Here is a 230,686-nt window from a genome sequence, read left to right on the forward strand (position 1 = left end):
TGCTGCTCATGGTCTCCGGCGTCATTGGCGGCCTGATCGTCGACGGATTCGGGACGGCTCTGCTGGGCTCTTTGATCATCAGTCTGGTGAGTTGGCTCCTCAGCTCTTTCATCAATGATCGCGGGCGTGTTGAATCCCTGAATATTGAACTGCATCGAAAGCGTGGCGACCACTGGGAGTAGTTTAATTCAGCAACAACCCAGGGTTACAGAATACTCTTATCTCACAGTTAGAAGGTTGATTAAATATGAAATCCCTGATGCGTAAAACCCGCTCGTTCCTGATGGTCCTTGTTTTTCTGGCATTGATTGCCGGAGCTTTTATCTATTTCCGTGACACGGATGGCCCGCAGATCACTGTGGATGGAGATCTTACATATGTGTCCGATAAGGCATTGAGGGCCGAGTTTAATGATGGCGCGGGACTTAGAAATGTTTTTGTCGAGGTCAGTCAGAATGGTGTCACAAAAGAACTGTTTGCTAAAAATTTTGATATCGGGGTGGCGCAGAGCACCGAGGAATTTTCCCTGCAGGGAGCACAGTTGCGCGATGGACCTGTGGAGCTGCGGATTCGTGCGACCGATCGTTCTATTTATCGCTTTGGTGCCGGTAATACCAATGAAGTTGTGTTGAATCTGACTTATGACGGGACGCCTCCGCGCGTCAATGTGCTCAGTACCGCCCATAACATCAACCAGGGGGGAAGCGGGCTCATTGTCTATACAGCCAATGAAGAGATCGAAAAATCCGGTATTCGTGCCGGTGAGTTTTTTTTCCCGGGTTATCGCCTGGCGGACGGCAATTATGCCTGTCTGTTCGCTTTTCCTCATGACATGTCTTCTTCCGACTTCTCTCCCCGGCTCGTTGCGGTGGACCTCGCCGGCAATGAAGGTCGGGGTGGATTCTACTATCACGCCAATGCCCGGCAGTTTCGTCGCGATCGCATCAATATTTCAGATAATTTTCTTAGTACCAAGATGGTGCAGTATGAGCAGCTGTTTCCGCAAGCGCAGACGCCTCTCGACATCTTTCTGGCCGTCAATCGTGAACTCAGGGGTGAAAACAGACGACAACTGCAGGAAATCGGGCGTCAGACAGCCTCGGATTTTCTTTGGGAAGGAGCTTTTGTGCGGATGAGTGGTGCCACGATGGCGGGTTTTGGGGATCATCGAAGCTATTATTATCAGGGGCAGAAAATCGACGAGCAGACTCACCTGGGGATCGATTTGGCCTCAACTCAACAAGCCTTCGTTCCCGCAGCCAATGACGGCGTTGTGGTTCTCGCTGATTTTTTCGGAATCTATGGGAATTGCGTGATCATCGATCATGGTCTTGGTTTGCAGACCATTTATTCTCATCTGTCTCAGATCGAAGTCGCTGTGGGGGACAGGATCAAACAGGGAGATACGCTGGGGCGAACCGGAGCGACCGGCATGGCAGGGGGCGATCATCTGCATTTCGGCGTTACTGTTTCGGGTATCCCTGTGAATCCCATTGAATGGTGGGATGGCAGCTGGATCCGCAACAACATTACCAGTAAGCTGGAACGGGCACAGTAATCAACGCAGCTGGAGAGCAAAAGGCGGGCTATATATACTGCTGAATCGTTACGTCAGGGTGACAGGGGCAAAACCACTGTCCTCAGAACTCATGTTTGTCACCTGCCCGCGATAAAGGCGGGCGGTGACGGCAAGGATCCGGTCTCGGTAAGCAAAGAGACGAAAGTCCACCTTGTGGGGTTTTTCCTTCCCCGGTAGAGTCAGTTGCGACGGAGGGACCAGAGCCTGTGCCAGAGTGTCTTGATCGGGCAGGGTTGCAAACCGCTTGCGGCTGATCTTGGCCCCGATGTAAACCCCGCGGCTGCCGAAACGCGAAACCGGCTTGAAAACCAGCTCTTTTCGCTGCTGCCAGGCCTGGTCCCGCCCGAGTTGAGACAATAGGGTGCTGTATGGAACCTGGCGCTGCACTGTCTCCAGAACTCGCCTGTTTGCACACACCGCTTTCATCCGTTCATACTCCGACCACATCACCATGCGCCTTTTATCGCCCAGCAGGGCATAAGTGAAAGGGTTGGGGGTCAGGCATACGCGCCTGTTCCGGTAGGCCGCGAGTATGGCTGACATCTCGTCCGTTTCCAGATAAAAATCACAATGGCGGTTATAGATCAGATCGACCGGCTCCCCCTGATAACAGACCCCGTTTTCATCGGCATCCAAAGCGGCAGAGTCTGCGATGGACGCTTTGACCCCCCAGGATTCAAAGAGGTCGGCAAAGGCCTGCATCTCCGGATAAAGAAACTGCTCAGGCGGGTTTTCATCCAGGATAAGGATGTGGCGCGGCTTTTTGATTTCGCCTTTGCGAAAACGACGAAATTCCTCGGCGAAGGTTCCCAGCAACTGATTGCGTCTGCGCGGCGACGGGGCCCATTTGTTCAGGCCGTTTTCACTGGTATTTTCAGGAGAAGTCGAGAGCCAGGTCGGCAGTATGCCGCCGGCATTGGTGTTGACCTCAATCAGGCGGGGGCCCTGCTCTGTGACATGAAAATCATATCCCATCATAACCGAATCGTGACCGGGGTCGAAACCTGCAACCGGAGGAGCTTCGGATTGAACGGCAGAGCGGTATTCCGGCATCCGGGACAGGCGATAGAGTGATCGGACCAGGCGTATCATTTCGGCGAGATCACCGCATTTCAGCGGGACGGCCTGGCGTATGATGATTGATGACAGGTCGGACATAAAGGCTCCGAAAATTAAGGCAGGGGGATGCAAACCCGGACACGGGTTCCCTGTCCGGGCTCGCTCTCGATCTGGAGAGATCCACCATGGCTTTCAACGATCCGGGCGCAGAGAGAGAGGCTCAGCCCCGCTGTTTTACCTGCCGGGGTTGAAAATGGTTTGCGGAAGTTTTCCAATTCTTCGGGGCCGATCCCGTACCCACTATCCTGAACAAAAATGCAGATCTGCTGATCCTGCTGATAGGTTGCCAGGGTCAGCAATCCGCCGTTGGGCATGGCATCTATAGCATTGTTAATCACTGCACGCACGCAGTAACTCAGCTGTTTAAAATCGATGCGGATCTGGGGCAGTGCCTGGCCAAGCTCCATTCGGGAGTTAATCCCCAAACGGTTGAGTTCGTCGCGCAGTTCACCGTGAACCGTTCGCACCAGGTGGTTGATATCCCATTCATCCAGGGTCGGGAAAAGGTCGTCGGAATAACTGAGCGCCTCGTTGAGGAATTCTTCCAGCTTGCGTGTTTCGCGGACGATGGATTCAATGAAATGCCTGCGATTATCCTGCTCCGGAATGTTTTTTCCAAGAGAGCGGGCGAACCCTCCGATGATCGTCAGGGGGTTGCGCACATTGTGGGAGAAGTGGGAGACCATTTTCCCCACAAGTGCCATTTTTTCCATCCTCAGGATCAGCTCCTGCTGTTCTGCGAGGAGACGGTTTGCTTCTTTCGCCTTGTCAAGTTCTTCCTGAAGCTGCTCATGCAGGGCCGCGCGCTCAATGGCAAATGAAACCGGCAGGGCGAAGGTTTCCAGGGAAGCAAGGTCGTGCTGCGAGATGGGTCGCGTGTTGATGATGTTGTCTGCGAGCAGTAACCCAACACGGCGGCTGCGGCTTTTGAGGGGAACAAGAATGATTTCAGCCACCTCGAGGGCAGCGACCTGGTCGGCCGGCATGCCGGGTTCTTCCGGAAGGTTATGGATCAGGCGGGACTCTCCGCTGTTGAGCGTTTCGATAAACGGATGATCGGAATCGTCCAAAGGCACGGACAGGCAGTCAAGCAGGTCGCGAAAAACCTCCTTTTCCGAGGCGATTTTCTGTTCAAAGAAACGTTGCGCCATTTCCTGAAGACTGAAGCGGTTTTCTTCAATCTCCTGCCAGATGCGCGATGCGTCCTCTCTTCGCCTTGGGCCGACGGCCACATAACCTTCGAGATTGCGACGCTCTTTGTCGACAAGCAGAAGAATCGCCCTGTTGAGGCCGAATCCCTGACCTGCAGTGATCGCTGTCAGAGCCAGCGAAATAATCTCATCAAGGTCGAGAGAAGATTGAATGGTGGAGCTGACTTCGTGAAGAAACTGGAATTCCCGATTGCGGGCTTCAAGGTCTGATTGCAGAAACTGATTCTGGATGCGCCGCCGCTTGAGTTCATCCACGGCGAGGTGAAATAGCTCAGGAATATCCCTGTGGCCCTGCGGTCCGAGTTCTTCCATGTCCCGCAGAAAATTCTGGCAATCGAAGCATTTCTCCCGGATGCGTCGCGTTCGATTGTTAAGTAGATCTTCGTCCCCAGGTTGCAGGCGATGGCACTGCGCCATTGAGTCCAGATCAGAATTCCAGCAGCAATGTGGTGACAAAGACGTTTTTCTCCGTAAAAGGGGCGGCGATTCTTATCGCCGCGCAAAAGATCGTCGTGAACAGATCACTACTTCAAATGTTACTTTAAGGGTCTGAGTTGGGCAAGCAAAAAGCCGGCTGCAGAGGCCGGCTTTTGGGTGGTTGAATAGAGAAGTCAGGCAAACGCTGGGTCAGGCTTCCCCGAAGCCGAAAATTTTACGGGCGACCTGCATCAGTGAAGGCTTGTAGGTCTGCGGTTCCTTCTGAGCGAACAAGGCTTGGCGCTCTTCGGGAGTGATCTGGGCATCGATGTTGCCGCGATTGGACTCGCTGAGTTTCTGTGCCAATTCCGAAAACTGAACGGAATCACCTTCCCGTCGAACGGATGGAGAGGATTCAGCCGCTTTCGATGGGGACTCCGCCGCCGGGTCAGGAGTCTTGCCGACCTGGGCGCTGGTAGAACTCTGAGGAGCCTGATTCTGATGAGCCTGAAAGCCCTGGAGCCAGTTCATTAGATTGGAAGCGATATTCATGCCGCGTACCCATGTGAAGTAGAATTTAATGATTAGATATTATTTACATCAAGAAGATACTTGATAGCAAGAGCTTTTTCAATAATAAAATGAACCTCATCATTAAATTTCTCGTATTTTTCTTGAGAATGGATTGCGTCATCCGAAAAAAGAGGGGATAAAGAGGTGTCCATTCTGAAAATATTGCGTAAAATGCCCATGAAGAAGATCCGGTGCGGGGCCGACCGGGTGCCCGTTCCGCCTCAAATCAGGCCTGCACATGCTCAGGAAAGGATATGATGAAAAAAAACAAAGCCCTCCGTCTTGAAGATTATCGCCCCGCTTCGTACCTGGTTGATTCCGTCGATCTTCGTTTCGAACTCGACCCTGCTGCAACGCTGGTGCGGGCAACCCTTGCAATGAGGCGCAATCCCGAAGCTGATGCGAAGGAAGATCAGCTCATCCTTAACGGAAAGCACCTGGATCTGCGCTCTATCCGCCTCGATGAACGGGAACTCGATACGGACCATTTCCAGGTTGATGATGAACACCTCGTTATTGAAGGCGTACCGCAGGCGTTCACGCTGGAAACAGAAGTGATCATTCATCCGGAAAAGAACACTGCGTTGGAGGGGCTGTATCTTTCCGGCGGCAATTTCTGTACTCAATGTGAGCCGGAAGGGTTTCGACGCATTACTTATTTCCCTGATCGCCCGGATGTCATGGCGACTTACCGGGTGACCCTGGTGGCCCAGCGAGAGCAGTTTCCCGTCTTGCTTTCCAACGGCAACCTGGTGGCTCATGGCGACCTTGACGCGGGGCGCCATTTTGCTGAATGGGAAGACCCCTTTCGCAAACCTTCCTATCTTTTCGCCCTGGTTGGCGGGAAGCTCTCCTGCCTGGAAGACAGCTATACCACAGCGTCGGGCCGTTCCATCACCCTTCAGGTCTATGCCGATGCACGCCATCTCGGTCAGTGCGCTCATGCCATGAAGTCGCTTAAACAGGCGATGCGATGGGATGAGCAGCGTTTTGGCCTGGAGTGCGATCTGAATCAGTACATGATTGTGGCCGCCGATGATTTCAATATGGGCGCCATGGAGAATAAAGGACTCAACATCTTCAATTCCAAATATGTTCTGGCAGCGTCGGAAACAGCCACTGATGCTGATTTCCAGAACATTACCAGTGTGATCGGCCATGAATACTTTCATAACTGGACCGGCAACCGCGTGACCTGCCGCGACTGGTTTCAACTCAGCCTGAAAGAGGGGCTGACCGTTTTTCGTGACCAGGAATTCAGCGCCGATATGACCGCGCGACCCATTCAGCGCATTTCGGATGCCCGCATTATCCGTGGTCCGCAGTTCGCGGAGGATGCAGGGCCCATGGCGCATCCGGTGCGCCCCCGTTCTTACGTGGAGATCAATAACTTTTATACCCTGACGGTGTACAACAAGGGCGCCGAAGTGAGCCGCATGATCCATACCCTGTTGGGGGAAAAAGCTTTTCGCGGCGGGATGGACCTTTATTTCCAGCGCCACGACGGACAGGCCGTGACCACGGAGGATTTCGTGCGCGCCATGGAGGATGCAAGCGGCATCGATCTGTCCCAGTTCCGCTTGTGGTATGAACAGGCAGGAACTCCCGAGGTCCAAGTGGAGCGTCACTACGATGCGGAGCAGAAACGTTATTGTCTCACCTTCACTCAAAGTTGTCCGCCGACGCCCGGACAACCTCGCAAAGAGCCGTTTCATATCCCCATTGCCGTCGGCCTGCTCGACCGTAAGGGACGCTCCATGCATCTGCAGCTTGAGGGTGAATCCAGGGCGAAGGAGACACGGGACAGGGTCTTGAGTCTGACCCGGACGCGCCAGACCTTTGAATTCGTGGATGTGAAGCAGGAGCCGGTCCCGTCGCTTCTGCGTGGTTTCTCGGCTCCCGTCAAGATGAAGTGTGATTATGCAGATGAAGAACTCGCTTTTCTGGCCGGGCATGATGAAGATGAATTCAATCGCTGGGATGCAGGTCAGCAGCTCGCCGTCCGCATTCTGCTGCGCCTGGTTGACGATCTGCGCGAGGGACGGCCGCTGCACGCAGATAATCGCCTGAGCGATGCCTTGCGGGACACCCTGGAGAACCCTCACCTTGACCGGGCCTTCAAAGCCCAATGCCTGATCCTGCCGGATGAAAACTACCTTGCGGACCAGATGGACGTTGCGGACCCCTCCGCCATTCATCACGCGCGTCAGTGGCTGAGAGAGCATCTGGCAGCCGATCTGCGCAAAACGTTTCTTAATACCTGGCAGGACAACCTCGAAGCCGATCCGAAACAGGTCGACGCGGCTACAGTCGGTCGGCGTTCTTTGAAAAATGCCTGTTTGAGCTATCTTTCACTGCTTGACGAAGAAATTTTTATCGAGCTGTGTGCCAACCAGGCGCAGCTGGCTCACAATATGACCGATGTTCTTGCTGCACTCGGCATCCTCACGCATCGGGACAGCCCCCAGCGCGAAGAGCAGATTGCCGCCTTTTATCGTCAATGGAAGAGTGAGCCGCTGGTCATCGACAAGTGGTTGAGCCTGCAGGCGCAGTCTTCGCTGCCGCAGACCCCGGAGATCGTCGAAAGTCTACTGCAGCATGAAGCCTTCAACATCAAGAACCCGAATCGCGTGCGTGCCTTGATCGGTGCCTTCTGTCAGGGAAACCCCTATCACTTTCATGCCGAGGATGGACGCGGATATGCGTTTCTGGCCGATCGGATCCTGGAGATCGATTCATTCAACCCGCAGGTGGCCGCAAGGCTGACGACACCGCTGGGACGCTGGCGGCGCTATGATCCCAAAAGACAGCAGATGATGAAGGCGCAGCTCGAGCGGATTGCCGCCCGGGAAGATCTTTCCCGCGATGTCGGCGAGATTGTCGAAAAAAGCCTGGCGTCCTCGGAGAGCGATTCATGAACGGCGTTTTTATTGTCGGCTGTGGAGGGCTTGGGAGAAAAGTCGCCGCACTCTGGCGGGAAAAAGGGGAGAGAGTAGCCGCCCTGGTGCGCAGCCCCACCCATGCGGAGAAACTGAAAGCGCTGGGTATGGAGGTGGTCGAAGGCGATCTTGATTGGCCGGAGTCCCTGAAAGACCTGTCCTTGAACGAGAAGCTGGTGTACTACTTTGCGCCGCCTCCCTCTACAGGGATAGAAGATTCGCGCATGAAGTCGTTCTGCAATACAGTGTTGGCTCATCAGAAACCGGAGCGGTTGGTTTACGTCAGCACCAGCGGGGTTTACGGCAACCGGAACGGAGCTTGGGTCGATGAGAGTGCATCGCTGGCGCCTGCCACCGACCGGGCCCACAGACGTGTTTCCGTCGAGCAGACTCCCGGATCTTCTTTCCGGTCTCAATGCCTGCCGAGAGCAAGGTGAATAATATTGATTCCTTCCTGAGAAGCCCATGTTCGTGACCTATTTTCGCGTTGACCTGTCGGCGGAAGACTATCTGCGTTACTACAAGGGAACTGCTCGATTCATTCAGGTGCGAGCCGAAGACGGCCGCAGGGTGCGTCTGCCGGCGGGCAATCTGCGTTCCTTCGTCACCGCCACCGGCATTCATGGGCGCTTCCGATTGTGCTTCGATGCATCTCATAAAATCATCAGCATCGACAAGGTGGGATAACCCGCAGTTTTTCCATATAGGATAAATTAAACAAAAAGTGTTTTGCAGAAATGCGAAATCTTTTCGCCGAATTGCATAAAAATAGAATAATGCCTGCCTGGCAATAGCTTAGATCGAATATTATAAAGTTGTTTCTAGATATAAAATTGAAAGCCTGAATATTTTTGCAATACAGCAAAGAACGAATCCCACCCTTCAAGATCAAAGTAGAACGCCCCAGGTGTCCGAAAACAAAGGCTATATACGATTTTAAAACTGTATTTTAAAATTTGGTACAGCTATTGCTCTTTCCTGAAGAAACGATTTTCAGAGCCACACGGCAATGGGCAACCCTTGCAGACGGCTGGCATCTATAGACGCAACGGGCGGGAGGAGCGCATGAAAGCAAATATCAACGGGACACAGATCGGGTACGACGACTTTGGAAAAGGACCGGCGGTGCTGTTTGTCCACGGTTACCCCTTGAACCGGAAGATGTGGCGCAAGCAGGTGGAGCCACTGGTGGCTGACGGTTTCCGCGTCATTCTGACCGACCTGCGTGGTTTCGGTGAAAGTGACATGGGGGCCGAAAGTTCGGAGGGACTGTCCACGTACAGCGACGACCTTGTGGGACTGCTTAATTACCTGGGAATCGGTCGAGCAGTGGTGTGCGGCATCTCCATGGGAGGATATGTCCTTTTCGATCTTCTTGAACGCTATCCTCAGCGCGTGGTCGGGGCCTGCTTTGTCGTGACGCGGCCGGTGGGCGACGATGTTCAGGAAAAAGTCAAGCGCGCTGAACTGCGAGCCGCTCTTGAAGCGGGCGAGACCGACAAGGTGCGCGAGGCCTTCCTGCGGGTGATGATGACACCGGGGAAGAGAAAATCACGTTCAGCGGATATGCGCGAAGTCTGCGAGTGGGTTCGCGGAGCCGACCCTCGCAGCCTGGCGGCCGGGCTGGAGGCAATCGGCCGGCGTAAAGACTACACGCCGATTCTGAAGAACCTCTCTCTGCCGACCCTGGTAGTCGGGGCCGACCAGGATCAGGCGATGCACCCGCGCCACTCGGACCTTTTGGCCAGCCGTCTTCCCAATTGCTTTCGGTCAGTCAGCCTCAAAGGCGGGCACTTGGTCAACCTGGAAAAATTCCAGGCCTTCAACAAACATCTGCTGGAATTTTTACGCGGCATCGGTCCGGAACCGGAGACCGATGACGAGGACGAGGAATTTATCGACCAACCTGTTTGAGAAACCGTGAGGAGTGAGGCGAAAAATACTCACTCCTCACTTTTCATCCCTCGCGGGCCGAAGGCTGACAGCCATCGGCCAATCACGTCACGTCATTGAGACATTCCCAGGCCACTTCCACCACATTCTCCAGCACATCCAATTCAATATTAAGCGGCGGCATGAAGTAAATGACATTCCCCAGGGGGCGCAGAAGCGCACCTTTGGCCAGCGCCTTGCGGAAGAACTGGTATCCGCGGCGTTCCTGCCAGGGGTAGGGGGTATTGTCTTTCTTGTCGGCGACCATCTCAATGGCCGTCACAAAGCCGCAGCGACGCATCTCTCCCACATGGGGATGGGCCTCGAAGCGCTGTCGCGCGTGATCGAGCAGAGCCATGCGCGGCTTGAGGTTTTCCAGAATATTCTCCTGTTCAAAAATATTCATGACTTCCACGGCTACGGCGCACGCCAGCGGGTTGCCGGTATAACTGTGGGAATGCAGGAACGCCTTGAAGGATGAATAATCATCGTAGAAGGCTTCGTAGATTTCATCCTGCGTCATCGCCACCGACAGGGGGAGGTAACCGCCGGTAATCCCTTTGGACAGGCAGAGGATGTCAGGGCTTGTGCCGGAATGTTCGTTGGCGAACAGCTTGCCGGTCCGGCCGAAACCGACGGCGATCTCGTCGGCAATGTAGTGAACTTGATAGCGGTCGCACAGGGTCCGCAGTTTTTCAAGATAAACCGGCGGATACATGCGCATGCCTGCCGCACATTGAATCAGGGGCTCGATGATGACCCCGGCAATCTCTTCGTGGTGTTCGGCCACCGTCTGTTCCATCGGTGCAAAGCACTCGGCCTGGCAGCGGTCGCGATGCAGGCCGTAGGGGCAGCGAAAGCAGTCGGGGCCGGCTACCTGGAATCCCTGCATCAGGATCGGCTGGTAGATCTGTCGGTAGAGATCGCAGCCGCTGACCGCCAGCGCTCCCAGGGTTTCGCCGTGATAAGCGTCGGAGATTGAAACAAAGCGGGTTTTGCCCGGCTTGCCTGACTGCTGCCAATACTGGAAGCTCATCTTCAGGGCAACTTCCACCGCTGCGGAGCCGTTGTCGGCAAAAAAGACGCGCGTCAACCCCTCGGGGGCTTTTTCCACCAGCCGCCGTGAAATCTCGACTGCCGGTTCATGGGTGAAACCGGCAAAGATATGATGGGCGATCTTCTCCGACTGCTCGCGCAGAGCGCGGTTGAGCCGCGGATTGTTGTGTCCGAATAGGTTGACCCACCAGGAAGAAACCGCATCGACGATGCGTTCGCCCTCCGGAGTGATCAAATACGACCCTTCGCCACGCGCGATGGGGATCGGCGGGAAGTCTTCATGGTCTTTTTCCTGGGTGCAGGGGTGCCAGACATGACGGCGATCGAGTTGAATGAGCTGTGATGTATCCATGGAACAGAACCTCTTTGAAAAACTTTTATCGGCACCTCGTGGGTTTGCAGTTCCCATGACAAGGGTGTTTGGCGCCAGGGATGGCGCCAATCAAACGGCCAGGGATGGCGAAAAGTGGCCCTTGTCATGGGAACTGCAAACCAACGACAAACAGTTATTATCAGTTGAGTTTGGCGATCAGGCCGAACCGATCTCGGGCCAGGCCAGGTTGCGGCGCAGCACCTTGTAGGTGGGCAGGGACGCAAGCTGGTCACTGAGATTTTTCACTTTCTGCCGATCATCATCCTGCGGTGCGTTGTCGAAAACACCCAGCAGGTCCGCAGAAGCCAGCGCCGCAAGGGTGTGCGGGGTGTCTGCCAAGGCTTTGTCGGGATGCAGCGGCATGTTGTTGACCAGGAAACCGGCTGTGGGCAGAGCCATCTGCCGAGCGGTAAAGAGAGTCAGCAGGGTATGATTGATGGTGCCAAGCGTAGGGCGGCACACCACCATCAGCGGCAATTCCATGGCGCGGACCAGGTCGGCGATGAGCAACCCTCCGGCAATGGGCACCATCAGCCCGCCGGCCCCCTCGACAATCACGAAATCGTGGCTGCGTCGCAGTTGACGGCTCGTTTCCACCAGGTGGCCGAAATCGATGAAGGTTTTTTCCATTTCAGCCGCCATGGAAGGGGCAAGGGGGGCGCACAGGCGAACGGGGGCGACCTGGTCACGCGGGGCGGAGGTCTCGCTCGCCCATCGAAGCAGCGCTGCATCGAGGCCTTCTTCTGCGGGATTTTCCACCCCGGTTTCAAGGGGTTTCATCACGCCGACGCGCAGTCCCAGCTTACGCAGGTGCTGCGCCAAGGCGGCGGCGACCAGGGTTTTCCCGACTCCGGTATCGGTGCCGGTGACGAAAACACCGGGACAAAGATCAATGTTTGCAGACATCGGTTTGAACCTCCGCATCCTGAAGCAGAAGCATGTCGGTTTGCAGATCGCGTCCGGAGGTGGTCAGGTAGTTGCCCACCATGGTGCCGCTGGCGCCGGCCATGAAAATCCAGGACTGCAGTTCGCGCAGGTTGTGCTCGCGCCCCCCGCACACGGCGATTTCTTTGGTCGGCAGCATGTAGCGGAACAGGGCAATGATACGAATACAGTCCATCGGGGTCAGCTCGGAGGCGTTTTCCAGCGGGGTGCCCGCAACCGGGTTGAGAAAATTGAGCGGTACTGAATCCACATCGAGTTCGCGCAGCGTCATGGCCAGTTCGACCCGTTGTTCAAGACTTTCCCCCAAACCGAACAATCCGCCGCAGCACACTTTCATGCCCGCTTTTTTGGCCAGACGGACCGTTTCGACATCCTGCTCATAATCATGAGTCGTACAGATCTGCGGAAAAAAAGAGCGCGCCGTTTCAAGATTGTGGTGATAGGTGACGCAGCCTGCTTCAGCCAGAGCCCGGGCCCATCCTTCGTCCAACAGGCCAAGAGAGGCCGAAGGCGCGATGTTGGTTTCCCGGCGAATGCGTCGCAATGATTCCAGAATCCTGTCCATTTCAGCACCTTTTTCAATCTGGGTGCCGCTGGTGACGATTCCATAGCAATGGGCTCCACGTTTGGCGGCTTCATGGGCCCCGGCCACAAGCTCTTCTTCGCTTTTCAGCGGGTAGATGGCGGCTTGTGTCGCATGATGAGAGGATTGAGCGCAGAAGCGGCAATTCTCGCGGCATTGCCCTGACTTGGCGTTGATTATGGAACACAGGTGCACCCGGTCGCCAAAGGTTTTTTCCTTCAGAAAATGGGCTCCTGCCAGAAATTTGCTCAGCTCGGCACCGCGAGCCTGCAGAATGGCCAAGCCATCTTCGGGCTGCAGGGGGTGGCCGGAAAGTAGTTTATCAAGAACAGGATTGTCCAAAATCAAAATGGAAACCTCCTTTGTGAAATGGCTGCCCGTCGGATTATAAAGAAGTTGTCCCGGTTGTCAACCGGCGAGCTTCCTTTGGTTGACAACCGGCTTACCATTTGTGGACTTCTTTTTCTCATATCGTATTGACAGTTTTCCGCATAAATGATAGAACGACATTTTATTACTACTCGGGGGATAATGTACCATGGTAAAGCACCTGATCGGCAAAAAGCTTAAAACCACCCGCCTGCGCAACGATATGACGATTCAGGAACTTGCGGCGAAATCGCGTGTATCGTCAAACATGATTTCACGCATAGAGCGTGGATTGACCATCCCTTCGGTTGAAATCCTGATGAAGCTCGCCGATGCCTTCGGCATGAGTATCAGTTATTTCGTCGAGGAAGCCGAAAAGGGCACCGTCGTGGTGCGCACCGAACAACGGCGCGGCGAACCGATTTTCTTTTTCGAGGACAAGCACCAGATTACCAGCCTGACGCATGGCATCAGGGACCCGGGCTTCACAGTTTTCTGCGACACTCTCGACGAAGGGTGCAGCAGCGGGGAAGGGGGGATGGTGCATAATGGTGAAGAATTCGCCTATGTGCTCAAGGGGCGTGTCAAATTTGTCATCGAAGATGAGCCTCAGGTTCTCGAAGAGGGTGACTCTATCGTATTCAAAGCATCGCTGCCCCATCGCTGGGAGAATGTTTACCCCGGACAGACCGAGATCTTATGGGTTGTTTCACCGGCTCCCAATGTCTCGCAGTGATGAACTTCGGATTGTTCACAATTTAATAAAGCTATCAGCAAGAGGCCGAACGCATGCGCATCAAGAAAATCGTCGGGAAGAAGCTCAAGGCTATCCGCCTGAAAAATGATATGACGATTCAGGAGCTTGCAGAGAAATCGGGGGTTTCCTCGAACATGATCTCGCGTGTGGAGCGTGGGCTGACAATCCCGTCCGTCGAGATCCTGATGAAGCTGGCCGGTGTTTTCGATAAAAGCATCAATTATTTTGTCGAAGAAGTCAGCACCACCCATGAGGTCGTCTTTACCTCGCCCGGACACCGCGACAAGACGGTGTATGATGATGAAAACAATATGCACACTGAATCGCTGACTTCGGGATTGCGCGATCCACAGTTCATGTCTTTTCTCTGCACCGTTCCCGAAGGGGGCACCAGCGGTCATAAAAACATGTTTCACCCGGGAGATGAGTTGATCTATATTATGGAGGGTACCCTGCGCATCTCTATCGCTGGAGAGAAGCACGTTCTCAAGCCTGGAGACAGCCTTTCGTTCAAATCTCATCTGCCCCATCGATGGGATAACATCGGCGAAGGTGAAGCGAAGGTTCTCTGGACACTGTCGCCCTTTACCATCATCTGATATCGACTCCATTCTCTCTTCTACAACGGAATTCATTTCTCATGGTTTTATCGCGTCTTTTCGGCAAAAAAGATCCCTTTTCCAAACTGCAGAAAGCCTACAACGAGAAGCGCTGGGCCGATTGCCTCAGGCTGGGCGAACAGGTCGATCTCTCAAATCTCGATAAAACACAGGCCGCTGAAGCGTCAGGCATGCTCGACAGAGCCGGCGATGCACTTTGCCGGCTCAATACTGATGAAGGTGCGGCCTGCCTGAGGACCGGTGATCTCCAAAAAGCGCGGGAACATTTCGAGCTGGCGCAGAAACAGGCACGCAGCGAAGAGATGCGGCACAAGGTTGAAGGTCTTCTGGCTGGAGCTGACTGGGATGAAGAGCCCCAGCCTGCTGCCGCAGCAGGTGGGTGCGCGGGCGGCAGCTGTGGTACGCATGCCGGAGAGGCAGTGGAACAGGGTGAACCCCAGGAGCTCGACGAAGATTCTCACCTTGAACTCATCCTGTCTTCCTATCCCGCCGAACTGATTGAGCGCTACCTCGAAAAATCAGCCGTTTTCCGTCAGGCGTTTCTTGCCGCCCATGACGGGCGGGACCAGGAGTCTCTCGATGGCTTTGACCAGGTGGATGAGGCCGAGCGGGACGAACTCTATTTTTATGAGCGTGGTCTGGTCAGGGACCGCCTGGGGGATTTCCCCGGCGCGAATCGCGATTTAAAAAAGGCGCGTTCTCTCAGCGAAAATCATGGTCAGGCTCTGGTCAGCCTTATTGCCCTTCATTGGCGAAACGGCGAGCATGATGAGGTTGAAACGCTCGCCCATCAAGGCATTGAATCAGGAATCGCAGCGGGCTTTTGTTTGGGGCGCATGGCTGCGCTGCGACTGAGCCAGGAGCGACTTGAAGAAGCGCTCGAATTTGGTCGTCGGGCCATGTCGCAGGGAGCGGTCGATCTTGAAACGACTCTGGTCACTGCTGCGGCGCTTGAGAAATCGGGGAGACTCGATGAGGCGGAGAATGTTCTCGCGTCTATCAGCACGGGGGGCTGCGGAGGGGGCCGTCAGGTTTCGCCCTACCTGGCTGAGTTCTGGCTGCGGCATGGACGCAACATGGATAAGGCGATCGACGCCTTCAATCAGGCCGCACGAACTGAGCCGGGAAATCCGCGCTGGATTTTTCGGGTAGGCGAAGCCTATCTGGCCAAGGGGTGGAAGAAGGAAGGGCGGACTCTGCTGGAAAGGGCGCTTCTCCAGCCTTCCCTCGATCCGCAATTGGCGGCGCAGGGTAAAAAGTATCTCAGTGATGATTGAGGCGGTTGACACCTTTGGGTGGGGATGTATAGTTTTTTTGACAGCGGTTTTAGGTGGTTAGCAGCGAATTCAGGCTTGGGGGCCGGTTTCGTGCAAAACCTCGATAACAACCCCCTTCCCCAGGAGATTTCATGAACAAGTCAGAACTGGTGGAAAAGTTGGCTGGCAAAAAAAACCTGACGTACAAAAAGTCTGAGGAGATCGTTAACCTCATCTTTGATTCCATGACCGAAGCCCTGATCAATTGCGACCGTATTGAAATTCGTGGGTTCGGTAGTTTTGTCGTCAAGGATTATCGTGATTATATGGGCCGCAACCCGAAAACAGGTGAGGTCATTCACGTCAAACCCAAAAAATTGCCGTTTTTCAAGGTCGGCAAAGAACTGCGCGAGCGCGTCAACAAGCAGCATTAAGTCACCGTTCGACACCACGCTCCAAGTCCTCATGCCGGAGCGGATGGTGAAATTTTCTTTAAAGCGACCCGGAGAGGCCAGCAATGTGCTTCTCCGTTTTTTTGTGTCAACATTCTGCGCTGCAGGGAGAAAATGTCATGATTTTACCGTTTTTTGAAAAACTTCCCCAATTGAAGGGCGAAGTTTTTATTGAAAAAAGCGCCCGGGTTATCGGTGATGTCAATCTGGGCGATGGTGCCAGCATCTGGTTCAACGTCGTGGTGCGCGGTGATGTCAATTATATCCGCATCGGAGATCGAACCAATATTCAGGATGGCTCTGTCGTTCATGTGACCCGTGACACCCACCCGACGATCCTGGGGGATGACGTTACCGTTGGACACAATGTGACGCTTCATGGCTGCATCATCGGCAATCGGGTTCTGGTGGGAATGGGGGCGGTGGTTCTCGATGGCGTCGAAATCGGTGATGATTGTATTATCGGTGCCGGTTCCGTGGTAGCCCCCGGGACAAAAGTTCCCGCAGGGCATCTGATACTTGGGAATCCTGGCCGCGTCAAAAGGCCATTAAAATCTTCGGAAATTTCTCACCTTAAGGTTTCTGCGGACAATTACATTCACTATATGCGGCAATATCTTTCCATGACGGAAGAAGGGTGCGGAAAGATTGGTTGATTTTATTTTCTCAAAAGACTAAGATGGCGTTAATTATTTGGGATATATAATTGCCGCCACATCTCGTGTTTAGCGGGCGCCTCTACGGGCGAAAACTTGGTCTGAGGAACCGTGAAAACAACCTCCCGGGAAAAAATCTCGCATATGCCGGCACTTATTCTGTGCCTGCTGCTGTTGTTTTCTGCCATCTACTCAAAGACGGCTGAAGCTGTGCCCACCGTTTCCGGAGGCACGGGTCTGCTGACACAGCCAAGTGCCCAGACGCTTGACGCCGGCAATATCAGTTTTGGGCTTTGGTATCATCAAGCCAACGGACCATCGGGCTCTGCACGCACTGTCCCCGTCGCCATGACCCTGGGCCTTGGATCCTTTCTTGAAGTCTACGGCGCATACCCCAACCTCCTCTTCAACGACGACGACCTCAAGAGCGGCCGCGGCAATATTCAACTCGGATTCAAGGCACGTGTCTTCGGTAAACGCGCAGACCTTTTTCGCATCGCCATTGATCTGCAGGGACGACGTTCCGTGTCCGACAACCCAGACCTGGATGGAATCAACAGCTATCAGGCGCGCATCATTGCCAGTTTTAAAAAGGAACGTTTCGGGTTGCATGCCAATATGGGCTATCGTTTCAACGATGATCCCGGCACGACCGCTGAGTTCGATGATCAATTGGTCGCAGGCTTCGGTTTAGAGTTCGCGCCTTTGACACGTCTTCGGGTCATGGCCGAGATGGAATTTGCGACGGAAAAAATCGAAGGAGAGGGTGAAGAGGGGGAGGTGACACTGGGGTTTCGATATTTTCTTTCACCTCACTTGACTCTGCATGCCGCAATGGGGTTCGGCATCCTTGACGCAAGCCCTGATTGGCGGACCCTGCTCGGTTTCTCCACCTCCCAGGGGGTCGGAACCTACCTCAAACCCGTACCGCGCATCATTCAACCCGCCGACGAAAAAGATGACGCTGAAGCCTCTGCCTCCGATGCGGCCTCGACCAAAAAGATCCGGCCCTTGTCGCCTCTGCTTGCCGGGCAGGTCAAACCCCGCAAAGTAGGTCAGGTGGAAAAGCTGGAAGTCCCCGTTGAAGCCAAGATGGAAGAGATCATGCTGACAAAGCAGGAGAGTTTCCACGAGCAGGCTCCCTCGGCGGTCAAGACGCATTCCCTCAACCCTCTGACCCCAATGAGCGTACCCGGGCCAAGTGCGGTTGAGGACAAGCCGCGCAAAATCTTGAAGGAAGAGGGTGAAGATTCCGCCGACCCATCCATCCCGGCCTTTGTTTACCGCAAGTTCAGGCTGCCTGAACTCAGCTTTGATTTCGACCAGTGGACCCTCTCAGATGAAGGGAAAAAAGCGCTGTCGGAGATCGTCGCCAGCCTGCGTGAAGATACACGCTGGTTCTTTCTGCGGATTGACGGGCATACCGACGACATCGGCTCTGACCGATATAATATGAATCTTTCGCTGCAACGTGCGATTTCCATGGGCAGCTATCTTGTTGATCGTGAAGGGATTGACGCTGATCGTATCTTTGTCAAGGGATTCGGTGAAAGCAGACCGGTCGCAAGCAATGAAACAGAGGAGGGGAGAAGCCAGAACCGCCGGGTGGAAATCCTGGTATTGGTCCCCAGGGAATCATGGCATTGAAATCCAGACTGAATGTAGTATTCACCTGTTTTTTACTGCTGCCTTCAATGGTCTTTGCCGAGGCGCAAAGTCGACCACGGGCAGTGGATGATTTTTTCGCCAATCGCGAAATCCTTGCTACGGTCTATTTTACAGTTGGATCAGCCCAGTTGAACCGGGCTGGGGAGCAGGTTCTTGACAAACTGGTGCCGGAAATTGAACAGCTTGATCCAGATGTTCATCTTGTGCGCATAGAAGGAGTACATCCCCGCAAGGATCATGATAGAATGACTGAACTGGCTATGTTGCGGGCAAAAACCATTCTCGAATATCTGCATCATCGGCTGACGGTGCCGGTTGATCTGACCCTGACCGGAAGTTCTCCTTCACCGGAGGTTCGCCGGGCAGGACGCAGCCAGCACCGCGCGGATATTGTTGTTTATGACAACCTGTTCGATCCGCATACGGCGGACACAAACGAGGCTCTTTCACGGTGATCGCTTATGAAACTTGAAGCGTTGGATGATGTGCGGGACAGCGCTTTTTTCAAAGGGCTGGAAGATGGTGATCTGGCCTTGCTGGCCGAATCTTTCCAGGAAAAGGAGTTGCAGGAAGGGACGACCGTGTTTATTGAAAATATGCCCGGCGAGACCCTGTATCTGATTAAATCCGGAGCGGTGCGGATCACCAAAATGATGGCCGAAAGGGAGGACAAGATCGTTCTTGTGCTTGGCCCCGAAGAAGTCTTTGGTGAGTTGGCGATCATAGCCGGCGGGCAGCGCACCGCCACGGCCCGGGTTGCAGAAGGCGGCACCCTGCTCAGCCTTTCCCGTGGTGATTTCGATACACTGTGTGAACGCCACCCGCGTCTGGGAATCAAACTTGTCCGCAATATTGTTGAAGTTTTCAGTCGGCGTGTTCGTGAGAGCGAACAGGATTATTACGACATGCTGCGCTGGGCCATGCGCCGGAATTCTTCCTCGAAGGAGAATCGTTGATGAGAAACTGGCTGATTATCCCCTTTGTCTTTCTTTTCCTGTGCTCCTGTGCCGGAGTAAATGTCGTGCCCAAACCCGGCCCCGGGATGCAACTTGACGAGACATCCGGGAATCTGGCCATGTCACGCAACAACCTGACCGTGACTGCGCGGATACAGGATTTACAGGTTCGCCCGTATCAGGCTGCGGACAACCTGTGTTCCTTTTTTGTGACGATCCGCAACGATGGGGAGACCTCCAGAGAGATCCTCGCCGAAAACTTTCTTCTGATTGACGAGAACGGCACCCAGTATCGCAGCATTCCACCCTCTGAAGTGCTTGAGATCCTCTCCCGGGATTCCTTTTACCTCATTCCTTACCCTTACGTTGGCTTCTACTATCTTGAAGATTCCGTCAAAGTGGGCCAGTTTTCGCAGTTTGACAGCTCCCTTCCGTATTTTCCGCAACGCTACCCGCAGGAGCTTCATACAGCGGCTCTTCCTTCGGAGAAACGACTTCTGCCCGGAAACAGGCTGGAAGGGCAGATCTATTTCATTGCGGACCTCACCCGGATGAAATCGTTTGAACTGCAATTCGATCCACAGGGGACATCGGATTCCCCCGGGCCCGAATTTTCCTTCTCCTTTTCCGTTGAAAAAAAATAATCGATTCGCTATAGTCGGGCCGTTTTTCGGGTACTGACTTCACATAATTCAGACACCTGCCAAGTATTTGATAAATATACAAGGTGGGTAGGAGACCCCCATGTCGGATCTTTTCAACCAGGCTCTTATTTTTGGAGTGCTGGGCGGCCTTGGTCTTTTTATCTTCGGCATGCGCACGATGTCGGAGGGCCTGCAGAAAATCGCCGGCGAACGTCTTCGTCGGATTCTTGCCGCCCTGACCAATAACCGCATTATTGGAACCCTGGTCGGCATCGGGGTAACCGCTCTCATTCAGTCCTCAAGCGCGACCACCGTTATGGTGGTCGGTTTTGTGAATGCCGGGATGATGAGTCTGGTGCAATCCATCGGGGTTGTTCTAGGCGCCAACATCGGCACAACTATCACAGCGCAGTTGATTGCGTTCAAAATCACGCACTTCGCCCTGCCCGCCATCGGAATCGGGGCCGGCCTCAAAATATTTTCCAAGAGAAATCGAAAGCTTACATATACCGGGGAAATTCTCCTGGGCTTCGGCTTGATCTTTTTCGGTTTAAGCGTCATGAAGGACGCCTTCGACCCGATTAAAGACAGCGAATATTTCCGCCAACTGTTTCTGTTGATCGGCGACAACCATCTACTCGGGGTGTTGGTGGGCGCCATTTTGACGATGCTCGTTCAAAGCAGTTCTGCAACGATGGGCATTACGCTGGCGCTTGCCAGCAGCGGTCTTTTGACCTTCGAAGCCAGTGTCGCCCTGATTCTTGGCGAGAATATCGGCACCACGATCACGGCCAACCTTGCCGCTCTCGGCACCAACCTTGCCGCACGCCGTACCGCCCTGGCTCACTTTCTGTTCAATTCTATCGGCGTCCTATACATGCTGATTCTCTTTCCATTTTTTCTCAGCATTATATCATTCATCACCCCAGGGGATGCCGATCTGGTCATTCAGACCCAGCAGCAGGCCCAGCAGTTCGGGATGGAGCTTGGGGATAAGCCCTATATCGCCCGCCATATCGCAAACACGCATACTCTGTTCAATATCATCAATACCCTCATTTTCCTGCCTCTGGTTGGAGTTCTCGCGACGATAACGACCTGGCTGATCCGTGGGACCGAATCTCAGGTTGATCTGCGCCCGAAATTCATCGACATGAGGGTTCTCAATACGCCGCCCATTGCGTTGGGACAGGCGCGTGCCGAAACTCGCCGCATGGCTCAACATGCCCTGGAGATGCTGAAGGAAACCAATCTTTACGTCCAGGATGCCGATGACAAGCGCCTGGAAGGTCTGGAGCAAAAAGAAGAGGCTGTCGATATCCTGCAGAAGGAAATCACCGATTTTCTGGTGGCGCTTTCACAGCAGTCAATTGCCTCGCAGACCTCTCGTGACATTGCCTCGCTGATGCATATGGTCAATGACCTTGAACGTATCGGAGATTACTGCGAGAAAATCTGGCTTCTGGCACAACGCAAGAAATCTCAGAAGATCTCATTTTCTGAAACGGCGAAGGAAGATATCAAGCGCATTGCTGATCAGACCCACGATTTCCTTGCCTTCATTATCGGGGCGCTGGAGCGTGAAGATAAATCCGTTATGGAAAAGGCCGAATTCTTCGAAAAATCCATTAACCAACTGGAAGAAACCTATCGCAACAATCACATCGCCCGTTTAAACACAGGTGAATGTGCAGTTCTTCCCGGCCTGGTCTTCATTGACATGCTGCACAGTTTCGAGAAAATCGGCGACCACACCTTCAACGTCACCAAAGCTCTGGTTGGTTACCGGTAGCTCACATGTTTATCGGACCGGCGTTCTCTGTCTGAGCGACGCCGGGTCAGTTTCTCCCACCTGAATCAATTGACATGCCGCACCGGTTGATTTATATTCCCATTTCCATTTATCTCTGAAAAATTCAGCGCTTGAGTCCGCGCGCCGGAAAGGAATCGCATGGAAAAGACCATTCTGTCGGGCAATGAGGCCATCGCTCGCGGGGCCTACGAAGCCGGCGTCGGGGTGGCATCAGCCTATCCCGGCACCCCCAGTACGGAAATTCTGGAAAATATCATTCGTTATCCCTCGATCGACGCGTCCTGGGCACCCAATGAAAAAGTGGCCCTTGAAGTAGGCATCGGCGCCAGCTTTGGTGGGGTTCGAGCCCTGGTGACGATGAAACATGTCGGCGTCAATGTGGCTGCCGACCCGCTTTTTACCCTGTCCTATTCAGGTGTGCGCGGCGGGCTTGTCCTGGTCGTCGCTGACGACCCGGAACTGCATTCCTCCCAGAACGAACAGGACAGCCGCCATTACGCGCGATTCGCCAAAGTGCCCATGTTCGAGCCGTCGGACAGCGAGGAAGCGCGCCTTTTTACCCGCCTTGCCTTTGAGGCGAGTGAGCGCTTCGACACTCCCGTGATGCTGCGCACCACCACGCGCATCTCACATTCCAAGTCGATTGTTCACCCCGATGACAACGTCCTGAAACCGGCCAAGGCGGATCTGCACCGCGACCCGGCAAAATTTGTCATGCTGCCCGGAAATGCCCGCAAACGTCACTATTTCGTTGAACAACGGCTCAAGGATATGGCGCAGTGGTCCTGCGAGCAGGACTTCAACCGCATTGAGGAGGGGAGCGACAAGGTCGGTGTCATCACCTCTGGGATTGCCTATCAGCATGCCAAGGAAGTCCTCCCCGAGGCATCGGTACTCAAACTCGGCCTGATTCACCCGCTGCCGAAGGATCTGATCCGTCAATTCGCTAAGCGCTTTGAAACTCTTTACGTCATTGAAGAGCTTGATCCTTTCATTGAAGAGCAGGTGCGGGCCATGGGCTTCGCGGTCCACGGCAAGGACAAGCTTTCGGTGTGCGGTGAGTTGACTCCCGGGCGCGTCGCCGAGGGGATTCTGGGACAGCCGATTCCTCATGCCTTCGAGCACAAGGAGGAACTCCCGCAGCGGCCGCCTAACATGTGCCCGGGCTGCCCCCATCGCGGTGTCTTTCATGCGCTCAACCGTCTCAAGGCGTATGTCACTGGCGATATCGGCTGCTACACGCTAGGCTTTATGCCCCCGCTTTCTGCGATGGACACCTGCATTTGCATGGGCGCCAGCATCGGCAACGCTTCCGGCCTGGCCCGCGTGCTTTCTGAGGAGCAGCGTCAGCAGGTGGTCGGCGTGATCGGCGATTCCACGTTCCTGCACACCGGCGTCAACGGCCTGATGGAGATGGTTTACAATGATGCCGCTGCGACCGTGATCATTCTGGACAACAGTACCACCGGCATGACAGGGCGGCAGGACCATCCCGGAACCGGATACAAGCTCAAGGGCGATACCGCTCACAAGGTTGATCTGGTTGGGCTGTGCCGCTCCATCGGCGTCGAGCATGTGCATGTGATCGATCCCTATGAGATGGATGCGACACGCGATCTGATCAAACGCGAGATGGCGCGTCCTGCAGTGTCAGTCATCATTACGCAGCGTCCCTGCATGCTGCATAAGCGCGACATTCTCGAAAAACGGCCGCCGCTTTTTGTCGATGCCGACAAGTGCACAGCCTGCAAGGCCTGCCTGAGCCTGGGCTGTCCTGCCATCAAGTGGAATCCTAAAGGCGGAGCCAAGGGGCTCGCCGAGGTGGACAAAATGCTGTGCGTGGGCTGCGGCGTCTGCCAGCAGGTCTGTAAATTCGGTGCATTTGGAGTCTGTGATGAGTAACGGGGTGCAGAACATTCTGTTGGTTGGCGTCGGCGGGCAGGGAACCCTTCTTGCCAGTGAAATTCTCTCTGAAGTGCTGATGCTCAGCGGCTACGACGTTAAAAAGGCCGAGGTTCACGGCATGGCGCAACGAGGAGGGAGCGTGGTGTCCCACGTTCGGTTCGGTTCCAAGGTTTATTCACCGATCATTCCCGAAGGGCAGGCCGACATCCTGTTCGGTTTCGAACTTCTTGAAACCTACCGCTACCTGCCGTTGCTGAAGAAAGACGGCCAGGTGGTGGTCAACGATTTTGAAATCGCCCCGCCCGGGGTTGCCCTCGGCAAGCAGGAATACCCTGCCGATATTGCAGCTCATATCAAAGAGACGTTTCCTCGCAGCTGCGTTGTTGAGGGAATTGTGCTTGCGAAAGAGGCCGGCAACATGCGTACCGTGAACACGGTTCTGCTCGGCAGCCTTTCGACCATGATGGATATTGACCAAGGTCTGTGGTATCAAGCCCTGACCAACATGGTGCCGCAGCGCTTCCTCGAAGAGAACATTCGCGCATTCGAGCTTGGACGTCAGGCCCAGCGCAGCCGTTCGGACTGAAGAAGGAGATTTGCCGATATGATCTGGAACGACGAGTTTGAAACCCTGCCGCGAGAAGCAATTGAATCCCTTCAGTTCAAGCGGCTGCGTCAGACCCTCGACCGGGTGAACGCCACAGTTCCCTTTTATCGGGAACATTTTCGCAAAAACGGCGTCAACCCCGATATGCTCAAGAGCCTCGATGACCTTCGGCGCTTTCCGTTCACCTACAAGCAGGATATGCGCGACAACTACCCCTACGGGCTGTTCGCCGTGCCTCTTGACCAGATCGTCAGGATCCACGCCAGCTCAGGCACTACCGGCAAGCCGACGGTCGTCGGATATACCCGGCGCGACATCGAAACCTGGTCTGAGTTGATGGCCCGCTCTTTCGTGGCGGCAGGCGCGCACCAGGGCGATGTCATTCATAACGCCTATGGCTATGGGTTGTTTACCGGCGGTCTTGGGGCTCATTACGGTGCGGAAAAACTTGGAGCATCGGTCATCCCCATGTCGGGCGGTAACACCAAAAAACAGATCATGATCATGCAGGATTTCGGCTCCACGGTACTGACCTGCACTCCGTCCTACAGCCTGTTCCTGGCGGAAACCGCGGCTGAGATGGGTCTCGATATGCGTGATTTCAAGGTGCGCATCGGCATTTTCGGAGCCGAGCCCTGGAGCGACAAAATGCGCGATGAAATCCAGGGAAAATGCAATCTGACCGCCATCGACATTTATGGACTTTCCGAAATTCTCGGCCCCGGCGTCGCCATCGAATGCCACCAGGCGCAGCACGGCCTGCATATCTGGGAGGATCACTTCCTTCCCGAAATCATCGATCCCGAAACGGGAGAAGTCCTGCCGGACGGTGAAAAAGGCGAGCTGGTCATTACTACCATCACCAAAGAAGGTATTCCGCTGATCCGCTACCGCACCCGCGATATTACCCGTCTGATTTCCGAACCCTGCATCTGCGGGCGGACACATAAGCGGATCGAACGCCTCAGCGGGCGCAGCGACGATATGCTCATCATTCGCGGCGTCAACGTCTTCCCCTCACAGATCGAAAGTGTTCTGATCACCATTGAGGGGGTCGAGCCTCACTACCAACTGATTGTCGATCTTGACGAAAATCTCGACACCCTGGAGGTCCAGGTGGAGGTCAATGAAAAGACTTTCTCCGACGAGATCAAGGTGTTGCAGGATCTGTCCAATCGCATCCGTAAGGAAATCAAGGATCTTCTCGGCGTGACCTGCAAAGTGCGGCTCGTCGAGCCCAAAAGCCTTGCCCGCAGCGAGGGCAAAGCCAAGCGCGTTATCGACAACCGGCCGCAGCGCTGATTCCAGGTTCAAAAAAGGGAAGGGGGAGACATGAAAGTCGAACAGATTTCCATTTTCATCGAGAATAAATCGGGGCGGCTTGCCGAAGTCACTGATGTCCTGGGCAAAGCTGGAGTGAACATCCGTGCTTTGTCTTTGGCGGACACCTCAGATTTCGGCATTCTTCGTCTGATTGTCGACAAAACCGATCAAGCGCAGAAAGCTTTGAAGGAAAAAGGCTTTACCGTCAATAAAACGGAAGTGGTCGCGGTGGAAGTTCCCGATCGTCCCTCCGGTCTGTGTGGCATCCTTCAGATCCTCGACTCGGCCGGAGTCAATGTCGAGTATATGTATGCATTTGTCGAACGCTGCGGTCAGAATGCTGTTATCATCTTCCGGTTCGATGACACTGAAGGCGCCATTCGGGTGCTGACTGAAAAAGGGGTCACCGTGCTGGCCGGAGAACGCGTCTACTCCATGTAAGACCGCAATGTGTAAGAAAAGGCCTGTTGTATGATGATATGGGATCCCGACCGGGAATGTATGGCGCGCGAGCCCCTGGAAGCTCTTCAGCTGGAGGAGTTACAGACGACTCTTGAGCGGGTTTACCGTCATGTGCCGTGCTACCAGAAGAAGTTTCTTGAATACGGCGTCAGCCCGTCGGATCTGACCAGCCTGTCCGATCTGGCAAAATTCCCCTTCACGACCAAAGAAGATCTGCGGCTTAACTATCCCTATGGGATGTTTGCGGTTCCCCTGCGGGAAGTTGTACGCATTCACTCATCGTCCGGAACGACCGGAAAGCCGACTGTGGTCGGCTACACCCGCGCCGATCTCGACAACTGGACCGAACTGGTCGCTCGCATGATGACCGCTGCCGGCGTGACCGCCGATGACATCGTGCATATCGCCTTCGGTTACGGGCTGTTTACCGGCGCATTCGGCCTGCATTACGGCGCAGAGCGAATCGGCGCCTCGGTCATTCCCATCTCCAGCGGCAACACCGAAAAGCAGATCATGATCATGCAGGATTATCAGTCCTCAGCATTGGTCTGCACCCCCTCCTATGCCTTGACGATCGCCGATCATCTCCAGAAAATGGGGATCTCTCCCGACAGTCTCAAACTGCGTATCGGTCTTTTCGGGGCCGAACCCTGGAGCGAGGAGATGCGCCGCGAGATCGAGCAGCGCCTGGGCGTTCTGGCTACCGACAACTTCGGTCTCTCCGAGGTTATGGGACCCGGTGTCGGCGGAGAGTGTGAATACAAACGCGGCATGCACATCGCCGAAGATCACTTCCTGGCCGAAATCATCGACCCCCAGACGGGCGAAGTTCTACCGCCCGGCTCGGTCGGCGAGCTGGTGCTGACCACCCTGACCAAGCAGGCGTTCCCGATGATCCGCTATCGGACGCGCGACATCACCCGCCTGCATTACGAAAAATGCAAATGCGGCCGCACCATGGTCCGCATGGAAAAGACCCGCGGACGCTCCGACGACATGCTGATCGTCAAGGGCGTCAATGTCTTTCCCACTCAGATCGAAGAAGTACTCTTCCAGGTGGAAGGATGCGCACCCCACTACCAGTTGGTTCTCGACAGGGAAGGGCACACGGATTCCCTTGAGGTGCAGGTCGAGGTCAACGAGAAGATCTTTTTCGACGAGATGAAAAAGCAACGTGAATTCGTCGGCATGGTGGAAAAGCGACTGGCTGCAATGCTCGGTCTACGGGCCCGTGTCAAGTTGGTGGAACCCTCTTCAATTCCCCGTCATGAGGGCAAGGCCAATCGCGTCATCGACCGGCGCAAGACGTGAATAATACACAGATGTTTTTGCTTGACATTTCTGACCGAATCCAACATAATCCCGACGCATTGGTTGACGGGGCGTAGCGCAGCCTGGTAGCGCACCTGCATGGGGTGCAGGGGGTCGGAGGTTCAAATCCTCTCGCCCCGACCAACTAAATCAAGCACTTAGGCCGATCCTTGGATCGGCCTTTTTGCGTTTTTGGCTCGAAAATTTTGCTCTGCAACAAGTATCGAAAGGAAAAATCATGAACACAGCAACGGTGATGCAAATCGAGAATTCGTTTCTGTCGATTTTTGAAAAAACTCAGCGAGCCCTTGAAATAAAGACGGATGATGATTATCAGTTCGCCCTGGATCTTCTTGAGCAGCTCATGACGAAAGCCGAGGATAGGGAAGGAGAACCGTTACTTCACCTAATAAATATCGTTGCTGATGCTATCGAGGGCTACGAAAGCAGCCTTGAGAACATTCAGCGGTTTGATCAAGAAGTTGATGCCATTGACCCTGGCGTATCGACCTTGAGGGTTTTGATTGACCAGTACGGTTTGACCTATTCAGATCTGAAAGATGAGATAGGGGGGAAGTCTCTTGTCTCTCAGATCTTGAGCGGATCAAAGAGTTTGACCAAGGCCCATATTGCTAAATTATCAAAACGGTTCAACGTCAGCCCGCAACTGTTCTTTTAACGAAATGCAATGAATGGAAATCCAACCAATCACTCGTTTTGAAATTAAGGCAGAAATTCAGAAAAACCAACCAGAGGATAGATTTATCTGAAGGAAGGATCAATGGTCAGAATACGTTATTTCCAACGAAAAGGAGGGTGGTGTGCTGTAACGCGTGGTGGTTACAGTTGCGGAGGATTCTCCGACCTCTTCTGCGTGCAGGCTGCTCGGCCCCGGGCCAGGTGCTGATTACGCCATAGAGATCGAGAGCGTCGATCACCTGGTTGAGAAGTTCACTGACACTGAGATCGGCGGGCGCCTCCTTGAGGGGGCGCAGTTTCCGCCCTTCAGGGCTCGTGAGATAATAGGCGCGCCCGCCAGTGAGTAAACCAGATCAGATTTTCGTTCACGTAGCTGGAAAAAATCTCTTATTGACTAAGTATTGAAATAAATTTAAGTTTATTGTGTGAATTTTTTTTGCCTGGCTCAGGCACGGTGGGGAAAATGCCCAGATACATCAAGTTAGGTTTTTGCTTATTTGAATAAGCCGCCCGGCACTGGAAATCCAGGCTAGCGGCTTTTTTGCGTTTTTTAGAGGGCAGGGCAGGATGTCAAAGAAAGACTTTTCCGAGCGCGACATCTGCACCAAATATATCACTCCGGCCATTCAGGCCGCCGGCTGGGATGTCCACGTCCAGGTGCGCGAAGAGGTGACCTTCACGAAAGGTCGCATCATCGTCAAGGGCAAGCTGCACACCCGCGGCAAGGCCAAGCGGGCCGATTACATCCTTTACCACAAACCCAATATTCCTGTTGCCGTTATCGAAGCCAAGGACAACAGTCATGCTGTCGGCGATGGCATGCAGCAGGCTCTCGATTACGCCGAAATTCTCGATGTTCCCTTTGCCTTCTCCTCAAACGGCGACGGCTTCCTGTTTCATGACCGCACCGGAATGACCAACCCCATAGAAAAAGAGGTCGATCTCGGGGCCTTCCCATCACCGGGAGATCTCTGGCTGCGTTACAAGGCCTGGAAGGGAATAGGTGGCGAAACCGAAAAGATCGTCGATCAGCCCTATTTCAGCGATGGCAGCGGCAAGGAGCCGCGCTATTACCAGCGGGTGGCGATCAACCGGGCGGTCGAGGCCATCGCCCGGGGGCAGGATCGCGTCCTGCTGGTCATGGCCACCGGCACCGGCAAGACCTACACTGCCTTCCAGATCATCTGGCGGTTGTGGAAATCTCGCTTGAAAAAACGCATTCTCTTTCTTGCCGACCGCAATATCCTGGTCGACCAGACCAAGACCAACGACTTCAAGCCCTTCGGCCAGGCCATGACCAAGATCGAAAAGCGCCAGGTCAACAAGGCCTACGAAATTTATCTTTCGCTCTATCAAGCGGTCACCGGCAACGAGGAAGAGAAGAATATCTACAAGCAGTTCTCCCGCGATTTTTTCGACTTGGTGGTCATCGACGAATGTCATCGCGGCAGTGCTGCGGAAAACTCGGCCTGGCGCGAGATTCTCGACTATTTCTCCAGCGCTACCCACATCGGACTGACCGCCACGCCAAAAGAAACCAGAGACGTTTCCAACATCCACTATTTCGGCGAGCCGATCTATACCTATTCCCTCAAGCAGGGTATCGAAGACGGATTTCTCGCCCCTTACAAAGTCGTGCGTATCGACCTCGACAAAGATCTCACCGGTTGGCGCCCCGAGCAGGGTAAGGTCGACAAGAGCGGCGCGCTCATCGAAGACCGCATCTACAACCAGAAGGACTTCGACCGCAATCTCGTCCTGGAGAAACGCACCGATCTTATCGCCCGCAAGGTATCCGAATTTCTCAAGGGGACCGATCGCTACGCCAAGACCATCGTTTTCTGCGAAGACATCGACCATGCCGAACGCATGCGCCAGGCCCTGGTCAACCACAACGCCGATTTGACCGCCGAAAACAGCCGCTACGTCATGAAGATCACCGGGGATGACAATACCGGCAAGATGGAACTGGACAACTTCATCGACCCTGAAAGCCGTTACCCGGTCATTGCCACGACCTCACGGTTGATGAACACCGGCGTCGATGCCCAGACCTGCAAGCTCATCGTGCTCGACCAGACGATTCAGTCGATGACCATCTTCAAGCAGATTATCGGCCGCGGCACCCGCATCAATGAGGATTACGGCAAATTCTATTTCACTATCATGGATTTCAAAAAGGCCACCGAGCTTTTTGCAGATCCGGCTTTTGATGGTGAGCCGGTACAGATCTACGAACCCGGTCCTGATGAATCACCTGTGCCGCCGGAAGAGCCCGATAATGCGGATGAGGATGAAAAATCCGAGCCTGAACCTCCCTCGCCCGATCCACCTGGGGAAGGGGAGCCCCCTGGTGAGCCACGGCGCAAGTATGTCGTCGACGATGTCGAGGTCTTCGTGGCCGCTGAGCGCGTGCAGTATTACGGCAAGGACGGCAGGCTGATCACCGAGTCCCTGAAGGACTTCACCAAGAAAACCGTCCGCAAAGAATTCGCCTCGCTGGACGATTTTCTGCGCAAGTGGAACAGCGCCGAGAAAAAACAGGCGGTCATAGCCGAACTCGAAGAGCAGGGCGTACTGCTCGAAGCTTTGGCAGATGAAGTCGGCAAGGACTTCGGTCCCTTCGACCTGATCTGCCATGTGGCTTTCGACCAGCCCCCGTTAACCCGCCGCGAGCGAGCGGAGAAGGTCCGCAAGCAAAACTACTTCACCAGATACGGCGACCAGGCGCGAGAGGTTTTGAACGCTCTCTTAGATAAATATGCCGACGAGGGCATCGAGAACATCGAGGACGTTAAGATCCTCCGAATTCAGCCCTTCGACAAATTCGGGACTCCCATCGAAATCGTCAAGTCTTTCGGTGGGCGCCGGGAGTTCGATCAGGCCATCCGCGACCTTGAGCGGCACCTTTATGATTCGGTCTCTTGAGCCATGAGTTTTATATCCGAAGACGAGGGCGATGTATCCCTGCTGCTGCAAGAGAAGGGTGTGCCTTCCGTCCTCGATGAAATCCACCAGGGCGATGTTGTGGTCTTTAAGCGAGTTGGTCCGCTGGCAGTCAACCTGAGGTTTTATTCCGCAGAGGGCCACCGCGGATATACCAGTTCCAAATTTCGCATCGGCAGAGGCGCGGAGCTTGAAACCATCAATCTTTCCCTGTTGACCTGAATACCCGGTTTCGCAAATCCATCCATTCCCAAGGAGTGCAGTTCATCCATGTCCGTATCCACAACAATCAAAACCATCCAGGACATTATGCGCAAGGATGCCGGGGTTGACGGCGACGCGCAACGTATCGGGCAGCTTGTCTGGATGTTCTTTCTGAAGATTTTCGATGATCAGGAGCAGGAGATCGAACTGCTCACGGATGATTACACCTCGCCGATCCCTGAGCGGCTGCGCTGGCGCAACTGGGCCGCCGATGCCGAAGGGATCACTGGCGACGAGCTGCTCGACTTCATCAACAACGACCTGTTTAAGACTCTCAAGGAGTTGGAGCTCAGCGCCGGCACCAACGGGCGCGGCCTGGTGGTGCGCTCAGTGTTCGAGGACGCCTACAACTACATGAAGAGCGGCACCCTCATCCGGCAGGTGGTCAACAAGATCAACGAGATCGACTTCAACCGCTCCTCTGACCGCCACACCTTCGGCGACATCTACGAGCAGATTCTCAAAAACCTGCAGAGCGCGGGCAACGCCGGGGAGTTCTATACCCCGCGTGCCGTGACCCAGTTCATGGTCGACATGGTCGATCCGAAGCTCGGCGAGAAGATCCTTGATCCGGCCTGCGGCACAGGGGGGTTCCTTTCCTGTGCCATCGAGCATGTGCGCGGCAACTACGTGAAGGCTACCGAGGACGAGCAGCTTCTACAGAAGTCGATTTCCGGCGTCGAGAAAAAGGCGCTGCCGCACCTGCTCTGCACCACTAACATGCTGCTGCACGGCATCGAGGTGCCATCCAACATCCGTCACGATAACACCCTGGCGCGACCACTGCGCGATTACGGTCCCAAGGATCGGGTCGACGTGGTGGTCACCAACCCGCCCTTCGGGGGCACCGAAGAGGACGGCATCGAAGCCAACTTCCCCGCCGCTTTTCGCACCCGCGAGACAGCCGACCTGTTCCTGGTGCTGATCATGCACCTGCTCAAGCCGAGCGGCCGTGCTGCCATTGTTCTGCCCGACGGCACCCTATTCGGCGAAGGGGTCAAGACCCGCATCAAGGAGAAACTACTCGAGGAGTGCAACCTGCACACGGTAGTGCGCCTGCCCAACGGCGTCTTTAACCCCTATACCGGCATCAAGACCAACCTGCTGTTCTTCACCAAGGGGGAGCCGACCAGGGAAGTCTGGTACTACGAGCACCCCTATCCCGAAGGTTACAAGAGCTACTCCAAGACCAAGCCGATGCGCATCGAAGAGTTCGCGCCCGAGAAGTCCTGGTGGGGAGGCGAAAAACGAGAGGGGCGCGAGGAAAACGAACGAGCATGGAAGGTTTCGGTTGAGCAGATCAAAGCGGGCGGCTATAACCTCGACATCAAAAACCCCAATACTGTTGAAGATGACCATGGCGATCCCGAGGAGCTGCTGGCCGAGTATAAGACGCTGCTTGCCAGTGTGGCTGATACGCGTGAGAAGTTAAAGCGGGAACTGATGGAGGCCCTTGAGCGAGACCCCGTTCAGGAGCGCGATTCGGCATGAGCGAGGTTGCCATTTATCAGGCAGAGGATGGGAAAACCCGTCTTGAAGTGCAGCTTGAACATGACACCGTCTGGCTGAACCAGGCCCAGCTGGTAGATCTGTTTCAACGGGACCAGTCCGTTTTGTCCCGCCACATTCGCAACGTGTTCAAGGAAGGAGAGCTGGACGAAAAAAGCAATATGCAGAAAATGCATATTGCAAATTCAGACAAACCGGTCGCGTTCTACAGTCTCGACGTCATCATCTCCGTCGGCTACCGGGTCAAATCTCAGCGCGGTACCCAGTTTCGCCAATGGGCGACACGTGTGCTGCGCGAGCACCTGGTCAAAGGTTACACCCTTAACGAGCAGCGCCTGCAGGAGGAACGCGCCAAACTGCAGGAGATGCAGCAAGCCGTCGCGTTGCTCTCGCGCACCCTCGAACAGCAGCAACTGGTCAGCGACACCGGGCAGGAGGTGCTGCAGGTCATCACCGATTACGCCTACGCTCTGGCCACTCTCGACCGCTACGACCACGGCACCCTCGCCGTTGAAGCCACCAGCGGTCCGGCCGGGTTCGTGCTCGAGTACGACAAAGCCATTGCCATCGTTAATTCGATGAAGACCGATTTCGACGGACTCTTCGGCCAGGAGAAGGATCAGGGTTTCAAAAGCGCACTTGGCGCCATCTACCAGACCTTCGACGGTAAGGATGTTTACCCCAGCGTCGAAGAGAAAGCTGCAAACCTGCTGTATTTCATCGTCAAGAACCACGCCTTCACCGACGGCAACAAGCGCATCGCCGCCGCCGCCGTGTTCATCTTCTTTCTGGCCCGCAACGGCATCCTTTATCGCGAGGACGGCTCCAAGCGGCTGGCCGACAACGCCCTGGTAGCACTCACGCTGCTGATCGCCGAGAGCCGGCCGGAAGAGAAGGACACCATCGTCAAGGTGATCGTCAACCTCATCAACCGGAGCAACGCCTGATGACTGCCGAGACGTTCTTTGCCAATTTCGGACATCTGGCCGATGCACCCAACGGGGTGCAGAAACTGCGGGAATTGATTCTTCAGCTTGCGGTGCAGGGGAAGCTTGTGGCGCAGGACCCGAAAGATGAGGCTGCTTCGGCCTTGCTGGAGAAGATTGATGCGGAGCGCAAACTTCTTGTCAAGGCAGGGAAGGTTCGCAAGCCAAAGAAATATGAACCGGTGGAGGAAAAAGAGCAGTTCTGTCTTGTCCCTGAGAACTGGTGCTGGTCGAGGATGGGAGAACTGATCCTAGATATCACTGGTGGAGGAACGCCGAGCAAAAACAACCCGTCCTACTGGGGCGGCGACATTCCTTGGGCTAGCGTAAAGGATGTTGGGAAGTCCAAGTATCTTGATTCTACCATCGACTCAATTACTCCAAAAGGACTTAAGGGCAGTAGCTCTAATCTCATTCCCAAAGGTCGCGTCATTATTTGCACACGAATGGGGCTGGGGAAGATTTCGATTAACAGAGTAGATGTTGCTATCAATCAAGATCTAAAGGCTCTTTGGCTTCCTGCGTGTCTTGAGATGGATTACTTTTACAATTTCTTCCTGACACAAGATGTGAAGGGCACGGGCATGACTGTTTCTGGCATCCGCCAGGATGCCCTTCTTAATATGCCCGTTCCTCTCCCCCCCCTCGAAGAACAAAAACGCATCGTCGCCAAAGTCGACCAACTCATGGCCCTGTGCGACGAGCTCGAAGCCCGCCAGCAAAAGCAGCAGCAGGGGCGGGCACGCCTCAACAACGCCGCCCTCGACGCACTGCTCACCGCCCGCGAACCCGACGAATTCGCCGAACACTGGCAGCGCATCAGCACCAACTTCGACCTGCTCTACGATCACCCCGAAACCATCGCCAAACTCCGCGCCGCCATCCTTCAACTCGCCGTCCAGGGCAAACTCGTTCCTCAAGACCCCAATGATGAGCCTGCTTCGGTTTTGCTGGAGAGGATTAAGGCTGACAGGCAATCAATGATTGCAGAAGGGATGTTGAAGCGGTTCAAGTTGTCGCCTGTAGTAGAGAAGAGCGATCATCCCTTTATAGCTCCAAAAGGTTGGGTTTTTGAACGGATGGGAAACCTTTTTCAGTTTATTGATTACAGGGGAAAGACCCCCAAAAAAGTCAGTTCTGGGATTAAGCTGATCACCGCTAAGAACGTAAGGATGGGGCACCTTAGACAAGACCCTCAAGAGTTTGTCACGGAAAAGACCTATCGTGAATGGATGAGGCGTGGTTTCCCGCAGGTCGGTGACTTGCTGTTTACCACTGAAGCACCGATGGGGAATGTGTGTTTGGTTGAAATTGATGAGCCTTTTGCACTTGCACAGCGAACGATTAACCTTCACCCCTTCGGAGACCAGAATCCCCGCTATTTGATGTTTGCAATTATGAGCGGAGTCGTTCAGGGGTTAATTTCGGAACTGGCAACTGGGATGACAGCAACTGGAATTAAGGCTGCAAAATTAAAGTTGGTGCCGTTGCCTCTCCCCCCCTTCGAAGAACAAATGCGCATCGTCACTAAGGTCGATAATCTCATGGCCCTGTGCGACGAACTTGAAGCCCAACTCAACCAGGCCCAGCAGCATAGCGAAAAGCTGATGGAGGCCACCGTTCGGCAGCTATTGGTGGCGTGATGGAGTGCTTCAAGCGAAATCCGTGCCGCATCGGGGGTCAGGCCTGACAAATGGGTAAAAGTCGGCATCGGGGGAACATCGGGGGTCAGGCCTGACAAATGGGTAAAAGTCGGCATCGAGAGGTTCGGACATCGCATTCATGTCTTTTGTCCGATGAGCGACCACCATTATCTTTGTGGTTCAGGCGCGTATTCTGGAGAAAATGGGCCAGTGCTCCTGATTTAAACTGGGCCACTGATTCCTGAGCAAAGTGGGCCACCTGTCAGCGCGAAGCGACGCTGGAGTCTTTTTGTAGACCGACTGCTCCCTTGGTCAATTCGGCAACAGCTCCGATCGTTACCAAAGTGTTGTTGAGGATGGTCTGAAAGAGGTGTATCGCATAGGAGTTCTGAGAGGCGCCAGGTTTATCGAAGAGGCTTTGTCCCAGGCCGAAGAGCCGGCCCGAAGGCGGGAGTTGCGGGTTAGCGGAGATTCACGCCGGAAGGAGCGGGGAGAGATGCATCAGAGCAAGCCTTGATTCCAGTTGACAAGCCTGACCCCTCGTTCCCAGTTGTCAAGCCTGACCCCTCGTTCCATGTGACCCCTCGTTCCATGACCCCTCGTTCCATGACCCCTCGTTCAGCTACGCCGTCAAAATCCAGATGCTGCCGCTCGAAGCCGGTTATCTTGGCTGGGAATTCTCGCTGGCGCGAACCCTGTTGACGCTGCTTTTCGCTGTCCCGGTCGGACTTCTGGTTGAGATGCTGATGGGAGAGAAAGGCAAAGAATAACCGGGCATGGTTTGTCTAGCTATCTGACATTATTATACTGAGTCGCATAAGATATATTATGTAAACTTTGAAATTGATTTGCTCTGCAATAGGCGGTTGAGGAAAATTCTGTTTTCTATCCGATACTGGCCAGTTCGAGGCGGCTGCCCCAGCGATCAAGGAGGGCCTGACGGGTGTCGGCGTATTTGGGATGGGAATCGAAATCGGGATCTGCGGCTAAGGCAAAAGCTTCCTGGCGGGCCTGCTCCAGAATGCGGCCGTCTCTCAAAAGATTTGCGACGCGGAAATCCGGCAGGCCTGCCTGGCGTGTTCCGAGAAATTCTCCCGGTCCGCGAATTTCCAGATCCGCTTCGGCGATTCTGAACCCATCGGTGGTCTCCGACATGACCTTAAGACGCCTGGCACCATCCTCGCTGCAATTCTTTGAGCGAACCAGCAGACAGTAACTCTGAGCGCTGCCGCGTCCGACCCGACCCCGAAGCTGATGCAGCTGAGCCAGCCCGAATCGTTCGGCATGTTCGACCATCATAACTGTTGCGTTCGACACGTCGACCCCAACCTCGATGACGGTCGTGGAAACCAGCGCGTGGATTTCGCCCGCCTTGAAGGCTGTCATCACGCCTTCTTTTTCCGCAGGCTTCATGCGTCCATGCAATAAACCGACACGGAGCCCGTGAAAAACCTCTTCTGCCAGTTGCTCTGCGGCCTGGGTTGCGGCCAACAGGTCACTTTTTTCGGATTCTTCCACCAATGGAAAGACAATATAGGCCTGCCTGCCCTCTTCTATCTGTTTTCTAATGAAGATATAGGCATCTTTTCGCTGCGATTCAGAGACAACGCGTGTTTTGACGGGAGACCGGCCGGGTGGCATCTGGTCGATAACTGAAACGGAAAGGTCGCCGTAGAGGGTCAGAGACAGGGTTCGTGGGATTGGCGTAGCGGTCATGACGAGGATGTCGGGGTTATCCCCTTTATGGCGCAAAACGCCCCTCTGAACGACCCCGAAGCGGTGTTGTTCATCAATAATGCCGAGACCGAGGCGCTTGAAATCCACACCTTCCTGAAGCACGGCATGAGTACCGACCACCAGATGGGCCCGCCCTTCCCTGATTTCTTCGTAAACGGCCTGTTTTTCCTTTGCCGACAGCGAACCGGACAGCAGAACCGCTTTCAGACCGAGTTTGTCGAGCCATTGATGAAACTGAATGTAATGCTGCTCAGCCAGGATTTCGGTAGGCGCTATCAGCGCAACCTGGGTATCGTTTTCAATGGCGACCAGTGCGGCCATGAGCGCAACGATGGTCTTTCCGCAGCCGACATCCCCCTGTACGAGGCGGTGCATGGGGTGGATCGCCATCATGTCGTGTTTGATCTCGCCCAGCACCCTGCGCTGGGCTTCCGTCAGTCGAAACGGCAGCATGGCGGCCAGAGGCTTGGTGTAGACGTGATTGACTTCAAATGCCATGCCGCGCTCGAGGATAATGCCGCGGCGCTTAAGCGCGAGTCCGAGTTCGAGAAAGAAAAATTCATCGAACACCAGGGAGGATCGAGCCTGCTGCGGGCCCCGTTCTTCATCGAAAGGTTCGTCTTCACCGACCTCAGGCCAATGGCATTCCCGCAGCGCGGTATCAAGGGGGAGCAGATTGTTTTTTTTGAGGATTTCAGGGGGGACAGGTGAAACAGCCAGTGGAGCGTAGGCGTCGACCACCTGCTTGAAAATTTTTCGGGCAACTTTCTGCGAGAGCCCCTCGGTCAGGGGATAAACAGGCAGGACGCGACCAAAACTCAGCGGATCGGCAGCCATCACCTCTTCAAGGCTTCGGCTGCCGAGAAGTTCGACGTCGGGATGATGAACCTCGCGTGCCGCACCGAACCGCTTGACTTCACCGGTAAAAACCGCCCGTGTTCCAACCGCAAACCTTTTGCTCAGCCAGGCTTTGTGGTAGCGGAACCATTTAAGGCTGACCTGCCCCGTCCCATCCCCGACTATGACTTCGAAGAGGCGTTTGCGGGCCCGGGGCGTCGTTGTTTCTCCGGCAGCGAGAACCTCACCAACAAAGACTTCGCGGTGCCCGTCGCGAAGCTGGGAGATACGACGTATCTGGCGACGGTCTTCATAGCGAAGCGGCAGGGTGTAAAGGACATCCTCGACCGTTGCAAGCCCGGCCTTCGCCAGGTTTTTCTCAAGTTTTGGCCCAACGCCCTTGATGCCGGCAAGTGAGGTTGCCAGCAATTCCCGGCTGCGGGCGTAGTTCGGTTTCGGGGGCATCTGCCCTGCCCTTGATCAGAGGGTTATTTCTGGGGCTCGAAAATCGCGTTGAGGTCCCGCTGCAATTCCTTGATGTCCACGCCATGTGCCAGGGCCCCTTGTCGGAGACGTTCATGACGGGCGCCGCCGCAGCCGGCACAGCCCATGTTGTATCTGGCGAGAACCTTGGCCACGGCCGGGTCCATTTTAAGGATTTCCTGGAAGGTCATCTCTTCGTTGATTCTGGGTGACATATCTATGTGTTCCTCTGTAGATGTGAAACTGCTGCTCCTGATACCCTACGCAAAAAGGCCCGCAGAACGGGCCTTCGTATCGTATTTTATTCAGCCGGGAGACGCAACCTATTCATATTTGATATCGATGATTTCGTAGGTCTTAAGCCCCGAAGGAATCTTGATGGTGACTTCTTCATCGAGTCGGTGGCCGATAAGCGCCTTGGCCACGGGAGAATTGATCGAGATCTTGCCGAACTTCAGATCCGCTTCATCCTCGCCTACGATCATATAGGTGACTTCATTGCCGGAATCGACATCGAACAAGGTGACTTTTGCACCAAAAACCACTTTGTCGGTATCAAGCTCTGCGGGATCAATCACCTGGGCACGGGCCAGTTTATCGTTGATCTCCTGAATACGTCCTTCAACCCACGCCTGGCGTTCTTTTGCGGCATCGTACTCCGCATTTTCGGAAAGGTCGCCATGGCTGCGAGCTTCAGCGATATCCTGAACGACTTTGGGGCGCTCCACGCGAATGAGGTTCTTAAGCTCCTCTTTTAGACGAATCTGGCCTTCACGCGTCATGGGGATGGTCTGGCTCATGGTACTGAAATTCCTCGCTCGATGATAAAAATTAATAAGGGCGGGGATTACCCGCCCGTAAAGTTAACGATTATTCTGACCCGAGGGCCTTATCGGTTGCTCATTGGTCAAAATAATACTCTTGGAGCGGTTTGACGTCAAGACTTTCTCGCTGCATTGCGACAATTCCATCGACCGCCGCCCTGATTCCGGCCATTGTGGTGTAATAAGCCACGTTGTACATCAGGGCGCTGCGCCGGATGGAATAGGAGTCCGCCACCGACTGGGCACCGAAAGTGGTGTTGAAAACCATATCGATTTCATGGCTCTTGATCGCATCGACAATGTGCGGCCGGCCCTCTTTGACCTTATTGATATCCTCGCAGGGAACGCCCTTTTCTCGTAGAAAGGCAGCCGTGCCGCGTGTCGCGACGATTCTGAAACCGGCTTTAGCTATTTTCCGGGCCGGTTCAAGCAGGTTTTTTTTATCCGAGTCCTTCACGCTGAGGAAGACCGTTCCCTGGGTCGGCAGTTTGACGTTGGCACCCAACTGGGCCTTGGCAAAGGCGTGTCCGAAGTCCACATCAATCCCCATAACCTCGCCGGTCGATTTCATCTCCGGACCGAGAAGAGTGTCCACCCCCGGGAATTTGACAAAGGGGAAGACCGCTTCCTTGACCGAGACATGAGGTGGAACGGCATATCCGCTGACGTTGAGTTCTTTCAAATTCTTGCCAGCCATCAGGCGAGCGGCGATCTGGGCCAGGGGGCGACCGGTCGCTTTGGAGACGAACGGCACGGTGCGGCTGGCGCGCGGGTTGACTTCGATCAGGTAGATGGTGCCCTGCTGCACGGCGAACTGAATATTCATCAGCCCGACGACGTTCAATTCAAGGGCAAGGGCCACCGTCTGGCGCTTGATCTCTTCAACCAGTTCTTCGTTGAGAGAATACGGCGGCAGAGCGCAGGCTGAATCGCCGGAATGGATGCCTGCTTCCTCGATATGCTCCATGATTCCGCCAATGACCACCTCCTGACCGTCGCACAGGGCATCGACGTCGACCTCGATGGCATCCTCGAGAAACTTGTCGACCAGGATGGGGTGCTCCGGCGAGGCCTCAACCGCAAACTTCATATAATTGCGCAGCTGATTCACATCATAGACGATTTCCATGGCCCGACCGCCCAGCACGTAGGAGGGGCGCACGACGACGGGGTATCCGATCCGTTCCGCAACCTTTTCGGCTTCTTCGAATGACCGGGCCAGGCCGTTGGCAGGCTGCTTGAGGTCGAGCTTGTGCAGCAGTGCCTGAAAGCGCTCGCGGTCCTCGGCACGGTCGATGGCATCGGGAGTGGTGCCGATAATGGGAACCCCGGCCTTTTCCAACGCCACTGCCAGCTTCAGAGGCGTCTGGCCGCCGAACTGCACGATGACGCCTTCGGGCTTTTCCTTTTCGACGATTTCAAGGACATCTTCAAGCGTCAGCGGCTCAAAATACAGACGGTCGGCCGTGTCGTAGTCGGTTGAAACCGTTTCCGGGTTGCAATTCACCATGATCGTTTCGAAATCATCCATGGCCGCGGCGAACACACCGTGGACGCAGCAGTAATCGAACTCGATGCCCTGGCCGATGCGGTTCGGACCGCCGCCAAGGATCATGATCTTGCGCCGGTCGGTGGGGGCGGCTTCGCACTCCTGCTCATAGGTGGAGTACAGGTAGGGTGTGTAGGCTTCAAACTCGGCACCGCAGGTATCGACCCGCTTGTAGACCGGCCGTACATGATACTTGTGACGCAGTTGCCTGATATCTCCATCAGTGACGCCCCACAGGAGCGCCAGCCTCTGGTCGGAAAAACCGTATTGCTTGGCCTGGAGCAGCATCGAACCCAGGTCGTCTCCGCCGCGGGCCACCAGATGGCGGTTTTCCCAGAGTGTCGATTCAAAACGGATGATCTGCTCGATATTGCGCAGAAACCAGGGGTCGATCCATGTCAAATCATGAATCTCTTCAACAGAAAAACCGGCACGCAGGGCATCGCCCAGGTACCACATGCGCTCCCAGTTGGGGGTGCGCAGCTTCTGTCGCAGCAGGTCAAGTTCCGATTCGGTCAGCGCGCGCCGCTCATCTTCCGGCCCCTGGAAAAACCGGCTTTCGAATCCGGACGAACCGATTTCGAGCGAGCGCAGCCCCTTCTGCAGGCTCTCCTTGAATGTCCGCCCGATTGACATGACCTCCCCCACCGATTTCATCTGGGTGGTCAGGGTCGCATCAGCCTGGGGAAACTTCTCAAAGGTAAAGCGCGGGATTTTAGTGACCACATAGTCGATGGTGGGCTCAAAGGACGCAAAAGTTTCCCGCGTGATGTCGTTGGGAATTTCATCAAGGGTGTAACCTACGGCCAGCTTGGCCGCGATTTTGGCGATGGGGAAACCGGTCGCCTTGGACGCAAGCGCAGACGAGCGCGAAACACGCGGGTTCATCTCGATGACCACCATGCGGCCGTCCTGCGGGTTGATGCCGAACTGGATATTGGAGCCGCCGGTATCCACGCCGATTTCGCGGATGATGCGGATCGAAGCATTGCGCAGTAACTGATATTCCTTGTCCGTCAATGTCTGTGCCGGCGCAACGGTGATCGAGTCGCCGGTGTGGACCCCCATCGGATCGAAATTCTCGATGGAGCAGATGATGACGACGTTATCCGCCGTATCGCGCATGACTTCAAGCTCGAATTCCTTCCAGCCAAGAACCGATTCTTCGATCAGAATTTCATTGGTCGGCGAAGCATCGATCCCCGCCATAGCCATTTCTTCATACTCCTCACGGTTGTAGGCGATGCCGCCGCCGCTTCCGCCCAGAGTATAGGAAGGTCTTATGATAGCCGGAAAACCGATTCCGTCGATCACATCCATTGCCTCCTGATAATTGTGCGCAAACGCGGAACGAGGCAGACCGATGTTGATGCGCTCCATCGCCGCCTTGAACAGGGTGCGATCTTCGGCCATCTCAATGGCCGGTAGGCGCGCGCCGATCAGCTCCACCCCGAACTTTTCAAGGACGCCGCTGCGCGCCACCGCCACTGCAGTATTCAAGGCGGTCTGCCCGCCAAGGGTGGGCAGAACCGCGTCCGGGCGCTCTTTTTCAATAATCTTGGCAAGCGTTTCCGGATTTACCGGCTCAACATAGGTGCGGTCGGCAAAATCTGGGTCGGTCATGATTGTAGCCGGGTTGGAATTGAGCAGCACGACCTCGAACCCCTCTTCTTTCAGCGCCTTGCAGGCCTGGGTACCGGAGTAGTCGAACTCGCACGCCTGACCGATGACGATGGGTCCGGCGCCGATAATCAGAATCTTTTTGATATCAGTACGTTTAGGCATGTTTTTTCTCTTTTTCCATCATGGCGATAAACCGCTCGAAAAGATAAGCCGCATCGTGGGGACCGGGGGACGCTTCCGGATGATACTGCACCGAGAACGCCGGGATGTCACGACAGGCCAAACCCTCCACCGTGTTGTCATTGAGATTGGTATGAGTCTGGATGGCGTCATCGCTGAAAGAGTCGGCATCGACGGCAAACCCGTGATTCTGCGCGGTGATTTCCACCCGCCGATCGTCGCTGCGTTGGACCGGCTGATTGCCGCCACGATGACCGAACTTGAGCTTGAACGTTTTTCCGCCCAACGCCAACGCCAGCAGCTGGTGGCCGAGACAGATACCGAACAAGGGAACTTTTCCGAGCAGCTCACGGATGTTTTCCTGGGCATACACAATCGGTTCAGGGTCGCCCGGCCCGTTGCTGAGAAAGACCCCGTCAGGGTTCATCGCCAGCACATCCTTGGCAGGCGTGGTGGCCGGAACAACCGTGACATCGCAGCCGGCTGCGACCAGGTTGCGCAGAATGTTGCGCTTGATTCCAAAATCATAGGCCACTACACGGAATCGAGAAGGCTTGTCATTCTTCACGTACCCCTCTCCCAGCTTCCATGGACCTTCATCCCAATGGTAGGGTTTGTCGCAGGTCACCTCCTTGACCAGGTCGCGTCCCACCAGCGGCGGCGCCTTACGTGCTTTGGCGACGACGCTTTCAGGGTCGAGATCGAGAGAGCTGATAATCCCGTTCTGCGCCCCCTGGTCGCGGATATGGCGCACAAGAGCGCGTGTATCGATCCCCTGGATGCCGACGATGCCGTTTTCCTTGAGATAGGCATCGAGACTCATGGTGGAGCGCCAGTTGCTGGGGAAATCACATGCCTCTTTGACGACAAAACCGGACAGAAACGGCTGTCGGGATTCAACGTCCTCGAGATTGATGCCGTAATTTCCGATCTGGGGATACGTCATGGTGACGATCTCCCCGCAGTAGGACGGGTCGGTCAGGATCTCCTGATACCCCGTCATACTGGTATTGAAAACGACCTCGCCGGTCATCTCTCCCGTCGCGCCAAGCGCGGTGCCATGGAACACCCGGCCGTCGGCCAGCGCCAGAATGGCTTTCATAAGCTGCTATGCTCCTTCAAGTCGTTTCGAGAAAAACCCATTTAACATGTTGTTTGATAATAAGAGTTCACAGATAGCCGAAGGGGCGGAAGGTTTGTGCCAAGGGTGTTTGTCGCCAGGGATGGCGACAATCAAGCCCCAAGGATGGGTTCATGCGTCCCTTGGCATGAACCTTCCGCCCCTTCGGCGGCACCAGGCGTCTGTTAACAATAATCAACCTTTGCGATAAGCGATCTTTCCGTCAACAATGGTATGTGTCGCAATCCCCTTGAGCTTCCACCCGTCAAAAGGCGTGTTCTTGCTCTTGGACACGAGGTTTGCTGCGGAAACCGTCCAGCTGTGGTTGAGATCAATCACAGTCACGTCGGCCGGTCGTCCAGCCTCCAGGGTGCCCCCCGGAAGATTCAAGGCCCGCGCAGGATTGATGGTCAACTTGGCGATGGCATCCCTAAGGGAAAGCACCCCATCCTCCACCAGGCGCAGAGTCAAAGGCAGGGCCGTTTCAAGCCCGACGACACCGTAGAGCGCGATGTTGAATTCAACATTTTTTTCATCGATATGATGGGGAGCATGATCTGTCGCAATGGTGTCGATGGTTCCATCGGCCAGCCCCTCACGCACCGCCTCCAGATCATCCGCATCGCGCAGCGGCGGATTCATCTTTGCGTTGGTGTCGTAACCGCGCACCGCTTCCTCGGTCAGCGTGAAATGATGCGGCGTCGCCTCGCAGGTCACCCGCACGCCGCGCTTTTTCGCCTGACGCACGATATCAATCGCCGCCCGGGTCGAAACATGAGCCACATGCAGATGCGCGCCGGTGAATTCGGCCAGCATCACTTCGCGGGCCACGGCCGCCGCTTCAGCCACCCAGGGAATCCCCTTGAGTCCAAGCTCCGTCGCGACAAAACCTTCATTCATGACCCCCTGCCCCACCAGGTCGAGATCTTCCGAGTGGGAGATGATCGGCAGATTGAACGGTTTGGCATATTCCAGCGCTCGCCGCATCAGCTCGCCGCTGCCGACAGGGTGCCCATCGTCGGAGAAAGCCACGCACCCCGCATCGCGCATATCGCCCATCTCCGTCAGGGATTCGCCCTTGGATCCTTTGGTGATGGCGCCGACCGGGTAGACTCGGCAGACACCCTGCTCCACCGCACGGGTTTTGATATAGGTTGTAACCGTGTGATTGTCATTAACCGGCTTGGTGTTGGGCATGCAGGCAACCGCCGTGAATCCCCCCGCCACAGCAGCCCGTGTTCCGCTGGCGATATCCTCTTTGTACTCAAAGCCGGGATCACGCAGGTGGACGTGGATGTCGATCAGCCCCGGAGTCACCAATTGACCTTTGGCTTCGATCATTTCGTCAACGCCCTGTTCCTGGATGTTCTTGTCGATTCGACTGATCGTGCCGTCCTCAATCAACAGATCGAGGCTGTCATCGATATTGTGCGCCGGATCCAAAACTCTTCCACCTTTAATCAGTATCTTCATGGTATTTTTATCTCCTCAGAAATCGACTTATGCGTTGTCGCCCTGCTCGCCGCCCAGAACCAGGTAGAGAGCCGCCATGCGAACGGCCACTCCGTTTTCCACCTGATCGAGAATGACGCTCTGCCCACCGTCTGCGACATAGCTCGAAAGCTCCACACCGCGATTGACCGGGCCGGGGTGCATCACCAGAGCGTCAGGTGCGGCCAGAGTCAGATTCCGCGGGTTGAGACCGTAAAACTTGGCGTACTCGCGTAGAGTCGGAAGAAGCGTTTTCCCCTGCCGCTCAAGCTGAATGCGCAGCATCATGACAACGTCAGCACCCTTGATGGCTTCACGCATATCGGCATAGACCTTAGCCCCCAGGCGCTCGATCCCGGGAGGAATCATGGTGCCGGGGCCGGCCAGGCGAACCTCAGCGCCCATGCGGGTCAGACCGTAGATATCTGAGCGTGCCACGCGGCTGTGGGTAATGTCGCCGATGATGGCCACCTTGAGCCCTTCAAGGCTCCCTTTGTGCTGGCGTATGGTGAGCATGTCGAGCAATGCCTGGGTCGGATGCTCATGCGCACCGTCTCCGGCGTTGATTATGGAGCAGTCAAGTCTATCCGCTAGGTAATGGGGAGCGCCCGAGGCACTGTGGCGCATGACGATAATGTCGGGATGCATCGCCTCGATATTGCGCGCGGTATCTTCGAGAGTTTCCCCCTTGACCACCGAAGAACTTGAAGCCGTGATGTTGATGGTATCGGCGGAAAGGCGCTTACCCGCAATCTCAAAAGAGGTCCGGGTGCGCGTGCTGGCTTCGAAAAACAGGTTGATAATCGTTTTTCCGCGCAGTGTCGGAACTTTCTTGATGTCGCGGGTATTGATCTCCTTGAAGCTGTCCGCCGTATCAAGAATAAAGCCGATGTCCTCTTTGCTCAGCTGCTCGATTCCAAGAATATGTTTGTGCCGAAATGCCATGAAACCCTCCATTCGAGAGGTCGAGGGCGGTTGCTCTCTGTTCCCGCCCCGTCGAAGATAGTTATTTTTTCGCCAGAATGACCTCGACAGGCCGGTTGTCTTCATCGAAATGAACCCGGATGTCTTCCTCCCGGGAAGTCGGGACATTGCGCCCTACAAAATCAGGGCGAATAGGCAGCTCACGATGCCCCCGATCCACCAGAACCGCAAGCTGTATGGAGCTTGGACGCCCGAGATCCATCAACGAATCCATGGCGGCACGGATGGTGCGTCCGGTATACAGAACGTCGTCGATCAGAACGACATGCTTATCATCAAGAGGGAACGGGATTTTCGTCTTGCCGACCACACGGTCCGATCGCGCCGAAAGGTCGTCTCGATACAGAGTAATATCAAGAATGCCCAGAGGAATTTTCTCCCCTTCGATATCGGCGATGCGCTCGCGCAGCACCGCAGCAAGGTCGTCGCCCCCGGTGCGAATTCCCACCAGGACAACATCCCGCACGCCTTTGTTGCGCTCCAGGATTTCATGAGCGATGCGAGTCAGGGCGCGATTGATGCCGGCCTGATCAAGAATAACTGTGGTGTTCTGTGCCATAACTCCCCCGTCTAGCTGGTTGTTGGACTGATCAAGGACAAACCTGAATTATACATCGGACATAAAAAAAGTACCTTGGCGTACTGGACGCGAAGGTACTTTGATGCACGTGGATTGATTTTTTTGATTGATCATGGTGGGTCATCCCTTGCTAACCTCTCGGATTAACTTAAAAGGAGACAAAAAGTCGGTGAGTTAAATTTTTCGGACTATATCAGCCCTGAAGATGGTCGTCAAGATAATCTGTGCAATTTCCCCCGCTGCATATAAGGTCAGTGTATCGGGCGACCTATGCGGTTGAATCGAGGCCAGTTGTTTTCACTGTCCCAGGACCAGTATTTGATGAAAGCCAGGCCTTTGATGTTCTCCTGCGGGACATACCCCCAGAAGCGACTGTCAAAGGAATGATCCCGGTTGTCCCCCATGACGAAATAATGCCCTTGCGGAACTCGCACCGGTCCGAAAAAGTCCCGTGGAGAGGCTTTCTCCGGCAATAGGTTCGGGTCTTTATGAATTTCTTCGGAAATTTGATAGTGCTCACCGTTGACATACACCTTTTTCGAACGGACTTCGATCTTATCGCCCGGCAGGCCTATGATCCGCTTGATAAAATCCTTGCGTTGAAAAAATGATTTATCCTTGTCGCCGGGAAATTCAAAAACTATTACGTCATTACGTTTGGGATCTCGAATCGGCAGAAAGGAGATGTCGGTAAAAGGGATCTCGGTCCCATAGAGAAACTTGTTGACCAGCAGGTGATCGCCGATCAGAAGCGTGTCTTCCATCGATCCGGACGGGATTTTGAATGCCTGCACCACGAAAGTGCGGATGATCAACGCCAGGATCAGCGCAACGAATAAGGCTTCGCCGTATTCGCGATACCAGGGGCGTTTGATCGATTTGGGGGACGGACTCTCAGGCGTCGGGGTTGGGGAAATATCGGACATCGATCATTCTTTCACTTTGAGTATGGCCATGAAGGCCTCCTGCGGCAACTCTACATTGCCGACCTGTTTCATGCGCTTTTTACCTTCCTTCTGCTTCTCGAGAAGTTTGCGCTTTCGCGAAATATCACCACCGTAGCATTTAGCCGTAACGTCTTTACGCAATGCCTTAACCGTTTCGCGGGCGACCACCTTGTTGCCGATCGCAGCCTGCAGCGCCACTTCGAATTGCTGACGGGGAATGAACTCCTTCATCTTGCTGACCAGTTCCTTGCCCCGATAATAGGCCTTGTCGCGATGAACGATCAACGAGAGGGCATCCACCGTCTCGCCGTTGACCAGAATGTTAAGCCGCACAAGGTCACTTTCCCTGTAATCAAGCGGCTCGTAATCGAACGAGGCATAGCCGCGGGTCAGGGTCTTGAGTCGATCATAGAAGTCGAGAACGATTTCGTTGAGAGGAAGTTCGTACACCACCATCACGCGGTTGGCCGTCAGGTATTTGATCTCGCGCTGAATGCCGCGCTTTTCTTCACAAAGGGCCAGAACCTGTCCGACATATTCGTTGGGCACATGAATCGAAGCGAGGATAAAAGGCTCTTCCATCTTTTCGATATACTGCAGCTCGGGCAGCATATTGGCGCTTTCAACCTTGATGGTCTCACCCTTGACCGTCTTCACATTGTAGACAACGGTCGGCGCGGTTGTAATAAGATCGACCCCGAACTCCCGTTCAAGGCGCTCCTGAATGATCTCCATGTGCAGCAGCCCCAGGAAGCCGCAACGGAAACCAAACCCTAGCGCCATCGAGTTTTCCGGCTCGAAAGAGAAGGAGGAATCGTTAAGCCGCAGCTTTTCAAGGGCATCGCGCAGGGTGTCGTAGTCGCCACTGTCGATGGGATAAAGCCCGGAGAACACCATCGGCTTGACCACCTGAAAGCCGGGCAGCGCCTTGTCGGTGGGCCGGTCGACATGCGTCATGGTGTCACCGACCTTGGCGTCGTGCACCACCTTGATGCTGGCGATCACAAACCCGACCTCCCCGGCACTCAATGTGGGCACAGCGAGCGGATGCGGGGCGAAAACCCCGACCTGGGTCACCTCGTAATTTTTGCCGGCCTGCATCAACCGGATGCGGTCGCCTTTTTTCAACGTTCCATCAATGATGCGCACCAGGGTAATAACCCCCTGGTAAGTATCGTACCAGCTGTCGAAGATCAGCGCCTTCAACGGCGCCTCCGGATCTCCTTCGGGCGGTGGAACCTTGGCGACGATATTTTCAAGGATTTCGTGAATCCCGATGCCGTCCTTGGCGCTGGCTTCCACCGCATCGGCGGCATCCAGCCCGATAATCTCCTCAATTTCTTCCTTAACGCTCTTGGGATCGGCAGCGGGCAGATCGATTTTATTGAGAACCGGGAAGACCTCGAGATCCTGATCAATCGCCATATATACGTTGGCCAGGGTCTGGGCTTCCACCCCCTGTGAGGCATCCACGACCAGCAATGCCCCTTCACAAGCTTTGAGAGAACGGCTCACCTCGTAGGAGAAATCAACATGGCCGGGCGTGTCGATAAGGTTAAGCAGATACTCCTTGCCGTCATCAGCCTTGTAGACCAGACGCACGGCCTGGGCCTTGATGGTAATCCCCCGCTCGCGTTCAAGCTCCATCTTGTCCAGAAACTGATCGGTTTTTTCCCGTGAGGTCAGCGTGCCGGTTTCTTCCAGCAGTCGGTCTGCCAGGGTGGACTTGCCGTGATCGATATGGGCGATAATCGAAAAATTGCGGATATGACTTCTTTTCATGGAGTTTTCAATGACTCTGCAGAGATATGGGTTTTTGAACTAAACCACTAGGATATACAGGATGGCGGGAATTTTGTAAAGAACCGTCTCCCGGACACACAAGGCAAATTTGTTCTAATTGCATCCAGCAGCCGAGCGCCTGCTTCTTGTATTATCGGTCATTCGCAGGTAGTCGAAGACGGCGCGGGGGTTCATGGCGAGCATCCTCATTTTCTGCGCAACGCTGCCGACGCTTTTTGATTTAATCAGACCGACCGCGAAGCGTCGGAGCCGGGTGATGTTTTCCGGCCCATGGCCGGTGCGTATCCGGCTTCGGTCTTCGTCGTAATTCCAGTCAATGATGTAGTGGCAGCTGTTTTCTATGCACCAGTGGTTGCGATTAGTCTTGAGGATGCGCTGGGCGTCGGCCTGCTGCGGTGTGTGGCTGGTGATTCCGTAAACGGTTTCGGTTGAGACTTTCCCGCTCTTTTTGTTGACCCTTTCGCGTTCGACCATGAAAGCCTGACCGACGTGAGGAAAGTCGAGATAGTCGTTGAGCTCGGCGGTGACCCAGATCCTCCGCGTCTCGATTCGGCCATGGTCGGAGTCGACGGTGACAGCGTGAGGTTCTTGGCGGCCATGAAAATACAGGGTGAGGTCTTCGAGGAGCCGGGGCTGATTGCCTTTGACGGTGAAATGGTAATGGGCCTGCCTGTCTTCGACCAGGTAGCGGGCCAATCGGCGTTGCGTCAATAGGGCGTCGGCGCTGATGGTCTTGCCTTCGATGCTGATCGCCTCGAGCAAGGGGATGGCCATTTTGATTTCGTTCGTTTGCTTGACCTCGTCGCTGCCATCGTCTATCGGCAGGAGGCCGACTTTTTTTGGGTGTGGCAGGTTTTGGTCTCGTGGCCGATCGCGCTCATGATATGCGTCTTGCGGCCTTGCTCGTCGGTGGCGTTGCACATGGTCTTGCCGTCGATGGCGAGGCTTTCATCCGCGCCTGCGTAAGCCTCGTTCCAACGTTGAAAGCTGCGGTCGAGATGATCCGGATCGACCCTGATGAGGATATCGCGGATGATGTATTCGCTCGGGACAAGGTACTGCCCTTGTTTTTTACGGCATCCGAAGCGCTCGCGCGCCTTGGGGCCAAGACTTTTGGCCCAATCGGAAATCGCCTTGTACCCGCGCATCCCGCAAAGCGTCGCCCCGGCGGCAATGGCCAAAACGGTGGACAGCCGGTGGCGTTTCCCTGCGGCGCGGCGCGGGTCGGGGATGTCGGTGAAAAACTCTGGCAAGGATCGCATTTGATCGGCTGTCAACAACATTTTCACGTCTCCTGGACAATAGGGCGCCCCAAGCAGGGGGCGGGACAAGAGCGATTGGGCATTGGACTGCAGCGCACGAACAAACACCATCTTCGGGGACTGTGCGAGGTTGCTATAACCTTGACGGGTTCGGCGAAATCCCTTGGTCTGACCCAGGCATAGCCAATTGGCCGCCTTGTAAACCGTGCCTTGATAGCGCTGCGGATCGACAAAGGTCTCCATCAGCACAAGCGGATGGCCAAAGCGCTCCAGCCAGTCGCGCTGGATTCTTTGTTCGCACAGCGCCAAGACGCGCGAGCCCAGATTGGGCAAATGCCACTGCGGCAGGATCAGAAAACGGCTATTGTTGGCAACCAGCTTCAAGCGGTCATATTGGCGCCGATGATCCCAGCCAATCCACTGGTCGCGAACGGCGCACTTCAAGGCCGCAGCGGAAAAGCTCAGCAAAGCGACCCACTGCTGGCGCAATATGGCAACGTACCAGAGGGTTTCGCCGATCTTGGGCAGATCTCCCAGATAATGATGCGCTTGCATTGTCTCCCGATATCGGTCCTCCTCGAGGGCTGAAACGGGTCGTACATGGATTTCTTTCAGATTCACGACAGGGTCTCCAAGGGCAAAGGACGAACCCTTTATACCCCATCGGAGAACAAATGACCAGAACTTTATGCTGGGGCAAGGCTTAGAGCGTGTTCCCGGGAGGGAACAAATTCGCCCTGCCCGGACACAGTGCTGACGCATGAAGCGATGACCCGCGCCTGTGCTCAACGCCTCGGCGGGAAATTTGAGGCGTAATGCTGTCCGAATGACCCCAGAGACATCTGCCCCAGGGTGGGCGGAGCTTCTCACGTGCTGTTTCCCCTGATTCAGGGCGTACCTACCCCTTCGCCTGCGGCGATAGGTGTGGTTGACCCTCTTTTATGTCAGCCGTAACTGGAAAGGGGCAGCAATCTGCTCGCGGATCCACGCCTGATTGAGCCACGGACTCGCTATCGTTTCGCGTACCAAGCGGATCAATCCCCGCACCCCGGTCTCCCGAATGATTCTGGCGATCTTTTCCGAATACCTCGCCATGATGTTGAACATGTGCCCCAATTGCATCAGATAATGGAAACCCTTCATCGCGTTCCAATCATGGCTAAAACAGTGCTCGTATTGGTAGCCGTGGTGCTTCTCTACCAGGAAGCCTGTTTCGACCCCCCAGCGCGAGCGTGCGCCCAGATTGCACCGCTCGTGGAGGTTCCATCGGTCGAGGGGCTCACTCGATAGCCAGAGGTGCCGGCTGGTCTTTTCCACCACGTCGCACCCCTGGTTGCCAATCTCTTGCCAGCTCTCCAGACATTCGACGACGTTTACGATCTCCCGCTTCCTGCCGTTCGCCCCGAAGCTGTACTCTATCCTGTTTGCCCATCTGAAACGCTGCTGCCTGCCGCCCCAGGTTTGAAAATGCCGGTTCTTCGGCTCAAGCCGTGCCAGGGCCTGAAATTCCTTCACCGTGCTCGGCAAGGCGTCGTCCTTCAGCACGATCATGTACTGCCATTTGTTCCGGCGGCACAGCTCCATGACTGGCCCGTTCGCATAGAGCCCGTCCAGCAACAACATGATCCGCAGCGCCGGAAACGCCTCTTTGAGCCTCGCAGCCAATCGATAAAAAGCTTTCAGCTCGCAGTCCTGCTTGCTCCTGTGCGAATCTCCTTGCGTATGGCACAGGAACTCGCTCATCAAGGGAATGCTCATCCCGCCGGAAAAGGCGAGATTCGCCTGCAGGACATAGACGTAGTACTGCGTCTGCTCCGCGCTCTGCCCTCTATTGAACGTGCGTTGCAGGCATTCTTCGTCCCAAAGCCAGCCGCGCGCCATCTTCTGCGTACCGTCTACCGCAACGGGATAGCAATTATTGACCAAGTATCGGGAAAACTTCTTGTTTCGTATCCACTTCCGGATCAATTCCAGCTGTACCGACGCGATCTGGTCCACCTCGATTTGTGACAATACCCTCTTGAGGGTGTCATGGTGGGGGGTCTCTTCGAGTTCGGGAAACAGGGCCTTCAGGTTCTCCCAGAGCATCGGACGGCTCATTTCCCTGGTCACCTCCCGCGAGGATGCCATCTGCAGCACGAACGACAGAATTCCCAACATCAGCAGCACGGATAGCTTGTGCTTGGTCTTCTTCGCGGTTCTCGGATCCGGTATCGCCGACAATCGCCTCAAAAGCACCGGCAACTGGCCGCGAAACACCTTGAGCTGCTCCCAGGCCGCCTCGTTGCGGGCAAGACCCTCCTCCTCCACGCTTTTATAGCCGCTCTTGCGGTTGGCGATCGTGGCGTGGGAGGCCCTCTTCAACCCCTCTTCTTCCTGCTTGCGTCCGAGTTCCTTCTGCGCGCGTTTTCTCTGCCTTGCCTTCGCCTTGATCTCTTCGCGGTTCGCACGGCGGCTCGCTTTGCCCATGGCGCCACCCCCTGCCTGCTACGAGCAAAGCGCGCCGCGGAAATCTCCCGCAAGCGGCTTCACGAAGATCTTCTTGGGGGTCGTGCTGTAGCTCTTTCCCCTGCGCGCCAGACCTTGGCCGGTCGTCATCCCCAGGTACTGCCAGTTCGCTGCCAGATAACAGGTCCCTGCATAAAGCTCAGGGTCCACGAACGTTTCCAACAGCAGCGGCCGATATCCCCAACGTTTGTGCCAATCGTCCCCGATGCGCCTTGCCGCCTTCCCTAAGGTGTGGCTTGCCAGGTTTTTCACCTGTACCCAGGGAAACACCAGAAAACGGCTGTTGTTGATGACGAACCCCAGGTTCCTCAGTCGCTCATCCTTGCTCCAGCCGATAAAGCGATCCCGCTCCTGCAACGACTTCGCCGCGCCGCAAAACAGCAGACACCCCAAAAGCCCCCTCTCGCTCTCGATGAAGTAGCGTTGGAAACAGCCGATGGGAGGCGTGTACCCCAGGTAGTGATAGCGGCTCACATACTCGTTCCATAGATCGGCCGCATCCTTGCTGTCCGCCCCTGCCAGCCGAACCGGTCCGATCTCTGCGACGCTGCCTTTTACCGCCGTGGTCGCCTCCGTTCTGCGCGTCGGCTTCGGCTGCTTCTTCAGCCCCGCTCCCGGGGCGATGGTCCGCTTCCGCGGAAGCTTCAGCAATCCCTGCTGTTCGAGCTTCTCCAGTAGCTTCAGGCAGGCATCCCTCTTCAAACTCCCCGAAGCGGTGCGCCAATCCAGGTGCTCACAAATGGTAAATGCCAGTTCGAATCGGCTCAATCCTGAACATGTCGAAACCGTTTCCTGAATCGCCTCCACTTCTTCAGGACCGATGGTTCTCCCGCAGTGAACCAGTTGCTTCCTCTCGTCTCTCATGGCGCAGCCTCCTGGGTGAAATCACAGTCATGCCACGCTACCTTAGCGAAAAGCCGAAGCGTTGTCTAGGGTTGTTTTGCGACAAAATATTTTAGAGTCCCCCCGGAGTAGCGCTGTTTATCGGCGTAGGGAATTTCATGCGTCAGCACTGTCCCGGACAGTGCTGACGCATGAAGCGATGACCCGCGCCTGTGCTCAACGCCTCGGCGGGAAATTTGAGGCGTAATGCTGTCCGAATGACCCCAGAGACATCTGCCCCAGGGTGGGCGGAGCTTCTCACGTGCTGTTTCCCCTGATTCAGGGCGTACCTACCCCTTCGCCTGCGGCGATAGGTGTGGTTGACCCTCTTTTATGTCAGCCGTAACTGGAAAGGGGCAGCAATCTGCTCGCGGATCCACGCCTGATTGAGCCACGGACTCGCTATCGTTTCGCGTACCAAGCGGATCAATCCCCGCACCCCGGTCTCCCGAATGATTCTGGCGATCTTTTCCGAATACCTCGCCATGATGTTGAACATGTGCCCCAATTGCATCAGATAATGGAAACCCTTCATCGCGTTCCAATCATGGCTAAAACAGTGCTCGTATTGGTAGCCGTGGTGCTTCTCTACCAGGAAGCCTGTTTCGACCCCCCAGCGCGAGCGTGCGCCCAGATTGCACCGCTCGTGGAGGTTCCATCGGTCGAGGGGCTCACTCGATAGCCAGAGGTGCCGGCTGGTCTTTTCCACCACGTCGCACCCCTGGTTGCCAATCTCTTGCCAGCTCTCCAGACATTCGACGACGTTTACGATCTCCCGCTTCCTGCCGTTCGCCCCGAAGCTGTACTCTATCCTGTTTGCCCATCTGAAACGCTGCTGCCTGCCGCCCCAGGTTTGAAAATGCCGGTTCTTCGGCTCAAGCCGTGCCAGGGCCTGAAATTCCTTCACCGTGCTCGGCAAGGCGTCGTCCTTCAGCACGATCATGTACTGCCATTTGTTCCGGCGGCACAGCTCCATGACTGGCCCGTTCGCATAGAGCCCGTCCAGCAACAACATGATCCGCAGCGCCGGAAACGCCTCTTTGAGCCTCGCAGCCAATCGATAAAAAGCTTTCAGCTCGCAGTCCTGCTTGCTCCTGTGCGAATCTCCTTGCGTATGGCACAGGAACTCGCTCATCAAGGGAATGCTCATCCCGCCGGAAAAGGCGAGATTCGCCTGCAGGACATAGACGTAGTACTGCGTCTGCTCCGCGCTCTGCCCTCTATTGAACGTGCGTTGCAGGCATTCTTCGTCCCAAAGCCAGCCGCGCGCCATCTTCTGCGTACCGTCTACCGCAACGGGATAGCAATTATTGACCAAGTATCGGGAAAACTTCTTGTTTCGTATCCACTTCCGGATCAATTCCAGCTGTACCGACGCGATCTGGTCCACCTCGATTTGTGACAATACCCTCTTGAGGGTGTCATGGTGGGGGGTCTCTTCGAGTTCGGGAAACAGGGCCTTCAGGTTCTCCCAGAGCATCGGACGGCTCATTTCCCTGGTCACCTCCCGCGAGGATGCCATCTGCAGCACGAACGACAGAATTCCCAACATCAGCAGCACGGATAGCTTGTGCTTGGTCTTCTTCGCGGTTCTCGGATCCGGTATCGCCGACAATCGCCTCAAAAGCACCGGCAACTGGCCGCGAAACACCTTGAGCTGCTCCCAGGCCGCCTCGTTGCGGGCAAGACCCTCCTCCTCCACGCTTTTATAGCCGCTCTTGCGGTTGGCGATCGTGGCGTGGGAGGCCCTCTTCAACCCCTCTTCTTCCTGCTTGCGTCCGAGTTCCTTCTGCGCGCGTTTTCTCTGCCTTGCCTTCGCCTTGATCTCTTCGCGGTTCGCACGGCGGCTCGCTTTGCCCATGGCGCCACCCCCTGCCTGCTACGAGCAAAGCGCGCCGCGGAAATCTCCCGCAAGCGGCTTCACGAAGATCTTCTTGGGGGTCGTGCTGTAGCTCTTTCCCCTGCGCGCCAGACCTTGGCCGGTCGTCATCCCCAGGTACTGCCAGTTCGCTGCCAGATAACAGGTCCCTGCATAAAGCTCAGGGTCCACGAACGTTTCCAACAGCAGCGGCCGATATCCCCAACGTTTGTGCCAATCGTCCCCGATGCGCCTTGCCGCCTTCCCTAAGGTGTGGCTTGCCAGGTTTTTCACCTGTACCCAGGGAAACACCAGAAAACGGCTGTTGTTGATGACGAACCCCAGGTTCCTCAGTCGCTCATCCTTGCTCCAGCCGATAAAGCGATCCCGCTCCTGCAACGACTTCGCCGCGCCGCAAAACAGCAGACACCCCAAAAGCCCCCTCTCGCTCTCGATGAAGTAGCGTTGGAAACAGCCGATGGGAGGCGTGTACCCCAGGTAGTGATAGCGGCTCACATACTCGTTCCATAGATCGGCCGCATCCTTGCTGTCCGCCCCTGCCAGCCGAACCGGTCCGATCTCTGCGACGCTGCCTTTTACCGCCGTGGTCGCCTCCGTTCTGCGCGTCGGCTTCGGCTGCTTCTTCAGCCCCGCTCCCGGGGCGATGGTCCGCTTCCGCGGAAGCTTCAGCAATCCCTGCTGTTCGAGCTTCTCCAGTAGCTTCAGGCAGGCATCCCTCTTCAAACTCCCCGAAGCGGTGCGCCAATCCAGGTGCTCACAAATGGTAAATGCCAGTTCGAATCGGCTCAATCCTGAACATGTCGAAACCGTTTCCTGAATCGCCTCCACTTCTTCAGGACCGATGGTTCTCCCGCAGTGAACCAGTTGCTTCCTCTCGTCTCTCATGGCGCAGCCTCCTGGGTGAAATCACAGTCATGCCACGCTACCTTAGCGAAAAGCCGAAGCGTTGTCTAGGGTTGTTTTGCGACAAAATATTTTAGAGTCCCCCCGGAGTAGCGCTGTTTATCGGCGTAGGGAATTTCATGCGTCAGCACTGTCCCGGACAGTGCTGACGCATGAAGCGATGACCCGCGCCTGTGCTCAACGCCTCGGCGGGAAATTTGAGGCGTAATGCTGTCCGAATGACCCCAGAGACATCTGCCCCAGGGTGGGCGGAGCTTCTCACGTGCTGTTTCCCCTGATTCAGGGCGTACCTACCCCTTCGCCTGCGGCGATAGGTGTGGTTGACCCTCTTTTATGTCAGCCGTAACTGGAAAGGGGCAGCAATCTGCTCGCGGATCCACGCCTGATTGAGCCACGGACTCGCTATCGTTTCGCGTACCAAGCGGATCAATCCCCGCACCCCGGTCTCCCGAATGATTCTGGCGATCTTTTCCGAATACCTCGCCATGATGTTGAACATGTGCCCCAATTGCATCAGATAATGGAAACCCTTCATCGCGTTCCAATCATGGCTAAAACAGTGCTCGTATTGGTAGCCGTGGTGCTTCTCTACCAGGAAGCCTGTTTCGACCCCCCAGCGCGAGCGTGCGCCCAGATTGCACCGCTCGTGGAGGTTCCATCGGTCGAGGGGCTCACTCGATAGCCAGAGGTGCCGGCTGGTCTTTTCCACCACGTCGCACCCCTGGTTGCCAATCTCTTGCCAGCTCTCCAGACATTCGACGACGTTTACGATCTCCCGCTTCCTGCCGTTCGCCCCGAAGCTGTACTCTATCCTGTTTGCCCATCTGAAACGCTGCTGCCTGCCGCCCCAGGTTTGAAAATGCCGGTTCTTCGGCTCAAGCCGTGCCAGGGCCTGAAATTCCTTCACCGTGCTCGGCAAGGCGTCGTCCTTCAGCACGATCATGTACTGCCATTTGTTCCGGCGGCACAGCTCCATGACTGGCCCGTTCGCATAGAGCCCGTCCAGCAACAACATGATCCGCAGCGCCGGAAACGCCTCTTTGAGCCTCGCAGCCAATCGATAAAAAGCTTTCAGCTCGCAGTCCTGCTTGCTCCTGTGCGAATCTCCTTGCGTATGGCACAGGAACTCGCTCATCAAGGGAATGCTCATCCCGCCGGAAAAGGCGAGATTCGCCTGCAGGACATAGACGTAGTACTGCGTCTGCTCCGCGCTCTGCCCTCTATTGAACGTGCGTTGCAGGCATTCTTCGTCCCAAAGCCAGCCGCGCGCCATCTTCTGCGTACCGTCTACCGCAACGGGATAGCAATTATTGACCAAGTATCGGGAAAACTTCTTGTTTCGTATCCACTTCCGGATCAATTCCAGCTGTACCGACGCGATCTGGTCCACCTCGATTTGTGACAATACCCTCTTGAGGGTGTCATGGTGGGGGGTCTCTTCGAGTTCGGGAAACAGGGCCTTCAGGTTCTCCCAGAGCATCGGACGGCTCATTTCCCTGGTCACCTCCCGCGAGGATGCCATCTGCAGCACGAACGACAGAATTCCCAACATCAGCAGCACGGATAGCTTGTGCTTGGTCTTCTTCGCGGTTCTCGGATCCGGTATCGCCGACAATCGCCTCAAAAGCACCGGCAACTGGCCGCGAAACACCTTGAGCTGCTCCCAGGCCGCCTCGTTGCGGGCAAGACCCTCCTCCTCCACGCTTTTATAGCCGCTCTTGCGGTTGGCGATCGTGGCGTGGGAGGCCCTCTTCAACCCCTCTTCTTCCTGCTTGCGTCCGAGTTCCTTCTGCGCGCGTTTTCTCTGCCTTGCCTTCGCCTTGATCTCTTCGCGGTTCGCACGGCGGCTCGCTTTGCCCATGGCGCCACCCCCTGCCTGCTACGAGCAAAGCGCGCCGCGGAAATCTCCCGCAAGCGGCTTCACGAAGATCTTCTTGGGGGTCGTGCTGTAGCTCTTTCCCCTGCGCGCCAGACCTTGGCCGGTCGTCATCCCCAGGTACTGCCAGTTCGCTGCCAGATAACAGGTCCCTGCATAAAGCTCAGGGTCCACGAACGTTTCCAACAGCAGCGGCCGATATCCCCAACGTTTGTGCCAATCGTCCCCGATGCGCCTTGCCGCCTTCCCTAAGGTGTGGCTTGCCAGGTTTTTCACCTGTACCCAGGGAAACACCAGAAAACGGCTGTTGTTGATGACGAACCCCAGGTTCCTCAGTCGCTCATCCTTGCTCCAGCCGATAAAGCGATCCCGCTCCTGCAACGACTTCGCCGCGCCGCAAAACAGCAGACACCCCAAAAGCCCCCTCTCGCTCTCGATGAAGTAGCGTTGGAAACAGCCGATGGGAGGCGTGTACCCCAGGTAGTGATAGCGGCTCACATACTCGTTCCATAGATCGGCCGCATCCTTGCTGTCCGCCCCTGCCAGCCGAACCGGTCCGATCTCTGCGACGCTGCCTTTTACCGCCGTGGTCGCCTCCGTTCTGCGCGTCGGCTTCGGCTGCTTCTTCAGCCCCGCTCCCGGGGCGATGGTCCGCTTCCGCGGAAGCTTCAGCAATCCCTGCTGTTCGAGCTTCTCCAGTAGCTTCAGGCAGGCATCCCTCTTCAAACTCCCCGAAGCGGTGCGCCAATCCAGGTGCTCACAAATGGTAAATGCCAGTTCGAATCGGCTCAATCCTGAACATGTCGAAACCGTTTCCTGAATCGCCTCCACTTCTTCAGGACCGATGGTTCTCCCGCAGTGAACCAGTTGCTTCCTCTCGTCTCTCATGGCGCAGCCTCCTGGGTGAAATCACAGTCATGCCACGCTACCTTAGCGAAAAGCCGAAGCGTTGTCTAGGGTTGTTTTGCGACAAAATATTTTAGAGTCCCCCCGGAGTAGCGCTGTTTATCGGCGTAGGGAATTTCATGCGTCAGCACTGCCTTTTACTGAACCACAGGATAGTCGTCTTCAGTGCCACAATACGTCACATTGGCGCCGGAAAGGATTCTGATCAAGGCAAATAGCCATGTTATCCCCCCTCCCACCCCCCCCCGCTGGGGGGGGCTGAATGGTCAGCGGAAATTACAACCGTTTTTCTACTTCGGCCACCCGCCGGATCACTCCGATCACGCTGTCAGGATTCAGCGAAATTGAATCGATCCCCTCCTCAACCAGAAACGCGGCGAAATCGGGGTAGTCGCTTGGCGCCTGACCGCAGATGCCGATCTTGGTGCCGGTCTTGTTGGCGGCCCGGATCGCCTGGGCGATGGTTTTTTTCACGGCTTCATCACGCTCGTCGAACACCTCCTTGAGCACCGCGCTGTCGCGGTCGACGCCGAGAGTGAGCTGGGTCAGGTCGTTGGAACCGATGGAGAAGCCGTCGAAACGCTCGGCAAACTGCTCGGCCAGCACCACGTTGGAGGGGATCTCCACCATCACATAAACCTCGAGCCCCTTCTGCCCGCGCACCAGCCCCTCTTCGGCCATGACTTCAAGAACCCGGTCGGCCTCCTTGAGCGTGCGGCAGAAGGGAATCATCACAACCACGTTGCCAAGGCCGATCTTTTCGCGCACCCGCCTGATCGCGGCGCATTCGAGTGCAAATCCGGCGCGGTAATGTTCGCTGTAGTAGCGCGATGCGCCCCGGAAGCCGAGCATCGGGTTCTCTTCGGAAAACTCGAACTGGCGCCCGCCGATGAGATCGGCGTACTCATTGGTCTTGAAGTCGCTCATGCGCACAATGACCGGATCGGGATACTGGCTCGCCGCAATCATCGCGATCCCCTGGGCGAGCTGGTCGATGAAATACTCGCTCTTGTCGTCATAGTGACGGGTCAGCTCGCGAATCTGTCGTTTTGCGTCCTTGTCTTCCAGCTCATCGTATTTCAGCAATGCCATGGGATGAGCCTTGATCTGGTTGTTGATGATGAATTCCATCCGGGCCAGCCCGATCCCCCGGCAGGGCAGACGCCACCAGCGCGATGCCGCTGCAGGGCTTGCAATATTCATCATGATCTGAGTTTTGGTTTCAGGCAGATCGTCGAGGTTCACCTCCGTCTCCTCGTACTCGAGAATCCCTTCGTAGATCTTGCCCTGATCCCCCTCGGCGCACGACAGCGTCACCTCCTGCCCATCCTTGAGTTCGCCCGTGCCATGCTCAGTGCCGATGACCGCCGCGATCCCCAGCTCGCGGCTGACGATGGCGGCATGAGAGGTGCGGCCGCCATGATCGGTGATAATGCCGGCCGCTTTTTTCATGATCGGCACCCAGTCGGGGTCGGTCATCCCGGTGACCAGGATGTTGCCGTCCTCGAAGCGTTCAATTTCGCTTGCGCTCTTGATCACCTGCACTTTGCCCGCTGCGACCGACTCACCGATCGCCATGCCTGTGAGCAGTACCTCGCCCTTCTGTTTGAGGTGATAGCTTTTCAGGACGCCCGCTTCTTTGCGCGATTGCACCGTTTCAGGGCGTGCCTGAACGATGAACAGCTCTCCGCTGTCGCCGTCCTTGGCCCATTCCATATCCATCGGCGTGCCGTAATGGCGCTCGATGACCGCCGCCCAGCGCGCAAGCTGCAGGATTTCATCATCGGAGAGCACAAAGGAATGTCTCTCTCTGGCTGAAGTCTCGACATTGCGGGTGGTGTTGCCAGCGCCGCGCGCGTACACCATCTTCTTCTCTTTTCCGCCGATGGTTTTATTCAGAATCGGTCTCAGGGTCTTGTCCTGCAGCAGCGGCTTGAACACCGTGTAATTGTCCGGCGTCACCGATCCCTGCACGACGTTTTCTCCCAGACCCCAGGCTGCATCGATCACCACCACATCGGGGAAGCCGGTATCGGTATCGATAGAGAACATCACTCCCGCACCGGCCTTGTCCGAGCGCACCATCTTCTGTACCCCCACCGACAAGGCCACCTGCATGTGATCGAAGCCCTTGTTTTCACGGTAGCTGATGGCGCGGTCGGTAAAGAGCGAAGCGTAGCATTTGCGGCAGGCGTCGAGCAGTTCTTCCTCTCCGGTGATGTTGAGAAAGGTTTCCTGCTGCCCGGCAAAGCTGGCATCGGGGAGGTCTTCAGCGGTCGCGCTACTGCGAACCGCCACATCGACCTCCTCTTCGCCACTGCGTCGGCAGAGTTCCCGGTAGGCATCGCGTATGGCGATGGCAGTCTCATCAGGCCATTTTCCTCTTCTGATCATGCGGCGGATCGTATCGCCCGTCTTGTGCAGCGTCTTGTCGCCTTTACGGTATTCCTCAAGTCGCTGACGGATCTTTTCCTCCAGATTATTTTCTGTGATATAGCGACGATAGGCATCCGCAGTGGTCGCAAATCCGTCAGGCACACAGATCCCCTCGGACTTGAGCGTCCTGATCATTTCGCCCAGGGAGGCGTTCTTGCCTCCGACAAGGGCAACGTCTTTATTGTTGAGAGTTTCGAACCAGCGGATCGAATCGTTGCGCTTCGTCATCTGTTTCCTCCTTTAATATCACCTGAACCCGTTATATTTCGTTGTATCAGTCAGATACACTCTGTCAAATCCAGAAACGGCGATTTCGGGGACGTTCTGGTTTTTCCGGCCGGCGCCGGCGGTTCTTGACAAACACCCGACTCACGATAAGTTCTGATCATGTGCGAAATAACTGAAATACACTTTTTCTGCTTTTATTTATGATAACTCAGGAATCGTCATACGGGACTATCACCTCCATCGTCGGGAGTGTTGTGGAAGCTCGCTTCACCAGGGGCGTGCCGGGCATCAACAACCTGCTGATCGCCGGTGAGAACGGGGAGATCCTGGTGGAAGTCGCGCTGCACCTGGATGGCCAGACGGTGCGCGGCAACGCCCTGACACCCACCCGGGGTCTCGCCCTGGGTGCCGCCATCAAGGACACCGGCGAGACACTGAAGGCCCCGGTCGGCACCGAAACACTTGGGCGAATGTTCAACGTTTTCGGTGAAACCATCGACCGCAAAGGTTCTGTCGATGCGCAGGAGCGTCGTTCAATCCACCACAAGGCACCCGGGTTGACGGAGCGCGCCACCGAGTCGGAAATCTTCACCACCGGCATCAAGGCCATCGATGTCCTTTCGCCCCTGGAACGCGGCGGCAAGGCGGGTCTTTTCGGTGGTGCAGGGGTCGGCAAAACCGTACTCATCACCGAGTTGATCCACAATATGGTCGGCGAACACGAGGGCGTTTCAATCTTCTGCGGCATCGGGGAACGCTGCCGCGAAGGCGAAGAACTCTACCGGGAGATGAAGGATGCCGGTGTCCTCGACAACACCGTCATGGTCTTCGGCCAGATGAACGAGCCGCCGGGCAGCCGCTTCCGGGTCGGGCTGACCGCTTTGACCATGGCGGAATATTTTCGAGATGATCGCCGACAGGATGTACTTCTGCTGGTGGACAACATATTCCGCTTCATTCAGGCGGGGATGGAGCTCTCCGGCCTGCTCGGATTGATGCCGTCGCGCCTGGGTTATCAGCCGACGATGGCTTCGGAACTCTCTGCACTGCAGGAGCGCATCACCAATACGGCTCACGCGGCGATCACCTCGATTCAGGCGGTCTATGTGCCTGCCGACGACCTTACCGACCCGGCAGCGGTGCATACGTTCTCGCACCTTTCAGCGTCCATCGTGTTGTCGCGCAAGCGCGCCAGTGAAGGCCTCTATCCCGCGGTGGATCCTCTCCAGTCCAACTCCAAAATGCTTACCCCCCAAGTGGTGGGCGAGCGGCATTACGGGATTGCCCAGGAGATTCGTCGCACCCTGGCATCCTATGAGGATCTCAAAGACATCATCGCCATGCTCGGCATGGAGGAACTCTCCCGCGATGACCGCAAAACCGTTTTCCGCGCTCGCCGCCTTGAGCGGTTTCTGACTCAACCTTTTTTCACCACCGAGCAGTTTACCGGCACGCCGGGCAGATCCGTTTCCCTTGAAGATGCCCTTGATGGCTGCGAGCGCATTCTCAATGACGAATTCAGCGACTTTTCGGAAAAAGCGCTGTACATGATCGGCAAAGTGGATGAGGCGCGGGAAAAAGCACGTAAGGCGTCGAATTCGTCAGATCAGGACAAGGACAAAGGCGAAGGCGAAGGCGAAGACAGGAATCCGCAGGATTCAGATGGCGGAGAGGCGGCATGAAGCTGAGAATATTTCTCCCCACGCGCATTCTTCTTGAAACCGAGGTCGTCAGCGTCACCGCCACGGCATTGAACGGTTCCTTCGGCCTGCGCCCCAACCATATCGATTTTGTCACTGTCCTGGCGCCCGGCCTGCTCAGCTATCTCCCGGCGGAGAACGACGAAGAGAAGTTCGTGGCAGTGGATCGCGGAGTGCTCATCAAACAAGGTCAGGAGGTGCGGGTCTCAGTACGCAACGCCGTTTCCGACGCACCTTTGACGGAGCTGGTGGAAATGGTGGAGGAGCGCTTCGCGGAACTCGATGAACAGGAGCGCCAGGTCAAGACTGCGGTGGCGCGACTGGAAGCTGATTTCCTGCGGCGGTTCATGCAGGTCTGAACCTTCCAACATAAATCAGGACAGAGATTTTGACTGAAGAGAAGAAAAACAGCGACCCCCACGAGGAGTTCCGGCGCAAGGTCAAAGAAACACAGAAGCGCAAGCTGCGCGCCCGGAGCCAGGGGGATCAGGGCGTATGGTTCGGGCTTGGCATGTTCGGGCTGGTGGGCTGGTCGGTGACGATCCCGGCCCTGATTGCCATCGCCGTAGGGGTCTGGATCGACGCCCGCTTCAAGAGTCAGTATTCGTGGACCCTGATGATGCTGGTTATCGGCATCGGCGTCGGATGTTTCAACGCCTGGTACTGGATCTCCCGCGAGCGACAGAGCATCGAAGATCAATTTACCCATGATCAGAAAGAACCACCCAGGCAGGAAAAAAAGAAATGAAGATTGAATTGTGGCAACTGGCGGCCGCCCTTGCGGCGGGAAGCGCCATCGGCTTTTTCTATTTCGGCGGCCTGTGGCTGACAGTGACGCGAATTCCCGTCAGCCGCAATCCGCACCTGCTGCTCATCGGTAGTTTCTTTCTGCGCCTAACCGTCACCCTGGCTGCTTTTTATGCCCTGGTTCCCTGGGGTTGGCAGGCCATGGCTGCCGCTCTGGTCGGTCTGCTGATGACCCGGCAGATACTGACCCGACTCAAGGGAAAGGCGACGGTGACGCGTAATGCGGGCTCTCAGGCAGCCGACAACTTTTAAATCCTTCAATCTCGAGTCTTGATTTTATGGAAATCACCCCGGATGCTTTCATTTACTGGCAGCATGGTTTTGCCAGGCTCAATTCCACCATTGTCGTGACCTGGCTCAATATGGTTCTGCTGGTCGGGGCCTCGGCGTTGGTGACCCTGCGCCTGACCTCCGGTGAAAAACTCGGACGAGGCCAGAACCTGCTGGAAGTGGTGGTGAGCAACATCCGCCAACAAATCAGTGATATGGGACTTAAACCGGTCGATGAGTTCCTCCCCTTCATCGGCACGCTCTTTCTTTTTATCCTGCTGCCGAACGTGCTCTCGGTGGTTCCCGGCTATCGCGCGCCAACGGGTTCACTGTCCACCACGGCCGCCCTGGCGATCTGCGTCTTTGTCGCTGTGCCGATCTGGGGCATCCGGCGTCGGGGGCTGATCGGCTACCTCAAACTCTATATCCAGCCCACCCCTTTCATGCTTCCATTCAACCTCATGGGGGAGCTGTCACGCACTCTGGCCCTGGCAGTGCGCCTGTTCGGCAACATCATGAGCGGGGCCATGATTGCCGGCATTCTGCTGTCTCTCGCCCCCCTGTTCTTCCCCGTCCTGATGAATATCCTGGGTCTGATCACGGGGGTGATCCAGGCTTACATTTTTGCGGTTCTGGCTGCGGTTTACCTGGCAGCTGCCGCCCGGGCGCACCAGGACCAGGAAAAAAAGAGCGAGCAACAACAAGATAAAGGAGGATCATCCCATGGATAGTCTTGGTTGGGTCGCAGTCGCCTCCATCATCAGCAGCGGCTTGTGTATCGGAATCGGCGCCATCGGCCCCGCGCTCGGTGAAGGGCGTGCTCTTGCTCAGGCGCTCCAGGCCATGGCGCAGCAGCCCGATGAAACCAACACCATCACCCGCACCCTGTTCGTCGGCCTGGCGATGGTCGAATCGACAGCGATCTATGCATTTGTGGTGTCGATGATTCTGATCTTCGCCAATCCATTCTGGAACCATTTCCTGGAACAGGCCGGCGGAGGCTGAAATGCTCATCAACTGGTTTACGGTTGTCGCGCAGATCGTCAACTTTCTCATCCTTGTTTTTCTGCTCAAGCGGTTTCTTTACAAGCCGATTGTCAAGCACATGAACGAGCGGGAGGAGAGGATCGCCGCCCGGCTGCAGGAAGCTTCGGAAATGCGCGCCGAGGCCCAGCAGCAGATCGACGAGTTCCGTGAAAAGCAGGAAGAAATGGAGGAGCAGAGTCGGCAAAAGCTGGAAGAAGCAGAAAATGAGGCCCAGTTACGGCGGCAGGAACTCCTAGAACAGGCACGCGACCAGGTCCAAAGCAAGCGTCAGAGCTGGCTTCAGTCCCTGGAGAAAGAAAAGGAAGATTTTGCGCGCGGCCTGAAAAAACGCTCCGCCCAGGAAATTCTGCACTTTGTTCAGCGGGTTCTGCAGGACCTGGCTGATGAACCTCTGAACAACCGGCTGGCTGAAGTCCTGCTGGCACGGATGAAAAAACTCGACGATGAGGTTAAACAGAGACTTTCAAAGGCCGCCGAGGAAGGTGAAATCGAGGTTCGGTCCACCTTCGAACTCGATACCTCCATGAAGGACAAGATCACAGCCGCTTTACGCGAATTCTATGAAAAAGACGCCGAGGTCGCTTACAAGGTAGATCACGAACAACCCCTGGGAGTCGAGGCAAATGCCGGCAGTGTTAAATTCTCTTGGAGCATCGCAGGCTACCTGGATGAACTTGAGAGCCAGGTACTGACCCTGTTCGAAGAAAAAAGTCAGCGAGAAAGCGACGAAAAAGAGGGAAAAGAGAAAACCACCGGCAATCAAGGCAACTCTGACAAGAACAATTCTCCCCAGCAACAGGGAAATGAATGATCCTATGACTGATAAACCATCCCAGTCAGACCAGTGGCTGGATGACATATTCTCGACTCTGGAGCAGAGTCTCGATAATTTTTCGCCGCGTCTGGAACCTCGTATCGTCGGTCGGATAAGTTATGTGGGCAAAGGCATTGCCCGCGTGCGGGGCCTGGCAGGCGTCCAGGGCGAAGAACTCCTGTCATTCCCCGGCAACGCGCTTGGGCTGGCCTTCAATATCAACGTCCGCGAAATCGGCGTCGTCATGCTTGACGATTACGATCACCTGGGCGCGGGAGACGAGGTCCACCGCACCGGCCGTGTCCTCGATGTCCCGGTGGGGGAAGAGCTGATCGGCCGCGTGGTCGATCCCAGCGGCCGGGTCCGCGACAGCAAGGGTCCACTGCGCTTTCGCGAACGACGTGCAGTGGAGCGGCCCGCCCCTGAAATCATGGACCGGGCCCCCGTGACTGTACCACTGATGACAGGCCTCAAGGCAATCGATGCGTTGATTCCCATTGGACGCGGGCAGCGCGAGTTGATCCTCGGAGACCGCCAGACAGGAAAAACAGCCATCGCCATCGATACGATCATCAACCAGAAAGGCAAGGGGGTGCTCTGTGTCTACTGCGCCATCGGCCAGCGCGCTTCGAGCGTTGCGCGAGTCATCGCAGACCTTGAGCAACGAGGTGCCATGGACTATACCACTGTCGTGACCGTTGAGGGCGATGATGCCCCGGGCCTGCGGTTCATTGCACCTTATGCCGCGACCACCATGGCGGAATATTTCATGGAGCAGGGCGAGGACGTGCTGGTCGTCTACGACGACCTCACCCATCACGCCCGGTCCTACCGCGAACTCTCACTGCTGTTGCGCCGCCCGCCCGGACGGGAAGCCTTCCCTGGCGACATATTCTATATTCATTCGCGCCTGCTTGAACGCTCGACCCATCTGCGCGACGAACTCGGCGGCGGGTCACTGACCGCCCTACCCATCATTGAAACCGAGGCCCAGAATATCTCCGCCTACATCCCGACCAACCTGATTTCCATCACCGACGGCCAGATCTATCTGTCGCCAGGGTTGTTCCGCAAAGGCGTTCTGCCGCCCATCGATATCGGCATGTCGGTTTCGCGGGTCGGCGGCAAAACCCAGTTTCCTGCTTATCGGGCAGTCGCCGGCGATCTGCGCCTGACCTATTCGCAATTCGAGGAGCTTGAAGCTTTCTCCCGCTTTGGAACCCGGCTCGACGAGGATACCCGCAAGACACTGGAAAGAGGAAAGCGGATACGCTCTGTCCTGAAACAGCCGCAGTATGCCCCCCTTCCCGCCGCAGAGCAGATCATCGTACTGCTTGCCGTCAACGAGGGAATTTTCGACTCCGTTCCGGATGACAAGCTGATGGAGGCTGAGACCCTGATACGCGACGGGCTGCAGCACATCCTAAAAATTGCAGACAAAATCGAGAACGGAGAAAAACTCACCGATGAAGACCTCGCGACCCTGCGACAGACAGCCTCCGAGGCGATCGCCGATCTTGTGATAGATTCTGAGAACCACAGCGAGGCTGAATAACGCCGCTGCCAGGGAGAGTGATTGGACATGCAGACCCTTCAGGACATGGAACGCAAGCTCAAGAGCGCTGACGATCTGCATACCGTCGTGCGAACCATGAAATCTTTGGCGGCCGTGAGCATTCGCCAGTACGAGGACGCGACCCGTTCCCTGGACCGGTATTTCGAGTCGGTGGAAATGGGACTCAGGGCGGCTTTGCGCACTCATCCGCTGGTAGGGAATCAGAAAGAACCGCATAAAACCCTGATCATTGTCTTCGGATCGGATCAGGGTATGGCCGGCCGCTTTAACGAAGCGATTGTTGAATTCGTACAGGCCGCCCGCCATGAAATGAAAATCAAGGATGATCGCCTGCTGACCTGGGTGATCGGTGCCAAAGCCCATGGTCTGATGGAAGATACGATCGGTAAAGTCAACCAGTTTTTCTCCCTTCCTCCCTCGGCCGAAGGCATCTCACCCAAAGTCCAGCAGATCCTTCTGCTTCTCGCTGAAATTCGCAAAAAGCATGGGGAACTTCGACTGATTCTGTTTCATAATCATCCTGCCGGGGGATCGTCCTATACCCAGCATCGGGTCAATCTGCTGCCGCCTGATCAAAAGTGGCTTAAGGATCTTGGCGGCCGGCAATGGGTTGACCGTCAGATCCCTCTCTACACCCTGCCCTGGGAGGAGCTGTTCGGCGCATTGATCGGCGAATACCTTTTTGTCGCCTTTTTTCGTGCCTTCGCATCATCAATGGCCGCTGAAAATGCCGCCCGCCTGGCGTCAATGCAGAGAGCCGAAAAAAATATCGAAGAGACCAAGGAAGAACTGACCCGGACCTTTCACACCCTGCGCCAGAATACGATCTCCGAAGAACTCTTTGATGTTATTTCCGGGTTCGAGGCCTTGAGCGAAACTTCAGAAGATTCGAGGTGAATGCTTCCATCCAATCTATCGATATCATCATGGAAAATCGCAACAGGAAGGATACCATGAACAGTAATCGTCCTATTATCTCTGCCAGTCAGTTTGACGCCGTCATTTTCGATATGGACGGTGTTGTCACCCAAACCGCCCATGTTCATGCCGCCGCCTGGAAAAAGATGTTCGACAGCTATCTGCAGCAGCGCTCCGAGCGCACCGGAGAGCAGTACGAGCCGTTCAGTGTCGAAGCGGACTACACCCGTTACGTCGACGGCAAGCCCCGCTATGACGGTGTGCGCGATTTCCTCAAATCGCGGGGAATTGAATTACCTGAGGGCGAATCAGGGGACGGCCCCGAAAAAGAGACCATTTGCGGCCTGGGCAATCGCAAAAACAGCTTTTTCCAGGAAGTCCTTGAAGAACAGGGGGCTCAGCGGTACGAGACCACTGTCGAGCTGATTGAGAAGCTAAAACGGGCCGGCATCAAGACGGCCATCATATCTGCTAGTAAAAACGCCCGCAAGGTTCTCAAGGCGGCCAACGCACATGACCTGTTCGATGCTCGGGTGGACGGCCTCGACGCGGAGGAAATGGGACTGCCCGGCAAACCGGCGCCGGATGTTTTTGTTGCCGCAGCCGAAAAGCTCGGCGCCGCGCCTGCACGTTCAGTGGTGGTTGAAGACTCCCAATCGGGGGTGCAGGCTGGACGGGCTGGCGGTTTCGGGCTGGTCATCGGCGTCGACCGCTCCAATCAGCGAGAGGAGCTGGCCCGCTATGCCGATGTGGTTGTCGAGGATCTGGCGGAAGTGAAAGTAGAAAAAAACAACCAGAGCTCCGAAAAAACAACCGACGATCTCCCCTGCGCCCTCGATCGTTTTAATGACGTGACCTGCCGTCTCAAAAACAGGCAGCCGGCGGTCTTCCTCGACTATGACGGGACCCTCACTCCCATCGTTGATCGCCCTGAAGATGCGGTCATCACCGAAGAGATGCGCCAGACGGTGCAGGATCTCGCCGATTATTGCACCGTCGCCATCGTCAGCGGCCGCGACCGCCGCGACGTGGAGCAGCTCGCCGGCGTCAAGCGGATTCATTATGCCGGAAGTCACGGGTTCGACATTGCCGACCCTGAGGGCCGAACCATGGAAAACCGCCAGGGCGAAGCCTTTCTGCCGGCCCTGGATCAGGCGGAAAAAGCTCTGCATGAGCGCCTCGATTCCCTTGAAGGCGCACAGGTGGAACGCAAAAAATTCGCCATCGCCGTCCATTTCCGGCGTGTGCCTGAATCACAGCATGCCCAGGTTGAACAGGCGGTGGACGAGGTGCTGGCGCAGAGCAAAGACCTGCGCAAAACCGGCGGCAAGATGATCCACGAGCTGCGCCCCGACATCGACTGGGATAAAGGTCGTGCGCTGCGCTGGCTGCTCGAAAAGCTCAATCTGAACCGCCGCGATGTGGTGCCGATCTACATCGGCGACGACCTCACTGATGAAGACGCGCTGCGCGAGATCGAGCAACAGGGGATCGGCATCCTGGTACGGGACGAGGAAGCGCGCCCCACCCATGCCCGCTACGCCCTGGAAGATACCGCTGAAGTGCGCATCTTTCTGCGCAAGCTCCATGATTTTCTCGAAGAACGCGAAGAAGAGGATGAAGAATAATGAACAGCTGGTCCCTGATCTACGAAGATTTCGATCCGGAACAGGAGAAGCTGCGAGAAGCCCTCTGCACCCTGGGCAACGGGTATTTCTGCACCCGGGGGGCCGCGCCGGAGTCTCAAGACGACGGCGTGCATTACCCCGGCACCTATCTGGCGGGAGGCTACAACCGACTCAACACCGACATTGCCGGCCGGACCATTGAAAACGAAGACCTGGTCAACCTGCCCAACTGGCTGCCGCTGTCCTTTCGTCCGGACGGCGGCGAGTGGCTGGACCTGGACCGGGTTGAAATACTCGATTTCCGTCAACAGCTTCACCTCAGGATCGGTGTCCTGCGCCGCAAAATCCGCTTCAAAGATTCTGAGGGGCGCCTCACCTTTCTCGATCAACGCCGCTTCGTCCACATGGGGCATCGCCACCTGGCGGCCATGGAAACGACCCTGCGGCCGGAAAACTGGTCCGGAACCCTGGAAATCCGCAGCGCACTGGACGGTCGCGTCATCAACAACAACGTCCCCCGCTATCGCGACCTGGCCAGCCGGCATCTGGAGCCGGTCGGAACGGAGCAGATCAACCAGGAAACGATCTATCTCAAATCACGCACCCGCCAGTCGAGGATCGAGATCGCCCTAGCCGCACGAACCCGTTACGAAGTCGGCGGCGAAGCGCAGAAACAGGCGCGCCACCTGGAACGAACCGACGACTATATCAGCCAGCTGATCCGGCTCGACGTAAAACAGGGTCAGCAGATCCGCATTGAGAAAACGGTGAGCCTGTTCACCTCGCGCGATGAAGCGATATCCGAATGCGGACTCGATGCCTGCAAGGCCATTTCGCGCGCACCGGGATTCAATGAACTGCTTGAGGAACATACCATGCGCTGGCAGCACCTCTGGCGTCGTTACGGCATGGATCTCGAAGAGGATGACAGCGAAAAAGGCGCCCGCAACAAGATGATCCTGCGGCTGCATATCTTCCATCTGCTGCAGACCGTCAGCATGCAGACCATCAAGCTCGATGTCGGTGTTCCGTCCCGTGGATGGCACGGCGAAGCCTATCGGGGCCATATTTTCTGGGACGAACTGTTTATCTTTCCCCTGCTTAACCTGCGCACTCCGGAGATTACGCGGACCCTGCTCAACTACCGCTACCGGCGGCTCAACGAAGCACGCGCTGCCGCGCAGGCAGCGGGATACGCCGGCGCCATGTATCCCTGGCAAAGCGGCAGCGATGGTCGCGAAGAGAGCCAGAAGGTTCATCTCAACCCGAAATCGGACAACTGGATCCCCGATAATTCTCGCCTGCAGCGTCATGTCAACTCAGCCATCGCCTGGAATGCCTGGCAGTATTACCAGGCCACCGGAGACCTGGAATTTCTCTGCTTCTACGGCGCGGAGATGATCCTGGAGATCGCCCGCTTCTGGGCCAGCCTCGCCACCTGGAGTGAAGAGCATCAACGCTATGAAATCCTCGGCGTCATGGGGCCCGACGAATACCATGACGCGTACCCCGACAGTGACAAACCGGGACTCGACAACAACGCCTACACTAACGTTATGGCGGTGTGGGTCTTTATCTGCGCCCTTAAAGTGCTCGACACCCTGCCCCGCGATCGGCACCGGGAATTGACCGAAGGTCTCGATCTGCAGGATGAAGAAATCAGAAAATGGGATCATATCAGCCGCAGAATGCGTCTGGTTTTTCACGACGACGGCATTATCAGCCAGTTTGAAGGATACGACCAGCTCGAGGAATTCGACTGGCAGAGCTATCAGGAGAAATACGGCAGGGTCATGCGTCTTGATCGAATTCTCGAAGCGGAGAACGACACGCCCAATCGCTATAAATGCTCCAAGCAGGGCGATGTCCTCATGCTTTTCTATCTCTTCTCCGCCGACGAGTTGGGCGAGATCTTCGAACGACTCGGCTACCCCTTTGAATATGAGACTATTCCCAAAAATATTGACTATTACCTGCAGCGCACCTCTCATGGCTCGACCCTCAGCCAAGTCGTTCACTCCTGGGTTCTCACCCGTTCGGATCGCGCCGAAAGCTGGGATCTCTACACCATGGCCCTGCGTTCCGACATCGACGACATCCAGGGGGGCACCACCCCAGAAGGCATTCACCTTGGCGCCATGGCCGGCACCGTGGACCTGATCCAGCGGGCCTATACCGGCATCGAGACACGCGGAGAAGTGCTGCGGCTCAACCCCTGTCTGCCGAAGGAGATCAAAAGCCTGTGCCTGAGATTGCGCTACCGGGGCCAATCCCTCGATTTGTCGATCACTCCGAAGAAAATGACTCTGCAATGTCATGAGTGCCGTGTCGAGCCGATCAAGGTTGCTTACTGCGAGGATGAACGGCGACTCTGCGGTGGAGAAAAAGTTGAATTTGATCTGAAATGAGCGTCAAGGACCAAGGCAGACGTTTGTGTGCAAACCGAGCAGGGACGCGACGTTTTTGTCCATAACCCGAAAACAAAAGAAGACGGCCGCGCCCTCTCCTGCTCGGGGGAAGGGATCGAAGTTGAAACTCCCACTGGAGAAAAACGCGTCTGGAACTATCATGAAGTCGAGGAAGTCACTCGTTCGAACGCTGAATGGCCTCGGCGCGACTGAATAACAACGGCCCCAGCCTGCCTCATTTTTTCCAGCGACTCCTGCCCGCCTTCAGCCGTTACCGGCCGCGTTGCCGCCTGAAGCAGGTGCATTTCAAAGCCTTCCCGTCGGCCATCGAGCACGGTGGCCCGGACACAGACGTCCTGCGCCAATCCACCGACGAAGATGCGCTTTATATTCTGTTTATGCAGCCACTCAGCCAGGCCGGTCTTGTCGAATGCGGAATTCTGATCCTGATCAAAGCGCGTCCCCTTGGTGACAACCACGGCCTCGTCAGGCACCACGAGATCCGGATGAAAACGTGCGCCCTCGGTGTCCTGTACACAATGCGGCGGCCAGGGCCCGCCGTTTTCCTCAAAGCTGATATGATTTTTCGGGTGCCAGTCCCGTGAAAAATAAAGCCCGATTCCGGCATCTCGCGCCGTACGGATCCAATCATTGAGCACCGGCACGACCTCATCGCCCCCTTCAATGGGCAAAGCCCCACCAGGACAGAAATCATTCTGAACATCCACCACCAGCAAAAGATCACCAGGTTCAAACTTCACAGACCCAATATCCATACCACCTCCTCACTCCTCACTCCTCACTCCTCACTCCTCACTCCTCACTCCTCACTCCTCTCGCCTCACGCCTCACGCCCCAAGCCCCAAGCCCCAAGCCCCAAGCCCCAAGCCTTCACACCTCACGCCTTTCTCGTCCCTCGTCCCGCATTTGCATTCCCATCCAAATACAGTAAATTTCCAGTAGACTTGAAAGGAGCTTATCTCGCAGATGCCCATTCAGAATACCGACATTTCACGCATTTTCAACCACATCGCCGACCTGCTCGAAATCAGCGGAGCCAATGCCTTTCGCGTCCGCGCCTATCGCAATGCGGCACGGACGGTGGAGGATCAGTCGCGGAGCATCGTCAAGATGCTCGAAGACGGGGAGGATCTCGCTGAGCTTCCTGATATCGGGAAGGATCTGGCCGAGAAAATTGCAGAGATTGCCGAAACCGGAACATTGGAAATGCTGGACGAACTGGAACAGAAGGTTCCCGGGGAGCTGTCCAAGTTGCTTGAAATCCAACAGCTCGGCCCGAAACGGGTGGCGACGCTTTATCATGAACTGGGCATCGAGAGCCTTGAGGATCTTAAAAAAGCTGCAGAAGATGAAAAAATTCGAGAACTGGAAGGATTCGGTAAGAAAACCGAACAGAAAATCCTCAAAGAACTGAAACGAGTTCAGGATTCCGCTAAACGCACAAAACTGGCGGACGCCGAACAAATCGTCATTCCCCTGTGCGAATACCTCCAAAAAATCGATGGGGTCAAGCAGGTCACCATCGCCGGCAGCTATCGCCGACGGCGCGAAACCGTGGGGGACCTCGACATCCTCGTGACCTGCAAAAAGGACAGCACGGTCATGGAGCGCTTCACCGGCTACGAAGATGTGACCGAGGTGATCGCCCAGGGCAAAACCAAATCCTCGATTCGACTGCGCAGCGGGCTTCAAGTTGATCTGCGGGTAGTGCCCGAAGTCAGCTACGGTGCTGCTCTCTACTATTTCACCGGGTCAAAAGCGCACAACGTTGCGGTACGCAAGATCGCTGTCAAAAAGAATCTCAAGATGAATGAATACGGTGTCTTCAAGGGCAAAGAAGACGATGAAGAACGCGTTGCAGGTTCCGATGAGGAGGAGGTCTTCGCCAGTGTGGGGCTGGCCTTTATCCCGCCGGAGCTGCGGGAAAACCGGGGCGAGATCGAGGCGGCGCAGGAAGGCTGCCTGCCTGTGTTGATCGATCGCTCCGATATCCGTGGCGAGCTGCACGCTCACACCCACGCGACTGACGGTCGTGCCTCACTTCAGGAGATGGTTGAAGCCGCACGCTCCCTCGGCTACAGCTATCTGGCCATCACCGAGCACAGCCAGGCGGTGACGGTGGCCAAAGGCCTGAACCGCAAGCGGCTGGAGAAGCAGATCGAAGAGATCGAGAAACTCACTAATGAGTACGGCGGCTTTCGTATCCTCAAAGGGATCGAAGTCGATATTCTCAAAGATGGTTCCCTCGACCTGCCTGACGAAGTTCTAGCCAAGCTCGATTTCACCATCTGCTCGGTTCACTCCCATTTCAATCTCTCGGCAGACAAACAGACCGAGCGCATTCTGCGGGCGATGGACAACCCTTATTTCAACATCCTGGGGCATCCCAGCGGCCGGCTCATCAATGAACGTGAGGCCTATCCGCTCAATATGGAAAAGATCATGAAAGGGGCGAAAGAGCGCGGCGTCATCCTCGAACTCAACGCCCACCCCGACCGACTGGACCTCAACGACCACCACTGCCGCATGGCCAAGGAGATGGGGATTAAAATCGCCATCAACACCGACGCCCACTCCACCGACGGCCTCAACAACATGAAATACGGGATCTATCAGGCCCGACGCGGCTGGTTAAGCAAAGACGATGTCATCAACACGCGGCGGGTGGCTGAGCTGCTGAAATTTTTCAAACGGTGAGGATGCCGCTAAGACTCTAAGACTCGAAGGAAAGCAAAATCTTTAACGGAGAGACGCAATGGTGATGAGACGGAGAGGCGCAGAGGAAAAACTATAATTTTTGTTTTTAACCAAAACCAATCTTTCAGGTTTTTTCAGTCTTCTTCTCTCCGCCTCTGCCCCTCTGCGCCTTTGCGTTAAGAGCCTTTCTTGGTGTCTTAGAGTCTTAGTGGCTTAAACCCATGAAACGCCGCGTTATCTCCGCAAGGGGCGGGTCGAGGATATTCAAGACGTTTTCGGCGATTTCTTCCGGCACGCCTCCATAAAAAGCCTCTGCAATTCCACCGGTGATACAAGCGATGGTATCGCTGTCGCCGCCCAGTGAGACGGCGTTGCGAATGGCGTCCTCGAAATCGTTGGATTCGAGAAAAGCGATGATCGCTTCGGGCACCGAACCCTGACAGGTCACATCGAAGGAGTAGCCGGGGCGGATGTCGTCCAGGTTGCGCTGCAGGTCATAATTGAAGGTCTGTTGAATATAATCCTTGATTTCCTTTTTGCCGCAACCGCGGCGGGCCATGAAAATACTGGCGGCGGTTGCCTGCGCTCCCTTGATCCCTTCGGGGTGATTGTGAGTCGGTGCCGCGCTTTTCCGGGCCTCGTCCAGAACACGTCCCAGGTCATCGAAAAACCAGCCCACCGGACTGACGCGCATGGCGGAGCCGTTTCCGAAGCTGTTGTAGGGCCCCATCTGTGGTGAGCGCGCCCATTGATGAAAGCGCCCGCCGTAACCGGCGTCGGGATAGCGGCGATAGTATCTCCGCAGGACAGCGGCATAATCCTCGCCGCTCATGAGACTGTCGGCCACCGCCACGGTCAGCACGCTGTCGTCGGTAAAGGTGCATTGCGGGACAAGCAGTTCGAATTGTTTGCTCTTGTGGTTGTTGAATTCGAAACGAGATCCGATGATGTCCCCGGCCAGTGCTCCAAGCATAGTCATCCTCACCTGTTCAGGGTTCTCGATTTAACCTGATCACTCAAGCGAACAGCTCCCCCTGCCCCTTTTTCCCGCGGAAGCTTCCGAAGAGCAGCGGGCTTTCGGGGTCGTGAACCGCAGCACCCAAAACCCTGTCCGTCGCAGCATAGCAATAAAGACAGCCATGGCGACAGGTGCCGTACATCCCGAGGTCGACGCTACGCATGCAGCAGCAGGCCGGGCGTTGGCCCGGATCCTTGCGCGGGTCGAGTCGCAAATTGAACAGTTTTTCAAACAACTGAGGATCGAGGCAACGCCCCGGTGCGATTCCCCAGGGCGCGAGGTCGAATCGCTCGGCGCAGGAGAAGACTTTCAAACCATGCTTCTCGGCGATTTCAGACAAGCCTGCCGCCGTATCGGAGACCACGTTTGGGATCTTGCCATGGCAAGCCAGTGCGTCGAGGTCATCGATCCCGGAAATATTCCGTAGACGCGCCGTCACCTGCGCATAGCGCTGCAGAAAACTGATCCGCACCGACTGCACTGCGCCTGCCAATTCAGCGGCGAGCCGTTCGAACCGGCCAAGCGTCTGTTCAACGCTGAAATCACGCCCCAGAACGATGGGATCAAAACGCCAGATGAGCTTTTCCGGCCCCAGGCGCTTCGCAAGCTGCCGTACTGCACTGCAAACCACATCCGATGCCGGAACATGGGGTTCAAGAAATTCGGGGAGAGCGGTGATCGTGGTGTGAAACAGCATGCGGAACCGTCGCTGAATCAGTTCATCCAGGTGCGGCAGCAGCGGCCGAGGATCTTTACTCCAGAAAACCAGGCAGGCGACCTTGTCGGGCTGCAGGATCACGGTCGAGATCTGACGTGGATTGAAGGGGTTGCGACTACAGGCATAACCGGCGCGGATCCGGTTGATCAGCCACTGGCTGTAAAAAGCCGGGATATCAGTGCGGCGGCTGACGGAGACGACCCGCATGCTTATCCAGCCCTCTTCTCAGGTTTTGCATCCAACCGGATGCCGAGCTCATCAAGCTGGCGCAGCGCGGTGCCGGCCCAGTCGCGATTGGCAGCCGGGCTGGCCGGGCTGGGGTGCAGAATGCGCCCGATCCGCAGATCCTTCCCGACCAGGGCTTCCTGCGCCCGGTCTTCAGCGTATTGACCAATCCCGATCACAATTTTCGCCCCCAGTGTCTCAACAAAGCGACGCAGCGCCTCATCGCAGATCGACATGATCTGCCTGTGTTCGGCCACGGGAAGCTGCGCAGGGGTTCGGTTGCGCCCCGTTTCTTCAAGAAAAAGCAGTGGACAGTAGTTGAGCACGAAGAACCGCGAAAAAAAAGTCTCGGGAGTCCCTGCCTTGTCGCGAAAAAGCCCCCACAGCCGACGGCCGCTGACTTCGCTGCGCGTACAGTCCATCCCGGTCACCGGTTTTGCGGGGTGTTCCTGCTCGGGTCGGCCGACCGGTTCGTTGATTTGAAGCCAGTCGCGAACAATGCCGACTTCACCAAAGGGCACCCCGGTCTGCGCCATGCCCCAGGGTCCCGGATTCATACCCAGGAAAACAACCTCCTTGCGCCCTTCCCCAAAACGTTTCAGAAAAGTTTCATGGCTTTGCCTTGCATATTCAAGAGGATTATAGACATGGGTCACCGGCGGACTGAATTCCAGTGATTTGAGATCCCGCGCAAGTTGGCGGGTAGTTTCGATCAAATCCATGGCGTCTCCTTTCATTCCGGTGAAATTCTGGCAGGATTAACTCAGGATTGCAAGCAGGAGGGGGATTGCAAGAAAACGGGAAATGATAGCGCGGGACGTTGAGGCATGCGAATTGCACAGGTCAAGGTACTGAAACCGGTTAATCATAACCGGTCCCACTTCGAATGCTCAATGTAATTCAAATCTGAACCTGATTAGCGCTAATCTTCAGCCAGCCATCCGCAGGCAGGTTTCTGGTCGTTTGCCGGTGTTGGCGGCCGCATGAAGAAGACGCGGCAAGATACTTTGAAGATCAAAGCGCCGGTTAAACCGATATTGCACTTCTGCCAGATAACGATGGGCGTATTTCTCGAATTTGAATCCGTGATATGTCCCATCAATGGCCGTTTTCAGATTGCCCAGGATGGTGTTGACCCAGTGAAAGCAGCCCATATCCGTGCTCTTGCGATTCGGCCCAACAATCTCAGGCAGGTGCAAACAGCCTGCGCTCTCGACGGATCTGAAACATGCCAATCCGTCCGAAATGATGGACGCCGTGGGAGCAAGGGACCGCTTGGCCCAGGCCTCGATTTCATTTCCGCTGAAACCCTGGATCGGAGAGAAGAGCACCCGCAAAGGGTGACCATCGGCATTGGTCTCAACAGCCGCGATAAAGGGGATCTTGTTCTCAGAGCCGCGCCCAACCTTGCCTCCACTACGCTCTCCACCGAGGTAAGCATCGTCAATTTCGACGCGTTGGGCTAAGACGGTGGTTTCCTCGCGCTCGTGCATTGTCTGCATGATTTTGTGCTTGAGCCGCCAGGCAGTTCGGTAGCAAACCCCGAGCAATCGCATGAGTTCCAAGGCCGAGGTGTTGTTTTTGCCCTGAGTCAGAAAGTAGATCGCTTGAAACCATGTCGTCAGGGGCAGCTTGCTGCCGTGAAAAATTGTTCCAGCTCGCAGAGTTATTTGTCGACGACAACAGCTACACTGAAAGGTCTTGGCTCGCCCATGCCAAACCACACAATGGCGCGTACTATGGCATCCGGGGCAGATAAAACCTCTTGGCCAGCGCGCTTTTTCCAAAGCTGCCTCGCATTGAGGCTCAGTGCCGTATTTGTTAAGAAACTCGTTCAAACTCAAGCCCGGCTGAAACTGAATACGGTTTATTGCCATGGTAACCTCCTGGTGAATAAAGGAATCCATGGCAAGTTTCGCCTTCAGCCGTGACAGAATAGGTCATGGCTGAAGATTGACGCTAATCAGGAAAAGATTTTACGCAAATGGCCACTTCTCTTCCTGCTCCCCCTATGCGGCTTTATATTGGCCGGGTGCGGCGGTGGCGGCAGCAGTAGCAGCAGCAGCGCAACGCCATCCGGAGCAGGAACCCTGAAGACATCTCTGACCGACGCAACGACAGAAGAATACCAGGCCGTCTATGTCACAATTGACCGGGTTGAAGTCCACCGCAGTGATGACGACGACCAAGGGAACAAAAACGGTGAAAACAGCGACTCCGGTTGGCAGACTGTCGCAGAACCGCGACAGACCTATAATCTCCTGGAACTGATCAACGGCGTTGAGGAAACACTGGGAGAAGAGACCCTGGAAAGTGGGCATTACACCCAGATGCGCCTGATCATTGGTGATACCCCAGACTCAACCACGAATATTCTTGAAGAGGCTCATCCTCACGCCAACTACATTATTGGCCCGGATGATGTTGACCATGAGTTGAAAGTCCCCAGCGGGCAGAATACCGGCCTGAAGCTGGTTAAGGGTTTTGATATCCATGAGGGTGAAACAACGAAAATTATACTCGACTTTGATGCCAGACGCTCGGTGGTCAAGGCCGGCAAAAGTGGGAATTACAATCTGAAGCCGACGATCAAGGTTCTCGATACCGTGGAAATGGCCAAAGTGACCGGGACGGTCATGGATGCAGATCTTGAGAAACCGGCGCTATTGCAGAAAGCCTATGTTTCTGCACAGACCCACACCAACGCTGCCGAAATCGACGAAAAAGACAAGGTCACCATTGAAGCGGGAACCCTGTCCAATGACAATGAGAATGGGAAAGATTACAATTATGCCCTTCTCCTGTCGCCCGGCAATTACAATATCGTTGCCGTTAAAGAAGGCTATCAGGCGGAATGCACGGTTGTCAGCCTTGAATCAGGTGAAATTGCCAGCGATACGGATTTCGTCCTCGCCGAAGCACAAGAGACCGGCACTGTCAGCGGCAATGTAGAAGTAACCGACGGCGCCGAGGATGCTTCGGTCACCATCGATTTCCGCCAGGAAATGATGTGTGCAGAGGCCGCAGAGCCGGCTATGGTTATCGTAAAATCAATCAACATCGGGAACGGCGGCGATTTTGAGGAACAACTGCCGGTGGGCGATTATCGGATAGTCGCTTCGACGGAAGGAAAGGAAACTGTGGTCGCAGATGTGACCCTGGAAGCGGAGCAGATGGTTCAGCAGGATTTCAACTTCTAAACATCTAAGCCAAAATCATACGAAAACCAAGTTGACATCAACTTGAACCAAAGCCCCTCGACCCGGTCATTCATCTTCCGGATCGAGGGGCTTTTTATGATTCTGATGTCTCGGAGGGCACGGAGGCACTCGACACTTGGGCAAGGTATTCCGTCAACCGACTTTCCACACGCGCCGTTTCCGCCAGCACGTCCGGAAGAGGTCTTCCACACGGATCCAGCCGACACTGTGGACGGGTGAGTGGTGCACGTCTCCGCAGGCAGAACAAACCGGCCCGACAGGGTCGACCAAGTCGATGTAAAGATGAAGGCTGTCATCATGATAATCAAGCACTTCGGCCACCTCAAAATTGGGCAAGTCGAGCAGTTTCGTGATAGTCTTTTTCTGCATCGGGTTTCTCCTTCCGGATTGGTTTTTATCGGCAAACAAAACCTTACCAGAGTGGTTAAACCCGATGCACTTCTTTATCAGGCAGAAAGCAGCCTATTATAGCGTTTCAACTTTTTTACGAATGAACCGGGAAAAATCATCGAAGATGCGGTTCTCGCCAATCCATACCGCAACGAAGAAAAAGGCAAAGGGATTAAAGCGGCAAAGTGGCTGATTGAGCAGGGGGTCGATTCGGTGGTGGTACAGAAAGATCTTCTGGGCAAGGGCCAGGGGTTCGTTCTGGGCAACGCCGGAATCGAAGTTCTCTTATGCGACGATCCGGAACTGGAGACCGCGTTCGCAAAAATTGGCGAAAATCTCTGTCGCGTCGAAATAAACTCTGAACTTTGAAATCAACTGAAAAAGGGGCAGGTCAAAACTTGAATTTCGACCTACCCCCTTTAATTTATTGGTGGGCGCTACTGGATTTGAACCAGTGACCCCTGCCGTGTGAAGGCAGTGCTCTCCCGCTGAGCTAAGCGCCCTATGTGGTTGTTCTTGTGTTGAAGTGACTCGGGTTTATAGCAGGTTGGCGCGCGCTTTGTCAACGCTTTTTATCCAGCCGGGCCCCTGTCCCAAAGGCATACCTACAGGATGCGATCGACCCATTCAGAGGGCAGCGCGCAGGGTTTTCCTGCCGGGCCGATGACGATATGGGCGGTACGAGCAGTTGCAACCAGGCACCCGTCAGGACCCAGGGCACGGTAGGAGAATTCAAGGAACTTGCCCCGCATGCGTGCCAGCGTCGTTTCAATGGTGATGACATCTTCATAGCGGGCAGGGTTCTTGTAGGTTACTTCTGCCTTGGCCACGACGACAAAAAATCCGGCCTTTTCAAAATCGGAATAATGCAGCCCCCTCTGGCGCAGAAAATCGGAACGCCCTTCCTCGAACCACACCAGGTAGCGGGAGTGGTGAACCACCCCCTGTCCGTCCGTTTCGGCGTAGCGCACCGTCAATGTCATCCGGCTGGTGGTTTTTTCCTGATCCATATCCGTCATCAGCAATCCTCGTGAAATTCATGTCAATAAATGTCGAGGATAACTCCGCAGAAAGAATGGGTCAATCAGGATTCAAGCCGACCGTCGACACTGACGCGGATGGTTTTCAACTCGACATCCAGACCACTTTGCACAATAGCCTCCCGGGCGAGCATGATAAGACCAGAGCAGCAGGGCACTTCCATATGTACAACGCTCAATCTCCGAATATCGTTATGTTTGAGAATGGCGATCAATTTATCGAGATAGGCTTTGCCGTCATCAAGCTTGGGGCAGCCGATAGCGAGTGCCTTGCCGCGCAGCAGATCCTGATGAAAATCACCGTAGGCAAACGCCGCACAGTCCGCTGCGAGAACCAGATCTTCCTGCTGGAAAAAGGGTGCGGTGGGCGGCAGCAGGTGCAGCTGAACCGGCCACTGGCGCAGCTGTGAAGGGCGCTGCGCGGGTTCTTCCTCCTTGTTTGCGCCTTTGTCTTCCGGCGCACCGAAAGACATGGCGCGAGCCGAAGGGCACCCTCCGCCCTGCCCCGCCGGGGAGGCTTTCTCCGCTAAAGGATTTTCGTCCAGGTGACGGTCTACGGCCTCTTCATCAAAGGCCTCGGTGTCCCGCTTCTCAATAGTGATGGCATCCCGGGGGCAGTCGCCCAGGCAGGCGCCCAGACCGTCACAGAGGTTGTCTGCGATCAGCCTGGCCTTTCCGTCAATGATCTGAATGGCCCCTTCGGCACAAGCCGGAACGCACAGTCCGCAGCCATCACATTTATCTTCATCGATTTTGACGATTTCGCGAATCATATTTGTCTCCTTTGCGGTGTATCTCTTCACTCTTTCCGCCTCACGCCTCACTCCTCACGGATTCAAGAGAAGTAGTGCCAGAGCAGATCGAGCCGTCCGCGCAGCATCAGACGACTGCCGGAAAAACGCATGATCTCCCTGACCTGTTCACGATGACCCGGCCGGTAGCAGTGGATCTCGCAGTGCTTGCAGCTCGGTTTCGGGTCAAGGGGGCAGCGCTGCCTGCGCTCGATCGCGTAGGCCAGAAATTCACGGCACTTTTCGCACAACGAGTGAGGCTCCAGGTTCAAGCCTTCTACATCGACCTCAGAGGGTTGCAGGGGTCGCTTGGCTCCCTGATGATGGGCGCGACAGTAAACTGCAGTAAACTGGGCCAGAACCTTGAAGTCCTTGATTTCCTGTTTATCCGATTGATCTTTCACCGCGCTGCCTCCCTTTTTATGAAGGCAGAATACCGGGCTGAGTTGTGAAAGGCATTGATCAAGGTCAAAAAACATGAGAAGTGAGGGGTGAGGAGAAAAATCAAAGGGATTCGCGGGAGCTTTCCGCCAGGTCTTCGAGGCGGTCATGATCCAGAATGGTGATGGTTTTGCCCTGAACCTTGATCAGCTCATCTTCGGAGAGTTTGCGCAGGGTGCGCGACAGGGTTTCACTGACGGTGCCAAGCCGCGAGGCAAGCTGGGTTTTGGAGATGGGCAGTTCGACGACATCGCGTCCGTCCTCAGCCAGCTCGACCAGGTAGCGCGCAAGGCGGGCAGGAACATCCTTGAAGGTCAGATCCTCGATCTGCCCGGCAAACTGGCGCAAAAACCGGGACAGCCCCGCGATCATGTTGAGGGGAATCCGGGTATGAGTCTGCAGCAGCTCGATAAAGGGCTGTTTGGGAAAGAAGAGGACGGTGGCTTTGCGCACAGGCTCGGCAAAGGCCGGATAGCAGCCGTCGGCGAACATGGCGGCTTCGGCGAAACTTTCTCCGGGATGAACGATGTGCAGAATCCGCTCCTTACCCTCGGACGACAGCTTGTAGACCTTGACATTGCCATCGACGACGACGTAAAAACCATTGGCGGGTTCCTTTTCGGAAAAAAGCACCTCGCCTTTGTTATACTCTCTTCGACGGCAGACCGCGGCGAGCTGTTCAAGATCCTGATCGGTGACTCCGGCAAACAACGGACATTTTTTTATGGCGCTGCGATCATCCATGACAATGACATCCTGCAGATTCAAATCGATATATGAGTGATCAGTCCATCATCGGCCGGGATTTTATTTCCATTCTACCCGGCAACTATCACGTCACCGACAAGGCCGAATGCCTCTCGACCCTGCTGGGCTCCTGCGTGGCAGCCTGCCTGTATGATCCGGTCAACCAGGTCATCGGCATGAACCACTTTCTTCTGAGCGGAACCATCAATCGCTACAATGTCCCTCTGCTGCTGACGGAATCGGCCCGCTACGGCATCCACGCCATGGAGATGCTGATCAACGCTATGCTCAGACTGGGAGCAGAGCGTGAAAACTTACGCTGCAAGGCCTTCGGCGGCGCCACCATGTTCGGCCCGCACGACCCTGCCGCTCCCGGGGTCGGGCAACTGAACTGCCTCTTTATTCGCGACTTCCTTCGCAAGGAAAAAATTCCCCTGGTGGCGCAGGATCTGGGCGGCACTCATGGACGGGTCATTTATTTCATGCCGGAGGATTATTCCGTCATGATGCGGCCCATCAAAAAGAGCCGCTTACGGGATATCGCCCACCGCGAACAGCGGCTGCTACAACGCACACGGCAGCATCAAAAACCTGCAAATCGGGACGGAATCTGGGATTAAGGCACGATTTTCCCGGAAATCAACCAACAACCTGGGTCCGGGTGAACACCGCACGCAGTTGCTGTCCGGCACCTTCGATATTCTCCCGTGCACCCTCTTCACGGTCCACCAGCGTCACGATGCCGACCACTTCAAGCCCCTCTTCCTGGGCACGCTCCACGGCCTTCATGGACGAACCGCCGGTGGTGGTGACATCCTCGACAATGACCACCCGTGAACCGGGCGGCAGATTCTTGCGCCCTTCAAGCCACTGACCGGTCCCGTGCCCTTTGGGCTCCTTGCGGATGATGAAGGCATGCACCTGCTCACCTTCAAGGCAGGCGGCGATGGAGGTCGCGGTCGCAATCGGGTCGGCTCCCAGGGTCAGGCCGCCGACGCCATCGATTTTTCCGCCGAAAGCTTTGACTTCCTTCCAGAAAGCTTTACCCACCAGCAGTCCACCTTTGGCGTGCAGGGTGGTCTGCTTGCCGTCAAAGTAAAAATTACTCTTGCGCCCCGAAGCCAGCGTTACTTCGCGCTCCTCGTAAGAGAGTTCGCGAACGATATCCATCAGGTCCGTGCGTTCTTCCTGCGTCATGGGTTGATCTCTCCTGTCGATATTGTCATCAAATAAAACTTTCGAACTGCGACCCAAACTCCCCCCTCCCAACCTCCCCCCGCTGGGGAGGGGTTATCAGGGAAAGCTTTTCAACGTTAAAACAACCCAAGTTGGCTGTCGGCTTTGAGGCGCGGGAATTTGACCGGGTAGTAGCCGCTGAAGCAGGCATCGCAGAAATGACCGCCGCCTATACTCGGATCACCGACAGCTTCCCGCAGCCCCTCAAGGGAGAGGTATCCCAGGGAATCGGAGGTAATGTAGCGGTTGATCTCTTCCACCGTGTGAGATGAAGAAATCAGCTCCTTGCGGGTCGGCGTGTCGATGCCGTAATAACAGGGGAAGCTGGTCGGCGGGCTGGAGATGCGCATGTGAATCTCGCGCGCACCGGCGGCGCGAACCATCTTGATAATCTTGCGCGCGGTGGTGCCCCGCACGATGGAATCGTCCACAACGACCACCCTCTTGCCCTCGATCACTTCCCGTACCGGGTTGAGCTTGATTTTAACGCCGAAGTGACGGATGGACTGCTGCGGCTCGATGAATGTCCGTCCAACGTAATGATTGCGGATCAGGCCGAGCTGGAACGGAATGCCGGACTCTTCAGCATAGCCGATGGCAGCGGGCACTCCAGAGTCGGGGATGGGGATCACCACATCCGCATCGACTGCAAACTCGCGCGCCAGCACACGTCCGAACTCCTTGCGCACGCCGTACACCTGACGTCCGAAGATGATGCTGTCGGGGCGGGCAAAATAGATATGTTCAAAGACGCAGGGAGTGGGAGTGACCTTGCCGAAGGGGTGATAGGACTGCAAGCCATCCTTAGAGATCACGATCATCTCACCCGGTTCCACCTCGCGGATGAACTCGGCCTCGATCAGATCGAAAGCACAGGACTCACTCGCAAAAACATAAGCGCCGTCAAGCTTGCCCAGCACCAGGGGGCGAAAGCCGTTGGGGTCGCGCACCGCGACCAGCCGCGTTTCCGTCAGGAAAACCAGGCTGTATGCACCGCGTACGACCTTCAATACCTCGCTCACCCGTTCGGCAAGCGAATCAGCCTGGACCCGGGCCAGCAGGTGAACCAGAACCTCGGTATCGGAAGTGGTCGAGAAGATCGATCCGGAGAGTTCCAACTCATTGCGAACTTCCTGGGCATTGACCAGGTTGCCGTTATGAGCCACGGCGATGCTGCCGCGCAGGTAGTCGACCATGATTGGCTGGACGTTTTTCAGATCGCTGGTGCCGGCGGTGGAATAGCGCACATGGCCGATCGAGCTGCTGCCGCACAAACGTGAAAACAGGGATTCATCACGGAACACATCGGCAACCAGCCCCATGCCGCGATGAGCGTGCAAATTGCCGCCGTCGGAGCTGACGATGCCGCAGCTTTCCTGGCCGCGATGCTGAAGCGCGTAAAGACCGAGATAGGTCAGGTTGGACGCTTCGGGGTGGCCGAAGATCCCGAAGACACCGCATTCATCCTGAAACTTGTCAAACATTAAGCGGAGTACTCCTCTGAGTCTGGAGAAAAGTCAAAAACCCGGGAACAAATCCCGGGTCGAACAAGGTTTAAAGAATATCCTCACGAATAAACTGAACGGCATTGCGATAGAGCCACAATCCCATCCCTTCTTCGGGCAGATTCTGCTCACGAGTCCAGCGCGGATGATGCACCCGGAAGAGGTAAGCCTCCGGATGGGGCATCAGCCCGAACAGACGGCCGCTTTCGTCGCAAACGCCGGCGATGGCATTCATGGAGCCGTTGGGGTTGAGCGGATAACGGTCAGTCGGCTCACCTGTCACAGGATCAGCATACTTCATAACGGCAAGATGGCGCAACTCGATGGCCTTGAGCAGATCATCGGATTCGGCTACGAATTTGCCCTCACCGTGGCGAACGGGAAGATACATCTTGTCGATCCCACGGGTATAGACGCAGGGCGACTGGGGATCGACCTTCAGGTTGACCCAGCGGTCTTCGAAACGTCCGCAGTCGTTGAAGGTCAGGCTTGCTCTCTGGGTATGAACATCCCCATCGAGGGCCGGCAGCAGCCCCATTTTTACCATGAGCTGAAAACCGTTGCAGACGCCCATGATGAGCTTACCGTCCTGGATAAATCGAAGTACCTGGTCAATGAGGTGATTCTCGGTACCAGCGACACGGGCATGACGCAGACGGTTGGCCCCGGCCTTGGCGCTGCCCAGGTCGTCTCCATCCAGAAACCCGCCAGCCAGATTCAGAAAGTGATAATCGTCAAGGCGGCAACGACCGGCCAGAAATTCCGCGATATGCACAATATCGACCACGTCGCAGCCGGCCATGCGGCAGGCAGTCGCCACTTCGCGCTCGCAGTTGGTGCCGTTACCGGCGATGACGACAGCGCGTACTTGTTCAGCCATATTCTTACATCTCCTCCAGCGGGGCCTGCCAGGCCGCCTTCAATGCGTCGATGTTCTCATCCACCAGCAATTCGCCCTGCAAGCCGCTGATGCGCAGTACAGGCGCCTCGGTCACCTCGCCGATCAGGCCCAGGTTCTGCCCCGCAAAAATGCTTTCAAAGGATTCGCGCTGTTCAGGATGAACCGTCACCAGGAAGCGGCTCGGCGTTTCGCTGAACAGAATCTGGTCGGCACGCAGGGCTTCAGAGGTGGAGACGTTCCTGAGATCGGCCTGCACTCCATACCCACCGGCAAAAGCGGTTTCCGCCAGGGCGACGCCAAGGCCGCCGTCGGACAGGTCGTGGCAGGAAGCGAGCACTCCCTGCTTCTGGGCCTGGTTGATGGTCTGGAACAGCTCAAGGGCGGCCGCCGAATCCACCTTGGGGACATGAAATCCCACTTCCCCATGCATGGTGTAGTATTCCGAAGCGCCGAGTTCGTTGCGGGTTTCGCCCAGCAGGTAGACCAGATCACCGGGCTGCTTGACATCCATGGTGACCGCCTTGTGGATGTCATCCATACGCCCCATAACGGAGAACAGCACTGTCGGCGGGATCGAAATCTTGCGGTCGCCGATCATGTAATCATTTTTCATGGAATCCTTGCCAGAAATCAACGGTACGCCGAAGGCCACGCAGTAATCGCGCAGGGCCTGGTTGGCTCGCACCAGCTGTGCGGCCTTGTAGGCGCCGTCCGGCGTCTTCTCACTCTCCACCGGGTCGCACCAGCAGAAGTTGTCAAGCCCGGAGACATGGCCGATATCGCCACCGACCGCAACATAATTGCGCAGGGCTTCGTCGATGGCGCAGGCCATCATGTGATAGGTGTCGATATCGCTGTAGCGGGGGCAAAGGCCGTGAGAGACGACGATTCCGGCATTGCTTTCGGGCAGCGGCCGGATAACGGCGGCATCGGACGGGCCGTCGTTGACCACCCCGGTCAGCGGCTTGACTACGGTTCCAGCCTGTACTTCATGGTCGTAGCGACGCACCACGCTCTCTTTGGAGCAGATGTTGAGGCGCCCCAACATCTGTTTGAGGGTGGCGTTATAATCGGCCGGCTCCGACAGTTCGGGCTCCTTGAGGCCGCGCTGGGTCGGATCCTGCCAGCGGGCGGGCAGCACCATGCGTGGAACGCCGTCATGAACGCAGGACATTTTGAGATAAGTAACGGGACGCCCCTCGTACAGACAGTGGAAGTAGCCCGAGTCGGTGAAATGCCCCAGGTCGGTGGCTTCCACATCCATCTCCTGTGCCAGGGAGAGAAAAGCGTCGATATGCTGCGGCGGCACCGCAAGGGTCATGCGCTCCTGCGCCTCGGAGATCAGAATCTCCCACGGCTGCAGGCCGGCATACTTAAGCGGGGCACGGTCCAGGTGCATCTCGAAGCCGCCGGTATCCTCGGCCATCTCGCCGACAGAGGATGACAGGCCGCCGGCGCCGTTATCGGTAATCGAATTGTACAGTCCGCGGTCACGGGCGATCAGCAGAAAATCGAACATGCGCTTCTGAGTAATGGGGTCGCCGATCTGCACCGCTGTCGCGGGAGACCCTTCGTGCAACTCTTCGGAAGAGAAGGTGGCTCCGTGAATGCCGTCCTTGCCGATGCGGCCGCCGACCATCACGATATGATCGCCCACCCGGGCCTTTTTCTCATGGCTGGGCTTGCCGTGCAGTGTTGCCGGCATGATGGAGCCGGTGCCGCAGTACACCAGGGGTTTGCCGGCAAAACGCTCATCGAACACGATGGAGCCATTGACGGTGGGAATGCCGCTCTTGTTGCCGCCGTGCTCGACCCCTTCGACCACGCCTTCAAAAATGCGGCGCGGATGAAGCAGACGCGGCGGCAGCGGCTTGTCGAAAAACGGCGAGGCGAAGCAGAAGACGTCCGTATTGAACAGCAGGCGCGCCCCCATGCCGGTCCCGAAAGCATCGCGGTTGACACCGACGATCCCCGTCAGAGCGCCGCCGTAAGGATCAAGAGCGCTGGGCGAGTTGTGCGTTTCAACCTTGAAGGCAATGCTCCAGTCGTCGTCAAAGCGAATGACCCCGGCATTGTCCTTGAACACCGACAGGCAGAAATCCTTGTCGCCCAGGTTTTCACGCACACGGTGGGTCGTCTCGGCAATGTAATTCTTGAACAGGGAATCGATGGTCTGCTTTTCCCCCGAGCCGTCCTCGTATTCAATGCGGGCGGCGAAGATCTTGTGCTTGCAGTGCTCGCTCCAGCTCTGGGCCAGGGCCTCAAGTTCGGCGTCGGTGAGCTTTTCTCCCAACCCCGCCTTACGGCGTTGTTCGACCACTTCAGGATCAGCGATATAGGACTGGATGGCCTTCATCTCTTCAAGATTGAGGGCCAGCATGCCTTCACGGCTGATGCGCATCAGGGCTTCGTCATCGACCTGCAGATCGATTTCAAGGATTTCGGGGCGGGCTTCGGATGTTACGCGGGGAACACTGACGGGAACGCCCTTCTGCGGGTCGAACTCATCGCGCGACAGGATCGTCCAGTGCTGAATCAGTGCGTTGCCGAGAAAGTCGTGCGCGACCCGCTCCGCATCGTCACGGCTGAGCTTTCCTTTGAGAAGGTACTGCACCGAAGTGTACACCCCTTCCCCGTCACGGAATTTGCGTCCCACCAGGTACTGCAGCGCCTCTTTGGCGGTGCGGCCGGCGTTGTCGGTGACGCCGGGACGGAATCCGACCTCGATGAGCATGTCGAAATCATGAGCCAGAGGACGGTTGATGGCGGATTCCTGAATCACCGGATCGCAGAAAGGCCCCGCTGCGGCTGACTCGATCTCGGCATCGTTCAGATCCGCATCGACCGTATAGACATCTATGGTACGCACATCTTCAAGCTCAATGCCGAGATGGCGGCTGAGTTCACGCTTCACCCGCTCACCGCGCGCGTCGCGAACGCCGTCCTTAAGTCCGACGATAATTCTCCAGGGCATGAATTCTCCTGTATGTTTCCGATTTAACCCATTAAATCAACGGGATGATAGACGGGATCAGGGCGCACGTCGGTGCGCCCCTACCTGATTTTCCTACGAATCGCCGAAGACCCGTTTGAAGATGGTGTCGACATGTTTGAGGTGGTAGCTGAGGTCAAAGGATTCGCGGATCTTATCTTCACCCAGCGCCTTGACGACGTCGGCATCCGCCAACAACTCTTCCTGAAAATCCTTGCCCTCTTCCCACACCTTCATGGCATTGCGCTGCACCATACTGTAGGCGTCTTCGCGGCTGACGCCGGACTGGGTCAGATCGAGCAGAATTTTTTGGGAGAAGACCAACCCCTTCATCTGGTTGAGATTTCTCTCCATGTGCTCGGGGTAGACCACCAGGTTCTTGATCAGACCATTGAGGCGGCGCAGGGCGAAATCGAGGGTCACGGTGGCATCGGGGCCGATATTGCGTTCCACCGATGAATGGGAGATGTCGCGCTCATGCCACAGGGCCACGTTTTCCAGGGCGGGAACACAGTAGCCGCGCACCAGGCGCGCCAGGCCGGTAAGGTTCTCCGACAGGATCGGGTTGCGCTTGTGCGGCATGGCGCTCGACCCTTTCTGCCCCTTGCTGAAGAACTCCTCAGCTTCCAGAACCTCGGTCCGCTGCAGGTGCCGCACCTCGACGGCGATACGTTCCATGGAAGAGGCGACCACAGCCAGGGTGCAGAAATATTCGGCATGACGGTCACGGGGGATCACCTGGGTCGACACCGGCTCGGCCGCAAGACCCATCTTATCGCAGACGTACTCTTCCACGGAAGGATCGATATTGGCGAAGGTGCCGACAGCACCACTGATCGCCCCGGTCGCGATGCCTTTGCGCGCAGCCTGAAGGCGCTCGCGATTGCGCTGCATCTCGGCATACCAGCCGGCCAGCTTGAGCCCGAACGTGATCGGTTCGGCGTGAATGCCGTGAGAGCGCCCCATACACACGGTATCCTTATGCTCCAGGGCCCGCGTCTTGATCGATTCAAGCACCATATCAAGGTCGACCAGCAGCTCGTCGGCGGCCTGGGTGAGTTGAACGGACAGGCAGGTATCGAGCACATCGGAGCTGGTCATACCCTGATGAATGAAACGGGCTTCAGGGCCGACATATTCCGCAACCGAGGTCAGGAAAGCAATGACGTCGTGCTTGACTTCCGCCTCGATTTCGTCGATGCGGTCGATGTCGAAATTGCCCTTTTCCCGAATCACTTTGACGGCCTCGGCGGGAATAACGCCCAGTTCAGCCTGGCGTTCGCAAGCCAGGGTTTCGATTTCCAGCCAGATGCGGAAGCGGTTCTCGGGTTCCCAGATACGGGCCATCTCAGGTCGGGTATAGCGGGGGATCATCTCTGTTCAATCTCCTTATCATCAATTTATCATCAGTGAACCAATCAGGTCCGGTTATCAGGAAACGGCTGGTACGCCGTGCTTTGAAAAGTCGCACCTCACAAGGAAACGCAGATGCTCGACTCGGATTGTCGCCCCACTACGATCTGCGGTCGACACAGGTTTTGCTTTTCCAGCACCCGCTGCACGCATTCCAGGGCCAGTTCAGCACGATTGTTGGTTTCGCTCATATGAGCCAGAAAGACTGTCTCGAGCCCATCCCACAACAGATCGCCGAGAAGATCGGCGCAGTCTCCGTTGGACAGATGCCCGTGATTGCCGCGGATGCGGTGCTTGAGCGGCCAGGGATAGGGGCCGTCGCGCAGCATGGTCTCGTCGTGGTTGGCTTCCAGGATCAGCACACGGCAGCCCTTGAGCCGTTCACGTACCAGCCGGGTCGCGATACCGAGATCAGTGGCGATGCCGATACGTCCCTCACGGGTTTCAACAACATAGGCCACCGGTCGCGCGGCATCATGAGTCAGCGGAATCGTTTCAACGTGCAGGTCGCGGCAGGTAAAGGCTGAACCGGTATCGAAATGATGCAGATCTGCGACACGTCCCAGGGACGGCAGGGCTTGAAAAGTTTCGGGGTTCATGTAGACAGGCAGTTGATAACGGCGTGCCAGCGGACCCAGGCCACGGCAATGATCGCCATGCTCATGGGAGACAAACACCGCATCAAGAGATTGGGCTTCAACGCCGATCAACTCCAGGCGACGGGACAGTTCGCGTGCGGCAAACCCGGCATCAACCAGAATCCGGCTCTCGCCGCTCTGCAGATAAACAGCGTTCCCTTTGCTTCCGCTGGCAATCAGACAAACCCGCAAAAACTTTTCTCCCGAAAAAACACGGTGCCGTGCAAAGACCCTGCACAGCACCGACCAAAAAACCAGAAGCGGTGCCCTATATACCCGAAATAAGCTGATTTCGCAAGCAAAAAACCGCTCCGGACTGCGTCCGCCGCAGCACGGTGCTGCACCCTGAAATCAAGCTATTTTCTGCTAAAGACCGGGAACATTTCAACTTGCCCGATCTCTTCCCGAAAACGAACCGGATAACGGGTTTGCGTTTTTTCGATTCTGGTGTAAATTAACAAAGACTTTTTCCCAGGAGTCGACTATCCGTTCATACAAAATCATGACGGGAGTTGCACGCATACCCTTCCTGGTTTCTTCTCAATTCATTCAATCACCTGAAGGAGGACGTCAGAATGGCTGTCAAGGTAGCAATCAATGGTTTCGGACGCATCGGCCGCAACGTATTCCGTGCGGCGCTCAACGACAAAGACATCGAAATCGTCGCCGTCAACGACCTGACCGATTCGCAAACGCTGGCTCATCTTCTGAAGTACGATTCCGTGCACGGCACCTTTGACGCCGATATCCGCGCCGACGGCGATGACATTCTGGTCAACGGCAAGAAGCTCAAGGTCCTCTCCGAGAAAGACCCGGGCGCCCTACCCTGGAAAGAGCTCGGCGTCAAGGTCGTGATCGAATCGACCGGTTTGTTCACCGAGCGTGACAAGGCGCAGAAACATATCGACGCCGGCGCCTCCAAAGTCATCATCAGCGCCCCGGGAAAAAATGTTGATGCCACCTTCTGCATGGGCATCAATGAGAAGGACTACGACCCGGCCAAACACCACGTGGTGTCCAACGCCTCCTGCACCACCAACTGCCTGGCGCCTGTCGCTAAAGTGATGGACGAAGCCTTCGGCATCGAAAAAGGCATGATGACCACCATCCATGCCTACACCAACGATCAGCGCATCCTTGACCTACCCCACAAGGACCTGCGCCGCGCCCGCGCCGCCGCTTTGTCCATGATTCCCACCACCACCGGCGCCGCCAAGGCGGTCAGCCTGGTACTGCCCCAGCTCAAGGGGAAATTGGACGGCCTGGCGATCCGGGTACCGACACCGAACGTCTCCCTGGTTGACCTGGTGTTCCAAAGCAAGAAGAAAACATCGAAAGAGGAAGTCAACGCTGCGCTGAAAGCCGCGGCCGAAGGCCCCCTCAAAGAGGTGATGGTCTATTGCGAAGAGCCGCTGGTCTCGCGTGACTTCAACGGCAGCCCGGCCTCTTCCAGCGTCGATGCCCTCTCAACCAACGTTATCGACGGCAACCTTGTCAAGGTCATGTCCTGGTATGACAACGAATGGGGCTACTCGAACCGGGTGCTCGACCTGACCCGGCTCATTGCCACCCGCTGAATTCAATTTTCCATTTAACTTCAGGGGCGGGCGCCCGCAGCAGGGTGCCGGCCCCTTGTTCTTTGTTGAGAGAATAAATCTGTGAACCAAGGAGGAAGAAGAGAAATGTCGCGTAAAATGACCATCGAGGACATCGATGTCCGGGGCAGGAAAGTCTTCTGCCGGGTCGATTTCAACGTCCCTTTGAGCGAACAGGGCGAAATCGAGGATGACACCCGCATCCGTGCGGCCCTGCCCACCATCCGTCACATCGTCGAAAACGGCGGACGGTTGATCCTGGCCAGCCATCTTGGTCGCCCCAAGGGCAAGGCCAACCCCAAATACAGTTTGGCCCCGGTGGCGCCACATCTTTCACGCCTGCTCGACCGACCGGTCACCATGGCAGAGGACTGCATCGGCGACACAGTCAAAAACCAGATCGATTCGATGGCCGAAGGCGACATCCTCCTGCTCGAAAATGTCCGTTTCTATCCCGGCGAGGAAAAAAACGATCCCGAATTCTGCAGGCAACTCGCCGAAGGTATGGATCTCTATGTCAACGACGCCTTCGGCACCGCCCATCGCGCTCACGCCTCCACCGAGGGCGTTGCCCACCTGCTCAAGCCAGCGGTCGCCGGTTTCTTGATGAGCAAGGAACTCAAATACCTCGCTGGAGCTCTTGCCGATCCGAAGCGCCCCTTTGTTGCGATTCTCGGCGGCGCCAAGGTCAGCGACAAGATCCCGGTCATCGAAAACCTGATCGACAAGGTCGACACATTGATGATCGGCGGCGGCATGGCCTACACCTTTCTCAAGGCCCAGGGAATCGAGGTTGGCAAATCCCTGGTGGACCAGGAGCGGCTTGAACTTTCCGGGCAGCTCATGAAGCTGGCAGAGGAAAAAGGCGTCAAGTTCCTGCTCCCCACAGATCACGTCATCGCTGCCGAATTCAAAGCCGATGCCGAGCATAAGATCTGCGACAACCAAAACTTCGAGCCCGGCTGGATGGCTCTCGACATCGGTCCCAATACCATCGAAGCGTACAGCAAAGAACTGGCCAACGCCGGAACGGTAGTCTGGAACGGCCCCATGGGCGTTTTTGAGTTCGAATCCTTCGCCAAGGGCACCTTTGCCATCGCGCAGGCACTGGCCGATTCCGATGCCACCACCATCATCGGCGGCGGGGACTCAGTTTCGGCAGTCAACAAATCGGGACTGGACGACAAGATGACTCACATCTCCACCGGTGGGGGTGCTTCGCTGGAGCTGCTGGAAGGCAAAGAGCTTCCCGGGATTGCGGCTTTGAACGACAAATAGAAAATCAAATCTGAACCACAGAGGGCACAGAGAACACAGAGTAAAAAAGAAAAGAGAAAGTCCTTTTTCTCAGAACTATCTCTGCGCTCTCTGTGCCCTCTGGGGTGAAATGCTTTTCAGTATTTTTGCCTATTGGAGGATAAAGAAATGAGAAAACCGATGGTGGCCGGCAACTGGAAACTGCACAAAACCATTCCCGAAGCCCTGGAACTGGTGGAAGGACTGAAGAAGGACGTCGGCGACAAGCAGGATGTGGATATCGTTGTAGCGCCGGTTTTTACAGCGCTGAATGCCGTTGCCAAAGCCGTGAAAGGCAGCAACATCGCCATTGCCGCCCAGAACTGCTACTTCGAAAACAGCGGCGCCTTTACCGGTGAAGTGTCACCTGCTCTACTCAAGGATGCGGGCTGCAGCCGTGTCATTCTCGGTCACTCGGAGCGCCGCCAGATCTTCGGAGAAAATGACGACCTGATCAACCGCAAGATCAAGGCAGTGCTCGCCGAAGGGCTCGATGTGATCTTCTGCATCGGCGAGACCCTTGAAGAACGCGACAGCGAACAGACTATGGAGGTGCTGCGCCGCCAGGTCGTTGAAGGGCTCAAGGGAGTTGCGGCTGAAGATATGCAGAAGGTCGTTATCGCCTACGAACCGGTTTGGGCCATCGGCACCGGAAAAACCGCCAGCGGCGACCAGGCCCAGGAGGCGCACTCGTTCGTGCGCGGCATGGTTTCCGGAATCTTCAACCCCGATATCGCAGCTCAGACCCGCATCCTTTACGGCGGCAGCGTCAAACCGGACAATGTCGATGAACTTATGGCCCAGGACGACATCGACGGCACCCTGGTGGGAGGTGCAAGCCTCAAGGTTGCCGATTTCGCCCGAATCGTGCGTTTCGAAAAAATTTAATTTCTTTCTTTTCTCCACACGATAAATATGTTAATTTTTCCCGGTTTGACACCAACTGTCTTGGGAGAAGATTTTAAGCATGGCCACATTCTTGATTATTCTGCACGTACTTGTCTGTATCGCTCTGATCCTGATCGTCCTTCTTCAGGCCGGCAAAGGCGCTGAAGTGGGGGCCGCATTCGGCGCCGGAGCCAGCGGCACCGTTTTCGGCGCACGCGGCGCAGGAAGCTTCCTCGGCAAAATGACCGGCGCAGCCGCTGTCATCTTCATGCTGACCAGCCTGATTCTGAGCTACTTTTCCGGCCAGCCGGGCTCCAGCAGCGTCATGCCTGACGTTGTCGCTCCGGCGCAGCAGGAAGCACCGGCACCGCCTCCGTCACAGGGAGCAACACCCGCTGCGACACCGGACCAGGCCCCTGCTCTTCCCGCTGAAGAAACAGCGCCTGCGGAAAAGTAAAGATGAGCGCCAAAAGCTATTGACAAGTCAAAAGCAAACCAGTATAAGAACAATCCGTTAGCCGAAGTGGTGGAACTGGTAGACACGCCATCTTGAGGGGGTGGTGACCGACAGGTCGTGCGAGTTCGAGTCTCGCCTTCGGCACCAGTTAACAATCCTGCACCAACCAGATATACCTAAAGAACCCGCCAAACAGGCGGGTTTTTTAGTATTCAGCGTCTGCATCCGTCCACGCCAGATCGTTGACAGTCAGGCATGCCCAGACGCGTGCCCCCACTGACCGATTTCCAGGTCAGCAAAGCCAAGCCTTAATCGAAGGTGAAAACTCTGGTCTATCGTCGGAGTTGGACATTGAAGCCTTTATTGCGGACAAGAAAAAGTCTCTTTCCCTATGAGCCCTTGGTAGCCGCTGCGCGACGTTGTTTCTTCCCCATCAACATATCCTGACCCTGAGTCCGGAAGCCGAATGATCCCTTGAGGGCCATTAAGGAGCCTGGAGGTCCCTCCAAGTCTCTTTCTGCAAAAAGCTCCCCTCAACATCGTCTTCCATCTCCTCAAACATCCGCCAGGGGACGGCAAAGGAGAGCACATTCCTGTCAAGCTGTTTTTTGAGGTTCTTTCTTGCAGAAATGTCCGTAAGGCCGATAACCGCCCGGGGACGCTCTGATCTTGCCTCCCGGTAGGGGAGGATCCCGATCTGCTGGCACCCCGCGGCAAAGGGGGTGATCACGTTCAGGTTGTCCCCCCTGCCGTAATTGGCCAGCACCACCAGGGCGGAGAGTTGGTCCGGATCGCCCAGAAATACAATCACCTGGGGCTGTTCCCGGGTCGGGTCGAGATCGGTTAGGGGTTTAAAGACCACGTATTTTTCTGGCACCTCCATGATGGGCAGGCTGTCAATGAACCTTTTTAGCAGCTCCGGGGACTTCATATACCCTTCCCCGTGGCGGAATTTCTCCAAAAATTCCTTGCCTGCTGCAGATTCCAGCTTTTCAGCCATATCGCGGCCTTCCTGCCAATTCTCGTTGCCCGTGGACAGGAAATGATAGAAACAGACAATGCCGCCGGGGAAGTTGAGATACTGATTCCCGAATCCTAATCCGACTCCGCCGCCCCAGCAGCCGTAGGTCCTTTCATCGAAGGCCGCGGTTCTCCCTTTGGCCGCGGCCGCCAGCATCCACATGACACAGCCCCATTTGCCCTGTTTAAAGCCCATGGCCTTCTCGGGTCTATCATCACTCCAGAGGATGGCCACAGGCTGGTATTTCAAGTTAAGCGATCGAGCTATCTTGCTTTCCATGCCTACACCTCCCTATTTGTTGAATTATTGGCTTTAGGCCCGCTCCTTCCAGTATGCATACTCATAGGGCCATTCTTCCTGATACCAGTTAATCAATTCCTGCATCCTTTTTCGATGCTCCTCCTGCACCTTTTCTACCATAGCGAAACGCCGTTTCTCCTCCCAGGCCCTTACCAGGGTCCTGCCTGAAGTAAAGAATCCACGCCCACAGGACGTGGCTTTGTAGTTCGCCCCCCATAGGGGGGCTGGCCCTGCCCCCAAGGGGGCGGGCTGGAGTTGTGCCGCGGTCCTGTCCTCAATCTCCCAACTGAAGTTGCTCCATTTGCCGCTCTTGCTTGTCCTGATAGCGGACATACTTGCGTATCATGTCCGCATCCATGCCGACGGTATCAACGCAATAGCCCTTGGCCCAAAAGTGGTTGCCCCAATAGGGTTTCTTCCGCAAATGCCGAAACTGCTGAAACAGTTTCATCGACGTCTGCCCTTTTAACCGCCCCAGAAAGTTCGAGATCGACACCTTGGGCGGGATCATCACAACCAGATGGACATGATCGGGCTGAACATTCAACTCCACGACTTCACAACCGGAATAGCCACATATCGCATGAATACCTGATTCAACGGCCTCTTTCACTTTTCCCTGCAAAATCCGAAACCGGTACTTTGGGACCCAAACGATGTGATACTGGCAGTGCCATATCGAGTGTGATAACTTACGAAATCGGCTGCTCACTGTTTTCTCCTTTCTTTTCGATGTTGCGGCACAACTCGAAAGAAAGAATAACAGTGAGCGGCTTTCAGCCATACCCATTCGGGACCGGCGTAGCCAGTCCACATCACCACACCCACAGGGTGTGGGTTTCTACTTCAAACTAAAGGCCTGCTCGCGGCTTTTCTCAGGCACCTGGGTGTCCGGCCCGGTGGGGCCCATGGCGGCCCAGACAGCATCAACCGGAACCGCACCGCTTACCATGATGAAATGATTAAGGTATTGGACAATGGGCCACTCATCTCCTCCACCGGAAGTCACCACGCATGCCCCGTATTTGCCCTCAAGGGCCATGCAATGAATCAGACTGGAACAACGATCGATAAACATCTTTAATTGGCCACTCACGTTGAAGATATAATTGGGCGTGGCCAGGATGATCCCGTCTGCCGCCATCATCTTCTCCATTATGGACTCAAACTCGTCCTTTTGGGAGCAGCGGCCCTTTTTGTGGCATTGATCGCAACCCAGGCACGGCTTTACGGAATCGCCTCTAAGAACAATAGTCTCACATGCCGCCCCTTCACTTTCCGCACCTTTTAATACTTCTCCAAGCAGCTTTCCCGTGTTCCCCCTCTCCCCATGGGGGCTTCCGATGATGCTAAGAATTTTCATGAGATTGCCTCCTTGTGCATCTAAATTAGTTAGTGAAAATCAATACATTGATTCTGTGTTTTAGGATTCAAGACTTTTTGCAGGCGAATCTTTACAGGTCGGTGTATAAAATACCGCCCCCTGCCTCTTTTCATAATCCGCCCCCCGGTCAATGAAACGCGTCACTTCGTTTATCAGTTAATGTAAACTCAGGCCTCCCGACACGCTGATGTTCTGTCCCGTCACGAAAGCCGCATCATCTGAGGATAGCCATGCTGCGGCACCTGCCAGGTCATCCGGGTATTCCAGCCTCGGGATTGCGGAACTGTTTGCAAGTACCTCGCTCATCTCTTTGAAATCATGTTCCTGAACCGTTTCGCTTTGAACAAGCCCCGGAGAGATTGCGTTTACAGTAATTCCGTAAGGACCCGCTTCAAACGCCAGTCCCCTGGTAATGCCCACAACCGCCGCCTTGGAGGTGATGTACTGAATACCGTTACCCCGTCCTATGAAAACGGTGTCTGAGGATATGTTGATAATACGGCCCCAATTTTGGGCACGCATGTCGGAAAAGACCTCGCTGCTACACAACCACATCCCTTTTACGTTTACGTCCATGACACGGTCCCAGTCCGCCTCGTCCAATTCGTAAAAATGCTTTGTTGCCCGCTCGTAACCGATATGTCTGAGCATTATGGCAGCATTGTTTACCAAAATATCGACTTTTCCAAAGCGCTGGCGGGCTTTTTCCACCATCGCCTTGACCTGCCCGGAATCGGAAACATCGCAGACAATGGGCAACACCTCCCGGTCTTCGGAAGCTATCTCCTCTGCAGCCTTTTTTAATACGTCCTCGGTGGTTCCGCAAATGACTATATCGGCCTTTTCGGAGTAAAGACGCCTGGCTATGGCCTTGCCGATTCCCCTGCCGCCTCCGGTAATGAGTGCTACATGTCCTTCCAAACGTTCGCATTGCATAGACCTATTTCCTCCTTTTATTAAACGTTATCTATATTGCTCGCGGGATACTATCCCGCGAATCGGATTTTCCTGGATGAAATTACGAACATTTGAAGCCGCCAATTCGACGGCACTTTCAATGACACCGGGAACCATCGCCGAATTGTGCGGCGAGCCAATGAAGTCAATGTTCTGGATCTTCCCATCCTTGCCGTGGATGTAGAACTCGGTGCCTTGGTTCTGGCTGATCTTGCGCCCGGCATCAACGGTCTCCTGCTTCTTGTCGAAGTGGCCGCTGCTACGGTCGCACGACCTGTCTCGATTCTACATACAGGGTAAGTCCTCCTCGGTCAAGGTGCCGGTTCACGCCATCGTCCCGATGGTTTTGCGGAAGCGGCCCAGCGCCAGGGCAAAAAGGACCGTTCCAATCAGGACAATGGCGAGGAATTGCGGCCAGACCGCCGTGATACCCGCGCCCCGGTACAGGATCGACTGAGCCAACATCACAAAATGCGTGTTGGGCGCGGCGAGCATGATGTACTGGACGGCCTCCGGCATGCTCTCGCGCGGCGTGCTGGCGCCGGAGAGCATCTGCAGCGGCAGCAGCACCAGCATGAGCAGCAGGCCGAACTGCGGCATGGAGCGGGCGACGGTGCCGAGGAAGATGCCCATCGAGGTGGTCGCGAACAGATGCAGCGCCGCCCCGGCCAGGAACAGCGCGAGCGAGCCCTGGATCGGCACGGACAGCCAGCCCTGCACAACGGCGGTGAGCGCGAAGGCGGTGGCGGCAAGGACGACCAGCCCCATCGCCCATACCTTGCTGCTCATGATCTCGAAAGGCGTGACCGGCATGACCAGCAGATGCTCGACGGTGCCGTGCTCGCGCTCGCGGATCAGCGCCGCTCCGGTGAGGACGATGGAGAGCATGGTCACGTTGTTGATGACCTGCATGATCGCGCCGAACCACGACTTGTTGAGCTGGGGGTTGAAACGCACCCGCAGCGCCAGATCGACCGGCAACTCCTGAACCTCGCGATAACGCTGCGCGAAGGCGCGCACCTCGTCGGTGACGATGGTCTGGATATAGCCGCTGCCGGTGAAGGCCTGGCTCATGCGCGTGGCATCGACATTGAGCTGGATCGTGGGCCGCCGCCCGGCCAGCAGGTCGCGCTGGAAGTTGGGCGGGATGTCGAGGGCGAAGGTGTCGAGGCCGGCATCCATGCGGGCATCCATCTCGGCCTGGTCGATTATCTCGGGGGGAACAAAGTACGGCGGGTAAAAGGCGCTGACGATGCGCCAGGACAGCGGCGAGCGATCCTCGTTCACCACCGCGATCGGTGCCTTGTTGAGGGTCTCCGGCATGGCCGTGGCCGCCGTGTAGACCGACAGGGTGAAGGCGTAGACGATCAGCACCAGCATGATCGGGTCGCGTACCAGGCTGCGCAGCTCCTTGACACCGAGATGGAAAATATTGGCAAGGCGCATGGACTACCGCTCCTGCTTCTTGAGCAGCGCGGCGGACAGCCCGGTCAGGACCGGCACCGCCAGCGCCAGCGGGAGAAAGGCGGCATGCAGGTCGGAGAAGTCGAGCGCCTTCGAGAAGGTGCCGCGCGCGATCGTCAGGAAATGCGTGGTCGGATAGACCTCGCCGATCACTCGGCCCACCCCTTCGAGGGACGAGACCGGGTCGATCATGCCCGAGAAGTTCGTCGCCGGCAGGATGGTGAGCACCGCCGTGCCGAAGATCGCCGCGATCTGGCTGCGCATGAAGGTTGAGATCAGCAGACCCACAGCCGTCGCGGCGCCGATATAGAGCAGCGCGCCCGCCGCCAACGTCAGGAAGCTGCCCTTCAGCGGAACGCCGAAGACGGTCACCGCCAGCAGCGTGAGCAGCAGGAAGCTCAGGAAGGACAGGACTACGTAAGGGAGCTGCTTGCCGAGCAGAAATTCGAGCCGCGTGGTCGGCGTGACGTAGAAGTTGGTGATCGAGCCGAGTTCCTTCTCGCGCACCACGCTGAGCGCCGCGAGCATGGCCGGGATCAGCATGAGCAGCAGCGGGATCACTGCCGGCACCATCGCCACCAGGCTCTTGACGTCCGGGTTGTAGCGGAACCGGGTCTCGATATTGACCAGCCCCGCCAAAGCCTCGCCGTAGCCGGCCTCGCGCGCCCTGGTGGCAAGCCAGTGGGCGTGAATCCCCTGCACATAGCCGCGGACGGTCTCCGCCCGTGTCGGCATGGCGCCGTCGATCCAGGCGCCAATCTGGACCCGCCGGCCGCGGGCGATGTCGCGCGCGAAGCCCGGGGGGATCTCGATCGCCAGATTGAGGTCGCCTTCGCGCATTCGCCGGTCGAGATCCTCGTAGTCGGTGATCGGCGCCCGCTCGACGAAGTAGCGGGAACCGGCGATGTTGAGCGTATAGCCGCGGCTGACGGTGGTCTGATCGCGATCCAGCACCGCGAAGGTCAGATCCTCGACATCGAGGTTGATGCCGTAGCCCATCACGAACATCAGGATGACGCTGCCGAGCAGCGCCAGCGTCAGGCGGATCGGATCGCGGCGCAGCTCCAACCCTTCGCGCCGGGCGTAGCTCGCCATGCGGCGGGGATCGAACATGCGCCGCCAGCCCTGGGATTCGACATGGCCTGCCGACGCGTCAACCGTATCGAGCGAAGCTGTTTGCCCCGCGTCGGCTTCGCCTTCCCCCGACGCCTCCTCCAGATGCGCCACGAATGCCTCTTCCAGGGTCTCCGCGCCCCGCTGCTGCACGATATTCGCCGGCGTGTCGGTGACCAGCACCCGGCCCGCGTGCATCAGCGAGATGCGGTCGCAGCGCTCGGCCTCGTTCATGAAATGGGTGGAGATGAAGATGGTCACCCCGTCGCGGCGCGACAGTTCGACCAGCCTGCGCCAGAAGGCGTCGCGCGCCACCGGGTCGACGCCCGAGGTGGGCTCGTCGAGGATCAGCATCTCGGGCTTGTGGATCATGGCGACCGCCAGCGACAGGCGCTGGCGGATGCCCAGCGGCAGCTTGTCCGGCAGGGTGTCGATCACCGCGGCCAGATCAAATCGCTCGACCATTTCGTCCACGCGCCCTGAAATCTCGGCGGCGGGCACGTGGAACAGCCGGGCGTGCAGCTCCAGGTTCTGACGCACCGTCAGCTCGGTATACAGCGAGAAGGACTGCGACATGTAGCCGACGCGACGGCGGGTCGCCAGGTCGTGCGGGTCCACCTCCTGTCCGAACAGCCAGGCGCGGCCTTCGCTGGGCGGCAGCAGGCCGGTCAGCATCTTCATGGTCGTGGTCTTGCCGCAGCCGTTGGAGCCAAGAAAACCGAAGATCTCACCCCGTGGGATGCGCAAGTTCACATGATCGACCGCGGTGAACTCGCCGAAGCGCATGGTCAGATCCCGGGCCTCGATGGCGGTATCGCCATCGTCTTCCGGCCGCGGCGGAATCTCGACCGCCCGATAATCCCGGCGCTTGTCTTCCGGCAGCAGCCGGATGAAGGCCGCCTCCAGCGACTCCGCCCCCGTGCTGTGCAGCAGGCCTTCGGGCGTGTCGCTGGCCAGCACCCGCCCACCGTCCATCGCCGCCAGCCAGTCGAAGCGTGCCGCCTCCTCCATATAGGCCGTGGCCACCAGCACGCTCATGCCGGGCCGGGAACGACGGATGCTGGCGATCAACTCCCAGAACTGCCTGCGCGAGAGCGGATCGACGCCGGTGGTCGGCTCGTCGAGGATGAGCAGGTCCGGATCGTGGATCAGCGCGCAGCAGAGGCCAAGCTTCTGTTTCATGCCGCCGGACAGCTTGCCTGCCGGGCGAGCGAGAAACGGCCTAAGCCCGGTGGCCCCGGTCAGCGCCTCGATGCGGCGCGCCCGTTCGCCGCCGTCATGCCCGAACAGACGGCCGAAGAAGTCGAGGTTCTCGAACACCGTGAGCGTCGGATAGAGGTTGCGCCCCAGGCCCTGCGGCATGTAGGCGATGCGCGGGCCGACCCGGCGGCGATGGCGCGCATCGGCCATGTCGCCGCCGAGCACCTCGACCTGTCCCGTCTGGACCGCGCGGGCACCGGCGACCAGCGCCAGCAGGCTCGACTTGCCGACCCCGTCCGGGCCGATCAGCCCGGCCATGCAGCCCGCCGGGATGTCGATCGTGACCTCGTCGAGCGCACGCACCTTGCCGTAGCGCAGGGACACATCCCGCAGGCGGGCAACCGGCGCGGCATCGCCCCCGCCATCCTCCATCTGTGCATGTACATCCCGGCTCATTGCGGCAGCCTCGTCTGCAGTTCAGGGGGCCAATCCACCCGCGGATCGAGCCGCACATAGGCCATGCCCGGCAGGCCGGTCTTGACCTGGAGGAGGTGCTCTCTGAGCAGGTCCGGGGCGATCCGCGCCTTGATGCGGAACATCAGCTTCTGGCGCTCTTCTTCCGTCTCCACCGTCTTGGGCGTGAACTGTGCGACGTCCGCGACGAAGGAGATTTCGGCCGGGACCACGTATTGCGGAGCGGCGTCGAGCACGAGCCGTGCCTCGGCTCCGAGCGCGACCCGCCCGGCCTGTTTCGTCGGCAGGAAGAAGGTCATGTAGACATCGGTGAGATCGACCATGTTCAGCACCACGCCGCCGGGAGGGAGCACTTCACCGGGTTGGGCGACGCGGTACTGAACGCGGCCGTCGCGCGGCGACTTCAGTACGCTATCGTCAAGGTCAGCCTGGATCCGCTCAAGCATCGCCCGGGTCGCCTCCACATCGGCTTGCGCGCCAAGCACCTGTGATCTGGCCGTGGCAATGGCCGCCTCCGTCCTTGCGACATCCGCCTCGGCAGCACGAAGCATGGCCTCAACGCTGAGAGAAGAGGCACGATCATCGTCGAATTTCTGCTGGGAAACGGCTTTGCTGACGACCAGCGATCGCGACCGCTCAAGCCGTATCCGGGCCACCTCAGCCTCGGCCGCGCGTTGCGAGACCACTGCCTGCGCTGCCGTTTTCTCGCTTTGGCGCTGCACGACCTGGCTGTTGGCGATCCGCACCGAGTTCTCAGCCTGGCGCAAGCGGGCTGATGCCTCTCTTTTCTGAGCCTCTAAAACGGCGGTGTCCATTTTGGCCAGAACCATCCCGGCCGGAACGTTATCGCCTTCGTCCGCAAAAATCTCCTTGACCCGTCCGGCTCTTTGCGTGGCGATATCAATTTCCACCGCCTCAATGCGTCCGTTGCCACTGGCGATACCCGCTTCCAGTCCGTCACTCTGGAAATAACGCCAAAGCAACAGAGCCGCAACCGCTGCCACGCCAAGAAGCAGCGCCCTCGTACCCCATTTTTTAAATCTTACGTCCAATGGCATCTTCAACCACTCCTAAAACGATCATGGATCATCAAGCGTCTTCTTTGAGTTTCATGGCGATTCGCGTCACATGGGCACCCTGGAAACGGGCGCCGTTCAGTTCGTTGTCGTTGGGTATCCTCTCTCCCTGGCTTCCGTCGATGGTCGAAGCGCCATAGGGTGATCCGCCGCTAATTTCGCCGATACCCATTTGACCGGCAAAAGAATAAGGGAGCCCGACCACCACCATGCCATGATGCAACAGTGTAATATGAAAGCTGAGGATGGTCGTTTCTTGACCGCCATGCTGCGTGGCGGAACTGGTGAAGACACTGCCGGGTTTGCCGATCAAGGATCCTTTCTGCCAGAGGGTGCCGCTGGCATCAAGAAATTGGCGCATTTGGCCGCACATATTGCCGAAGCGTGTTGGAGTGCCAAATATGACGGCATCAGCCTCTGCAAGGTCATCCATCGTGGCCACCTGGATATGGGTCTGCCTCTTCTGGAACTCCAAGGCGCCCATCTCCTCCAGTACATCGCCTGGGAGGGTTTCCGGGACCCGTTTGACTAAAGCCTCGCATCCAGTGACCTGTAATACACCTTTCGAGACCGCTTCCGCCATTCTAAAAATATGTCCATGCAAACTGTAGTATACGATCAATACCTTGTACATGTTTTGTTCCTCCTCTTTTTTTCAGGTCTTTACTTTTTTGAATCAAACTGACACGACTTTATCCGAAGTTATAACTGTTACAAGGTACTAGGCCCCCCCGAAACCCAAATAGAAAAATATTTGACTTGACTACCTGAGCCAGTCGATCTATTTAATAGACTATGCTTTCAAAGAAGACAAAATACGGATTGCAGGCTCTTCTGCTTCTGGCCCGGGAGTACGGACAAGGCCCGGTCTTGATCGCGGATATGGCGGCACGGGAGAAGATTCCCAAGAAGTTTCTCGAACTGATTCTCCTGCAGCTGAAAAATGCAGGAATTCTTGGGAGCCGGAAGGGGAAAGGAGGCGGATACTTCCTCGCGCGTAATCCTTCGCAGATCACAATGGGAAAGGTCGTGCGCATTCTGGAAGGTCCCCTTGCGCCGGTCCCGTGTGTCAGCGAAACCGCTTATCAGAAATGCGAGGAATGCCATGACGAGGCGAGTTGCGGGATTCGCTTGGTGATGAAGGACGTCCATGATGCCATTGCCGATATTCTTGATCATACGACCCTCAAGGAGGTCGTCGCACGATCTTCGACAGAAGCCAAGGCATCCAAAAAAATAGTGGATTTCCAAATCTAAATTTTTTTCCTTATTAGTCTATTAAAACGATAGAGAGAGAGAGAGGGAGAGGGAGGGAGGGAGGGATGACTTGACCAGGAAACTGTGAGCGCGGCCGCAAAAAATGATGGAAATTTTGTAGGTTTTGGACAAGATAGGCGGGGGAAGAGAAACGGAGCCCCCTCGCGTTTCTTGGCGGAATCATGAAGGGGGCTCTCTTCTGAACGGGATAGCGGATGCTTCACCAATGACAAAATCGCCAGCTCCCGGACCATGCTATTCAACGGGCACAAAGGCACCATTGTTCAATCGGCCTCTTCATCCCGGCTGCGACAGCAACCGTAGCGAATTCGGAGGCAAACAACAAGTTACTCTATGACAAGACGCCGCAACGCGGCGTGCGTTGCTAATCAGGTTTCTTTTTGCTGCGATCTCTGACGAAGACGATTTTGGCCATAACCGACTCGCCTTCGGCGTTTGCTCGGCTTTCAGTGGCAGAATGTGTTTGCGAATCACCGCCGCACTCAGCAGGTGCAGAAACTTGCGCCAGTTGGCATGGGTCGAGTTCAAAAACCGATACACCGTATCTTTGCCGATCTCGGCACTCGAGTCGGCAGTTTGCAGATATCGAAATAGGTTCTTGCCGGTTAAAGCCAGGCAGAAGATAAACCGCATCACCGCCACAGGGGCGATGCCACATTGCTTAAGGATGTTGCTTTGCCTTAAGAGTAGTGCGATGCGCTGATTTTCAAAGAACGAATCAATTTGGTTCTGACATGATAAAGAGTCTGATACAATCTGGTTCAAAGCGTCATCTCCTGGTTTTAGATTGGTTGTTGGGGAATAACCAATTATATCACAGCTGATGGCGCTTTTCTTCAGTTATTTAAACACCTTATGTGTTTTTTTAGCCTGCGAAAGTTGAGTAAGTAACTATCCCCCGGCAAAGCCGGGGGATAGTTACTGTCTTTGTTATCCTCATGGTTGGCTATGGAATAAATATTAAGTGCTTTTTACCTCGATTTGTTTTACATCCGATTTCGGCAGTGCCTTTCTCGGCATGGTCACGGTCAACACGCCTCTTTTAAAGGTGGCGTTGACCTTGTCCTGATCCGCGTCCTCGGGAAGGGAAAGCACCCGCTGGAACGAACCGTAGGAGCGCTCCATCCGGTAGTAGTTCTTTTCCTTCTCCTCCTTTTCCTGTTTCTTTTCGCCGCTGATGGTCAGGGTGTCGTTGATGATTTCCAGCTTGACATCCTTTTCATCTACGCCTGGCAATTCAACGGTAATCGTGTACTCCTTGTCAGTAGCGCCTAAATCCAGGGTGGGCTTCAGGATGCCGTCAGCCAGTCGCGGAAACAGGGGCTGATCGAACCCGAATGGGTACAGGCCGAACCCGCGGAACGCCTGATCGAAAAGCCGGTCGATCTCATGATGAAACTGCTGCAGCGGATGGGCCGGCACGCCGCTTTGTTCCTTAGCGTTTTCGCGCTTCACCGGCACCATCTTGCCGATACCCTCTTCTTCCTTCTTGAACCAATTCCAGGGAACCCATTTTTTAATGTCCATCGCATACCTCCTATGATTAAGTTAACCTACTGGTTATATTAAATTTGTGTACTGACCCCGAATATGTCAAGGGTGTGATTACCGAAATTTGACCACCCTCGGCATCCCTTCGCTACTCTTAAACAATATTGTACAGTGAAACATCTCGGATGATCGTGCCGCCAAGCAGCCAGAGGTGGTCGCGATACTGGGCGAAGGTCTTTCGGGACAATCCCTCGTCATAAAGCGCCTGCAGAAAACCGGCAAACCAGGGCAACAGCTTCTTGCCGTAGGTGAAATCTTCCGCAACGCCCATCCAGCTCGTCGGCCACCTGTCGAAATCCGGTGTCCAGGCGTGGAAACTCTGCGCTTCACTGTTCCTGTCGACGCTCATTTTTCTCGCCATAATCCCGCTTTGACCAGACGTTGCACCAGGGCTCGGCGGCGCGAGTGTTCGGCCATAAACTTCTGAAACTCTTTTTGGAACGCGACCAAGGTGGCATGCTGGATGTAGGCATCGCGCAGATCGACCAGTTGGCGGCACGCTGCGTCATAGGCATGGGCGTGGCCCTTGTTGGCGTCGCCATGGGCCGATTTCCAGGCCCGGGGGAAATCGGCCGCCAGCTTGGCAAGCCAGGCATTCCGTTGCCTCTTGCGCTCTGCCTCGGCCTGGCGACGGGCCTTGGCCTCTTCGATGAGCCGCAGGGCTTTGGCCTGCTCGGCCAGCTGCCACAATTCGGCAACGGAGCGGCGCACTCCTTTGGTCGGCGCAGACTGCTCCTGCCAGGCGGCATACCGTCGTTTCAACGCCCGTTCGGCGCTGGCCCCCTGCCCGTCCAGCATCTGCCGAAGGTAACCCCTGATTTCGGCCTTCGGAAGTTTGTCGAGCCAGGCATCGAGTGCCGCGCCATCCGCTGCGTCTGCTTGATTTGTTTGACTCCCGCTGCCCACCCCGGCCAGCAGGTCGATGTCGACTTCGAGAAATTCCGCCAGAGCCTGCTGCGCTGCCGTCAACTTATTCAATCCTTGTAACGCAAAGGGTTCTAGATCATCCGGATCGGTCTCCCCGGTTGTCACGGCACGCAGCCAGCCGATATACAGACTCCGCAAATCACCCCGCAGCAGTTCCTCCCGCACAGGAGCAAGAAGGGTCATCAAGCCGGGCCCTTCATCAACATAACCGAAGCGGTCGTAGTCCTCCGTTTCACCGAGTGACCAGGTCAACAGCCAGTGCTCCGGCAACTTCTCAAATTCCAGATGCGGGCTGGTACAAAAGGCCTTGAGCGTCTTCTGGTCGATGGCCTCTCTGGGCAGACGCACCATGAAGGTGGCATCCCCCCAGTTGGCGATAAACACATGGACATCGAAAAAATGCCGCATGAAATCGCGTGGATCGGCCTTCAGTCCGCCCCAGCTGTATTCGTTGATGAAGCTGACCGGGGTGATTTGCGCCCGGGTTGAAATGCCCCGCAGGTGGTCCATCTCCCGAGCCGTCAATGGACGGTCGATGGCAAGAAACTCAAGGTACTGATATTCGCTCACCGGTACGCCTCACGCAGATTTTGTGGCCCGAAAGGCCGAGTCATCAGCCAGATGCAGATAGATGCGACCGTTCAGCTCGCCATTTTCAATGACCGCCCAGCCACGACCGCAGACCGGATCGTTTTCCTCCTGCCCTGACCAGGAGAACTCGAAACGCGGCGCATTACCGCATTGCTCCACCCGGCCATCGATGTCCCTGGAGACCAGCCCAAACTGAAACTGGCCGGTGCCATCCGAGCCGATGCGGATAAATCCCGGCACCTCCATGTCGACGTAATCCTGGTCCCAGGGCTCCATCTCGACGATGCGCCATTTTCCGGCAAACGGTTTCATCTGCTTCATAGGATTCCTTTCAAGAAACTCTCTTTTATCGCCCCGGGGAATGCCATGGCCCGATTGTCACGAGCCATGTCGCGAGTTTGTCGCAAGTATGCCTCTGCTACTCGTCGGCATGGTGTTGCAGCCAACGATGGCCTTTACCGGTCAAGCGATAGCGCTGGGTGGGGCTGCGCGGGGAATCGGGTTGGGTACGTTCGATCCATTGGTCTTCCTTGGCCGGGTTGAGGTAGTTGTTCCGGAACGTGGGCCGGTGTGACAAACCCAAAGCCTGCATCAAATCGTTGCTGCCCAGCTCACCGCTCCCAATTGCACGAATCAATGCCGCTACTTGGTCGGCAACTTGGTCGTTCAACACAGCCTCGCGCACGGCATCGCGCAACGCACCCAGCATGAACTCGACAAAAGGAGTGGCATCCGCTTGGCTGTCGGCCACCGCGAGGACCCGGTAATAATCCTCCTCGACACTGGCGTCCCAGTCCTCCATGGCCTCGTAGGTCGCAAAGGCGTTTCGCACCTCCTGAATCTCGCGGGGGTGCCCCAACACCCGTTTGCCCTCAATCACGGCGGTCACCTGTTCAAGGGTGAGCGTGTTGTTCTCGATGGCCAGCGAGGCTTGGATGGTGCGGATGCGGTTCTCCCGGCGCAGGCGCGGAGTCAGGTTCTGTTCGGCGAGAACGGTGTAGCGGCCGATGGTTTCGCCAATCTCGGCGACCAGATTCACTATCGCCGGGGTGATGGTGCAGGGCGGCTGATATTTCATATCGTCCTTCGCTGCTCCCTACGACGCCATGCTGGCGTAGTAGGGTGACGGCACCGTTGGGTACGCCCGGAACACATGCACGAAAACCGCCTCTGTCTTGTCCCGCACGTCCTCCTCTGAATAGGTTTCCGGCAACCCGGTTTGCTCGCCCCAGAGATAGTCCTGAATCGTCAGTCGGACCGCGTCCCGGGTGGATTCCTTGTCGCGCCAGTGATTGATCCGCAGTTTTTCCGCCTTGAGGGTTTCGAGTAGATCAACGGCCACGGCCTTGATGCGTTTGATTTCACCGGACGTCAGATCCGGCTTCCTCAGCAAGTCGAATACGGCGAGACTTTCCTCATTGAGACCTTCCCGCACGGCGCGGCTCTCCTCATCGTCCATCTTTCCCATGATCTGCAGAAGCTCTTCAAAGGTCTTCTCGATGGTCACCCGATCCTTCTCGCGGTTGTACTCGGCAACAATCTCCTCGTAATGCCTTTGGAAATCGGTCCGCAAGGGATTCTGCTGGAGCAGACGCTGCAGGCGTTGTTCGATGACGGTTTTCAGATTTTGCACGGTGGTGCGTTTGGCCGGGCTGCGCTCGAACTCCCGGCGCAAGCGGTCGAAATCGATCTTGCTGATATCGTATGGTGGAGACTCTTCAGCAACAGCCGGTTGAGTTTGTGTTTCAATCGCCTCATCGACCACCTGATGCAGTTGACGGATGATGTCGGTGATATCCGCCTGTTCACGGTCCTGTTGCAGGCTTTTATAGACGATGTTGATCGCGTCGAAGTCGCCCCGGCAAGCATTGACGCCTTCGATGGTGATGCAGACCTTGAACTTCGAGAACACCGCCCGGCACATCACTTCAAAGCGTTTGCGCGTCTCGTCGTTTTCGTTCGCCGCCTCCTTGGCGGCGAGAATTGCCGCATTTCGGGCAAAACCGGTCTGCCCGATAATCCCATCCAAAGACGCGCTTCGCTCTTCCAAGAAGGATCGGACAAAGGCAATCGCTTCACGAAGATCGGCGAGCAGTTCCTCATCGGGCTTTGCCGGTTCGGTCTCGCCGCCATCGCCACCACGACCGTCATCACCCGTTCCGGCAAAGGTCGCCAGCGCCTTGCGCAGGTTTTTCAGGATGCCGCAGTAATCGACGATCATCCCGTTGTTCTTGCCTTCGCTTACCCGGTTCGCCCGAGCAATGGCCTGCATCAGCGTGTGCGCCTTGAGCGGCTTGTCCAGGTACAGGGTGGAGAGGCTGGGAACGTCAAAACCCGTCAACCACATGGCACAGACGATGGCAACGCGAAACGGGTGCTCCTCGGCCTTGAACGCATCGTCCAGCGACAGCCGTTGCATCGGTACGGGCGAAAAATCTTTCGCCCCTACGGGATTCTGCATGGCCTCGGGCAGGTCGATGCCTTCCTTGATCAGGCGGCGGTGCGGGGTGATGTCCAGCTCCCACTTGCGAAACTTTTCGACCTCGCCCTGTTCCTCGCTGACCACCACCGCCATCTGCGTCTGGCGCATCCACTCGATCTGACGTCGCCGGTACTGTTCGTCCTGCTCGTCCGTGGCCTGAGGCAACTGCGCTTCCAACTCGCCGATTCTCTCGTTCCAGTAGAACTCGACCAGCTTGTGCATACGGACGCAGGTGATCTTATCGATGCAGACCAGCATCGCCTTGCCGGTTTCCCAGCCCAAAGAGTAGTGCTGCACAAAATCGCGGGCCACCTGGTCGAGACGTTTTCCAGCCGTAATGATGTGGTAGTCTCGCTTGAGCTCCTGCTCCAGGCGCTGCTCCACATCGATATTGCCCGTCTCCAGCTCCTCCAGCTCCTCCAGCTTCTCGGCGATCCGCTCGTTCAGATCGCCGACCGCCACGCCGAGCTTGTCGCCACGCGCATCGTAATAAAGCGGCACCGTGGCCTTGTCCTCGACGGCCCGCTGGAAATCGTAGGTGGAGACGTAATCGCCGAACACCCGACGGGTGATCTCGTCGTCCTTAAAGAGTGGCGTGCCGGTGAAGCCGATATAACTGGCGTTCGGCAGGGCATTGCGCATGTTGAGCGCCAGGGTGCCGTACTGGGTGCGGTGAGCCTCGTCAGTGATGACGATGAGATCGTCACGCCGAGAGTAGGCCTCACCTTCCACCACGGTCTGGTTGAATTTCTGGATCAGCGAGAAGACGTGCGATTTATGCTGGGCCAGCAGCTTGGCGAGATGCTCGCCGCTCGCGGCCCGGCACGGGTCGCGGTCGTTGTCCACCACGCCGCATCCGGCAAAGGTCTTGTAGATCTGCGTGTCCAGGTCATCGCGGTCGGTGAGGATCAGAAAGGTGAAGTTGCCGCCCAGCTTGCGATGGACCTTGCGGGTGAAGAGCACCATGGAATAGCTCTTACCCGAACCCTGGGTATGCCAGAAAACCCCCAGCTTGCCGTTCCTGAGATTGCGATCGCGGACCGCCTCGATGGCCCGGTTGACGCCTAGGAACTGGTGGTTGCGGGCCAGAATCTTCCGCGATTCCCCGGCCGAGTCGTCGAAAATGATGAAGTTCTCCACCAGGTCGAGGAAATTGGCTTTCGCGCATACCCCCTTGAGCAGCGTTTCCATGGCCACCACGCCCGGCTGATTCTCGGCCAACCGTTTCCACTCGTGAAAATGTTCGAACCGGCTGGTGAGCGAGCCGAGTTTGGCATCCACCCCGTTGGCCAGCACCACCATGGCATTGTGATGAAACAGATGCGGGACGGTGTCCTTGTAATCCAGAAAGTTCCGCTCGTAGGCGGCGCGGATATCCTTGCTGACGTTCTTCAGCTCCATGAACAGCAGCGGCAGGCCGTTGACGAACCCGACGATATCCGCCCGGCGGCGGTACAGATCGCCGCGCACCCACAGCTCCCGCACGCAGAGGAAATGATTGTTCTCGGGGGCATCAAAGTCGAACACCCGCAGCCGCTGGCGCACCCGTTCGCCTTTGGCATTGCGAAAGGTGACCTGCACCCCGTCCTTGATCAGTTCGTACTTCTCGCGGTTGGTGGCGGCCATGGTCTGCGAGGCGGAGACCGTGACGATCTGGCGGAGGGCGTCTTCATAGGCCGTGGCAGGCAACCCGGGATTCAGTTCCTCGATCTTGGCTCGCAGGGTGCGGGTCAACACCACCTCACGGTCCGATTCCCGGCCCAGCAGGCTGTCCGGCCCGAAATCCTCGTTGTTGTACGCGTACACCGACTGCCAGCCAAGCTCTTGCTCCAGGTACTCGGCGGTGGTCTGCTGGACAAGGGTGTCTTCGGTGTAGGCACTCATCGCTGTAGCTCCCATACCCCCAGAACAGCACGCCCGGTTTCCGTCAGGCGGTAGCTCTGTTTGCTGCTGCGCGGCTTTTCAGGAATAGTCATCTCCAGCAAACCATCGTCGAGCAAAGGCTGAAGGTACTCCTTGCGGAAGTGCTCACGGTCTTTCATGCCTGCAGCGTTCTGCAATTGCGTGCGAGTCGCGTCACCAGCAAACGCTTCAAGGAGCATCGCCCGGACTTGCGGGGTACTCGTTCGATACTTGCTGGGTACTTGCTGGGTACTTGTCGGGTGCTTGCCGGGAGTCTCTTCTTCCTGCGTATCCGGTGACAGCGGCCTGGGAAAGATCACGGTAAACCAATGCTCCGACACCTCAATTTGCGGTTCGGCAACTCCGTACTCCCGACAGAGGTTGCGGATGCGCTTGATGCCCGAGCCGATATGCTCCACCGCAATCGGCGGCTCGGCCGACCGGGCGACGGCCTGCACCTCGGACTTGAGCCGGTTGTGATCTTTCACCCCGAAAATCTCCCCCGCATCCGTCACCCCGATCAGGATCACGCCGCCGGTGGCATTGGCAAAGGCGCAGATCTCCCGGCCGAGATTCGAGGTGCCGGAACGTTTGAACTCGGTGGTGAAGCCTTCGCCGAGGGCGAGGAGATTGTGGAGGTCGGAGCGTTTCATACCATCCATGCCTCCACACCATATTCGGCAATCGGTTCCCGGATTTCCGTAGGGGCGAAAAATTTTTCGCCCCTACCCGGATGCAATTTGTCCATTTCCCATTGCGCGGTATTGTTATGGATATATTCCCGGATACGATTCAATTCCGGTTCATTGCGGACGATGTGTTCCCAATAATTACGTTGCCAGACGGCATAAATTGACGTGTTGTTTCGCATCCATTTGGTTACGCCGATTTTAAACCCGCGAACGATGGAACCAATGGTTTTTGAGGTGCCGCACGGACGTGTTGTTTGGGGTAGGGGCGAAAAATTTTTCGCCCCTACATTGCCGGTGATAACGACAATGCCATGAATATGATTTGGCATGATCACGAATTCATCCAGATCAACATGTGGAAAATGGATTGGAATGTCATCCCAACATTGGCGCGCAATATTCCCCGCCTCGTTCAACCGCATTTCCCCATTCACAATATCCCCGAACAGACATTCCCGATTCTGGGTGCAGACGGTGACGAAATAGGCCCCGGCCTGGGAATAATCGTACCCCTGTAGCCGGATGGAACGGCGGTTGCGTCGGGGTGGGATGGCGTCATCCTGTAGGGGCGAAAAATTTTTCGCCCCTACAATGGCGGGATCGCATTTCGGATGATGAAAATTCACACCGCCACCTCCCCGTTCATCAGTTTGGGCAGGAGGAGGTCGCGGGCTTTGGCGAGTTTCTCGATTGTTTGCTGAAGATTCGCGATTTGAAGATCTATCGGGAGCACATGCTCCATGAACATCGCCGCTATCCGATCTGTCGGCTGCATAAGCTCAACACCATGCAGGTCTTTCTTCGTGATCGCTGCGAAGATCGCACCACCGCCGATCATGTCTTCTTTGAAAAAGTGGCTCTTGAGCGCGTAAAAAAGATAGTTTTGTAGATCACAGTTCGACCTGATCGCCGCGAGCCCACGACCAATGACAATTTTATCTGGCGTTATGTTTATGCGTCCGACAGGTGCTCTTACACTGAAAAGTATGTCGCCGGGTTCCCCGATACGACTTTGGACTGTGCAATATGTCTCATGCGAGGGGAAGCGAACTCCGAAATTGGTTACACCTTGATGAAATGGCAGCCCGTTGCCATCTTTGTTGTAAAAGATGGACTTGGGGCTTTGCCCCATAGTGATATCGGCAATCTCGCTTAACGGTTTCTTCTCCCACCCCTCCGGCACGCCGTCGATGATTGGGGTGTGTTCGTGGCCGGGGAAGCGGAGGTGGACGAACCATTCCTTGTAGAGCAGCCGCGCCGCCTGTTCCAGCAACTGAATCCGCCGCCGGTTGTTCTCGATCAGGTCGTCGTAGGTGGAGAGAACACGAGCAATGTTCCGCTGATTTTCAGGAGGTGGAACAGGCACCTCAAAGTTTCGCAATACTGTGAGGTTAATATGCGGAACACCGGATGAGGAGACAAAGCTCATAATGCGCTCCGTTGCCTCACGGCTCGAAAAGAAATAGTACAAAAACAGTCGATCAGCCTTGTCTTCATCAACTGTGAGCTTCATCTGGCTCTGTGATACGACATATCGGTCGGCAATACCATCACTCGGAATGATAGCAACTTGCCCAAGAGTACCTCGCTGCGTAAAGACAAGATCTCCCGGTTTTGCCAAGTTGCTTGACAGGTCTTCACGAACTTTTGATTCTGTCACGAACACAAAGTCGGTCATATCAAGGTACCGACCATTGTTCATGTTTGACCCACGAATGACTGGGATGCCACTTTCAACATAGTCCCTTGTCGTGAGCTTTGAACCGAACGGACCGCCCACGAAAGAGTAAGGCTCCTTGGCGGCCAGCGATTCAAGCTTTAGCTTCGGCCAGCTCATACCCCCAGCTCCTCAAAATTCTTCTTGATCGTCGCGGCCAGCCGCACCGCCTCGGCGTTCAGGTCCTCCAGCTCAACATGGATATCGTGCAGGGCCTCCTCGAAATCGAAGTTCTCGTCCTCTTCTTCGGGCGCGACACCGACATAGCGGCCGGGGGTGAGGCTCCAGTCGTTGGCCGCGATCTCGGCCCGGTCCACCAGTTTGACCAGACCTTCCACATCGCGCAATTTGGCCTCGGGGAAACGTTCGGTGAGCCAGTGGGCCTGTTTCCAGAAGTAGCGCACCTGCTTGAGCTGTTCCACGGCCAGGGCGCGAGCTTCGTCGGCGGCCTTACGGGCGCGGGTGATGTCACGAGCGGCCCAGGCGTCGCTATCACGGGCGGCGCAGTCGTTCTCGCAGCTTTCGATCAGGCGGCAGGCGAGCTTATAGAGCAGGTCGGTCTGCTTGACCAGATCGCGGCTGGTCTCGGCCAGGGTGGCGAGGCGATCCACGGCCTTTTTCAATTCACCGTTGGTGGTTTTCTGTTGTCCCCAGGCCGTCTGCTGCTCGCTGACGGTCTTTCGGAACGCCTCCACATCCGCCTTGAACAGCGGGATGGCGTCATCCAGTTCCCGTAGGGGCGAACCTGCGTGTTCGCCCTTTACTGCGTCTGGCGCGACCTTGGCCAGGGTTTTGAGGAAGGGTTCGACCGCGCTGCGCAGCGTGCCCAGCGCAGCGATGAAATCCGGTAGGGGCGAAAAATTTTTCGCCCCTGCATTGTCGAGACAGGCCGCGCCCTCGGCCAGCATGCGCTGGCAATAACCCGCCACCAGGTCGAGATATCGCCCGGTCTCGCCCCGGTAGAGCCAGACGATGGCCAGGAGGTTCTGCTCCTGCTCGGGGGAAAAATCGAAAATCTTGCGCGTCACAATGCGATAGACGTTACGGGCGTCGATCATCAGCACCTTGTCGCGGTGCGCTTCGGGCTTGGCGCGGTTGAGGAACCAGAGCTCGCAGGGGACGGTGCGGGTGTAAAAGAAGTTGGAGCGGATGGCGACCATGACATCCACATCGCCGGTCTCCACCAGTTTCTGGCGCACCTTGGCTTCATCCCGCCCGGCGCTGGAGGCCTGGGACGACATGACGAATCCGGCCCGGCCCTGTTCGTTGAGGTAGCTGTAGAAATAGCTGATCCAGACGTAGTTGCCGTTGCTGACCTTGCCCTTCTTGTTGACGCCGGGCAGGCCGAAGGGCAGGCGCGGGTCGCTCTTGACCTTGTCGGCGTCGATCTCATCCACGTTGAAGGGCGGATTGGCCATGACGAAGTCGGCCTTGCGCAGCAGCTCGTGCGGGTCTTCGTAGTAGGTGATCGATTTCTGGATGTCGCCTTCCAGGCCGTGCACCGCCAGGTTCATCTTGGCCAGGCGGATGGTGGTGGCGTTCTTTTCCAGGCCGTAGAAGGTGAGCTTCTCGGTGGGGTTCTCGTGCCGCCGCTCGACCACCCGGGCGCTCTGCACGAACATGCCGCCCGAGCCGCAGGCCGGGTCGAGCACTGTGCCGCCCGCCGGTTCGATGACGTTGGCGATCAGCGAGACCAGCGACACCGGGGTGAAGAACTCGCCGCCGTCGTGGGCCTTCTGGTCGGCAAACTGGGTCAGGAAGTATTCGTAGATGCGGCCGAACACATCCCCGGAGACCCGTTTGAGCTCCTCGGGGTTGAGGGTACGCAGCAGCTGGCCGAGCACCGCGTTGTCGAGCTCCTGATATTCGCTCTTGGGCAGCACGCCGCGCAGGTTCTCGTAGTCGGCCTCGATGGACTCCATGGCGTCGATAATCGCCTTGGCGCGGTCGGCACTGTCGGGCAGGGCCACCAGGGTGTCGAACTGGGCCTTGGGCTGCAGGAAGATGGCGCTCTTCTGCGAGAAATCTTCCTTGGTCAGCGGCCGGGTCTTGCCGCCGCGAGTCGGCAGGCACGCTTCGATGGCATCCTTGACGGCGAGATACCGGCTGTAGGCATGGCGCAGGAAGACCAGGCCCATGACCGGCAAAAAATACTCGTTGCTGGCATAGTTGGAGTTGGCCCGCAGAGTGTCCGCCGCGCTCCAGAGCCGCTTTTCAATGGCTTCGATATGTTCAAGCTGGGCCATGCTCAGGCTTCCTTCCCAAAATACGCTTTATGCAGGGCCTTGCCCTTGTCCCCCAGGCTGCACAGCAAGCTCTCGATCTTCTCCAGCGCCAGCGGCGACGGCTTGGCGCGGTCGTTCTCCCAGCGGTTGATCGTGGGAAAGGTCACCCCGAGCCTGGCCGCAAACTTTTCCTGAGTCAGACCGGTAAGTTCCCGAAGCTCACGGACCAGCTTCGCCATGCTGTGTTGCTCGTCCAATGGATTTCTCCTTGCTGAATCTATCTGATGTACTGGCGGCACCATTCATAACGCCCGATTTATCACTTGATATATCATCCATGGGGCCGCAAATGTCAAGCGCGACCTTGAAATCCTTACGGAAATTCTTGTCCGACTCCGCAATTTGAAATCCCCGTCGGCACATCCCAACGTCACCCGGTAAGTAAGAACCATGAGAGCAGACACGAAAAAATTCAGCCACCGCCCGACACTTTCTCCATCTCTCCGGTAAGTAAGCGGGGAAGCAATCAAAATTCACAACGAGGAGCGACCAACCATGGACATCAACGACCTGTTTGACTTAAATCATGAAGAGTATCAACCAGTTTGCCTTTGATCCCGCCGAGCAGCGGTTGCAGGAAAAAATGCAGGAAACCTGACGAGGTCCGAAGAATGGGGGTAAGAATGCGGAGAATTTTGAGGCGAAAGAGAAGCGGGGTATGACGGATTTCCCGAAAAAGGAGTGATCGGGGCGGTAGCGCCGACACCCTGAAAGCGACGCAAGTCGCTGACAATACGCAGAAAAACAAAACCCTTCCACCAACCGGACGCGGTTAGTGGAAGGGTTTTGTTTTTCTAAATGGTGGGGGGACTTCTATTTCCCGATTCCAGTTGTCAGAGGAGTTCCTCGAAATATTTTTCTTCTTATTGCCAAAGCCGGGCAACGCCTCTGTTTAACCATGAGAGGTTTATCTAACGTTGCGCCACATTTTCTCCTCTTGCTTCCGGCATGACAGGTTGCTTCTGAAGTCTTTTGTAGTAAAAGCTCTGACCATACAAGACCGCGACGGGATTGTGCCCGGTCACCCGGTCTTTGGCGACCAGGGTTGATGCCGGAGCTTCTGAATATTTACTGAACAGCATATCGTGGCCGACGCATAGTCCGACGATCAGGTTCATGTCGGTGCCGACCTGGTTGAGCATTTTAGCCTGGGCGATGGGGTTACAGGCCGGCTCAAAAGTGCCGGGACGGACCTTATTTTCTTCCGTTAGGCCAAGCTCAAGCTTGTCGATGCGCCCTGCTTTACAGCAGACAGAGAAAGGTTCCAGCCCTTGAGCATTGAGAATATCGCAGAGGCGGTTGCTTTCCTCAAGCAGTCCGATACAAGTGGCGATGCCGATTTTTTTCCAGCCCATCAATTTGATCAGGGCGATGGTATCCTCTACCCGTGTCCAGCGAGCATTAACTGCGTCGCTACCGGGCATTGATTGATAACACAGCCCTTCAACCACCGCCGCCACACGGGCCAGGCGTGCATCCTCATCGTTGCCAGTGTAGGCATGAAAGGATTTTTCAATCATTGTCGCTTCCCTGTCCGACGGGCAATATCCGGGTGCTTTGAGCTTTGCTTCAGGGTCGCTCCAGCAAAAAGTGGTTCCGTTCTTTTCCCAGGCGGCACTGCAGCGGTTGCAACTCAAGGAAGTCTTTTCCCCATTCTCCCTCAACGACATGAATCAAACTCCTTTCTCAATCGGTATACAGATTTCTGTAAGGCTATTTTGCAGCCTTTGGAATAAATATTTCATCCGGATCGAGGACGTCGTGGATCAACTGCAGTTCCTCGTAAGTCGGCACAGCGGTCTCCCCTTGCACCCTGGAGGTGTCCAACTCGAACTGACACTGCTCCTGGATTTTTTCGGGAGTGGTTCCGGGGTGAAAGGTGTCGAGATACATGTGCCCATCTTCCTCGTCAAACCGAAAAACTCCGAGGGTGCTGATGATGGCCGAAGGGCCACCACGGTAGGCCGCACCGTAAAGTTCACGCCGATGGACCGTTTCACCTCCCGGCCACTGCTTCACCTGCCATCCGGGACTGGTGATGTAACTGACCTTTTCGACGAAACGGCGCCTTTCGTGAACCATGACAAAGACCGTGCGTTTGGCAAAGGAATTGATGTCCGGGTTTCCGCCGCTGCCCGTCAGGCGCAGTTCAGGGGATAGATAATCACCAATGCAGGTAGTATTGACGTTGCCATACTGGTCGACCTCGGCGCCGCCGAGAAAACCCAGGTCAACATAGCCGCGCTGGGCGATACTGAAGGCATCATAGAGTCCCGAAGCCTTGGAAGCACCCATTTCACATCGGGCGTCCCCAACAGAGGTAGGGATTTCAGGGGGGCGGCCGTCCAGAGTACCCGCCTCGAAAATTAGTTTCAGATTGGGAGCATGGGTCTTCTGAGCGAGCATGATGGCCACCATGGGCAGACCGGTGCCTGCAAACACGACCTCATTATCCTGCACTTCGCGGGCCGCAGCACAACACAGCAGATCGGCCAGCCCATACTCGTCGGGGGATGCAAAGCGACTCATATCATTTCCCTCCCTTTCTTTCGCGCGGGCAGTAATTCATGGCGGAATTGGCGCGAAGCTTCAACATGCGAGGCCATCCCAGTTTTTCCAGATAACTGGTCTGTTCTTGGCCGTGAATCCATTCTTTGGCGAAGGCGTCAAAGCCTTCCTGAGTGCGGGTCTCGCTGTAGAATTTTTTGAGGAAAGGCCCGTCCACATCGTAGCGCCCGAACATCCCCGTGGGATGAGCGCCGTAGGGACACTCAACGATGTAATCGACCTCAAAGCTCGGGATGGTGTTCTGATCCGCGTTGCGGCGCAGAAATTCCTCCGGGACGATCTCTTCGGCGACAGCAATGGTGATATCTGCCGCCCGGGCGGCCTCCGGATCGGAGTAATACTGGCCATTGACGCGCACGGTGCCTTCCTCGCCCACCTGCTGAACGCAGAGAAGAGCCACATCCACCTTCACCGCGGGCACCATGACCTGCTGGCCGGCGTCGAAGAAGGGATCCTCCGTGAAGATATACTTGCTCTTGGCAATCCGCTGGCCGTCGCGCAGCCCCGCTTTGCCGAGCATGTCGTACTCTGGGTTGTGGATGTCGGTGCCCAGTGAGGTCTGGGTGACGGCATAGGGCGCTCCGGCGGCAGCGGCGGCAAAGCGGAACATCATCTCGGCATGGCTGTAGTCCTCGACGAGGATCTTCTTCTCCGCCACCTTGCGCGAGAGGTTTGCACCGTACTTGCCGTAGAGCTCATGCCCGACCCAGCAGGACTCCCAGATATCCACACAACCAGCCCCCACCAGAAACTCCGTATGCGGGCCACCGTTGACTTCGATCAGATGAAGCCCCTTTCTCTGCTGCCGGATAAGTTCATAAACGACTCCAAAGGGGCGCCGCCAGATGGTGAAGCCGGAGAAAGTCAGGCTCGATCCATCTTTAATCATCTCGGCAGCCTGCTGTACCGATATGCGTTTGTCCTTTTCCATTGCTCCCTCGCTTTCTTGAGTTTAGGCCACAAGTCCTTTGAGGATTTCTCGTGAAATGATCAGGCGCTGGATTTCACTCGTGCCTTCATAGATCGAGGTTATCCGCACGTCCCGGGTAAATCTCTCGATGGGGAAGTCTTTGGTGTAACCGTAGCCGCCAAGGATCTGCATGGCCTTGTAGCAGGCCTTGTTCGCAGCCTCAGTTGCAAAGAGTTTTGCCATGGAGGCCTCCTTGGCAAAGGATTTTCCGACCTCCTTGCGGTAGGCCGCATTCATCAGCAGCAACCTTGCAGCTTCAAGTTCGGTGAAGGCGTCGGCAATCATCCATTGAATAGCCTGAAATTGGCTGATCTTCTGCCCGAACTGACTGCGCTCCGTGGCATAGCGTGTCGCATAGTCCATGGCCGCCAGCCCGATACCGAGCCCGAGCGAACCGATCCCGATACGCCCCCCCGCCAGTTCGGCAACGGCAATCCGGAACCCGTCGTTCTCTTTGCCCAGCATGGCGGAGGCTGGGACCTTACAGTCCTGAAAGATCAGCTCGTTGGTGGCTGAAGCGTTCTGCCCCATTTTTTCCTCTTCTTTACCAATGATCAGGCCGGGAGTGTCCGCTTCAACCAGAAAACAACTGATCCCCTTGCCTCTGGGTGCATCCTTGTCGGTGACGGCCCAGACCACGAACACTCCCGCGTAAGGAGCGCTGGTGATGAAAATTTTCGACCCGTTGAGAACATAGCTGTCACCGTCCCTGACAGCTTGGGTAGCCATCCCCGAGGGATCGGATCCGGCGCAGGTCTCCGTCAGGCCAAAGGCGGCCGCGGCATATTCCCCCGAACAGATTCTGGGAATATAGGTGCTTTTCTGCTCCTGCGACCCGGTGGCCTGTATGACCTCGCAGACCATGTTATTCACCGAAACGGTGACCGCGGTGGAGGCGCAGGCGCGCGCGAGTTCGGTCATGGCAAGGCTGAAGGCGACAACCCCGGCCTCCGACCCTCCATATTCCTCGTGGACGTTCAATCCCATGAAGCCGAGCTCCGCGAGTTTTTTCAGGTTGCCCAGAAGGAGCTCACGGTCTTTTTCACGATCGAGCTTTTCGGCGACCGGTTCAAGCTCGGTTCTGGCAAAATCTCTTGCTGTGTCCTGGATGATTTTCTGTTCTTCAGAAAGTTCCATTTTCATTGTCTTCCCCCGCCGATCATGGTTTGAATGCGATCATCAAAAATCGGGACTTCCGTTTTTATGTCCACACCCTTTTGTGAATGCCAGGCTGAACGGCCGTCGCGTGTACTTGTTCTTATCCTGGAGTGGACGATGCCGGCTTTTTGAGTTTCCTGCCCCAGGGACAGACTTTGATGCAGATGCCGCAGATAGGCTTTCCGATGTTTTCCATCGTGGCGAACTCGGTCACCAGTTTGGTCGCGCATTTCTGGAAATCCAGCGCTTCTTCACGAGACGCATAGTGAAAATCGGTGGACACGTTGCGGATCGCGCCGGCAACACAGGCATCTGTGCAGCAGGTGCAGGAGCCGCATCGATTCTCCAGCGGCTGGTCGGCTTCAAGCGGCATGTCGGTCAGCACGGTGACAAAACGAACCCGCGGTCCATACTCCGGCGTCACGATGAGCAGGCTCTTGCCCTGCCACCCCAATCCAGCCGCATTGGCTACCGCCTTGGCCGAAAGGTGGGAACGAAACTCCTTCATGTCGAGAGGCTGAGAGGCCGGGATGGGAAGAGCGTTAAATCCCGCTTGCTCGATATGAGAGCAGATCCGCAGCGCGAGCTGATCCAGAAAAGCGTTGGCGGCCAGGTAAGTCTGGGCATAAAGCGGTGTCGGGCGCCCCGGGAGCTGCTCAAAGACGGCGTTGGGAATCTTAACCCCCAGAGACAAGGCATACCTGAACGGCTCAAGCAAATCGGAAGGCTCGCATTCGATCTCCCTGAGAAGATCCAGATCAGCGACTCCGACCAGATCGGCGCCAAGCTCCCGAGCACGTGTTTTGAGCTGTGCGGTGGATTCATCCATATCATCCTCCTACTCCGGGGCTGTCGATTTTCTACTTCTCGATCCCGATGCGGGCGTCCACGCCCTGCTGGTAGTAGTGTTTGACTTCGCGCATCTCCGTGACCAGGTCCGCAGCTTCGATCACCCGGCTGTCTGCGCTTCTCCCCGTCAGGACCAGCTCGACATGGGGCGGCTTCGATGCGATCACCTCCAGAAGATCCTCGACGGAGAGAAGGCCGAACCAGACCGCGCCGTTGATCTCATCGAGAATCACCAGATCGTAACTGCCGCCGTTCATGGCCTGCCGAGCAAACTCAAGCGCCTCTTGTGCGATACGGATATCCTCATCCTCGAGCTTGTCCCTGAAGATCCAGCCGTCGCGCCCTGTCTGGTGAATGGTCAGAAGTGGCTCAAGCTGCCGCGCCGCCAGATGTTCTCCGTAGGCGCCGCCCCCCTTGATGAACTGAACCACGCAGACCTTAAAGCCGCGCCCCACGGCTCGCAGCGCCAGACCCAGGGCGGCGGTCGTCTTTCCTTTGCCATCGCCGGTGTAAACCTGCACCATTCCCTGTTCCATCCCTGCCGCTCCCTTACTTCTGAAGAGCTTCTGTCAGTGCCGGAACGAACTGCATGACATCGGCGACGACCAGAACGTCTGCGACCTCGCCGATCGGGGCGTCCTTGTCCTTGTTGATCGCCACCACGAAATCGGATTTTTTCATACCGGCCAGATGCTGGATCGCTCCGGAAACGCCACAGGCCACGTACAGCTTCGGCGCCACCGTCTGCCCAGTGGTGCCGACCTGGCGGCTGTGGTCCACCCAACCGGCATCAACCACCGGGCGGCTTGCACCCAGCTCCCCTCCCATCACCTTGGCTAGTTCGGCAATCACGGGTATGTTATCTTTTTTCCCGATGCCGCGCCCGGCGCTCACGATCACCTCGGCCCGAGCCAGATCGACTTCTTTCTTCTCAGCAGGTTCATAACCTTTGAAAACCACCCCTTGAGTGTCAGCCGAAATGTCGATCCGCTCCACGGCGGGAGCCCCCTGGGGAGTTGCCGCGGCAAAAGCGCCAGCCTGCACGGTCAGAACCGCCTGGCTGGTGGATGGAGTCACGGCGCGTCTCATCTTGGCGTTGCAGCACCCCGCTTCGAAGCCGTCCTCGACAATGCCCACGATTTCCGTGACCTGCCCGATCTTGAGAGCGGCGGCAAGGCGTGGGGCCAGGTCCCAGCCATAGGATGAGTGAGAAAGGATAATATAATCAGGCTTCTCCTTCTCGATGGCCGCCAGCACCACCTGTTTATGAACGGCGGGATTGTACTCCCCGCAACCAGCCGCCTCGGCCAGGTAAACCGTCCCGTCCATCTGCGGCACTGACTCCTCATCACCGATCAGGATGGCAGCTTTTTCCGCTCCCAACTGATCGGCAAAAGTCATCAGTTCATACGTTGTTTCGAGGAGTTGACCCTCACGATATTCACACACCAGCAACGCTTTCATAAAAAGCCTCCGTCAGGTTCTGATGTTACCTCAGCACGGCTGTTTTCTCTTTGAGCACACCAACAAGCTTCTCGACCATCCCGCTGAGATCGCCTTCCAGGACCATGCCGCCTGCCTTGCGCTCCGGCGCGTAAAACTTTGTCGCCGGAGCCAAAGCCCCTTCGGAGAGCAATTCATCAGCCGCAATCGTCTCAATCGGCTTTCGCTTCGCCTTCATGATGTTGGGCAGCGTTGGATAGCGCGGAGTGTTGAGTCCCAACTGGCAGGTCACAAGAGCCGGAAGCTGCAATTCCACCAGTCCCTTGACGCCGCCCTCCAGCTCGCGTTTACCCTGAATCAATCCATCGGCATAATTGAAATCCACCAGGGTTGTGGCGCTGGCGATTCTCAGCATTTCAGCGACGAGCACTCCGACCTGCGCTGAACCGCGATCCTGAGACTGCATTCCGGTGAAAATCAGGTCAAATCCCTTGTCCCCCGCGTACCGCGAGATCATCGACGCGATCTGCCAGGGATCCTTGAGATGGGCGGCGTTGTCCTGAATATGCACGGCCCTGTCACCCCCCATGGCGAGGGCTTTCTTCAAGGCTTCCACCACACGGTCCGGTCCGATGGAGAGAACGGTCAACTCAGGCTCTTTGCCGAGCTGTTCCTTGAGCTGGACCGCCTGCTCGACGGCGTACTCGTCGTATTCGTTCATGCGCCAGGCCAGATCGCTCTCGTCAAACCAGAGTCCGTCGGCAGCAGGCCTGAAGCGCGACTCCATATCGGGAACCTGCTTGATGCACACAAGTAGCTTCATGGGCTAATCTCCTATCCTTTCGGCGATGACTTCAGCGAGATCCCTGACCCTGAGGGTCTCTTCGCAGTCTCCTGTTTTTATGCCATCTTCAAACATGGTCAGGCAGAAGGGGCAGTTGCTGACCAGCACAGGGGCCGAGGTTTCGGCGGCCTGCCGAACCCGCTCCACATTAATGCGCGAACCCAGCTTCTCCTCCGCCAGAATCCTGCCGCCGCCGGCGCTGCAGCAGAAACTGTCCCTGCCCGACTTGTCCATTTCGGTGATCTTCCAGCCTGCGGCGTCGAGCACCTCGCGGGGCTCCCGGTAAATATCCTTGTAGCGCCCCAGATAGCAGGAATCGTGGTAGGTGCAGAGCTGCTCGTCCGCCGGATTCAGAGCAAGCCTTTCTTCACCCACGAGCCGGTGGATGAATTGGGTGTAGTGCTCTGTGGCGATATGGAAATCGAGGTCGCGATAATCACGGCTCAGCGTATTGAAGCAGTGGGGGCAGGCGGTAACGATCCTCTCGATGCCGGTCGCTTTGATGGTCTCGATATTCTCCTGTGCCAGCATCTGATAGAGGTATTCATTGCCGAGTTTGCGGGCCGGCTCTCCGCAGCATTTCTCGTCCTTGCCGAGAAGCCCCACCCGGATGCCGGCTGCATTGCATATCTTCACGAAGCTGCGGGCCACCTCTTGATTGCGCTTGTCAAAAGAGGCGTAGCAGCCGACAAAGTAGAGGATATCGGCCTGTTCTCCCTCATTGACCCGGGCGACATCGAGCCCCTCGGCCCAGTCGCCGCGTGAGGCGAAGGCCATGCCGAAGGGGTTGGCGTTGACCTCCAGGTTGCCCACGGCCGCACGCACCTCGTCGCCGGGGAAGGCCCCCTCCATCAGGCTCAGGTTGCGCCTGAGCTCGATCACTTTGTTCACATGCTCGTTGTTGGCCGGACAGATGTCCTGGCAGGCAAAGCAGGTGGTGCAGGACCAGACGGCCTCTTCATCAATGGTTTCCAGCAGGGCCTGCTCTCTGCCCGCTGCGGCCGCCTCGCCGACCTGATTGATCAGCTTCATGGGCGAGAGAGGTTTTTCGGTGACATGGGCCGGGCAGCGATCCTGGCAGCGCTTGCAGTTCATGCAGGCATCGGCGTCGAAAATGTCTTTCCAGGTCAGATCCGCAACAGTGGCGGCACCGAACTGCTCGGCCTCTTCGTCCTCCAGATCGATGGTTGAAATTGAGCCTCTCTCATCCAGGGGGGCAAAGAAGGCGTTGGCGCTGGTGTACAGGAGGTGTTTAAGCTTGGTGAAAGGAAGTGCGGCGATAAACCCGAGGGCCAGCGCCAGGTGCACCCACCACAGGGAGGAATGCAGAGCGCTTAGTCCCTGGGGAGTCATTTCAGGCAGCATACGGGCGGTCGCAAGACCCACGGGGGAGAACCTGGCCAGCTCGGGATTCTGTACCACCTCGGTGGCGGCCATCCGCGCCCCTTCGAGCAGGAAACCGGTGATGAGGATGGCAAACAGCAGGCCATGAATCCAATAATCTTCTTTGGCTGTCTCCAGCCCGGGAGGCTTCACAAAGAAGCGGCGTACGAACAGCCCGGCCAGCGTCAGGATCATCACCGCCCCTGCGATATCCAGGGCCAGGGAAAATAACAGGTAAAAGTTGCCCTGTAGAAGGTTGGCTTCGAACACAGGGGTCAGCAGATCCGCCTGCAACATGACGAGGAGCGTCCCTGCAAACAAGATCATGAACCCCAGGAAGAACAGGGCATGGTAGATGCCGCCCTCACGCACGCGGGAGACTTTGCGCTGCGTCAGGACCTCGGACAGCATTCTTTTTGTCCGCTCCCCGATGGAATTGAAACGGTCCAGGCTTCTGCCCTGCCGCCAATGCGCCGAACGCTTCCACACCCCCCAGGCCATAAGGGCGAAGGCCGCGATCGCGAGAAGATACATCGGCAACACCACACCTGACCCGACATTCCAGTATATTTCGCGCGTGCCCCCCATGGGCACCTCCTTTCCAGGCGAAAATTCAGGACTTTTTTCGCCTTGCTTTCAAAAAGTCCGAGGTGGCTCGCCGACCGATGGTGGTCAGCTCAAGAGCAGCTTTGAAATAACGACCCGCTGAATTTCATTGGTTCCTTCGTAGATCTCGGTGATCTTTGCATCGCGGTACATCCGCTCCACTTCATAATCAGCGATATATCCGTAACCGCCATGAATCTGGAGCGCTTCCTTAGTTACGTAGGTGGCAGTCTCGGAAGCGTGCATCTTGCACATGGCCGATTCCATGGTGTAGTTCTGCCCGGCGTCCTTGAGACAGGCAGCCTTGTAGGTCAGCAGCTTGCTCGTCTCGATGCGGGTTTTCATATCCGCCAGCTTGAACTGGATCGTTTGAAAATCGCAGATCGCCTGACCAAACTGCTTGCGCTCTTTGGAGTAGGCCAGCGCCCGCTCGAAAGCGCCTTCGGCAATGCCCAGCGCCTGTGCGGCAATCCCGATACGGCCGCCGTTGAGAGTGTCCATGGCGACGTTGAACCCCTTGCCTTCCTTGCCGAGCAGGTTCTCCGCCGGCACCCGCAGATCATCCAGGGCAAAGGCGGTGGTGTAGCTGCCGCGGATCCCCATCTTGTTCTCATTCTTGAGGATGGACACCCCCGGAGAGTTCAGATCGACAATAAAGGCGCTGATCCCCTTGTGTTTCAGGCTGCGATCAAAAGATGCGAGCACCACTCCGGTGCCGAGGAAGCCGCCGTTGGTGATAAATATCTTGCTTCCGTTGATGACGAACTCATCTCCCTCGCGCCGGTAGGTGGTGGCGGTTCCGCCGGCGTCGCTGCCCGCATCGGGTTCGGTGAGCAGAAAACAGCCGATCTTCTCGCCGCTGTTAAGGTCAGGAAGCCACTTCTGCTTCTGCTCCTCGGTGCCGAAGGTGAGGATCGGCCCGGAGCACAGGGAGGTGTGGGCGGAGATGAGCACGCCGCTTGAGGCGCAGGCTTTAGAGACCTCTTCCACCACGATGGCATAGGAGAGCATGTCCATACCCGCGCCACCGTATTCCTCCGGCAGATAACTGCCGAGCAGCCCCATCTCCCCCATCTGCTGCACCAGAGTGTCGGGGATGGCATGTTTCTCGTCGATTTCCATGGCCAGCGGCTTGATCTCGTTATTGACAAAATCCCGCACGCTGTCCCGAAGCACCTTGTGATCCTGTGAAAGTTCAAAATTCATAACGTCCCCCGCTCATCCTCGAGTAATGGTCACTTTCCCTTGAACTCAGCTTTACGCTTCTCCACAAAGGCGCCCATCCCCTCCTTTTGGTCTTCGGTGGCAAAAAGCACCCCGAACAGCGAAGCCTCGTAGCGAAAACCATCTTCTTTACCCATGTTCAAGCCGTTGGCGATCGCGTTTTTGGCCGAGGCAATGGCCAGGGTGCCGAGCCTGGCGATGGACCGGGCCGTTTCCTGGGCTTTGGGCAGCAGCTCTTCCGGGGCAAAGACCTCGTTTACGATTCCCCACTCGGATGCTTTGGCGGCATCGATCATTTTTCCTGTAAAGATCAGCTCATTGGCCCGCGCCACCCCAATGCGCCTGGACAGGTTCTGGGTGCCGCCGAAGCCGGGGATGATCCCGAGGGTCACCTCAGGAAAACCGAAGCGTGCTTTTTGCGAGGCGTAAATGAAATCGCACCCGAGAGCCAGTTCCAGTCCGCCACCGAGAGCGTAGCCGTTGACGGCGGCAATGACGGGCTTGTTCATCTTCTCCATCATGAGGATGACCCGCTGGCCTTTGAGGGCGAACTGCTGCCCCTCGAAAGCGCTCATCGCGGCCATTTCCTTGATGTCCGCACCCGCCACGAAGGCCTTCTCCCCCGCTCCGGTCAGAATCACGACCTTGACGTCATTGTCGCGGTCCAGTTCATAGAGTGCGCATTCAAGTTCACCCAGCACTGCACTGTTGAGTGCGTTGAGGGTTTGCGGACTGTTGATGGTCAGCTGGGCGACTCCATTGTTTTTTTCGATAAGAAGCAGTGTGTATTCCATTCCCTCTCCCCTACTGATAAGTGTAGAAACCGCGTCCCGACTTTCTCCCCAGATAGCCGGCGTTAACCATCTTGACCAGCAGCGGGCATGGACGGTATTTGGGGTCTTTGAATCCGTCATACAGGACTTCGGCAATCGCCAGCACCGTGTCGAGCCCGATAAAATCGGCAAGAGTCAACGGCCCCATCGGCTGGTTGGTGCCCAGCTTCATCCCTTTGTCGATATCCTCAGCCGTCGCGACCCCTTCATAGAGGGCGAATATCGCCTCGTTAATCATGGGGATCAGCACGCGGTTGACGATAAAGCCGGGATAGTCCTGAGAGACCGCCATTTCCTTATCCAGCTTCGCAACCAGGTCGGCGGTGACCTGAAAGGTCTCGTCGCTGGTGGAGTGGCCGCGGATCACCTCCACCAGCTTCATCACCGGCACCGGGTTCATGAAGTGCATGCCGATGACTTGCTGCGGACGCCCGGTCACAGCGGCGATTTTGGTGATAGGGATGGACGAAGTGTTGGAGGCCAGATACGCCTCGGGTTTGACGAGAGTGTCGAGCTTACGGAAGATCTCCAGCTTGACGGCTTCGTTCTCGGTCACCGCCTCCACGGCAAAATCCACCGGCGCCAGATCCTCCATGGACTGAGTCGTTTTGATCCGCCCCAACGCCTCGCCGACCAGGCTCTCAGCGATGGCGCCCTTCTTTGCCTGCCGCGCCAGGTTCTTCTCGATGGTCGCCATCGCCTTGTCCAGCTGCTGCTGCGCGATGTCGAAGAGGACAACCTGGTATCCGTGCTGAGCAAAGACATGGGCGATGCCGTTGCCCATCTGCCCCGCTCCGAGAACTCCAATCGTTTCAACCATGATCTCTGCCTCCGTTTTAAATACGTTCAAAAATGACAGCTACGGCTTCCCCCCCACCGATACAGAGCGTCGCCAGGCCATAGCGCTTCTGACGGCGATCCAGCTCGTGAACGAGGGTCGTTGCCAACCGCGCACCGCTGGCGCCGATGGGATGACCGATGGCGCAGGCGCCACCGTTGACGTTGACCTTGTCTATGGGAATATTGTGAGCTTTCATGGCCAGCAGCGCCACCGAGGCAAAGGCCTCATTGATTTCAAACAGATCAATGTCCTCCACCGAAAGCCCGGCTCTCGCGCACGCTTTTTCGATCGCCCCGATGGGGGCCTCGGGAAACTCGTCGGGATGCCGACTCGATGTGGCCTGAGCAACAATACGCGCCCTGGCCGTCAGGTTGTGCCGCTCGAGCGCCTCTTTCCCTGCGAGCAGCAGCATGGCGGCACCATCGTTGATGGTCGAGGCGTTACCGGCCGTGATGGTGCCGTCTTTGCGAAAAACAGGCTTGAGGCAGGGCAGGCGGTCAAAATCAACCTTGAAGGGCTCTTCATCGGTCTCGACGCGCACCTCGCCTTTCTTATTCTGCTTGATGACCGGAACAAGTTCGCGAGCAAAGATCCCCTCCTCCACCGCCGTCTGGGCGAGCCGATAGGAGCGCAGGGCGAAATCGTCCTGCTCCTCGCGACTCAACCCGTTGCGTTCCACGCTGGCTTCGCCGATCTCCCCCATGTGGCGACCTGTGTAGGGATCGGTCAGTCCGTCGAAGATCATAAGGTCGATAAGCTTACCGTTTCCCATGCGGTAGCCTGTGCGGGCTTTTTCCAGAAAATACGGTGCCAACGACATGCTCTCCATCCCGCCGGCGACAACCACGCCGGACTCACCAAGACGGATGGAATCTGCGCCAAGCATGACCGCCTTGAGCCCGCTGCCACACACTTTATTGATGGTCAGAGCCGGCACCTCATCAGGGATGCCAACTCCCCGCATGGCCTGACGCGCCGGTGCCTGGCCGCACCCTCCCGAAAGAACCTGCCCGACAATGACTTCATCCACGGCATCGACTGAAACAGATGATGACTCCAGGACTGCCCGCATTGCCGTCGCACCCAGAGTGGCCGCCGCCACATCGGAGAGAGTTCCCCCCATTGACCCGAAGGGTGTTCGTTTTGCCTCAACAACAAAAACTTCTGAACCCATTATGCGAACCTCCTGATTGATTTTTTTTGAGCATAGTTTACATTTACGTGCATGTCAAACAAAAATAAAACGGATTTTTATTTTTTGATTATTACATCTTTTAACTTATTTTTTACGATGATTTGAACGGAAGATCCGGCGGGCTTAAAAAAAGACAATCAGCCCGAGAAAAGATCACATGAAAACAATGTTATCAGGGAGTTCAGTGAGTTTATCTCCTCCCTCTGCAGTCACTGCAAAGGTGTTTTCGATCCCGATGACGCCTTTTTCGGGAAAAACAAACTTGGGTTCTATCGCCACCGTTTGTCCCTGCTGAAGCGCCATTTTAAACCCCTGAGCCAGCACCGGAAACTCGTCGAGTTCCAGTCCCACACCATGACCGACAAAGCGTGCCTGCTCGCCGGGCATGCCCATAAAATTGTCCTTCAGCCCTGCCTGTGCCGCCATTTCAGCGGCCTGAAGAAACAACTCTTCACAGATAGCACCGGGCTTCAGGGAGGCCCGCAGCATCTCCTGTATGGAAAGTGAAACATCGAAGGCGTGCTTAAGCTCCTCATCCAGGTCCCCCATCACGAAGATGCGGGTCATGTCGGTGATGTAGCCCTGAAAAACCCCGGTGTAGTCGAGAAGAATCGGTGTATTGCGCTCGACTACCTCCAGCGACGCGCCATGGGGCGAGGCGTTGGAGAGACCCCGACCGGTGACCGCGCCGTCGAAAAAACCGAAACTCGGCCCTCCGGTAGATACGGCAAGTCCCTGGAAAAGTTCCTGATTGAAGGCCCGCATACGTACATATCCTTCGCTGCCTGCCTTGCGCAGTCGGCATTCGAATTCGGCGGCAAGATCGATCTCGCGCATTCCGGCGACGAGAAACTGCGGGACCTCGGCAAAGACGGCGCTCAGGGAGGTTCCGCTGCGCCGCAACATCTCTAGTTCAGCAGGAGACTTGACGGAACGCAGCTGCCGGTTGAACGGCGAGATATCCACAAACTCCCGCCCGGCGAGGAGCCTGGCGTAATAGTCACGCTGCTGCACCGGCACCACATCGAAGGTCATCCCGATCCTGGTGGCAGTTTCGGGGATCACGCCGGGAAATTCCCGGGAAGACGGAAAAGGCCGGATATCGCTCAAAGGGCTTTCCCGACGTGCTCTCTCGTAACTTTTTCGGATCAGCAGCGTGGGAGTTCCTTCAACAGGCATCCACAAAGCGCCGTTCTGCCGCGTTGCGCTGAAGTAATAGACATCGATGGGAAAGATAAAAAGAGCGCCATCCAGCTGTTGCTCCTTCAACAGGGCCTGCATGGCGCGAATACGTGACTGTAGTTCATCACCAGTGATCATGACATATACCTCCTAAAGACCGGCTGGCCAGACATCGTAAAAAACAATTTCATCCAGGCTTTTGCGTGGTCGGGGTTTGGGCTCTCGCTCGGGATACCCCAGGGGAGTGAATCCTATCACCCGGAACGGGTCGGGGATGCCGAACGCCTCTTTGATTTTGGCCTCGTCGTACCAGCCGATCCAGCAGGTCCCGAGCCCCAGGGCGTGCGCCGCAAGGCACAGATGCTCAAAAGCGATGGCACCATCGGCGACATAATAGGGGATGCCGTTTTCCACATCGGATTCACGGGGATCAACGCACAGGACAATCGTCAGCGGTGCGGCTGCAAGCGCCTTTTTGCCGGGGTTGTCGTCGGGAACCGCATCCAGCAGCAGAGCGCGTCTGGCCGCATCGCGCAGAACCAGAAAACGCCAGCACTGCATGTTTTTCCAGGAAGGCGCCAGGCGCGCAGCGTCGAGGACCTGGTCCACCTTCTCCTGTTCGACTTCTTTGTTCATGTATTTGCGAACACTTCTTCTGTCTCTGATGACCTGAAAAATATCCACCTTCTCCTCCTTTCCATGGAGATCTATTCACCTCGCGGGGTCGTCCGTCACTCCCATGTCAAGGGTGTTTGGCGCCGGGGAGGGCGAAAAGTGGCCCTTGTCATGGGAGTGACGACCCCATGCTGAACAGTTCATTTCATGGGGGAAAACGGCGCAGAAAGCCCGCAGGGGGGCCTCCCCCAGCGATTCTACATATTTCTGCGATAGCGCCCGCCGACCTCGAACAAGGCCTGAGTAATCTGTCCCAGTGAGGCTACCTTGACGGTTTCCATCATCTCACCGAAAATATTTTCGCCGGCAACAACCGCCTCCTTGAGCCGTTCCAGCGCCTGAGGCCCTTTCTCGCGGTTCTGATCCTGAAAGGCGCGCAGGTTGCTGATCTGACGCTCCTTCTCTTCGGGTGTCGCCCGCGCCAGCTCGCCGGGAATCTCATACCCGACCTCATCGGCGCGGGGATTCAAAAAGGTATTCACCCCTACGATCGGCAGGCTGCCGTCGTGCTTTTTGTGCTCATAAAGCATGGATTCTTCCTGGATCTTGTTGCGCTGATACTGGGTTTCCATCGCACCGAGTACGCCGCCGCGATGATCCAGACGCTCAAACTCCATCATGACCGCCTCTTCCACCAGATCGGTCAGTTCCTCGATGATGAAGGCCCCCTGAGCCGGGTTCTCGTTTTTGGTCATGCCGAACTCTTTGGAGATAATCATCTGGATCGCCATGGCCCGCCGCACCGATTCTTGCGTGGGAGTGGTCACCGCCTCGTCATAGGCGTTGGTGTGCAGCGAGTTGCAGTTGTCGTAGATGGCGATCAATGCCTGAAGGGTGGTGCGGATATCATTGAAATCCATCTCCTGGGCATGCAGCGAACGCCCCGAGGTCTGGATGTGATATTTCAGCTTCTGGCTGCGTTCATTGGCCCCGTATTTCTCCCGCATGGTGACGGCCCAGATCCGCCGCGCCACCCGGCCGATCACCGAATATTCAGGGTCGAGACCGTTGCTGAAGAAGAAAGACAGGTTGGGGGCGAACTCGTCGATGTGCATGCCCCGCGAGAGGTAATATTCGACATAGGTGAAACCGTTGGACAGCGTCAGGGCCAACTGGGTGATGGGGTTGGCACCCGCCTCGGCGATATGGTAACCGCTGATCGAGACCGAGTAGTAATTGCGCACCCTGTTGTCGATGAAATACTGCTGCATGTCGCCCATCATCCGCAGCGCGAAATCGATGGAGAACAGGCAGGTGTTCTGTCCCTGGTCTTCCTTGAGGATATCCGCCTGCACTGTTCCGCGAACATTCTGCAGCGTACAGTCCTTAAGCTCACGATATTCGGCCTCATCCGGGCTGCGGCCATGCTGCTCTTTGAACTTCTCCACCTGCTGATCGATGGCCACATTGAAAAACATTGCCAGCATCGCCGGCGCCGGACCGTTGATCGTCATGGATACGCTCGTGGAGGGTGCGCACAGATCAAACCCGTCGAACAGCTTGCGCATGTCCTCCACCGTACAGATGGAGACCCCGCTCTCGCCGATCTTCCCATAAATATCGGGCGGATAATCCGGATCGGCACCGTAGAGCGTCACGCTGTCAAACGCCGTGGAGAGCCGTTTGGCGCCATCCTCCTGGCACAGATAGTGAAACCGACGGTTGGTCCGCTCGGGGCTTCCTTCGCCGGCGAACTGCCGCTTGGGGTCTTCCTCCGCGCGCTTGAATGGAAAGACGCCGGCGGTGTAGGGGAAGAAGCCGGGCAGATTCTCCAGCATCAGCCAGCGCAGCAGGTCCCCCTTATCCGAATACCGCGGCAGGCTGACCCGCGGAACCCGCGTACCGGAAATGCTTGAGCTGTAAAGCTCGGTCGTAATCTCGCGGTCACGGACCCTGGTGACCAGTACATCTTTCTTGTAGGCATCCTTCAGCTCATCCCAGCATTCCAGGACATGGCGGGCGTTTTCATGAAGTCGTGACTCATGCGCCTCGATCTGTTCGGCGATCTCGCGGGCCGCGGCAGATCCTTCCGGGAGCAGGTCCGCCGCACCCTTTAACTGATACAGGGATCGGGCCACCTCGCTTTGCTGGTGCACGTTTTTGCGATAGCCCCGCACGGTCTGAACGATTTCGCCGAGGTAGTGAATCCGGTCCGCCGGAATGATCGTCTTGCTCAGAGAGTCTCCGTCGACCACCTTGAGCTTGGACTCCCACCCCAGTGCCTTTTTTTCATTGAGCTTCTCGAGGACCTTAAGATAGAGCACGGAGGTTCCCGGGTCATTGAACTGAGAAGCGATGGTGCCGTAGACAGGGATCTCCTCGTCCGGTCCATCGAATTGGTTGCGGTTGCGGCGTACCTGCTTGATGACATTTTTCCTGGCATCTTCCGAGCCTTTGCGCTCGAACTTGTTGATCGCCACCAGATCAGCGAAGTCGAGCATATCGATTTTCTCAAGCTGTGTGGGTGCCCCGAACTCCGCGGTCATGACATAAAGGGAGAGGTCACAGATCGGCACTACCGAAGCATCCCCCTGACCGATTCCCGAGGTCTCGATAATAACGAGGTCGAACCCGCTGGCCCGGACCACGTCCAGCGCATCCTCGATGGCGAGGGAGAGCTCGGAGCGCGATTCGCGGGTGGCCAGAGAACGCATGTAAACCCGTTTTCCCGCTATGGAGTTCATGCGGATGCGGTCTCCCAGCAGCGCGCCTCCGGTTCTCTGGCGAGAAGGGTCCACCGCCAGGATCGCGACACTCTTTTCAGGAAAGTCCCGCAGAAACCGCAGTACCAGTTCGTCACAGAGGGAACTTTTGCCGGCCCCTCCCGTGCCGGTGATGCCGATGACCGCAACGGGTCGGGCCATTTCCTTGATCCGCTCGCGCAGTTGCCCGTAGGCCCCCTGGCTCCCCGCATGCACCGAGTCCTCGGCCAGGGAGATGATGGTGTTGATGGCACGGATATCCTGGTCCGGCAATTTAAGCAACTCTTCTTCCGGGTTGCGTTCCAGGCTGAAATCGCATTGCTGCAGCATAAAGTCGACCATTCCCTGCAACCCCATGCGGCGGCCGTCTTCCGGCGAGAAGATCTTGGTCACGCCATAGGCTTCGATTTCAGCGATCTCATCCGGGATGATGACTCCGCCACCGCCGCCGAAAACCCTGACATGATCCGCGCCGCGTTCCCGCAGCAGGTCCATGGCATATTTGAAGAACTCGACGTGCCCCCCCTGGTAACTGCTGATGCAGATCCCTTGCACATCCTCCTGAATCGCTGCCGTGACGATCTCCTCCACGGAACGGTTGTGACCCAGGTGAATGACCTCCGCCCCGGAGGCCTGGAGAATCCTGCGAATAATATTGATCGAGACATCATGGCCGTCGAAAAGGCTGGTCGCCGTCACAAAACGGATCTTGTGCTTCGTCTTTGCGGATGCTTTCTGATCCGACGATTGTTGAATTTCGACATTTCCGTGCATAGCGTCCCTCCTTGGAACAGTTCTGAATTGATATTTGTCCACCGCGCGAGGTTACAGGTCCCATTCTGAACTGTGCCCTGGATTAACCCTGTATTGTGAATTCCCAGGCGCACCAATATCCTGCGGGAACAGGGTCGGGCGGACAGGCGAGACACCGGGTCTGGATGCGGGGGTCGACGGTCCTGGCAAACTCGCCGTATTCGACGATCCCCACAGACTTGCAGGGGTGCTCGGCCAGCCCCTTGCGCTTTCTTGCGGATTGGACGCGGCAGTCAAGCATGCGGAACACGGCTCGATTCTCAGTGACATCAACGGTCTCCTGAAGATTGAGCCGGGCATAGAGCCGATGCTTGAGACATTCCACCAAGGCGGGGATACCCCCTCCCGGTTCCATCCCGAGGCGAGCCATGATCCGCCTGGCTTCAATCACAGTAAATCTACGCCAGGCTTCGGTGTCGGCGTCCACCGCCACATCGAGCCCGTAACGTTTTTCAACCTCCTGAAACCAGAGTCCGTCATGAGCGAGCCAGTTCTTGGCATCGTCGACAATAATCTGGACCAGCTCTTCCCGGCTCAACTCGTAAAGCAGGCGAACACCTTCATCGCCAGGGTGTTTTTCGCTCGACATTCAACCACCTCCAAAATGCGATAATTAACGACCGGCTGTTTGTCCGCTCTGGCACGGTCACCGGCAACAGCTCTTAGTTCAGATCCTCCGGTAATCTCACCACCAATACAGGGATCGAACTGTGCTGGACCATCTTTCGCGCCGTACTGCCGATCAGCGCACTGAACAGCAATCCGTGGCCATGGGTACCCATGACGATCATGTCGTAGCCTTTCTCCCTGGCCGTGGTCAGAATGGAGTCCACCGGTATGCCCGTCGCCACATAGATTTCGCCGATCAGATTGTCGAATTGCGCCTCTTCTTCGAGATTTTCAGCCCGACAATAGGCGGCCAGGTCTTCCCTGATCTTCTCCGTCAACTTTTCACGCGCGATATTAAAGGCTTTTGAGCGCATATTTATGTTGGCCTGGGTGACATACTTCTCATAAACATTGATGATCGACACCCGCGCGTTGCAGGATTTCGCCAGGCTCAACGCATAGCCGAATGCATAATTTGCATTGACGGACAAATCCGTCGCATACAATATCTTCTCAATTCGAGGAATCACGATATCTCTCCTGACCTGCTGTTTCTGCCGGCGGCTGCCTCAGACAAACGACGGCAAAAAAGTGATAATCGCCGGGAAAACGTACATGATCGCCATGCCGGTGATAAACAGGGCTACCATCGGCCAGGCGCCGGCATAAACATCATCCATCGACAATTCCGGCATGGCCCCCTTCAACGCGAAGATGGTATAGCCGAAGGGCGGGCTCAGACTGCCCAGGGTCATATTGATGAGAAACAAGGTCCAGAACCAGATGGGATCGAACCCGTAAATCTGAAGCAAAGGTTCATAAATGGGGATGGCCACCAGCATGACGGCAAACAGGTCAATGAACATGCACAGGATAAAAGGAACCAGCATCAGCACGATGAATGTACCCAGCACCGGCAGGTTCAATTCCGAAGCCATGCGCACCAGACCGCTCGAAGCGCCTGTGAACGACAGAAGCTGCCCGAACAGCATGGAGCAGGCGATGATGATGAGAATCATGGCACTGACCGAACAGGTCCCGAGCAGCGCCTGATAAAACATCTTCAACGACAAACGCCTGTAAATGGCGGCTGCCACAAGCGCACCGACGACCCCGGTGGCCGCCGACTCGTTGGGGGTTGCGATACCGAGAAGGATCAACCCCATGACGGAGAAGATGACCACCACAAAAGGCATGATTTTCAGAAAGGCGATCAGGAACTCTTTGGCGTTGAACACATGCTTTTCTTCATTGTGTGAGGCATCCAGTTTTGGATTTCGCAGAATTCGCACATAGATATAAATGAGGATCATCGCTGCCAGCAGAAGGCCCGGCACGATTCCGGCGACAAGCAGCCGGGCGATCGACACATCCACCATGGAACCCACCATAATCACCAGCAGGCTGGGCGGAATGATCGGCGCCAGGCTTGCTCCACCCACCGCCGCACTTACAGCCAGGCGTTTGTTGGAACCACGGCTGACCATGGTGGGCAGAACGGAGCGCCCCAGCATTGCGGCCACCGCCACGGCTGATCCGCTGAGCGCCCCGAAAATCGTCGACAGGCTGGTGGCCAGTACATAGTGGCGCCCCCGTACATTGCCGACCATCTTGTCAACAGACTCGATCAGGACCACCACGGCATTGGAGCGAAAAAGAACTTCCCCCATCAGAATAAAAAGAGGAATCGCCAGGAGAGATTCCTGAGTGATTGTCTGATAAATGCTGTTGGCAAACATACCGAAGCCGTTGGTGCCCATAAGCATGAAGATCCCGGCGAGATTTATAACTAGAAACGCCGCAAACACCGGGATGCCGAAGGCGAACAGCAACAGCAGAATCATCAGGGCGATCGATAAGGTCAATCCCCATTCCATGAGCAACTCTCCTTGACCTCATCTGCAGGGGTCGGCGTAGGGAGAAGTCCCAAACGCAGGAATTGCAGCGCACTGAGTCCGAAGCCAAAAGGGATGACTGCAGATATCCACCATTTTGGAATCGGATTGATCCACAGAGTGGAAATGCCGCTTTGGTACTGACGGATAGTTTCCATCAGAGTAACGTAACTGGCCAGAAAGCAGATCAGACTGCAGATAAATGCGATCACACGCAGCAGAACCGCTCCCTTGCCATGGGATAAGCGCTCAATCACGATGGTGATGGCGACGTTGCCGTTGCTTCGTGCCAGTTCCGGCAAAACCAGCATCACGGTCAGAGCGAACAGCCATTGGTTGAGATCATTTGACCAGTTGGTCGGGGCATTGAAGAAATAACGCTTGATCACTTCCTGAACGATCAGGAACAGCATAACCGCCAGCGCCGCCCCGCCCAGGTTGAAACTGATTCTGGTCAGCAGATCGAGGGGGCCGACCACCCACTTAAGAGTGGCCGGCTGGTTACGATTGGCTGATCCGCTGCTCATCGGGTCATCCCCGCTTTGACCGCCAGGTCGCGAAATTCATCGGCGATTTTTTTGCCGGAGGTCTGACCAGCCATCTCCCACAACCCGTCATTCCAGTATTTCTCAACATTTTTGGCATCTTCACTGCCCATATAGGTCAGTTCCAGGCCGCCTTCACCGAGGAGAAAAGCGACCTCTTCCTCAATCAGGTTGTTAAAGAATTCCAGGCTGTCCAGTTCGGTTTTTCTGCCGGCATCTACGATCAGGTTCTGCTCCTCTGGGCTCAGCGAATTGTATTTATCCAGGTTCATGATGATCATCATCGAAATAGACCCGAAGTGCGGCCGGACAAGGTAATTCGAGACCTCATACCATTTGAAATCCTTGACGCCGACCATGGTCCAGGGAGCCCCATCAATGACACCGCGCTGCAGAGCGGTATAGACCTCGCCACCCGCCAAAGTGACCGGAGAACCCCCCAAAGCCAGGATGGTATTCTGCAGGCTCGGATTGCTGCGGATTTTGAGCCCTTTAAGACTGCCGGACGTCTGCGCGGTGATGGGCGAACGCAGGACGATGTGGTAAGGAGCAACCGGGGCAATCGCAACAAGTTTGACGCCAAGCTTCTGATACTGCTTGTCCAGAAAATCAAATAATCCGGATTCGCGACGTTTGACCGGATCGACAAGGGTGGCATCCATTCCGACGCCAACGCTGATGGTCCCGGTGTGATACGTTGCATGAGTGAAGTTCAGATCAAAAATTCCGGCCTGAAGAGGCTGGAACTGCTCGAACGTGGAGATAACGTCGGGTCCGTTGGAAGTAACCTTGAACTTTCCATCGGACATTTCTTCCAGGTTTTCGATGAACTTGTGAGAGATTCCGACGTTAAAGATGAAATTTTCATGGTACGCCGAGAGCATCCTCAGATTCGCCGCGAAGGGCGCAGAACTCAATCCTACCACCAACGCCATTGCAACGATCGCGACAACCATGACTTTTTGTAGCCGTTTCATGTTCTACCTCCTGAAATGCGTCGTTTTTTGAAAATTGCACCCTGAAAACCGGCGGTGACGGAATTGCCGCAGCCGGCAAAGCCTGCGAATGGCTAATCCCAATTTTTGATCTTCATCGTCCCGTCGGTGGCCAGCGACTCCTGCATCTTGAACGCCTTGAACAGCATGTGGGGCTCATGGCCGATTCCGCGGGCAAAACAGTCTTTTTCCGCGCGCTCGTAGTATTCGGTGAGGATCGGTTTGTAGTCGGGGTGAGCACACTTGTCGATGATCTCCCGCGCCCGTTCCCGTGGGCAGAGCCCGCGAAGGTCGGCCAACCCCTGCTCGGTCACCAGAATGTCGAGGTCGTGTTCGGTGTGGTCGACATGGGTGGCGAAGGGGACAACGCAGGTAATCCCGGTGGGATCGGTTTTTGACGGACGGGTCGAAGGGGTGTGCATGATTGAGAGGGCGGCATTGCGCAGAAAGTCGCCCGAGCCGCCGATGCCGTTGATCATGCGGCTGCCGCCGACCAGGGTGGAATTAGCGTGCCCGTAAATGTCGAACTCCACCGGCGTGTTCATGGCGATCACCCCCAGGCGGCGGATCGGCTCAGGGTTGTTGCTGACCTGCATGGGACGAAGAATCACCTTGTCGACATACTTGTCCCAGTTGTTATAAAGACGCTCGAAACCCGGCTCGGAGAGGGAGAGCGAAGTAGCGGACGCCACTTCGAGTTTGCCGGAATCAAAGAAATCGAGCATGGTGTCCTGGATGACTTCGGTCCAGACCTTGAGATTTGCGAAGGGGCCATTGACCAGTCCACCGACCACCGCGTTGGCAATATTTCCCACCCCAGACTGCAACGGCAGAAGATTGGCGGGTAGACGCCCTGCTTTAACCTCATCACCAAAAAAATCCAGGATATTGCTGGCGATCCTCTCAGATGTCTCATCGGGCGGCCCCAACGGACGCCCTTTGTCAGGCTTGCGCGATTCGACGATAGCAACGATCTTGTCGTGATCACAGGGCACATGCAGGGTGCCGATACGGTCATCCACCCGACTGATGAGGTAGGGTTTGCGGTGTGGCGGTTTCTCAAGCATGACCACATCATGCAGCCCCTCAAAAGAAGGGATCGCGGTATTGATTTCGATAATCAGCTTGTCCGAGAACTGAATCACCTCTGTCGCAGCGCCGATCGATCCGGCGAGGATGATGCTTCCATCCTCTGTAATTCCCGAAGCCTCCACCAGGCCGATGTCAAACCCGCCTCCTCGCCCCTTGGTGTAATAGCCGTACCCCAAGTCCTGGGCATAAAGAGAGAGGTGTTTGTCCCCCATTCGCACCGTACCGTCGTTGACCTGTTTCTGGATGACCTTGCCCGTCTGGTAGGGCCAGCGCTTGTCGGTCATCTGCAGAGAAGCCCAGCGGTCTTCCACCTCCTGCCCGATGGAGGCACCGATAAAAAGGTTGAAGCGCATTTGCCCCTGCAGATTATTTTTCTCTACGTAATCTGCAAGCGCCAGAGGCACCACTTTGGGATACCCGACCGGAGTAAAGCCTGACCACCCCAGATCCATTCCGTTTTTGAAAAACCGGACAGTATCCTCTGCCTCCATAACCTTCTTGTGCAGGCTTTTCTTTCTAATTCGACTCAAAAACTCCGACATTTCATCCTCCTTTCACGCACTTTCAACGCCAAAAACCCTGTCTGACCAATTACCCGCAGGCGTGATTGTCTAGGCGCCTGCCCGAAACGTCGACCTGCTATCGTCATTTTTAATTACCACTTACGTGCATGTCAATTGTTTTTTGAACGATTTTATATTTTATATATTTCTCAATTTTTTACATTTTGAAAGTATTTGTTTTAAAATGACTTTTTCTATAAAACATTGTTTTTGTTTTTAAATTTTGTTGGTAGCCTTTTATGTTTTACATTATTTGCGTTAATGTCATGATGCACTCGCAAAAACTCAGAGGATGGCTAAGCAAAAATTTCGTTCTAAAAGGCCTGGTGGTTTTTCAGGGGCGAAGGCATACATCAGGTATGTCGAGGTCCTGAAAAAACGCCGTAACGCCGTAGGACGGACTTTTTGCGACGCCATCATACTTATCGCTAAAACCAACGACGACAGGTGAGAAAACTATGGATAAAACGAATCACGAAAAAGAGGAGATTGTCCCGATCGGAGACCTCTGCAGAACATTGGGGATTTCGACGAGGACATTACGATACTGGGAAGAGGTGGGAATCATTGAATCGGTTGACCGGGTCGATCGCGCCAACCGAGGCTATACGCCGTATATGGTGAGGAGAATCAAATTCATTATTCGGTTAAGAGACTTGGGCTTAACCATTAAGGAAATGCAATATCTTTACAAGGTTTACGGGGACGCAAAAAAAACCGATCAAGTCATCCCCGAGCTCGTCAGAATTTTAAATCACCACATTGGTACTATTGATGAAAAAATTGACAAGCTGACCTCTCTGAGAGCGGAAATTGTTGATTACCGTGAGCGCCTTTTGGAAAAGTTGGCTGAATCCACCCAGAAAGAAGCAAATGATACTGAATCCTCGTAAGATTCACTCACAAAATATACCGACCAGGAGGCTCTGATGAAAAAATCGCGGTACACTGAAACGCAGATCGTGGCCATGATGCCGGCATCCCGATGAAGGAGATCTGCCGCAAACATGGCATTTCCGACGCCACCTACTACAACTGGAGGTCTAAGTACGACGGCATGAGTGCTTCTGAACTCAAGCGCATGAAAGAGATGGAACAGGAACTCTCTCAGTTCAAGCGCATGTATGCCGATATGGTCTTGGAAAATCGCACCCTGAAAGACCTGATTTAGCAAATGAGGAATACTGTATGCCGGACAAAAGCCGGCACCAACTCCGCTGTAAACTGGACCGTTTTTTCTATTCCAGCGCAATCACTGGCCCAGTCCCATACACCTGAAAACGCAGATAAGAAAGCACTGTTGATTTACTCCGAATCAAACTCAAGAGAATGTTCTATCCGGATGCAGCCAGTTACGCTCATGGCTGCGGGACACTTTTCGATGTAATTCTCCATTGCCCAATGAGCATCGTTTTCTTCTTCGTGGCTCAGTTTCAAGACATAGTGAACACGAATCACAGTAATTTTGAGTACACCATCGACATTTTCAATATCGCCTTCGACATCAGCGCGAAAACGGTCGGTATGGGTTCTTATCTTTTTGGTCGCCAGCACGCTGGCGAAAGTGCCCATCATTCAAGCAGAAACTGCGCCGACGATGTGATCTAAGGTCGCTGCATGCTCTTCGATAGGATCCACTTTGTAAAATTTCTGTATCCCTCCGTGGACGCCATAGAAGACCGGTTCGGAAAAACCTTCGATATGGGCTATCCTGACCGGCCCCCGGTCTCTAGTGATCGTGATTCGTGATGTATGAATGATCTCCGCCATCGCAATGCTCCCTTCAGTCTATAAATGTCGACATTTGAAATGCTACCACATCTCAGCGACCGTGCTCTTCTTTGGATGATTCATTCCCTGAACAGGGAAGCCCGACGACTCGGGGTCCCCCGCCAGTCAATCACACCGGCAGAGCCGGTGGTTTACTGAAAGTCTCAATTAACATTACCATATCTATGAGCAAGAGCACTGGCCGGCGCACTCTTCTCGGCCGAAGTTCTCTACCGCGAACCGGAGTTCGAGCATGAAGCCTTGATTCCCTGCATCATTGCTTCAACCACCGCCTATTCCCTTTTCGGCGCGGTCACCGGCTGGCAGGCTCTGCTGGTAACACCGCGCTTTGTTTTTCAGCAACCACTGGAGCTTTTTTCTTTTCTTGTTCTCGGCATTTTCTGCGCCGCCATGGGCGTGGTGTACGTCAAATCATTTTACGGCCTGCGCGACCTGTTCAAAAAACTCAACATGCCGCCCGCACACTGAGCGCGGCCTTGAAGAGATCCCTGTGGTCGACTCCACCGCCCCGGGAAAGGTTCTTTTCATGCTGTCACGCCGCGCGCTGCTCGCACGCTATGCTTCCGAACTTGAAGAAAAACGGGGCACCTATGTCGAAATTTAATCTTTCGGCCTCAGCCCCTTTACAATGGCCCATGGGCTTCATATATTGATTGTATACCTCAACTTCTCTGGAGAATCTGAATATGAACCGACGCATTTTTCTGCTGCTGCTCAGTGCCCTGCTTGTCATGCCAGCCCTTTCGGGGTGCGGCTACAACCAAATTCAACGCAATGAGGAAGCGGTGATCGCCGCCTGGGCCGATGTTGAAGCCACCTACCAGCGCCGCGCCGACCTCATCCCCAACCTGGTGGAAACGGTCAAAGCCTACGCGGCGCACGAACGCGAGACCCTCGAGGCCGTCACCCAGGCACGCGCCTCCGTGGGACAGGTCAACCTCAGCAGCAATGACCTGAACGATCCGGCTGCACTTGAAAGGTATCAGCAAGCCCAGGGGCAGCTCAGTTCCGCCCTTTCGCGCCTGCTTGTAGTTGCGGAGCGTTATCCCGACCTCAAAGCCAGCCAGAATTTCCGCGACCTGCAGCATCAGCTTGAAGGGACTGAGAACCGAATCAACGTGGCCCGTCAGCGTTACAACGATGCGGTTCAGACATTCAATACATCCATCAGAACCTTCCCCAACAACCTGACCAACAAATTTATACTCAAGCTGGAACGTAAAGAACCTTTCAAAGCAGACCCCGGCGCTGCCCAGACCCCGAAAGTGCAGTTTTAGGTATGCGTTCTTCAGCCCTGTTGTTTCTGTTCCTTCTGCTGCTGCCGTCTCTCGGCACTGCGCTCGATGTGCCCCAACCGAGCGGCTATATCACAGACACCGCCGATTTGGTCGACCATGGGACGGAACTCAAAATCGAGCAGTTTCTCAAAGATTTCGAGAAAAGCGATTCAACCCAGATTGCCGTATTGACGATTCCTTCCCTCGAAGGGGAATCTCTCGACGAATATGCCCTTCGGGTCGCCGAAGCCTGGGGCATTGGACAGGAATCAAAGGATAACGGTGCGTTGCTTCTGGTGGCGCACCAGGATCGCAAAATCCGTATTGAGGTTGGCTACGGCCTGGAGGGGCGTTTAACCGATCTGCTCGCCGGGCGCATCATCGACAATGAGATTGCTCCGCGATTTCGCGCAGGCGATTTCGAGGGGGGCATCGTGGCCGGGGTGGTCGCCATGGCTGAAGCAGTCCGCGGCGAGTACCAGGGAACCGGACGCACCGGCGAAAAAAAGGAACGCAATCCTCTTGGCATTCTGGCCCTGCTGCTCTTTCTCGGCCCCGGAATGATGTTCCTCGGCGGCGGTCGCAGCCATCGTCGTGGGGGGATCTGGTACGGTGGAGGATTCGGAGGCGGCGGCCGAGGCGGCGGCTTCGGTGGAGGCTTCTCCGGAGGTGGCGGCGGTTTCGGCGGGGGCGGTGCCTCCGGCGGATGGTAGTTACCCACCGATCGCCATAATTGAACACTCTCCCGACAGGATAAATAAATGCCCGAACCCAGAGCAGCAACTTTTTTCAGCGAAGAAGAGAAGAAGCGCATCGAAACTGCGGTACGCAAGACCGAAGCCCGCACCAGCGGGGAGGTCGTACCGATGGTGGTCGATCAATCCTATGATTACCCGCGCGCCGAAATACTTGGTGGCGGGATGTTCGCACTTGCAACTGCTACAACCCTGAGCTGGGCATTTGGGGGGTCGTCCATATGGGCCTTTCTCCCCCTGTTTTTTATTTTTTATTTTCTTTTCAAGTGGCTGATCCGAACCACGCCGGCCCTTAAACGCCGTCTGGTCAACCCCGCCGAAATCGATGAAGAGGTTGAAGAAAAGGCAATGATCAGCTTTCTGGAAAACGGTCTGCACAGCACCCGCGACCGCACCGGAATCCTCATCCTGATCAGCCTTTTTGAGCACCGCGTGTACGTTCTTGCAGATCAGGGGATCAATGAAAAGGTTCCCGCTGCAACCTGGGATGAAATTGTCGCCACGATTACTGCCGGAATCAAGGAGGGGAAAACCTGCGATGCGCTTTGCTCAGCCATTGAACGCTGTGCAGAACTTCTTGAAACAAATTTCCCGGTGAGAAAAGACGATACCAACGAACTGCCGAATCTGATTATCGAATGAAATAAATCTTTCAGGTCTGAACGGAATCGAGACCCCTTCGCGATCAAAAGAGAAATGATGATTGAATTTCATGACCTTTCGTCTAGGCTTTATAGTTGAAACCAGTAAACAAATCTTTTCGATTTTATTAAAAATCCCTAGACCCGGAGGTTATTTCAATGTCCTTTTCAACTCTCGATGATGTCATCAAATACGCCGTCCAGCGCGAAGAAGAAGCTTATCAGCTTTACAAGAAAGCAGCAGCTCAGACAAAAAGCATCGCCGCTCGAAAACTGTTCGAAGAAATGGCGGCAGAGGAAGCCGGCCATAAGGAAGTTTTCGGGAAAATGAACCTGGAACGAGCCGAACATTACAGGAAAAAGACTTTGCCGGACATGAAGATCAGCCAGTTTCTGGCGGAAACCCCTCTCAAGCCCGACGCCAGCTATCCGGAGATTCTCGCCTATGCCATCAAGGCCGAAGAAAACGCCTACAATCTTTACCTTGCGGCTGCCAACGCCATAGATGATCCCGATCTGGAAAAAGTGCTGCGCGTTTTCGCCGACGTCGAAAAAGGTCACAAGATTAAAGTCGAGCGAATCTATGATGAACACGTGTTGAGCGAAAATTGATTTGGTGGGCTGTTTTTTCTCTCGCCCCCACTCCAACTATCAATGCTTCAACTGAAGCATCCTCAAGTTCCTCAGGTACTGCCCGGTTCAGGCGCAGGCCTTTCGGGCGGCGCCGTTCCACCGGACGCATCATCCTCGGAATGAGGGCCAAATTTGCGAGTAAAGAGTTGTCGGGTTCCGAATGCGCTCACCGTCATAGCGATGGCGGCAACCTCTTCGATCTCGTTTTCCGTGGCGCCGGCCTGCCTCGCAACTGCGAGACCGAAATCCGTTCAGGGAGCACACCCTGCTGCCAACGCAGCGCCGAGCGCCACGAGCTGCTTCGTTTTGTGGTCAAGAGCCCCCGGACCCAGCGCGGCATTAAAGGCTTCCTGAAACTTCTCCATCGAATTATTCATCTCTGTTATTCCCTTCTCATGCGCTACTGCAGATTTGCGTAAAGTGACACAGAAAAGATCCCGAGGAAGACTTCCCTCCTCCAGCCGGTCCACCGCCAGGAGCGTATATCCTCTCGCCAGCTGCCGTATTTTTTCCGCGGTGAAGAAGTGAACGGCGAAACCGCCAATCTCGTAGACCTCTTCGCGCAGATGCCGGCCGGTCCGGTAATGCTTATCGAAATTGCTGCGTACAGAGAATACAGGGCCAGGCCGCCGGGGCGCAGAACACGCCTTATTTCGCCGAGAATGAAAGCTATCTCGTCGGTAGCAAGATCCATGCACAGCAGCATATGAGAGTAGCAGGCGTCGAAGGAAGCATCAGCAAAAGACAGAGGCTGGCGCACATCGTAGGCGCAGACATCAATAGAAGCTGAAAGACCAGCCGCAGCAGCTTTCTCCCGCAGGGTAGCGACGGCAGTCTCCGCGTAATCCAGTGCCGTGACCCGCAGGTTGTTGCGAGCGAAATAAAAAGTATCGCGCCCCTGGCCGCAGCCAAGCTCGAGCACCTCGTGTACCCCCTCGCGTCGAAACAGTTCAAGAGCTTTCCTGGAGTAATCGCTTGGCTCTTCTCCAAAAAAAGCCGCCTCTTTGGCGAAAATTCCATCCCAGTGCGTTTTCTGGTCGGTTTTTAATTGTTTTTCAGACCGCATAAGACCTCCTGAAAGACCAATTCTTCCCCTGAACAAAGCATTTCATTGGTAAAGAAAACAGCGAATAATCCTTCCCACTCAACCATAATACTATGCCTGTCACATGTTCACCCACCTGATTGTCGCTTTTGGATTACAACCCGAGACACCCCTAAGTAGCTGAATTTCAAATCAAATCAATTCCCATCTGATTTTAACCCGTCATCCTGTCGTTGCAAGACGACATTACCTCTTCTTCACAAATTTAGACCGATCAAACAAAAACCCATAAACCATTAGAATTGATAACGTTTTCATTTTGGTTCGAAACTTGCCTGAAAAGCTACACGTCTTGATCTTTCTTTTTTATTGCCATGAACCAAAGATTAATGGGTATCTGAGGAGGAAAAATGCCATATCATCCCTTTAAGGTAAGATGCCGAAGTTGTTTTTACTCAAACAGAATCGAGGTTGCAGAAGTCAACTGTCGAGATATCTTCATCTGTTTACAATGCGGGAAACAACTGGGGACTTCAGAGGTTTTGAAAAAGGCCGTCGAGACCCTGGATCGATCCTTAAACATTCAGCCACTTAAACCGTCGATAGAAAACCACCCTCATCATCAATGCATCGCGCAGGCAGAAACCTCAGCCCTGCGCGATGCATATCTCCTCCCCCTTAGAACTATCATTTTATTGCCTGAATAGGCCGCCCAAGTCCCTGCTCCCCAATCAGATTCCGGCAATCATGCAATCAATGGCATCTGTGCACAGGTGCCACAGGCACCCCACCCCAACCGCCCGCCACTTCCAGGAGGGAATTGCCAGCAAACTGCCATAAACGACTCCTGCCCAAAGTGTATGGAGGGGATGAAACCCTATGCTGCAACGATTTGGGTCAAAAACTGGATCGGCCAGCAGGTGGTCCAGGTCGATGACAATTGTAGCCGTCATGATCAGGCCAGCCTTCCACCAATCCTGTTTCCAGAACAACCGACCCAAAACAAACGGCACAATCAGGTGAAATCCGTAATGGATCGCATGCCTGAAGATCTCGATATTAATTTCCATAAATCAGCGAACGCCACGTGTTTTTCGGCGGAGGCCGCCGGAGATTGGGGAGGGGACTTCACTCTCAGGAGTGTGGTGTCACGAGGGGCGATGCGTCAGCTTGGGGATTAATCCTTCTGCCATCGCGAGAGCTTGCCCTTGTTTGCTCAGCATGACCCGCTGAACCATTTTCCAGTCGGGTGCAAAGTGTATGAACCCCTTCCTGCGAAGGGAGCGCAGCGCTTTTTTGATCAATTGCCTGTCCATATGAAGGCTTTTGGCCACCGCTGCCGGAGTCATTCCTTTTTTACCCCCCTGGGCGAGTCTCGTAAAGACAAAATATTCAATGTCAGTCATCGGCGAAGACGTCGCAGAAAAACGCTCCTGTACCGGCACCTCTTCACCCATTCCAGGCATATCAGGGCGGCCCAGGTTACTTAAATAGTCCAGAATCTTCGACAGACGCGTTTTAAAATGGGGAAGCAGCCCAAGTATCACGAAGGCCGCCAGAAAGAGCCTGACAAGGATAGGAAGATCATCACTGTTTTGCAGGATATCGGCCATAGCTTCTTGCCTAAAAGCAGTTGGTTTGCATGGAGCGTGAGAATAACGATATGGGCGTCTTCCTCGTTTCTCCCTTTCACATAAACCTTATCCGGCTGGTCTATCATGTCAACAATACAGTTTACATCCCGGCGTCAAGACCCTGGTCCGGATAGACGTTGACTTCAACGCTCCGTGCAGTCCGCTTAAAACCTCGGTCAAACTCTGAACCAACGATTCGGCCCCCTGCATGCACCAAAGCATGAGGGGACCGAATCTTTTCCTGCAGGTTGAATGTCACCCAGTCCTTAAAAACCCGGGTTCAAGGATCTCAGGACGGTAGCTTGCGGATTCGCACCGGGATCACCTGACGCGAGTTGGATCCGACGGCGAAGTCGGAGAGAGCAATCCGCCCGGGCCGATCAGGGTCTGCAAAGCCCAGGAGGTTGATGCTTGCGCCGCTCTTACGGAAGCGCAACCCCTCCAGGGTTTCGTTGCCGATCTGCACGGTTATCGCCCCCTCGCCGCTGCGGCCAAATCCGTGCTCCACGCCAATGGCTTCCGGATGCATCCCTTCACGCACCCGCAACAGCCCCTCGATGCGGCCGCCGGGAGAGGTCAACTCGACGACATCGCCGTGGGCAAGACCGAGGCTTTCGGCCGTACGAGCGGCGATGTCGATGGTACTGGTGTAGCGCAAATCCCGCAACCGAGATGAGGCTGTATTGGGAGATGAGACCACGTTCGACTTGAAACTGAAGGCGGTCAATGGGTATTCGGAACGGGGAAAACGCTTCACCAGAAGATCGCCCTTGACCAGACGCGCTCCGTAGAAGGTCGGCACGCCACTGTATTTTTCCGCTGTCAATGAACTGCGGCTGGTGCCGACAGTCTCGCTGTAAATACTGATCATCCCCGGATATTTTTTAGCCAGATGTGACTCTTTGTAGGCACCTTCCTTCCCTTCGAAGCGCCCACCGCGTGCCATGACGTAAGCGACTTTGCGCCAGTTCTCCGGGCTGACCCTGCGCAGGCGCGGAACATAGTCCTGCAGACCGGCCAGGCGGATTTCCTCGTCGTCGGCATTGGGCACCGACTTAGCGTCCAGGGCCACATTCTCGAAGACGCGCAGGTAGAAATCTTCCGGCCGTTCCAGCGGGTGAAGACTGCCGTTGGAAGCCTTGATGGCCTGGGGGCCGAAACCGGGAAGACCGAGTTTTTTCCCGATTTCGATAACAAAACTGTCCATGCACACCGGCTCTCCATTAGCGAAAGTTGCCTGACGCGGGGTCACCACCGGGTAACGCACCGCGTTGGTCTTGGTCAGCCAGGCCCCCCAGGGGTTGAGCTCGCCCCATGTTTCGTAAAGCACGCTGTCAGGCACGATGTAGTCGGCCAGACGGCTTGTTTCATTAATGAACGGGTCGATAGCGATCATCAATGGGATGGAGGCCTTGGGATCTTTAAGCGCTTCGGCCAGGGTGTTCTCGCCGCCAGATTCACCGTAGATAAAGTTGGCATTCCAGCTGATAAGGGCCTTGAGGGGATAAGGGTAGTGGTTGATGGAACCGGTAATCAGACCCGTCTCGATGGCGTTGGTAAAGGGATACCACTGATCCTTGGCAGGATAGGGTTTGCCCGCTGCCTGGTTGCGCTTGAACTCGCTGGTCTTTTCATAGGCAATGCGGGTGCGGTCGATGCGGATGCCGGGCTGCTTGGGCTTGCCGGGATAGTCGGTCAAATCGTAGGCTGCCCCTTTCATGTCCGTGAACTTGCCGCCGCCGGCGCTCATTCCGCCCTTGTAGTTGAGGCTGCCGACCAGGGCGGACAGGGACAGGATGGCCCAGGTGGTGTAAAAACCTGTCGTGTGCATGGTGTTGCCATGACAATCGACCGCGACCTTGCGTCCGTGACTGGTGAACTCGTGCGCCAGATCGGCAATTTCCTCAGCGGGGATGCCCGACTCTTGGGCGTACTCCTCCAAGGTGAAGCGGAAGGCAGACTCTTTCAACAGCGTGAAGGAAGATTTCACCGCCAGGCGTTCACCGCCGTAGACGATCGTCTCATCCACCTCAAGACGGGCCGCATCGACCTGATCCGCAGATTTGAGCTGTCCGTCAGTGCTGTCAATCACCAGAAAATCCTCTTTTCCGGCATCACCGGATGCCTTGAGCACACGCCCTTCCAATTGATGTCCCGGGGTGACGACAACCAGATGGCTCGAATTGGTAAAGCTCGGCTCCCCGACCCGTTCCATCGAAGCCTTGCTCGGCACGCTGAGGTAGGCGGCGTTGTGGCGGCCGTTCTCGATGATCCAGCGGATCATCCCCATGGCCAGGGCAAGGTCGCCGCCGGGGCGGATCGGCATCCAGCGAGAGCGGTCACCAGCGGCGATACTGTCGCTGTTGGTGAGCATGGGAGTCACCGTAACGTAACGCAGGTTGCCTTCACTGCGGGCCCTGGCCAACAGCTTTCCCTGGCGCTTGAAAGGATTGCCGGCCTGCCCGGGGGAGGTTCCGAAATTGATGAGGAACTCGCAGTGCTCGAAGTCTGGTTTGAGATGAGGGTACTTTTTGAAATCGCTTAGAAACGCCGCGTTGCCTGCCCGCATGGAGAGCCCGCAGATAGAAGAATGCCCCGAATAGTTCTTGCTGCCAAATGCCTGCAGAAAGCGGAACACCATGAAATCCTTGCGACCTTCGTCTGCGGTTCCCAGGATACCCAGTTGGTTGGCGCGGGTCCCGTATTCCGGGTTGTCCGGATCGATAAGTGTCTTAAGGTCACGAATCGCCGCCAGGCCGTCCACGTGCCCCTCGCCGAAAAGGTTTCCGCCGTTGACAACTTCCTCAATCAGCTGCTCCGGTGAGATAGGGATCCACTTGTCCTCGCCGCGTTTGCCTGCCCGCTTAAGCGGGGTAAGCACCCGGAACCTGTCGTGGATCTTATCGAAAACCACGTTGCCGCGGGCACAAGCCGTTGAACGGTTTTCCAGACCGCTTTCGTCATGGTTCGAGGTCCAGCGCAGACTTTCGCGGAGGGGTGTTTCGTAGGGAAGCCAGGGGTCGCTTGACAGGGGGTGATAGGGGTTGCCGGCTGCCCGCACCACCGTACCGCTTTTGTTCTCCACCTTGACCCGCACGCCGCAGTGGGTCGTGCAGCCGATGCACACGGTGCTGGCCACGGTGAAATCCGCATTGGGCACCACCTGGCCGGAATCATTGATGCGGGCCTCGGGGGCGGGAGCATTGCCATAGATGGCATCAGGCGCCGGATTTCCGCGCCGGCGCAGACGCGCGGCGGCAGTCAGGGTATCGCTATAACCAACGGCGGCTCCGGCCGCCGTGGCCAGGCCGGTAATTTTGAGAAATTTCCGTCGACTCTGTTTCATGACTCCAACTCCTTTCCATAATGGCGGTCCATCTCTTCATCCCAGGGAAAAACCAACAGGACAGCGCACAGCAGGGCCACGAAAAGAAGCCAGTTGGCCATCACCGCGCCGATGCTGCCCGCGCCGAAGAGATGAGGATGGTAGCTAAGCAGACCCGCCGTCGTCTTGCCGATCGTCTGCCCGCCGATAACCGTGTTCCAGCGGAACAACCAGACGCCCACCGCCGCCACAAAGCCGATGGCGAACTGCCAGGGCAACCGCCGACCGAGGCGGGAAAAGGCGATGATCATGGGGATCAGCAGACAAAGAACATACTCGACCCAGAGGATCTCGTGAAAGTGGTACCCGAAAAAGTCCATCAGCCGGTAGCGTTCATTACTGTTGAAAGCGACGGCAAAGGTCAGCCAGAAGAACCGTACAACCAGATCGATGATAATCGACCAGCCGAGCAGACGGGCCAGGGCTGTCATCACCTCCTTGTCGATGCGCCCCGTCGTGGTAAAGAAGCGTTGCGCCACCGGCAGAATCACCAGCAGAAGCCCGGTGCCCGAAACCATGGCTGAAGCGAGGAAAAGAATCGGCATCAGCGGCGTATGCCACAGCGGACTGGAGTGAACAACGCCGAGAATATAGCCGGTGTAGCCATGCACGCAGAGAGCCAGGGGAATGCCGACAGCACCGAGAATAAAGCCGAGCCGCTCATCTTTATGCAACGCCTCTTCCGATAGGTCGGTGCGGCCCAGGGTCAGCCCTTTGTAGAAAGCGCGCGTGACCCCTCTGTTCGCCTCTTGCAGGCGCCGCACCAGAAAAGGCCGGTAGAGCACCAGGGCTTCAGCCAGAATAAGAACGGGATAGGTCGCCAGCAGCAGCACCCCCCATTTCATGGGAGAAGTGCCGAAATTTTCCCATCCGTAAAGAAAGAAGTTGATCATCCGCCCGGGCTGGCGAAGATCATCGATAAGGTTAAGAGGAGCCGCGACCAGCAGCACAAAGGCGACCAGCAGAGAAAAACCGGCGATGGGTTTGAACTTCTTCATGCCGAAGACATGGGCGAAGCTCGACACAATGAAGGCGGCGGCGCTGCTGCCGGTGAACCAGAAGTAGTTGGGAATATCGAGCCCCCAGGGTCTGGCCGGGGTGATCGATGTAAGGGTATGAACGGTCTGCATCATATCCATGGTAATCCTCCTTAAGCCTTGGTCGTCCACTCGGCGGCGGGCAGACCGTCGCGCTTACGGGCCAGATCATCAAGTATGGGTGGTCCGGACGGTTGCGCCTGCAACTCGCCGGCCAGACCCAGGTAATAGGTCTGGGGACGGGTGCCTGAAGCTGGATTGAGCACTGTGCTCGGGGCGCCGGAGACCAGACGTGACACCTCGCTCTTGGGGTCGTTGAGATCACCGAAGATCCGGGCGCCGCCGACACAGGATTCGACGCAGGCGGGGAGCAGCCCCTCGTCAATGCGGTGGGCGCAATAAGTGCATTTGTCGGCCACCTGGGTCAGGGGATTGAAATAGCGCTTGTCGTAAGGGCAGGCATTGAGGCAGTAACCACACCCCCAGCAGATCTCGCTGTCGACCACGACGACTCCATCCTCACGGGCAAAGGTGGCGCCGGTCGGGCAGACCGAAACGCAGGAGGGCTTTTCGCAATGATTGCACAGCTGCGGCAGAAAAGCCTTGCGTACCCGCGGATAGCGCCCGAGTTCGTATTCCGGCACCCAGGTGCGAAAGACCCGGTCAGGGATCGTGTTTTCCGCCTTGCAGGCAGCGGTGCAGGCCTGACAGCCGATGCACTTTGAGAGGTCCATGACCATCCCCCAGCGCTTGTCTTCCTGTCCCACGTATCGGGGGTCTTTGGCGTCGCGCCCCGGGTTGCGGCTTGAAAATGCCTTTGCCGGGCTGGCGGAAGCCATCGTCGCGGCGGCGGCAGCCACCACTGCCCCCAGGCGCTTCAAAAAATTTCTTCTAACATTGGACACAGGAGCCTCCTTTCCTTGTTGAATCACTCAGCATTTAATGCAACTCATTCGTCATGTTTCGTTTTTTATCCGGCCTCCAGGAATCACCGGATAATTCCCTTGGCTCTTGTCCTCTTTCAGGAGATGTGCCAGCCAGAGGTGAATTTTCAACAAGTTGTTTTTTATAGGTTTTACATGGAACAACATCACCAGCTAGATTTAAATATTGCATTTTGCATTGCATTTGATGCAGCATGACATTGCATTTTGCAATACACACAGGCTCATCTGACAGCCCCCTGCGAGGCTTCTCCATGAAAAGACTGACCATCAGCCGCAAGACACTGCTGGCCATGATCGGCCTGGCGATCCCCTCCCTGCTGATTTTTACGGTGCTCACCCTCACCGCCACCGCCAACATCCTGCGCGCCAACAGCACCCGACAGATCGAGGAACTCGCCGAACACTCCGTCCAAAGCCTGCAGCAACTGGTCAGGCGTTCCAAAACCACTCTCATGACCATCGCCGCCACCCAGAATGTGAGAGACTACCTGAGCTGGCGCAGCGGCGGCGAGGTCACGGCCTGGCCCCAGGTTCTCAGTCGGTTGGAAGAAAGTTTCCTCGATTTCCAGCAGCTTGACCCCAGCATCCAGGCCATCCGCCTCCTTGATGAGGAGGGAAACGTCCTGGTCAAGGTGCGGGAGGGCGTCGTCATCCCAAGACGGGAAACGCCCCCTTCCGAGCAAAGCCTCCCCCTGGTGGAGTCGCTCAAGAACCGGGATTTCTTTCAAGGGACCATGGTGCTGCAACAGGGAGAGATTTGGACGTCCAACATGGAACGCGGGAAGGTCGAAGGCGAGGAATACTGGTGCCCGGCAATGGTGCGCTTCTCCACCCCCCTGTTTCTGGAAGATGGCCGCCGCGCGGGGGCGCTCATCATCAATGTCTGGGGAGAGACGGCCGGCAGGCTCATCAACCAGCTGATATCGCCTGAAGAAGGCGCCGCGTTTCTGGTCGAACGCAACCTCAATCAGCCATCACGCAACGGCATCTACCTTTTCCACCAGGACAGGACCTGCGAATTCGGCAACCAGACAGGAAGCGAGATCACTGCCTTTCAGCAATTTCCTGATGAATTAACCTCCGCCTGGATGTCTCAGCCCCAGGGGGTGAGCTTCCACCCTGACACGGGGGACATCCTCGCCCACCGCTTCTATTCCCCCTATAACGACTCCCGCCATGGCTGGGTGCTGGTTATCAACGCCAGCCGCGACTTCTTCCTCGCCCCGCTGGCGAACCTGAAGCAGCACATCTTGGTCTCCACCTTTGCAGTCCTTCTTTTCACTGTCCTGGCCGCAGGATTTTTCGCCCGCACTCTGACCCGTCCTCTCCAGGCAGTCATCGACGGTACTCACCGCCTGAGCAAAGACTTAGGTTACCGCATCCGCATTGGCAGCCGTGACGAGGTCGGTTTTCTCGCCGATGAAATCAATCGCATGGCCGATACCCTGCAGAGCAATCTGGAAGAACAGGCCCGCGTCGAACAGCAGATCTGCCACACCGAGAAACTCGCCTCGGTCGGGGAGATGGCTGCAGGCCTGGCCCATGAACTCAACACCCCGCTCGGCAACATCCAGGCACTGGCCAGCCTGGCGGGGAAAGAGCTCGACGGCGGCAAGCTTGACACGGCCGCCCTGCGCCAGGATCTGGCGGACATCACCGATCAAACGGGCAAGTGCAGCCGCATCCTCAGTGGTCTGCTCAGCTTCGCCCGCAAGCAGCATCCCAACCTGGCCCTGCAGGACATCAACACTTTGATTGAAGAGGCTCTGAGGCTGGTCCGCATCCGCCAGGAAAAGGAGGATATCCGCATCGACTTTTCTCCCGATCCCGCCCTGCCCTATGTGCGGGTGGACGGCCACCAGATCCAGCAGGTTTTTGTCAATCTTCTGCTCAACGCCTTCGACGCAATGCCTGACGGCGGCACGGTGCATATCACCTGCACCGACGAAGAACAGCGGATCGCGGTGCGTATCCGCGATGAGGGGGATGGCATCCCCGCCGAGAACCTGCGCAAGATCTTCGACCCCTTCTTCACCACCAAGGAAGCGGGTAAAGGCACGGGGCTTGGTTTGTCTGTGAGCTACGGTATCGTGCAGAGCCAGGGAGGTACGATCGAGGTGGAATCGCCGCCGGGGCAAGGAGCAACGTTCACCCTGCGGCTGCCTAAAGGAGTCTACTGACGATGAGTGGAAAAATCCGCATTCTGGTCGTCGATGACGACCCGCTGACCTGCCGCATCCTTGAACGCATGCTCAAGAAGGACTACCAGGTCAGCAGCTATACCAGCAGCGAAGAGGGGCTGCAGCATCTCCGCAGCCAAGGGACAGATCTGCTGTTCACCGACCTCAAAATGCCCAGGATCAACGGCTTCGAACTTATGGCCAAGGCTCACGAAATCGACCCGGCCATCATAGTCTTCATCATCACCGGTTTCTCCTCCCTGGACAACGCCGTGGCTGCTGTCAAAAAAGGAGCCTACGACTACATCGCAAAGCCTTTCGAACCCGACGATGTCCAGCTGCGCATCGCCCGCGCCCTCAAGGAGCGGACCCTGGAAACCCAGGTCGACCGCCTGCAGCAGGAACGGCAGCGCGGCCGGGAGCAGGAGACCCCCCTGACCTGCAACGCAAGGATGGAAGAGCTGTTGGAGCTGGCGCGCCGGGTGGCGATGACGGACAGCAACGTCCTCATTCAGGGAGAAACCGGGGTCGGCAAGGAAGTGCTGGCCCGCTTCATTCACCGGCAAAGCCCCCGTTCCGCCGGCGCCTTCGTACCCGTTAACTGCGGCGCCCTCGCAGAAGGGGTGTTGGAAAGTGAACTCTTCGGCCACGAAAAAGGGGCTTTCACCGGGGCCACCTCAAAACGCAGCGGCTACTTTGAGCTGGCCGATAAAGGCACCCTGCTCCTTGACGAGATCGGCACCACCAATGCCAACTTTCAGGTCAAGCTGCTGCGTGTTCTGCAGGAGCGCCTCGTTCATCCCGTCGGCAGCAGCCGTCCCGTTCCCGTTGACGTGCGGCTCATCGCCGCCGCCAACATCGACCTGGCAGAAGCCGCCCGCAGCGATCTTTTCCGCAGCGACCTCTACTACCGTCTCAGCGTTGTGACCCTGCACATCCCCCCTCTACGGGAACGGTGCGAGGACATCCCCCTGCTGGCCCGGCATTTCCTCGAAAAATACCGGCATATCAATCCCAGGGTGCAGGACATCACCCCCGAAGGGTTGTCCCGCCTGCAGGGCTACAGCTTCCCGGGCAACGTGCGCGAACTGGAAAACATCATCGAGCGCGCCATGATCCTGGCCACAGGTAACGCCCTTTGCACCGACACCCTGCTCCTCGGCGGCATGACGCCCGCACCGGCCCAAACCTCAGGCGGCAAGCCCCTCGCCATGGAAGAGGCGGAGAAGAACCACATCCTCCAGGTGCTCGCCCAATGCGGCGGCCGAAAAGGAGAAGCCGCCGATCTGCTCGGCATCAACAAGAGCACCCTGTGGCGCAAGATGAAACGCTTCGGAATCGAGTAACTATCCCCCGGCTTTGCAGGGGGATAGTTACTCCAAGCTTGGTTCCCAGGATAAATCCAGTCCTTTCTCGGAACTTCGACGGGTTTCTCCTGGGACTCGGGACGAAGCGCAGGTGGCTGGTAGTTCTTCGGGGAAAACGACTGCAGGACATCCTGCAGGCGTTCCTTGCCGAACTCCCGAATGGCCAGTTCCTGCATGGCGTTGAATCTCTGCCGTAGCTTGTTCCAGGCATCGTCGGGGAGCTTCCCGGCCTTGTGCGCGGCTTGGGTGGTGGCCATGCGGGAACGTAGCCAGGCAAAGTATTCAGGCGACAGACGGCGACACAGCGTGCCGTCGATCTCCATGTCTTCAGGCCAGTCGCGTGCGTCTTCGATCTCGTGGACGTTGAGCCCAGTGGAGACATAGATTGCGGGCTGCGGTGGTATTTGGGGAATGTCTCTCACGCTGGACTGGAATTTCTCTGGTGGGAGCCGCCGAAACAGTGAGTCAAAAAAATATTTCAGCCCATAGGGGGTGAGACCTCTGGATTTACCACCGCAACCACCGCAAAGGCCATGAAAGCCTTGCCTGGCAATGGTTTGGCGTGCGGTGGTTATCCACCGCAAGGGACAGCGGTGTTCACCGCACCACCGCAAAAGAAAAGGACGCCCGAGAGCGTCCTGGATGATTGGGTCAGTATGGCGTGGAATCAGAGATTGGCGGTCTTGACGATCCGGCACTCGAAGTTCTTGGTGTGGGCGTTGCGCTGCCGGTCGATGTCAAACCCGGCGTCCCGGATGACGTCCAGGTCGTTGCTGATGCGCCGACCGAGCTGGGCGGGCTTCTTGTATTCGAACTCGAGGTTGAATTCCCGGCCGACCCTGCGCAGCGCCGCGAGCAGCCGTCCCGCCGACACCGCAGCCGAAGCAGTACCAGCCCTGTTTGTCGAGCATCACGTGCAGCGACAGGCGCGACTGGCTCTGATGGTTGGGGCAGTCGCACATCAAGCGCTGGCCGGTCTCCTGGGTGATCCGTCCCGGCAGGAGTTCCCGGGCCACGTCACCGATGTCCATCTCGGTGACGAGCCGGTAATACTCCCTGACGTTATCCGTTCCGCCCATACTCATTCGGCCTCCGCGACACGGGCGAAATCGGCATCCGCGTGCTGGGCTGCGTCCAGAAACAGGGGCAAAAAGGTCCGGCGGTCATCCACCTGGCAACGCTTGGCGCAGTTCTGGATGCCCCAATGGTCACCCAGGACAATGGCGGTGCGCCGGGCGCGGTTCACCCCGGTGTAGAGCAGATTGCGGTGGTGCATGAAGGAATGCGCCTTGTGGACCACCACCACGGCGCAGGGGAACTCGGAGCCCTGGGTTTTGTGAATGGTGAGCGCATAGGCGAGCTGCAGATCCTGCAGGTCGGGCGAACTCTTCTCCAGCTCTACCGGCATGCCGTCGAAGTCGATGACCAGGGTGGCGTTCGCGAGGACATCGACCACATAGCCGATGGCCCCGTTCATCACGTTCAGGTCGTAGTTGTTCCGGGTCTGGATGACCTTGTCGTGCTTGAGAAACGGGGCGCGGCGGCCCATGAAAAACACTGTGCCGCCTGAATCCGGCTCAGGCACCTGGCCGATAAGGGGCGCGAATATCTCAGTCTTGTCCCGACAGGTCAGGGCAAAGGCTTCTCGGTTACTGGATTGCCCGGGAAACGGTGGTCATCGAAGGTTGTTCGGGATGAGGAAACCACGCTTTCTATCTCTCGTCATTCCCAACCAGTCGAGCCCCCATTTCGAAGGCCTTCGCACAGTCGAGGGGAAACACTTCCTTCCGTCTCTGGGCTTTTTTCTCAGGGTCAAACCGTGGAGCATAAACCTTTGAGTAGTCTTCGAACTGGTAGGTATCATAACTACACAGTGTCTCTGAAACTCCAAATATCATTTTCAGGATCATCTCAGTGGTGCTGATGTGATGGTCAAACCCCAGTTCTTCAGCCATCTCCTCGGTTGCACCCAGGGTGTAGATAGAACCGGTCTTGATTTTTCTGGGAAAGAGCGACTCAGTTGGGTCCGTATAGGTCAGAAATGGAAAAACCAGGCGTTCCAAAAACGCTCTCATCTGAGCTGTTGATGTTCCCAAATAGATCGGTGACCCGAAGATAAGTGACTGAGCATCCAGAACCTTCTTTAAGATGGGTGTCAGGTCATCCTTTACCGCGCATCTGCCATAGCTTTTCCCGTTCATCATCTTGCATGAGAAACAACTTATGCATCCTTTATAGTTCAGATCATACAGATGGATGAGCTCGGTTTCAGCGCCCTTCGAAGATGCACCTTCCAAGGCTTTTCCAAGCAGGGTCGCTGTGTTCCACTTTTTTCTGGGACTTCCGTTGAATGCTATGACCTTCATGCTCAAATCCTCCTGTGAATTTACCGTTTGCAAAACCGCTGAAAGAGAAACAGATGTCGGTGGGGATATTGCAATTCATGCCAAGCAACTGGCACATGGCTGGCTCCGTAATTCGGATTGCAGACTGGCGTAAAACCATGGATAGCAGGCTTTAACACCAGTACTTGAGAAAAGATGAGCTTTCTGATGCCGGAGAAAATCCGGCACCAACTCCGCTGTAAACTGGACCGTTTTTTCTATTCCAGCGCAATCACTGGCCCAGTCCCATACACCTGAAAACGCAGATAAGAAAGCACTGTTGATTTACTCCGAATCAAACTCAAGAGAATGTTCTATCCGGATGCAGCCAGTTACGCTCATGGCTGCGGGACACTTTTCGATGTAATTCTCCATTGCCGAAGAGATTGTCAAACTCTATAAACGCCGCTGGGACATCGAGGTGTTCTTCAAGATCTCAAAGAGCTATTTGCGCTTGGCCAAAGAGTTCCAGAGCCGTAGCTACGATGCGTTGGTTGCCCATACAACGATTGTGTTTGCCCGTTATATCATGCTGGAATTGGCCAGGCGTTCGGCAAAAGACCCAAGAACGCTGGGCAGCCTGTTCCATGCCGGGTGCGATGAGTTGCGGCAAACCAGTTTTGCCGAAGCCGTCACCTTGTTGTTGACCTCGTTGCGGCAGTTGATTAAGGGGTTCGGCGATAAAATCGCGGCACCAATCGCGCAGGCCTTGGACGCATTTTGGGCGCAAATGCCGAGCTTATTGCGAAGGCCGATGCTACTTCCAGCCTGTATTTTTTAAAAGATCAATGTGATATCAAACTATTACGCCGCTTGGGGCGGTGCGAAAGTTGAGTTAAAAACAAAATATAAGCACTAAGACTGGGTCAATTCAATCTACAGTCTCAGGAATTTATCATGTTCGCTCTCAACATCTCACGATAGTACCCGTCATGCTTCGGTGAGGAGATAATCGTCTTGATACTCATATCCACGCGCTTTTGCGAACGATATAGTTGGAAGATGTAGCCTGACATGCGGGTGTCGCCGATGATCAAGTATCCGCTTATCTTCCCTTCCACCATGTATACCCGGCGCCAGATGTCCCCCTGTTGCCAAGTGACCGGCTCGCCGCTGAAGCTGCCAGCTGAAACAATCGGGAAGTCGATATGTTTTTTCAACACATTGGTGTTGATCGAACCGGCATATTCACCGTCACCCTGGACCAGATGGCGGGCGGCGGTGCGTGCCTGAGCCATGGCGTTGGGATAGGTGGCGTAAATTCCGTCTTTACCGGTGACCAAGTGCGGGGTGATCGCTACATCGCCAGCGCAGTAGATGGTCGGGTCCGCCAGCATCTGCGGGGAAACGGTCACCCCTTTGTCTTGTCCGGTCATTGCCTCTGAATTTGGAGAGACGCCGATGGCGATTATCAACAGTGTGGTCTCCATGCTGCCGCCGTCAGAGAAGCTGACTCCGGTCAACTGCCCGTGGTCGGCTGTGATGCCGTCAACCGTGGCTTTAAGGCGGATGTTTATCCCGGTCTTCTCCCGTAGTTTGTCGGTGGCAAAGTGGCCGCCATCCTCATCGGTCATCTGGGAGAGTACGCGGGTATTGCGATGCACTAGGGTGATCTCAAGACCACGGTGCCAGAGGGCCAGGGCCGCATCCACACCGATGAAACCACCGCCGAACACCACGGCTCTGGTGACATTATGTTCAAGAACATAACGATCAATTGCCACCATGTCGGTCAGGGTCTTGAAGCCGAAGACTCCGCTGGTATCCAGCCACTCAGGGTTGGGATACCAGCTTTTGGCGCCGGTTGCATAGAAGAGGCGGTCGTAACTTTCGCTCTTTCCAGACGCGGTGGTGATCAAGCGTCGTTCCGGGTCGACCGACACCACCGGACTCCCCAAGCGGCTGGTGACCCCATATCTTTCATAGAAGTCACTCCCCTTCCAGTAAACCGTATCGAGCGGTTCACCGGCCAGGAAAAATGGGATCACACAGGGTGAATAGGGGGGGTAATTCTCATCTCCGACCATGGTGATCGGGCCTTCGAACCCCTCCAGCCGCAAGCGTTGGACAAATTCAGCCGCAGCCATCCCGGTGCCGACAGTAACGACCTTCATCGTTCCTCTCCACTACGACGTTGACACTCCTTGCGGCGCAGTTCTCGAAAAAGCTCCAGCAGCGGAGGCATCCGGTCGTCTTTCCCTAATAGATATTGTTTCAGCCCGCTGCGTGCCCTGCCGCCTCTGATATCTTCTAAATCGCCGTAGATCAAGGCGCCGGAATGGCAGGCTTCGACACAAGCCGGTTGCCCTCCTTGCTTGATCCGGTCATTACAGAGGTCGCATTTGTAGGCCACATCCCTGCCGTATTTGGCGCGATGGGTCTCCTTGAAGGCGATAGCGTCAAAGGGGCAAACCATGGCGCACATTGCACAGGCTTTACACATATCTGGGTTCAACAGTACCGCGCCGCTCGTCTCGTCACGGGTAATGGCGCCCGAGGGACAGGCGTCAAGACAGTCGGCAGGTGAACAGTGGCGGCAGGAGAGCGGGAAGGCTTCGTGCTCGACACCGAGCACCCGCACATTGATCTGCGTTTTGGTGTCACCCAGCATTCCGAAAAGGTTGTGGCTCGGGTGATGTTCAATGGCGCAGACCGTTTCACACGCCTTGCAGGCCATACATTTCTTGTAATCGACAAACACTTTTTTCATGGTGTTCCTCCCATGTCAGTGTGAATGATTTTCTGCGCATTCGCAGGTGTGCGACCCAAGGCGGGAGGCAAGGGCCGCGACAGCAGCCCCGTAGTCGCTATCCTTCATATCCATGATCCTAGTGACCGCTGGTTCGAGTGTTTCAAGCCGTGGCTCGAATGGCAGCAGGAATACGGAATTGAAGTTTTGCGCCAGACCGGTACCAATGTAATCGTCGAAGCGGGCCATCTTTTCTGCGGTCCCCTGGTTGCCACGGTTGATGACCAAGGAAACATGGGCAATGCCGGACTCCCGCGCAAGCTTGGCGGAATGTTCGGCCACGGTTAAAGCGTTGAAAGTGTCGTCGGAGACGACCAGACAGTGATTAAAGCCTTTGGCCAGCGCCCGGCCAAAATGCTCTACTCCGGCCTGGGTGTCGAGCAGAATCGCCTCGTTGTCACGTAGCGCCAGATGGCGGATGGTGGAATCAAGCAGTACGTTTTCGGCGCAGAGGCAGCCGCCACCAGCCTGCTTGACAGTCCCCATCACCAGCAGGTTGAGGTTGTTGGAAACGTTAACTCCGAAGCGTTTCACCACGTCGTTGACGTCCGGATTCAGTTTAAACATCGCACCCCAACCGCTAGCACCGGGGCGGATGCCGGTCTTCTCCTCGATATAGCCATGGTTCAGATTAAGCGGAACAATTTTGCCCGCAGCCTCAATACCCAGGCCAAGCGCATGAGGGAGGTTCATCTGCGGGTCTTCATCCACCGCCAGCACCATGACTCCATTGCGTGCCAGTTGCGTGGCAAGACAGGAAGTCAGGGTGGTTTTCCCAACCCCCCCCTTGCCGGTGATCACGACGCGAAATCCGTTACCTTGACACATAGAGACTTCACCTTAACAGTTAATGTTAAATCGACAGCGCCGCGCGGCGTTCCATGATGATCGCTTCCATCTTGTCGGCGGCAACGAGCGGATCTTCCTCAACAAAGAAGTAGCCCCCCAGTAAATCCTTGGCACCCTCAGTGAGAATACTGGTGACAGCTGGACTACCGAGGATCGGCGGCAGTGGCCAGAGGTGTACCGGGATTCCGCTGCCCACAAAGTAGGAACCGATGGCGACCGCTTTTTCAGTGGTCCATTCCGGTGCCGAGCCGACCAGCGGCAATTGGGAGATGTCCAGGTCGAGATGGTCAGCAATCGCTCCGGCCAACACCAGCATCCGCGAACAGTCCACGCACGATCCCATATGCAGTACCGGCGGGATGCCGAGCTGCTTGCAGACGGCCTTGAGGCCGTCACCGGCCAACTCCTGGGCCGAGAGATCCATCAATCCGGCCTTGGCCGCTCCGATTGCCCAGCAGCCGGTGCCGATCACCAGGATATCGCGTTTGATCAGTTCGGCGGTCAACTGGCGGTGAAATAAATCCTGCTGCACCTTGACGTTGTTGCACCCGACAATTCCGGCTACCCCTTTGATCGTGCCGTTCAGGATCAGATCGATCAGCGACTTGGGCGTACCCCCCAACGCCTTGAGAATTTCTTCCACCGTAAATCCAACCATGGCGGTTGCAGTATGTTCGGGGATATTGATGCGGTTTTTGTTGCGCCGCGGGAAGGCGGCGATCGCCTCATTGAGTATTTTCAGTGAGATGGCGTCGGCCTGATCCTCATGGAACTGGATGTGGACTGCGCCGGGGATCTTGGCCTGGTCACTGGTGGTGATGAAGCGGGTATGAAAGCAGGAGGCCAAATCGGCCAGGGCCGGATAGATGCACTGTACGTCCACCACCATGGCGTCCACAGCCCCGGTCATGATCGCCAGTTCGCTGTGCGCCTCGTTGCCAGCCATGCCGACCCCTTGGCGCAGCAGCACCTCGTTACCGGTGCAACAGAGACCGACGATATTCACCCGCGTCGCGCCAGCGACAACCGCAGCCTGATGGATTTCCGGTTTCTGGGCCATTTCGACTATTTTTGCCGAAAGAATCGGCTCATGGCCATGAATAACGACATTGACGCTGTCGATCTCAAGCACGCCCAGATTGGCTTTTATCGTTTTGATGGTCGGCGTGCCGAGCAGGATGTCCTGCACCGAGGTGGCGATCATCGAACCACCCCAGCCGTCAGCGAGGGAACAGCGAATGCTCTGGGCGATCAGGGAGAGCGGGTCGGCATCACACCCGAAGTGGGTACGATGGAGGATATCGACCGCCTCGCGGTCAATGCCGCGCGGCAGCAGACCGATCACGGAGCCAGTGCTTTCCAAAAGGGTCTTTTCCAGGTTCTTCAGATGCTGATAGCGCTTTTTCGGCATGAACTTTTTCAGAAAGATGATCGGTTCATCGTCCTGTTTGCCAAAACAGTTGATGGCGGCATCGGCCAGGTCATTGGCAATCTCCGGGAACCCTCGCCCCTCGGTGGGGATGCCGATCCGGGTGGCGACAGCCACCAGCTTGTCCGTATCGGTCAGCTGATAATTGGTGTTGGCACCTGTTGCCACGGCTTTCAGCAGCAGAGCGGCCTTGCGGCCGTGATCAGAATGGGAGGAGGAACCGGCCGCGGCCATACGCGCCAAGTTGCGCGCCACGATGGTATCGGCGGTTGCACCGCAGACACCCTGAGTAGGGCCCTCTCCGAACGGATCGATCCGGCATGGTCCCATCGAACAAATCTTGCAGCAGGTGCCAAGCTGGCCGTAACTGCACTGTGGCTGCTGTTTCTCATAGCGACTCCACTGGTTGTCGTACTGCTCTCTGTCAGCAATCGCCAACATCTCCACCGCCACCGGATCTGCGCTCCGGTGATCATGTTTTCCGCATCCTGCGTCGCACGTAGACATAGTAGAATCCTCCCTTAATCTATTAGTAACTGATCTTGACAAAAAGTATACTGAACATAGATACACGTGGAAAAGCAGGAACTTGTGAAATGCCTCAGGGGTATGTAAAGGGAGGGCAAATGTGAGTGAAAGTTATTTGATGCCGATTTCGACCAGGAATTCCTGAAGTTTGTTGCGACTGATTGGCAGGCAGAGATCTCTCCCCTTGACGTTCACGGTGCACTCTAGTCGCTCCCGGTTTACTTTAATTACTTTGGAAATATTGATCAGATAGCTGCGGTGAGTCCGGAAGAAACTATCGTCCGGCAGACGTTTGGCGATAGAGCCAATGGCCATGCCGCAGTGATACTCACCTGATTCGGCGTAGATCTGAGCATAGATGTTATCTGCCTTGATGTAGATGATCTCCTCCGGCTTGAGCAGGCGGAGATCCCCATTTGAGGTGACTGGCACCCGAAAGAGTTTACGTTTCGACAAGATAAGCTGGGTGATGTCGTAGAAGGTGGCGCAGAGTTGGTCCTCGACCATGTCGCGGTTTACCAGAGGGGTCAGTTTAATCAGCAAATAGCGATCCAGGCCGTCATGACGAATCATTTTCAGCGACAGCGGAATCTGGCGTTTCGATTCCCCTGCCAGGCGCAGCATGTCGCCGACCTTTGCGCGATCCTTTTCGTGGTGAAAGCCGAGGATGTCCGTCTGAAAGAGCCGTTCGACAGGTATTCCCCCAAACATCAGGAAAAACATGCGGTTGATATGCGAGATCGAATGGTCACTGTTGAGAATCACGACCCCCGGTTCAAGGCTTTCGATCATACTGATAAGGCTGCGACTGCTCATGAATTGATCCTGAGAGGGAACAGGCCACTCAATTGAGAAGTTGCCATTGTGACCTTCCCTCGAAATTGTGGACAGTCCGAAAAGCTGCTAAAACAGCACAAGGAGGACTGGTATGGTTTAGAAGGGAAAGCGTTATACCCGTGAAATTAAGATCGAGACGGTACATTTGTAACTGGCATTGATCACTCCGTAACCGATGTGGCCAGAGATCTGGCAATCCCCCCCCCAAAACACGCTTTACAAATGGATTCACCAGTACGGCGAGAATCCCGTTGAATTTTGGGAACCACATCTATTTATCCCATGATAAGTAACCAGTCAAGAACACGGGCGACAGGTGTAAAGGTAGTTGTCAATTCTATCCGATAAGTTATGTCAGCAATATATGATCTATGAAAAGCATGGGGATTGCCCAATTATTAAATACCCTGGCCTACAGTAACCTGCCCGGTTTCCGGGATCGTTTAGAGAATATCCTGGAAAATACCAAGGGCGTTGCTGATGGTGCCACTCAAGTCTTTACAGGATCTTCAATAATTATGCGCAGCCGCTTTCCAAGAGCAGCGGTTGCTTGTTCCAAAGTTTTGAGCGTAACGGCAGTGTTCTGCGGGTCAAGAAGTCGGTTGACCGCCGCCCGGGAGGTGTGCATTTTGGCTGCCATTTCGGTCTTGGTCAGACGTTGATTCTCCATCTCCTGGTGGATCTGGTAGGCCAAAATCCTCTTAGCTGCGGTTGCCTCGACCTCGCCCAGGATGCCTTCCTCAGTAAGGAAGCTATCAAAATCGCTACCGATATTTTTATGAGTTGCCATCGATTTCAGCCTTTCTTTTGCGTGCCAGTTTCATGTCGTCATCCGGAGTTTGCTGGGTCTTCTTTATGAAGCCGTGAAGGAGGATGATCTGAGGGCCATGGGTGCAAAAAAGAACGCGAGCGATACGGTTTGCCAGCCTGGAGCGCACCTCGAAAAGCCCCTCTCCTAAAGGTCGCACCAAAGGCATGCCGAGGGGCCAGCCCCACTGGACAGTCTTGATGTCCTCACCGATGATCTTCCGTTCCTCCTGTGGCAAATCCTTTAACCACTCGCGGACGGGTTCTCTACCACTGTCCTGCCGAAAAAATTTCACTTGTAGTGGTTTTGGAGTTTCCATGACAGCCTAATTGTATCAAAATTGATACGAATGGCAAGAAAAAACAACGAGAAAGGAGGAAGTCATGGGAATGAGAGTTGGGTACGCACGGGTGAGTTCATCAGGGCAAAAACTGGATCTTCAAATGGACCGGCTGGCCGACTGCGACCGCATCTACCATGAGAAGGCATCGGCCGCTTCAGCGAAGGGCCGACCAGAACTGCAAAAGGCTCTCGATTTTGTCCGGGATGAGGATGTTTTCGTGGTCACCAAGCTCGACCGCTTGGCAAGATCAGTAGTCGACCTGGCCGGAATTGTCCAGAAACTCGAAGCAAAGAATGTCGACCTAGTCGTCCTGGACCAGGGGTCGACACGACAACTATGTATGGCCGGCTTCAGTTTAATATCCTTGCCGCGATCGGTGAGTTCGAGCGGGAGCTGATCAAAGAACGATCCATGGAGGGGCGCCTCAAGGCCATCGCCCGCGGAGTGAAGTTTGGCGCCAAGCCGAAATTGACCAAGCAGGAGATCGCGGAGTTGGTCAGGGACTTCGAAGCGCCGGGGTGCAGCAAAACATTAATTGCCGAACATTAGTAAACGTCAACTGACACCATCTTGATCAGGCGAGTGTATCGCGGCATTCTTCTGCTTGGCTGCCAACCATCGATCCGGTAGCAGTTCATGGATGCGCCGGGCGGGATGCCCCATAATGCGGCGCAAAACATCTTCAAGGTAGGTTTGCGGATCGATGCCCAGATTTCGGCAGGTCTGCACCAGGGAGAGCAGAACCGCACTGGCCCGGCCGCCGTTTTCGCTGCCAACGAACAACCAGTTTTTGCGCCCGATGGTCAGGGGGCGGATGGCGCGCTCGGCGACGTTGTTGTCCAGCCGGGCATCGGGATGATTCAGATAATTTTCAAAATGCGGGGCAAGGCTCAGATAGTAGTTCAGCGCCTGGTGGAATTTGGACTTGGGCAAGATTCCACCGGCCAGCACCCGTTCTTTGATAATCTGCGTCAGCTCATCTAAAATCGGCTTTTCGAGCTCGCGCCGGATGCGCAGCCGCTGCTTGGGAGTGCGCGCCCAGGCCACGCGCTCAAGCAGAAACAGATAGCGGATCTTGCGTAGAATGAGGCCGCGCAACTCGGGATCGCCGCTTTCGGCCTCGACGAACTTGCGGCGCACGTGCGCCATACACGGACACCAGTCGATTCCCTCGCGCTGGGCGAGCTTTTCATAGGCGCCGTACTTATCCGAATGCAGCAGTCCCTTGAACTCTTTGAGAGTCTTCTCGGGATGCGCATGGTTGCGATTGCGGTGAAACTCGAAGAAGCGGTAAGGCGGATCACCGCCTCCACCGCCGGCATAGACCCACATATAAGCCTGCTTGCAGCGCCCCTTGCCTTTTTCCTGCAGGCGAATCGGGCTTTCATCGGCAAAAAACGACGCCGCTTTGCAGAATCCGGGACTTCATAGCCTCATAGAGCGGGGAAAGCCCCTCGCCAAGCGTCAGAACCCACTTGGAGAGGGTCTGGCGGCTGATGTGAATCTGCGAGCGCCCCAGGATTTCCACCAGACGGTTCAGCGGCAGGTGGTCGGCGAATTTGGCATTCAGAACATAGGCGAGCAGACTCTCGTCAGCCGCACAGCGCTCGATGACCGCCTCGGGCAAAGAGGCCGTGCGCACACCCAGATCGGGATGGTTGCGCGAGGCATATTTGGGCCGCACATACTCGATGATGTAGAACTGCTCGGCCGTGCGCGCCAGCTTGCGCGAGATCTCTTCTCCGATGCACACCAGGGGCTCGCCGGTTTGCGGACAGGTTTTCTCATGCGCCGCCACATCGAGCTCGACCCGTTTGACCGGAAGGTCATCGGGGTAGCTCAGCGTATCGGCGCCACGATTTCTAGCCGGCTTTCGCCGCGTATAGTGGATCTCCTGCGTTTTTTCCTGGGGCAGCGACGCCGCGATCTGGTCGCCAAAATCCAGCGGCAGGGTCTGGCTGTCCGGGTTGCCCACGATGCGCTCGCTTCGGCGGCCGAAGAGCTGTTTCTGCATCCAGGCGAGCTGCTCGCTTAGCAGCGCAACCTGCGCCTGCAGAGCCGCGATGTCGGCATCTTTTTGCCGCAGAAGATCGTGGACGCACGACGTGTCCGCCTTGGTGTCATCCTCATTCAACATGGCGAAAATACTAACACAAATCGGCATTAAAGGGAAGAGGTAACGCCTCATTTCGGCAAGGAAAATCGCCTGCTCAGCCGCTTTGGCGTCACCCCCTCGAGCAGCAGAACGAACTGCTGGCGAGTGAGCACATCGCGGCCACCGAAACAGTCCGGGAAGCTGCCCTGTTCCAGACGCTTGTACCAGATGGCAAAGCCGTCGCCCTCCCAATATAGGATCTTGATCAGGTTGCGACGGCGGTTGAGAAACAGAAAAAGCGAACCGGTCAGTAGCTTGCCGGGAAAGGCCGCCTCGACAAGCGCGCTTAGCCCCTCGAAGCTCTTGCGCATATCGACGGGCTGGTCGCAGAGGTGAATGGGCTGGCAGCCGGAGGGACGCATCGGCTACCCCTTTTTGAGTACCGCCAGGACTTCTCGCAGCAGGCCGGGGTCGAACCCATGACCCACGTGGAGATAAATCCCGTTGCACTCCAAGCACAAAGGCGAGCGATCACGCCCGATTGGAAGTTGGACAAACTTTCCAGAGACCTCCGTGATCAGCGACAATTAAATCTCCCGTCCGGCGACAATTATAATTCCCGAAATTTTTAGGGGATTGTAAGCTTCCGCCCATCTTTAAAGAAAGGATGGCGGATGGTCACCGATCAACAAGTAAGGAGGTTATTCAAGCTGATGAAAACGCAAACCACAGGCTGCGTTGCCGCTGCCAAGGCCGGCATGGATGAAAAGACCGCCCGCAAGTACGTGAAGGCGGGCAACCTACCCAGCGAGCTCAAGGTTGAGCACACCTGGCGAACCAGAACGGACCCCTTTGAGGCCCATTGGGAGGACATTCGTGAGAAGCTTGCCGATAATCCGGGGCTGGAGGCCAAGACCCTCTTCGAGGATCTCCAGCGCCGCTTTCCCGGCGTCTTCTCAGACGGCCAGCTGCGCACCCTGCAGCGTCGCGTGAAGCGGTGGCGGGCCCTGGAAGGTCCCTCCAAGGAAACGTTCTTCCCTCAGCTGCACCGCCCCGGCGAGCTGGCCCAGTCCGATTACACGCACATGGGCAAGCTCGGCATCACCATCGCCAAACAGCCCTTCGACCACCTCATCTATCACTTCGTGCTCACCTACTCCAACTGGGAAACCGGCAGCATCTGCTACTCGGAGAGCTTCGAAAGCCTCAGCGAGGGGCTGCAGGCGGCGTTGTGGGAACTCGGCGGCGTGCCACAGGCTCATCAGACGGACCGGCTGACGGCGGCCGTGCACAACGCCCTGCACCAGGAAGAATTCACCCAACGCTATCAGGCTCTGCTCAGGCATTACAACCTGAGTGGTCGCAAGACGCAGGCCGCCAGCCCCAACGAGAACGGCGACGTGGAGCAGAGCAACTACCGTTTGAAGAGGGCGGTTCGCCAGGCCCTCCTTCTGCGCGGCAGCTTCGACTTCGAGAGCATCGAGGAGTACCGGCGCTTTTTGCGCGAGCTCTTCACCAAGCTCAACCGCGGTCGCCGCGAGCGTTTTCTGGAGGAGCAACGCATACTGCGCCACCTGCCACAAAGGCGGCTGGAGAGCTGTACGCGCCTTGAGGTCACGGTCAGTCGCGCAAGCACCATCCGGGTCAGCAACAACACCTATTCCGTCGAAAGCCGCCTGATCGGCGAGAGCCTACAAGTTGAGCTTTTTGCCGACCATCTCGATCTTTTCTACGCTCAGAAGCGCGTGGACTCGATGCCTCGCCTGCGCGGCAGGTGCCGGCATCTTATCAACTACCGCCACGTCATCGATCAGCTGCAGCGAAAGCCTGGAGCCTTCGAGAATTACCGCTACCGCGAGGAGATGTTTCCCGGCAGCTGTTTCCGGCTCGCCTATGACGAGCTCAAAGAGCGCCACACCCAGCAAGTGGCCGCTCGCGAGTACCTCAAGATACTGGCGCTGGCGGCCAAAGAGAGCGAAGTGGCGGTTGCTGCGGCCCTGGACGAGCTGTGCGGGCATCAACCCGTCACGGCACAGGCCGTGGAGGAGTTGGTGCACGCACAGCAGATTGCCTCGCCTGTGACCGAGATCGGAGTCGCCGCAGTCGACCTTCTCAGCTACGATCGCCTATTGTCCGGGCAGCAGGAGCTGGCCCATGCAATCTGAGAAGGAGAAAGCAGCCCGCCTGCACCGCCACCTGACCGAACTGCACCTGCCCACCATCCGGCGCTGCTATCAGGAGAGCGCAATCGCAGCGCGCCGGGACAACTGGGAGTACGAGAGCTACCTGCTGGAGCTGGCCGAGCGCGAGCGCGAAGAGCGCCGTAACGCCAGGACCGCGCGCCTGCTCAAGGACTCGAAACTGCCGCTGGAGAAAAACCTCAAGGCGTTTGACCGCAAGCGATTGCCTCGTAAGGTCGATACACAGCTGACCCAGCTGCTCAAGGCGACGTTTCTCGATCATAAGGAAAACGTCCTGGCCTTCGGCAATCCCGGCAGCGGCAAGACCCATCTGCTGTGCGCGGTGGCCCAGGAGCTCATTTATCAGGGCCGGCAGATACGCTTTATGCCCTGTAACCTGCTGGTGCAGGAGCTTCTGATCGCCAAGAGGGATCTGACGCTGGCCCGCGTGCTCAAGCGCTACGCAAAATACGAGGCGCTGATCATCGACGACATCGGGTACGTGCAGCAAAGCCGCGAGGAGATGGAGGTCCTCTTCACCCTGCTGGCGGATCGCTATGAGCGTAGCAGCATCATGCTCACCAGCAATCTGCCCTTCTCAAAATGGGAGCAGATCTTCAAGGATCCCATGACCACAGCGGCGGCCATTGACCGACTCGTTCACCACAGCGTGATTCTGGAGCTCAATATGCCCAGCTACCGTTTGGAGCAATCACAAAAGGCGCAGGCCCTGACTGAGCCACACCAAGAGACCCTTTAGGAGCAAACCCCATGAAATGCTTAGCCTACAACCCCCAGAAAGGCCGCCTGGAGACGCTTGAGGTGGAGTTCACACCTGAGAACACGACACGGTTTCTGCGTTGCGGCAGTGGTTGCGTCACTGCGATCACCGACTGTAACGGTGGGTTGCTCATCAAGTCGGGCTTCGACCACCCGGTCTACCTGTATGACGTATCCAGAGCGGACATCGGGTACAGCCAGAAAAAGGCCAGAGAGCTTCAGCAGCAAAACATCTAGCAGAGCCGCAAGCGGCGGCGGCAAAAAGTCCCAACAGCCACCGTCGTCAACAGCTCTCAAGAAACGGGAATTTTAATTGTCGCTGACCCGGAAAAATAGTTGACGTTGATCACCTCCGGCTGTTCGGGCTGCAAACGTTTGCGCCAGTAGAGAAAACGGTAATATCCCTCGTCGTTCTGGCGACACCAGGCGGCCATGCTCAGGCCGCTGCGGCGCCAGTCGGCCAGTTTTTCCGTCCACTGTTGTGATAAGGGCGACATGAAAGGACCTCCTCGTTAAAAATCGGTTGAGGAGGCCAGCGTAGCGGGCGGTTGAGCGAGCGGCAAGATGGGCGGATTTGACGGTTACGATGCGCTGATTGTCAAAGAACGAATTAATAACATCATGATCCCGCTGCGGACAATCTGGGACGATGCCTGCAGTGAATATCATTGGAACCTGGCTGATCCTTTTCGAAGTATCGGGAGGCACCTTCCAAGCCCCACACACAATGAACGAGAGATTTTTCTCTATTCGGATTGGAAGCGGGTTCTGGAAAAGCTGGATCCTTTTTACCGTACGGCAGTAGAAGTCATGATCATGACGGGGTTATCTTCGTCGGAAATGGCAGGCCTGCGCAAGACTGATATTAAGGGCGGATACCTGTATATCAGAACATCAGTGGTCAGGAAGATAGAGAAAAACCAGCTTAAAAACGGCTACCGCAAACGGCGAATTCCCATCACCAAGGAGCTTGGCAAACGCCTTGATAGTGCGACGATGAAAACAGAGAGTGAATTTCTCTTTCCATCGAAGCGAGGGAAATACTTCAACGGTGAATCACTCCGCAAAAATGCATGGACAAAAGCGCTAAAGGCAGCGGAAGTGGAATATCGGCACCTCTATTGCCTGCGCCACACCTTTGCAGCATGGTCGCTGACTTTGGGTATGGACCCAAATCGTCTGGTCAGCCTGATGGGGCACGGGACCAAAAAAATGGTCTACGAGGTCTATGGAAAATACGTCGAGGGCCTTGAACATGACCGGGAGGATATTCTGGCCTATATGGGAGAGGATTTCCTGCTTTCGCCCAAAAGAAAATCTCCACTGCTGGCTAAAGCCAATTCAGTGGAGATATCTTTCTGACTCAACTTTCGCAGTGAGTAAAAATTTATAAAAGACTGAAATTATAGAGGAAAAGCATCATCTCTTGTTGTAAAATAGGTTATCGCCAAACAACCTGTCACACACAAGGAGATGATGCTTTGGATCAGATTGTAGCAGAAACCGTTTCATGCCAGAATCAAATTAATTCGTTCTTTGACAATCAGCGCATCGCACTACTACTGAAGCAAAGCAACGTGGCCAAACAGTACGGGATCGCTCCCGTTGTGGTGATGCGGATGATCTTCAGCCTGGTATTCACCGGCAAGAATCTCTTCCGCTACCTCCAGGCGGATGACTCCGGACGTGAGATTGGCAAGGACACCGTTTACCGCTTTCTCAATTCGGTCAATGCCAACTGGCGCAAGTTCCTGCATTTGCTCTGTGCAATTGTCCTCAACAAGAAGATTCTGCCGCTGACATCGACAGACACACCCAAGGTCTTCATTGTTGACGACTCGCTCTACAACCGCAATCGGAGCAAAAATGTTGAACTGCTGGCGCGTGTCCATGACCATAATGATCATCGCTACTACCGCGGTTTCCGACTGCTGACCCTGGGCTGGTCGGACGGTTCAAGTTTCTTGCCGGTTTCATTCAGCCTGCTCAGCTCCGCCCAAAAGAAAAATCGACTGGCGGAAGCGGCTGAGATCGACAAACGAACTAACGGGTTTAAACGCCGCGCTGAAAGCCTGCGCAAGGCTCCCGATGTCCTCATGGATCTTGTGAAACAGGCCCGCGATAGCGGCATCAGTGCCGATTACCTGCTGTTTGATAGCTGGTTCGCTTTTCCTTCGACGATCATCGGCCTTCTTGAACTGAAGCAACAGGTCATCTGCATGCTCAAATCGGCGAAGACCAAATATGGCTATAACGGTTTCGACCTGACCTTGGATGAACTGTACAAGAGCGTTTTCAAACGTCGCGGCCGGGCGAAAATCCTGGCATCGGTCGAGGTTGAGCTGGGGACGAACAGCAACAATGAGACCGTTATGGCCAAGATAGTTTTCGTTCGGGCTCGTGGCGCCAAGAAGAAGTGGCTGGCGCTTTTGTCCACCGATCTGGAGCTCACCGACGAAGAGATTGTCAAACTCTATAAACGCCGCTGGGACATCGAGGTGTTCTTCAAGATCTCAAAGAGCTATTTGCGCTTGGCCAAAGAGTTCCAGAGCCGTAGCTACGATGCGTTGGTTGCCCATACAACGATTGTGTTTGCCCGTTATATCATGCTGGAATTGGCCAGGCGTTCGGCAAAAGACCCAAGAACGCTGGGCAGCCTGTTCCATGCCGGGTGCGATGAGTTGCGGCAAACCAGTTTTGCCGAAGCCGTCACCTTGTTGTTGACCTCGTTGCGGCAGTTGATTAAGGGGTTCGGCGATAAAATCGCGGCACCAATCGCGCAGGCCCTGGACGCATTTTGGGCGCAAATGCCGAGCTTATTGCGAAGGCCGATGCTACTTCCAGCCTGTATTTTTTAAAAGATCAATGTGATATCAAACTATTACGCCGCTTGGAGCGGTGCGAAAGTTGAGTTTCTGATGAAAGCCCGATGAAAGTCAGTCCTTATCGAAACACAAGCGACTGATTTTAAAGAAAAAAAACTGGTGGAGCAAACAGCTCTCGACCACAACTCAGTCTCCGACCCCAATCAACCCTGTAACACATTGAAAACAAAGGGCTTAATATAGGAAGCCGAGTCACGCCCCAAGTTCCCGCCGAGGAAGTAACTTTTCTCCCCCGATTTCCAAGCTCCGGACGAGGATGCTGGGTTTGCAACGCGAGCGAATACCAAGAACAACCTCCCAACGAATCTGATTCGATTCCGAAAACCGGAATCGACCTGGCCTACCTACCCGGCAGTTCCGTACCGCGACTCATGATCTCGATATAGCCCGCATAACTGAACAGGCGGTTACGCTTCCGGGCAGTCAGCTCCTTAACGATGCCGAGCTGTTCCAGGTGGCCGAGTGCCTTGTTGACCGTGGCCGGGGTGATGCCGGTCTTCTCCACCAACGAGCCCGAGGTGGCGATGGGATGCTCCATCAGCGCCCGGTGAATCTGCAGCGTGGATGCAGCCGCCCGGCCGAGACCGCTGATCTTGTCGCGGTCCTGGTTCGAAAGGTCGAGAAGTTGCTGCGCCGTTTCCACCGCCTGGGTGGCGGTGACGATCACCGCCTCGGAGAAGAAGTCGAGCCAGGCTTCCCAGTCACCTGTCATACGCACGTTGTTGAGCAGCTCGTAGTAGTACTGGCGATGTGTTTTGAAATAGAGGCTGAGGTAGAGCATCGGCTCCCGCAGCACCTTCTGCTCGCACAAAAGCAGCGCAATCAGCAGACGACCGAGACGGCCGTTACCGTCCAGAAATGGGTGGATCGTCTCGAACTGCACATGGGCCAGCGCCGCCTTGAGCAGCACCGGAGTCGGTTCCGGCTGGTCATGGAGGAAGAACTCCAGCTTGCTCATGCACTCCAGCACCTCTTCGGCCGGAGGCGGAACGAAGGCCGCATTGCCGGGCCGGGTGCCTCCGATCCAGTTCTGGCTGCGCCGAAATTCCCCTGGTGTCTGATTGCTGCCCCGGCCCTTAGTCAGCAGAACGCCATGGATCTCGCGGAACAAGCGCAGCGACAGCGGCAGCCCTTCCCCCAACAGACGCAGGCCGTGATCGAGGGCGGCGACATAGTTGCTGACCTCTCGCACATCATCCAGTGGTACACCCGGTTCCTGATCCAGCTCGAACAGCAGCAGATCCGACAGCGACGACTGGGTTCCCTCGATCATGGAGGAGAGCACCGCTTCCTTACGGACGTACATGTAGAGGAACAGCGAGGTGTCCGGCAGCAAGGTTGAGACGCTGTCCAGCCGCCCGAGCGCCAGCAGCGCCTGGTCAAACTTGCTGCGCAGCTCCGGGGTCCAGTCGATGGGCGGACGCGGCGGCAGCGGCGCGGGCACGAAGGCCTGGGCCTTCTCACCCACCGTCGATATGGTCACGTATTTGCCTTGGAGTTCTCGCTTCATCCTGCCTGCCTCGAACCTAAAATAAGATTCGCCTTTATTTTACCTTAATAGCATATCCTAAAATAAGGGGTCGGGAAGCAAAAATCAAGCGAAATTCCCGATTGGCCGTTTCGATTTCCTCAGACGAGCGTTCGACGCTGCAACGCATCTGCTAATGATGTCGATGGTTACAAGCTGATTCTTCGCCTGATTTTCCGCGCTTTTTCCCAAAGTCCCAGACCGGACACCCAGGCCCTCCATTTTTCAACCTCCAGTGATGCGTAATTGTTGAACATATACAGTTCTTGCGCCCATACCGTGGGAATGGTAAAGCGCTGAACTGTGTCCGGCACGACCAACGTCCCCTTCTCACGGGCCACCTGTTCCCGTGCCGCTGTTACCATGAAGTGTAGCCGGTTCAGTAAATTGACCTCGCTTGCCCCCGCATCCATGTCGAGTGAAAGCAGATTCAAAGAAGGAAACATCTCCTTGAGTTTATTCTCCATCCCCTTTCCGGTGATGTGATTGGCAATACAGCCGAAGGGCTGGAGACAGACGATGTTGCCGATCCCTTCGTTGAGCATGGTGATCATTTCGGCGGTGAGAAGCCATCCTTCGCCAAACTGGTTGGCCAGGCTGACAACCTCGTCGGTTATTTCAGCCAATTCTCTCAAGTCATGAGCCTTTCTGTAAAAGCGAAACCCCTGCATAACCCGCTCGATTTGATCGATGTGGTATCTTGAGTATATCTCCAGCAGCCTGTACTTGATACGATCTACCAAAGAACGTTTTAAAAAGGCCTTTTGATCATAGGTTTCATTGATAAAGCGCTGGGCGAAAAAACTCTGTATAGGAGGAAGAACCACTTCCACTCCCTGGCCGGACAGCCAGTCGATGATATTTCCGTTGGAGAAAAAGTTATATTTAACGAAAATCTCTCCAACGATCCCGACTCTTGGGACCGTCTTGTCGTTGATCTCAACCAGGTTGAAGTCCGTCACGGCTTTTTTTAGAAGATTGAGAAGATAATAATAATCTGCATTCTCGATGCCTGTCTCCATTTCAAGGAGGTATTTTTCATGCAGGTTTTTGGATGTCCCGGGCACCTTTTCCCTGACCATTGTGGATAGATACATCCTGGCCAGGGGATCCGCGAAAATAATTCCCAGGCCCAGCCTTTTTATCAGCCCCATTTTATCTATTTTAAACCCCGGCTGGGGATTGATTTCCTCATTGGATATAGTGATTACCGGGACCTCATCCAGGCCGGCTGCGGCCAGTCCTTTTCTGATAAGCGACACGTATGAGGATGCCCGGCATTGACCACCGGTCTGGGTCAGAATAACAGCGGTATTTTCAGGATCGTAGCAGCCTGATTGGAAGGCCTTGATAATATCGCCGGCGACCAGGATAGCGGGGTAGCACATGTCGTTGTTGATGGTTTTTAGTCCCCATTCAACCGATACCCTATCCTGGGGCGGGAGGACTTCCACCCGGTAACCCAGGGGCCTGAAAGCAGACGGGATCAGCGGTGAATAAAAGGGGGAAAAATAGGGAGCGATCAGGATTCTCTTTCTGTCTTCTTCCACAACCGCCCGGTCTTTTTTCATTGTGCCGGCCCCTGTGGCCCTCGTTTTACCGTTTTTTTCTTTCACCGCCTCCAGCATGGAGCGCAGTCTGATCCTGACGGCACCCAGGTTGGAGATTTCATCCATCTTGATCAAACCATGGATTTTTCCGCCGTAACGCAAAATTTCTTTGACCTCGTCGGTCGAAACCGCATCCGGCCCGCAGCCAAAAGAGGTCAACTGAACCATTTGGGCATTGGCCGTGTCCGTTACCCACCCGGCCGCCGCGTACAGTCTGTTTGCATAGCTCCACTGGGTCAGGACATTGACATCTTCCAGTGAGACGGCATCTGCATTCAAGGGAACAGCCGTTTCACTGATGACATCCACTCCCAGTTCCGTCAACAGCTGCGAAATACCGTGGTTGATAAGCGGGTCCACATGATAGGGGCGACCGGCAAGAACAACTGTTGTCCGCCCCTCGGCATCCGCCTTGCTTAGCTGCGTCTTCGCCATGGACTTGAGTTGTTTCCTGTAATTCGATTGTGCCGCCATCCCCTTTTCGACACCTTCCGACACCGTCCGGTAATTGATTCCGGACTGCTTGAAGAATAGATAAAGCTGATCCTTCAGCAAATTGAAATCCTTAAAACTGATAACCGGGTTCTCCAGGGGAATCCCGAATTTCCGCTCAGGGTTAACCGCACTTTTCAAAAGGTCGGGATATCCGGTAACCACCGGGCAATTATAAGTATTTAAAGCATTTTCGTATTCTTCCTGCTCATAGACCACGGTAGGGTAGAATATCCTGTCGACTTTTTTTCCGATAAGGTCGAAAATGTGACCATGGGCAAGCTTGGCGGGAAAGCAGATGTTTTCCGACATGACAGTGGCGGAACCCTTTTCGTAAAGTTTGAAACCGGATTCAGCAGAGAGAACCACCCTGAAGCCGCATGTGGTCAAAAAGGCGCACCAAAAGGGAAAGTTTTCATACATGTTCAGGCAGCGGGGGATACCGTAGGTGAAAATCGGTTCGCCTTCGGGTTCCGTGTTTCGCTCAAACAGGAGCCTTATCTGATCATCAATCAGGTTCCTTCCTTTGCGTTGAGCATCCGGATTGTTGCTGAAGCGCCGCTCGCATCGGTTCCCTGTATAAAAATGGTTTCCGTTGCTGAAAGTCAGCTTCAAAACCCTGCACTGGTTTTCACATCCCCGGCAGCGGATTTCCTTTTTTGAAAAACCACTTCCCATCACCAATTTCTCAAAAACCAGGTCGTCGGTCTCCCGTCCCGGCCGATCCGGACCTTTCAGCGCTTCTTGCTGCGGAGCAACGGCCGCCACAACATGCGCACGATGATTGGCAAGGGCTGTCAGGGCCGCACCGTAGGCTCCCATCAGCTCGGAAATATCCGGTCTCATAACCTCCTTGTTCAGAAGCACCTCCAAGGCGCGTAATACGGCTGGATTTCGAAATGTTCCGCCCTGAACTACGATTTTGTCCCCCAGGACATCGACGTCCTTCAGCTTCAGCACTTTGTACAGAGCATTTTTGATAACCGAATACGCCAAACCTGCCGAAATGTCGCCGACCGTCGCCCCTTCCCGAAGGGCCTGCTTCACTTTGGAGTTCATGAAGATGGTGCAGCGGGTTCCCAGATCAAAAGGTGATTTGCTATCGCATGCAATCTCTGCGAATTCCTGGACACTATACCCTAGCGAACGGGCAAACGTCTCAATAAAGGAACCACATCCCGATGAGCAGGCCTCATTGATCTGAATTTCAGCCACGGCGTTGTCATGAATATAGATCGCCTTCATGTCCTGCCCGCCGATATCCAGAATAAAGGATACATCCGGCTCAAAGCGCCGCGCCGCCCGGTAATGCGCCATGGTCTCAACCAGGCCGTCGTCCAACCCGAAGGCGGTTCTTATGAGACTTTCACCATAGCCGGTGGCCGCCGTTCTGGTGATCCGCGGGGCAAAGCCGGCAGAAACAAACTTTTTTCTGAATTCAGCCAGTCCCTTTTTTACCGCCTGGATGGGATCGCCGTTGTTGGGGCCGTAATAGCTCAGAACCAGTTTGCCTTTCTCATCGACAAGGACGATCTTGGTGGTGGTTGACCCCGAATCCACACCTAAAAAAAGATCTTTTCCTTTTGCCTCAGGCAGGTCAATCCTGGGAACCAAATTTCGCTCATGCCTTTTTTGCCATATTTCAAATTCGTAATTGCTTGCAAACAGGGGGGGCAGCCTTTTGGTGCCGCTGTTGGTTGCACGGCTGACACCTCTCTCGGACATGGATAAAAAATTGCTGATCCGGCCCCGACATGGTTTGCCATTGCGCACCATGGCCGCTCCCATGGCGGGAAGCAGTTCCGGATGATCCGGAAGTACCAGGTCATCCGGATGCTCAATGCCGAGCAGATTTGCAAAGGCTTTCCGCAGGATTGGATAAAATGTCAGCGGCCCGCCTCCGATCAGTATTTTTCTTTCCATCTCCCGTCCACGGGACAAGGCGGTTATCACCTGAAGGGCGACCGAATGAAATATGGAAGCCGCCACATCTTCCCTGGATACATGGCGGCTCAGCAGGGCCTGGATGTCGGTTTTGGCGAAAACGCCGCACCGCGACGCAATCGGATAAATATTCGTGGCTTTTCCGGCCAGAACGTTCAGTTCCGCTACATCAACACCCAGGAGAACCGCCATTTGATCGATAAAAGCACCGGTCCCGCCGGCGCAACTTCCGTTCATCCGGATATCGGGGCGGCCACTGCCGTCAAAGAATATTATTTTGGAGTCTTCTCCGCCGATTTCGATAAATGTCCTGGCTTCGGGGAAAAACTTTTCGATGACGTGCGCGGAGGCCACCACTTCCTGCACGAACGGCAGGCCGAAGAATTCGGCCGCACCCATCCCCGCCGATCCGGTAACCGCCAAATCAAGCTCCACGTCGCCAAGTTTCTCAAGGGCGTCATTGAAAATACGCCGTGTTGTTTCCACTGTTTTGCCCTGATGACGACAGTAGCGGAAAAATACCATGCCACCCTCTTTATCCAGGATAACCGCCTTGGCTGTAGTTGAACCGATATCGATCCCGGCAAAATAGAGACTTTCTGCATGGTTCTTCATCTTTTTTCATCTCCCGGTTCCGGATGAACGCAACGGGAGGCCGCCTCTGTGGGTTTGTCTTGTTTCTTCATGCTCAGATAGTCCCTTGCAGAGCAAAAGGTATCCACCAGAGAAACCACCAGCGATTCCATATGGCGCGGCGGTATAACAGTAAGCGGCCACATGTGTTTTTTAATAATATCCGCTTCTTTTTCGGTAAGACCGGTGATGCTGCGGGCGTTCTCAAGAGCGATAGTATGGTGCCGGAAACCGTGCAGCCTGGGTCCGTCATGCAGCCAGTCATAGTAGAAAAGATCGTGCAGCAACGCACCCCGGATAATCGCCCGGGTGTCAAGGGAAAGTCTTTTTCCCCAGCGAAAGCTCAGGCAGGCCACCTCCTCCACATGATCCAATCGGGTTTTCCCCCTGTGATGGTTATACTGCGCCAGTTTTGCAACCTCCGGCAGATCGAGAAGCGGCCTTGCCGTGTTGACGAATTCCGCCTCCATCAGAGTTTTCTCTTCCGGCGTCAGGCGGAGGAAACGCCCGGCTGCAACCGCCAGGAAATCCATCGACATGATTGAGATCGTTGCTCCGGCCACTATCCACTTGAAGACCGGTGAAAGCAGGACGAGCATGCTTTGATAGGGGGGCAAAACGGCATATTCAAAAGCGAAGGCCAGCAGTATCCAGTACAGGGAGAATTTTAGACAGATGTGCCCCCTGTAATTAAATCTTTGGTCCGAATAGTCCCACAGACGGATCTGGAAAAAGTATTGAGCAACCAATCCGGAGCCGAATTCGAGTCCGGTTGTGATTATGAAATAAGCGAAGGCCTTGGTTCCCCAATTGGATTCCTGCAGCAATGAAACCGCTGCCATAAGCATCACTGCGCCGGCACCGTAAAGGATGAGATACGGCCCCTTCAGGAGGCCGGGATTGACGAACCGCTTGTCACGCACGGAACGATAGGAGACCTCCAGCATCCATCCAAGAATGGAAAAAAAGGAGAAAGAAAAGAAGAAGTTTACAACATCGGCCGTCATTTTGCTTTACCCCGGTGAACCAGCGAATACATTAGCGGCACCAGAATCAATGTCACAAGGCCGCTGACCGACAGTCCCCCAATGACCGTGATGCCCAGTGCATTCCATATTTCAGAGCCTTCCCCTCTGGAAAGGGCTAATGGGACCATGCCGAATATGGTGGTCAAACTCGTCATGAGCACCGGCCTCAGGCGTGTTTTTCCGCCCGTGACCACCGCTTCGTTTAGCGTCATCCCACCTGCTCTCAGTTGCTTGGTATAATCCACGAGCACAATGGCGTTCTTTACAACAATGCCCATGAGCATGATTACCCCGATGAAGCTCATCAGGTTGAGCGGAGTGGCCGTGGCAACGAAGGCCCATATCACTCCGGCGAAGGCGAAAGGAACCGAAAACATGATGATGAATGGATCAACGAAATCCTCGAACTCCCCTGCCATGACCATGTAGACAAGGACTATTCCCAGAATCAAAAGGAGGGTCAGGTCGCGGAACGCTTTTCGCTGTTCCTCCACCTCCCCGCCCCATTCGATGGAAACGCCGGGAGGCAGGTCAAGAGAGGCCATCTTTTCTCGAACATCCCGTACCACATCCCCCAGAACCCTGCCCTGGACGCCCGCCTGAACCTTTGTGACGCGGGTCCTGTTTTTCCGGTCGATCTCCACGGGCCCAAAGGTTTCCCGAACAGACGCGACGTTCCGGAGCTTAATGGTCTGACCGGTCAGGGTGGTGATGGGGGTTTCCCCGATTTCACGAATCGTTTCCCGCTGGTCTTTTTTCAGTCGCAACTCGATGTCGAAGTCGTCACCCGCCTCCCGGAACTTCGTATCATCGAATCCATAGTAGTTGGTCCTCAATGCGTCGGCGACAAGCGCCACATTCAATCCCAGGGATGCCGCCTTATCCCGGTCAAGACAAATCCGCACTTCCGGCCGTGGTCTCTTTCTGCTGACAGAGACATCCACTGCGCCGGGTGTGGTTTCCACGATGCGCTGGATCTTTGCGGCGGCTTTGTCGGTCGTCTCGATATCATGGCCCAGAATATCGATGCTGATAGGCCGGCCGCCTCCCAGGAACGCCTTTTGGATGACGCTTACGGCGCTGGCGGAAAAATTCTCAACGCCCGGCAGTTTTATGACCTGCTCACGAAGCTCCGAAGCGACCTCCTTGGCATGGCGACTCCGTTCTTTTTTATCAATGAGACGCCCTCCGATGCGACCGATGCCGGTTCCCTCTTCAAAACCGAGGGCTGTTAAAAATCCTTTCTTGGTCTGACCTGCCAGGGCATAGGAGGCTTCCATTTCCGGAATGGCGTTCACCGCGTTGAGCATTTCTTCCGTGGTTCCGGCCGTGACCTCCACTCGGGTGCCCTGCGCCATCTCCAGGACCACCTCCACTTCCCCCGAATCCACTTCGGGGAAAAATTCCGTACCGACCAAAGGAATCAGTGCCAGACTGCCGATAAATACAATAACTATAAGTGAAAGCAAAATGTTACGGTGCCTTAGTCCCCATCCCAGGACGTGAGAATAACCGGCTTCGATTCCATTCAGCAAACGCTCGCTCCATACAAATACCGGATTGAGCTTTCTTTGATCCCGTGAACGGAGCAAACGGGAAGCAGCCATGGGGGTCAACGTCAATGAAATGAAAAGCGAGGCCAGAATCGTAATCAAGATCATGAACGCCAACTGACCAAAGATGATGCCGGCGATCCCTTTCACTAAGAGAAGAGGGGCGAAGACAGCTACAATGGTCAATGTTGACGCGGCTACCGCCATACCCACTTCGGATGTTCCCTCCACGGCGGCCAACTGCGGAGGCTTGCCATCGTCCACATGCCGCACGATGTTTTCAAGTACGACGATGGCATCGTCCACCACCATTCCCACAGCAATGGCAAGACTCATCATGGAAATGACGTTGATGGTATAATCCATGACGAAGAGGCCGATAAAGGCGACGATAATCGAAAAAGGAATTGCCATTGAGACGACCAGGCTGGTGCGAAACCGCCGGAGAAACAGGAAACAGACGACAATGACCAAAAGGCCTCCGACGACGGCGGCTTCGGTCAAACTATTGATCATCGCATAAATGTGATCTGAGTTATCCAGAATCCCGTGGATTTCGATATCCGCCGGCACTTCGGTCTTCAGTGTCTTGAGGCGATCTTTTATGGCTTCGATCACGTTGACGGTGTTGGTCCCGGACTGCTTCTGAATAATCAAGGCAATCGCAGGAAGCTTGCCGGAACGCGCCCACTCCTGCGGCTCCTCAAAGGCATCGGTGACCGTGGCCACGTCTCTGAGCCGCACAAGCGCGTCGCCGTTGCTTCCGATCACCGTATTTGCGATTTCCGCTGCATCCCGATAGCGCCCCGCCACTCTGATCTGGAGTTCATTCCTCCCGATCTTGACGGTGCCCACCGGAAGGTTCAGGTTTTCAGCGGCGAGAACATTTCTGATCTGCTGGACGGAAATGTGATAAGCATCTATTGCTTCGCGGTCGAAATGCACATTGATCTGTCTTTCCTGACCGCCGATATAGACGACAGCGCCCACGCCGGGCACACGCTTCAACGGATCGGCGATCTGCTTGTCCACAATTCTGTAAAGATCGGGACTGCTTTCTTCCGCCGTCACCGTCATGATGAGCACCGGCACCATGGAACTGCTGAACTTGAAGATAAAGGGGTCTTCCGCTCCATCGGCAAGGTCCGGCTTGGCAAGATCGATCTTCTCCCGGATATCGTTGACCGCAACATCCAGGTCGGTGCCCCAGTTGAATATGCAATTGACGATGGCGATGTTGTCTTTGGACTTTGACTCCAGCCGGTCGAGATTCGGTGTGGTGGAAAGCTGGTCTTCCAGGTACTTGGTCACCTCCGACTCAACATCCGTGGCGGAAGCCCCCGGATAGGGTGTGATGACACTCACGGCCGGAGGTTCAATATCCGGCAACAAGTCGAGGTTGAGCCTGAAAAAAGCCACGCAACCCAGCAATGTAATGGCAGCGAAAACCATAACGGTCGTGACCGGCCTGCGGACGGATATCTCCGGTAATTTCATTTCTGTTCCCCTTGCTTGTCGTCACCGTCAGCTTCAAAAAAGTCGACTTCCGTCTTAAGGTCCCGAAGGCATTTGCTTTGCTCGTGCGAACATATCCTGGCCCAGGCAATAACGCTGATCCAACCTGCTGCGACAAGAGAAAGGATAGCGGCGGTTTTTCCAGGAAAATGGGTTGTGATGGCCCAGATTGCCAGTGCCCCAGATGTGATTCCAACAATCAGCCAGACGAATAGATGGCAAGTGCACGGATCACGATCAGGGACCGGAGGAGAGAACCAAATCCGTTCCCCGATCTCAGTCCGTTCGAATTCTGCGTCATCAAGGTTTGTTTCAATTATCCTGTTCTTGAACTTGACAACGACAATCTTCCTTTCGGGCCGTCCACTGAATGATTCCATTCTTTTTTTCTCGATCACTTCTCCTTTGACCCTCAGAGAACGCAGACGATCAACGAGGCGTTTTTCTTGTAACTGACAAATATTAATTCCCATCTTCCGTCCTCCCCGGTAAAAAACCTCCTGGCAAATCTCTTTTGGCGGCACACTTCCATCTTTCTTTGAGCTGCACCATGGCTTCTCGGTACCCCTCGGCAATGGCCTCCTCGGCCCGATGGAATTCGAGAAAACGAACATCCCCCAGCTTCGGCCGAATCAGCAGATCGGGCGGATCGGTTGCCAATCTTGTTGCGGTGATCTGCACTTCCATAATATTGATTGCAGTCGTCAACACATCAAAGATATTTGGCACGGGGTCCCTTTGCAGCCACTGGCGCACTTGCGATAACGCGGGCGAACCGAATTCGCTGAGCCTGTTGGTCAGATCCTGCGCGATTCTCCATTCTGCGGGCTGGGGCTGAACAACCATACCTGCCACCGATGAATCAACCGGAGCGATGCCGGCGGTACTCCTTTTGTCGATAATGTCATGGTTCAAATCAACAGCGATGACGTAATCCGCTCCCATTTTCCTGACAGCGCTCACCGGCACGGGGTTGACCAGCCCTCCATCCACCAGAAAGCCGCCGTTTTTCCTGACCGGCGTGAAAATGCCCGGAACCGAGATGCTCGCGCGGATTGCCTCTATGAGGTCCCCTTTGTTCAACACGACCTCACGACCCGTGGCCAGGTCGGTGGCAACCGCGCAATAGCGGAGAGGTAATTCTTCAATGTTCATTTCTCGAACATGAGAACGAAAGAAATCGCTGATCTTCTTTCCATCAATGAGTCCCGACCTCGGAAAAGTTACATCCAGGAAGGAAACAATCTGTTTCCAGTCGAGCTGACGGGCAAAATTTTCCAGCACATCCATTTTGCCAAGGGCACATGCGGCCCCTACCAACGAACCAATGCTGGTGCCGGCGACGTACCTGATTTCTATTCCTGCCTCAGCTAGTGCCTGCAATACACCGATATGAGACCATCCCCGTGCGGAGCCGCTACCCAGAGCCAGGCCGATATTTTTCGGAAAACCTGAGCTATCGTCCGACATGTTCACCGCCGTTCTTCTTGAAAAGTTGTCCCCCAGAGTTATCCGTCCCATTCTTGTTCAAAATATCTTGCACGCTTACCTCCATGCCTGACTGTAAACGTCCCGCTCCGCTGGTGACCACTTTGTCATTCTCAACCAAGCCGCCCATCACTTCGGCAAATTGGTCATCCATGGCCCTAATTTCGACCGTTCGCTTATGGGCCTTATTTCCTTCCACCACAAAAACGTAATAGGTGCCGCTGCCGGGGAGGCGTTGCAAGGTTTCACGGGGAACGGCAAGGGACCTTCTTTTCTCTGCCGAAAGCTTCACCCTGGCATACATTCCGTCCACCAACTTCCCGGACGGATTCGGCACCTCGATTCTCATGCGGAAAGTACGCGTCTTTCGGTCCACCAATGGATTGATAACGGTTACTTTCCCTGAATACTCATGTCCCGGGAAGGCGTCTGTCGTGATCAGCGCAACAGTTCCAACGACAATCCGGCCAATGTCTGCTTCCGGCAAATCGACATCCAGGTTCAGAGATGTTTGGTCCACGATTAGCAGAAGTCGGCCGCCGGGAGCGACCGCCTGACCGATTTCCACATTTCTCTCCACGACAGCGCCGCCGATAGGCGATCGGATATCTGCATCCTTGAGATGTTCCAGCGCTGTCTCCAAGGCGGCCTTTGCCTGGTCCCTCTGTGCTCGGGCGTAGAACACCGCTTCCTTGGCGCTTTTAAAGGCCGCTTCTGATGCATCAAAGCGACTTTGCGGAATCACTTTTTCCTTCAGCAGTTCGATTGCGCGTCGGTATTCTTTCTCGGCCTGTTCAAAATGGGCTTCAGCCTGCGGAACTGCTGCTTCCGCAGCTGCTAGCGCCGCCCGGGCCTGCTTGACGCCGAGATCATAGTTTGTTCTGTCCAGTTTTATAACGACCTCACCGGCATTGACGCGCTCACCGATATCAACCAGAACCCGGCTCACCGTTCCTGCCACCTTGGGGCTTAGCGGACTCGTGTCTCGGGCTTTAAAGGTGCCGACGGCGCTGATTTCATCAGCGAATTCGTGCGGGACAACAGATGCGATTGTGACAGGCAACGCCTTGCCCGCCGCGTTCGGATCTTCATCTTTTTGCCATTGCTTCCTGGAAACTTGGACAGCCAAGAACGCAATAACAGCAGCCGCAATAGCAATGGATATATAGACTCCTCTTCGTCTCATTCGGCAGACTCCTTTTCCTTGATATCAGGCGGCTCTATCACCATTACGCCCACCGCTCGATGAAGGGCGGCAAGGGCAACGTTGTAATCAAAAAGAGCCTGTGTGTGATTCGCTTCAGCTCGACTTAAGGCCGTACGAACGTCCAGCACGTCGGTATTTGTGCCTTCTCCTGCCCGGTAGCTGGCTCTTGCCAGGCGGTAAGCCTCCCTGGCTGTCTTCAGTGCACTCTCAGCCGCATCGATATTCTTTTCTGCTTTTCCGAGGTCCAGGAAGGCTTGGCGCACTTCAAGACGAATGCGATCTGTCGTTTTATCTCGCTGGATTTTTACCTGAGCCCGTTGCGATCCCGCCTCTCTGACCTTGGCAGCGGTTTTCCCCCAATTCCAGAGGGGAAACTGCGCCCCTATTCCAACCGTCCAATGCTCTCCGCCTTCCAGATCCCGAAAATCGCCTTCCATATATTCGTAACGCCCTTCCAGGGCAATGGTAGGCAGGTATTCTCCCCTGGCCGCTTTAAGCGCCTGCTCCGCAGCTGCCATTTTGGAATCCATTGCAGACAGTTCGGGACGTTGCGAAAGGGCCAACTCGGTGAGAGACGAAAGATCCGCCCCCGGCCCGGGCGACCGCACCAAGGCTTCCGTCAAACGGACTGATTCTTCAAGGGGCATGCTCAGCAAGTTCTTAAGTGCAGAATATGCCAGGTCGACGGCGTTGTCAGCGCCATTCAGATCTTTGCGGGCATTGGCAAGTTCCGTTCGGGTGCGAAGCAGGTCAATTTCCGGATTCGCCCCTTTCTCCACCAGAATCGCCACGTCATGTTCATGCACATTGAGAAGATCGACGGCCTCCACGGCAACACCTTGAAACGCTTCGGCCAACTGTGCGGTCCGATAAGCGCGTGTAACCTGGAAAACGACTTCCTCTTCAACGGCCCTGTTCTCTTGAGCTTGAGCGTCTCGTGAATACTGGGATGCCTTGCGCGCCGCATTCAATCGCCCTCCCGTGAAAATGGGCTGCCGGATGACGAGCCCCGCCTTGTATTGATCACGATCCATGAAGGTCAATGATTGCGGTCCCATTGCAAAACTCAACTCCTCGTCCAGTCGTGTATAGGAAGCCTCCGCCCCCAAAAATGGGAGCATAGCCGATCTGGCCTGAGTTATCTTTGTATTGGCTTGAGTCAGGGCTTCCCGTGTAAGGCGGATATCGTAATTCTGTTGCAACGCTATTTTCAGGCAATCGCTTAACGAAAGGTGTATATTGCCATCCTTTTCGAGCTTGCGAAGCTCCTCAACGGGAGCAGAGGGACGATTGCCTTCTATTTCCGGCGATTTTTCGGCGATTGCATCGGAATGGCCGTGCAACGGCTCGGCGGCAGCGCTAATAGAAATACAACCCGCTGTCAGCAGCAATCCACCTCCCACCAGAAGCATAACCATGGTGCGAGCTGTTATCCTTAAGGCTTTTTTCATTCGGCCATCACCCCTTTGAGAAACATGTCACTGATCACCGGGGCATTCGCCTTGTATGAATGCCGTTCCGGATCTTCCAGCCAACAGAAGAGAAAAGCGTTGGTGATTCCCTCCAGGGCCACGGCCATATAGTAGGGGTTCAGATCGCGAAGCACGTTTTTGCGAATACCTTTTTCCAGTGTCGAAGCCAGTTGCTCTACCAGTTCGTCATAAAGCTTGCGAATGTCCTGATCGAGACCGGCCTTGATGTTGAAACTCGCACCCCGCGTTTCAGCAAAATAGAGCCGCAACGTGGCAACGTCATCGGCAAAGATCCCCGCTTTAGCGGAAATGTAGTCTTTGAGAATAGTCAGGACGTCACCTTCCCTCGAAAGGACTCCGCTCAGGGTATGATGATATTCCGCTGCCTTTTCCATCATGAGGGCCTTGTAGAGGTGCTCCTTGTTCTTGAAGAATTTGTAAAGCGTTCCGATGGCAAACTCTGCTCTTTCTGCAATCTCGTGCATGGATACGTTGTGGTATCCTTTCTTCGAGAAAAGCTCGAGTGCAGCGGCAAGCATCTGCCGACGATGTCTGCGTTTTTCTCTTTCCCGACGTGGGAGCTTCTCATCTTGCATTGCCTGACCTCCGTTTCCTTGGCAGCATAGAACATTTAAAAACGTGACGGCATGTTCATTTTATGACGTTATATTCTAACCAATACGCGCGTTGGCTCCTTGTGTCAAGCGGAAAACCAATAATCCGGATAAGGCCGCAAAGATCGGTTCACGGGCGTAACCACTGGCCACTGGCGACTCTTTCCGCGTAAGGCGGGCATGGAATCCAATAGGTCCAGGCTGGAATCGAGGTGCGACCGCATAGCACCGCCACCATCACCCGCTGGTACATGCTGTGCCCGCCGGGCCGGAAGCCTTCCAGCCGGTCGATGGGCGGCAGGTCGCGTTGCGGGTCGGTGAAGGTCACCAGCTCTCCGTGGATCAGATTCCAGTCGCCGGTCGGGCGTCCGAAGCACGGCGTGCCGATCTCCTGCTGTCTGCGGGCGTCGGCCAATGGATCAACACTGCCCCGGGCCAGGATCAGGCCTTCCGGCACCTCGATGGCCGGGAACCCGGCGTGGAGATGGTAGAGCCTGCCCCAGACCACGGCCTGTTCGATGCTGCGGGCCTGGGCGCAGAAGCGCTGATGGTTCCAATAGCCCCGTTTCAGGGTGCCGTAAACGAAGAGCCGCAACAATTGCTGATTGGGGATTTCGCAAGGCAAATTTGTTCTAATTGCATCCAGCAGCCGAGCGCCTGCTCCTTGTATTATCGGTCATTCGCAGGTAGTCGAAGACGGCGCGGGGGTTCATGGCGAGCATCCTCATTTTCTGCGCAACGCTGCCGACGCTTTTTGATTTAATCAGACCGACCGCGAAGCGTCGGAGCCGGGTGATGTTTTCCGGCCCATGGCCGGTGCGTATCCGGCTTCGGTCTTCGTCGTAATTCCAGTCAATGATGTAGTGGCAGCTGTTTTCTATGCACCAGTGGTTGCGATTAGTCTTGAGGATGCGCTGGGCGTCGGCCTGCTGCGGTGTGTGGCTGGTGATTCCGTAAACGGTTTCGGTTGAGACTTTCCCGCTCTTTTTGTTGACCCTTTCGCGTTCGACCATGAAAGCCTGACCGACGTGAGGAAAGTCGAGATAGTCGTTGAGCTCGGCGGTGACCCAGATCCTCCGCGTCTCGATCCGGCCATGGTCGGAGTCGACGGTGACAGCGTGAGGTTCTTGGCGGCCATGAAAATACAGGGTGAGGTCTTCGAGAAGCCGGGGCTGATTGCCTTTGACGGTGAAATGGTAATGGGCCTGCCTGTCTTCGACCAGGTAGCGGGCCAATCGGCGTTGCGTCAATAGGGCGTCGGCGCTGATGGTCTTGCCTTCGATGCTGATCGCCTCGAGCAAGGGGATGGCCATTTTGATTTCGTTCGTTTGCTTGACCTCGTCGCTGCCATCGTCTATCGGCAGGAGGCCGACTTTTTTTGGGTGTGGCAGGTTTTGGTCTCGTGGCCGATCGCGCTCATGATATGCGTCTTGCGGCCTTGCTCGTCGGTGGCGTTGCACATGGTCTTGCCGTCAATGGCGAGGCTTTCATCCGCGCCTGCGTAAGCCTCGTTCCAACGTTGAAAGCTGCGGTCGAGATGATCCGGATCGACCCTGATGAGGATATCGCGGATGATGTATTCGCTCGGGACAAGGTACTGCCCTTGTTTTTTACGGCATCCGAAGCGCTCGCGCGCCTTGGGGCCAAGACTTTTGGCCCAATCGGAAATCGCCTTGTACCCGCGCATCCCGCAAAGCGTCGCCCCGGCGGCAATGGCCAAAACGGTGGACAGCCGGTGGCGTTTCCCTGCGGCGCGGCGCGGGTCGGGGATGTCGGTGAAAAACTCTGGCAAGGATCGCATTTGATTGGCTGTCAACAACATTTTCACGTCTCCTGGACAATAGGGCGCCCCAAGCAGGGGGCGGGACAAGAGCGATTGGGCATTGGACTGCAGCGCACGAACAAACACCATCTTCGGGGACTGTGCGAGGTTGCTATAACCTTGACGGGTTCGGCGAAATCCCTTGGTCTGACCCAGGCATAGCCAATTGGCCGCCTTGTAAACCGTGCCTTGATAGCGCTGCGGATCGACAAAGGTCTCCATCAGCACAAGCGGATGGCCAAAGCGCTCCAGCCAGTCGCGCTGGATTCTTTGTTCGCACAGCGCCAAGACGCGCGAGCCCAGATTGGGCAAATGCCACTGCGGCAGGATCAAAAAACGGCTATTGTTGGCAACCAGCTTCAAGCGGTCATATTGGCGCCGATGATCCCAGCCAATCCACTGGTCGCGAACGGCGCACTTCAAGGCCGCAGCGGAAAAGCTCAGCAAAGCGACCCACTGCTGGCGCAATATGGCAACGTACCAGAGGGTTTCGCCGATCTTGGGCAGATCTCCCAGATAATGATGCGCTTGCATTGTCTCCCGATATCGGTCCTCCTCGAGGGCTGAAACGGGTCGTACATGGATTTCTTTCAGATTCACGACAGGGTCTCCAAGGGCAAAGGACGAACCCTTTATACCCCATCGGAGAACAAATGACCAGAACTTTATGCTGGGGCAAGGCTTAGAGCGTGTTCCCGGGAGGGAACAAATTCGCCCTGGGGGATTTCGGATTGAGGATTGATTGAAAATGTCATATGTTGCCTCCATGGATGCTGATGAGTTCAAAAATAGAACCAGAACTTTCGCGATCAGGGTGATCCGGTTGGTAGAAGCGTTGCCGAAAAACCAGACCGCGAAAGTGATTGGAAACCAGTTGCTCCGCTGTGGCACCTCGGTTGGTGCGAACTATCGGGCCTCCTGCCGCGCCAAATCCCCTGCCGACTTCATCGCTAAAATGGCCATCGTCGAGGAAGAATGCGATGAATCCATCTACTGGATGGAGCTGATCGCCGAAGCCGGTTTAATGAACGAGAAGCGCTTGACCGATCTGAAAAACGAAGCAAACGAAATCCTTTCCATGGTCGTCGCCTCCATAAAAACCGCCCGCTCCCGCAAGTAATCCGCAGTCCGCAATCCGAAATCATCAATCAGCTTGTCCCTTTGCGCTCCTGGGGGATGAAGCGGAATTCGCTGTTTTCGATGGCCCGCACATCCTCGTGGCGGATGGTGAGCATGGTCATGGGCGGCACCTCCAGCTCGCGCCAGCCCTTCTCGTTGTTCACGGCAAAGTCGATAAAGGCGTCGTCCGAGGCGTAGAGCACCACCCGGTGCTGGCGGTGGATGCGCAGGCAGAGTGGCTTGTTGCCCTTGAGTACGGTGATGGTGCTGGGGTCGAGCCGCGAGGCCAGCACGGCGCTCATCTGGCCGCGACAGAGGGCAAGCGCCTTCTTCAGGCCCTCCTGGTCGATGGGGCCTTCGGGCGCGAAGCGGTCGGCCAGGCGGAAGATCAGCTCGCTGTCCACTTCGGCGTAGCGCGGCAGCCCGAGTCGGCGGAACAGATAATCGGCGTTGTAGATGGTGCCGTTGTGCGTGCCGATGATGATCCCGGCCCGGATGGGATGGTTGTTGCGGTTGTTGAACTCGTTGCCCCGGGTGCGCCAGCGGGTGTGGCCCATGAGGATGGTGGTCTCGTTGTCGACCTGCCCGAGCAGCTCCTGAAACGGCTTCTCGTAGACCAGCTCGTGCGCCCGCATCGGCCGTTTGAAAATCCGGTGGCTGCCATCGGTCTTGAGCCAGGCCAGACCGGAGGCGTGCGGGCCGCGTTCCTCGCTGTGCAGCAGCATGCGGATGAAGAGCTCGCGCAGGTAATCCCGCTCGTCGGGCCGTCTGCGCTTGCGGCCGAAGATGATGCCTACTTGTCCGCACATGGAGCCGGGTCCTCCTTGTCGCCGAAGTTCTTGCCGAGCGGTCTCGTCCCTTCGAGAACGAAGGCTGCGTATTCCCGCCGGTGGTCCGCCAGCCACGCGGCCACCTCCGGGTAGCCCATCTCGGCGGTCAGCCGGGTCACCTCCGGGTGGTCGAGCATGTTGGTGCGCCCGGAGAGTCGCACCGTCTCCAGGGCTTCGAGGAAGCGTTCCGGCCAGGGATCGCTGGCCTTGTCGTCGGGCAGGAACTCGATCAGGCCGTGCCGGGCCAGACGGGTGAGAAACTCGGCGGCCGCAGCGGCGGCTTCCTCCGGCAATGGCTGGGTCGGACCGCCTTCGATGCCAAAGAGCACCTCGGTCATGTAGTCCCGGGGCGCTCGGCTGGCGGTGAACGGCGTCTGGCCGCGCATCAACTCGACCACCTCAAGGCAGTCGGCGGCTTGCAGGGTTTCCCCGCTGCCGGGGATCGGTTCGCCGTCCAGCGTGGTGGAGCGGATCAGAATCTTCATGGGGCACCTCCTTAAACAGTGAGGCCGGGAACTTGCCCGGCCTCGTTGGTGAGAGTGGTGGTTTCGTCCGGAAGGACCTCCTCCGGTTTGGGCCGTCCGTTCTTGAAGGCGGCGTCGCCGGGCATGTTGGCCATCAGATGCTTGCGGGCGGTCTTGAACTCGTCTCCGATCAGGCCAAGGTGGAGCAGGAAGACCCGGAAGTCGTACTTGGCGCTCTGGGGATCAAAATCCCGCTTGCGGCTAGAGGCTGCCCGGCCATTGAGCGCCTTGGCGGCGACGGCGAGGCAGAATTGCAGGTAAGCCTTGATCCGCCCCGCGTGGAGGGTCGCCTCGAACCAGCGGAACTCCACCGTGCCCCGGTACCAGACGTTGTGCAGGTTGACCCCGTGATAGCGGCTGTTGTCGTAGTGCTGGGGCTGCCGGTTGTGGTAGCCGTACCAGATGCGGTTGAGCTGGTCCTTGGTGCGGGGGCGATGCTGTTCGATGCGCTGGATCAGCTCGTCGCTGACAGGCCGGGTGTAGCGGTTGAGACGGTCACGGCTGATGCCGAGGGCGTGGAGGATCAGCGGCTCCTGCTTGTAAATGATCTTGGCCAGGTTACCCAGGTGTCTGCCGTCGAAGGGCGCGGCGTCGATATGGATGTGAATGCCGCACTGGCTGTTGATCTTGCCTCCGGCGCGGCGGATGGCCCGGACCGCCTCCTGCAGTTGCGGGATGTCGTCGTAGCCGAGCACCGGGCTGACCACCTCGGCCCGCAGATGAGCCGGGACGCTGGTCAGGGAGGCGTCCCCCACCACCTTCCAGACGCGGCCGCGCAGGTCCTCGATCTCCCAGGGGTCGTAGCTGCTGGGGATGCCGACATGGCGGACCGTGCCGCCCACCACCGAGTGGATGGCCCAAGCGATCTGCTCCCGGGTGCGTTTTACGGTCTCGATCTCGATCCCGTAGTGGATCTCTTTCAGGTTCATGCGTGCCTCCGTCGTTCATGGCGCTTCTAAGTCGTTGTCTGGCAAGGCTTTTCAGCCTCCGCTTACACCATGAATGAATGCTTCTTTCCGGACACAAATCAAGTAGAAGAACAGCCGAAGCCGACATTTAACACGTTTATTTTCAATGACTTGCGAACTAGGCCGGATTGGGCGGCGCACAGGCGGCAGAAACCCCGGAACGGGCTGGCCGTATCCGGGGTTTCTGGGTTGGCGGTGGCAGTGAGCCGGTCAGCCGGAGGCGGTATCAGCGGTGATCAGGCTGGCGTGCAGCTCGAGGTTGCGCGACTCGTCGGCCCGCATCCGCGCCAGCAGCGCCGTGAAGGCCTCCGCTTCGTCGGCCGGGAGCTTTGATGCCCGTTCCAGCCGCGCCAGGCGCTGGTGCAGGTTTTCGAGCAGGCCCAGGGCATGGTCGCGGATCAGCCCGTCGCGCTTCTCCTGCGGCGAGGGAATGAACTCGGTCAGGCCGCCTTTGCGTCGAACGATCATGGCCGTGCCTCCTTAGCTCAGGGTCGCGCCCAGCGAATGGATGCGCGGGTAGATCAGCGGCGTGCCGGTCATCTCGGCTTTGTAGCGCACCTTGTTGCCGGTGTTGTCGGTGAAGGTGCGCACCAGGGTGTACTCGGTCCAGTTCTCGTCGATGGGCCGGGTGTCCTGGATGGTCATCGCCTCCCAGGTCAGGCCGCCGTCGTTGCTGGCGAACCATTGCAGGGTGGTGCCACTGGGGATCTGCATCTGCACATAGGCTTTGGTCGATTCCACACCCTGGGTCAGCTCGTTCTCGCGGGTCAGGTAGGCCCCGGTGGTCTTGTTGAGGTAGCCCACCAGGTTGACGTCGCGAAAGTTGATGGCCGGAGTGTCGTTGGCAAGCGAGCTGCTCAGGCGCACGCGGATCTGGACCCGGGTGGCGAGGTTGGGCAGCCGTTCCTCCTCGGCGGGAACCATGGCGTCCCAGGTCACGCCGCCGTCGGTGGAGTATTCCCAGTCGAGACCGGTACCCTGGGGGATGGCCGAGTATTCGTCGAGGTTGATGTCGGAGAACTGCACGCCGGTGATCGGCTGAAAGCGAATCATCCCCTCGGACTGGAAGTTGTAGCCGTAGATCTTCATCGCCAGGTCGGAGCCGTTGAGCGGCGTCCAGGTCTCGGCGTTGGAGCTCTCCAGCAGCACGCCTTCCATATAGGTCTGCCGGGTGATGATGCCCCAGCGGCCCATCTTGCCCAGGGTGGCGGTGCGCACCTTGTAATTGGTGCTGTTGGTCAGCAGCACCACGGAATAGCTGGTGTTGGCCTCGGCGTAGAACGGGTCGTCGAAGCGAATGCGGGTCTCGCCGCTCAGGCTGATCTCGTTCGGGGCCAGCACTTTCTCGGCGAACACCACGCCGTTGGGCAGACCGGTGGTGACGCCGCGAATCTGCACCGTGACCGGAATGCTCGGGTCCCTGGCGGTGAACTGCAGTCCGATGCTGGAAATCACCTGGTTTTGGGTGAAGCTGAAAGTCTGGGCCAGCGGATCGCGGGGCACGAAGATGGTCTGGGTGCGCCAGACCACCTGCACCACGGGCACGCGGATGATGCGGTTCTCGATGATGCGCTCGATGCGGGTGATGACCAGCGGATCGTTGATCTGCAGGCTGGCCCGGGCCGAGTAGACGCCGTCGGCCATCTCCACGATGCGGTTGCCGTTGCGGGCGTTGGTCGGGATGGTGAAGGAGGCGCTGACCCGACCGGCCTCGTCGCTGATCAGGTTGCTGGCCATCACCTGGCCGTCGCAGCGCAGTACGATGCCGGATTTGCTCGGGGTGAAGTTGATGCCGGTGACGGCGATGCCGGTCTGGCCGCGCCGCCCGAGGTTGGGCGTGATCTGCAGCATGGCCGGGGGCTTGTCGAACACGGCGTAGGGGTTGATGTTCCGCTCCTCGGACCAGTCGTTCTGTTCCACCAGCACGGTCTCGTTGCCCGGCAGCAGTGCCAGGCTGCCGAAGAAGCTCGCGTTGCTGCCCGCCTGATCGACCGAGAGCACCGTGGAGTGAGGAATGCGGTCCGGCGCGACGAAACGGGCGATCTCGTTGACTCGGGCGTCCCATTCGGCGTGGTAGATGTCTGACTGGGCGGTGTTCGAGAAGTCGTCCGAGTAGATGCCTTTCTTGGTCTGGGCGTCCCGGTTCTGCAGCTCGTTGTTCATCTGGTACTGGGCGTCGTTGTACTTCAGGTCCTCGACGTCTTGGATGATGTCGTGGATCTGGTCCATGGTGATGCGGGTCAGGCCGAAGTTGCGGATCTCCATGTCGGTGGAGTTGGGCGGGCAGTCGATGCTGCACAGCCCCAGGGCGTTTTCCGGCACGATGGGCAGCTTCGGAAAATCCGCCGGAGCCCCTTCCAGCCGTTTGATCTCGGTGGTGGTGGCGTAAACGATGTCGCGGCGGCCGAGGTAATAGTCGTAGTCCAGGCTGCAGTTGGAGCCGTTCACCGGCTGATCGCCGAGGCTGCCGCGCCCGAAATTGATCACGTTGAGGTTACCCAGCTCGAGCTGCACTGGCGACATGGTGAGCCCGGCGGTGTTGGTGGCCGGAGGCGAAACGGTGCCGATCTCCTCGACGCCGTCGTCGACGTAGGATAGCGCCTCGCTGCCCAGTTCCATCAGGCGCTTGTAGTCGGTGCGTGCGCCGTTGGTGGCGGCCCGGTAGACGCGATAGCCAGTCGCGCCGCTGACCGGCAGCCAGGAGAGCTTGTTCATCTCCCCGGCGGCGGTTGCCCGGGCGATGACCGCAGCGGCGTTGAAGGCCGTCTCGCCGGTGGCGTTGTAGGCAGTCACCAGATAGAAGTAGTTTCCGGCCGCCGGATGGTTGGCCTGCCCGAACCAGCCGCTGTCCACGTAGTCGGTGCCCTTGACCATCTGCTTGGTGTAGGTCCAGCGCACCGTGTAGGTGGTGCCGATGGCCGGTTCGTTGCCGGAGCCGAGCCAGTCGACATGGTTGCCCGACTGTTGCCAGTCCACGCCCTCCTGGAAGATGGTCGCCCCTTGGCTGACCTCGAGGATGTCCACCACGGGATTGGGGTCGAGCAGGTCTTCGCCGCCGCCCACCGAGCCGCGAGTGACGTTGCGGGTAATCTCGACGATGGCCTCCACCTGGGTCGTCTCCTTGAGCGGCGTGGAGTTGACCGGATAGCGGTGCTTGTTGATGTCGAAGGTCTTCTGCTCCCCGCGCACCGACTTGGTGGCGATGGATTTGGGCACCAGGGTCGAAGTGGGCAGATCGCGCTGATGCCGGAAGCCCTGGATGTAGGCGCGTCCGGCGTTGGTGATCGCCTCCACGCTGTCGTCGTCGACGCCGCCGATGAAGGTGTCGAAGCCCCGCACCAGATAGCTTCCGGCCTGGTCGAAGGTGCGCTCGGCCAGATTCTGAATCAGGGAATTGAGCCCTTCGGCGGCGGCGAAGGAGAGCTGGTCCTCGGTGATCGAGGAGACGGTGATCCGGCTGCCCGGCAGCGTGCCCAGCAGATCCCGCAGGTAGAGGTTGGACTTCTCCTGCACCGTGGGCGTGACATCGCCGCTCTCCCGGTCGAACTTGTAGATCGGGATCACCCGGCGCTCGGCCACGTTGTTGGGCAGCGTCTGGCCGCTGGTGTCTGTCGCCTTGAGAGAAAGAACCCATTTTTCCCGTTCGGCGGTGGGCTCGCCGGTGGCCGGATTGATCAGGGCCGGGTCCTGGGTGTAGCCGTAGTTGTACTTCAGCAGCTCCACATAGACGTAATCGGCCCCGCTGGTGGTGGCCGGATCATAGGTCAGGGTCGCGCCGCTCACCTGTTCCAGATGGCCGTCGATGTAGACCACGCCCGGGGCCATGGTCAGGACGTTGGCGGCCGCGCTGACCTCGAGGCCCATGATGATGGAGCCTTCCTTGAACAGGATGTCGGCGATCTTGCGCCGCTCCAGGTTGATGATGTCCTGCTGCTCGTTGAGTTCGGAATCCAGCAGGTCGCGATCCTGATGGTAGCGGATGCGCTTGTAGTTCTTGGTCGGGTCGAATGTCTCGCGTGAGATGCTCATGTTTGAATCCTCCAGTTAGATCTTGATGATCCCGACCAGCTCCACGCGGGTGTCGGAAATCTTGTTGAAGTCGGGAATGTTCTTCACCTCGTACAGGTAGCCCGGGCGCAGCACCTCGCCGGTCGGATTGGTGTCCTGATGGAACACGCCGCCTATGGCGAGATCCCCGGTGACGCTTTGCACGTACTGCACATTGCCGCCGAAGAAGCCGTATTCGCGGATGGTGATGCCGTTGGCCTCGGCCTCGTCGAAGCGGAAGAAGATGCCGATGGTGTTGGTCTCCTCGCCGGTTTCCAGGTAGCGCACGCCGTTCACCAGGAGCGCCCCTTCGGCGTCCTCCTTGAGGAAGGTCCGCTTGTAGTAGCGCTTGCGGGCGCGTTCGTTTCTGAGCCCGGTCTGGCCGAGATCCGGCGCGGGCGGATTCTGCGGGTCGGTGAAGCTGGCATCCCCGTCGCCGATGGCGCAGTGGGTGATGCCGTCCACGGCCTGGCCGAGGAGGAGTTTGGCCGTCAGTATCCGGCCGGTTTTGACGATGAGTCCCAGTGCCATTGCTGTTCTCCTTTAGGTCTGAATTTCGTGGTCTTGATCGATGAGCACCGCGAACAGGATCTGGCGCGTGTCGGCCAGCAGCCTGGCCGGGATCGCGATGCGCTGAACGGTGTCGGATCGGCTGATGCGTGTACCGGATGTCCGGACGCTGGTATCGATGCTCCGCAGCCAGGGGCGCGTCACCCGCACCGCCGTGTCGGCATCGACGCCCAGTCGACCATGGACGACGAGCCACAGGTCAGCGCTCCGGTTCAGGCGGTTGTTCACGCGAAGCGCGAGGTCGGATCGACGTTCGAGCCGATGGGCGACCCGCACCGCGCTGTCGGCCCGGACCATCACCGTGCGCCTGGCCGGTGCCCCGGAAAACAGCTCGAAAAGCGCTCCGGGTTGCGCCGCGCCGATGGCGAGCAGATCCGGCCGCCGGATGCCTCGGCGGGTGGTAATGGATGCCAGTTGTCCCTTATGCACGGCCACGGCGAATCCTCCCGCTGAGTTTGAGCGCCTGGCCACGGTTCATGGGCACAAGCGTTTCCGGACGACGCTGGCCGGTGATCGTAGTGACGGTTTTGAGCTTTCCGTTTCGAGTTGCCATGGCATTACTCCTTCACCGCGCACCAGCCGCCGGTGGTCAGGTTGAACACGCGGTAGCTGTCCGTTCCGATTTGAATGGCGTCTTCCGAGGCGACATTGCCGCCGCCCACGGCGAAGATCTCGATGAGTTCGCCGCGCAGTTCCTGGTAGACGGCGGAGCCGGACATCGAGGCGAGCCAGGGAAAAAGGATGGTGGTGCCGTAGCGCATCTCCGGATCGGTTTCGCCCTGGAGACCGCCGTGAGCCGCGCCACAGCGGCCCTGCTGCCCGGACGCGGAGGTCCAGCCGTCGAACTTGTTCACGGCGTAAAATGTGCCCGGCGCGTTGTAGTAGCTGTTGATGACCGGCTGCGGGTCCTCGCCGATCTTGGCCCCCGAGGCGTAATCCCGAACGAGGGTTTCGACGGTGATGGTGTTCGGCGTGGCGACGGTGTCGGTGGCGCTCACCCGCACGCGTTCGATGCCCGCGTCGTCTTTGATCACATAGTCCTGTCCGGGCGTGACCACGGTGGCGTCGTTGACCTGAAGCACCACGCCGCTTCCGGCGGTGACCGCCGCCTGCGTAAGCGCGACGGCCCCGGACCAGAACCGTTTCAGCAATCCGCTGTAATGGCCGTAGTAGGTGGAGACGAGCTTGGTGACCACGAAGACGTGGTCCAGGTCGGCGAACAGCCAGAAGATGAAGTCGGCGCTGTCCTCCACCCGCAGGTATGTGTAACTGGTGTGCGAAGCCTCGTTGACGCCGGTGTGGGTGGCAGCAATCCAATACTGGAATGCAGCGACGTGAATCCGCCCGGAGGTGGTGCTGATACGGAACTGTAGATAGACGTCCTCGGCCCCGGATTCCCCGTGAGACTTGAAGACGAAATACGGCTGTGGGTCGGCCGACTGGTCGTCGTGCAGGGTCCATCCGGTGGTGGTCACCAGAAAGGTCCGCAGTTGATTGAGCAGGTCGAGCCGACCGTGGGCGAGTCCTTGAATGCTGTGGTATGCCATGGCGGCCTCCTTAGAGAATCGGGTTTTCCGTGCCGGTCAGGCGCAGCTTAATGTCGAGTTTGTTTTGCACCGGGGTGCCCGGGAGCACGGTGCAGCGCCGCCAGAAGGACAGCGTCTGCTGAAATGCCTTGTCGCCGAGATTGAGCGGTGCGCCCTGGGTGGCGGTGTCGAGTCCGGCCTGGGTCAGGGCCAGGCGGTACCAGACCGATTCGTCGGTACCGGTTTCGTCGATGGGATCGAGCACCAGCCCGGTGTAGTCGTAACCGGAATAGACGGTCGTTCCGGCGTCGTGCGCGGCCGGAGCGGTGTTGGCCACGCCCCGTTGCACGGTGAGATTGACTGTGCCGCCGCCGCTTTCGACGAGCATCTGCTCGCCGTCGATGATGATGAGTTCGCCGTCGGCAAAGCGCGGTTCTGCCAAGGGGATGGCGGTCTGCGCCGCGTCGATGGCCGAGGCGAGGCCCGTCTGCTCGTTGGCGACGTAGAGTTGCCGATCCCTGATGTCGCCGTCGGTGCCGTTGTAGCTCTCGGCCTCGGGACGGCTGAAATCCCCCTCGGAAATCTGCTGGGTCAGCGCTTCGTCAAGATAGAGATGTATCGCCATGGGTTCTCCTTCAGGTGGGCCACTGGGTGGCGCGATAGTTGTTGGCGGCGGCCTCGAACCCGGCCTGCGTCAGCGCGTGCAGGTCCTGCTGACGGAACAGCCAGCGGTAGGAAGGCCGCGACCAGCGGAATCCGGCCTGGTTGAGGCGCATGCGGCTGACGCGCATGGGGCGGGTGCGGTCCACGGAGAGACGCAGGCCGGTGGTGTTGAGCGGGCTTGCGCCCAGCTTCATGGTCTCGACCCGATGGCGCTGGAGAGAGCCCGTGTCCACATAGACTTCAAGCGAAGCCCGTTCGCCGGTCAGATTCGCATTGCTCAGATACCGGGTGTTCAGGGTGTTCGCGTTGAGCCGGAACACAGGCCCTCTCCGCCGCCATCGGTCGATCCGGTCGACGGCCAGGGTGACGTCCGCGTCGCAGCCAGCGGTGGAGGCGAGCAGCAGATTGCTGATGCCGCCCTGGTTGGCGGTGAGATCGAGACCTTCGTTGAGCCTGGCGCGGCCAAGCTGGAAGCAGAGGCGATGCCGGGATTCCAGAGGCAGGCGCAGGTCGTACTTGGCCTCCGCCCGCTCGACCGGTTCCGCCTGCGTGTCGAAAAAGAAGTCCTTCTGCCGAAAGCAGTAGCGCAGCTCGGTCTCGCCATGGGTCAGCGATTTGCGGTTGAGATGGCTCTCGCCCAGCCCAAAGCCGCTTTCCAGCACATCCCCTTCAAAATCGCGGCCGGTGTAGATGGGTGTGCAGAAGGAAACCCGGTCCTCGCCGACGCGGGTGTACGGCAGTCGCCAGTCGTTGAGGGCCTTGTGGTTCAGGCGCATCCGGTTCTGGCGGCCGTGAAAACGGGAGACCTTCACGGCGGCCCGGTCGATCTCCGGGATCATCTCCGTGGTGCTGGTGAGCTGCAGCAGCTCCCAGGCCTTCTGCTTGTTAGTCAAATGACGGCAGGAACCGAGCGAGGAGTGGCCAAGGACGAAGGTCTCGTCGAGAAACGCCAGCACGATCCGGCGCACGGCGTTGGCATGCCCGAAGTCGAGCATCGCGCCGCCTTCGATCCATTCGAGCAGAAACTGGAGCCAGAAACAGCGCGTGCCCGCCGGGTGGTGAAACACCAGGGCGTCGCGCAGCCCCTCGGTCTGGTTGAGACACAGCACGCGAAACACCCCGAGGCTGAACACCAGCCCGGGCAGCTTGGCTTTGCTGAGTCTGGAACGGGCATTGAGACGCAGAGCCGAGCGGAAGGTCTCCTGAAGTTCCCCCTGCCAGCCGAGTGTGTTAAAATCGCGTTCGATGGCCGGAATGGTGCCCTTGCGGCGATAGATTTCGACCGCCTCCCGCACGCGGCGTCGCTGGCAGTCCGGCGAACAGGTGCCGTCCACTTCGAGGCCGACGAGTCTCGCCAGCAGCGGCAGGAAGCGTTCGTCGCAGTGGTCGACGTCAAAAATGGTCGGGAAGTCGTCGATGGCCTGCTTGAGTTCGTCGAACGTTCCGGCGGGAAGGCTCAGAAAGGTGCGCAGGTCACCGGCCTCGTCGTTGTGCTCGTAAAGCGGCGGCAGCAGGCCGAGCAGATTGTCCTTGAACCAATCCGACATCAACCGGCCCTCCGCAGATCGAGGTTGACGCTGCCGAGAACCGGGATTTCGCCGTGGCGCAGCTCGATGTCCTGCTGGGGCGCGTACAGATGCATGTGGCTGACGCCGCGCACGCCGTCGATCAGGGCGACCAGGTCGGAGAAGTGAATGGTCTGGCCGAAGGAGACCTGGTCGAAAGAAAAGAAATCGGAAAGTGCGGCTTCGATGCGGCTGCGCACGTTTTCCAGCGGTTCGCCGGGCCAGATGTAGACCTCGGCGTCGATGGAAACGGGGCGGTAGATCGGGTCGAACAGGTTAATCTCGACCGTGATGACCTTGCGGCGTTCGAGAAACTCGGCGAGGTCCCGCTTGAGCAGCGCCGAGGGCATTCCGCCGCCATTGGGGGCGATGGACAGTTGGACGTTGTAATAGCGGATGTTCTGACAGGCATTGGTGTCGAGCACCTTGGCCTTGGCGACGCCGGGGTAACCTTCGGCGAGCGCCTGGTAATCCTCCAGGGTGACGGCTTTCCAGAGACTGCGCAGCTCCGCCGGTGCCTGTCGGCGGGCGTGTTCGAGGGCTTCCCGCGAAGCGCCGCCGGTGGCAGGCACAGGATTGGTGACGGTCAGGGAAACCTGGCCTCCGTCAAGGTAGATCGGGCTCAGCAGTTGGGTGATCCGGTTCGGACCGAGGTTTCCCTGGTCCCCGATGGTCTGCAGATAGCTGACGGCAATGGCGCTTCCCTGAGCGGGTACAGCGCCGCTTTGCCCGTCGCCGAAAATCAGGGTGGAGATGTCGAGGGCGTCCAGGTCGGCCATGAAATGGCGGCTGTCGGCCAGGCTGTCCTGGAAGTGATCGACCTCGCTCCAGGCGTCGTCCCCCACCGTAACGGTGATGGTGCCCTGGGCGATGACGTCGCCGGTCAGGCGGATGCGCTGGAATGGCAGCCCCGTCGAAGTGAAGGTCTCGGTGCGGCGCACGCCTTGACGGGTCGGGATGTCTACCGAGAGTACGCCTCGCGGGATCAAGCCGTCCTCGACCGTCTCGAAATCCGCCTCGCCGTCACTCAGCAAGGCGCGGCAGGCTGTCCCCGCCGGAATGGTCAGATCCTTGCCAAGCGGGGCGGAGAGCCGGAAGCGCAGCGTGGTGGTGGAGGCCACCGGCGAATCCAGCCGGTAGCCGATGAGTTTGCAGAGGTTGATGACGTTCTGGCGCTGGCGGGCCGTGGGCAGAAAGGCCTCCGCCGCCTGGGCGTCCAGGTAATAGGCCAGCATGTCGCCCACGCCGCAGAACAGATCGAGCAGGACGACGCCGAGATCGGAGTGATTGAAATCGGTCCAGCGGTCGGTGAGCTGCGGGATCTTCGCCAGCAGCTCCTGACGGATCGATTCGTAATCCTTGTTGATGTATCCGATGCTTGCGCGGCCCATGGTCTCTCCGGTTTTCGGTGGTTATGCGAGAGCGCCTGATGCTCTCGCCACGCCGGTTACTTACCGGAAGGGGCCTGGATGTGTCGGAGGCGGGACGCCTCAGAGCGGGCCGCGCAGTTGCCAGACGGGATTGGGCTGCCCGGATGTGTTGTTGAGGTAGTGGGATTCCTTTTTGCCCTCGAAATAGAACAGACCGATGCGGCCCGGCTCCAGGGTGGTGATCCGGTGAACGGTGCCAGCGGCGTTGTCTTCCGCCTGACTCTGGGTGTCGAAGCCCAGACCGCTCGCGGCCAGATAGAGGGCGTGCTCGGCCTGGGGCGCTTCCGTTTCTGGCGCTCCCTCGAATGTCAGGTAATGGCCGTGGTTGTCACCTGGATCGCTGACGATCCACTTGCCGTTGCGGTCCTGATAGGCTCCCTCGATGTAGGCGACTTCGTATTCCCCGGCTGGCCAGATCAAGAAGTCGTTCGGATCGGGGCTCATCTCGACCGCGTCGAACCAGAGCAGATTGAACAGCGAGCGCACGTCCGGCGACAGGCGCACGCTGCGCACCGGCGGCGGTTCCGGCTCGGGCTCCGGCTGGGGATAGCTGGGCGCGGGATTGTTCGGGTCTTCTCTGTAGAAGGGATAGACCAGGTTGCCGTCCACCTGGCTCTGGATCACCCGGTAGGCGATATGCACCAGCAGCAGGTTGCCGTCGATGTTCAGCGGCCGGTCGTCGAAGCGCACCTCCGTGATGATCACCCGCTTTTCCCAGCGCTTGATGGCGTCGATTACGTAATGGCGCAGCAGGCCCTTGAGCACCTCGTCGTTCTGTTCGAACACCAGATCCTTCAGCCGGGAGCCGAACTCCGGATTCATGAACCGTTCGCCGATTCGGGTGCCGAGGATCTGCAGGATGCTTTCACGGATATGCTCGTGCTCCCGCGAGGTGGCGGTCGAGACCTGTGTGCCGCCGGATAGCGACTGAAACCGGAACGGGTAACGCAACCCCTTGCCGAGGAAATCGTAGCTCATCAGGCACGCTCCTCGCAGTCGAGGCCGCACTGTCCAGAGCAGCCATTTTCCGAAGTGCCGTCGTCAATGGCTTCTCCCTGGAACCGGACCACCAGATCCAGACCATTTTTTAGACCCAGGTGGATGGTTCCGTCCGCCTCGATCAGCCCGCCGTGGCTGGACTGGCCGCACCGGAATCCCTTGGCTCCGCCGGAGAGCAGACGGACAGCGATGGTTTCGCCGATGCCCTCGATACGGCCGATGCCGATGATGTCGATAGGTCCGGCCGGGTTGATCAGGGTGATGAACCGCTCCCGGTGATCGACGTCGAGGCGGATGCCCTCGGGCAGAACCACCGCGAAGCGTTCCGCGCCCATGGCGGTCGGCTCGATCCCTGCGGGCAGTCCGCTGATACCGGCTGCCTCCTGGGTCGAACGCAGTTAGGACTCGACCAGGGTGTAAAGGCGTCCCGGGGCGACCTCGATGGCCGTGCCGGGTCCGGGGGTGATGACCTGCTGTTCTCCTCCGTCGATAACGCAGATTCGCTGATCGTCAGTGGTCCGCAGGATCATGCCGTCGGGCAAGGTGAAGAGCCGGTTGCCGTCCGGCAGATCCCGGGGTTCGGTGCCCGCAGGCAGTTCGACGAAGGGATAAAAATCGGGCTCCGGCTCGATCTGAACCTGGCCCAGGTACTCCTGCGTCCTGGACTGCTGGGCCTCCAGATAGGCTTGGGCCTGGCCGCGCATCGCCTCCGAGGCGGCGTGACCGGCCTCCAGCAACGTGCGGATGCCGGAAAGCTCTTCACGGATGCCGGACAGGTGATCGCAGAGCGCTCGCAGCACATACTGTTGTTCGCCGGAATCGGTCTGCTCGATAGTGGCCTGCAATTCGGCGGGTTCTTCGGAAATCATGACAACCTCCATTACATGCCGACATTGGCGGGTTGGGATTGATAGCTCATGGCGTTGACCGCCGTCACTGTTCCGGTCGCGCCGTCGATTTCGAATACGGTCCAGACCGTGCCAGGGGCGTTGGGAACGGTGAAGGTCTGCTCACGGCCATCGCTCAAGAACACCTTCACCGATGCTCCGGACTGCGCCAGGCCGGTGCTCGGATTGGCGTTGCGGTTGGTGTAGTCGTGGACCGCGTAGCGGTAGACGCCGGGGATGAGCCGATGGATGGTGATGGTCTCCGGCCCATAGGAGCTGGTGTCGTCCACGTCCAATTCCGCCGCCTCGTTTTCGATGGTGTGGGAATAGAACACATGGAACCTGCCGCCGGATGGCGTCGGTCCGGTGAGATGGGAATCGAGGTCCCGGGGATTCAGGCCCCACTGCAACACGATGCGGGCTACCTGGCCGTCGAGCTCGGGCGAGAGAACGATCTGGATGTCGCCGGAGGTGTTGGGGTCGGCATTCACCCAGCCATGCCAGGCGATGTATCCCGGCGCGGTGACCTCCACGTAATAGAACCCCTCGGGTACGGACAGCTCGAACCCGCCATAGGCGTTGGCGAAGGTCTGGTACGCAGCCGGGCCGGTTTCCGAGCGGCGGAATTCGATCAGCGCGTTGCCGACGCCGCTGGTGTTGAGGGCGTTGACCACCATGCCGCTGAGGAAGACCGTGGCTCCACTGGCAAAGTCCGGGTGGTCGGCGAACCAGGACGGATCGCGGACCTCCACCAGAACATGGCGGAGACTGTCCCGGGCCGAGGATCGCCAGACCATGAGCACGGCGTTGCCGATGGTCCAGCCGCAGCGAATGACACCGTCCGGCCCGATCTCCGCGACTTCCGGGTTGCTGGAGGCAAAGACCGGGGCGTCCACGTCGCCGCGCAGGGAGAGCGGAACCCGTTGCTCGAACTCGCCAGCGGAGAGGCGGATGGAGCGAGGCTGTACCTCCCAGTGGCTGAAGGCTGCCGGGGCATCCGTCATGAAGGGACCTCCACCGGTGCGGAGACGCCGCCGCCATAGACCTCGACCTGAACGTGCCGCAGGCTGAGCCGCTCGGGCGAATCCCAGACCAGAATCATGGCCGCTCCGGGAACGAAGCCGCATTCGACATTGCCGTCCTCATCGACACTGGCCACGTCGGGATTGGACGATTCGAACACCGGCGCTTCGGGCAGACCACGGATCGAGAGCGGAATGCGCTGAACGAATGGGGATCGCGAGACCCGGATCAGTTTCGGGAAAACATCCCAGTAGTGCGGTTCCGGCGGCTGTTCGAGATTGTTCATCGCGTCCCCCTCAGTTGTCGATGGTGTCGGGACTGCCAGTGACGATGATGGCTCCGCAGGCGGTGATGTCGCCGATGCGGGCGTTGGGCAATCCTTCGGTGATGGTGTCGAAGCTGCCGGTCACGATGGGCGTCACACCATGCCCCGGGATGGGACAGACGTGCAGGTCCCCCATGCGGGCCACCGGCATGCCGTTGTCCAGCGTTCGGCTTGCCCCGGTGATGATGACGCCGCCGTGACTGCTGATGTCGCCGAGTCGCGCCTGGGAGCTCATGGGTTCACCTTCAGCAACAGATGGATCAGAAAGCCGACGAGTCCGCCAATGGTGCTGCCGATGGTCAGCACCAGGCCGACGATCTTCCACATGGTCTCGGTCCCCATCTTGGAGCCGACCCGGGCGTGCAGCCGGTCGATCTCCTCGGCGTGCCGGTGCAGATCGGAATAGATCGAGCGGACCAGTACCTCGACGTTTTCCTTGTCCGATTTCTTCTCGATTTCACGCTCGATCTTCTCGAGTCGGTCCTGGATTTCCCGGCGGTGGCTTTCGAGAATGCTGCGGAATTCCTCCCGCCAATGATCGAAAGTCCGGGCCAGCAATTCCTCGCTGGCCGAGAGTCCGGAGGGCGTTGTTGTTCTTTCTCCCATGCGATGCTTCCTTCAGGTGTTGATCAAGACGGTGTTCGTCGAGCGAATGATGATGTTTCCGGCCACCCCATCCATGAACACGAGACTGCCGGACTTGTCGGTGGCGCTGATGCTCTCCTGGCCGGGCGCGGCGTTCATGCGCACGACCTGACCGGCCTTGTCGGTGAGCCGGATCTGTTCGGCGGCGGCGGTGGAATCGACGAGGATTTCCTGGGTGCCGTTGAGTCCCCAGATGTGAACCTTTTCCCGGCCCTTGGTGGTGTCGATGAGGATCTTCTGCCAGCGGGAGCGGCCCTTGTCGCACGAGAGGATGTGGACCTTCTCCTTGTCCTGCCAGGCTTCGAGGATCACCTGCTGGCGGCAGAGGTCGGTGAGCTGGATGCGGGCGCGGGAGCCGACAATCTGCGAGGCGATGTCGAGCTGGTCACCTTTCTCGGCGTCCTTCGTGCCTCGCCGCAGGGCGTTGCCGCTCTGCATTTCCGGCTTCACCTTCCCTTCCATGGTGAGGATCTGACCGGCGCGGTCGATGATCCGTAGCAGTTCGTCGCCGTCGCGGTCATCGGCCAGGATGGTGTGGCCGGTTTCGGTCTTGAGCAGGACCTTCAGGCGCGGACAGTAATACGGCGGATGGCCGTGGTACTTCTTGTGTTCGAGATCGTCGTGCCGGTTGGCCTGATGCTCGACCTTGTCCTCACAGTCATGGCAGAAGGCATTCGCGCAGGTGCGCTTGGACTCCTCGGGTTGCTCGCCGGGATTGCTCTTGGCCAGCCAGACCCCGGTCCAGATCGGATACTGGACTACGCCGCCCTCGAACTCGGCCCAGACCGAGGCCCCTTCCTCGGGGACCAGGAACATGCCGGTGTCGTCGTTGCCGCCGTAGGGAAAACAGGGCGCGGCCCATTCGGACCAGTTCTCCCGCCCGCTGCCGAGCACGGCGGGGATTTCCAGACGGACCCGGCCGAGGCGTTCGGGGTCGTTGTTGTCGCGCACGAAGGCCCGGTACTTGCCGTACCAGCGGTTGCGGTAGCGCTCCTCGGATTGACGGTCGCGGGTTTCAAGCATGCTCCGTCTCCCGCTTTCGACTGGCGTTCCAGGCCAGCCATCCGCCCAGGCGAACCGCCCAATACATGACCTGGCGTTTCCACAGAGGCACGCCCAGGGCCGCCATCAGTTCGAGAAAGACGCTGTCGGCAGCAAGCCGCGAGACCTTGCCGGTGTGGTAGAGGTAGTCGTGAACGACGGCCGCCGGGGAATATCGTCCCCAGGGCGGCACCACGCGCCAGAACAGGCGCGGCACCGAGGCGAAGTCGGTCTCGAACCCGGCGGGCACTTCGATGATGCGGCCAGCGCCGGTGCGGACACGGAACGGCTGGGTCAGCCTCGCGGTCATTCCATTGGGCAGGATCTCCACCCGAAGCGGTCCGGAGAGACCCAGCGCGGTGCCGGAAAACAGGGTCTTGGTTTCGGCGCTCATGACCGCCACCTCGCCTTGCCCGACTGGCGCACGTCGAGATGGACCCAGGAGGCATAGACGCCGATGCCGCCCTCGCGGAAGAGAGGGATCTCCTCGGCGATGACCGCCAGTTCCTCGGGCGAAACGCCTGCGGGACAGCTCACGTCGGCCGCCATGCCCAGCGTGTGGAAACTCTGCTCCGCGCCGCCCACCGCCTGGTTGTGCCGGTTGCAGCGGAATCCGCTGGTGATGGACAGCGGTTTGCCTATGCGGTCGCGCAGCGTCCGCAGGGCGTCGACCAGGTCGGGATGGACCGCAGCCGAATGGCCGCAGCAGTTCTTGCCCTTGCAGGCGAATTCCGAACGGTTGAAATTCTTGCTGAGATCACCCATTGCCGCCTCCTTGTGTGACCGCGCCGGAATCCGCGTCGATGGTCACCATGGCTGGCGGCTCGTTTTGCGGCGTGGGCGGGGCCTCCTTGTCGTTGGGTTTGCCCTGGGACTCGGCGGACTTGTCGCCCGCGCCCTTGCCGAGGGCGTTCTTCTTGAGTTTGAGTTCGCAGAGATAGCCAGCGCCGCTGATGCTGTGGCGCACCGAGTGGCAGTAATAGATGCCGGAAAACTTCCGTCCCACGCCCTTGATCTCGACGTTCTTCTTGGCGCGTAGCTGGGGAATGCCGATGGTGGCCGCATCCGCCTCGACCTGGCGCAGCTCGGCCTCGCGGAATTTGCCTTCGGCGCTGTCCTGGGCGGGCTCCTGGCGCGGCTCTTCATGAAAGCCTTCGGAACGGTCGAAGCTCGGCACGATCTGCCCCGTCTCCTGTTCCTTGAAGCTGCCTTCGCCGGTGTTGCCGTCGACCAGATAAGTCTGCTTGCCCAAGGCCGTCCGCTCGGGGGTGGTGGCGTTGTTGGCCTTGTGCTCGACCACGTCCTTCTTGCGCGGGTCGACGCCGACCGTCTTGGTCTCGACACCCGCGCCCTTGGCTCCCTGGGATTGGGTGCTGGGGCGGAACGAGCGCAGCAGGCCCTTGGTGTCGGTAAAATATTCGAGGGTCAGAAGCGGCGTCTGGTCGAGCTCGCGGGGATGGAAATGGAGTTCGTCGTCCTGGATGTAGAAGACATAGCCGCTCACGCCCTCGCCATCGCGGTCACGGGCCTTTTCCGCCAGCTCCTTGAGGAACTGGGCGTCCGAGATGTTGCTTTGGGTGACGCGGAGATGGGTTCCCTTGGTGGCCGTGACCACCGGGGTGAGGCCGTTGGCAGCGGCGATCTGTTCGGCGATTTCCGAATAGAGGATGCCGGGAGCGGGTTTCTGCCAGACTTTCTGGTTCTCCTTGCCCGCGAGTTTGAAGCCCTTGTCGTAGGCCTTGATGCGTATGGTTGGATCGCCGTTTTCCGGGAAGTCGTAATCGATGTCCTTGATAACCGCCTTCTTGCGCGGAGAGAGGTTCCCCACGTAGCCGAAGCGGGCCACGATCTCGTTGCCTTCCTGGAACAGCGGATCGTCGACGAACTGCAGGTTGCGGTCGGTCACCGACAGCTCGAGAACATCCAGCTCCTCCTCGTTGTCGGTGAAGACGAACGAAGTGATCTCCTGGGTGATGTCCTTCGAGAGGTCTTGCCCCTCGATCTGAATCAGAAATGTCGGCTTGAAGGTATCCAGATCCATGCGTTTCTCCGGCGGTTCGCAGTTCCCTGCTTACTTACCGGAAGGCATGGCGAGGTGTCGGACGCTTCAGTCGAGCAGGCGCATCTGGACGTGTTCGCGGGAGGGAATGCGCAGCGCCAGACCCGGCTCGAGCGCCAACGGGAAAAAGATGTCGTTGTAGTCGCAGATGATCCACCAGAGCCGGGCATCACCCAGATAGCGGTGCGCGAGCAGATCCAAACGGTCGCCCTCGACGACGGTGTGCAGGCGGTCGTCATATCTCGGAGTAGTGTCGATGCGCTGGCGCATGCCGAGGGAAGTGCCGTCGCTGTCCCGGTAGAGAACGCAGCGGGCGTAGCGGGAATCACGGCCGATCATGAGCGCACCTCCGACCAGTTGATGGACCGATCCACATATTCCTCGAGGACGATGTCCACCTCGGCCCGTTGCGGCAGCAGGTTGTCCCGGTCGAACAGGCCGAAGAAACGCGCCTTCACCTGCCGGACGATGCAGGTCACGCCCGGGTAGAGATCTCCGAAAATCAGCAGCACACGGTGCGGCGCGTTCTTGAGCATGGTTCCGGCGTGTTCCGGATATTGCAGCGAGCGGAGCCAGTCGACCTTCTGTTTCACCGGCCCCTTGAACAGCTCGACCTTGAAGGCGATCCGGCGCGGTTCCCCGGCGACGTATTGGTAGCGCGGGTGGCTCATGCCGGGGATCTTGATCGTCGCGTAGTCGGTCGACTTCTCGTCGCTGATGGAGTTGGGGTTGTACTGGAATTCGAGCCGCTCCCCCGTGTCGGCGTCCACCAGATATCCCTTGATGGGCTGTTGATCCCAGGCCATTGCTTACACCTCGGCGATCTCGATGATCGGCTTGCCCAGTTGTCCGGCCCGGTCGAGTTCCAGCCGCATGCCGCTGGAAATGCCGTTGCCGGTGAACGCCCACACCTCGTCGCAACATTCCATGTAGGCCAGGCCGCAGGCGATGCCAGTCTCCCGCTGCTCGGGAACGCTGTCATCGGTAAAGGTCGGATACAACAGGTGCGGCGCGAACGGCGCGTGACCGCGTCTCATGACCCGACGGCAAAGCGCCTCGGCGACCCTGACGTTTCGGGTTATGTCGCCCGCGAACGGGCTGCAGACAAAGATGCGTTTCATCGGTCCTCTCACAGGGTTTCGTAGTTTCTGATCTTCCGCTCCCGCAGGTCCTTGTAGACGGCCTCGGCCACCTTCCGGCCATCGATGTTGGTGGTCACGCTCAGTTCCACCGGTCGGTCGGCCAAGCCATTGAGGCGCGAGAGCAGCGATTCCAGCAGTTCGCGCAGCCCCGGACCGGCTTCCTCTCCGCGCATGGGTGTCGCGGGAGCGGTGCGAGCCGGAGCGATCAACCGCTCGGAAGGCACCGTCTCGGCGAGTCCCGATTGCAGGGGCTTCGCTATCGGAGTCGGCGCGGTTGTCTTGGGCCGCTCGATCCCGGCCGGAGCCAGAGAAGCACTTCCGATTTCCGGTGCCGGTTCCACCGCATACGGCTGGATGTAGCTCTTACTTACCGGCTCGACGGCCGCCGCGACGGTCTGCACGGTGCCGTTCATCGGTTGTGGGGGTGGCGCGGCCTTGGCCATGACTGGCTGGAGCATCAGCATGGCGCTCAGGGCCTTGGGCACCAGGCGTTCGTCCAGACGCGGAACGAGACTGAGCACGCTTTCGATGATGCGTTGCCCAATCGATTCGGCGGGCTGCGCGGTCTTGAGCGGTTGTTTCTGCTCGGCCACCTGCGGGACCGGGGTCTGGACTCCCAGCATGGCGCGAGCGGAGGAGAGCAAACCGTTGGCGATCCCAGTACTTCTATCCTTGATCGCCTGAATGCCCGCGCTCGCGCCGCTGGAAAGCCTTTGCCAGAGGGTTTGCCCCTCGGCACCGGCGTTGGTAAAGATTCGACCGACAGCGCCGGGCACGGCCGACAGCGTGGCAACGATCCGGTCGCGGAGATTGACGGCTCCCGTGGCCAGCGCGTCCCAGGTATTGGCTTGGGGCGGTTTGATCGCCAGCTCGGGCGTGTCGCCAAACAGGGATTGTTTGAGACCTCCGAAAATGGTACCAGCCTTGGCCGCGACGGTTTGAGCCCCGGAGGTCAACCCATCCCAGAGTTTTCCGGCCATGCGGAAGGGAGCTGAGGCGGCGTCCATGAGGTTGCCGCCCGCCGTTTTGATCTGCTGCCACGCTCCCGCAGCGGCCGAGAGAATTCCGCGAGCGGCGAAGCCGAACACTTTCGCGGGCAGCGTCTGGGTAAGGCTCATGCCGTCGGCGAGGGTCTTGAGCAGCGCGGAACCGGAGGCGGTCAGGCTGGCGAGTGGTCCCTCGCGGGCATCGGAGAACGGCAGCAGATTGCGCAGCTTGCCCAGGGCGTTCTTGAGCATGGTGACGGGATAGGTCACCGCCGACCAGATCCCTTCGCCCAGGGTGATCAGCAGCTTTTTGCCCGCCTCGAAGAAGGTGGTGTCCCCGGCGAAGAAAGAGCGCACGGTGGCAAACAGCTCCCGCAGTGTGCTGATGATCGGCAGATTCAGAATCGCCTGGCCGATCTGTCCGGCGGCGTCGGCCACCAGGCGTCCGATGGAGGTAAAGATGCCGGAAATGAAATCCCAGACACCGACCATCACATCCCGCGCCCAGCGGAACGGGGTGGCAAGAAAATCGTAGACCGCACCGCCGATGGCCTTGAGCCCGTCCAGCAGGGAGATGTCACCGGTCAGCACCTGCCAGACCGCATAGACGATCTTCCCGGCGGCCATGAAGGCCTCGCCGATCATGCGCACGGGCAACAGGAACTTGTAGATGAACTTGGTCGCTCCGATCAGGGACCCGACGATGGCCTTGCCGACCCAGACCACGCTGCGCACCACCACCGCCAGGGCTCGGACGATGAGCGACAGGTTCCAGGCCACGATCTTCAGCGCGAATGCCAGCCCCTGCAGAAGCACACCGGCGACGGTGCCGATAACCGTGCCGAAGGTGCGCCAGGACGACCCATCGGTGGCGCTGGCGGCCACGCCGAAGATTTCCACCACTGAAAAGACCGCGCTGGCCAGCGCCGCGTAGGCACTCATCAGGGTGCGGACGGTCGGTTCGAGGATGGCGCGGATGCGGCCAAAGGCATGGGAGAACGCGCCCCACAATCCGGCCAGGGCCTCACGAACGCGGTAATAGGCTTTGAAGACGGTGACCACGAAGCCCAGCAGTCCGGCGGATTCGAGCTTCTGGGCCAGTTCGGCCGACATCTGCCCGACGCCGCCGCTGAGCGAACCCACCAGCTCTCTGATCCCCTGGAAGACCAGCGAGACCTTGTTCCAGGCCCCGGTGATGATCTCCTGAATGCCGCCGAAGTTGGTTTCCCAGGCGCGTTTGAGCAGATACACCGAGAGGATCACGCCCGCGATGATCGCGGTGACGGGCAGAAAATAGGTCGCGACCGCCGAACCCACCCCGGCCAGCGCGGCGCTGATGGCCACGAACCCGGCCTTGATGGCGGGAAGCATGAGTCCCACCATGCCCACGGCGGCGGTGACGGCTCCGGCCACGACCAGAATGGTGCCGAGGGCCATGGACAGCCCCAGTACCACTCGGGTCACGCCCGGCATCGATTTGGCCATGCGTTGCAGGAATAGAATGAAGCGGGAGACGCCGTTGATCACCGGCGTGACCACCGGCAGCAGAGTGCGGCCCAGGATTTCGCTGAGGTTGGCCATCTGCTGGCGCAGAAGCAGGAACCGGGCTCCGATGTCCTGGTTCATGGCGTCGGCCATCTGTTCGGTGACCGCCGTGCCTGTCTTCATGGCCCGGCCTACCGACTGGATATTGCCTTCGAGGCTCTCCATGCCCGCCGACATCTGCAGCAGGAACTTGACCGCCTCGTCGGAGCCGAAGGCCTTCTTCAGCTTCACCTGGGCGGCGGCGTTGGAGAGGTCGGGGAACTGGCGCTTGATCTCTTGCAGGATAGGAACCACGCCCTTGAGGCGGCCGCTGGTGTCGGTGAAGGACAGCCCCAGCTCGTCCCCGGCCTCGGCCGCCTTCATGATGAACGCCTTGTACAGCGTGCCCGCCTCGGAGCCGGGCATGGTGGTCTGGAGCTGGCCGAGCACGGCGAGCTGTTCGTTCAGGGGAATGTTGCTCGCCGCCGCCACCGCGCCGATGTTCTTGATGGCGTCGGCCATCTGGGTGCCATTGGTCTTGAACGAGGCCACGGTCTGCGCCATGGCTCCGGAAAAGGCGGTCGCCCATTCCATGTCGTTCATGTCGGCCATGATGGGCTTGAAGATCCCGTAGGCCGTGGTGAAGGTGCCGACCATTTCCTGGGTGGTGGCCTTGGTCGCCTTGGCCGTCATGGCTGCCATGGAGGTGAAGACGCCCACCGCCTCGTCGCTTAGGTTGGACAGGGCCGATTTCACATCGTAGGTGGCGGTGATGAAGGCGGCCTTGTCGGCACCGGACCATTGGTTGGTGAAGGATTCTGCGGCGTCCTCGATGGCCCGGAGGTCCTGCACGCCAAGGGACGCCAGCTCGCCCAAGGCCTTCTGGGTCGCGGCGGTGGAGGCGACCAGTGCGGCGGGCACGGCCATCAGGGCCAATCCAGCCCCCAGCATCATGGTGCCTTGCTGGATGCGATCCAGATTGCAGGTCATCCGCTCGCTGGCATCGGCCACGGTGGAGTCCAGATCCATCATGGAACCACGGACGCGCTGCGCGTTCTGCGAAAACGCATCCTTCATCGATACCACTATGCCCAGTCCGAGATCGCCGTTCATCTATCGCCGTTCCGTTTGCTCACGTTCAAAATCAAGTTGCCGCTCGAGGGCCTCGACGAACTGACGCCGGACCCTGAGCGGTAGCGAGCGGGTTTCCAACCAGCCCCAGTGCAGTCCGCCGTAAGCGAGAAAGAATGCGTCGCTTACAAGCGAACTCCGGGGAACAAAAAAGCCGGTTCGGCCTCCAGGCGGGTACGGATCTTGGTGCCGCAGCCATCGCATTCGGTCTCGACCGAGGTGTCGATTCCCGCGTCGACCCGCGACATCTCCTGCCGCAGCGCGTTGCGGTCGCGCATCGACATTTCCGCCAGGCTCTTCTTGGAGGGAGCCTTGCCGTCGATGTCGAGGACGCGGATGAGCATGGCCGAGGTGATGTTGGGCTCGCGCAGGCTGGCCAGACGCTTTTCCTTGTGGCCGTCGAGATATCCGAAGCGCACGGTTTTTTTCGAGCCGGGCAGCTTGAAAGCGAACTCGCGCTCCTCGCCGTAGGGGGTGACCTTGAGATCCTCGAGATTGATGGTCACAAAGTTGCTCATGCGGCAGGCGCTGTTCGGGCAGCTCAGCTCCAGTTCAACCTCGTCGCCGAGGGAAATCTGGCGCAGGCGGACCAGGGCGAACAACCGGTCACCCGAGAGCAGGTTCATCACCTCGGAAAGATCGGGGTCGGTCTTCTCGCCCAGCCGGACGAAACAGTTGCGGAGCACCTGGTTGATCGCCTCTCCGGAACGGATCAGGCGCTGGTTGGTAAGCAGTTCTTCCTCGGCCCCGGTCATTTCCCGAAGCTCGAGTTCAGTGCCGCTTGGCAGTTCAAAGCTGTACATGGTCGATCCTCCGGTTTAGGTCCAGTATTGGAAGCAGATGGTGAGCTTCTCGATGGTGTTCTCGGTGTTGCCGCCCTCGAGCTCGTCGTATTCGAGCGCCTTCACCCAGGCCCCGTGCAGGGTCCAGCGGCGGGTCTCGTTGCCGGTGCGGTCGTAGCGGACAACGTCGATGTCGCGCATGTAGTCGGCCGGAAGACCGCCGGTGACGGCGTTCACGTCCACCTGTTTCTTGATCCATTCGCGTGCCGCCTCGTCGGAGCCGTCCTGCAGGGTGCCTTTCTCGAGGGTGATGTCCTCGAACTTGACCCGCCCCGCCACCTTTTGGTCGAACATCGAACCGGCCGGGGCAAAGGCCACTTCCTCGAATTCGGTTTTTGGCTCCTGTCCCTTGTGGAACAGGGCCACGTCGAAGCCATTTACCTCGATGGCGAATTGCCAGTTCTGGTAAAGGCTCTTGGGCATGTTTCCGCTTCTCATAGCCGTGTTCTCCCGTTAGATGATTTCTTTGAAGTCCGCAGAGGTAGCGGTCAGGATGAAGTTCAGCTCGATGAACTCCGCCGTCTTGGTCGGCTTGACGAACACGCGGGCCACCATTTCGTTGCGGTCGATGACCGCCGGGGTATTGGTCTCCTCGTCGCACTGGAAGGCGAAGTCGTAGAGGCCGCCCTTGTCCTTGATGTCCTGCAGGAAGGGGTTGATCAGGCGGCCGAGGGCACGCCAGGTCTGGGGATGGTTCGGCTCGAACACCACGAAGCGGGAGGATTCCGAGATGGCTTCCTCCATGAACATCATCAGACGGCGGACGTTGATGCGGTCCACGGCCGAGGGCTGGCTTTGCAGCGTCTTCTGGCCCCAAATGTTGATGCCGGTGTCGGGGAACACGGCGATGACGTTGACCCCTTCCGGATAGAGCACATCGCGCTCGCCACGGCTGGTCTTGTAGGCCAGGGAGAGCGTGTTGAAGATGCGGCCACGGTCGATACCGGCGGGCGCGTTCCAGACGTTGGTCTTCTGGTCGCTGCGGGCGATGCATCCCGCCACCGCGCCGCAGGGCGGCACCAGCTTCTTGCGCGAGTTGACCGGATCGCTGATCTCCAGCCAGGGGTAGTAAAGCGCCGCGTAGGAGGAGTTGAAGGCCGCGTGGCTGTACAGCCCTTGTCCCTTGCGGAAGTCGACCGCTTCGAGCGGCTCCAGGTGCATGGGCGTGTCGGCGATGAACAGCAGATCCTTGCGCCCCTCGGCATAGGCGATTCCGGCGTTGATCACCGGCACTGTGGTGACGCCGGGGACCATCAGCAGGTTCAGGGCGTCGATCTCGTCAAAGCCATAGAGGCCGGTATGCTGCGAGGGATCGCCGATGAAGTCCGCATCGGCCAGATCGGTCAGACCATTGTCGCCGCCGCTGAGCGTGAACACGCCCAATGCCGGACGGTCGCTGGGCGTTCCCATTGCTGCGGCCAGATCCTGGACCAAGATGAAATCCGAGCGGTCGTTGATCGCCAGCTCCACATGGTTCGGCAGCGTCTCGTCCATGCTCAGATCCTTGAGCACCTCGACCACATCGCCTTTGTGCCGGACCACCAGGTTGAAATGGTTGGCCGGATCGAGAGAACCGTCCTCGATGGAGATGGAGAGTCGGTCGCCCCAGACGCCTTCGTTCACTGCTTCTATCCGCAGGGTGTCGGCGGGCGTGGCCTCCCGGTTCTGGAGGACGACGGATGCCTTGAGCGCCGTCAGTGTGTCCCGGTCGGTGGGGTCGGTGAGATGGGCGATGCGGGTGACGTAGAGGACCGAGCCGCCGTTGTCGAAAAACGCCCGTGCGGCGTAGGCCAGATAGCTTTCATTGATGTAGGAGCCGAAACGGTTGATGAACTGTTCCCAGCTCGTCACCAGCACGGGCTTGTTGATCGGGCCTTTCTCGGCCACTCCGACCATGGCGGCCATTGATGTCGAGATCTGCTTCACATAGAAACTGAAGTCCGTTTCCCGGGTGTAAATCCCGGGCGATAGATAGGTCGGCATGGTTATTTCCTCCGCTTGCTGGTGGTCTTGGCCTCATCGTTTCCGGCGTCCTCGGTTGCCGTGGGCTTTTCCGGTTCCGGTTCCGCGCCGCCGGTCAGGTCGGTGATGCGCACCAGGCCGCGTTTTCCGGCGGTCTTGATCTCGGCGGAGAGGTCCTTGCGGGCGATGCTCTTGCGCTCTCGCGGCCCGAGGTGGAGAGTTCCCTGGCCGGAGAGGTTGAACGTCAGGGGTTGGAACTGCAGGTTTCTGATCTCGATCACGGTAGTTCTCCTTTACGGTTGAATGGTTCGTTGCTCTGTCACGTCGCCGTAACCAACCGGCAGGACAGCCGGTTGGCACGACCGAAGGTCGCCCCGCAGGGGTGGAGCACAGGGATGTGCGACATGAAACTGGAAGGTCCGGTCCCGGATCAGCCGACCGTCGCGCAGGTCGCCGTCGTACACCGGGCAGGATTCGATGCGGATGCGTCCGGAGCTTTGCCGGAGGTTGGAGAGGTTCACTCGGGCCAGGCCGCCCAGAGGAACCAGTTCGGTAAGGTTCAGGCTGCCCTGGTCGGCGATGGCGATCTCCGGGTAAAGCTGGAGGAACCGCGATACCGACTCGTGAAAACCGAGCAGTTCGGCCTCCCGATCCACGGTTACCACCAGGTCGAAATCGAGGTGATAGAGCCGGGGAAGCCGGCACTCCTCGAAACTCAGCTCCGCGACATTCTTCTCGAACAGGCGGCTCTGGCTGCGGCGGAAACGGTCTTCCGTCAGCTTCGGCCCCTGGAGGATGACGCTGGGGGTACGCTGGACCTCGAACAGGTCATCCGGGAACACCAGCACGGTGTCCGGGTGGATGGCCTGCTTGGCCAGGCGGATCAGGGTTTCTGTGACGGTCTGTATCGTGCTCAAGGGACGCCTCCGTTTTCTGCCTGGTTACTTACCGGAAGCGCTGGCGATGTGTCGGAGGCTCAAAGCGCGGAGCGGATCGCCTCGCGATAGTTCTGGAGGATCTGCTCGCGGTACTTCTCCATCACCGGATGCAGAAATGGTCTGGCGGGGATGATGATGGTCGCGCCGCTCGGATGTTTGATGGTGGCCCCGTACTCCATGACGGCACCGATGTTCACCATGTCTTCCCCGTCCTTGTTGACGGTGCCGCGCAGCAGGCCGACGAACGCCTTGTCGGTCATGATCTTCTGGGTGATGGCGTTGACGAGAAAGCCAGTGTCGATGAGCGCCTTGCTTGAGCCTTTGCGCTCGATGGTGCTTTCGGCGAGTTTCACGAAGGCCTGTCCGCCCGGGGCCTGGGAGCGAATCCCCCGCTGAATCTCACGCACCAGAAAAAGGGCGTTGCGGATCGTGGCCTGACGCAGGGCCGTGGCCAGGCGCGGCCCCATGCCGGTGGTCAGCTTGGCGCGGGCCTTGTCCCAGTCACCGGTTCGCCTAACGCCCATTGAGCTTCACCAGTTGCAGGTTCTTGTGAGTGACGGTGCCGAAGAAGTGTTCTTCTTCCACACTCTGTATGCGATAGGTTTCCCGGTCTGCGTCCAGGCGGTCTTCACCCCGGACGTCGGCATCCGGAAGGACGCAGGCGAGCGCATCGATCTTGCCGCTCAGCTCCTCCGGCGGGGTTTCGTTCAGTTCGAGGGGGATGACAGAAACTTCTGAGTATTCGGCATCATCGGTGCCGTAGAGCCGCTCGCCGGGAACCACGCGCAGGATGCGTGCAGTCTGGCCCGAGGAGAGGATCAGCCGGGCGACGTCGGCCACGGCTTCGGCGCGTTCCCGGTCATTCAACAACATCGAGATCGATCCCTTGTTCGTAGATGACCGGCGCAAGTCCGCTCGGAGTCAGGATGTAGGCTTCCTGGTCGAGCTGGGTGGCCGGACGCAACTCGGTGAGCCGCTGCCGGTAGTCGGCGAGCAGATCGGCCTCGAGCTTGGCCCAGTGGCCGGGCTGGCCGGTTTTGTCCACCCTCTTGTCGCCGCTGGAAAAGGAGAAGGCGTTGGCGGTGGCCGAACGCATGACCTGGCAGGCGTGGATCTGCGCCATGATCACCAGGAGCTCGCGGACCTCGCCGGTGGGATCGGGGGTGATCTCTCCGGCCGTGATCGTCAGCGATTGGTCGAGGTCGCGGCCGACCCGGAAAACGGCCTTCCGGACGCATCTCTCCAGAGTCTGGTCCTCGAAGAGAGATGCGCCCGGATCGGACAGGTCGAGCCGCAGGTCGGCGATCAGGTCACTCAGCAGCACCTTGCAGGCCCTCCAGACGGCTCTTGAGCGCGTCGATCACCGTGCGGCGTTTCTCGGTATCCATGTAGCCCTTGAGGGTCTCCGGATTGGCCTCCTCGTTGACCCTGGAGATGGCGTCGGTGGCGGAGAGCTTGCTCAGGTCCACCGGTTCCGCGTCCTGGTCGGGCTCTGGAGGGGCGAGCGGTTCCTGTTTCGGTTTGTGTTCGCCCTCATCCATGGTGCTCACTCCTTCGGGGCCAGCCTTCGGCTGTCCAAATCCGCTCCCGGCGGATTTGTCGGCCATGGCCAGGCGTCCGTTTTTCAGGGCAGCCTGGATTTGTTTGGTAAAGTGTTCCACCTCGACGACCTGTCCGGGCTTGAGTTTCAGCCCGGCGTCGGGGATCACCAGAACGCCGGGACGGATGTTCTTGATTCGATTCATCTCACGTCACCTCCTAAGATTACGGAACCAGTTTGACCTTGGCCATGATGTCGGGGCGGGTAATGCCCTGGCCGATCTCGGACCACACCAGCCAGCCGGTCTTGAAGCGGGTCTTCTGGTCGATGGATTCCGTCTTCAGGTTTTCACGCACCGGCATCTTCCCGACCTCTTCATCCGGGACGATGATGATCTCGTCCAGCGGCATGGAGGCGGTCAGCAGAATGCCGCCGGTGCCGTAGTTCTTGATGACACCCTTCTGGCGCAGCTCGAGCTTGGTCTGGGGATCGAGGTTCCAGCCGCGCATGTCGTTGAACCGACGGCCACGCATGACGATGTACTTCACCGACAGCTCCAGGTCCTCGATGATCGAGATGGCCTCGTTCAGTGCCTCTTCGGTGAGCAAATCGCCGGTGACCTCGATGATATTGGACGCCGGGATGGCTGAGGACAGCACCGAGATGGTGCGGCGGTCCATCTCCTTGCGGATGGCGTCGGCGGCGCTGGTCTGGATGTCCATCAGCGTGCCGATGTTGCCGTTCTTGAGAACGGAAACGTCCACCATCGGGTTGGAGTGAATGCGGTTGGTGGGGAACTCGACCTCATCATTGCCCACCTCCTGCTCCTGGGCGTCGCCGTCCTTGCTGATCCAGTGGGCCTTGACGGTCGGTTTCTTCTGGTAGACCGGACGTTCGCCCTTGGGCAGCGTGTGCTTGGTGAGCAGCAGCGAGGAGATCTCCTTGCGCTTGATCTCCTGTTCGATGGGCGCGGCGATGGCGGCGGCAAGCGCCCGCATGCCTTCGGGCGACTCGAGAGCCTCGCTCATGAGCCGCGCCATGGTTTCCATGTATTCCTGGGAATGGATCTTCAACTGATTGGTTTTCATGTGCGTTGGCTCCTTGGGTTAGACGAGCAGGCGGAATTTGAGGACGCCGCTCTGTACGGAAATGGCGTGGGCGACCACGTGCTCTCCGGCCGCGACGCCGTTGGTCAGCCGACCGCTCGCCGAAACTTTCAGGTCGTCTCCGGCGACGACGGTCCCTTCGAAGGCGTCGGTCTCGTAAACGCCGCCGTCGCAGTAGATGCCGGGCATTTCGCCACCGGCGTAATCCTTGATCAGGATGCCGAAGGAGCGCTTGGTGGGATCGGTGTTGACGGCGAACAGGTCGTCGCCGACCACGCGAACCACCTGGCCGAGCTGGCCGTCGCCCTGGATGTGGCCGTCGCCATAGGCGAGGCTGCGGTGACACGGATTGATGAATGACATGGTGTTTCCTCCTTATGCGTTGATTTGCGAGTGTTCGGGAGAGTCCTCGCCGACACGGTTGCGGTAAGCGGCCATGAGCCCGTCGCGCAGACGGTCCTCGAGCGACACCTTGCGGTCGTCTACATCGTGGGGCCGAACACCGGCGTCGCTGCGCAGCGGGGTTTCCGTCGATGCCTTGGCGGCGGGCTTGCCGCCCTGGTCGCTGTCAGCGGGTTTCTCTTCCTTGTCCTTGTCCGCCTTGGCCGACTTGGGCAGGCGCTCATAAGCGGCTTCGGTGGCGGCGAAGGCTTCGTCGGACAGTTCGGCCAGGCGTTTCAGCTCGGCTTCCCGGTCCTCATCGGACGCAAAGGAGAGCCCCTGCTTCTCCAGCCGGGTGAGCAGTTTCTTGGCGCGGGAACGGCAAGCGGCCGCCTTTTGTTCGGCTTCCAGTTCCTGGACGCGCTTCTGCAGCTCGGCGACCTGGGCCTTGAGCTGCCGGTTTTCCTTTTCCAGGTCGGTAACGCGAGCGGGATCGCCTTCCTGCTGGGCCGGTTTCTTCTTGGCCGCGTCTGATTCGGTCTTGGCGGCCTGGTCATCGGTGGGTTTGGTTTTGTCTTCCATCGTGGAATCTCCTTCGGGTTGGGATTGGTCGGGCTGGCTCTGAAGGGACGCCACCTGCAGAATCCTGGCGTTCTCGTCCGCGCCTTTGCGGTCGAGCAGTCCCAGTCCAGTGAAAGTGACGCCGTGCAGAATCTCGAAAACGGGTTGGCCGTTGAAATCACGGCCCTTGAATTTGCGCAGGTGGGTGCAGTAGTCGGCCTTGTTCTGGAAGCGCTTGTGGCAGACCGAGCATTCGCCCTCCTGGTAGTCGCATTCCATGGAGACCTGGGAGATGATCCCGCGCTTCATCAGCTTGTAGGCCAGCCGGGCGGCCGGGGTGTCGTGGACGTACAGCTCGCCGACGCATTCCACGCGGCCGCCGTTGTCGTCCTCCAGGTAGTCGGCGGCGACGATGCCGCCCACGATGTCGTTGAACTCCTGCGAATGCTGCAGATCGACCTTCTTGTTCACGGCCGTCATGTGCCGACCGGACAACTCCTCGGCGGTGAAGTGATCGCCGTTCTTGTTGGTCCCGGTGCGGCAGAGCACGAAGCTGAACTGGGGGTCGCCCGCCGAACCGACATCCATGGCCTCGGTCGCGAGGCGTTCGCCTTCGCCCAGCCGGATGTCCACGGGAATGCTGGTGTGGAAGTTCGCGGCGGCGGCCATCGGAACGGGTTTCTCCTCCCGCTCGGCGCTGGCCTTGGCCCCGGGAGCGCAGACGAACAGACGCTCCTTGGCGTTGGAAGCCTCGCCGTGCTTGGAGGTGATGGCGTAGTGGTGATCCTTGGACTTCATCCGGCTCTGCTTGCCGAAGGAGCCGATGATCCGCTTCATCTCCTGCTCGTTGGGATAGGCGTGATCGCGGTAGGAAATCAGCCAGTGCGGAATGTGTTTGGCGTTGCCGAGAAAGGTCTGGAAGAACTCGTTGGCGTTAGCCTTGGTGACGGTCTTGTGGTCGGTCTCGTAATACTTGACCTTGGTGTCGGCCTTGATTTCGAGCCCTTCCCAATAGGTCATGAGCCCCTCCACGAAGTGGTAGGCCCGCTCGTAGTTGGTGGTCGAAAACTCGGTGGCGTAGGGCGGATCGAAGTAGGCCAGATCCGCCTTGGCTTTCGGCAGCAGGTCGTTGATGTCCTGCCGGTATGCCTTGTTCTCCTTGTCGTTGTCGAAAACCAGGGCGTTGATACGCTGCAGGTTCTTGCGCAAGCGATCCTTGAACTCGTCTGGGGTGTCCTGGCGGCGGCCATAATCGGTGGACGACGAGAAGTGGCCGAAACCGCCCTTGCCGCTCATGCAGGTCTTGCCGAGGCCGAACAGGGCGATGTCTTTCTTGAAGCCGGAGAGCTTGTCGCAGTTGGCGCGGATGGTGTCGATCAGCGCATGGACGCCCTTTGCGAAGAAGATGCCCTTGAAGTTGTCCTGAACGAAGCTGCCCGCCTTGGCGTTGTCGGCCAGGAGTGCCTCGATCTCGTCCTC

At 57.0% G+C, this 230,686-nt stretch carries 217 protein-coding genes, 3 tRNA genes and 10 pseudogenes (2 of these 230 running past the window's edge); 70 read left to right on the plus strand and 160 right to left on the minus strand.

Going from position 1 to position 230,686, the window contains the following annotated elements; translation table 11 throughout:
• A protein-coding gene (locus GSUB_RS08975; RefSeq protein WP_040200371.1) for a phage holin family protein crosses the window boundary here: on the plus strand, positions 1-182 show its 3' end. 220 nt of this gene lie to the left of the window's left edge; 182 of the gene's 402 nt are visible here — the last part of the coding sequence; its start codon lies beyond the left edge, outside the window; its stop codon occupies positions 180-182.
• Between the two features lie 65 nt (positions 183-247).
• Positions 248-1,558: a M23 family metallopeptidase gene (locus tag GSUB_RS08980; RefSeq protein ID WP_235269769.1), complete on the plus strand. Its 1,311-nt coding sequence runs from the start codon at positions 248-250 to the stop codon at positions 1,556-1,558.
• A 48-nt stretch (positions 1,559-1,606) separates the two neighbouring features.
• Here the strand turns inward: GSUB_RS08980 and GSUB_RS08985 are convergent, their stop codons facing one another.
• The 3 genes from GSUB_RS08985 to GSUB_RS08995 form a co-directional block, all read right to left on the minus strand.
• Positions 1,607-2,737 (minus strand): hypothetical protein, encoded by a 1,131-nt coding sequence (locus tag GSUB_RS08985; protein ID WP_052464824.1) that lies wholly within the window; start codon positions 2,735-2,737, stop codon positions 1,607-1,609.
• A gap of 14 nt (positions 2,738-2,751) precedes the next feature.
• Positions 2,752-4,365 carry a sensor histidine kinase gene (locus GSUB_RS08990; RefSeq protein ID WP_158414070.1) on the minus strand — a complete coding sequence of 538 codons (1,614 nt, stop codon included), beginning with the start codon at positions 4,363-4,365 and terminating at the stop codon, positions 2,752-2,754.
• 171 nt (positions 4,366-4,536) lie between these two features.
• A complete protein-coding gene (locus GSUB_RS08995) occupies positions 4,537-4,878 on the minus strand; it encodes a hypothetical protein (protein ID WP_040200373.1) in 342 nt (113 codons plus the stop codon).
• A 275-nt stretch (positions 4,879-5,153) separates the two neighbouring features.
• Between GSUB_RS08995 and pepN the strand changes: the two genes are divergently transcribed.
• The 4 genes from pepN to GSUB_RS09015 all read left to right on the plus strand — a co-directional run bounded on the left by pepN (position 5,154) and on the right by GSUB_RS09015 (position 9,752).
• Positions 5,154-7,817: an aminopeptidase N gene (gene pepN / locus GSUB_RS09000; RefSeq protein WP_200890132.1), complete on the plus strand. Its 2,664-nt coding sequence runs from the start codon at positions 5,154-5,156 to the stop codon at positions 7,815-7,817.
• A complete protein-coding gene (locus GSUB_RS09005) occupies positions 7,814-8,275 on the plus strand; it encodes an NAD(P)H-binding protein (RefSeq protein ID WP_052464827.1) in 462 nt (153 codons plus the stop codon). The genes pepN and GSUB_RS09005 overlap by 4 nt, the downstream gene beginning before the upstream one ends.
• 28 nt (positions 8,276-8,303) lie before the next feature.
• On the plus strand, positions 8,304-8,525 hold the full coding sequence (locus GSUB_RS09010; RefSeq protein ID WP_040200375.1) for a DUF2835 domain-containing protein: 222 nt from the start codon (positions 8,304-8,306) through the stop codon (positions 8,523-8,525).
• A 378-nt stretch (positions 8,526-8,903) separates the two neighbouring features.
• The gene (locus tag GSUB_RS09015) at positions 8,904-9,752 is read left to right on the plus strand and encodes an alpha/beta fold hydrolase (RefSeq protein ID WP_052464828.1); all 849 of its coding nucleotides are present in this window, start codon (positions 8,904-8,906) and stop codon (positions 9,750-9,752) included.
• Between the two features lie 82 nt (positions 9,753-9,834).
• Here GSUB_RS09015 and bioA read toward each other — a convergent pair whose 3' ends face one another.
• The 3 genes from bioA to bioB all read right to left on the minus strand — a co-directional run bounded on the left by bioA (position 9,835) and on the right by bioB (position 13,078).
• Entirely contained in the window at positions 9,835-11,178 is a 1,344-nt protein-coding gene (gene bioA, locus GSUB_RS09020; protein ID WP_040200376.1) for an adenosylmethionine--8-amino-7-oxononanoate transaminase, read from the minus strand.
• A 177-nt stretch (positions 11,179-11,355) separates the two neighbouring features.
• Entirely contained in the window at positions 11,356-12,105 is a 750-nt protein-coding gene (bioD, locus tag GSUB_RS09025; RefSeq protein ID WP_040200377.1) for a dethiobiotin synthase, read from the minus strand.
• Positions 12,089-13,078 carry a biotin synthase BioB gene (gene bioB, locus GSUB_RS09030; RefSeq protein WP_040200378.1) on the minus strand — a complete coding sequence of 330 codons (990 nt, stop codon included), beginning with the start codon at positions 13,076-13,078 and terminating at the stop codon, positions 12,089-12,091. The genes bioD and bioB overlap by 17 nt, the downstream gene beginning before the upstream one ends.
• A gap of 187 nt (positions 13,079-13,265) precedes the next feature.
• Here bioB and GSUB_RS09035 point away from each other — a divergent pair, with 187 nt between their 5' ends.
• The 23 genes from GSUB_RS09035 to GSUB_RS19880 all read left to right on the plus strand — a co-directional run bounded on the left by GSUB_RS09035 (position 13,266) and on the right by GSUB_RS19880 (position 36,343).
• Positions 13,266-13,832: a helix-turn-helix domain-containing protein gene (locus GSUB_RS09035; protein ID WP_040200379.1), complete on the plus strand. Its 567-nt coding sequence runs from the start codon at positions 13,266-13,268 to the stop codon at positions 13,830-13,832.
• A gap of 53 nt (positions 13,833-13,885) precedes the next feature.
• Positions 13,886-14,452: a helix-turn-helix domain-containing protein gene (locus GSUB_RS09040; protein ID WP_040200380.1), complete on the plus strand. Its 567-nt coding sequence runs from the start codon at positions 13,886-13,888 to the stop codon at positions 14,450-14,452.
• A gap of 41 nt (positions 14,453-14,493) precedes the next feature.
• Complete coding sequence (locus GSUB_RS09045; RefSeq protein WP_040200381.1) at positions 14,494-15,750, plus strand: tetratricopeptide repeat protein; 1,257 nt, start codon at positions 14,494-14,496, stop codon at positions 15,748-15,750.
• Positions 15,751-15,881: 131 nt separating this feature from the next.
• Positions 15,882-16,163: an HU family DNA-binding protein gene (locus tag GSUB_RS09050; RefSeq protein ID WP_040200382.1), complete on the plus strand. Its 282-nt coding sequence runs from the start codon at positions 15,882-15,884 to the stop codon at positions 16,161-16,163.
• 137 nt (positions 16,164-16,300) lie between these two features.
• Positions 16,301-16,837, plus strand: a complete 537-nt coding sequence (locus tag GSUB_RS09055) for a gamma carbonic anhydrase family protein (RefSeq protein ID WP_040202343.1) — start codon at positions 16,301-16,303, stop codon at positions 16,835-16,837.
• A 144-nt stretch (positions 16,838-16,981) separates the two neighbouring features.
• On the plus strand, positions 16,982-18,484 hold the full coding sequence (locus GSUB_RS09060) for an OmpA family protein (protein ID WP_040202345.1): 1,503 nt from the start codon (positions 16,982-16,984) through the stop codon (positions 18,482-18,484).
• The gene (locus GSUB_RS09065; protein ID WP_040200383.1) at positions 18,481-18,960 is read left to right on the plus strand and encodes an OmpA family protein; all 480 of its coding nucleotides are present in this window, start codon (positions 18,481-18,483) and stop codon (positions 18,958-18,960) included. The genes GSUB_RS09060 and GSUB_RS09065 overlap by 4 nt, the downstream gene beginning before the upstream one ends.
• 6 nt (positions 18,961-18,966) lie before the next feature.
• Positions 18,967-19,461 carry a cyclic nucleotide-binding domain-containing protein gene (locus tag GSUB_RS09070; RefSeq protein ID WP_040200384.1) on the plus strand — a complete coding sequence of 165 codons (495 nt, stop codon included), beginning with the start codon at positions 18,967-18,969 and terminating at the stop codon, positions 19,459-19,461.
• Positions 19,461-20,105, plus strand: a complete 645-nt coding sequence (locus GSUB_RS09075) for a hypothetical protein (protein ID WP_040200385.1) — start codon at positions 19,461-19,463, stop codon at positions 20,103-20,105. Before GSUB_RS09070 ends, GSUB_RS09075 begins: the two co-directional genes overlap by 1 nt.
• A 100-nt stretch (positions 20,106-20,205) precedes the next feature.
• Positions 20,206-21,897, plus strand: coding sequence for a Na/Pi cotransporter family protein (locus GSUB_RS09080; protein ID WP_040200386.1), 1,692 nt, complete (start codon positions 20,206-20,208; stop codon positions 21,895-21,897).
• A 159-nt stretch (positions 21,898-22,056) separates the two neighbouring features.
• A complete protein-coding gene (gene iorA / locus GSUB_RS09085) occupies positions 22,057-23,820 on the plus strand; it encodes an indolepyruvate ferredoxin oxidoreductase subunit alpha (protein ID WP_040200387.1) in 1,764 nt (587 codons plus the stop codon).
• Complete coding sequence (locus GSUB_RS09090) at positions 23,813-24,409, plus strand: indolepyruvate oxidoreductase subunit beta (RefSeq protein WP_040200388.1); 597 nt, start codon at positions 23,813-23,815, stop codon at positions 24,407-24,409. The genes iorA and GSUB_RS09090 overlap by 8 nt, the downstream gene beginning before the upstream one ends.
• 18 nt (positions 24,410-24,427) lie before the next feature.
• Positions 24,428-25,732, plus strand: coding sequence for a phenylacetate--CoA ligase family protein (locus tag GSUB_RS09095; protein WP_040200389.1), 1,305 nt, complete (start codon positions 24,428-24,430; stop codon positions 25,730-25,732).
• 30 nt (positions 25,733-25,762) lie between these two features.
• Positions 25,763-26,194, plus strand: a complete 432-nt coding sequence (locus tag GSUB_RS09100; RefSeq protein WP_040200390.1) for an ACT domain-containing protein — start codon at positions 25,763-25,765, stop codon at positions 26,192-26,194.
• A gap of 30 nt (positions 26,195-26,224) precedes the next feature.
• Positions 26,225-27,526 carry a phenylacetate--CoA ligase family protein gene (locus tag GSUB_RS09105; protein ID WP_040200391.1) on the plus strand — a complete coding sequence of 434 codons (1,302 nt, stop codon included), beginning with the start codon at positions 26,225-26,227 and terminating at the stop codon, positions 27,524-27,526.
• Between the two features lie 67 nt (positions 27,527-27,593).
• Positions 27,594-27,670, plus strand: a tRNA-Pro gene (locus tag GSUB_RS09110).
• A 94-nt stretch (positions 27,671-27,764) separates the two neighbouring features.
• Positions 27,765-28,205: a helix-turn-helix domain-containing protein gene (locus GSUB_RS09115; RefSeq protein WP_040200392.1), complete on the plus strand. Its 441-nt coding sequence runs from the start codon at positions 27,765-27,767 to the stop codon at positions 28,203-28,205.
• A 587-nt stretch (positions 28,206-28,792) separates the two neighbouring features.
• Positions 28,793-31,153: an EcoAI/FtnUII family type I restriction enzme subunit R gene (gene hsdR, locus GSUB_RS09125; protein ID WP_040200394.1), complete on the plus strand. Its 2,361-nt coding sequence runs from the start codon at positions 28,793-28,795 to the stop codon at positions 31,151-31,153.
• A 3-nt stretch (positions 31,154-31,156) separates the two neighbouring features.
• Entirely contained in the window at positions 31,157-31,393 is a 237-nt protein-coding gene (locus tag GSUB_RS09130; protein WP_040200396.1) for a hypothetical protein, read from the plus strand.
• Between the two features lie 48 nt (positions 31,394-31,441).
• On the plus strand, positions 31,442-32,926 hold the full coding sequence (locus GSUB_RS09135; protein WP_040200397.1) for a type I restriction-modification system subunit M: 1,485 nt from the start codon (positions 31,442-31,444) through the stop codon (positions 32,924-32,926).
• The gene (locus tag GSUB_RS09140) at positions 32,923-33,891 is read left to right on the plus strand and encodes a virulence RhuM family protein/type II toxin-antitoxin system death-on-curing family toxin (RefSeq protein ID WP_040200398.1); all 969 of its coding nucleotides are present in this window, start codon (positions 32,923-32,925) and stop codon (positions 33,889-33,891) included. The genes GSUB_RS09135 and GSUB_RS09140 overlap by 4 nt, the downstream gene beginning before the upstream one ends.
• On the plus strand, positions 33,891-35,573 hold the full coding sequence (locus GSUB_RS09145; RefSeq protein ID WP_040200399.1) for a restriction endonuclease subunit S: 1,683 nt from the start codon (positions 33,891-33,893) through the stop codon (positions 35,571-35,573). The genes GSUB_RS09140 and GSUB_RS09145 overlap by 1 nt, the downstream gene beginning before the upstream one ends.
• A gap of 641 nt (positions 35,574-36,214) precedes the next feature.
• Entirely contained in the window at positions 36,215-36,343 is a 129-nt protein-coding gene (locus GSUB_RS19880; protein ID WP_268747550.1) for a hypothetical protein, read from the plus strand.
• A gap of 115 nt (positions 36,344-36,458) precedes the next feature.
• On the opposite strand, the gene recG is transcribed toward GSUB_RS19880, so the two are convergent.
• The 19 genes from recG to ppsA form a co-directional block, all read right to left on the minus strand.
• On the minus strand, positions 36,459-38,612 hold the full coding sequence (gene recG / locus GSUB_RS09150; RefSeq protein ID WP_040200400.1) for an ATP-dependent DNA helicase RecG: 2,154 nt from the start codon (positions 38,610-38,612) through the stop codon (positions 36,459-36,461).
• Positions 38,613-38,635: 23 nt separating this feature from the next.
• Entirely contained in the window at positions 38,636-38,845 is a 210-nt protein-coding gene (locus GSUB_RS09155) for a DUF1858 domain-containing protein (protein WP_040200401.1), read from the minus strand.
• A gap of 108 nt (positions 38,846-38,953) precedes the next feature.
• Complete coding sequence (greA, locus tag GSUB_RS09160) at positions 38,954-39,430, minus strand: transcription elongation factor GreA (RefSeq protein WP_040200402.1); 477 nt, start codon at positions 39,428-39,430, stop codon at positions 38,954-38,956.
• A gap of 100 nt (positions 39,431-39,530) precedes the next feature.
• Positions 39,531-42,788 (minus strand): carbamoyl-phosphate synthase large subunit, encoded by a 3,258-nt coding sequence (gene carB, locus GSUB_RS09165; protein WP_040200404.1) that lies wholly within the window; start codon positions 42,786-42,788, stop codon positions 39,531-39,533.
• The gene (gene carA, locus GSUB_RS09170; protein WP_040200405.1) at positions 42,781-43,908 is read right to left on the minus strand and encodes a glutamine-hydrolyzing carbamoyl-phosphate synthase small subunit; all 1,128 of its coding nucleotides are present in this window, start codon (positions 43,906-43,908) and stop codon (positions 42,781-42,783) included. The genes carB and carA overlap by 8 nt, the downstream gene beginning before the upstream one ends.
• A 213-nt stretch (positions 43,909-44,121) precedes the next feature.
• Positions 44,122-45,399, minus strand: coding sequence for a dihydroorotase (locus GSUB_RS09175; RefSeq protein WP_040200406.1), 1,278 nt, complete (start codon positions 45,397-45,399; stop codon positions 44,122-44,124).
• A 27-nt stretch (positions 45,400-45,426) separates the two neighbouring features.
• Complete coding sequence (locus tag GSUB_RS09180) at positions 45,427-46,362, minus strand: aspartate carbamoyltransferase catalytic subunit (protein ID WP_040200407.1); 936 nt, start codon at positions 46,360-46,362, stop codon at positions 45,427-45,429.
• Positions 46,363-46,423: 61 nt separating this feature from the next.
• The gene (gene pyrR / locus GSUB_RS09185; protein WP_040200408.1) at positions 46,424-46,960 is read right to left on the minus strand and encodes a bifunctional pyr operon transcriptional regulator/uracil phosphoribosyltransferase PyrR; all 537 of its coding nucleotides are present in this window, start codon (positions 46,958-46,960) and stop codon (positions 46,424-46,426) included.
• A 272-nt stretch (positions 46,961-47,232) separates the two neighbouring features.
• A complete protein-coding gene (lepB, locus tag GSUB_RS09190; RefSeq protein WP_040200409.1) occupies positions 47,233-47,907 on the minus strand; it encodes a signal peptidase I in 675 nt (224 codons plus the stop codon).
• 3 nt (positions 47,908-47,910) lie between these two features.
• Complete coding sequence (lepA, locus tag GSUB_RS09195) at positions 47,911-49,710, minus strand: translation elongation factor 4 (RefSeq protein ID WP_040200410.1); 1,800 nt, start codon at positions 49,708-49,710, stop codon at positions 47,911-47,913.
• Positions 49,711-49,824: 114 nt separating this feature from the next.
• The gene (locus GSUB_RS09200; protein ID WP_040199265.1) at positions 49,825-50,505 is read right to left on the minus strand and encodes an ISAs1 family transposase; all 681 of its coding nucleotides are present in this window, start codon (positions 50,503-50,505) and stop codon (positions 49,825-49,827) included.
• Positions 50,506-50,546: 41 nt separating this feature from the next.
• Positions 50,547-51,548 (minus strand): Druantia anti-phage system protein DruA, encoded by a 1,002-nt coding sequence (locus GSUB_RS18055; RefSeq protein WP_052464505.1) that lies wholly within the window; start codon positions 51,546-51,548, stop codon positions 50,547-50,549.
• Positions 51,549-51,932: 384 nt separating this feature from the next.
• On the minus strand, positions 51,933-53,462 hold the full coding sequence (locus GSUB_RS09210) for a transposase family protein (protein WP_052464355.1): 1,530 nt from the start codon (positions 53,460-53,462) through the stop codon (positions 51,933-51,935).
• Between the two features lie 18 nt (positions 53,463-53,480).
• Entirely contained in the window at positions 53,481-54,365 is an 885-nt protein-coding gene (locus tag GSUB_RS09215; RefSeq protein ID WP_052464357.1) for a Druantia anti-phage system protein DruA, read from the minus strand.
• Positions 54,366-54,714: 349 nt separating this feature from the next.
• Positions 54,715-56,244: a transposase family protein gene (locus tag GSUB_RS09220; protein WP_052464355.1), complete on the minus strand. Its 1,530-nt coding sequence runs from the start codon at positions 56,242-56,244 to the stop codon at positions 54,715-54,717.
• An 18-nt stretch (positions 56,245-56,262) separates the two neighbouring features.
• Positions 56,263-57,147 (minus strand): Druantia anti-phage system protein DruA, encoded by an 885-nt coding sequence (locus tag GSUB_RS09225; RefSeq protein ID WP_052464357.1) that lies wholly within the window; start codon positions 57,145-57,147, stop codon positions 56,263-56,265.
• A 349-nt stretch (positions 57,148-57,496) separates the two neighbouring features.
• Positions 57,497-59,026: a transposase family protein gene (locus GSUB_RS09230; protein ID WP_052464355.1), complete on the minus strand. Its 1,530-nt coding sequence runs from the start codon at positions 59,024-59,026 to the stop codon at positions 57,497-57,499.
• Between the two features lie 18 nt (positions 59,027-59,044).
• Complete coding sequence (locus GSUB_RS09235) at positions 59,045-59,929, minus strand: Druantia anti-phage system protein DruA (protein ID WP_052464357.1); 885 nt, start codon at positions 59,927-59,929, stop codon at positions 59,045-59,047.
• A gap of 294 nt (positions 59,930-60,223) precedes the next feature.
• Positions 60,224-62,611: a phosphoenolpyruvate synthase gene (gene ppsA, locus GSUB_RS09240; RefSeq protein WP_040200412.1), complete on the minus strand. Its 2,388-nt coding sequence runs from the start codon at positions 62,609-62,611 to the stop codon at positions 60,224-60,226.
• 200 nt (positions 62,612-62,811) lie between these two features.
• Between ppsA and atpD the strand changes: the two genes are divergently transcribed.
• From atpD to GSUB_RS09295, 11 genes are read left to right on the plus strand one after another with little or no spacing between them, the layout of a single operon-like run.
• On the plus strand, positions 62,812-64,293 hold the full coding sequence (atpD, locus tag GSUB_RS09245; RefSeq protein ID WP_040200414.1) for a F0F1 ATP synthase subunit beta: 1,482 nt from the start codon (positions 62,812-62,814) through the stop codon (positions 64,291-64,293).
• Positions 64,290-64,670, plus strand: a complete 381-nt coding sequence (locus GSUB_RS09250) for a F0F1 ATP synthase subunit epsilon (RefSeq protein ID WP_040200415.1) — start codon at positions 64,290-64,292, stop codon at positions 64,668-64,670. Before atpD ends, GSUB_RS09250 begins: the two co-directional genes overlap by 4 nt.
• Positions 64,671-64,699: 29 nt before the next feature.
• Positions 64,700-65,059, plus strand: coding sequence for an AtpZ/AtpI family protein (locus GSUB_RS09255; protein ID WP_040200416.1), 360 nt, complete (start codon positions 64,700-64,702; stop codon positions 65,057-65,059).
• Complete coding sequence (locus GSUB_RS09260) at positions 65,056-65,370, plus strand: ATP synthase subunit I (RefSeq protein WP_040200417.1); 315 nt, start codon at positions 65,056-65,058, stop codon at positions 65,368-65,370. Before GSUB_RS09255 ends, GSUB_RS09260 begins: the two co-directional genes overlap by 4 nt.
• Before the next feature lie 26 nt (positions 65,371-65,396).
• Positions 65,397-66,119, plus strand: a complete 723-nt coding sequence (locus tag GSUB_RS09265) for a F0F1 ATP synthase subunit A (RefSeq protein WP_040200418.1) — start codon at positions 65,397-65,399, stop codon at positions 66,117-66,119.
• Positions 66,112-66,393, plus strand: coding sequence for a F0F1 ATP synthase subunit C (locus tag GSUB_RS09270; protein ID WP_040200419.1), 282 nt, complete (start codon positions 66,112-66,114; stop codon positions 66,391-66,393). The genes GSUB_RS09265 and GSUB_RS09270 overlap by 8 nt, the downstream gene beginning before the upstream one ends.
• 1 nt (position 66,394) lies before the next feature.
• Positions 66,395-67,246, plus strand: coding sequence for a F0F1 ATP synthase subunit delta (locus GSUB_RS09275; protein ID WP_040200421.1), 852 nt, complete (start codon positions 66,395-66,397; stop codon positions 67,244-67,246).
• Positions 67,247-67,250: 4 nt separating this feature from the next.
• Positions 67,251-68,804, plus strand: coding sequence for an alternate F1F0 ATPase, F1 subunit alpha (locus GSUB_RS09280; RefSeq protein WP_040200422.1), 1,554 nt, complete (start codon positions 67,251-67,253; stop codon positions 68,802-68,804).
• Positions 68,805-68,831: 27 nt separating this feature from the next.
• Positions 68,832-69,722, plus strand: a complete 891-nt coding sequence (locus GSUB_RS09285) for a F0F1 ATP synthase subunit gamma (RefSeq protein WP_040200423.1) — start codon at positions 68,832-68,834, stop codon at positions 69,720-69,722.
• Between the two features lie 56 nt (positions 69,723-69,778).
• Positions 69,779-71,371, plus strand: coding sequence for a trehalose-phosphatase (gene otsB, locus GSUB_RS09290; protein ID WP_040202347.1), 1,593 nt, complete (start codon positions 69,779-69,781; stop codon positions 71,369-71,371).
• On the plus strand, positions 71,371-73,779 hold the full coding sequence (locus GSUB_RS09295; RefSeq protein ID WP_040200424.1) for a glycoside hydrolase family 65 protein: 2,409 nt from the start codon (positions 71,371-71,373) through the stop codon (positions 73,777-73,779). The genes otsB and GSUB_RS09295 overlap by 1 nt, the downstream gene beginning before the upstream one ends.
• 158 nt (positions 73,780-73,937) lie before the next feature.
• On the opposite strand, the gene GSUB_RS09300 is transcribed toward GSUB_RS09295, so the two are convergent.
• Positions 73,938-74,555 carry a nicotinamidase gene (locus GSUB_RS09300; RefSeq protein ID WP_052464834.1) on the minus strand — a complete coding sequence of 206 codons (618 nt, stop codon included), beginning with the start codon at positions 74,553-74,555 and terminating at the stop codon, positions 73,938-73,940.
• 211 nt (positions 74,556-74,766) lie between these two features.
• Here GSUB_RS09300 and polX point away from each other — a divergent pair, with 211 nt between their 5' ends.
• Positions 74,767-76,497 (plus strand): DNA polymerase/3'-5' exonuclease PolX, encoded by a 1,731-nt coding sequence (gene polX / locus GSUB_RS09305; RefSeq protein WP_040200425.1) that lies wholly within the window; start codon positions 74,767-74,769, stop codon positions 76,495-76,497.
• Positions 76,498-76,702: 205 nt separating this feature from the next.
• Here the strand turns inward: polX and GSUB_RS09310 are convergent, their stop codons facing one another.
• The 4 genes from GSUB_RS09310 to GSUB_RS09325 all read right to left on the minus strand — a co-directional run bounded on the left by GSUB_RS09310 (position 76,703) and on the right by GSUB_RS09325 (position 80,335).
• Complete coding sequence (locus GSUB_RS09310; RefSeq protein WP_492211712.1) at positions 76,703-77,476, minus strand: ADP-ribosylglycohydrolase family protein; 774 nt, start codon at positions 77,474-77,476, stop codon at positions 76,703-76,705.
• A 37-nt stretch (positions 77,477-77,513) separates the two neighbouring features.
• Complete coding sequence (locus tag GSUB_RS09315) at positions 77,514-78,440, minus strand: DUF1848 domain-containing protein (protein ID WP_040200427.1); 927 nt, start codon at positions 78,438-78,440, stop codon at positions 77,514-77,516.
• Between the two features lie 2 nt (positions 78,441-78,442).
• Positions 78,443-79,180 (minus strand): uracil-DNA glycosylase family protein, encoded by a 738-nt coding sequence (locus tag GSUB_RS09320; protein ID WP_040200428.1) that lies wholly within the window; start codon positions 79,178-79,180, stop codon positions 78,443-78,445.
• Between the two features lie 207 nt (positions 79,181-79,387).
• Positions 79,388-80,335, minus strand: coding sequence for an IS1595-like element ISGes2 family transposase (locus tag GSUB_RS09325; RefSeq protein WP_040202349.1), 948 nt, complete (start codon positions 80,333-80,335; stop codon positions 79,388-79,390).
• 147 nt (positions 80,336-80,482) lie between these two features.
• Between GSUB_RS09325 and GSUB_RS18060 the strand changes: the two genes are divergently transcribed.
• Positions 80,483-81,658, plus strand: a complete 1,176-nt coding sequence (locus GSUB_RS18060; RefSeq protein WP_052464836.1) for a DUF4382 domain-containing protein — start codon at positions 80,483-80,485, stop codon at positions 81,656-81,658.
• A 153-nt stretch (positions 81,659-81,811) separates the two neighbouring features.
• Here GSUB_RS18060 and GSUB_RS09335 read toward each other — a convergent pair whose 3' ends face one another.
• Entirely contained in the window at positions 81,812-82,048 is a 237-nt protein-coding gene (locus tag GSUB_RS09335; RefSeq protein WP_040200429.1) for a hypothetical protein, read from the minus strand.
• A 117-nt stretch (positions 82,049-82,165) separates the two neighbouring features.
• Here GSUB_RS09335 and GSUB_RS20220 point away from each other — a divergent pair.
• A pseudogene (locus tag GSUB_RS20220) lies at positions 82,166-82,438 on the plus strand (NifB/NifX family molybdenum-iron cluster-binding protein); the annotation flags it as partial.
• A gap of 59 nt (positions 82,439-82,497) precedes the next feature.
• Here the strand turns inward: GSUB_RS20220 and GSUB_RS09340 are convergent.
• From GSUB_RS09340 to GSUB_RS09360, 5 genes are all read right to left on the minus strand, one after another.
• Positions 82,498-82,572: transfer RNA gene (locus GSUB_RS09340), tRNA-Val, on the minus strand.
• A gap of 102 nt (positions 82,573-82,674) precedes the next feature.
• A complete protein-coding gene (locus GSUB_RS09345; RefSeq protein ID WP_235269772.1) occupies positions 82,675-83,088 on the minus strand; it encodes an acyl-CoA thioesterase in 414 nt (137 codons plus the stop codon).
• Positions 83,089-83,153: 65 nt separating this feature from the next.
• Positions 83,154-83,882 carry an ATP-binding protein gene (locus GSUB_RS09350; protein WP_040200431.1) on the minus strand — a complete coding sequence of 243 codons (729 nt, stop codon included), beginning with the start codon at positions 83,880-83,882 and terminating at the stop codon, positions 83,154-83,156.
• Between the two features lie 62 nt (positions 83,883-83,944).
• Positions 83,945-84,304, minus strand: a complete 360-nt coding sequence (locus GSUB_RS09355) for a nitrous oxide-stimulated promoter family protein (RefSeq protein ID WP_040200433.1) — start codon at positions 84,302-84,304, stop codon at positions 83,945-83,947.
• Between the two features lie 100 nt (positions 84,305-84,404).
• Positions 84,405-85,085 (minus strand): Crp/Fnr family transcriptional regulator, encoded by a 681-nt coding sequence (locus GSUB_RS09360; protein WP_040200435.1) that lies wholly within the window; start codon positions 85,083-85,085, stop codon positions 84,405-84,407.
• A gap of 32 nt (positions 85,086-85,117) precedes the next feature.
• Here GSUB_RS09360 and GSUB_RS09365 point away from each other — a divergent pair, with 32 nt between their 5' ends.
• A complete protein-coding gene (locus tag GSUB_RS09365) occupies positions 85,118-85,708 on the plus strand; it encodes a chemotaxis protein CheD (RefSeq protein WP_040200437.1) in 591 nt (196 codons plus the stop codon).
• Between the two features lie 19 nt (positions 85,709-85,727).
• Here GSUB_RS09365 and pyrE read toward each other — a convergent pair whose 3' ends face one another.
• The 6 genes from pyrE to GSUB_RS09395 form a co-directional block, all read right to left on the minus strand.
• Positions 85,728-86,285, minus strand: a complete 558-nt coding sequence (gene pyrE / locus GSUB_RS09370) for an orotate phosphoribosyltransferase (RefSeq protein WP_040200439.1) — start codon at positions 86,283-86,285, stop codon at positions 85,728-85,730.
• A gap of 116 nt (positions 86,286-86,401) precedes the next feature.
• Entirely contained in the window at positions 86,402-87,808 is a 1,407-nt protein-coding gene (gene purF / locus GSUB_RS09375) for an amidophosphoribosyltransferase (protein WP_040200441.1), read from the minus strand.
• Between the two features lie 70 nt (positions 87,809-87,878).
• On the minus strand, positions 87,879-88,709 hold the full coding sequence (locus GSUB_RS09380) for a phosphoribosylformylglycinamidine synthase subunit PurQ (protein WP_040200444.1): 831 nt from the start codon (positions 88,707-88,709) through the stop codon (positions 87,879-87,881).
• Between the two features lie 4 nt (positions 88,710-88,713).
• Positions 88,714-91,704: a phosphoribosylformylglycinamidine synthase subunit PurS gene (locus tag GSUB_RS09385; protein WP_040200446.1), complete on the minus strand. Its 2,991-nt coding sequence runs from the start codon at positions 91,702-91,704 to the stop codon at positions 88,714-88,716.
• Positions 91,705-91,797: 93 nt separating this feature from the next.
• Entirely contained in the window at positions 91,798-93,096 is a 1,299-nt protein-coding gene (gene purB, locus GSUB_RS09390) for an adenylosuccinate lyase (protein WP_040200448.1), read from the minus strand.
• A gap of 98 nt (positions 93,097-93,194) precedes the next feature.
• Positions 93,195-93,965 carry an MBL fold metallo-hydrolase gene (locus GSUB_RS09395; protein WP_040200450.1) on the minus strand — a complete coding sequence of 257 codons (771 nt, stop codon included), beginning with the start codon at positions 93,963-93,965 and terminating at the stop codon, positions 93,195-93,197.
• Positions 93,966-94,348: 383 nt separating this feature from the next.
• Between GSUB_RS09395 and gap the strand changes: the two genes are divergently transcribed.
• From gap to GSUB_RS20180, 6 genes are all read left to right on the plus strand, one after another.
• Entirely contained in the window at positions 94,349-95,350 is a 1,002-nt protein-coding gene (gene gap / locus GSUB_RS09400; protein WP_040200452.1) for a type I glyceraldehyde-3-phosphate dehydrogenase, read from the plus strand.
• A 105-nt stretch (positions 95,351-95,455) separates the two neighbouring features.
• On the plus strand, positions 95,456-96,646 hold the full coding sequence (locus tag GSUB_RS09405) for a phosphoglycerate kinase (RefSeq protein ID WP_040200454.1): 1,191 nt from the start codon (positions 95,456-95,458) through the stop codon (positions 96,644-96,646).
• Positions 96,647-96,793: 147 nt separating this feature from the next.
• Positions 96,794-97,552, plus strand: coding sequence for a triose-phosphate isomerase (tpiA, locus tag GSUB_RS09410; protein ID WP_040200456.1), 759 nt, complete (start codon positions 96,794-96,796; stop codon positions 97,550-97,552).
• Positions 97,553-97,631: 79 nt separating this feature from the next.
• Positions 97,632-98,009, plus strand: a complete 378-nt coding sequence (gene secG, locus GSUB_RS09415) for a preprotein translocase subunit SecG (RefSeq protein WP_040200458.1) — start codon at positions 97,632-97,634, stop codon at positions 98,007-98,009.
• Between the two features lie 60 nt (positions 98,010-98,069).
• Positions 98,070-98,156 (plus strand) — tRNA-Leu (locus tag GSUB_RS09420).
• 95 nt (positions 98,157-98,251) lie between these two features.
• On the plus strand, positions 98,252-98,404 hold the full coding sequence (locus GSUB_RS20180) for a type II toxin-antitoxin system ParD family antitoxin (RefSeq protein ID WP_435051168.1): 153 nt from the start codon (positions 98,252-98,254) through the stop codon (positions 98,402-98,404).
• An 89-nt stretch (positions 98,405-98,493) separates the two neighbouring features.
• On the opposite strand, the gene GSUB_RS09425 is transcribed toward GSUB_RS20180, so the two are convergent.
• From GSUB_RS09425 to GSUB_RS20185, 5 genes and pseudogenes are all read right to left on the minus strand, one after another.
• Entirely contained in the window at positions 98,494-99,309 is an 816-nt protein-coding gene (locus tag GSUB_RS09425) for a DUF169 domain-containing protein (protein WP_040200460.1), read from the minus strand.
• Positions 99,310-99,604: 295 nt separating this feature from the next.
• Positions 99,605-100,042: an IS200/IS605 family transposase gene (gene tnpA, locus GSUB_RS09430; RefSeq protein ID WP_040198735.1), complete on the minus strand. Its 438-nt coding sequence runs from the start codon at positions 100,040-100,042 to the stop codon at positions 99,605-99,607.
• 129 nt (positions 100,043-100,171) lie between these two features.
• Positions 100,172-100,693 carry a flavodoxin family protein gene (locus GSUB_RS09435; RefSeq protein ID WP_052464837.1) on the minus strand — a complete coding sequence of 174 codons (522 nt, stop codon included), beginning with the start codon at positions 100,691-100,693 and terminating at the stop codon, positions 100,172-100,174.
• Between the two features lie 177 nt (positions 100,694-100,870).
• A complete protein-coding gene (locus GSUB_RS09440; protein WP_040200461.1) occupies positions 100,871-101,650 on the minus strand; it encodes an SDR family NAD(P)-dependent oxidoreductase in 780 nt (259 codons plus the stop codon).
• Positions 101,651-101,677: 27 nt separating this feature from the next.
• Positions 101,678-101,884, minus strand: a pseudogene (locus GSUB_RS20185) (hypothetical protein); the annotation flags it as partial.
• On the opposite strand from GSUB_RS20185, the gene GSUB_RS20190 reads away from it, so the two are divergent.
• Positions 101,798-101,971 carry a hypothetical protein gene (locus tag GSUB_RS20190; RefSeq protein WP_235269773.1) on the plus strand — a complete coding sequence of 58 codons (174 nt, stop codon included), beginning with the start codon at positions 101,798-101,800 and terminating at the stop codon, positions 101,969-101,971. The pseudogene GSUB_RS20185 and the gene GSUB_RS20190 overlap by 87 nt on opposite strands.
• Before the next feature lie 24 nt (positions 101,972-101,995).
• On the opposite strand, the gene GSUB_RS09445 is transcribed toward GSUB_RS20190, so the two are convergent.
• Genes GSUB_RS09445 through wrbA form a run of 4 tightly spaced genes read right to left on the minus strand, consistent with a single transcriptional unit; the run spans position 101,996 to position 107,632 of the window.
• Complete coding sequence (locus tag GSUB_RS09445; protein WP_040200462.1) at positions 101,996-103,117, minus strand: ABC transporter permease; 1,122 nt, start codon at positions 103,115-103,117, stop codon at positions 101,996-101,998.
• Positions 103,118-103,120: 3 nt separating this feature from the next.
• A complete protein-coding gene (rbbA, locus tag GSUB_RS09450; RefSeq protein WP_040200464.1) occupies positions 103,121-105,904 on the minus strand; it encodes a ribosome-associated ATPase/putative transporter RbbA in 2,784 nt (927 codons plus the stop codon).
• A complete protein-coding gene (locus GSUB_RS09455) occupies positions 105,901-106,980 on the minus strand; it encodes an HlyD family secretion protein (RefSeq protein ID WP_052464839.1) in 1,080 nt (359 codons plus the stop codon). Before GSUB_RS09455 ends, rbbA begins: the two co-directional genes overlap by 4 nt.
• Before the next feature lie 31 nt (positions 106,981-107,011).
• Positions 107,012-107,632: an NAD(P)H:quinone oxidoreductase gene (gene wrbA, locus GSUB_RS09460; protein ID WP_040200467.1), complete on the minus strand. Its 621-nt coding sequence runs from the start codon at positions 107,630-107,632 to the stop codon at positions 107,012-107,014.
• Between the two features lie 161 nt (positions 107,633-107,793).
• Between wrbA and GSUB_RS09465 the strand changes: the two genes are divergently transcribed.
• Entirely contained in the window at positions 107,794-108,255 is a 462-nt protein-coding gene (locus GSUB_RS09465; protein WP_040200469.1) for an RrF2 family transcriptional regulator, read from the plus strand.
• Between the two features lie 297 nt (positions 108,256-108,552).
• On the opposite strand, the gene GSUB_RS09470 is transcribed toward GSUB_RS09465, so the two are convergent.
• The 34 genes from GSUB_RS09470 to scpC form a co-directional block, all read right to left on the minus strand.
• Positions 108,553-109,041: a hypothetical protein gene (locus tag GSUB_RS09470; RefSeq protein ID WP_040200471.1), complete on the minus strand. Its 489-nt coding sequence runs from the start codon at positions 109,039-109,041 to the stop codon at positions 108,553-108,555.
• 195 nt (positions 109,042-109,236) lie between these two features.
• Complete coding sequence (locus GSUB_RS09475; protein WP_040200473.1) at positions 109,237-109,803, minus strand: Hsp20/alpha crystallin family protein; 567 nt, start codon at positions 109,801-109,803, stop codon at positions 109,237-109,239.
• A gap of 118 nt (positions 109,804-109,921) precedes the next feature.
• Positions 109,922-110,176 (minus strand): hypothetical protein, encoded by a 255-nt coding sequence (locus GSUB_RS09480; protein ID WP_200890133.1) that lies wholly within the window; start codon positions 110,174-110,176, stop codon positions 109,922-109,924.
• Positions 110,173-111,324, minus strand: a complete 1,152-nt coding sequence (locus GSUB_RS09485) for a hypothetical protein (RefSeq protein WP_040200475.1) — start codon at positions 111,322-111,324, stop codon at positions 110,173-110,175. Before GSUB_RS09485 ends, GSUB_RS09480 begins: the two co-directional genes overlap by 4 nt.
• 9 nt (positions 111,325-111,333) lie before the next feature.
• Positions 111,334-111,666, minus strand: coding sequence for a hypothetical protein (locus tag GSUB_RS09490; RefSeq protein ID WP_040200477.1), 333 nt, complete (start codon positions 111,664-111,666; stop codon positions 111,334-111,336).
• Positions 111,667-111,763: 97 nt separating this feature from the next.
• Positions 111,764-112,423, minus strand: coding sequence for a Fic family protein (locus GSUB_RS09495; RefSeq protein WP_040200479.1), 660 nt, complete (start codon positions 112,421-112,423; stop codon positions 111,764-111,766).
• A gap of 18 nt (positions 112,424-112,441) precedes the next feature.
• A complete protein-coding gene (locus GSUB_RS09500) occupies positions 112,442-115,711 on the minus strand; it encodes a type I restriction endonuclease subunit R (RefSeq protein WP_040200480.1) in 3,270 nt (1,089 codons plus the stop codon).
• A complete protein-coding gene (locus GSUB_RS09505; RefSeq protein ID WP_084211923.1) occupies positions 115,708-116,391 on the minus strand; it encodes a Fic family protein in 684 nt (227 codons plus the stop codon). Before GSUB_RS09505 ends, GSUB_RS09500 begins: the two co-directional genes overlap by 4 nt.
• Positions 116,379-116,972: a transposase gene (locus GSUB_RS09510; protein WP_040202358.1), complete on the minus strand. Its 594-nt coding sequence runs from the start codon at positions 116,970-116,972 to the stop codon at positions 116,379-116,381. The genes GSUB_RS09505 and GSUB_RS09510 overlap by 13 nt, the downstream gene beginning before the upstream one ends.
• A gap of 71 nt (positions 116,973-117,043) precedes the next feature.
• The gene (locus GSUB_RS09515; protein WP_040200482.1) at positions 117,044-118,258 is read right to left on the minus strand and encodes a restriction endonuclease subunit S; all 1,215 of its coding nucleotides are present in this window, start codon (positions 118,256-118,258) and stop codon (positions 117,044-117,046) included.
• Positions 118,255-120,384 (minus strand): class I SAM-dependent DNA methyltransferase, encoded by a 2,130-nt coding sequence (locus GSUB_RS09520; RefSeq protein ID WP_040200483.1) that lies wholly within the window; start codon positions 120,382-120,384, stop codon positions 118,255-118,257. The genes GSUB_RS09515 and GSUB_RS09520 overlap by 4 nt, the downstream gene beginning before the upstream one ends.
• Positions 120,385-120,386: 2 nt before the next feature.
• Positions 120,387-120,620 (minus strand): helix-turn-helix domain-containing protein, encoded by a 234-nt coding sequence (locus GSUB_RS09525; protein WP_200890134.1) that lies wholly within the window; start codon positions 120,618-120,620, stop codon positions 120,387-120,389.
• Positions 120,621-121,334: 714 nt separating this feature from the next.
• Positions 121,335-122,093, minus strand: a complete 759-nt coding sequence (locus tag GSUB_RS09530) for a DUF1847 domain-containing protein (protein ID WP_052464840.1) — start codon at positions 122,091-122,093, stop codon at positions 121,335-121,337.
• Between the two features lie 43 nt (positions 122,094-122,136).
• Positions 122,137-122,952 (minus strand): CoA-transferase subunit beta, encoded by an 816-nt coding sequence (locus GSUB_RS09535; protein ID WP_040200486.1) that lies wholly within the window; start codon positions 122,950-122,952, stop codon positions 122,137-122,139.
• Between the two features lies 1 nt (position 122,953).
• Positions 122,954-123,922: a CoA transferase subunit A gene (locus GSUB_RS09540; protein WP_040200487.1), complete on the minus strand. Its 969-nt coding sequence runs from the start codon at positions 123,920-123,922 to the stop codon at positions 122,954-122,956.
• A gap of 21 nt (positions 123,923-123,943) precedes the next feature.
• On the minus strand, positions 123,944-125,104 hold the full coding sequence (locus tag GSUB_RS09545) for an acyl-CoA dehydrogenase family protein (RefSeq protein ID WP_040200489.1): 1,161 nt from the start codon (positions 125,102-125,104) through the stop codon (positions 123,944-123,946).
• A 115-nt stretch (positions 125,105-125,219) separates the two neighbouring features.
• A complete protein-coding gene (locus tag GSUB_RS09550) occupies positions 125,220-125,948 on the minus strand; it encodes a 4Fe-4S double cluster binding domain-containing protein (RefSeq protein WP_040200491.1) in 729 nt (242 codons plus the stop codon).
• A gap of 31 nt (positions 125,949-125,979) precedes the next feature.
• Positions 125,980-126,504: a cob(I)yrinic acid a,c-diamide adenosyltransferase gene (cobO, locus tag GSUB_RS09555; protein WP_040200493.1), complete on the minus strand. Its 525-nt coding sequence runs from the start codon at positions 126,502-126,504 to the stop codon at positions 125,980-125,982.
• Between the two features lie 13 nt (positions 126,505-126,517).
• Positions 126,518-127,432 (minus strand): electron transfer flavoprotein subunit alpha/FixB family protein, encoded by a 915-nt coding sequence (locus GSUB_RS09560; protein WP_040200495.1) that lies wholly within the window; start codon positions 127,430-127,432, stop codon positions 126,518-126,520.
• Between the two features lie 25 nt (positions 127,433-127,457).
• Entirely contained in the window at positions 127,458-128,234 is a 777-nt protein-coding gene (locus GSUB_RS09565; protein ID WP_040200496.1) for an electron transfer flavoprotein subunit beta/FixA family protein, read from the minus strand.
• A 3-nt stretch (positions 128,235-128,237) separates the two neighbouring features.
• The gene (locus tag GSUB_RS09570) at positions 128,238-130,226 is read right to left on the minus strand and encodes a heterodisulfide reductase-related iron-sulfur binding cluster (protein WP_040200497.1); all 1,989 of its coding nucleotides are present in this window, start codon (positions 130,224-130,226) and stop codon (positions 128,238-128,240) included.
• 84 nt (positions 130,227-130,310) lie between these two features.
• Positions 130,311-131,450, minus strand: a complete 1,140-nt coding sequence (locus tag GSUB_RS09575; RefSeq protein WP_040200498.1) for an acyl-CoA dehydrogenase — start codon at positions 131,448-131,450, stop codon at positions 130,311-130,313.
• A 29-nt stretch (positions 131,451-131,479) separates the two neighbouring features.
• Complete coding sequence (locus tag GSUB_RS09580) at positions 131,480-132,262, minus strand: enoyl-CoA hydratase/isomerase family protein (protein WP_040200499.1); 783 nt, start codon at positions 132,260-132,262, stop codon at positions 131,480-131,482.
• Positions 132,263-132,272: 10 nt separating this feature from the next.
• A complete protein-coding gene (locus tag GSUB_RS09585; protein ID WP_040200500.1) occupies positions 132,273-133,121 on the minus strand; it encodes a 3-hydroxybutyryl-CoA dehydrogenase in 849 nt (282 codons plus the stop codon).
• Between the two features lie 16 nt (positions 133,122-133,137).
• A complete protein-coding gene (locus tag GSUB_RS09590) occupies positions 133,138-134,316 on the minus strand; it encodes a thiolase family protein (RefSeq protein ID WP_040200501.1) in 1,179 nt (392 codons plus the stop codon).
• A 174-nt stretch (positions 134,317-134,490) separates the two neighbouring features.
• Positions 134,491-135,657 carry a M24 family metallopeptidase gene (locus tag GSUB_RS09595; protein ID WP_040200502.1) on the minus strand — a complete coding sequence of 389 codons (1,167 nt, stop codon included), beginning with the start codon at positions 135,655-135,657 and terminating at the stop codon, positions 134,491-134,493.
• 12 nt (positions 135,658-135,669) lie between these two features.
• On the minus strand, positions 135,670-136,203 hold the full coding sequence (locus GSUB_RS09600) for a nitroreductase family protein (protein ID WP_040200503.1): 534 nt from the start codon (positions 136,201-136,203) through the stop codon (positions 135,670-135,672).
• A gap of 188 nt (positions 136,204-136,391) precedes the next feature.
• Positions 136,392-139,670, minus strand: a complete 3,279-nt coding sequence (gene icmF, locus GSUB_RS09605; protein WP_052464841.1) for a fused isobutyryl-CoA mutase/GTPase IcmF — start codon at positions 139,668-139,670, stop codon at positions 136,392-136,394.
• An 82-nt stretch (positions 139,671-139,752) separates the two neighbouring features.
• Entirely contained in the window at positions 139,753-140,298 is a 546-nt protein-coding gene (locus tag GSUB_RS09610; protein ID WP_040200504.1) for a DUF6125 family protein, read from the minus strand.
• Positions 140,299-140,371: 73 nt separating this feature from the next.
• On the minus strand, positions 140,372-140,848 hold the full coding sequence (locus GSUB_RS09615) for a universal stress protein (RefSeq protein WP_040200506.1): 477 nt from the start codon (positions 140,846-140,848) through the stop codon (positions 140,372-140,374).
• A 39-nt stretch (positions 140,849-140,887) separates the two neighbouring features.
• Positions 140,888-142,195 carry a TRAP transporter large permease gene (locus tag GSUB_RS09620; RefSeq protein WP_040200507.1) on the minus strand — a complete coding sequence of 436 codons (1,308 nt, stop codon included), beginning with the start codon at positions 142,193-142,195 and terminating at the stop codon, positions 140,888-140,890.
• Complete coding sequence (locus GSUB_RS09625) at positions 142,180-142,740, minus strand: TRAP transporter small permease (protein WP_040200508.1); 561 nt, start codon at positions 142,738-142,740, stop codon at positions 142,180-142,182. The genes GSUB_RS09620 and GSUB_RS09625 overlap by 16 nt, the downstream gene beginning before the upstream one ends.
• Entirely contained in the window at positions 142,737-143,735 is a 999-nt protein-coding gene (gene dctP / locus GSUB_RS09630) for a TRAP transporter substrate-binding protein DctP (protein ID WP_040200509.1), read from the minus strand. Before dctP ends, GSUB_RS09625 begins: the two co-directional genes overlap by 4 nt.
• A 92-nt stretch (positions 143,736-143,827) precedes the next feature.
• Complete coding sequence (gene scpC / locus GSUB_RS09635; protein WP_040200511.1) at positions 143,828-145,387, minus strand: succinyl-CoA:acetate CoA-transferase ScpC; 1,560 nt, start codon at positions 145,385-145,387, stop codon at positions 143,828-143,830.
• A gap of 479 nt (positions 145,388-145,866) precedes the next feature.
• Between scpC and GSUB_RS09640 the strand changes: the two genes are divergently transcribed.
• Positions 145,867-146,301, plus strand: coding sequence for a helix-turn-helix domain-containing protein (locus GSUB_RS09640; RefSeq protein ID WP_040200512.1), 435 nt, complete (start codon positions 145,867-145,869; stop codon positions 146,299-146,301).
• A gap of 36 nt (positions 146,302-146,337) precedes the next feature.
• Positions 146,338-146,576, plus strand: a pseudogene (locus GSUB_RS09645) (transposase); the annotation flags it as partial.
• A gap of 137 nt (positions 146,577-146,713) precedes the next feature.
• Here GSUB_RS09645 and GSUB_RS09650 read toward each other — a convergent pair.
• Positions 146,714-146,983, minus strand: a complete 270-nt coding sequence (locus tag GSUB_RS09650) for an OsmC family protein (protein WP_040200514.1) — start codon at positions 146,981-146,983, stop codon at positions 146,714-146,716.
• A complete protein-coding gene (locus GSUB_RS09655; RefSeq protein WP_040200516.1) occupies positions 146,984-147,178 on the minus strand; it encodes a hypothetical protein in 195 nt (64 codons plus the stop codon). It lies immediately after the preceding gene.
• A gap of 198 nt (positions 147,179-147,376) precedes the next feature.
• Here GSUB_RS09655 and GSUB_RS09660 point away from each other — a divergent pair, with 198 nt between their 5' ends.
• The 5 genes from GSUB_RS09660 (at position 147,377) to GSUB_RS09680 (ending at position 150,484) form a co-directional block, all read left to right on the plus strand.
• Complete coding sequence (locus GSUB_RS09660; protein ID WP_084211926.1) at positions 147,377-147,667, plus strand: chloride channel protein; 291 nt, start codon at positions 147,377-147,379, stop codon at positions 147,665-147,667.
• Positions 147,668-147,885: 218 nt separating this feature from the next.
• Positions 147,886-148,476, plus strand: a complete 591-nt coding sequence (locus GSUB_RS09665; protein WP_040200519.1) for a LemA family protein — start codon at positions 147,886-147,888, stop codon at positions 148,474-148,476.
• Positions 148,477-148,478: 2 nt separating this feature from the next.
• Positions 148,479-149,189: a TPM domain-containing protein gene (locus tag GSUB_RS09670; protein WP_040200521.1), complete on the plus strand. Its 711-nt coding sequence runs from the start codon at positions 148,479-148,481 to the stop codon at positions 149,187-149,189.
• A 48-nt stretch (positions 149,190-149,237) separates the two neighbouring features.
• Positions 149,238-149,873 (plus strand): TPM domain-containing protein, encoded by a 636-nt coding sequence (locus tag GSUB_RS09675; RefSeq protein ID WP_040200522.1) that lies wholly within the window; start codon positions 149,238-149,240, stop codon positions 149,871-149,873.
• Between the two features lie 158 nt (positions 149,874-150,031).
• Positions 150,032-150,484 (plus strand): ferritin-like domain-containing protein, encoded by a 453-nt coding sequence (locus tag GSUB_RS09680; protein ID WP_040200524.1) that lies wholly within the window; start codon positions 150,032-150,034, stop codon positions 150,482-150,484.
• Between the two features lie 71 nt (positions 150,485-150,555).
• On the opposite strand, the pseudogene mduS reads toward GSUB_RS09680, so the two are convergent.
• The 6 genes and pseudogenes from mduS to dsrO all read right to left on the minus strand — a co-directional run bounded on the left by mduS (position 150,556) and on the right by dsrO (position 158,511).
• A pseudogene (mduS, locus tag GSUB_RS09685) lies at positions 150,556-151,571 on the minus strand (methyltransferase domain-containing selenoprotein MduS).
• Between the two features lie 710 nt (positions 151,572-152,281).
• The gene (locus tag GSUB_RS09690; protein WP_040200526.1) at positions 152,282-152,620 is read right to left on the minus strand and encodes a DUF6122 family protein; all 339 of its coding nucleotides are present in this window, start codon (positions 152,618-152,620) and stop codon (positions 152,282-152,284) included.
• A 78-nt stretch (positions 152,621-152,698) separates the two neighbouring features.
• Positions 152,699-153,163 (minus strand): helix-turn-helix domain-containing protein, encoded by a 465-nt coding sequence (locus tag GSUB_RS09695; RefSeq protein WP_040200527.1) that lies wholly within the window; start codon positions 153,161-153,163, stop codon positions 152,699-152,701.
• 310 nt (positions 153,164-153,473) lie between these two features.
• Positions 153,474-156,530, minus strand: a complete 3,057-nt coding sequence (locus GSUB_RS09700; protein ID WP_040200528.1) for a molybdopterin-dependent oxidoreductase — start codon at positions 156,528-156,530, stop codon at positions 153,474-153,476.
• Complete coding sequence (nrfD, locus tag GSUB_RS09705; protein WP_040200529.1) at positions 156,527-157,708, minus strand: NrfD/PsrC family molybdoenzyme membrane anchor subunit; 1,182 nt, start codon at positions 157,706-157,708, stop codon at positions 156,527-156,529. Before nrfD ends, GSUB_RS09700 begins: the two co-directional genes overlap by 4 nt.
• Positions 157,709-157,719: 11 nt before the next feature.
• A complete protein-coding gene (gene dsrO / locus GSUB_RS09710) occupies positions 157,720-158,511 on the minus strand; it encodes a sulfate reduction electron transfer complex DsrMKJOP subunit DsrO (protein WP_040200530.1) in 792 nt (263 codons plus the stop codon).
• A gap of 293 nt (positions 158,512-158,804) precedes the next feature.
• Between dsrO and GSUB_RS09715 the strand changes: the two genes are divergently transcribed.
• Positions 158,805-160,733: a sensor histidine kinase gene (locus GSUB_RS09715; RefSeq protein ID WP_052464844.1), complete on the plus strand. Its 1,929-nt coding sequence runs from the start codon at positions 158,805-158,807 to the stop codon at positions 160,731-160,733.
• 2 nt (positions 160,734-160,735) lie between these two features.
• Positions 160,736-162,079 carry a sigma-54-dependent transcriptional regulator gene (locus GSUB_RS09720; RefSeq protein ID WP_040200531.1) on the plus strand — a complete coding sequence of 448 codons (1,344 nt, stop codon included), beginning with the start codon at positions 160,736-160,738 and terminating at the stop codon, positions 162,077-162,079.
• Between the two features lie 688 nt (positions 162,080-162,767).
• Here the strand turns inward: GSUB_RS09720 and GSUB_RS19750 are convergent.
• The 5 genes and pseudogenes from GSUB_RS19750 to GSUB_RS20105 form a co-directional block, all read right to left on the minus strand.
• Entirely contained in the window at positions 162,768-162,974 is a 207-nt protein-coding gene (locus tag GSUB_RS19750; RefSeq protein WP_040200532.1) for a hypothetical protein, read from the minus strand.
• Positions 162,964-163,185 (minus strand): annotated as a pseudogene (locus GSUB_RS20100) (CHC2 zinc finger domain-containing protein); the annotation flags it as partial. The pseudogene GSUB_RS20100 and the gene GSUB_RS19750, both read right to left, overlap by 11 nt.
• A complete protein-coding gene (locus GSUB_RS09730) occupies positions 163,182-163,649 on the minus strand; it encodes an ATP-binding domain-containing protein (protein ID WP_235269941.1) in 468 nt (155 codons plus the stop codon). The gene GSUB_RS09730 and the pseudogene GSUB_RS20100, both read right to left, overlap by 4 nt.
• A gap of 163 nt (positions 163,650-163,812) precedes the next feature.
• On the minus strand, positions 163,813-164,466 hold the full coding sequence (locus GSUB_RS09735) for a flavodoxin family protein (RefSeq protein ID WP_040200534.1): 654 nt from the start codon (positions 164,464-164,466) through the stop codon (positions 163,813-163,815).
• Between the two features lie 13 nt (positions 164,467-164,479).
• A pseudogene (locus GSUB_RS20105) lies at positions 164,480-164,563 on the minus strand (class II glutamine amidotransferase); the annotation flags it as partial.
• 297 nt (positions 164,564-164,860) lie between these two features.
• Between GSUB_RS20105 and GSUB_RS19085 the strand changes: the two are divergent.
• A pseudogene (locus GSUB_RS19085) lies at positions 164,861-165,265 on the plus strand (transposase); the annotation flags it as partial.
• 103 nt (positions 165,266-165,368) lie between these two features.
• Here the strand turns inward: GSUB_RS19085 and GSUB_RS09745 are convergent.
• The 5 genes from GSUB_RS09745 to GSUB_RS09765 all read right to left on the minus strand — a co-directional run bounded on the left by GSUB_RS09745 (position 165,369) and on the right by GSUB_RS09765 (position 170,855).
• Positions 165,369-166,598, minus strand: a complete 1,230-nt coding sequence (locus tag GSUB_RS09745) for an NAD(P)/FAD-dependent oxidoreductase (RefSeq protein WP_040200537.1) — start codon at positions 166,596-166,598, stop codon at positions 165,369-165,371.
• Complete coding sequence (locus GSUB_RS09750; protein WP_040200539.1) at positions 166,595-167,194, minus strand: 4Fe-4S dicluster domain-containing protein; 600 nt, start codon at positions 167,192-167,194, stop codon at positions 166,595-166,597. Before GSUB_RS09750 ends, GSUB_RS09745 begins: the two co-directional genes overlap by 4 nt.
• A gap of 15 nt (positions 167,195-167,209) precedes the next feature.
• The gene (locus GSUB_RS09755) at positions 167,210-168,061 is read right to left on the minus strand and encodes an ATP-binding protein (RefSeq protein ID WP_040200541.1); all 852 of its coding nucleotides are present in this window, start codon (positions 168,059-168,061) and stop codon (positions 167,210-167,212) included.
• Positions 168,062-168,086: 25 nt separating this feature from the next.
• A complete protein-coding gene (gene cooS, locus GSUB_RS09760) occupies positions 168,087-170,018 on the minus strand; it encodes an anaerobic carbon-monoxide dehydrogenase catalytic subunit (protein ID WP_040200542.1) in 1,932 nt (643 codons plus the stop codon).
• Between the two features lie 132 nt (positions 170,019-170,150).
• Positions 170,151-170,855 carry a LytTR family transcriptional regulator DNA-binding domain-containing protein gene (locus GSUB_RS09765; RefSeq protein WP_040200543.1) on the minus strand — a complete coding sequence of 235 codons (705 nt, stop codon included), beginning with the start codon at positions 170,853-170,855 and terminating at the stop codon, positions 170,151-170,153.
• A gap of 145 nt (positions 170,856-171,000) precedes the next feature.
• On the opposite strand from GSUB_RS09765, the pseudogene GSUB_RS20195 reads away from it, so the two are divergent.
• A pseudogene (locus tag GSUB_RS20195) lies at positions 171,001-171,132 on the plus strand (transposase); the annotation flags it as partial.
• Positions 171,133-171,366: 234 nt separating this feature from the next.
• On the opposite strand, the gene GSUB_RS09770 reads toward GSUB_RS20195, so the two are convergent.
• Both GSUB_RS09770 and GSUB_RS09775 read right to left on the minus strand, forming a co-directional pair.
• Positions 171,367-171,666, minus strand: coding sequence for an XRE family transcriptional regulator (locus GSUB_RS09770; RefSeq protein WP_040200544.1), 300 nt, complete (start codon positions 171,664-171,666; stop codon positions 171,367-171,369).
• Positions 171,653-172,003 carry a type II toxin-antitoxin system RelE/ParE family toxin gene (locus GSUB_RS09775; protein WP_040200545.1) on the minus strand — a complete coding sequence of 117 codons (351 nt, stop codon included), beginning with the start codon at positions 172,001-172,003 and terminating at the stop codon, positions 171,653-171,655. Before GSUB_RS09775 ends, GSUB_RS09770 begins: the two co-directional genes overlap by 14 nt.
• A 124-nt stretch (positions 172,004-172,127) precedes the next feature.
• On the opposite strand from GSUB_RS09775, the pseudogene GSUB_RS09780 reads away from it, so the two are divergent.
• Positions 172,128-172,576 (plus strand): annotated as a pseudogene (locus tag GSUB_RS09780) (recombinase family protein).
• 6 nt (positions 172,577-172,582) lie between these two features.
• On the opposite strand, the gene tnpC reads toward GSUB_RS09780, so the two are convergent.
• From tnpC to tnpB, 3 genes are read right to left on the minus strand one after another with little or no spacing between them, the layout of a single operon-like run.
• On the minus strand, positions 172,583-173,404 hold the full coding sequence (gene tnpC / locus GSUB_RS09785) for an IS66 family transposase (protein WP_144401996.1): 822 nt from the start codon (positions 173,402-173,404) through the stop codon (positions 172,583-172,585).
• 7 nt (positions 173,405-173,411) lie between these two features.
• A complete protein-coding gene (locus GSUB_RS09790) occupies positions 173,412-174,164 on the minus strand; it encodes an IS66 family transposase (RefSeq protein WP_158414071.1) in 753 nt (250 codons plus the stop codon).
• Positions 174,165-174,211: 47 nt separating this feature from the next.
• Positions 174,212-174,544, minus strand: a complete 333-nt coding sequence (gene tnpB, locus GSUB_RS09795) for an IS66 family insertion sequence element accessory protein TnpB (protein ID WP_040200548.1) — start codon at positions 174,542-174,544, stop codon at positions 174,212-174,214.
• A 291-nt stretch (positions 174,545-174,835) separates the two neighbouring features.
• On the opposite strand from tnpB, the gene istA reads away from it, so the two are divergent.
• From istA to GSUB_RS09810, 3 genes are read left to right on the plus strand one after another with little or no spacing between them, the layout of a single operon-like run.
• Positions 174,836-176,287 (plus strand): IS21 family transposase, encoded by a 1,452-nt coding sequence (istA, locus tag GSUB_RS09800; protein ID WP_084211813.1) that lies wholly within the window; start codon positions 174,836-174,838, stop codon positions 176,285-176,287.
• The gene (gene istB / locus GSUB_RS09805; protein WP_040199855.1) at positions 176,277-177,062 is read left to right on the plus strand and encodes an IS21-like element helper ATPase IstB; all 786 of its coding nucleotides are present in this window, start codon (positions 176,277-176,279) and stop codon (positions 177,060-177,062) included. Before istA ends, istB begins: the two co-directional genes overlap by 11 nt.
• 11 nt (positions 177,063-177,073) lie before the next feature.
• Positions 177,074-177,319, plus strand: coding sequence for a hypothetical protein (locus tag GSUB_RS09810; protein ID WP_040199854.1), 246 nt, complete (start codon positions 177,074-177,076; stop codon positions 177,317-177,319).
• 56 nt (positions 177,320-177,375) lie between these two features.
• On the opposite strand, the gene tnpA (GSUB_RS09815) is transcribed toward GSUB_RS09810, so the two are convergent.
• A complete protein-coding gene (tnpA, locus tag GSUB_RS09815) occupies positions 177,376-177,579 on the minus strand; it encodes an IS66 family insertion sequence element accessory protein TnpA (RefSeq protein ID WP_040200549.1) in 204 nt (67 codons plus the stop codon).
• A gap of 67 nt (positions 177,580-177,646) precedes the next feature.
• Between tnpA (GSUB_RS09815) and GSUB_RS09820 the strand changes: the two genes are divergently transcribed.
• Both GSUB_RS09820 and GSUB_RS09825 read left to right on the plus strand, forming a co-directional pair.
• A complete protein-coding gene (locus tag GSUB_RS09820) occupies positions 177,647-178,444 on the plus strand; it encodes a site-specific integrase (RefSeq protein WP_052464846.1) in 798 nt (265 codons plus the stop codon).
• A gap of 119 nt (positions 178,445-178,563) precedes the next feature.
• On the plus strand, positions 178,564-179,940 hold the full coding sequence (locus GSUB_RS09825) for an IS4 family transposase (protein WP_040200550.1): 1,377 nt from the start codon (positions 178,564-178,566) through the stop codon (positions 179,938-179,940).
• A gap of 367 nt (positions 179,941-180,307) precedes the next feature.
• On the opposite strand, the gene GSUB_RS09830 is transcribed toward GSUB_RS09825, so the two are convergent.
• From GSUB_RS09830 to GSUB_RS18075, 12 genes are all read right to left on the minus strand, one after another.
• Positions 180,308-181,477 (minus strand): Fic family protein, encoded by a 1,170-nt coding sequence (locus GSUB_RS09830; protein ID WP_040200551.1) that lies wholly within the window; start codon positions 181,475-181,477, stop codon positions 180,308-180,310.
• Between the two features lie 167 nt (positions 181,478-181,644).
• Positions 181,645-186,156, minus strand: coding sequence for an acyl-CoA dehydratase activase (locus GSUB_RS09835; protein WP_040200552.1), 4,512 nt, complete (start codon positions 186,154-186,156; stop codon positions 181,645-181,647).
• The gene (locus GSUB_RS18070; protein ID WP_011367012.1) at positions 186,153-187,181 is read right to left on the minus strand and encodes a putative ABC transporter permease; all 1,029 of its coding nucleotides are present in this window, start codon (positions 187,179-187,181) and stop codon (positions 186,153-186,155) included. The genes GSUB_RS09835 and GSUB_RS18070 overlap by 4 nt, the downstream gene beginning before the upstream one ends.
• A complete protein-coding gene (locus tag GSUB_RS09845) occupies positions 187,178-190,252 on the minus strand; it encodes an efflux RND transporter permease subunit (RefSeq protein ID WP_011367011.1) in 3,075 nt (1,024 codons plus the stop codon). Before GSUB_RS09845 ends, GSUB_RS18070 begins: the two co-directional genes overlap by 4 nt.
• Complete coding sequence (locus GSUB_RS09850) at positions 190,249-190,743, minus strand: hypothetical protein (RefSeq protein ID WP_011367010.1); 495 nt, start codon at positions 190,741-190,743, stop codon at positions 190,249-190,251. The genes GSUB_RS09845 and GSUB_RS09850 overlap by 4 nt, the downstream gene beginning before the upstream one ends.
• The gene (locus GSUB_RS09855; protein ID WP_011367009.1) at positions 190,733-191,740 is read right to left on the minus strand and encodes a patatin-like phospholipase family protein; all 1,008 of its coding nucleotides are present in this window, start codon (positions 191,738-191,740) and stop codon (positions 190,733-190,735) included. Before GSUB_RS09855 ends, GSUB_RS09850 begins: the two co-directional genes overlap by 11 nt.
• A complete protein-coding gene (locus tag GSUB_RS09860; RefSeq protein WP_040200554.1) occupies positions 191,727-192,944 on the minus strand; it encodes an efflux RND transporter periplasmic adaptor subunit in 1,218 nt (405 codons plus the stop codon). Before GSUB_RS09860 ends, GSUB_RS09855 begins: the two co-directional genes overlap by 14 nt.
• Positions 192,941-194,416, minus strand: a complete 1,476-nt coding sequence (locus tag GSUB_RS09865; protein WP_011367007.1) for a TolC family protein — start codon at positions 194,414-194,416, stop codon at positions 192,941-192,943. Before GSUB_RS09865 ends, GSUB_RS09860 begins: the two co-directional genes overlap by 4 nt.
• Positions 194,413-195,033: a TetR/AcrR family transcriptional regulator gene (locus GSUB_RS09870; protein ID WP_011367006.1), complete on the minus strand. Its 621-nt coding sequence runs from the start codon at positions 195,031-195,033 to the stop codon at positions 194,413-194,415. The genes GSUB_RS09865 and GSUB_RS09870 overlap by 4 nt, the downstream gene beginning before the upstream one ends.
• Positions 195,034-195,181: 148 nt before the next feature.
• Positions 195,182-195,676, minus strand: coding sequence for a gamma-glutamylcyclotransferase family protein (locus tag GSUB_RS09875; protein ID WP_040200555.1), 495 nt, complete (start codon positions 195,674-195,676; stop codon positions 195,182-195,184).
• A 7-nt stretch (positions 195,677-195,683) separates the two neighbouring features.
• The gene (locus tag GSUB_RS09880) at positions 195,684-196,364 is read right to left on the minus strand and encodes an ISAs1 family transposase (RefSeq protein WP_040199265.1); all 681 of its coding nucleotides are present in this window, start codon (positions 196,362-196,364) and stop codon (positions 195,684-195,686) included.
• Positions 196,365-196,405: 41 nt separating this feature from the next.
• Entirely contained in the window at positions 196,406-197,407 is a 1,002-nt protein-coding gene (locus tag GSUB_RS18075) for a Druantia anti-phage system protein DruA (protein WP_052464442.1), read from the minus strand.
• Positions 197,408-197,639: 232 nt separating this feature from the next.
• Between GSUB_RS18075 and GSUB_RS09890 the strand changes: the two genes are divergently transcribed.
• Positions 197,640-197,993, plus strand: a complete 354-nt coding sequence (locus tag GSUB_RS09890; RefSeq protein WP_040202369.1) for a four helix bundle protein — start codon at positions 197,640-197,642, stop codon at positions 197,991-197,993.
• A gap of 28 nt (positions 197,994-198,021) precedes the next feature.
• Here the strand turns inward: GSUB_RS09890 and GSUB_RS09895 are convergent, their stop codons facing one another.
• The 39 genes and pseudogenes from GSUB_RS09895 to GSUB_RS10075 form a co-directional block, all read right to left on the minus strand.
• The gene (locus GSUB_RS09895; RefSeq protein WP_040200556.1) at positions 198,022-198,801 is read right to left on the minus strand and encodes a glucosamine 6-phosphate synthetase; all 780 of its coding nucleotides are present in this window, start codon (positions 198,799-198,801) and stop codon (positions 198,022-198,024) included.
• Entirely contained in the window at positions 198,786-199,307 is a 522-nt protein-coding gene (locus GSUB_RS09900) for a DUF5049 domain-containing protein (RefSeq protein ID WP_040200557.1), read from the minus strand. Before GSUB_RS09900 ends, GSUB_RS09895 begins: the two co-directional genes overlap by 16 nt.
• 11 nt (positions 199,308-199,318) lie before the next feature.
• Complete coding sequence (locus tag GSUB_RS09905; protein ID WP_040200558.1) at positions 199,319-200,275, minus strand: amidoligase family protein; 957 nt, start codon at positions 200,273-200,275, stop codon at positions 199,319-199,321.
• A gap of 249 nt (positions 200,276-200,524) precedes the next feature.
• Positions 200,525-200,782 carry a hypothetical protein gene (locus tag GSUB_RS09910; RefSeq protein WP_028588143.1) on the minus strand — a complete coding sequence of 86 codons (258 nt, stop codon included), beginning with the start codon at positions 200,780-200,782 and terminating at the stop codon, positions 200,525-200,527.
• A gap of 12 nt (positions 200,783-200,794) precedes the next feature.
• Complete coding sequence (locus GSUB_RS09915) at positions 200,795-204,343, minus strand: DUF4815 domain-containing protein (RefSeq protein ID WP_040200560.1); 3,549 nt, start codon at positions 204,341-204,343, stop codon at positions 200,795-200,797.
• Between the two features lie 15 nt (positions 204,344-204,358).
• Positions 204,359-204,892 carry a BW3TFN family phage tail fiber component gene (locus tag GSUB_RS09920; protein WP_040200561.1) on the minus strand — a complete coding sequence of 178 codons (534 nt, stop codon included), beginning with the start codon at positions 204,890-204,892 and terminating at the stop codon, positions 204,359-204,361.
• Between the two features lie 12 nt (positions 204,893-204,904).
• A complete protein-coding gene (locus tag GSUB_RS09925; protein WP_040200563.1) occupies positions 204,905-205,366 on the minus strand; it encodes a hypothetical protein in 462 nt (153 codons plus the stop codon).
• Positions 205,353-205,484, minus strand: coding sequence for a hypothetical protein (locus GSUB_RS19885; RefSeq protein WP_268747551.1), 132 nt, complete (start codon positions 205,482-205,484; stop codon positions 205,353-205,355). Before GSUB_RS19885 ends, GSUB_RS09925 begins: the two co-directional genes overlap by 14 nt.
• A gap of 4 nt (positions 205,485-205,488) precedes the next feature.
• Positions 205,489-206,478: a hypothetical protein gene (locus GSUB_RS09930; protein WP_040200564.1), complete on the minus strand. Its 990-nt coding sequence runs from the start codon at positions 206,476-206,478 to the stop codon at positions 205,489-205,491.
• A gap of 10 nt (positions 206,479-206,488) precedes the next feature.
• Positions 206,489-207,082: a hypothetical protein gene (locus GSUB_RS09935; protein ID WP_040200565.1), complete on the minus strand. Its 594-nt coding sequence runs from the start codon at positions 207,080-207,082 to the stop codon at positions 206,489-206,491.
• A gap of 10 nt (positions 207,083-207,092) precedes the next feature.
• The gene (locus GSUB_RS09940; protein WP_040200566.1) at positions 207,093-208,667 is read right to left on the minus strand and encodes a phage tail protein; all 1,575 of its coding nucleotides are present in this window, start codon (positions 208,665-208,667) and stop codon (positions 207,093-207,095) included.
• Complete coding sequence (locus tag GSUB_RS09945) at positions 208,667-210,076, minus strand: baseplate J/gp47 family protein (RefSeq protein WP_040200567.1); 1,410 nt, start codon at positions 210,074-210,076, stop codon at positions 208,667-208,669. Before GSUB_RS09945 ends, GSUB_RS09940 begins: the two co-directional genes overlap by 1 nt.
• Positions 210,077-210,175: 99 nt before the next feature.
• Positions 210,176-211,093, minus strand: a complete 918-nt coding sequence (locus tag GSUB_RS09950) for a GPW/gp25 family protein (RefSeq protein WP_040200569.1) — start codon at positions 211,091-211,093, stop codon at positions 210,176-210,178.
• The gene (locus tag GSUB_RS19640) at positions 211,093-211,449 is read right to left on the minus strand and encodes a hypothetical protein (RefSeq protein WP_200890136.1); all 357 of its coding nucleotides are present in this window, start codon (positions 211,447-211,449) and stop codon (positions 211,093-211,095) included. The genes GSUB_RS09950 and GSUB_RS19640 overlap by 1 nt, the downstream gene beginning before the upstream one ends.
• Positions 211,450-211,512: 63 nt before the next feature.
• Positions 211,513-211,983: a hypothetical protein gene (locus tag GSUB_RS19645; RefSeq protein WP_200890137.1), complete on the minus strand. Its 471-nt coding sequence runs from the start codon at positions 211,981-211,983 to the stop codon at positions 211,513-211,515.
• 11 nt (positions 211,984-211,994) lie between these two features.
• Positions 211,995-213,005 (minus strand): DUF2135 domain-containing protein, encoded by a 1,011-nt coding sequence (locus GSUB_RS09960; protein WP_040200570.1) that lies wholly within the window; start codon positions 213,003-213,005, stop codon positions 211,995-211,997.
• Positions 213,002-213,310 (minus strand): hypothetical protein, encoded by a 309-nt coding sequence (locus tag GSUB_RS09965; RefSeq protein WP_040200572.1) that lies wholly within the window; start codon positions 213,308-213,310, stop codon positions 213,002-213,004. The genes GSUB_RS09960 and GSUB_RS09965 overlap by 4 nt, the downstream gene beginning before the upstream one ends.
• Before the next feature lie 10 nt (positions 213,311-213,320).
• The gene (locus tag GSUB_RS09970; RefSeq protein WP_011366988.1) at positions 213,321-213,584 is read right to left on the minus strand and encodes a PAAR domain-containing protein; all 264 of its coding nucleotides are present in this window, start codon (positions 213,582-213,584) and stop codon (positions 213,321-213,323) included.
• Positions 213,581-213,955 carry a hypothetical protein gene (locus tag GSUB_RS09975; protein WP_015721232.1) on the minus strand — a complete coding sequence of 125 codons (375 nt, stop codon included), beginning with the start codon at positions 213,953-213,955 and terminating at the stop codon, positions 213,581-213,583. The genes GSUB_RS09970 and GSUB_RS09975 overlap by 4 nt, the downstream gene beginning before the upstream one ends.
• A gap of 12 nt (positions 213,956-213,967) precedes the next feature.
• Positions 213,968-215,017 (minus strand): phage baseplate assembly protein V, encoded by a 1,050-nt coding sequence (locus GSUB_RS09980; RefSeq protein WP_011700611.1) that lies wholly within the window; start codon positions 215,015-215,017, stop codon positions 213,968-213,970.
• Positions 215,010-215,429, minus strand: coding sequence for a DUF1353 domain-containing protein (locus tag GSUB_RS09985; protein ID WP_040200602.1), 420 nt, complete (start codon positions 215,427-215,429; stop codon positions 215,010-215,012). Before GSUB_RS09985 ends, GSUB_RS09980 begins: the two co-directional genes overlap by 8 nt.
• Entirely contained in the window at positions 215,426-215,800 is a 375-nt protein-coding gene (locus GSUB_RS09990; protein ID WP_040200603.1) for a YcbK family protein, read from the minus strand. The genes GSUB_RS09985 and GSUB_RS09990 overlap by 4 nt, the downstream gene beginning before the upstream one ends.
• Positions 215,793-217,076, minus strand: coding sequence for a phage late control D family protein (locus tag GSUB_RS09995; RefSeq protein WP_040200604.1), 1,284 nt, complete (start codon positions 217,074-217,076; stop codon positions 215,793-215,795). The genes GSUB_RS09990 and GSUB_RS09995 overlap by 8 nt, the downstream gene beginning before the upstream one ends.
• 66 nt (positions 217,077-217,142) lie before the next feature.
• The gene (locus tag GSUB_RS10000; RefSeq protein ID WP_040200605.1) at positions 217,143-217,433 is read right to left on the minus strand and encodes a LysM peptidoglycan-binding domain-containing protein; all 291 of its coding nucleotides are present in this window, start codon (positions 217,431-217,433) and stop codon (positions 217,143-217,145) included.
• On the minus strand, positions 217,430-217,900 hold the full coding sequence (locus tag GSUB_RS10005; protein WP_011366981.1) for a CIS tube protein: 471 nt from the start codon (positions 217,898-217,900) through the stop codon (positions 217,430-217,432). Before GSUB_RS10005 ends, GSUB_RS10000 begins: the two co-directional genes overlap by 4 nt.
• Positions 217,901-217,903: 3 nt before the next feature.
• Positions 217,904-218,215, minus strand: coding sequence for a DUF7768 domain-containing protein (locus tag GSUB_RS10010; protein ID WP_028588324.1), 312 nt, complete (start codon positions 218,213-218,215; stop codon positions 217,904-217,906).
• Positions 218,216-220,659: 2,444 nt separating this feature from the next.
• Positions 220,660-221,859: pseudogene (locus GSUB_RS20200) on the minus strand (phage tail tape measure protein); the annotation flags it as partial.
• Positions 221,860-222,002: 143 nt separating this feature from the next.
• Complete coding sequence (locus GSUB_RS10020) at positions 222,003-222,680, minus strand: T4 family baseplate hub assembly chaperone (protein ID WP_040200608.1); 678 nt, start codon at positions 222,678-222,680, stop codon at positions 222,003-222,005.
• Positions 222,681-222,695: 15 nt separating this feature from the next.
• Positions 222,696-223,142, minus strand: coding sequence for a phage tail protein (locus tag GSUB_RS10025; protein WP_227501130.1), 447 nt, complete (start codon positions 223,140-223,142; stop codon positions 222,696-222,698).
• Positions 223,143-223,172: 30 nt separating this feature from the next.
• On the minus strand, positions 223,173-224,702 hold the full coding sequence (locus tag GSUB_RS10030) for a phage tail sheath C-terminal domain-containing protein (protein WP_040200609.1): 1,530 nt from the start codon (positions 224,700-224,702) through the stop codon (positions 223,173-223,175).
• A gap of 2 nt (positions 224,703-224,704) precedes the next feature.
• The gene (locus GSUB_RS10035; protein ID WP_040200610.1) at positions 224,705-224,962 is read right to left on the minus strand and encodes a hypothetical protein; all 258 of its coding nucleotides are present in this window, start codon (positions 224,960-224,962) and stop codon (positions 224,705-224,707) included.
• A gap of 12 nt (positions 224,963-224,974) precedes the next feature.
• Positions 224,975-225,598, minus strand: a complete 624-nt coding sequence (locus GSUB_RS10040) for a hypothetical protein (RefSeq protein WP_040200611.1) — start codon at positions 225,596-225,598, stop codon at positions 224,975-224,977.
• 59 nt (positions 225,599-225,657) lie between these two features.
• On the minus strand, positions 225,658-226,143 hold the full coding sequence (locus GSUB_RS10045) for a phage virion morphogenesis protein (RefSeq protein ID WP_040200613.1): 486 nt from the start codon (positions 226,141-226,143) through the stop codon (positions 225,658-225,660).
• A complete protein-coding gene (locus tag GSUB_RS10050) occupies positions 226,133-226,492 on the minus strand; it encodes a hypothetical protein (protein ID WP_040200614.1) in 360 nt (119 codons plus the stop codon). Before GSUB_RS10050 ends, GSUB_RS10045 begins: the two co-directional genes overlap by 11 nt.
• Positions 226,479-226,943, minus strand: coding sequence for a hypothetical protein (locus GSUB_RS10055; protein WP_040200615.1), 465 nt, complete (start codon positions 226,941-226,943; stop codon positions 226,479-226,481). The genes GSUB_RS10050 and GSUB_RS10055 overlap by 14 nt, the downstream gene beginning before the upstream one ends.
• Complete coding sequence (locus GSUB_RS10060) at positions 226,930-227,364, minus strand: hypothetical protein (RefSeq protein WP_040200616.1); 435 nt, start codon at positions 227,362-227,364, stop codon at positions 226,930-226,932. The genes GSUB_RS10055 and GSUB_RS10060 overlap by 14 nt, the downstream gene beginning before the upstream one ends.
• A gap of 19 nt (positions 227,365-227,383) precedes the next feature.
• On the minus strand, positions 227,384-228,247 hold the full coding sequence (locus GSUB_RS10065) for an HK97-fold major capsid protein (protein ID WP_040200617.1): 864 nt from the start codon (positions 228,245-228,247) through the stop codon (positions 227,384-227,386).
• Between the two features lie 18 nt (positions 228,248-228,265).
• Entirely contained in the window at positions 228,266-228,628 is a 363-nt protein-coding gene (locus tag GSUB_RS10070) for a hypothetical protein (RefSeq protein WP_027182227.1), read from the minus strand.
• Between the two features lie 12 nt (positions 228,629-228,640).
• Positions 228,641-230,686, minus strand: the 3' portion of a protein-coding gene (locus GSUB_RS10075) for a DNA adenine methylase (RefSeq protein ID WP_040200620.1). 363 nt of this gene lie beyond the right edge of the window; 2,046 of the gene's 2,409 nt are visible here — the last part of the coding sequence; its start codon lies off the right edge, out of view — the gene reads right to left on this strand; it ends in the stop codon at positions 228,641-228,643.

This window comes from Geoalkalibacter subterraneus (genome assembly GCF_000827125.1).
In the GTDB taxonomy this organism is placed as follows: Bacteria; Desulfobacterota; Desulfuromonadia; order Desulfuromonadales; family Geoalkalibacteraceae; genus Geoalkalibacter_A; species Geoalkalibacter_A subterraneus.

Coding starts and splice junctions, on each gene's coding strand:
- GSUB_RS08980 (WP_235269769.1), top strand. CDS start 248: ATGAAATCCCTGATGCGTAAAACCCGCTCGTTCCTGATGGTCCTTGTT.
- GSUB_RS08985 (WP_052464824.1), bottom strand. CDS start 2,737: ATGTCCGACCTGTCATCAATCATCATACGCCAGGCCGTCCCGCTGAAA.
- GSUB_RS08995 (WP_040200373.1), bottom strand. CDS start 4,878: ATGAATATCGCTTCCAATCTAATGAACTGGCTCCAGGGCTTTCAGGCT.
- pepN (WP_200890132.1), top strand. CDS start 5,154: ATGATGAAAAAAAACAAAGCCCTCCGTCTTGAAGATTATCGCCCCGCT.
- GSUB_RS09005 (WP_052464827.1), top strand. CDS start 7,814: ATGAACGGCGTTTTTATTGTCGGCTGTGGAGGGCTTGGGAGAAAAGTC.
- GSUB_RS09010 (WP_040200375.1), top strand. CDS start 8,304: ATGTTCGTGACCTATTTTCGCGTTGACCTGTCGGCGGAAGACTATCTG.
- GSUB_RS09015 (WP_052464828.1), top strand. CDS start 8,904: ATGAAAGCAAATATCAACGGGACACAGATCGGGTACGACGACTTTGGA.
- bioA (WP_040200376.1), bottom strand. CDS start 11,178: ATGGATACATCACAGCTCATTCAACTCGATCGCCGTCATGTCTGGCAC.
- bioD (WP_040200377.1), bottom strand. CDS start 12,105: ATGTCTGCAAACATTGATCTTTGTCCCGGTGTTTTCGTCACCGGCACC.
- GSUB_RS09035 (WP_040200379.1), top strand. CDS start 13,266: ATGGTAAAGCACCTGATCGGCAAAAAGCTTAAAACCACCCGCCTGCGC.
- GSUB_RS09040 (WP_040200380.1), top strand. CDS start 13,886: ATGCGCATCAAGAAAATCGTCGGGAAGAAGCTCAAGGCTATCCGCCTG.
- GSUB_RS09045 (WP_040200381.1), top strand. CDS start 14,494: ATGGTTTTATCGCGTCTTTTCGGCAAAAAAGATCCCTTTTCCAAACTG.
- GSUB_RS09050 (WP_040200382.1), top strand. CDS start 15,882: ATGAACAAGTCAGAACTGGTGGAAAAGTTGGCTGGCAAAAAAAACCTG.
- GSUB_RS09055 (WP_040202343.1), top strand. CDS start 16,301: ATGATTTTACCGTTTTTTGAAAAACTTCCCCAATTGAAGGGCGAAGTT.
- GSUB_RS09060 (WP_040202345.1), top strand. CDS start 16,982: ATGCCGGCACTTATTCTGTGCCTGCTGCTGTTGTTTTCTGCCATCTAC.
- GSUB_RS09070 (WP_040200384.1), top strand. CDS start 18,967: ATGAAACTTGAAGCGTTGGATGATGTGCGGGACAGCGCTTTTTTCAAA.
- GSUB_RS09075 (WP_040200385.1), top strand. CDS start 19,461: ATGAGAAACTGGCTGATTATCCCCTTTGTCTTTCTTTTCCTGTGCTCC.
- GSUB_RS09080 (WP_040200386.1), top strand. CDS start 20,206: ATGTCGGATCTTTTCAACCAGGCTCTTATTTTTGGAGTGCTGGGCGGC.
- iorA (WP_040200387.1), top strand. CDS start 22,057: ATGGAAAAGACCATTCTGTCGGGCAATGAGGCCATCGCTCGCGGGGCC.
- GSUB_RS09090 (WP_040200388.1), top strand. CDS start 23,813: ATGAGTAACGGGGTGCAGAACATTCTGTTGGTTGGCGTCGGCGGGCAG.
- GSUB_RS09095 (WP_040200389.1), top strand. CDS start 24,428: ATGATCTGGAACGACGAGTTTGAAACCCTGCCGCGAGAAGCAATTGAA.
- GSUB_RS09100 (WP_040200390.1), top strand. CDS start 25,763: ATGAAAGTCGAACAGATTTCCATTTTCATCGAGAATAAATCGGGGCGG.
- GSUB_RS09105 (WP_040200391.1), top strand. CDS start 26,225: ATGATGATATGGGATCCCGACCGGGAATGTATGGCGCGCGAGCCCCTG.
- GSUB_RS09115 (WP_040200392.1), top strand. CDS start 27,765: ATGAACACAGCAACGGTGATGCAAATCGAGAATTCGTTTCTGTCGATT.
- hsdR (WP_040200394.1), top strand. CDS start 28,793: ATGTCAAAGAAAGACTTTTCCGAGCGCGACATCTGCACCAAATATATC.
- GSUB_RS09130 (WP_040200396.1), top strand. CDS start 31,157: ATGAGTTTTATATCCGAAGACGAGGGCGATGTATCCCTGCTGCTGCAA.
- GSUB_RS09135 (WP_040200397.1), top strand. CDS start 31,442: ATGTCCGTATCCACAACAATCAAAACCATCCAGGACATTATGCGCAAG.
- GSUB_RS09140 (WP_040200398.1), top strand. CDS start 32,923: ATGAGCGAGGTTGCCATTTATCAGGCAGAGGATGGGAAAACCCGTCTT.
- GSUB_RS09145 (WP_040200399.1), top strand. CDS start 33,891: ATGACTGCCGAGACGTTCTTTGCCAATTTCGGACATCTGGCCGATGCA.
- GSUB_RS19880 (WP_268747550.1), top strand. CDS start 36,215: ATGCTGCCGCTCGAAGCCGGTTATCTTGGCTGGGAATTCTCGCTGGCG.
- recG (WP_040200400.1), bottom strand. CDS start 38,612: ATGCCCCCGAAACCGAACTACGCCCGCAGCCGGGAATTGCTGGCAACC.
- GSUB_RS09155 (WP_040200401.1), bottom strand. CDS start 38,845: ATGTCACCCAGAATCAACGAAGAGATGACCTTCCAGGAAATCCTTAAA.
- greA (WP_040200402.1), bottom strand. CDS start 39,430: ATGAGCCAGACCATCCCCATGACGCGTGAAGGCCAGATTCGTCTAAAA.
- carB (WP_040200404.1), bottom strand. CDS start 42,788: ATGCCTAAACGTACTGATATCAAAAAGATTCTGATTATCGGCGCCGGA.
- carA (WP_040200405.1), bottom strand. CDS start 43,908: ATGAAAGCCATTCTGGCGCTGGCCGACGGCCGGGTGTTCCATGGCACC.
- GSUB_RS09175 (WP_040200406.1), bottom strand. CDS start 45,399: ATGAAGATACTGATTAAAGGTGGAAGAGTTTTGGATCCGGCGCACAAT.
- GSUB_RS09180 (WP_040200407.1), bottom strand. CDS start 46,362: ATGGCATTTCGGCACAAACATATTCTTGGAATCGAGCAGCTGAGCAAA.
- pyrR (WP_040200408.1), bottom strand. CDS start 46,960: ATGGCACAGAACACCACAGTTATTCTTGATCAGGCCGGCATCAATCGC.
- lepB (WP_040200409.1), bottom strand. CDS start 47,907: ATGTCCGATATTTCCCCAACCCCGACGCCTGAGAGTCCGTCCCCCAAA.
- lepA (WP_040200410.1), bottom strand. CDS start 49,710: ATGAAAAGAAGTCATATCCGCAATTTTTCGATTATCGCCCATATCGAT.
- GSUB_RS09200 (WP_040199265.1), bottom strand. CDS start 50,505: ATGGCCATCCCCTTGCTCGAGGCGATCAGCATCGAAGGCAAGACCATC.
- GSUB_RS18055 (WP_052464505.1), bottom strand. CDS start 51,548: ATGCAAGCGCATCATTATCTGGGAGATCTGCCCAAGATCGGCGAAACC.
- GSUB_RS09210 (WP_052464355.1), bottom strand. CDS start 53,462: ATGGGCAAAGCGAGCCGCCGTGCGAACCGCGAAGAGATCAAGGCGAAG.
- GSUB_RS09215 (WP_052464357.1), bottom strand. CDS start 54,365: ATGAGAGACGAGAGGAAGCAACTGGTTCACTGCGGGAGAACCATCGGT.
- GSUB_RS09220 (WP_052464355.1), bottom strand. CDS start 56,244: ATGGGCAAAGCGAGCCGCCGTGCGAACCGCGAAGAGATCAAGGCGAAG.
- GSUB_RS09225 (WP_052464357.1), bottom strand. CDS start 57,147: ATGAGAGACGAGAGGAAGCAACTGGTTCACTGCGGGAGAACCATCGGT.
- GSUB_RS09230 (WP_052464355.1), bottom strand. CDS start 59,026: ATGGGCAAAGCGAGCCGCCGTGCGAACCGCGAAGAGATCAAGGCGAAG.
- GSUB_RS09235 (WP_052464357.1), bottom strand. CDS start 59,929: ATGAGAGACGAGAGGAAGCAACTGGTTCACTGCGGGAGAACCATCGGT.
- ppsA (WP_040200412.1), bottom strand. CDS start 62,611: ATGACGAAGCGCAACGATTCGATCCGCTGGTTCGAAACTCTCAACAAT.
- atpD (WP_040200414.1), top strand. CDS start 62,812: ATGATAACTCAGGAATCGTCATACGGGACTATCACCTCCATCGTCGGG.
- GSUB_RS09250 (WP_040200415.1), top strand. CDS start 64,290: ATGAAGCTGAGAATATTTCTCCCCACGCGCATTCTTCTTGAAACCGAG.
- GSUB_RS09260 (WP_040200417.1), top strand. CDS start 65,056: ATGAAGATTGAATTGTGGCAACTGGCGGCCGCCCTTGCGGCGGGAAGC.
- GSUB_RS09265 (WP_040200418.1), top strand. CDS start 65,397: ATGGAAATCACCCCGGATGCTTTCATTTACTGGCAGCATGGTTTTGCC.
- GSUB_RS09270 (WP_040200419.1), top strand. CDS start 66,112: ATGGATAGTCTTGGTTGGGTCGCAGTCGCCTCCATCATCAGCAGCGGC.
- GSUB_RS09275 (WP_040200421.1), top strand. CDS start 66,395: ATGCTCATCAACTGGTTTACGGTTGTCGCGCAGATCGTCAACTTTCTC.
- GSUB_RS09280 (WP_040200422.1), top strand. CDS start 67,251: ATGACTGATAAACCATCCCAGTCAGACCAGTGGCTGGATGACATATTC.
- GSUB_RS09285 (WP_040200423.1), top strand. CDS start 68,832: ATGCAGACCCTTCAGGACATGGAACGCAAGCTCAAGAGCGCTGACGAT.
- otsB (WP_040202347.1), top strand. CDS start 69,779: ATGAACAGTAATCGTCCTATTATCTCTGCCAGTCAGTTTGACGCCGTC.
- GSUB_RS09295 (WP_040200424.1), top strand. CDS start 71,371: ATGAACAGCTGGTCCCTGATCTACGAAGATTTCGATCCGGAACAGGAG.
- GSUB_RS09300 (WP_052464834.1), bottom strand. CDS start 74,555: ATGGATATTGGGTCTGTGAAGTTTGAACCTGGTGATCTTTTGCTGGTG.
- polX (WP_040200425.1), top strand. CDS start 74,767: ATGCCCATTCAGAATACCGACATTTCACGCATTTTCAACCACATCGCC.
- GSUB_RS09310 (WP_492211712.1), bottom strand. CDS start 77,476: ATGACTATGCTTGGAGCACTGGCCGGGGACATCATCGGATCTCGTTTC.
- GSUB_RS09315 (WP_040200427.1), bottom strand. CDS start 78,440: ATGCGGGTCGTCTCCGTCAGCCGCCGCACTGATATCCCGGCTTTTTAC.
- GSUB_RS09320 (WP_040200428.1), bottom strand. CDS start 79,180: ATGGATTTGATCGAAACTACCCGCCAACTTGCGCGGGATCTCAAATCA.
- GSUB_RS09325 (WP_040202349.1), bottom strand. CDS start 80,335: ATGGCAATAAACCGTATTCAGTTTCAGCCGGGCTTGAGTTTGAACGAG.
- GSUB_RS09335 (WP_040200429.1), bottom strand. CDS start 82,048: ATGCAGAAAAAGACTATCACGAAACTGCTCGACTTGCCCAATTTTGAG.
- GSUB_RS09345 (WP_235269772.1), bottom strand. CDS start 83,088: ATGACGGATATGGATCAGGAAAAAACCACCAGCCGGATGACATTGACG.
- GSUB_RS09350 (WP_040200431.1), bottom strand. CDS start 83,882: ATGATTCGCGAAATCGTCAAAATCGATGAAGATAAATGTGATGGCTGC.
- GSUB_RS09360 (WP_040200435.1), bottom strand. CDS start 85,085: ATGGATGATCGCAGCGCCATAAAAAAATGTCCGTTGTTTGCCGGAGTC.
- GSUB_RS09365 (WP_040200437.1), top strand. CDS start 85,118: ATGAGTGATCAGTCCATCATCGGCCGGGATTTTATTTCCATTCTACCC.
- pyrE (WP_040200439.1), bottom strand. CDS start 86,285: ATGACGCAGGAAGAACGCACGGACCTGATGGATATCGTTCGCGAACTC.
- purF (WP_040200441.1), bottom strand. CDS start 87,808: ATGTTTGACAAGTTTCAGGATGAATGCGGTGTCTTCGGGATCTTCGGC.
- GSUB_RS09380 (WP_040200444.1), bottom strand. CDS start 88,709: ATGGCTGAACAAGTACGCGCTGTCGTCATCGCCGGTAACGGCACCAAC.
- GSUB_RS09385 (WP_040200446.1), bottom strand. CDS start 91,704: ATGCCCTGGAGAATTATCGTCGGACTTAAGGACGGCGTTCGCGACGCG.
- purB (WP_040200448.1), bottom strand. CDS start 93,096: ATGATCCCCCGCTATACCCGACCTGAGATGGCCCGTATCTGGGAACCC.
- gap (WP_040200452.1), top strand. CDS start 94,349: ATGGCTGTCAAGGTAGCAATCAATGGTTTCGGACGCATCGGCCGCAAC.
- GSUB_RS09405 (WP_040200454.1), top strand. CDS start 95,456: ATGTCGCGTAAAATGACCATCGAGGACATCGATGTCCGGGGCAGGAAA.
- tpiA (WP_040200456.1), top strand. CDS start 96,794: ATGAGAAAACCGATGGTGGCCGGCAACTGGAAACTGCACAAAACCATT.
- secG (WP_040200458.1), top strand. CDS start 97,632: ATGGCCACATTCTTGATTATTCTGCACGTACTTGTCTGTATCGCTCTG.
- GSUB_RS09425 (WP_040200460.1), bottom strand. CDS start 99,309: ATGGAAAGCAAGATAGCTCGATCGCTTAACTTGAAATACCAGCCTGTG.
- GSUB_RS09435 (WP_052464837.1), bottom strand. CDS start 100,693: ATGAAAATTCTTAGCATCATCGGAAGCCCCCATGGGGAGAGGGGGAAC.
- GSUB_RS09440 (WP_040200461.1), bottom strand. CDS start 101,650: ATGCAATGCGAACGTTTGGAAGGACATGTAGCACTCATTACCGGAGGC.
- GSUB_RS09445 (WP_040200462.1), bottom strand. CDS start 103,117: ATGCGCCTTGCCAATATTTTCCATCTCGGTGTCAAGGAGCTGCGCAGC.
- rbbA (WP_040200464.1), bottom strand. CDS start 105,904: ATGAGCCGGGATGTACATGCACAGATGGAGGATGGCGGGGGCGATGCC.
- GSUB_RS09455 (WP_052464839.1), bottom strand. CDS start 106,980: ATGCCATTGGACGTAAGATTTAAAAAATGGGGTACGAGGGCGCTGCTT.
- wrbA (WP_040200467.1), bottom strand. CDS start 107,632: ATGTACAAGGTATTGATCGTATACTACAGTTTGCATGGACATATTTTT.
- GSUB_RS09465 (WP_040200469.1), top strand. CDS start 107,794: ATGCTTTCAAAGAAGACAAAATACGGATTGCAGGCTCTTCTGCTTCTG.
- GSUB_RS09475 (WP_040200473.1), bottom strand. CDS start 109,803: ATGGACATTAAAAAATGGGTTCCCTGGAATTGGTTCAAGAAGGAAGAA.
- GSUB_RS09480 (WP_200890133.1), bottom strand. CDS start 110,176: ATGAGCGTCGACAGGAACAGTGAAGCGCAGAGTTTCCACGCCTGGACA.
- GSUB_RS09490 (WP_040200477.1), bottom strand. CDS start 111,666: ATGAAGCAGATGAAACCGTTTGCCGGAAAATGGCGCATCGTCGAGATG.
- GSUB_RS09495 (WP_040200479.1), bottom strand. CDS start 112,423: ATGAAATATCAGCCGCCCTGCACCATCACCCCGGCGATAGTGAATCTG.
- GSUB_RS09500 (WP_040200480.1), bottom strand. CDS start 115,711: ATGAGTGCCTACACCGAAGACACCCTTGTCCAGCAGACCACCGCCGAG.
- GSUB_RS09505 (WP_084211923.1), bottom strand. CDS start 116,391: ATGGATGGTATGAAACGCTCCGACCTCCACAATCTCCTCGCCCTCGGC.
- GSUB_RS09515 (WP_040200482.1), bottom strand. CDS start 118,258: ATGAGCTGGCCGAAGCTAAAGCTTGAATCGCTGGCCGCCAAGGAGCCT.
- GSUB_RS09520 (WP_040200483.1), bottom strand. CDS start 120,384: ATGGCCCAGCTTGAACATATCGAAGCCATTGAAAAGCGGCTCTGGAGC.
- GSUB_RS09530 (WP_052464840.1), bottom strand. CDS start 122,093: ATGTCGTTGAGGGAGAATGGGGAAAAGACTTCCTTGAGTTGCAACCGC.
- GSUB_RS09535 (WP_040200486.1), bottom strand. CDS start 122,952: ATGAGTCGCTTTGCATCCCCCGACGAGTATGGGCTGGCCGATCTGCTG.
- GSUB_RS09540 (WP_040200487.1), bottom strand. CDS start 123,922: ATGGAAAAGGACAAACGCATATCGGTACAGCAGGCTGCCGAGATGATT.
- GSUB_RS09545 (WP_040200489.1), bottom strand. CDS start 125,104: ATGAAAATGGAACTTTCTGAAGAACAGAAAATCATCCAGGACACAGCA.
- GSUB_RS09550 (WP_040200491.1), bottom strand. CDS start 125,948: ATGGATGAATCCACCGCACAGCTCAAAACACGTGCTCGGGAGCTTGGC.
- cobO (WP_040200493.1), bottom strand. CDS start 126,504: ATGGAACAGGGAATGGTGCAGGTTTACACCGGCGATGGCAAAGGAAAG.
- GSUB_RS09560 (WP_040200495.1), bottom strand. CDS start 127,432: ATGAAAGCGTTGCTGGTGTGTGAATATCGTGAGGGTCAACTCCTCGAA.
- GSUB_RS09565 (WP_040200496.1), bottom strand. CDS start 128,234: ATGAAGCTACTTGTGTGCATCAAGCAGGTTCCCGATATGGAGTCGCGC.
- GSUB_RS09570 (WP_040200497.1), bottom strand. CDS start 130,226: ATGGGGGGCACGCGCGAAATATACTGGAATGTCGGGTCAGGTGTGGTG.
- GSUB_RS09575 (WP_040200498.1), bottom strand. CDS start 131,450: ATGAATTTTGAACTTTCACAGGATCACAAGGTGCTTCGGGACAGCGTG.
- GSUB_RS09580 (WP_040200499.1), bottom strand. CDS start 132,262: ATGGAATACACACTGCTTCTTATCGAAAAAAACAATGGAGTCGCCCAG.
- GSUB_RS09585 (WP_040200500.1), bottom strand. CDS start 133,121: ATGGTTGAAACGATTGGAGTTCTCGGAGCGGGGCAGATGGGCAACGGC.
- GSUB_RS09590 (WP_040200501.1), bottom strand. CDS start 134,316: ATGGGTTCAGAAGTTTTTGTTGTTGAGGCAAAACGAACACCCTTCGGG.
- GSUB_RS09595 (WP_040200502.1), bottom strand. CDS start 135,657: ATGATCACTGGTGATGAACTACAGTCACGTATTCGCGCCATGCAGGCC.
- icmF (WP_052464841.1), bottom strand. CDS start 139,670: ATGCACGGAAATGTCGAAATTCAACAATCGTCGGATCAGAAAGCATCC.
- GSUB_RS09610 (WP_040200504.1), bottom strand. CDS start 140,298: ATGTCGAGCGAAAAACACCCTGGCGATGAAGGTGTTCGCCTGCTTTAC.
- GSUB_RS09620 (WP_040200507.1), bottom strand. CDS start 142,195: ATGGAATGGGGATTGACCTTATCGATCGCCCTGATGATTCTGCTGTTG.
- GSUB_RS09625 (WP_040200508.1), bottom strand. CDS start 142,740: ATGAGCAGCGGATCAGCCAATCGTAACCAGCCGGCCACTCTTAAGTGG.
- dctP (WP_040200509.1), bottom strand. CDS start 143,735: ATGAAACGGCTACAAAAAGTCATGGTTGTCGCGATCGTTGCAATGGCG.
- scpC (WP_040200511.1), bottom strand. CDS start 145,387: ATGTCGGAGTTTTTGAGTCGAATTAGAAAGAAAAGCCTGCACAAGAAG.
- GSUB_RS09640 (WP_040200512.1), top strand. CDS start 145,867: ATGGATAAAACGAATCACGAAAAAGAGGAGATTGTCCCGATCGGAGAC.
- GSUB_RS09650 (WP_040200514.1), bottom strand. CDS start 146,983: ATGATGGGCACTTTCGCCAGCGTGCTGGCGACCAAAAAGATAAGAACC.
- GSUB_RS09655 (WP_040200516.1), bottom strand. CDS start 147,178: ATGGCGGAGATCATTCATACATCACGAATCACGATCACTAGAGACCGG.
- GSUB_RS09665 (WP_040200519.1), top strand. CDS start 147,886: ATGAACCGACGCATTTTTCTGCTGCTGCTCAGTGCCCTGCTTGTCATG.
- GSUB_RS09670 (WP_040200521.1), top strand. CDS start 148,479: ATGCGTTCTTCAGCCCTGTTGTTTCTGTTCCTTCTGCTGCTGCCGTCT.
- GSUB_RS09675 (WP_040200522.1), top strand. CDS start 149,238: ATGCCCGAACCCAGAGCAGCAACTTTTTTCAGCGAAGAAGAGAAGAAG.
- GSUB_RS09680 (WP_040200524.1), top strand. CDS start 150,032: ATGTCCTTTTCAACTCTCGATGATGTCATCAAATACGCCGTCCAGCGC.
- GSUB_RS09690 (WP_040200526.1), bottom strand. CDS start 152,620: ATGGAAATTAATATCGAGATCTTCAGGCATGCGATCCATTACGGATTT.
- GSUB_RS09695 (WP_040200527.1), bottom strand. CDS start 153,163: ATGGCCGATATCCTGCAAAACAGTGATGATCTTCCTATCCTTGTCAGG.
- GSUB_RS09700 (WP_040200528.1), bottom strand. CDS start 156,530: ATGAAACAGAGTCGACGGAAATTTCTCAAAATTACCGGCCTGGCCACG.
- nrfD (WP_040200529.1), bottom strand. CDS start 157,708: ATGGATATGATGCAGACCGTTCATACCCTTACATCGATCACCCCGGCC.
- GSUB_RS09715 (WP_052464844.1), top strand. CDS start 158,805: ATGAAAAGACTGACCATCAGCCGCAAGACACTGCTGGCCATGATCGGC.
- GSUB_RS09720 (WP_040200531.1), top strand. CDS start 160,736: ATGAGTGGAAAAATCCGCATTCTGGTCGTCGATGACGACCCGCTGACC.
- GSUB_RS09730 (WP_235269941.1), bottom strand. CDS start 163,649: ATGGGCCGCCGCGCCCCGTTTCTCAAGCACGACAAGGTCATCCAGACC.
- GSUB_RS09735 (WP_040200534.1), bottom strand. CDS start 164,466: ATGAAGGTCATAGCATTCAACGGAAGTCCCAGAAAAAAGTGGAACACA.
- GSUB_RS09745 (WP_040200537.1), bottom strand. CDS start 166,598: ATGAAGGTCGTTACTGTCGGCACCGGGATGGCTGCGGCTGAATTTGTC.
- GSUB_RS09750 (WP_040200539.1), bottom strand. CDS start 167,194: ATGAAAAAAGTGTTTGTCGATTACAAGAAATGTATGGCCTGCAAGGCG.
- GSUB_RS09755 (WP_040200541.1), bottom strand. CDS start 168,061: ATGTGTCAAGGTAACGGATTTCGCGTCGTGATCACCGGCAAGGGGGGG.
- cooS (WP_040200542.1), bottom strand. CDS start 170,018: ATGTCTACGTGCGACGCAGGATGCGGAAAACATGATCACCGGAGCGCA.
- GSUB_RS09765 (WP_040200543.1), bottom strand. CDS start 170,855: ATGAGCAGTCGCAGCCTTATCAGTATGATCGAAAGCCTTGAACCGGGG.
- GSUB_RS09770 (WP_040200544.1), bottom strand. CDS start 171,666: ATGGCAACTCATAAAAATATCGGTAGCGATTTTGATAGCTTCCTTACT.
- GSUB_RS09775 (WP_040200545.1), bottom strand. CDS start 172,003: ATGGAAACTCCAAAACCACTACAAGTGAAATTTTTTCGGCAGGACAGT.
- GSUB_RS09790 (WP_158414071.1), bottom strand. CDS start 174,164: ATGTTGAATGAGGATGACACCAAGGCGGACACGTCGTGCGTCCACGAT.
- tnpB (WP_040200548.1), bottom strand. CDS start 174,544: ATGCGTCCCTCCGGCTGCCAGCCCATTCACCTCTGCGACCAGCCCGTC.
- istA (WP_084211813.1), top strand. CDS start 174,836: ATGAAAACGCAAACCACAGGCTGCGTTGCCGCTGCCAAGGCCGGCATG.
- istB (WP_040199855.1), top strand. CDS start 176,277: ATGCAATCTGAGAAGGAGAAAGCAGCCCGCCTGCACCGCCACCTGACC.
- GSUB_RS09810 (WP_040199854.1), top strand. CDS start 177,074: ATGAAATGCTTAGCCTACAACCCCCAGAAAGGCCGCCTGGAGACGCTT.
- tnpA (WP_040200549.1), bottom strand. CDS start 177,579: ATGTCGCCCTTATCACAACAGTGGACGGAAAAACTGGCCGACTGGCGC.
- GSUB_RS09820 (WP_052464846.1), top strand. CDS start 177,647: ATGGGCGGATTTGACGGTTACGATGCGCTGATTGTCAAAGAACGAATT.
- GSUB_RS09830 (WP_040200551.1), bottom strand. CDS start 181,477: ATGAAGCGAGAACTCCAAGGCAAATACGTGACCATATCGACGGTGGGT.
- GSUB_RS09835 (WP_040200552.1), bottom strand. CDS start 186,156: ATGAAGAACCATGCAGAAAGTCTCTATTTTGCCGGGATCGATATCGGT.
- GSUB_RS18070 (WP_011367012.1), bottom strand. CDS start 187,181: ATGACGGCCGATGTTGTAAACTTCTTCTTTTCTTTCTCCTTTTTTTCC.
- GSUB_RS09845 (WP_011367011.1), bottom strand. CDS start 190,252: ATGAAATTACCGGAGATATCCGTCCGCAGGCCGGTCACGACCGTTATG.
- GSUB_RS09850 (WP_011367010.1), bottom strand. CDS start 190,743: ATGGGAATTAATATTTGTCAGTTACAAGAAAAACGCCTCGTTGATCGT.
- GSUB_RS09855 (WP_011367009.1), bottom strand. CDS start 191,740: ATGTCGGACGATAGCTCAGGTTTTCCGAAAAATATCGGCCTGGCTCTG.
- GSUB_RS09860 (WP_040200554.1), bottom strand. CDS start 192,944: ATGAGACGAAGAGGAGTCTATATATCCATTGCTATTGCGGCTGCTGTT.
- GSUB_RS09865 (WP_011367007.1), bottom strand. CDS start 194,416: ATGAAAAAAGCCTTAAGGATAACAGCTCGCACCATGGTTATGCTTCTG.
- GSUB_RS09870 (WP_011367006.1), bottom strand. CDS start 195,033: ATGCAAGATGAGAAGCTCCCACGTCGGGAAAGAGAAAAACGCAGACAT.
- GSUB_RS09880 (WP_040199265.1), bottom strand. CDS start 196,364: ATGGCCATCCCCTTGCTCGAGGCGATCAGCATCGAAGGCAAGACCATC.
- GSUB_RS18075 (WP_052464442.1), bottom strand. CDS start 197,407: ATGCAAGCGCATCATTATCTGGGAGATCTGCCCAAGATCGGCGAAACC.
- GSUB_RS09890 (WP_040202369.1), top strand. CDS start 197,640: ATGGATGCTGATGAGTTCAAAAATAGAACCAGAACTTTCGCGATCAGG.
- GSUB_RS09895 (WP_040200556.1), bottom strand. CDS start 198,801: ATGTGCGGACAAGTAGGCATCATCTTCGGCCGCAAGCGCAGACGGCCC.
- GSUB_RS09900 (WP_040200557.1), bottom strand. CDS start 199,307: ATGAAGATTCTGATCCGCTCCACCACGCTGGACGGCGAACCGATCCCC.
- GSUB_RS09905 (WP_040200558.1), bottom strand. CDS start 200,275: ATGAACCTGAAAGAGATCCACTACGGGATCGAGATCGAGACCGTAAAA.
- GSUB_RS09910 (WP_028588143.1), bottom strand. CDS start 200,782: ATGATCGTTCGACGCAAAGGCGGCCTGACCGAGTTCATTCCCTCGCCG.
- GSUB_RS09915 (WP_040200560.1), bottom strand. CDS start 204,343: ATGAGCATCTCACGCGAGACATTCGACCCGACCAAGAACTACAAGCGC.
- GSUB_RS09920 (WP_040200561.1), bottom strand. CDS start 204,892: ATGGCACTGGGACTCATCGTCAAAACCGGCCGGATACTGACGGCCAAA.
- GSUB_RS19885 (WP_268747551.1), bottom strand. CDS start 205,484: ATGGCAACTCGAAACGGAAAGCTCAAAACCGTCACTACGATCACCGGC.
- GSUB_RS09930 (WP_040200564.1), bottom strand. CDS start 206,478: ATGGCATACCACAGCATTCAAGGACTCGCCCACGGTCGGCTCGACCTG.
- GSUB_RS09935 (WP_040200565.1), bottom strand. CDS start 207,082: ATGGCGATACATCTCTATCTTGACGAAGCGCTGACCCAGCAGATTTCC.
- GSUB_RS09940 (WP_040200566.1), bottom strand. CDS start 208,667: ATGTCGGATTGGTTCAAGGACAATCTGCTCGGCCTGCTGCCGCCGCTT.
- GSUB_RS09945 (WP_040200567.1), bottom strand. CDS start 210,076: ATGGGCCGCGCAAGCATCGGATACATCAACAAGGATTACGAATCGATC.
- GSUB_RS09950 (WP_040200569.1), bottom strand. CDS start 211,093: ATGAGCTACGATTTCCTCGGCAAGGGGTTGCGTTACCCGTTCCGGTTT.
- GSUB_RS19640 (WP_200890136.1), bottom strand. CDS start 211,449: ATGGGCGCGGAACGCTTCGCGGTGGTTCTGCCCGAGGGCATCCGCCTC.
- GSUB_RS19645 (WP_200890137.1), bottom strand. CDS start 211,983: ATGATTTCCGAAGAACCCGCCGAATTGCAGGCCACTATCGAGCAGACC.
- GSUB_RS09960 (WP_040200570.1), bottom strand. CDS start 213,005: ATGACGGATGCCCCGGCAGCCTTCAGCCACTGGGAGGTACAGCCTCGC.
- GSUB_RS09965 (WP_040200572.1), bottom strand. CDS start 213,310: ATGAACAATCTCGAACAGCCGCCGGAACCGCACTACTGGGATGTTTTC.
- GSUB_RS09970 (WP_011366988.1), bottom strand. CDS start 213,584: ATGAGCTCCCAGGCGCGACTCGGCGACATCAGCAGTCACGGCGGCGTC.
- GSUB_RS09975 (WP_015721232.1), bottom strand. CDS start 213,955: ATGGGAGAAAGAACAACAACGCCCTCCGGACTCTCGGCCAGCGAGGAA.
- GSUB_RS09980 (WP_011700611.1), bottom strand. CDS start 215,017: ATGCTTGAAACCCGCGACCGTCAATCCGAGGAGCGCTACCGCAACCGC.
- GSUB_RS09985 (WP_040200602.1), bottom strand. CDS start 215,429: ATGAGCGCCGAAACCAAGACCCTGTTTTCCGGCACCGCGCTGGGTCTC.
- GSUB_RS09990 (WP_040200603.1), bottom strand. CDS start 215,800: ATGGGTGATCTCAGCAAGAATTTCAACCGTTCGGAATTCGCCTGCAAG.
- GSUB_RS09995 (WP_040200604.1), bottom strand. CDS start 217,076: ATGGATCTGGATACCTTCAAGCCGACATTTCTGATTCAGATCGAGGGG.
- GSUB_RS10000 (WP_040200605.1), bottom strand. CDS start 217,433: ATGATCGGCCGTGATTCCCGCTACGCCCGCTGCGTTCTCTACCGGGAC.
- GSUB_RS10005 (WP_011366981.1), bottom strand. CDS start 217,900: ATGGCCTGGGATCAACAGCCCATCAAGGGATATCTGGTGGACGCCGAC.
- GSUB_RS10010 (WP_028588324.1), bottom strand. CDS start 218,215: ATGAAACGCATCTTTGTCTGCAGCCCGTTCGCGGGCGACATAACCCGA.
- GSUB_RS10020 (WP_040200608.1), bottom strand. CDS start 222,680: ATGTACAGCTTTGAACTGCCAAGCGGCACTGAACTCGAGCTTCGGGAA.
- GSUB_RS10025 (WP_227501130.1), bottom strand. CDS start 223,142: ATGCCCAAGAGCCTTTACCAGAACTGGCAATTCGCCATCGAGGTAAAT.
- GSUB_RS10030 (WP_040200609.1), bottom strand. CDS start 224,702: ATGCCGACCTATCTATCGCCCGGGATTTACACCCGGGAAACGGACTTC.
- GSUB_RS10045 (WP_040200613.1), bottom strand. CDS start 226,143: ATGGGCGTTAGGCGAACCGGTGACTGGGACAAGGCCCGCGCCAAGCTG.
- GSUB_RS10050 (WP_040200614.1), bottom strand. CDS start 226,492: ATGTTGTTGAATGACCGGGAACGCGCCGAAGCCGTGGCCGACGTCGCC.
- GSUB_RS10060 (WP_040200616.1), bottom strand. CDS start 227,364: ATGAATCGAATCAAGAACATCCGTCCCGGCGTTCTGGTGATCCCCGAC.
- GSUB_RS10065 (WP_040200617.1), bottom strand. CDS start 228,247: ATGAAAACCAATCAGTTGAAGATCCATTCCCAGGAATACATGGAAACC.
- GSUB_RS10070 (WP_027182227.1), bottom strand. CDS start 228,628: ATGTCATTCATCAATCCGTGTCACCGCAGCCTCGCCTATGGCGACGGC.